Below are 229,988 nucleotides of genomic sequence, written 5' to 3' on the forward strand. Positions count from 1 at the left end.
GCATTAATAAATAAAAACAGATACATAATTAATATCTATAGCAGGCGTTGCATTAGCAGGATAAGTTTTTTAAATCGACAGGGATCATATTGTGCGTGGCGCGTAAATCAGTGGATTGACTTTGTTTTTGCCAGTGGCATGATGCGCACGAAATCTGAACTTCCTCACGGTTTTTAATCCATGACCACCTATACCCGGCCAGTGCTTTTGTTGCTCTGTGGCCTGCTTCTGTTGACCCTGGCGATCGCAGTGTTAAATACGCTCGTCCCGCTGTGGCTCGCCCATGAAAACTTACCGACCTGGCAGGTGGGTATGGTCAGCTCGTCCTTTTTTACCGGGAACCTGCTGGGCACGTTATTAACCGGTAGCCTGATCAAGCGCTTTGGCTTTAATCGCAGCTATTATCTGGCTTCGCTGATTTTTGCCGCCGGGTGTGCCGGACTGGGCCTGATGGTTGGTTTCTGGAGCTGGATGGCATGGCGCTTTATCGCTGGCGTAGGCTGCGCGATGATTTGGGTGGTGGTTGAAAGTGCGCTGATGTGCAGCGGCACGTCACGTAACCGTGGGCGCCTGCTGGCGGCCTATATGATGGTTTACTACGTCGGCACCGTGCTGGGTCAACTGATGGTCAGCAAGCTGCCAACCGACCTGATGAGCGTTCTGCCGTGGGTAACCGGCATGGTGCTGGCCGCGATCCTGCCGCTGCTCTTCACGCGGATTGTGAACCAGAACAGCGAGCATCAGGAAGCGACCCATATCTGGCCGATGCTGAGGCTGCGCCATGCGCGCCTGGGCGTTAATGGCTGCATTATCTCGGGGATTGTTCTGGGCTCGCTCTACGGCCTGATGCCGCTCTACCTGAATCATCAGGGCGTTAGCGATTCCGGGATTGGCTTCTGGATGGCGGTGATGGTGAGTGCGGGGATCGTCGGGCAGTGGCCAATTGGTCGCCTGGCGGACCGCTTTGGTCGCCTGCTGGTGCTGCGCGTTCAGGTCTTCGTGGTGATCATGGGATGCCTTGCGATGCTCAGTAATGCCGCCATGGCACCGGCTCTGTTTATTCTTGGGGCTGCGGGCTTTACGCTCTATCCTGTTGCGATGGCCTGGGCCTGTGAGAAAGTTGAACATCACCAGCTGGTGGCAATGAATCAGGCGCTGTTACTAAGCTATACCATTGGTAGTCTGCTGGGGCCAACCTTTACCGCCATGCTGATGCAGAATTATTCTGATAACCTGCTGTTTATCATGATTGCCAGCGTATCGTTTATTTATCTCCTGATGCTGCTGCGAAAAGCGGGCGAGCACCCAACGCCAGTGGCACATGCCTGATTAAATAAAAGCCTGTCGATGACAGGCTTTTTTGTCCCCATCACAACTAAGAGTTTTACTTATTGTGTGTTTATCTCACCAGGCGATAATTCACATGAGTCCTACCACAATAAGGCAGCCATCATGTCTATTCGTCGTTTTTCCACTACTGCGCTTGCCGTAGTGTTGTCTTTAACGTTTGCAACCGCTCCGGTCATGGCTAATCCTGGAAATGGGAATGGCGGTGGTCACGGAAACGGTGGTGGACAAGGTAATAGCGGCAATCATGGCAACGGTAATTCTGGTGACCATGGTAACAAGCAAAATAGCGGTAAGGATAATCCGGGCAAATCGGATAAGAGCTTCAAAAACAGCAAAGATGTCGGTAATGATGTCGACGCTCGCGTGAGCTTCGATCATGCCCGCCATCTGGCGCTGAATTATGGCTTAACAGGCTATGATTCTCTGCCTCCAGGGATCGCAAAAAACCTGGCGCGCGGTAAACCGCTGCCTCCGGGCATTGCGAAGAAAACCGTTCCAGCATCTATGCTGGGCCAACTTCCTTCTTATCCGGGCTATGAATGGCGGGTGGTGGGAGATGATCTGGTCTTAATCGCGCTGAGTACCGCGATTGTGACCTCCGTTATTAACGGCGTCTTCAAATAGAATAGAAAAAGGCCCGGTTTCCACCGGGCCTTTTCTTTAATACATAACCTTGTGACCGTACTGCTCAAGAATACCTTTGACGCGTTCCATGGTCTCTTTTTTCGGCGGCTTCACGCCATCAAGCTTATATTCTTCACCCATCGCCACCCATTTGTGTTTACCGAGTTCGTGATAGGGCAGAAGCTCAATTTTCTCCACGTTGCCCATATCTCGGGTAAATTCGCCCAGACGGTGCGCGGAATCATCATCATCTGACCAGCCCGGCACGACCACGTAGCGGATCCAGGTTTTGATGCCTTTGTCGGCAATGTATTTGGCAAATTCCAGCGTGCGATGGTTGGAGACGCCAACCAGGTTCTGGTGGATCTCATCGTTCATCTGTTTGAGATCGAGCATGACCAGATCGGTCACTTCGAGCAGTTCATCAATAACCGGATCGTAGCGGCGTACAAAGCCGTTGGTGTCGAGACAGGTATGGATGCCTTCCTTGCGGCAGGCACGGAACCAGTCGCGAACAAATTCAGCCTGTAGAATGGCTTCACCGCCAGAAGCCGTCACGCCGCCGCCGGACGCGTTCATAAAGTGGCGGTAGGTCACCACCTCTTTCATCAGATCTTCAACGGTCACTTCTTTACCGCCATGGGTATCCCAGGTATCGCGGTTATGGCAGTACAGGCAGCGCATCAGGCAGCCCTGGAAAAAGGTGATAAAGCGGATGCCCGGGCCATCGACGGTGCCACAGGATTCAAAGGAGTGAATGCGACCAATAATTGACATTGCGGTGATATCTCCAGCATCGGCCCGTCCGGGGCCTGTGTATGCACAGCTCAAAACCGGCTGTGTTAAGTCTGTTTTGGCTGTTATCCATTAAGTATAGATAGCGGACAAAAGAGACTGAGGTGGAGAGGGTGCTAAAAAGGCCCCACTGTCGTGGAGCCTTTATTGTACGCTTTTTAACGCGTGATTTCAGTCAATTCCACTTACATGGACTGAGTGAAAGTACGGGTGATAACGTCCTGCTGCTGTTCTTTAGTCAGGGAGTTAAAACGTACTGCGTAGCCAGATACGCGGATGGTCAGCTGAGGATATTTCTCAGGGTGTTCCATCGCGTCGAGCAGCATTTCACGGTTCATAACGTTCACGTTCAGGTGCTGACCACCTTCGATGGACGCTTCGTGGTGGAAGTAACCATCCATCAGACCCGCGAGGTTAGTTTTACGCACTTCGTCGTCTTTACCCAGCGCGTTTGGCACGATAGAGAAGGTGTAAGAAATACCATCTTTCGCGTAAGCAAACGGCAGTTTAGCAACGGAGGTCAGAGAGGCAACAGCACCTTTCTGGTCACGACCGTGCATTGGGTTAGCACCTGGACCGAATGGTGCGCCAGCACGACGACCGTCTGGGGTGTTACCGGTTTTCTTACCATACACAACGTTAGAGGTGATGGTCAGAACAGACTGAGTCGGGATAGCGTTACGGTAAGTAGTCAGTTTCTGAATTTTCTTCATGAAACGTTCTACCAGGTCAACCGCCATGTCATCAACGCGAGAGTCGTTGTTACCAAACTGCGGATATTCACCTTCGATTTCGAAGTCTACAGCCAGGCCGTCTTCGTCACGAATAGGTTTAACTTTCGCATATTTGATTGCAGACAGGGAGTCAGCAGCAACGGACAGACCAGCGATACCACACGCCATGGTGCGGATAACGTCACGGTCGTGCAGCGCCATCAGAGAGGCTTCGTAGCTGTACTTGTCGTGCATGTAGTGGATAACGTTCAGCGCAGTGACATACTGTTTAGCCAGCCAGTCCATGAAGTGATCCATACGCTCCATCACTTCGTCGAAGTTCAGAACGTCGCCTTTGATCGGCTCAGACTTAGGACCAACCTGCATTTTCAGTTTTTCATCAACGCCGCCGTTGATTGCGTACAGCATGGTTTTCGCCAGGTTTGCACGCGCACCGAAGAACTGCATTTGTTTACCAACAACCATTGGGCTTACGCAGCAAGCGATAGCGTAATCGTCGTTGTTGAAGTCCGGACGCATCAGGTCATCGTTCTCGTACTGCAGAGAAGAGGTGTCGATAGACACTTTAGCGGCGAATTTCTTGAAGTTCAGAGGCAGTTTTTCAGACCACAGAACGGTGATGTTCGGCTCCGGAGAAGGACCCATGGTGTACAGGGTATTCAGGAAGCGGAAGCTGTTTTTGGTTACCAGAGTACGGCCGTCAACGCCCATACCACCGATTGATTCTGTTGCCCAGATTGGGTCACCGGAGAACAGTTCATCGTATTCAGGGGTACGCAGGAAGCGAACCATACGCAGTTTCATGACCAGGTGGTCAATCATTTCCTGAGCGTCTTGCTCGGTGATTTTGCCTGCTTTGATATCACGTTCGATGTACGCATCCAGGAAGGTGGATACGCGGCCGAAGGACATTGCTGCACCGTTCTGAGACTTAACAGCGGCCAGGTAGCCGAAGTAGGTCCACTGGATAGCTTCCTGAGCGTTGGTAGCAGGACCAGAGATATCGCAGCCATATTTAGCCGCCATCTCTTTGATCTGGCCCAGCGCGCGGTGCTGTTCCGCGATTTCTTCACGCAGACGGATAGTCGCTTCCAGGTTTACACCGTTTTCCAGATCGGACTGCAGGGATACGAACTGCGCATACTTGTCTTTCATCAGGAAGTCGATACCGTACAGCGCAACGCGACGGTAGTCACCGATGATACGGCCACGGCCATACGCATCCGGCAGACCAGTCAGAACGCCAGATTTACGGCAGTTCAGAATGTCTTTGGTGTAAACATCGAATACGCCCTGGTTGTGGGTCTTGCGGTATTCGGTGAAGATTTTTTTCAGCATTGGGTCCAGCTCGCGGTTATACGCTTTGCAGGAACCTTCAACCATTTTGATGCCACCGAACGGGATGATTGCGCGTTTCAGTGGTGCTTCAGTCTGCAGACCAACGATTTTCTCAAGGGCTTTGTTGATGTAGCCAGCATCGTGAGAAGTGATGGTGGAAGCTACGGAGGTGTCAAAATCAACTGGCGCGTGAGTGCGGTTTTCCAGTTTAACGCCTTCCATTACGCTGTCCCACAGCTTGGTGGTCGCGTCAGTTGCGCCAGCCAGGAAGGATTCGTCACCTTCATACGGGGTATAGTTTTTCTGAATGAAGTCACGTACGTTTACTTCATTCTGCCAGTCACCTTTCGCAAAACCTTCCCAGGCTGTGGCTAACTTTTCATTAAGCTCGGACATGTAACACCTACCTTCTTAAGTGGATTTTTTATTTACTGCCTGAGACGCCCATCAGTGATGGTTGTCGCCACGCAGGTAAATGACCCAGTATGTCAACCCAACTAACAGACCCCCACCGATAATGTTCCCGATAGTGACGGGGATCAGGTTATCAGTAATGAAGTTCATGATAGTCAGGTGAGAGAAACTTTCCGGATTTGAACCAACAGCGGTCCAGAACTCCGGGCTCGCAAAGTTGCGGATAACAATCCCCATCGGAATCATAAACATATTCGCAATACTGTGCTCGAAGCCGCTGGCAACAAACATCGCAACCGGCAGAACCATAATCATGGCTTTGTCCATCAGGCTACGACCCGAGTAGCTCATCCAGACGGCCAGGCAGACCATCAGGTTTGCGAGGATGCCGAGAGCAACAGCTTCGATAAATGTATGATGCATTTTGTGGTCAGCGGTTTGCAGGACGTTAAGCCCCCAGCCGCCGTTGGCGGTCATATACTCGCCAGAGAGCCACATCAACAGAACAAAGAGCAGACAGCCAATCAGGTTACCAACATAGACGTTAAGCCAGTTGCGCGCCAGCTGACCCCAGGTAATTCTTCCGCTGGCTTTCGCCACAACAATCAGCACCGTAGAGGTGAAGAGGTCGGCGCCGCAGATGACGCAAAGAATCAGACCCAGTGAGAAGCAAATACCGCCAATCAGTTTGGCCATGCCGAAAGGCATTCCGGCAGTACCGGTGGTGGCAGTGATGTAGAAGACGAAAGCGATTGAGATGAACACACCGGCCGTGATCGCCAGATAGAACGTCTTCATCGGGTGTTTCGTTGCTTTATAGACACCCGCTTCTTCGGCAACTTTGGCCATTGCAGCTGGGAGTAAAAGATCAAAAGGGTTGTCAGCTTTCACACTAACTCTCTCTTTATTAAGTCGGCGACGAGATACTAACAAAGCATTATAGAAGAGAAATTGATATAGATCATATCTCGCCTGGCTTATAGGCCCGCAATGTGTATGGATTTACAGCGAATGCGGAGTAAGTATTTGATTATCCGTATAAAAATAAATTTTAAAAGTTATGAAAAGAGTTGAATTTTTTCGTTCGGCCCCCTTCGAAACAGTTAATTAATATAGAGTATTTACCATAAAAAGTAACAATAAAGCTTGGCTAAATATTATTATATTTACCCATGTTTAACTTTATTATTACAATCAACAATCATTGCCGAAAAAATAAAAAAAGGGGCAATGAAATTGCCCCGTAATATAGCCCAGACGATTGGATACGCCTACATCTGGTGATGTTATATGCGCTTATTTTGACCAGTAAGCGGCTTTTGCCTTCTGTAATTTTTCATATGCTTTCAGCAGCGACTGATGTGCCGGGAAGGCTTTCAGATCGCTATCAACAGCCTGCAGGCCATAGAACGGCTCTTCGCCGCTCAGCGCCGCACTGGCGGCTTCAACGGCGTCTGCACCGTACATACGAACAAAGGCATTCAGGTACTGCAGAGGTTCACGATCCTCTTCCTGAGCGAGCAGCAACAGCGTCTGAAGGCAGCGGTAGTAGTTGGTGCGTTCGGCTGAGAAGACGGACTGGTTAAACTCCATGGTCCATTCGGTCCAGGCCAGAGCCTGATCAAGATCGCCACCCGCCAGAGCCAGCATCGCTTTCAGCTCACCAATACGCAGGGTGTACCAGCCGTTGTCTTTACCGGTCGCCAGACCCAGCAGTTCGCGCACGCGGGTGAAGTCATCGTGGCCTTCTTCGTCCAGCTGGGCGATCAGGTTCAGATAATCTTCTTTTTCCCACTCGCTGCCCGGCAGAGCCAGCAGTGTTTCGCGCAGGTGCGCGCCCATGCTGTTATTTGCCAGCCACAGATCTTCTGCCGGATAGATGTCGGACATGCCCGGAACAATAATGCGGCACGCGTAGACGCCAAGGTGTTCGTAGTCAGCAATATAGACGTCCTGGTCTTCCGCTTTGAAGATTGCCATCAGCGTGGCGAACTCTTCTTCCGTGGTACCGGCAAAACTCCAGTCTACGAACGGATAGTCTGCATCCTGCTTGAACATGTCCCAGGAGATCAAACCGCTGGAGTCGATGAAGTGGGTTTCGAGATTGGTATGCTCGGCCACTTCTTCATCGTCAAAGGTTGGCGGGGTGAACACGTCGAGATCTTTCAGGCTACGGCCCTGTAGCAGCTCGGTGACGGTACGCTCCAGCGCCACGCCGAAGTCCGGGTGCGCGCCGAAGGAGGCAAAGCAGGTACCGTTGGTTGGGTTAAACAGCACGACGCAGATAACCGGGTATTTACCGCCCAGCGAGCCGTCATAGGCAAAGATTGGGAAACCTTCTGCTTCGAGCTTAGCGATGGACTCTACGACGCCCGGGTAGCGCGCCAGCACGTCGGCCGGAATTTCAGGCAGGCTGATGGATTCGGCGATGATGCGGTTTTTGATGTGACGCTCGAAGACTTCGGACAGACCCTGCACGCGCGCTTCATTGCGGGTGTTACCGGCGGACATGCCGTTAGACACATACAGGTTACCGACAATGTTCATCGGGATGTAAACGGTCTTTTCGTCAGACTGGCGGGTAAACGGTAGGGCGCAGATACCGCGATCCTCGTTACCGGACTGCAGATCGATCAGCATGCTGGCAGTCAGTTCGTTGTCTGGATCGTAGAACGCACGCAGGCGCGCGTCGAGAATGCCTTCCGGCAGTTCGTCGTCTTCGGTCAGCGGGAACCATTTTTCGTTCGGATAGTGAACGAACGGGCCATTAGCGATGGTCTCGCCAAGCCAGAAGTCAGCGAAGAAATAGTTGGTGGACAGACGCTCAAAATACTCACCCAGCGCAGAGGCCAGTGCCGCTTTTTTTGTCGCGCCTTTACCGTTGGTAAAGCACAGGGCACAGTCTTTATCGCGAATATGCACGGACCAGACATGAGGCACCGGGTTAAGCCAGGAGGCTTCTTCGATGTTAAAACCCAGGTCGGTCAGTTTCTGCTGGAAGCGAGCGATGGAATCTTCCAGAGCGGCGTCTTTGCCGGGGATAAACGTTTGAGTCATGGCGTTCACTTTTATCGTACGTAAAGCGCGCAATGATACGGGTTTTGCGTGACGGGTGCTATCTCCGGCGAAAATAAAAGCCTGAGCTATGCTTATAGTCAGTAACTTACTGTTAAGGCATAGAAAAATGAAAGCTTTCGATCTCCAACGGATGGCGTTTGATAAAGTCCCTCCCGAGTTTTTAGGCGAAGTCGCGCTGCGCAGCCTGTACACCTTTGTACTGGTCTTCCTGTTTCTTAAAATCACCGGCCGTCGCGGCGTGCGGCAGATGTCGCTCTTTGAGGTGTTGATCATCCTGACGCTGGGGTCAGCGGCGGGAGACGTCGCGTTTTACGACGATGTGCCGATGGTGCCGGTGTTTATCGTTTTTGTCTCACTGGCGCTACTTTACCGTCTTGTCATGTGGCTGATGTCAAAAAGCGAAAAGCTGGAGGATCTTCTGGAAGGGAAGCCGGTTGTGATTGTGAAAGACGGGCAACTGGCCTGGGAGAATGTACAAAGTGCCAATATGACCGAGTTTGAGTTCTTTATGGAGCTGCGTCTGAATAGCGTTGAACAGCTCGGGCAGGTTCGGCTGGCAATCATGGAAACCAACGGGCAGATCAGCGTCTATTACTATGCTGACGATGACGTTAAGCCCGGCCTGTGTATCCTGCCGGATATGTTGGTAGAACGGTTCAGGGTAGTACCTGAAACCGGGGAGTATGCCTGTATAAAATGTAGTCATGTGGTGGGGATGCATGCGGGCGATCATCAATTATGTCCTCGCTGTACGAATCCAGAATGGACGAAGGTTAGCCGGGCCAAACGTCTCATCTGACAGCCATTTTGTCGGTTTTGTGACGACGAGGTGGCAGATTGTATTGTGTGACGATGAGCACATTTCCCCGGTCATAAGTTTTAGACATTGCGGCGCGTGTCACTGAATGATAAAACCGATATCCACAGTTATAACTTATGGCTTTTAGCGTGGTGAGGGGAAATGGCTCAAGTCTTTAATTTCAGTTCAGGTCCGGCAATGTTACCGGCAGATGTGCTCAAGCAGGCTCAACAGGAGCTGTGTGACTGGAACGGTCTGGGTACGTCGGTGATGGAAGTTAGCCACCGTGGTAAAGAGTTTATTCAGGTGGCTGAAGAAGCAGAAAAGGATTTTCGCGATCTGCTGAACATTCCCTCGAACTACAAAGTATTGTTCTGCCACGGCGGTGGGCGCGGTCAGTTTGCCGGTATCCCGCTCAACCTGCTGGGAGACAAAACCACCGCTGATTATGTAGATGCGGGCTACTGGGCGGCCAGTGCTGTCAAAGAAGCGCATAAGTACTGCACGCCGAATGTCATCGACGCCAAAGTGACCGTTGACGGCCTGCGCGGCGTTAAGCCGATGAGCGAGTGGCAAGTTTCTGATAATGCGGCCTATCTCCACTACTGTCCGAATGAAACCATTGACGGTATCGCCATCCACGAAGAGCCAAACTTTGGTGAAAAGGTGGTTGTTACCGCGGACTTTTCTTCGACTATTCTTTCCACGCCGCTGGATGTAAGCCGTTACGGTGTGATCTACGCTGGCGCACAGAAAAATATCGGCCCTGCGGGTCTGACTATCGTGATTGTGCGTGAAGACCTGCTGGGCAAAGCACACAAATCCTGCCCGTCGATTCTTGATTACACCGTGTTGAACGACAACGATTCTATGTTTAACACCCCACCAACGTTTGCCTGGTATCTTTCCGGCCTGGTCTTCAAATGGCTGAAGCAAAACGGCGGCGTTGCGCAGATGGATAAGGTTAACCAACAGAAGGCTGAACTGCTGTACGGCGTGATCGATAAGAGCGATTTCTACCGCAACGATGTGGCGAAAGCGAACCGTTCCCGCATGAACGTGCCGTTCCAGCTGGCGGACAGCAACCTGGATAAAGTCTTCCTGGAAGAGTCCTTCGCAGCAGGTTTGCACGCGCTTAAAGGCCACCGAGTGGTGGGCGGCATGCGTGCCTCCATCTATAACGCTATGCCGCTCGAAGGCGTTAAAGCTCTGACCGATTTCATGATCGACTTCGAACGTCGTCACGGTTAATTTGCTGTTATTCACCCCCGCAGCGTCCCTGCGGGGTTTTTATTATGTTGAGTTGAGAGTTTAGTTTTCATGGAATCCCTGACGTTACAACCTATCGCGCGGGTAGATGGCACCATCAATCTGCCTGGTTCAAAAAGTGTCTCGAACCGCGCTCTGCTGCTGGCAGCTCTGGCAAACGGCACCACCGTCCTCACAAACCTGCTGGACAGCGATGACGTGCGCCATATGCTCAATGCACTGAAAGCGTTGGGCGTTCATTACACTCTCTCCGACGATCGTACCCGCTGCGAAGTGACCGGCAACGGCGGCGCGCTGCGTTCCGCTGAAGAGCTTGAGCTGTTTCTGGGTAACGCGGGTACCGCGATGCGGCCGCTGGCGGCGGCCCTGTGTCTGGGCAGCAACAATATTGTGCTGACCGGCGAACCGCGTATGAAAGAGCGTCCGATTGGCCATCTGGTCGATGCCCTGCGTCAGGGCGGCGCGCAGATTGACTATCTGGAGCAGGAAAACTATCCACCGCTGCGTCTGCGCGGCGGTTTTACCGGCGGTAATGTCGAGGTGGACGGCAGCGTTTCCAGCCAGTTCCTGACGGCACTGCTGATGACCGCGCCGCTGGCACCGCAGGATACGGTGATCGCGATTAAAGGCGATCTGGTTTCTAAACCGTACATTGATATCACGCTGCACCTGATGAAAACCTTCGGCGTTGAGGTGGAAAACCAGTCTTATCAGCGCTTCGTGGTGCGCGGGGCGCAGCAGTACCAGTCTCCGGGCAACTACCTGGTTGAAGGGGATGCGTCATCCGCCTCCTACTTCCTGGCCGCGGGTGCGATTAAAGGCGGTACGGTAAAAGTGACCGGCATTGGGCGCAACAGCGTGCAGGGCGACATCCGTTTCGCTGACGTACTGGAAAAAATGGGCGCGGTGGTTACCTGGGGCGATGACTTTATCTCCTGTACCCACGGCGAGCTGAATGCCATCGACATGGACATGAACCATATCCCGGATGCTGCGATGACCATCGCCACGGCGGCGCTGTTTGCTAAAGGCACCACCACGCTGCGTAATATCTACAACTGGCGCGTAAAAGAGACGGACCGCCTGTTCGCGATGGCGACCGAGCTGCGTAAGGTCGGTGCAGAGGTGGAAGAGGGCGAAGACTACATTCGCGTGACCCCGCCGGCCAAACTGCAGGTTGCTGAAATCGGCACCTATAACGATCACCGTATGGCGATGTGCTTCTCGCTGGTGGCGCTGTCCGACACTCCTGTGACCATTCTTGACCCAAAATGTACGGCGAAAACCTTCCCGGACTACTTCGAGCAGCTGGCACGCATTAGTACGCTGGCCTGATACCCTCATGCCGCATCACCCGGTGCGGCATTTCCTTACGCTTCCTGACGAACACTCCCGCTCATTTCTTCTACACTCTGCTTCTATCATTCTGTAATTTGCACGCAAAGGTAACAGTTGCGCACGTTGGCGCGTATAATGCGCGGCGTTCATGTAAACGGTATGCCTTATTTAAGGAGAAAAAGATGACGGCACTTGCCCCGGTAATCACCATTGATGGGCCTAGTGGCGCAGGGAAAGGTACTCTGTGCAAAGCGATGGCAGAAGCATTGCAATGGCATCTTTTAGATTCGGGAGCAATCTATCGCGTGCTGGCTCTGGCTGCGCTGCATCACCATGTGGATGTCGCCTCTGAAGAAGCGCTGGTACCGCTGGCTGCGCATCTGGATGTGCGTTTTGTTTCGACTGATGGCAACCTTGAAGTGATCCTGGAAGGAGAGGACGTCAGCGGGGAAATTCGTACTCAGGAAGTCGCTAACGCGGCCTCCCAGGTCGCGGCGTTCCCGCGCGTTCGCGAAGCCTTGCTGCGTCGCCAGCGTGGTTTCCGTGAAGCCCCTGGTCTGATCGCTGACGGACGTGATATGGGAACGGTGGTATTCCCTGATGCGCCAGTGAAAATTTTCCTCGACGCCTCTTCGGAAGAACGCGCGCAACGCCGCATGCTTCAGTTGCAGGAAAAGGGGTTTAGTGTTAACTTTGATCGCCTTTTATCCGAGATAAAAGAGCGCGATGACCGCGATCGTAACCGCGCCGTCGCCCCACTTGTTCCTGCAGAAGATGCATTAGTGCTGGATTCAACCAGTTTAACTATTGAGCAAGTGATTGAAAAAGCGCTACAATATGCGCGCCAGAAACTGGCTCTCGCGTAATCGCGACCGATTTAGCAGTACCCCCGCTGCAATGGATTGACGGCGGGTATGTGAAACAACCCCATCCGGCACGGAGCCAGGTGGACGTTAATATTAACCTGAAGATTAAACATGACTGAATCTTTTGCTCAACTATTTGAAGAATCCTTAAAAACAATCGAAACCCGTCCGGGTTCCATCGTTCGTGGTGTTGTTGTTGCTATCGACAAAGACGTAGTACTGGTTGACGCCGGTCTGAAATCTGAGTCCGCCATTCCGGCAGAGCAGTTCAAAAACGCCCAGGGCGAGCTGGAAATCCAGGTTGGTGACGAAGTTGACGTTGCTCTGGATGCAGTAGAAGACGGCTTCGGTGAAACCCTGCTGTCCCGTGAGAAAGCTAAACGTCACGAAGCTTGGATCACGCTGGAAAAAGCTTACGAAGAAGCTGAAACTGTGGTCGGTGTTATCAACGGCAAAGTTAAAGGCGGCTTCACTGTTGAGCTGAATGGTATTCGTGCGTTCCTGCCAGGTTCACTGGTAGACGTTCGTCCAGTCCGTGACACCCTGCACCTCGAAGGCAAAGAGCTTGAGTTCAAAGTAATCAAGCTGGACCAGAAGCGTAACAACGTTGTTGTATCCCGTCGTGCCGTTATCGAATCCGAAAACAGCGCAGAACGCGATCAGCTGCTGGAAAACCTGCAGGAAGGCATGGAAGTCAAAGGTATCGTTAAGAACCTCACTGACTACGGCGCATTCGTTGACCTGGGCGGCGTTGATGGCCTGCTGCACATCACCGACATGGCGTGGAAACGCGTTAAGCACCCAAGCGAAATCGTGAACGTTGGCGACGAAATCACTGTTAAAGTGCTGAAGTTCGACCGCGAGCGTACTCGTGTATCCCTCGGCCTGAAACAGCTGGGCGAAGATCCATGGGTAGCTATCGCTAAGCGTTACCCAGAAGGTACTAAACTGACTGGTCGCGTTACCAACCTGACTGACTACGGCTGCTTCGTTGAAATCGAAGAAGGCGTTGAAGGTCTGGTGCACGTTTCCGAAATGGACTGGACCAACAAAAACATCCACCCATCCAAAGTTGTTAACGTTGGTGATGTAGTGGAAGTGATGGTTCTGGATATCGACGAAGAACGTCGTCGTATCTCCCTGGGCCTGAAACAGTGCAAAAACAACCCATGGCAGCAGTTCGCGGAAACCCACAACAAGGGCGACCGTGTTGAAGGTAAAATCAAGTCTATCACTGACTTCGGTATCTTCATCGGCCTGGACGGCGGCATCGATGGCCTGGTTCACCTGTCTGACATCTCCTGGAACGTTGCAGGCGAAGAAGCAGTACGTGAATACAAAAAAGGCGACGAAATCGCTGCAGTTGTTCTGCAGGTTGACGCAGAGCGTGAGCGTATCTCCCTGGGCGTTAAACAGCTCGCAGAAGATCCGTTCAACAACTGGGTTGCACTGAACAAGAAAGGCGCAATCGTAAACGGTAAAGTGACTGCAGTTGACGCTAAAGGCGCAACCGTAGAACTGGCTGACGGCGTTGAAGGTTACCTGCGCGCTTCCGAAGCTTCACGTGACCGCGTTGAAGATGCAACTCTGGTTCTGAGCGTTGGCGACGACGTTGAAGCTAAGTTCACCGGTGTTGACCGTAAGAACCGTGCAATCAGCCTGTCTGTTCGTGCTAAAGACGAAGCTGATGAGAAAGATGCAATCGCAACTGTTAACAAACAGGAAGATGCAAACTTCTCTAACAACGCAATGGCTGAAGCTTTCAAAGCAGCTAAAGGCGAGTAATATCAAGTTCTCACCATCATTTACGCTGTAACACATTTACAGCGAGAAGGATGAGGAGCAGACTTGACAGATTGCAGGATTCGTCCTGTAATCAATAACAAAGGGCGGCTACGGCCGCCCTTGTTTAATGAGCTGTTCAGCTAATTGGTTTGAAAGGAACCGGAGGAATCATGACCAAGTCAGAATTGATTGAAAGACTTGCCAGTCAGCAACCGCACATCCCTGCAAAGGCTGTGGAAGATGCTGTTAAAGAGATGCTGGAGCATATGGCCACCACTCTTGCCCAGGGCGAGCGCATTGAAATCCGCGGTTTCGGTAGTTTTTCTCTGCACTATCGTGCTCCACGTACCGGGCGTAACCCGAAGACTGGCGATAAAGTTGAGCTGGAAGGCAAGTACGTTCCGCACTTTAAGCCGGGTAAAGAACTGCGCGATCGCGCCAATATTTACGGTAACTGAGTTTTAGCCATAATGGCTAAACTGGGTTTAAAAGAAAGCACCTGCGGGTGCTTTTTTTGTGCCTCTCGTCTGCATTTCTGAATACGACACGCATTTCCATTCTGGCTTTTCTGCAAACCACTAAAAACGTTGCAGCGTCCGCCGTAACGCTCCTTTTTCCTGTCTGACGACACGCCATTCTCACGGCATACTGCCCGAAACAGGGAGGTATAAATGGGGATCCACATTGTCAGTGCTTGCACCATTCTGGCCATTCTTCCGCTCTATTGGTTACCTGTTTTACCGGAGCCAGAGAGTGTCTGGATGATGATTGCCGCCGGGATCGCGTTAGCCATGCAGCAAAGAAAATGGATAACGTTCTCAGGCATCGGGTTGCTCTTTTTTTGCTGGGGCGTATTAGCGGCGCAGGAGAGCGTTTGGCCCTTGAATCATCTGACGACAGGACCGCAGCAGGCGGAGGTGGTAATTACAGCAACCGACGGCGCAACCATGCATCAGGGAAACATTGTCAGCCTCAATGGAAAACGCTGGAGGGGCGTCACTGGGGTGACGCTGTATGGTAATTACCTGCCCCAAAAGGTGTGTGCCGGTCAACGCTGGGCTATGGCGCTGCGTCTTAGAGCGGTGCATGGTGAATTAAATGACGGTGGCTACGATTCGCAGAAAAATGCTTTTGCCCGCCATCAAACGCTGAGCGGGCGTTTTACGCATGCTGAGGTTGTTGATGCGCGCTGTAGCCTGCGTTCACGGTATCTGGGCTCACTGCAAAACGTACTCACGACATATCAGTGGGGGCCGGTGATCCTTGGGCTGGGGATGGGGGAGCGTCTGAACGTACCGCATGAGATAAAAAATCTCATGCGCGAGACAGGGACAATACATCTGATGGCGATTTCGGGTCTGCACATCGCGCTGGCTGCGTATATCGTCTGGTTACTGGCAAGGGGAATGCAATATCTCCTGCCGAGCCACGCTATACATTGGCAGTTGCCCATGCTTGCAGGTCTGTGCTTCGCGGCTTTTTATGCATGGCTAACGGGGATGCAACCGCCCGCAATGCGCACGGTGGTCTCTCTTACGGTCGTAGCTGCGCTGCGGATGAGCGGCCGTCAATGGTCTCCCTGGCAGATCTGGTTAACCTGCGTGGCGGCAATTCTGATTTATGACCCCTTGGCTGTTCTGTCGCAAAGTTTTGCGTTGTCGGCGTTTGCGGTCGCGGCATTAATTTTTTGGTACCAATGGCTACCGCTTCCGAACTGGCGCTGGATCCACCGAATAAAACCGCTGGTAAATCTCATTCATCTGCAGACAGGGATGCTGTGCCTGCTGCTTCCGTTGCAGGTGCTGATTTTCCATGGTTTCAGCCTGTCTTCATTCATCGCGAATCTGTTTGCTGTTCCGCTGGTCACGTTTATTTCCGTGCCGCTGATCCTTCTCGGTATGCTGCTCCATCTTTTCCCGCTGGCGTTACTGGAGAACGCTGTCTGGTATGCGGCCGATAAGTCTCTGGCAGGGTTATTCGGGTTGCTGGCTCGCTTGCCGGACGGCTGGCAGGATGTTGATGAACGTTGGCAATACCTGACGCTGCTACCCTGGCTTGCCATTATCGGCTGGCGTTTTCGAAGCTGGAAAGTTCTGCCGGCTGTTTGTCTGACAGCAAGTATTATGCTCGCACTTCCTTTGTGGCGAACGGATAAAACTGGCGGCTGGACGCTGCACATGCTGGATGTTGGGCAGGGGCTGGCAATGGTGATTGAACGTCAGGGGAGGGCTATTCTGTATGATACCGGGCTGGCCTGGCCGGGGGGAGATAGCGGGCAGCAGTTGATCATTCCATGGTTACGCTGGCATCACCTGAAGCCAGAAGGGGTGATCCTGAGTCATGAGCATCTCGACCACGCGGGGGGACTGGCATCGCTGCAAAAAGCCTGGCCCGAAATGTGGGTCCGGAGTCCTTTGCACCTGGCTGGACATCTTCCTTGTTTTCGGGGGCAACGGTGGCAATGGCAGGGGCTAACGTTTAGCGTTCACTGGCCGCCTGAAGAAGGGCAAGCCAAAGGTAACAACCGCTCCTGTGTAGTTAAGATCGACGACGGTGAGCAGAGCATCCTGCTGACCGGGGATATTGAAGCACAGGCTGAAATGGCAATGCTGAGCCATCGCTGGCGCAATCTTGCGTCTACACTCATTCAGGTACCTCACCATGGCAGTAACACCTCGTCTTCCTTGCCGTTGGTGCAGCGGGCAGAAGGGGAAATAGCGCTGGCCTCTGCAGCCCGCTATAACGCGTGGCGCTTTCCATCAGCGAAAGTGGTGCGGCGCTTCGGGAAAGAGGGATATACCTGGCTGGACACCCCTCATTCTGGACAAATATCGGTGACATTTTCGCAACATAGCAGGCAGATCCGACGCCTGCGTGAACACAATTTACCGCGTTGGTATCATCAGTGGTTTGGCGCGCCCGTAGATAACGGGTAGAATATGCGGCTATTTCAACAAATGCTGGTTTTTTGAATGCATAACGACAAAGATCTCTCCACGTGGCAAACGTTCCGCCGACTCTGGCCGATGATTGCCCCTTTCAAAGCAGGCTTGATCGTGGCGGGCGTAGCGTTAATCCTCAACGCAGCCAGCGATACTTTTATGCTATCGCTCCTCAAACCGTTACTGGATGACGGTTTTGGTAAAACGGATCGCTCAGTGCTGCTATGGATGCCGCTGGTGGTTATTGGGCTGATGATCTTACGCGGTATTTCCAGCTATATCTCCAGCTACTGTATCTCCTGGGTATCAGGAAAAGTGGTGATGTCCATGCGTCGCCGACTCTTCGGTCACATGATGGGCATGCCGGTCTCGTTCTTTGATAAACAGTCTACGGGCACGCTGCTATCACGTATTACCTACGATTCAGAGCAGGTGGCATCATCGTCCTCCAGCGCGCTGATTACTGTGGTTCGTGAAGGCGCATCGATCATCGGCCTGTTTGTCATGATGTTCTATTACAGCTGGCAGCTGTCGCTCATCCTGATCGTGCTGGCACCGGTTGTCTCCATTGCTATCCGCGTCGTCTCCAAGCGTTTCCGCAATATCAGTAAGAATATGCAGAATACGATGGGGCAGGTCACGACCAGCGCTGAACAGATGCTGAAAGGCCACAAAGAAGTGCTGATCTTTGGTGGTCAGGAAGTTGAAACCAAACGCTTTGATAAGGTCAGCAATAAAATGCGCCTGCAGGGGATGAAAATGGTGTCGGCCTCCTCTATCTCCGACCCTATCATTCAGCTGATTGCCTCGTTGGCACTGGCATTTGTTCTGTATGCAGCGAGCTTCCCGAGCGTAATGGAGACCCTGACAGCAGGGACCATCACCGTTGTGTTCTCCTCCATGATTGCGCTGATGCGCCCGCTGAAATCCCTGACCAACGTGAACGCGCAGTTCCAGCGCGGTATGGCGGCATGCCAGACGTTGTTCAGCATTCTGGATTCCGAACAGGAAAAAGATGAAGGTACGCGCGTGATTGAGCGTGCAAACGGAGACGTTGAATTCCGTAACGTGACCTTTACCTATCCAGGCCGCGAAGTGGCTGCACTGCGTAATATCAACCTGACGATTCCGGCAGGTAAAACCGTTGCGCTGGTGGGCCGTTCCGGCTCGGGTAAATCAACCATTGCCAGCCTGATTACGCGTTTCTACGACATTGATGAAGGCGAAATCCTGTTAGATGGCCATGACCTGCGGGAGTATACCCTGCAGTCGTTGCGTAACCAGGTTGCACTGGTTTCTCAGAACGTGCATCTGTTCAACGATACGGTTGCCAACAACATCGCCTATGCGCGTACTGAAGAGTACAGCCGCGAGCAGATCGAGAATGCCGCACGCATGGCGTATGCGATGGACTTCATCAACAAGATGGATAACGGTCTGGATACCATCATTGGTGAAAACGGCGTGCTCCTTTCCGGTGGTCAGCGTCAGCGTATCGCCATTGCGCGTGCGCTGCTGCGCGACAGCCCAATCCTGATTCTGGATGAAGCGACGTCAGCGCTGGATACTGAATCTGAACGCGCTATTCAGTCAGCGCTGGACGAACTCCAGAAGAACCGTACCTCTCTGGTGATTGCGCACCGTCTCTCGACTATCGAGCAGGCTGACGAAATCGTGGTGGTGGAAGATGGCGTAATTGTCGAACGGGGCAGCCATGCCGATCTGCTCGCCCATCGTGGCGTCTACGCTCAGCTTCATAAGATGCAGTTCGGTCAGCAATGATTGCACGTATCTGGTCCGGTGAATCACCACTGTGGCGACTGCTTCTGCCGCTCTCCTGGCTGTATGGCCTGGTGAGCGGCGCTATTCGTCTGATGTATCGTCTGGGGCTGAAACGCGCCTGGCGTGCACCGGTTCCGGTAGTGGTGGTCGGTAACCTGACCGCAGGTGGGAACGGCAAAACGCCGGTGGTGATCTGGCTGGTGGAGCAGTTGCAAAAACGCGGCATTCGCCCAGGGGTTGTATCGCGCGGCTACGGTGGTAAAGCGACGCACTATCCGCTTTTGCTTACGGCTGATACAACAACTGCCGAAGCGGGGGATGAACCTGTCCTGATCTATCAGCGGACAGGTGTACCGGTTGCGGTCTCACCCGTGCGCAGCGACGCCGTTCAGGCGCTGCTTGCCGGGCAAGCAGTGGACATTATTATCACCGACGATGGCCTTCAGCATTACGCGCTGGCGCGTGATAAAGAGATTGTGGTCATTGACGGCGTGCGCCGTTTTGGCAACGGCTGGTGGCTGCCAGCCGGGCCAATGCGTGAACGCGCGTCGCGCCTTCGGTCCGTTGATGCGGTGATTGTTAACGGTGGCCAGGCTAAGCCCGGGGAAATCCCTATGCATCTTCAGCCTGGCATGGCGGTTAACCTGTTAACGGGCGAACGTAAAGCGGTTGAACAACTGCCTGCGCTGGTGGCGATGGCGGGTATTGGGCATCCTCCGCGCTTCTTCGCAACGCTGGAGCAGTGTGGTGCCCGGCCAGAAAAACGCGTTCCGCTGGCAGACCACCAGGCGCTGGTGGAAGGTCAGGTAGACGCCCTGACCGTACCCGGGCAGTCGCTGATCATGACCGAAAAAGATGCGGTGAAATGCCGCGCCTTTGCGAAAGAAAACTGGTGGTATCTGCCGGTTGACGCTGAACTCAGCGGCGAGCAGCCGGAACACTTGCTCAAGGAACTGATTGCGTTGGTGCGATAAACGCTTACGCGGTTCTGGTGGCGCTTTGACTGACAGGAAAACGCATGTCTTTACCGCAACTCTCGCTTTCAGCCGCACGTCATTTACACCTTGCTGCCCAGGGGCTGCTTAAAAAGCCTCGCCGTCGCGCACAACCCTCTGACATTCTCTCCACCGTACAGCGCATGTCGTTGCTGCAAATCGATACCATCAACATCGTGGCGCGAAGCCCTTACCTGGTGCTCTTCAGCCGCCTGGGAAATTATGAGCCGCAGTGGCTAGACAATGCGCTTAGTCAGGGTGAGCTAATGGAATACTGGGCACATGAAGCCTGTTTCCTGCCCCGCAGTGATTTCGCGCTGATTCGTCACCGCATGCTCTCTCCGGATAAGATGGGCTGGAAATATCGACAGGAGTGGATGCATGAACACGCCGCTGAAATTGAGCAGCTTATCGCGCATATTCAGGAAAACGGTCCGGTGCGTTCGGCTGATTTTGAGCATCCGCGAAAAGGGGCGAGCGGATGGTGGGAGTGGAAGCCGCATAAACGTCATCTGGAGGGGCTGTTTACATCCGGTAAAGTGATGGTTGTTGAACGACGTAACTTTCAGCGCGTATACGACCTGACGCACCGCGTGATGCCGCACTGGGACGACGAGCGTGACCTGCTTACGCAGGAAGCTGCCGAAGCCATCATGCTGGAGAACAGCGCCCGCAGTCTGGGGATTTTTCGTCCGCAATGGCTGGCAGACTACTACCGACTCCGTCAGCCCGCGCTAAAACCGTTGCTGGAGGTGTGGCAGCGCGAGCAGCGCGTCATACCTGTCGCTGTCGAAACGCTGGGCGAGATGTGGCTGCATGCCGATTTGCTCCCGCTTTTACCGCAGGCGCTGGAAGGTAAGCTCCAGGCCACGCACAGCGCGGTACTGTCACCTTTCGACCCGGTCGTCTGGGACAGAAAACGGGCCGAGCAGCTGTTTAATTTCAGCTACCGGCTTGAGTGTTACACCCCCGCGCCAAAACGCCAGTACGGCTACTTCGTTTTGCCTATGCTGCATAAAGGGCAACTGGTGGGACGCATGGATGCCAAAATGCACCGCAAAACCGGGACGCTTGAAATCATCGCGCTGTATCTCGAAGACGGGGTTAAGGCGACGGCTACCCTGGAGAAAGGATTATCATCCGCCATTAGCGATTTTGCGCGCTGGCAAGGGGCGAGCAGCGTTACGCTGGGGCGTATGCCGGACGGGCTGTTTACGACCTGCCGAAGTGGTTGGGAAACAGACACTCCCTGAAAAGGGAATGTGTTAAGCTTTAGCGATTACCCATACGGAGGAACTATGGATCACCGTTTACTTGAAATTATTGCCTGCCCGGTGTGCAACGGCAAACTCTACTACAGCCAGGATAAACAAGAGCTGATTTGCAAGCTGGACAGTCTGGCTTTCCCGCTGCGGGACGGTATTCCGGTCCTGCTGGAAAATGAAGCCCGTTCCCTGGCGGCAGAAGAGAGCAAGCCATGAGTTTCGTTGTCATTATCCCGGCGCGCTATGCATCAACGCGTCTGCCGGGTAAGCCTCTGGTAGATATCAACGGCAAGCCAATGATTGTGCATGTGCTGGAGCGTGCGCGCGAATCGGGTGCTGACCGCGTCATCGTGGCAACCGATCACCCGGACGTGGCACAAGCGGTTGAAGCGGCGGGTGGTGAAGTGTGCATGACTCGCGCCGATCACCAGTCCGGCACGGAACGTCTGGCGGAAGTGGTTGAGAAATGTGGTTTTAGCGATGATACGGTCATCGTCAACGTGCAGGGCGACGAACCGATGATCCCGGCGGTTATTATTCGCCAGGTGGCGGAAAATCTGTCGCAGCGTCAGGTTGGCATGGCCACCCTCGCGGTACCCATTCATCATGCAGAAGAAGCATTCAACCCGAATGCGGTTAAGGTGGTCATGGATGCCGAGGGCTATGCGCTCTATTTCTCACGTGCGACGATCCCCTGGGATCGCGATCGCTTTGCGGTATCAAAAGAGACCATCGGTGATTCATTCCTGCGCCACATTGGGATCTACGGCTATCGTGCGGGCTTTATCCGCCGCTACGTCAACTGGGCACCAAGCCCGCTGGAGCATATTGAAATGCTAGAGCAGTTGCGCGTGCTCTGGTATGGCGAAAAAATCCACGTAGCCGTTGCCAAAGAAGTCCCTGGAACGGGCGTCGACACGCCGGAAGATCTTGAGCGCGTTCGCGCCGAGCTGCATTAATTTCGCCTCCATCCCTCCTTTCGGGGGGATGTTCTCACCCCCGCAATTTTTCCTTTCTTAACCATAATTGATCTCTTCCGGGTGACATCCGCTGCTCACGCGCTCATTATAAAAGCAGTAGCCTTAATGGGGGTAATCTCATATGGAACAGCTGCGTGCCGAACTGAGCCATCTGCTTGGCGAGACGTTGAGCCGGGTTGAGTGTGTGAATGAAAAGGCGGATACCGCACTATGGGCGCTGTACGACAGTCATGGAAACCCAATGCCTCTCATGGCCAGAAGCTTTACTTCACCCGGCGTCGCCAGACAGCTGGCATGGAAAATGTCGATGCTGGCAAGGGAAGGTACGGTGCGAATGCCGACGGTTTACGGTGTCATGACGCATGAGGAACACCCCGGCCCGGATGTCCTGCTTATTGAACGCCTGCGCGGCGTCTCTGTTGAAGCCCCGGCGCGCACGCCCGACCGCTGGGAACAGCTGAAAGATCAGATCGTCGAGGCGCTGCTGGCCTGGCACCGGCAGGATAGCCGCGGGCTCGTCGGCCCCGTCGACAGCACCCAGGAGAACCTGTGGCCGCTCTGGTATCGTCAGCGGGTGGAAGTGCTGTGGGGAACGCTTAACCAGTTCAACAACACTGGTTTAACCATGCAGGACAAACGCATTCTGTTTCGCACCCGCGAGTGCTTGCCCGCGCTGTTTGACGGCTTTAACGACAACTGCGTGCTGATTCACGGTAATTTTACCCTGCGCAGCATGCTGAAAGATCCCCGCAGCGACCAGCTGTTGGCGATGGTTGGGCCGGGTATTATGCTTTGGGCACCGCGCGAGTATGAACTGTTCAGACTATGCGACAGTGCTTCTGCGGAGGGGTTGCTCTGGCACTATCTGCAACGGGCGCCGGTCGCGGAGGCTTTTCTCTGGCGGCGCTGGCTCTATTTGCTCTGGGACGAAGTGGCGCAACTGGTGAACACCGGACGGTTCAATCGCGCCAACTTCGACCTGGCGACAAAATCACTCTTGCCCTGGCTCGCCTGACGCGCCTTTCAGCCATTGCCAGAGGCGTCCGAGCGTCTCGTAACCGACACGATCGCTGTGCATCAACCAGACCGGGGACGGGATTGCTCGTTCCCACGGGTTAAGCGGCGCGTTGATCGCTATCTGGTTAGCCGGTGCGGGTAAGGGATGTAATCCCTGTTTCTCGAAGAAAATCATCGCTCTCGGTAAATGCGACGCCGATGTCACGAGCAGGAACGGCACGTCGCCGATGGCCTGCTTCACCGCGGCGGCTTCCTCTTCGGTGTCTTTTGGGCTGTCCAGGGTGATGATAGACGAACGCGGCACACCCAGTGATTCAGCGACGCGTGCGCCAGCCTCCGCCGTACTCACCGGGTTGGTTTTTGCGGCGGCTCCGGTGAAGATCATTTTCGATCCCGGATTGGCAAGCCACAGGCGGATACCTTCGTTCAGGCGCGGCAGGCTGTTGTTGATCAGATTAGAGCTGGGTGCCCAGTTCGGATCCCAGGTATACCCGCCACCCAATACCACGATGTACTCCACTTTCTGATTTCCCTGCCAGGTCGGGTACTTATTTTCGATGGGGCGTAACAGACCATCCGCAACCGGCTGCAGACTCAGCAGCAGCATCATCAGCCAGCCGAGCGTGATAAGCGTTTTGCCACTTTTCTGAAAGCGACTAAACCATACCAGTGCCAGCCCCAGCGCGATGAGCAGCAGCAACAGGGGAAGGGGAAGCATCATGCCTCCGATGTATTTTTTTAGGGTAAAAAGCATCCTTTTTGGTTCCTTTTTTAACCATACAGCAGGCGATTACCCGTGATATTACACCAGAGTGGTTCATTCTCCGCGCGGGTGTGACAAAATAGCGGTTTTGCAGTTAGCGAGTGGAACCTTCCCAATGCGGGATCGCAATTTTGATGACATCGCGAAAAAGTTTTCGCGCAACATTTATGGCACCACCAAAGGTCAGCTTCGTCAGACGATCCTCTGGCAGGATCTGGACAAGCTGTTGGCGGAATTGGGTGACCGACGGTTGCGCGTGCTCGATGCCGGTGGCGGGGAAGGTCAGACTGCAATTCTGATGGCGCAGCGGGGGCACCACGTCACGCTTTGCGATCTTTCTGCCGAGATGGTTACTCGCGCCGAACGCGCGGCAGAAGAGAAAGGTGTGAGCGACAACATGCATTTTATACATTGCGCCGCTCAGGACATTCCCCAGCATTTGGAAACGCAGGTTGATCTGATATTGTTTCATGCTGTGCTCGAATGGGTCGCCGAACCGCAAGCCATGTTAAAAACGCTGTGGTCGATGTTGCGTCCGGGCGGCGCGTTATCGCTGATGTTCTACAATGCAAACGGTCTGCTGATGCGAAACGTGCTGGTGGGCAATTTTGGCTACGTGCAGCAGGGGATGTATAAAAAGAAACGGCGCACGCTATCGCCGGATTTCCCACGTGAACCGCAGCAGGTCTATGGCTGGCTGGAGGAGATCGGTTGGGAGATCACCGGCAAAACGGGCGTGAGGGTGTTTCATGATTATCTGCGTGATAAACAAAAACAGCATGACTGTTTAGACGCCTTAACAGAAATAGAAACGCGGTATTGCCGCCAGGAGCCTTATCTGAGCCTTGGCCGCTATATACACGTCACCGCGCGTAAGCCGCAGAAGCAAGGATAATCTATGAGTGAATTTTCCCAGACAGTCCCCGAACTGGTTGCCTGGGCCAGGAAAAACGATTTCTCCATCACGCTGCCGGTAGACAGACTCTCCTTCCTGCTGGCGGTTGCCACGCTGAACGGCGAACGGCTGGATGGTGAAATGAGCGAGGGTGAACTGGTGGATGCGTTCCGCCATGTCAGTGATGCGTTTGAGCAAACCAGCGAAACCATTAGCGTGCGTGCTAACAACGCAATCAACGATATGGTGCGTCAACGTCTGCTGAACCGCTTTACCAGCGAGCAGGCGGAAGGAAACGCCATTTATCGTCTGACGCCTCTGGGGATCGGCATTACCGATTACTACATTCGCCAGCGCGAGTTTTCAACGCTGCGTCTCTCCATGCAGCTCTCGATCGTGGCGGGCGAGCTTAAGCGCGCCGCCGACGCGGCAGATGAAAACGGTGACGAATTCCACTGGCACCGTAACGTCTACGCGCCGCTGAAGTACTCGGTGGCAGAGATTTTCGACAGTATCGATCTGACCCAGCGTCTGATGGATGAACAGCAGCAGCAGGTGAAAGACGATATCGCTCAATTACTGAACAAAGACTGGCGTGCAGCCATCTCCAGCTGTGAACTTTTATTGTCAGAAACCTCCGGTACGCTGCGTGAACTGCAGGATACGCTGGAAGCCGCAGGCGACAAGCTGCAGGCCAATCTGCTGCGCATCCAGGATGCGACCATGGCGCATGACGACCTCCACTTTGTCGACCGTCTGGTCTTCGATCTGCAAAGCAAACTCGATCGTATTATTAGCTGGGGCCAGCAGTCGATCGACCTGTGGATCGGCTATGACCGACACGTGCATAAATTTATCCGTACTGCCATCGACATGGATAAAAACCGCGTCTTCGCTCAGCGTCTGCGTCAGTCGGTACAAACCTATTTCGATGCACCGTGGGCGCTGACCTACGCGAATGCCGACCGTCTGCTGGATATGCGCGACGAAGAGATGGCGCTGCGTGATGAAGAGGTGACCGGTGAACTGCCGCCGGATCTGGAATATGAAGAATTTAACGAAATTCGCGAACAACTTGCGGCGATGATCGAAGAACAGCTCGCTGTCTACAAAACCAGACAAGCACCGCTGGATCTTGGTCTCGTGGTGCGCGACTATCTGGCGCAATATCCTCGCGCGCGGCACTTTGACGTAGCCCGCATCGTGGTGGACCAGGCGGTGCGTCTGGGCATCGCGCAAGCAGATTTCACCGGACTGCCGCCGAAGTGGCAGCCGATCAACGATTACGGAGCCAAGGTACAGGCGCATGTCATTGACAAATATTGAACAAGTGATGCCAGTGAAGCTGGCACAGGCGCTGGCGAATCCGTTATTTCCGGCGCTGGACAGCCAGCTGCGTGCCGGTCGTCACATTGGTCTTGACGAGCTGGATAATCACGCTTTTCTGATGGACTTCCAGGAATATCTGGAAGAGTTTTACGCGCGCTACAACGTGGAGCTGATTCGCGCACCGGAAGGGTTTTTCTACCTGCGCCCGCGCTCAACCACGCTGATTCCGCGTTCCGTACTCTCCGAACTGGATATGATGGTCGGCAAAATTCTCTGCTACCTCTACCTCAGCCCGGAACGTCTGGCGAACGAAGGGATTTTCACTCAGCAGGAACTCTACGACGAACTGCTGTCGCTGGCAGACGAGAGCAAACTGCTGAAGCTGGTGAACAACCGTTCGACAGGTTCCGATCTTGACCGTCAGAAATTACAGGAAAAAGTTCGCTCTTCCCTGAACCGTCTGCGTCGTTTGGGCATGGTCTGGTTTATGGGCCACGACAGCAGCAAATTCCGCATTACGGAATCCGTCTTCCGCTTTGGTGCTGACGTGCGCGCGGGTGACGACGCCCGTGAAGCGCAGCTGCGCATGATCCGCGACGGTGAAGCGATGCCGGTGGAAAACCATTTGCAGCTCAATGATGAGCATGAAGAGAATCAGCCGGATAGCGGGGAGGAAGAGTAATGATTGAACGCGGTAAATTTCGCTCACTAACGCTGATTAACTGGAACGGCTTCTTTGCCCGAACCTTCGATCTGGATGAGCTGGTGACGACGCTCTCCGGCGGTAACGGTGCGGGTAAATCCACCACCATGGCGGCTTTTGTCACGGCGCTGATCCCCGATCTGACGCTGCTGCACTTCCGTAACACCACCGAAGCGGGCGCGACAAGCGGCTCCCGTGATAAAGGTCTGCACGGTAAGCTGAAGGCCGGTGTCTGTTATTCGGTGCTGGACGTCATCAACTCTCGTCACCAGCGCGTGGTAGTGGGCGTGCGCCTGCAGCAGGTTGCCGGTCGCGACCGTAAAGTGGATATCAAACCGTTCGCCATCCAGGGGCTGCCAACGTCCGTGCAGCCGACGGCGCTGCTGACGGAAACCCTGAACGAACGCCAGGCACGCGTGCTGACGCTGCAGGAGCTGAAAGACAAGCTCGAAGCTATCGAAGGCGTGCAGTTCAAGCAGTTCAACTCCATTACTGATTACCACTCGCTGATGTTCGATCTGGGTGTGGTGGCGCGTCGTCTGCGCACTGCATCAGACCGTAGCAAATACTACCGTCTGATCGAAGCGTCCCTGTACGGCGGTATCTCCAGCGCCATTACCCGCTCCCTGCGCGACTACCTGCTGCCGGAAAACAGCGGCGTACGCAAGGCCTTCCAGGATATGGAAGCCGCGCTGCGTGAAAACCGCATGACGCTGGAAGCCATTCGCGTTACCCAGTCTGACCGTGACCTGTTTAAACACCTGATCAGCGAAGCGACCAACTACGTGGCCGCGGACTATATGCGCCACGCCAACGAGCGCCGCATCCATCTCGATCAGGCGTTAGAGTACCGCCGCGAGCTGTTTACCTCGCGTAAACAGCTGGTGGCCGAGCAGTATAAGCACGTCGAAATGGCGCGCGAGCTGGGCGAGCACAACGGTGCCGAAGGCGATCTGGAAGCGGATTACCAGGCCGCCAGCGATCACCTGAACCTGGTGCAGACCGCGCTGCGTCAGCAGGAAAAAATCGAGCGCTATGAAGCGGACCTCGATGAGCTGCAAATTCGCCTCGAAGAGCAAAACGAAGTGGTGGCTGAAGCCGCCGACATGCAGGAAGAGAACGAAGCCCGCGCCGAAGCCGCTGAGCTTGAAGTGGATGAGCTAAAAAGCCAGCTTGCCGATTACCAGCAGGCGCTGGATGTGCAGCAGACGCGTGCGATTCAGTACACTCAGGCCCTGCAGGCGTTACAGCGTGCTAAAGAGCTGTGTCATCTGCCTGACTTAACGCCAGAAAGCGCCGACGAATGGCTGGATACCTTCCAGGCAAAAGAGCAGGAAGCCACTGAGAAACTCCTGTCACTCGATCAGAAAATGAGCGTCGCGCAAACGGCACACAGCCAGTTTGAACAGGCTTACCAGCTGGTGGTGGCGATTAACGGCCCGCTGGCGCGTAATGAAGCCTGGGACGTCGCCCGTGAACTGCTGCGCGACGGGGTGAACCAGCGCCATCTGGCCGAGCAGGTTCAGCCGCTGCGTATGCGCCTCAACGAACTGGAGCAGCGTCTTCGCGAGCAGCAGGAAGCCGAGCGTCTGCTGGCCGAATTCTGCAAGCGTCAGGGAAAAAATTACGATTTCGACGAGCTTGAGGCTTTGCATCAGGAGCTTGAAGCACGTATTGCGGCACTTTCAGACAGTGTCTCCAACGCCAGCGAACAGCGTATGACGCTGCGCCAGGAGATGGAGCAGCTTCAGTCCCGCTCGCAAAAACTGTTGCAGCGTGCGCCGGTCTGGCTGGCAGCGCAAAGCAGCCTGAGCCAGCTTAGCGAGCAGTGCGGCGAAGAGTTTGAGTCCAGTCAGGAAGTGACAGAATACCTTCAGCAGCTGCTGGAGCGCGAACGCGAAGCCATTGTTGAGCGTGACGAAGTGGGCGCACGTAAACGTGACGTCGACGAAGAGATCGAACGCTTAAGCCAACCGGGCGGTGCGGAAGATGCGCGTCTGAATACCCTGGCAGAGCGTTTCGGCGGTGTACTGCTGTCCGAAATTTATGACGATGTTGGCCTGGATGACGCGCCGTACTTCTCCGCGCTGTATGGCCCGTCGCGTAATGCAATTGTCGTCCCGGATCTGTCGCTGATTTCTGAGCAGTTGGCAGGGCTGGAAGATTGTCCGGAAGATCTCTACCTGATCGAAGGCGATCCGCAGTCGTTTGATGACAGCGTATTCAGCGTCGACGAGCTGGAAAAAGCAGTGGTGGTGAAAATCGCTGACCGCCAGTGGCGCTATTCTCGCTTCCCGGAACTGCCGCTGTTTGGTCGTGCCGCGCGTGAAAACCGCATTGAAAGCCTGCACGCCGAGCGTGAAACGCTCTCCGAACGCTTTGCGACGCTGTCGTTTGACGTACAGAAAACCCAGCGTTTGCACCAGGCATTCAGCCGCTTTATTGGTAGCCATCTTGGCGTGGCCTTTGACGCGGATCCGGAAGCAGAGATCCGCAAGCTCAATACCCGCCGTGGTGAACTTGAGCGCGCGATTGCCAATCATGAAAGTGACAACCAGCAGAGCCGCGTCCAGTTTGAACAGGCGAAAGAGGGCGTCGCCGCCCTTAACCGCATCCTGCCGCGCCTGAATCTGCTGGCTGATGACACGCTGGCTGACCGCGTAGATGAAATCCAGGAACGCCTGGATGAAGCGCAGGAAGCCGCGCGATTTGTGCAGCAGCACGGTAACCAGCTGGCGAAGCTGGAGCCGGTCATCTCCGTTCTCCAAAGCGATCCGGAGCAGTTCGAGCAGTTAAAAGAAGATTACGCCTGGTCACAGCAGGTGCAGCGTGAAGCGCGTCAGCAGGCGTTTGCCCTGACGGAAGTCGTACAGCGTCGCGCCCACTTCGGCTACTCCGATTCCGCAGAAATGCTCAGCGGAAACAGCGATCTGAATGAAAAGCTGCGTCAGCGCCTGGAGCAGGCTGAAGCCGAGCGTACCCGCGCTCGTGAAGCTATGCGTACGCATGCAGCGCAGCTAAGCCAGTACAGCCAGGTCATGGCCTCGCTGAAAAGCTCCTTCGACACCAAGAAAGAGCTGTTAAACGATCTGCAAAAAGAGCTGCAGGACATTGGCGTGCGTGCTGACAGCGGTGCGGAAGAACGCGCGCGCATTCGTCGTGACGAACTGCACAGCCAGCTAAGCAACAACCGTGCGCGCCGCAACCAGCTGGAAAAAGCGCTGACTTTCTGCGAAGCGGAAATGGACAACCTGACGCGTCGCCTGCGCAAGCTGGAGCGCGACTATCACGAAATGCGCGAGCAGGTCGTGACCGCGAAGGCGGGCTGGTGCGCGGTGATGCGCATGGTGAAAGACAATAACGTTGAGCGTCGTCTACACCGTCGCGAGCTGGCCTATCTTTCCGGGGACGAACTGCGTTCCATGTCGGATAAAGCCTTGGGCGCACTGCGTCTGGCAGTGGCGGATAACGAACACCTGCGTGATGTGCTGCGCATGTCGGAAGATCCGAAGCGTCCAGAGCGCAAAATCCAGTTCTTCGTGGCCGTTTATCAGCACCTGCGCGAACGTATTCGTCAGGATATCATCCGTACCGACGATCCGGTCGAAGCCATCGAGCAGATGGAAATCGAGCTGGGTCGCCTGACGGAGGAGCTGACCTCCCGCGAGCAGAAACTGGCCATCAGCTCCCGCAGCGTGGCGAACATCATCCGTAAGACCATTCAGCGCGAGCAGAACCGTATCCGCCAGCTGAACCAGGGTCTGCAGAGCGTCTCGTTTGGTCAGGTTAACAGCGTGCGTCTGAACGTGAACGTACGTGAGGCTCACTCTACTCTGCTGGACGTGCTGTCTGAACAACACGAACAGCATCAGGACCTGTTCAACAGCAACCGTCTGACCTTCTCTGAAGCGCTGGCGAAGCTGTATCAACGCCTGAACCCGCAGATCGATATGGGCCAGCGTACGCCGCAAACCATTGGTGAAGAGCTGCTGGATTACCGTAACTATCTGGAGATGGAAGTTGAGGTTAACCGTGGCTCCGACGGTTGGCTGCGTGCGGAATCGGGTGCGCTGTCGACGGGTGAGGCTATCGGTACCGGTATGTCGATTCTGGTGATGGTTGTCCAGAGCTGGGAAGATGAAGCGCGTCGTCTGCGCGGCAAAGACATCTCGCCATGCCGACTGCTGTTCCTGGATGAAGCGGCGCGTCTTGACGCCCGTTCCATCGCCACGCTGTTTGAGCTTTGCGATCGCCTCGATATGCAGCTCATCATCGCGGCACCGGAAAACATTAGCCCGGAAAAAGGGACGACTTACAAACTGGTGCGTAAAGTATTCCAGAACAGCGAACACGTACACGTTGTCGGGTTACGCGGTTTTGCACCGCAACCACCGGAGTCGTTACCGGGTACGGCAGACGCCTCCTGAGGTGTTTTGTTACAAAGCGCGGCGCAGTAGCGCCGCTTTTTTTTACTCTTAGCTTGTGCTTACGGCTGCGTTATCTTTAAACTTCTTTACATAAGGTAAGCCAACAGCATTTATGCCTACCTATAATGAAAGAAAGCCCCAATGTGATGGGCGTGTCGTGAAAACAGGGGGCAAGGGATGTTGCTAAAGAAAAATCGTGGTCGTCAGCTGTCAGTGCTGAGTTTATGTCTGGCAATGACGTTTGCTCCACTGTTCACCGCGCAGGCTGATGAGCCTGAGGTTGTACCGACTGACAGCTCTGCAACGATGGGCGCTCAGCCGACGTCGTTGTCACAGCCGCTGGAGCAGTCACCAGCAACGGCCATTATGGCCGGTATTACGCCGTTACCTGAAGGTATCGACACAGAGTCTGTTCGTCAGCAGCTGCAGTCCGGGCTGCCATCAGGATATACGCCTGCTTATCTCAATCAGCTCACGCTGCTCTATGCCGCGCGCGATATGAAACCAATGTGGGACAATCGTGACGCGGTGCGTGCTTTCCAGCAGCAGCTGGCAGAAGTGGCAATCGCGGGCATTCAGCCGCAGTTTACGGCCTGGGTTGAGCTGTTGACCGATCCTGCCGTGACGGGGAAGGCGCGTGACGTGGTTCTCTCGGATGCCATGATGGGGTATCTCCAGTTTGTTGCGGGTATCCCGGTAAATGGCAATCGTTGGTTATACAGCGAAAAACCCTACAAGCTGGCGACGCCAGCCCTGTCGGTCATAAACCAATGGCAACTGTCACTGGATAATGGCGACCTGCCGCGCTTTATCGCAAGCCTTGCGCCTGCACATCCGCAATACGCCACAATGCACCAGTCGCTGCTTGAGCTGGTTGCAGATTCGCGTCCGTGGCCGCAGTTGCGCGCGACCGCCACGCTGCGTCCGGGGCAGTGGAGCAGCGATGTTCCCGCACTGCGCGAAATTCTCAAACGTTCCGGTATTATGGAGAATGGACCAAAAATTGCGCTTCCTGGCGATGACGGTCAAAGCGTGGCCGTGAGCCCGTCGGCACCGGTAAAAGAGACCAGCGCAGCTCCGCTAAGCTCGAAGCCAGCCGCGTATGACCGCGAGCTGGTTGCGGCAGTTAAGCAGTTCCAGGCTACTCAGGGGCTGGGTGCCGATGGCGTAATTGGTCCGTCAACACGCGACTGGCTGAATGTTTCTCCGGCACAACGGGCGGGCGTACTGGCGCTGAATATCCAGCGTTTGCGCTTGCTACCAGGCACGCTGTCAACCGGCATCATGGTGAATATCCCGGCGTATTCGCTGGTCTATTACCAGAACGGGAGTGAAGTGCTGGCTTCGCGTGTGATTGTCGGGCGTCCCGATCGTAAAACGCCAATGATGAGCAGCGCGCTGAATAACGTGGTGGTTAACCCGCCATGGAACGTACCGCCGACGCTGGCCCGGAAGGATATCCTGCCTAAGGTCTGGAACGATCCCGGGTATCTGGAGCGCCACGGTTATACCGTGATGCGCGGCTGGAACAGCAAAGAGGCGATAGATCCCTGGATGGTCGACTGGTCAACGATAACGGCGTCGAATTTACCGTTCCGCTTCCAGCAGGCTCCGGGTGCCCATAACTCGCTGGGGCGCTATAAGTTCAACATGCCAAGTTCAGATGCAATCTATCTGCATGATACGCCGAACCACAACCTGTTCCAGAAGGACACGCGCGCGCTCAGTTCAGGCTGCGTCCGTGTAAATAAAGCCTCCGAGCTGGCGAATATGCTGCTGCAGGATGCGGGCTGGAACGATACGCGGATTTCAGATGCGTTGAAACAAGGTGATACCCGTTACGTGAATATTCGACACAACATTCCGGTCAATCTTTACTATCTGACGGCGTTTGTCGGCGAGGACGGGCGCACCCAGTACCGTACAGATATTTACAATTATGATCTCACCGCGCGATCCGGCGCACAAATTTTGCCAAAAGCTGAACAATTAATCAGGTAAATGAAGTAGTTCGGGAAAATTGATTGTCGTAAGTTATGGTGAATACGGGGCGATCTGGCTGTAAGCCGCGTATTCACTGGGGTTGGGCGCCTTGACGTAAGCTGTTTTGACAGTTAAGGTGCCCTTCGTGCGCTAAGCATATTTACGATTTCATTGACCTGTAGACCTGATTATCATGGACAAATTTGACGCTAATCGCCGCAAATTGCTGGCGTTAGGTGGTGTTGCGCTCGGCGCTGCGGCCATCCTTCCGACGCCAGCATTTGCCACCCTCTCGACACCACGTCCGCGTATTTTAACGCTCAACAATCTTCATACCGGTGAGTCGCTTAAAGCGGAGTTTTTCGATGGCAGAGGCTATATTCAGGATGAATTAGCAAGACTTAACCATTTTTTCCGTGATTTCCGCGCGAATAAAATAAAAGCCATCGATCCAGGACTGTTTGATCAGATTTTCCGCCTTCAGGGCCTGCTGGGCACCAGCAAGCCGGTGCAGCTCATTTCAGGATACCGTTCACTCGATACCAACAATGAACTGCGCGCCCACAGCCGTGGGGTAGCGAAAAAAAGCTATCACACCAAAGGGCAGGCAATGGATTTCCACATTGAAGGCGTTTCGTTAGCCAATATTCGCAAAGCCGCGTTATCTATGCGCGCAGGTGGTGTAGGATACTACCCACGTAGCAACTTTGTGCATATTGATACCGGGCCGGTTCGGCACTGGTAATAACGAAACACAGGAGCAGTATGAACTATCGTATTATTCCGGTTACCGCGTTCTCCCAGAACTGTTCATTGATCTGGTGCGAGCAAACTAAACTGGCCGCGCTTGTCGATCCCGGCGGTGACGCTGAGAAAATCAAGCAGGAAGTCGCAGCAAGCGGCGTTACGCTGATGCAGATTTTGCTCACTCATGGTCATCTTGACCATGTAGGTGCTGCGGCTGAACTGGCTGAACACTACGGTGTGCCGGTTATTGGCCCGGAAAAAGAAGATGAGTTCTGGCTGCAGGGGTTACCCGCCCAAAGCCGCATGTTTGGCCTTGATGAGTGTCTGCCATTGACGCCCGATCGTTGGTTAAACGAGGGAGACCGCGTTACCGTAGGGAATGTGACTTTACAGGTGTTGCATTGTCCTGGGCATACGCCAGGCCATATCGTCTTCTTTGATGACCAGTCACGTCTGCTGATTTCCGGCGATGTGATTTTCAAAGGTGGCGTAGGACGCAGCGATTTCCCGCGCGGCGATCACGGGCAGCTGATTCAGTCGATTAAACAAAAGTTATTGCCGCTGGGTGATGACGTAACGTTTATCGCAGGACACGGTCCGATGTCGACGCTGGGCTATGAACGGCTCCATAACCCGTTCCTTCAGGATGAAATGCCTGTCTGGTAACCAGAATAAAAAAAAGCCTGCATAACGCAGGCTTTTTTTATGGGCGCAAATTACAGTACGGCGACAATCGCTTCGCACAGTGGCGCCATGTTGTCAGGCGTCATGCCTGCAACGTTTACGCGGCCAGACGCTACGGCGTACACGCCAAACTCTTCACGCAGACGCAGAACCTGCTCTTTGGTCAGGCCGCTGAACGAGAACATGCCGTTCTGTTTGATGATAAAGCTGAAGTCGCGGTCCGCGCCTTTCTCAGCCAGAGTGTTCACAAACAGCAGGCGCATGCGCTGAATGCGCTGGCGCATATCGTTCAGCTCTTGTTCCCAGATCGCGCGCAGGGCATCGTTGCTCAGGATGGTAGCAACAACAGAGGCACCGTGAGCCGGTGGGTTAGAGTAGTTAGCGCGGATCACGGACTTCATCTGGCTGAACGCACGATCGACGGTCTCTTCGTTTGCCGCGACCAGCGTACAGGCGCCAACGCGCTCGTTGTACAGGCCGAAGTTCTTGGAATAAGAACTCGCTACGATCAGTTCCTGATGTACCGCGGCGAACGCGCGCAGGCCTTCCGCATCTTCTTCCAGACCACGGGCAAAGCCCTGATAGGCGAAGTCAAACAGCGGCAGCCAGCCTTTTTCAACGGACAGCTTAGCCAGGTGTTCCCACTGCTCCAGCGTCGGGTCGATACCGGTTGGGTTGTGGCAGCAACCGTGGAACAGCACCACGTCACCTGCCTGCGCTTCGCTCAGGCTCGCCAGCAGGCCGTCGAAGTCGAGAGAGTGGTTTGCCGCGTCGTAGTAAGCATATTCACGCACTTCCAGACCCGCAGAGTTGAAGACGCTCTTGTGGTTTGGCCAGCTTGGGTTGCTCACCCATACGCGCTTAACAGAGGTATTTTTCGCAAGGAAATCCGCCGCAACGCGCAGCGCGCCGGTACCGCCAGGGGTTTGTGCTGTGCGAGCGCGTTTGCTGCTCACAATTTCGCTGCCTTTACCGAACAGCAGCTCCTGGGTGCAGCGACCAAATTCAGGGATACCATCAATACCGAGGTAGTTTTTGGTGGTTTCGTTTTCCAGCAGATACTGCTCAGCTTTTTTAACGCTGGTCAGGACCGGGGTTTTGCCGGTTTCATCTTTATATACACCAATACCCAGGTTGATTTTGCCAGGGCGGTCATCGGCACGAAACAGATCGGCCAGGCCCAGAATAGGGTCGGCAGGAGCGGCGGTAATGTTCTCAAACATGACGAAGTTCCATTGTGATTACAGAAGTGAAATCCGCTATCAGGTTAACGGTAGATTTACAAAATGCCAACCGTTTGCGACGAAAAGCGTGCGGCTTTTCAAAAGTCGCCATTATTTTCTGTCACGCATAAAAAAACAGGGCCGAAGCCCTGTTCATTAAGCATATAACAAAGTGGTGTACTGATTAGAACTGGTAAACCAGACCTACAGCAACGGTATCATCGTTGTTGATGCCCAGTTTGTTGTCGTCTTTCAGCTGGTTGATCTGGTAGTCAACATAGGTGGACATGTTTTTGTTGAAGTAGTAAGTCGCACCGATGTCGATGTAGTTGATGTAGTCTTCATCACCCACGCCTTCTACGTCTTTCGCTTTAGATTTGTAGTAAGCGATGGATGGACGCAGACCGAAGTCGAACTGGTACTGAGCAACAACAGAGAAGTCCTGAGTTTTGTTAGCGAAGCCGTTGTCCAGGCGAGCCGCGTTACGCATTTCACCGTACAGTGCTGCCAGGTAAATGTTGTTCGCGTCGTATTTCAGACCGGTAGCCCACTGCTCAGCTTTATCGCCTTTACCCCACTGCAGCGTTTGCTGGTTATTGGTACGGTCAGCTGCGCCGTATGCACCTACAACACCGAAGCCTTCGAAATCGTAGCTAACAGAAGTTGCCCAGCCGTCGCCGTTGGAACGCAGCGCATCGGTACGCTCGTTTTTGCCCAAGTACTGAACGCCAAAGTTCAGACCGTCAACCAGGCCGAAGAAGCCGCTGTTACGGTAAGTCGCCAGACCACCAGTACGGCCAGAGAAGAAGTTATCGCTCACGCCGGTGTCGCCGCCGAACTCTGGCAGCATATCGGTGATACCAATGGCATCATAAACCAGGCCGTAGTTACGACCGTAGTCGAAGGAGCCTGCGTCACCGAATTTCAGACCTGCGAATGCCAGACGGGTTTTGTTACCGGACTGTGCATCGGAGCCTTCAGAGTTGTTACCCTGGAAGTTGTATTCCCACTGACCGTAGCCGGCCAGCTGATCGTTGATCTGAGTTTCGCCTTTGAAGCCCAGACGCGCGTAAGTTTTGTCGCCATCGTTGCCGTCATTATCAGAGAAGTAATGCAGACCAACAGCTTTCCCGTAAAGATCTAATTTGTTGCCGTCTTTGTTATAGATTTCTGCAGCGTTTGCTGCACCGGCTACCAGCAGGGCAGGGATAACCACTGCCAGGATATTGCGCTTCATCATTATTTATTACCCTCATTGGTTTTTTTATGACACTCGCCACTGCCGTCAATAAATTCTGTCAATAAATATTTCCGGAACTATTGATGAGAGTTAGGTGTCTTTATGTATCTGACAGGCATCTTTCCATTCATAGAACCGTTTCGCTAGCCTGAAAGTGCTACAATTCTCAAGATTGAGTAACAAAAAGAAATTATGTGTAACTAAATGTGTATTTTTGGGAACTTTGTGAACCATCTCAAATTTCAGAGAGACTTGGTTAATTAATCGGCGGTTTCATTCCTATATATATGAATTGCTTATATTTAATTTGGCTAAAGGCAATTCATATACGCAGCCGTTCAACGCCTCATCTTTTCTTATGACCGCGAAAAGACTTCTGGATGGCTGTGAATTTGAGTAAAAAATATGCTATTGCTTGAGGATCGAATAATCACAATAAGATTGTGGGATTTTTTTTATTCAAAGATATTTCGTGGAAACAAAACGTAACAGCTAGTGCTTTTGACGGGGTTGTCATTTAAAGAGGCTGACTTTGCACTGACGTAAACTGACATTGCAGAATAAAATAATGGCCAGCTTTTGCTGGCCATTATGATTGATGCGGGTTAGAAGCTTGCGTTACGCGGTGTACGTGGGAACGGAATCACATCACGGACGTTCTGAACACCGGTTACATAGGCGATCAGACGCTCGAAGCCCAGGCCGAAGCCTGAATGCGGAACGGTACCGTAACGGCGCAGATCGCGATACCAGCTGTAGTCAGCCGGGTTGAGACCCATCTCTTCCATACGCGCATCCAGGACGTCCAGACGCTCTTCACGCTGAGAACCCCCGATGATTTCACCGATGCCAGGTGCCAGGACATCCATTGCGGCAACGGTTTTACCGTCTTCGTTAAGGCGCATATAGAAGGCCTTAATGTCTTTCGGGTAGTTTTTCACAACAACCGGTGCTTTAAAGTGTTTCTCTGCCAGATAGCGTTCGTGCTCAGAAGAGAGATCCACGCCCCAGTAGACCGGGTTCTCGAACTTCTCGCCGCACTTCTCAAGAATGGCAACCGCATCGGTGTAATCCACCTGCGCGAAGTCAGCAGATACAAAACGCTCCAGACGGGCAATCGCGTCGTTATCCACACGCTCAGCGAAGAATTTCATGTCGTCTGCACGTTCTTCCAGAACGGCTTTAAACACGTATTTCAGCATGGCTTCCGCCAGGCCTGCTACGTCATTGAGATCGGCAAAGGCCACTTCTGGCTCCAGCATCCAGAATTCCGCCAGGTGGCGGCTGGTGTTGGAGTTTTCTGCGCGGAAGGTTGGGCCAAAAGTGTAGATCTTAGACAGCGCACAGGCATAGGTTTCACCGTTGAGCTGGCCGGATACCGTCAGGAAGGCTTCTTTACCAAAGAAGTCTTTGTCGTAATCGACTTTACCTTCCGGCGTACGCGGCAGGTTTTCCATATCCAGCGTGGAAACGCGGAACATCTCACCCGCACCTTCAGTGTCGGACGCGGTGATCAGCGGCGTGGATACCCAGAAATAACCCTGCTCATCGAAGAAACGGTGTAGCGCCTGCGCCAGCGTGTGACGCACGCGGGCCACAGCACCGATCAGGTTGGTGCGTGGACGCAGGTGTGCCACTTCGCGAAGATACTCAATGCTGTGGCGTTTTGCCGCCATCGGGTAGGTATCTGGATCTTCCACCCAGCCGGTGACTTCAATCGCAGAGGCCTGAATTTCGAAGCTCTGGCCCTGTCCAGGCGATGCGACAACCACGCCGGTGACAATGACGGAACAGCCCGTTGTCAGGTGCAGAACCTCATCATTGTAATTGGGCAGAGAATTATTAATGACGGCCTGTACAGGATCAAAGCAGGAACCGTCATAGACGGCGAGGAAGGAGATGCCAGCTTTAGAATCTCGGCGGGTACGCACCCATCCGCGCACGGTGACTTCTTGGTCAACGGCGACACGGCCCTGGAGTACGTCGGCTACAGGCACAACGCTCATAATATTCTCTCTGTTAATTGTCGGAAATGATAAACACTTGTCCGCCCTTATGGGGGGATATCTATGTTACCTGGCATCCGCCATCAGACAAGCAGATTTCGCAGTCTTAAGAGAAGAAATAAGAAATAAATAAGAAGTGGGGAGCCTTTACGGCTCCCGAAAGCGGTTAACTGGCTTTTTTTACCTGCGGCAGATCGAAGGCTTTGCGCAATGCGCGGACAAAAGCTTTGTCATGACAGATGGTTTTACCCGGACTATCAGAGAGTTTCGCCACCGGCTTGCCGTTACATTCCACCAGCTTTATGACGATGTTCAGAGGTTTTACCTGAGGAATATCGCAGGTCAAACGGGTACCAATACCAAAGCTCAGATTCACTCTGGAGGAGAAATGGCGGTAAAGATCGACCGCTTTGGCTAAATCAAGGTTATCGGAGAAGACCAGGACTTTCGTCATTGGGTCAATGCCCAGTTTCTCGTAATGGGCAATGGCCTTTTCACCCCATTCCACCGGGTCTCCGGAGTCATGGCGTAAACCCTGATAACGCTCAGCAAATTCGGGCCCGAAGTCGCGCAGGAAGGCATCCATTGTGATGCAGTCGGTGAGGGCGATCCCCAGTTGATTCGGATACTCATCAAGCCAGGCGGCCAGCGCCGCGCGCTGGCTATTGGCAAGGTCAGGGCTAATCTGCTGATGCGCCTGGAACCACTCGTGCGCCTGGGTGCCCATTGGCGTCAGGTCCAGACGACGCGCAAGGTCGTAATTGCTGGTGCCCACAAACCATGGCTCTTGCTGAAGACGTTTAACGATAGCCTGCTGTACTTCGCGAGAGAAACGGCGGCGGGTGCCAAAGTCCATCAGGCGGAAGCGGGACATATCCAGCCCTTCGGTCAGGTGGGAAAATTCAACCAGCTTATTCTCCAGCGAGGCGACCGCCTGCTCGACGCCGGTTTCCGGCGAACGGTAGCGGTGGGCCAACTCGCTGATCACGGCCAGCAGCGGCACTTCCCACATGATCACTTCACGCCACGGCCCTGCAAGGCGGATATTCAGCTTGCCATTATCGTTAGTCACCGTGACCTGCTCTGGCTTGTAGCGGAAGTCGCGCAGCCAGGTAAGGTAGTCAGCTTTAAAGAAGGGCAGGCCGGAAAGCCAGTGATATTCGTCGTCCTGCAGCGCCAGATGCTGCATGGCATCGACCTGTTCACGAATGGAATCCGCGTAGATACCCAGCAAGTCGTCGCCCCGGCAGCGAAACTCCGCCGCAACATGAACGTCATGGTAATGGTGGAAAACGGCTTGCTGCATATGCAGTTTATACGCGTCGGTATCCAGCAATGTATGCAGAACAGGAGAAGCGAATTGAGTCATAGGTGCGCAGTAGCATCCTCTCACGGGAGCGTTTAGTACAATAAACAACTCCGGAGTATACCTGTTTTAGTGATTTATTGAACCCCGATCACAACATAAGCGCTCTTTATGGTCGAGGGCATTTTGTGCCTCGTGTTATACAAATGTAGCGAAAAAGGTGTTTGTACCTGAAAAGATGAACATTCTGCATAGCGCGTTTTAGACAACAGGAATATATTGAAACGTTACTCGACAAACGATGCATAAGGTTTTCTATGACACAACAGCCACAAGCCAAATACCGCCACGACTACCGTGCGCCGGATTACCTGATTAGCGATATCGATCTGACTTTTGACCTGGATGCCACTAAAACCGTCGTGACAGCGGTGAGCCAGGTGACGCGCCAGAGCGCGACGGCTGTACCGCTGCGTCTTGATGGTGAAGACCTGACGCTGGTCTCCCTGCATATTAATGATGAAGCGTGGACTGATTATAAAGAAGAAGGCAACCAGCTGGTCATCGACAACCTGCCGGAACGCTTTACGCTGCGCATCGTCAACGAAATCAGCCCGGCCGCCAATACCGCGCTGGAAGGACTTTATCAGTCAGGCGTAGCCCTGTGTACCCAGTGTGAAGCAGAAGGCTTCCGCCACATTACCTGGTATCTTGACCGCCCGGACGTACTGGCGCGCTTTACCACCAAAATCATTGCCGATAAAACCCTGTATCCATTCCTGCTCTCCAACGGTAACCGCGTCGGGGAAGGCGAACTGGAGAACGGCCGTCACTGGGTACAGTGGCAGGATCCGTTCCCGAAACCGTGCTACCTGTTTGCGCTGGTGGCGGGTGATTTCGACGTCCTGCGCGATACCTATAAAACCCGTTCTGGCCGCGACGTGGCGCTGGAGCTGTTTGTTGATCGCGGCAACCTTGACCGCGCGCCGTGGGCGATGACCTCGCTCATCAACTCCATGAAGTGGGACGAAGAGCGCTTTGGCCTCGAATACGATCTCGACATTTATATGATCGTCGCCGTCGACTTCTTCAATATGGGCGCGATGGAGAACAAAGGTCTTAACGTCTTTAACTCCAAATACGTGCTGGCGCGTACCGATACCGCCACCGACAAAGACTATCTTGATATCGAACGCGTCATCGGCCACGAATATTTCCATAACTGGACCGGTAACCGCGTTACCTGCCGCGACTGGTTCCAGCTGAGCCTGAAAGAGGGCTTAACGGTCTTCCGTGACCAGGAGTTCAGCTCCGATCTGGGTTCGCGTGCGGTGAACCGCATCAACAACGTACGCACCATGCGCGGCCTGCAGTTTGCGGAAGATGCCAGCCCAATGGCGCACCCGATTCGTCCTGATAAAGTTATCGAGATGAACAACTTCTACACCCTGACGGTGTACGAAAAGGGCGCTGAAATCATCCGCATGATCCATACCCTGCTGGGCGAAGAGAATTTCCAGAAAGGGATGCAGCTCTACTTCGAGCGTCACGACGGCAGCGCCGCCACCTGCGACGACTTCGTGCAGGCGATGGAAGACGCGTCCAACGTGGATCTGTCACATTTCCGCCTCTGGTATAGCCAGGCCGGTACACCTGTTGTGACCGTTAAAGACGACTACAATCCGGAAACCGAGCAGTACACCCTGACCATCAGCCAGCGCACGCCGCCAACGGCCGAGCAGGCAGAGAAACAGCCGCTGCACATTCCGTTCAGCATTGAGCTGTACGATAACGAAGGCAAAGTGATCCCCCTGAAGAAGGGCGGTCACCCGGTACACAGCGTGCTTAACGTCACCCAGGCGGAGCAGACGTTTATTTTCGATAATGTTTACTTCCAGCCGGTACCTGCGCTGCTGTGCGAATTCTCCGCGCCGGTAAAACTGGAGTACAAGTGGAGCGATCAGCAGCTGACGTTCCTGATGCGTCACGCGCGCAATGACTTCTCCCGCTGGGATGCAGCGCAGAGCCTGCTAGCAACCTATATCAAGCTTAACGTGAACCGCTACCAGCAGGGTCAGCCGCTGACGCTGCCGGTTCATGTTGCGGATGCCTTCCGCGCGATTCTGCTGGACGAGAACATTGACCCGGCACTGGCGGCTGAAATTCTGACCTTACCGTCCGCGACTGAAATCGCCGAGCTGTTCGAGATTATCGATCCGATTGCGATTGTCACAGTGCGTGAAGCGCTCACCCGCACGCTGGCTACCGAACTGGCGGATGAGTTCCTGGCCATTTACAACGCCAACAAGCTGGATGCGTACCGTGTTGAGCATGCAGATATCGGCAAACGTTCCCTGCGCAATACCTGTCTGCGCTATCTGGCCTTTGGTGACGCGGAACTGGCGAACACGCTGGTCAGCAAGCAGTATCACGAAGCCGATAACATGACCGACGCGCTGGCTGCGCTCGCCGCTAGCGTTGCCGCCGAGTTGCCGTGTCGTGATGCGCTAATGCAGGAGTACGACGACAAGTGGCACCAGGATGGTCTGGTGATGGACAAATGGTTCATTCTGCAGTCCACCAGCCCGTCCGCCGATGTGCTGAGCACAGTACGTCGCTTGCTGAAGCACCGTTCGTTCACCATGAGCAACCCGAACCGCGTCCGCTCGCTGATTGGCGCGTTTGCCAGCAGCAACCCGGCTGCCTTCCACGCGGAAGACGGCAGCGGCTATCAGTTTATGGTGGAAATGCTGACCGAGCTGAACAGTCGTAACCCGCAGGTGGCGTCTCGTCTGATTGAGCCGCTGATCCGCCTGAAACGCTACGATGCGAAGCGCCAGACGAAGATGCGCGCCGCGCTTGAGCAGCTGAAAGGGCTGGAAAACCTGTCTGGCGATTTGTACGAGAAGATTGCTAAGGCCTTAGCGTAATACAAAAAAGTGCCCGGTGGGCAGGTAAAAGCAAAACGGCAACCTCGGTTGCCGTTTTTAGTTTTTTCTCCCTCTCCCCGTGGGAGAGGGCATCAGGCATTAGCTTTAATCAACGCCCGTTCACTTACCCCGCGCTTCATCACCCGATCCAATACTTCCGCCTCCAGCTCCGCCAGTCTTGCCGAGCCCACGCGGCGAGGGCGCGGGATATCCACCGTCAGATCCAGGCCAATCTTCCCGTCTTCTATCAGCAGCACCCGGTCCGCCATCGCCACGGCTTCACTCACGTCATGCGTCACCAGCAGTACCGTAAAGCCATGCTCCTGCCACAGGGACTCAATCAAATCCTGCATTTCAATCCGCGTCAGCGCATCGAGCGCGCCGAGCGGTTCATCAAGCAACAGCAGGCCGGGACGGTGAATCAACGCTCGCGCCAGCGCCACGCGCTGTTTCTGTCCCCCTGACAGCGCGGCAGGCCACTCGGCTGCGCGGTTTTCCAGCCCGACGGCGGCCAGCGCCTGACGTGCGTTATCTCGCCAGCTGCCCTTCAGACCGAGACCGACGTTGTCGATAACCGTTTTCCACGGCAGCAGGCGCGCGTCCTGAAACATCATGCGCGTATCGTCCTGAATATTGGCCAGCGGCGTTGTCCCTGCCAGGATTTCACCGCCGTTGGGGGCTTCCAGCCCGGCCAGAAGGCGTAGCAACGTACTTTTGCCGCCGCCGCTGCGACCGACAACGGCCACAAATTGTCCGGCGGGAATATGCAGATCCAGCCCGTTAAGAATGGTGTTTTCACCGTAGCGCTTGGTGACGCCGTTAAGCAGTAACGGCGTCCCCTGGTTCAGTCGTGCAGTATTCATGCTTTTGCCTCCTGAAGGGTATAGGCCGGGTTCCAGCGCAGCCAGCTGCGTTCCAGCCACTGGGCGCTGACGTCGGCAAGTTTGCCGAGCAGGGCGTAAAGGATGATGGCCACCACCACCACGTCGGTTTGCAGGAATTCACGGGCGTTCATCGCCAGATAGCCGATGCCGGAGTTAGCCGAAATGGTTTCCGCCACAATCAGCGTCAGCCACATCAGGCCGAGCGCAAAACGCACCCCAACCATAATCGAGGGCAGGGCGCCCGGCAGGATCACGTGTATAAAGAGAGAAAAACCGGACAAACCGTAGCTTCGCGCCATCTCGACCAGACCGCGATCGATATTGCGGATGCCGTGCCAGGTGTTGATGTAAATCGGGAACAACGTCCCCAGCGCCACGAGGAAGATCTTGGCGCTCTCATCAATGCCAAACCACAGGATAACCAGCGGGATCAGCGCCAGATGCGGCACGTTGCGCAGCATCTGTATGGACGTATCCAGCAGACGCTCGCCCCAGCGCGAAAGGCCGCTGATCAGACCCAGAACCAGACCGATGCTGCCGCCGATGGAAAACCCAATCACGGCGCGCCAGGAGCTGATCGCCAGATGCTGCCACAGCTCTCCGCTCACGCTCAGCGACCAGAACGCTTCTACGACGCCCTCCGGAGAGGGCAAAATGCGGCTCGACAGCCAGCCGGTTGACGATGCGAGCTGCCAGAGAGCCACAATGCCGACGGGTAAAAACCACGGCGCGGCGCGCAGCAGCCATTTTTGTGAGGTGGCAGACATGATGACTCCTTAGCTTTGCGCGGCTTTTCGTGGAATAAATTCGTTCGCCACGGCTTCGCCCTGAAGCTGGAGTTGCTGCGGCTGCGGAATTTCCGGGATGGCGACATCCAGATGCGGGAACAACAGTTCGCCGACCTTGTAGGCCTCTTCCAGATGCGGATAGCCGGAAAGGATAAAGCTGTCGATGCCCAGCTCGGCGTATTCATTAATCCGCGCAGCCACCGTTGGACCATCGCCGACCAGCGCCGTACCTGCGCCGCCGCGTACCAGACCGACACCCGCCCACAGGTTCGGGCTGATCTCCAGGTTCTCGCGCTTGCCGTTGTGCAGGGACGCCATCCGGTGCTGTCCGACGGAGTCGGTTTTAGCAAATGCGGCCTGCGCCTTCGCGATGGTCTCATCGTCCAGGTGCGAGATCAGACGGTCGGCAGCCTGCCAGGCTTCTTCATTGGTTTCGCGCACAATCACATGGAGGCGAATACCGAAGCGCACCTTTCGGCCGTGTGCGGCCGCCTTAGCACGTACCTGGGCAATTTTTTCTTTCACCAGCTCAGGCGGCTCGCCCCAGGTCAGGTAGAGATCGACCTGCTCGGCGGCCAGATCCTGGGCCACATCCGACGATCCGCCAAAATAGAGCGGCGGGCGCGGCTGCTGCACCGGCGGGAAGTAGAGTTTCGCATCGCGAACGTGAATATGTTTGCCTTCGAAGGTGACGGTTTCACCTTCCAGCAGGCGTCGCCAGACGCGGGTGAATTCGGCGGAGGCCTCGTAGCGCTCCGTGTGATCGAGGAATACGCCATCGCCCGCCAGCTCTTGCGGATCGCTACCCGTTACCAGGTTAAACAGGGCGCGACCGTTGGACAGTCTGTCCAGCGTTGCCGCCTGACGCGCCGCCACGGTGGGGGAAACCACGCTCGGGCGTAGCGCAACCAGGAACTTCAGACGCTGGGTGACCGGGATCATCGACGCGGCAACCAGCCACGCATCCTCGCACGACCGTCCGGTCGGGATCAGCACGCCGGTGAAACCGATACGGTCCGCCGCCTGCGCAATCTGCTGCAGGTAGCCATGGTCAACCGGGCGTGACCCCTCTTCTGTACCAAGATAGTGTCCATCACCGTGGGTGGGTAAAAACCAGAAAAGATTCAGACTCATGATTTAGCTCCTTCTTTGCCTGCGGGCTGCCAGATGCGTTCGCGAATATTGACCTGTTTAGGTACCAGGCGGTTTTGATAGAAGAGGTCAGCGGTTTGCTGCTGAAGGGTGGCGACGTGCGCGTTGACAGGCGCAATGGTGGTCGGCGGACGGTGGCTGAGATAGCTCGCGATCACCGGTTCAGGTAAGCCCATGGTTTTTGCCAGCAGGGTAATGCTCTCCTGACGCTGGCTCCGGGTCAGAGCATCGGCCTGCGTAAAGGTATCCAGTACGCCCTGAATAAATGTGCCGTTTTTTTCCGCGTAAGGGCGTGCAGCAAGATAGAACGAGCCGGTCTGTTTCAGCGTGGTGCCGTCTTTCAGCACCCGCACGCCACCCTGCAGTAAGGCTGCGGAGTAGTACGGATCCCATATGGCCCAGGCATCCACGTTCTTCTGCTGGAACGCGGCGCGTGCGTCGGCAGGCGTCAGGTAAACGGGCTGAATGTCGGTGAATTTAAGCCCGGCCTCTTGCAGGGCGCGCAGCAGCAGGTTGTGCGAGCTGGAACCTTTCTGGAAAGCCACTTTATGACCTTTAAGGTCGGCAACGCTTTTAATGTCGCTATTTTCAGGTACCAGAATGACCTCGGCTTTCGGCTTAGCGGGTTCGACGCCCACATAGACCAGATCGGCCCCGGCAGCCTGAGCAAAGATAGGCGGAATATCACCCGTGCTGCCTAAATCAATACTCCCGACGTTCAGCGCCTCCAGCATCTGCGGGCCTGCCGGGAACTCCACCCAGGAGAATTTGGTGTCCGGGAAGCGTTTTTCCAGAAGCTGGTGGCTTTTCGCCAGCACCATGCTGACGCTGCCTTTCTGATAGCCGATACGCAGGCTTTCCGGCGCGGTTTCAGCCGCGTGAGCCAGCGACGAGAGGGTCATCAGCCCTGCCAGCCCGATACGTGTCAGTGTTTTAAACATGAGCGACTCCTTGCGACGGATTAAAAGCGGGAACCTGAATATCCCGGCGATGCAGCGCATGCCAGAAGGTTTCCAGCGCAGCATCAAGGCGGGTTTGCAGATTCGGCGTAAAGTGGGGCTTGTGTTGATAGTCGATGACCTGTGAATCATCAGCGAAAACGCCATGCAGGATCTCCTGTGCTTTCAGGGCGTTCAGCACCGGTTTCAGTGCGTAATCCACGGCTAGTAAATGGGCAACCGTACCGCCGGTTGCCAGCGGCAGTACGACTTTGCCGTCCAGCGCGCGTTCCGGAAGTAGGTCGAGCAGGGTTTTCAGTGCGCCAGAAAAAGAGGCTTTATAAATGGGCGTCGCCACAATGAGGCCATCTGCCCCTTTGAGTTGCTCGATCAGGGTCTTAAGCGCGGGGCTGTCGAAACGGGCATAGAGCAAATCTTCAGGTTCGAAGTTATGTAGATTCCAGTGGCACACTTCCACATCCAGAGCAGTGAGCTTTTCACGGGCATATTCCAGCAGGGCGCTGGAACGCGAGGGGAACCGTGGACTACCGGCCAGGGTGATGACGCGCATGTTTGCTCCTTATAACTAATTGTTTGCTTTTATCTAACATTCATAACAATTTTAAGGAGTGTGACATCGCCGGGTTATTCCACTAAATGATTTATCTGCAATTAAAATGCGAAAAAGTGCATAAGAAATAGACGGGAAGGTAAACGATTGCGTTTTGCGCGGATTTTTTGCCGCAGGTCAATTCCCTTTCCGGGCGGGATCGCCCATAATCCCCTCCCGGTTTGCACACCGGGAATCCAGGAGAGTTCATGCACTACCCCTTCGTTCGTAAAGCCCTTTTCCAGCTCGATCCTGAGCGCGCTCATGAATTTACATTCCAGCAATTACGTCGTATTACCGGAACGCCTTTGGCTGCGCTGGTGCGTCAGAATGTGCCGGAAAAACCTGTGCAATGCATGGGCCTGACCTTTAAGAATCCGCTGGGCCTGGCGGCCGGGCTGGATAAAAATGGCGAATGTATTGATGCCCTGGGCGCGATGGGGTTTGGATCCATCGAAATCGGTACCGTTACGCCGCGTCCGCAGCCGGGTAACGACAAGCCGCGTCTGTTCCGCCTGGTCGAAGCTGAGGGGCTGATCAACCGTATGGGCTTCAACAACCTCGGTGTCGATCATCTGGTGGAGAACGTTAAAAAATCCCATTTTGATGGCGTATTAGGCATCAATATTGGTAAAAATAAAGACACGCCGGTAGAGCAGGGTAAAGATGACTATCTGATTTGTATGGAAAAAGTCTATGCCTACGCCGGTTATATTGCGGTGAATATTTCTTCACCCAATACCCCAGGCCTGCGTTCATTACAATATGGCGACGCGCTGGACGATCTCCTGAGTGCCATTAAAAATAAGCAGAATGAACTCCAGGCGATCCACCATAAATATGTTCCGGTCGCGGTTAAGATCGCCCCGGATCTTTCTGCCGAAGAATTGATCCAGGTTGCCGACAGTTTAGTGCGCCATAATATTGATGGTGTGATAGCAACCAATACGACGCTCGATCGTTCTCTCGTTCAGGGAATGAAAAACTGTGACGAAGCGGGTGGGTTAAGTGGCCGTCCGGTACAATTAAAAAGTACGGAAATTATTCGCGCACTGTCTGCTGAATTACAGGGACGTCTGCCCATTATTGGCGTGGGCGGTATCGACTCTGTAATCGCTGCCCGCGAGAAGATGGCTGCCGGGGCATCATTGGTGCAAATTTATTCCGGCTTTATTTTTAAAGGCCCGCCATTGATTAAAGAAATCGTTACTCATATCTAATCTTTTCTCCTAATCAGACAACCAGGGCTTTATTTCCGGCCCTGGTTGTTTTATATTCCGTCACTGTTGCTTATTTAGTCATTATAGTCTTTTATTAATGGTGTTATAAACGAGGCGGCAAACAGGACATTTTTAGTACAGGACGTTTGGGGACGGGAGAGACACATGCGAATTAAACCTGACGATAACTGGCGCTGGTATTTTTGCGACGAGCACGATCGTATGATGCTCGATTTAGCCAATGGCATGTTGTTTCGTTCACGTTTTCCGCGTCGAATGTTAACCCCGGACGCTTTCTCGCCGTCAGGCTTTTGCGTGGACGATGCTGCGCTTTATTTCTCTTTTGAAGAAAAATGCCGCGATCTGGTGCTCTCAAAAGAGCAGCGCGCCGAGCTGGTATTAAATGCGCTGGTGGCTATCCGCTTCCTGAAACCACAAATGCCAAAAAGCTGGCATTTTCTTGCGCACGGCATGAGCTGGACTCCGGCAACGGGTGATGCGGCAAGCGTCAACCTGAGCGATACCGCAGAAGAAGTGAATTTACTGGTAGTTGAGCCAGGCGAAAATGCTGCGCTCTGCCTGCTGGCGCAGCCCGGCGTAACGATTGCCGGGCGGACGATGCAGCTTGGCGATGCCATTAAAGTGATGAACGACAGGCTGAAGCCACAGCTGCGCGTTGATTCGTTCAGCCTTGAACAGGCCGTTTAAGCTTCCAGCTGGACGGACGTTTTCGGCACACAGCTGCAGCATAAAATCGTACCGTCATCACCTACCGCCGATTTCTTCAGCGCAGTGACTTCTCCCTCTACCAGCTTGATTCGACAGCATCCGCAAATACCTGCCCGACAGGAGTAAGGAACGCGGATCCCTGCCTGTTCCAGTTGCTCAAGTAAGACCTGCTGATTGTTGCCACGAATAACCTTACCCTGCCAGTGAATATCAACCCCTGACGACGGCGCGGACTCGACATCAACAAACTCCTCTTCCTGGCTGGAACCATAAATCCTGGCGGGACCACGGGTGAGGATTTCTACTTCATCACCGACGCGGATCGCGCCGCTGGAGCGCGGGATGAGGTTCTGACCGAAATCCACATCGCCGTTGTCCTGGGCGGTACGGAATGACTGCAACGTTTTCAACGGTTCACCGGAAGGATGTTTTTGGCCTTTCTCTGGGCTGACGGTGGTGAAAATGCAGCGGCTGCAGGGTTTAACGACATCAAAGATGACGCTGCCGATGCGGATCACCTTCCAGGTATCTTCGTCCCAGGCGTCGACACCCGTCACCACCAGGTTCGGACGGAACTGTTCCATCTGGACGCTGGCTTTGCAGCGGCGCTGTAAATCGCGCAGTGACGCTTCGTTGGTCAGCAGGAACGGGAAGCCATCGGCGAAGGAGAGGGGAACGGCGTCATGGCGCTTCACGCGACGCGTCGGTTCAGGCCCAACCCAGCGCAGCTGCACGTCGCGGGAGAAGAAACCGCTCAGCCAGCGGTTAATTTCATCCGGGGCGATGCGCGCGGTAAAATGATTGCCCCACACTTCCGTTGGCGCATCGACAGGCGCAAAATCAGCAAAGCGAATTATCGCGCTGGAACCGTCCGGCGCGGTAAGGTGCAAACCGTCATGAAGCGGGGAAGGGGTAAAGCGAACCATCTGCGGGAACTGGCGTGCGGTAATGAACGTGCCGTCAGGCTCGGTGACCATAAAAATGCGATCGAAGGCGAATCCGCTCATGTCGGCCAGCGCGTGAGAGACGCCGATGCCGCGCATGGATTTCACCGGATGAATAAAAAGCCTGGATAACGTCGCCACTGCACACTCCCACAAATGAAAATAAGCCTTCAACTTTATGACATACACGCCATATTAGCTATAATGCGCGACAATTTTCTAAGAGTAAAAGTGACGATATGAATTCTCTGTTTGCCAGTACGGCCCGTGGGCTGGAAGAGCTGTTAAAAACTGAACTGGAAAGCCTGGGCGCGAAAGAGTGCCAGGTGGTTCAGGGTGGTGTCCATTTTGAGGGCGACACGCGGCTTATTTACCAGAGCCTGATGTGGAGCCGTCTGGCGTCGCGCATCATGCTGCCGATGAAGGAGTGCAAGGTCTATAGCGACCTGGATCTCTATACCGGCGTACAGATGATCGACTGGACAGAGATCTTCACGCCAAACGCCACCTTTGCGGTGCATTTCAATGGCGTGAACGACGAGATCCGCAACAGCCAGTACGGTGCCCTGCGCGTAAAAGACGCCATCGTGGACTGCTTCACGCGTAAAAATAAGGAACGTCCAAACGTCGATCGCGAAAATCCTGATCTGCGTATTAACGTCTGGCTGAACGGTGATACGGCGAGTATCTCCCTCGATCTGAGCGGCGCGGGTCTGCACCTGCGCGGCTACCGCGATCGCACCGGTATGGCGCCGATCAAAGAAACGCTGGCCGCCGCCATTGTGATGCGCTCCGGCTGGCAGCCGGGCACGCCGCTGCTCGATCCTATGTGTGGTTCCGGTACGCTGCTGATTGAAGCGGCCATGCTGGCAACCGACCGCGCGCCGGGCCTGCATCGCGGCCACTGGGGCTTTAAAGGCTGGGCACAGCACGACGAAGCGCTCTGGAAAGAGGTCAAAGACGACGCGCAGACCCGCGCGCGCAAAGGCCTGGCGGAGTACACCTCCCACTTCTACGGTTCGGACAGCGACCCGCGCGTCATTGAGCGCGCGCGCAGCAACGCCCGTCGCGCCGGTATCGGCGAGCTGGTCACCTTCGAGGTGAAAGACGTGGCGAACCTGAGCAACCCGCTGCCAAAAGGTCCGTACGGCACCGTAATCAGTAACCCGCCATACGGCGAGCGTCTGGACAGCGAGCCGGCGCTGATTGCCCTACACAGCCTGCTGGGCCGCAATATGAAGGACTACTTCGGCGGCTGGAACCTGTCTCTGTTTAGCGCCTCGCCGGAGCTGCTGAGCTGCCTGCAGCTGCGTGCCGATCGCCAGTTTAAGGCGAAAAACGGCCCGCTGGACTGCGTGCAGAAGAACTACCATCTGGCGGAGAAAGCGGCGGACAGCAAGCCGTCCGGCGTGGCGGAAGATTACGCCAACCGCCTGCGCAAGAACCTGAAAAAATATGAGAAGTGGGCGAAGCAGGAAGGGATTGAATGCTATCGCCTGTACGACGCCGACCTGCCGGAGTACAACGTGGCGGTTGACCGCTACGCGGACTGGGTGGTGATTCAGGAATATGCGCCACCGAAAACCATTGATGCGCAAAAAGCGCGTCAGCGCATGCTGGACGTCATTGCGGCGACCATCGCCGTGCTGGGCATTACGCCGAACAAACTGGTACTGAAAACCCGCGAGCGCCAGAAGGGCAAAAACCAGTATCAGAAGATGGGCGAGAAGGGCGATTTTATCGAAGTGGGCGAGTACAACGCCCGCCTGTGGGTAAACCTGACCGACTATCTTGATACCGGCCTGTTCCTTGACCACCGTATCGCGCGCCGCATGCTGGGCCAGATGAGCAAGGGCAAAGATTTCCTCAACCTGTTCTCCTATACCGGCAGCGCCAGCGTGCATGCGGGTCTGGGCGGTGCGCGGAGCACCACCACGGTGGATATGTCCCGCACCTATCTGGAGTGGGCGGAGCGCAACCTGCGTCTGAACGGCCTGACCGGACGTCAGCATCGCCTGATGCAGGCCGACGTGCTGGGCTGGCTGCGTGATACCGACGAGCAGTTCGATCTGATCTTCATCGATCCGCCGACCTTCTCCAACTCCAAGCGTATGGAGGATAGCTTTGATGTTCAACGCGATCACCTGCGCCTGATGACCGACCTGAAGCGCCTGCTGCGTAAAGGCGGCACCATTATGTTCTCGAACAACAAACGCGGCTTCCGCATGGATCATGAAGGCTTAGCCACGCTGGGACTGAAAGCGCAAGAAATCAGCCAGAAAACGCTGTCTCAGGACTTTGCCCGTAACCGTCAGATCCATAACTGCTGGTTAATCTCAGCGGTCTGAAAGGAAATATAAATGTCACTAATTAGCATGCACGGCGCCTGGCTGTCTTTCAGCGATGCGCCCCTTCTCGATGATACTGAACTGCATATTGAAGACAACGAACGCGTTTGTCTGGTAGGTCGTAACGGCGCGGGTAAATCCACGCTGATGAAGATCCTTAACCGTGAGCAGGGCCTGGATGACGGCCGTATCGTTTACGAGCAGGATCTGATTGTTTCTCGACTGCAGCAGGATCCACCGCGTAACGTGGCGGGTACCGTATACGACTTCGTTGCGGAAGGGATCTCTGAACAGGCCGAATACCTGAAGAGCTATCATGAAATTTCGCATCTGGTGATGACCGACCCGAGCGAAAAAAACCTTAATGAAATGGCGCGCCTGCAGGAGCTGCTGGATCATCACGGCCTGTGGCAGCTTGAAAGCCGTATCACTGAAGTGCTGGACCAGTTAGGTCTGGATGCGGATATGGAGCTGGCATCACTTTCCGGCGGCTGGCTGCGTAAAGCGGCGCTGGGACGCGCGCTGGTCAGCGGCCCGAAAGTGCTGCTGCTTGACGAACCGACCAACCACCTGGACATTGAAGCCATCGACTGGCTGGAAGGGTTCCTGAAGACCTTCAACGGCACCATTATTTTCATCTCGCACGACCGTTCGTTTATCCGCAACATGGCGACCCGCATTGTCGATCTCGATCGCGGCAAACTGGTGACCTATCCTGGCGATTACGACACCTATCTGTTGGAAAAAGAAGAAAACCTGCGCGTAGAAGAGCTGCAAAACGCTGAGTTCGACCGCAAGCTGGCGCAAGAAGAGGTCTGGATCCGCCAGGGCATCAAAGCCCGCCGTACCCGTAACGAAGGCCGCGTGCGGGCGTTAAAAGCGATGCGTAACGAGCGTAGCGCCCGCCGTGAGGTGATGGGTAGCGCGAAGATGCAGGTGGAAGAGGCATCCCGCTCGGGCAAAATCGTCTTTGAGATGGAAGACGTGAATTACCAGGTTGACGGCAAAGTGCTGGTGAAAGACTTTTCCGCTCAGGTTCAGCGTGGCGACAAAATTGCCCTCATTGGCCCGAACGGCTGTGGTAAAACCACGCTGCTCAAACTGATGTTAGGCCAGCTGAAGGCTGATAGCGGTCGCGTTCACTGTGGTACGAAGCTGGAAGTGGCCTACTTCGACCAGCACCGCGCAGAGCTTGACCCGGACAGAACGGTGATGGATAACCTCGCTGAAGGTAAGCAAGAAGTGATGGTTAACGGTAAGCCGCGCCACGTGCTGGGCTATTTGCAGGACTTCCTGTTCCATCCGAAACGTGCAATGACACCGGTACGCGCGCTGTCTGGCGGCGAGCGAAACCGACTGCTGCTGGCACGTCTGTTCCTGAAGCCAAGTAACCTGTTGATTCTCGATGAACCAACCAACGATCTGGATGTCGAAACGCTGGAATTACTGGAGGAGTTAATCGACGGTTATCAGGGAACCGTGATGCTGGTGAGCCACGATCGTCAGTTTGTTGATAACACCGTAACCGAGTGCTGGATTTTTGAAGGTGAAGGCCGGATTGGTCAATACGTGGGCGGTTATCATGACGCGCGTGGACAACAAACCCAGTCGCTGCTGCAAAAACAGGCAAAATCCAAAAGTGCACCGGAACCGGTTATAGCAAAAGCAGAAACTGTCAAAAAATCTCCTGCTAAAATGAGCTATAACCTGCTGCGCGAACTGGAAGGCTTACCTCAGCGTCTTGAAGAACTGGAAGCTGCTCTTGAAACGCTGCAAATTCAGGTTGCTGATGCGTCATTCTTTACGCAGCCGCACGACTATACTCAGAAAATATTGGCTGAACTGTCCGCGGCTGAAAAAGCCCTGGAAGAAGCATTTGAGCGCTGGGAGTACCTCGAGTCTCTGAAAAACGGCGCATAAACAGGGATTAACTATGTGTGACCAGCACCACGCCGACAGGCATATATTATGCTCGCAATGCGATATGCTCGTGGCGTTGCCAGAGCTTGGTCACGGACATAAAGCCCTGTGTCCACGTTGCGGCGCAACGTTGACGACGGAGTGGGACGCGCCAAGGCAGCGTCCCACTGCTTATGCCCTTGCTGCATTGTTCATGCTGCTGCTTTCCAACCTCTTCCCTTTCATTTATATGAAAGTGGGCGGCATGACCAGCGAGGTTGATCTGCTTGAAATTCCTGGCGTGATGTTCTCGGAAGATTACGCCAGCCTCGGCACCTTTTTCCTCCTCTTTGTCCAAATCGTCCCGGCGTTCTGTCTGGTGGTGATCCTGTTGCTGGTGAACCGCGTCAGGATGCCCGCATCCCTTAAAATTAAGCTCGCGCGTATCCTGTTCCAACTGAAAAGTTGGGGGATGGCCGAGATCTTTCTGGCGGGGATTCTGGTCAGTTTCGTCAAGCTGATGGCCTACGGCGATGTGGGAATTGGCAGCAGCTTTATTCCCTGGTGCCTTTACTGTGTATTACAGCTGCGCGCCTTCCAGTGCGTAGACAGGCGATGGGCGTGGGATGATATCGCGCCAGCACCGACGCTTGCGCAGACGGTGAAAGTCGGTGTGCCGGGTATCCGTCAGGGGCTGCGCTCTTGCTCATGCTGTACCGCCATCCTGCCCGCGGAACTCGATGTGTGTCCTCGTTGCGAAACGAAAGGCCATGTACGTCGTAAAAATAGCCTGCAGTGGACAATGGCGTTGCTGGTCACGTCAATCATGCTCTATCTGCCAGCCAATATTCTGCCCATTATGATCACCGATTTACTCGGCGATAAAATGCCCTCAACCATCCTTGCTGGGGTCGTTTTGCTGTGGGGCGAGGGATCGTATCCGGTGGCTGGCGTGATCTTCATCGCCAGTATTATGGTGCCAACCTTAAAAATGATCGCCATTGCCTGGCTCTGCTGGGACGCGAAAGGTCACGGCAAACGCGACAGCGAACGCATGCACCTGATCTACGAAGTTGTTGAATTTGTTGGCCGCTGGTCAATGATTGATGTGTTTGTGATCGCCGTTCTCTCTGCGCTGGTGCGCATGGGGGGACTGATGAGTATTTATCCCGCAATGGGAGCGCTAATGTTTGCGTTGGTCGTCATTATGACCATGTTTGCGGCCATGACCTTCGACCCTCGTTTATCGTGGGATCGTGAGCCCGAGTCAAGCCATGAGGAAGAGTAAGAGCATGGAAAATAAGAGTGGAGAGGCGAAAGTGCAGAAGGTCAAGAACTGGTCTCCGGTGTGGATTTTCCCCATCGTGACCGCGCTGATCGGTGCATGGATCCTGTTTTATCATTACAGCCATCAGGGACCGGAAGTGACGCTTATCACCACCAATGCAGAAGGTATTGAGGGGGGCAAAACCACCATCAAAAGCCGCAGCGTGGATGTGGGCGTGGTTGAAAGTGCAACCCTGACGGATGATTTAACGCACGTTGAAATCAAGGCGCGTTTAAATTCCGGTATGGAAAAATTGCTGCATGGCGACTCGGTTTTCTGGGTGGTTAAACCGCAGGTAGGACGTGAGGGGATCAGCGGGTTGGGAACGCTGCTGTCCGGCGCCTATATTGAGCTGCAGCCGGGTAAAAAAGGGAGTCAGCCGGGACAATACGAGCTGCTGGACTCTCCACCGCTTGCGCCACCGGATGCGAAAGGTATTCGCGTGATCCTGGACAGTAAAAAAGCGGGCCAGCTTTCGCCTGGCGATCCCGTGCTGTTCCGCGGCTATCGCGTGGGTTCAGTTGAAACCAGTACGTTTGACGCGCAAAAACGCACCATTAGCTATCAGCTCTTCATCAATGCGCCAAACGATCGTCTGGTCACCAGCAACGTCCGCTTCTGGAAAGACAGCGGGATCGCGGTGGATCTGACCTCGGCGGGTATGCGCGTTGAAATGGGCTCCCTGACCACGCTGTTTGGCGGCGGCGTCAGCTTTGACGTGCCGGAAGGGCAGGATTTGGGCCAGCCGGTTGCTGAGAAAACGGCGTTCAGACTCTTTGACGATCAAAGAAGTATTCAGGATGCGCTCTATACCGATCACGTTGACTTCCTGATGTTCTTCAAGGACTCCGTCCGTGGCCTTCAGCCGGGTGCACCAGTAGAATTCCGTGGCATCCGACTCGGGACTGTTGGACAGGTGCCGTTCTTCGTGCCGGGTCTTCAGCAGGTGCTGGATGACGATTATCGTATTCCTGTGCTGATCCGCATTGAGCCGGAGCGTCTGCTTAACCAGATTGGCGAAAATCAGGATATTGCCACCCATATCAGCCAGCTGATGGAACGCGGCCTGCGAGGCTCGCTGAAAACCGGCAACCTGGTCACCGGTGCGCTGTATGTGGATATGGACTTCTATCCTAAAGCGCCAGCGATTACCGGTATTCGTGAATTCGGGGGCTATAAAATTATTCCAACGGTCAGCAGCGGTCTGGCGCAAATCCAGCAGCGTCTGATGGATACGCTCGATAAGATTAACAATCTGCCGCTTAATCCGATGCTTGAAGCCGCGACCGGTTCGTTGCATCAAAGTCAGGCGACTATGCAACGTCTGCAAACGACGCTGGATAACATTAATAAGATCACGGCAAGCCAGTCCATGCAGCAGCTGCCGCAGGATATGCAGAAAACCTTGCGTGAGCTTAACCGTAGTATGCAGGGCTTCCAGCCGGGTTCAGCGGCGTACAACAAGATGGTGGCCGATATGCAACGTCTTGATCAGGTCTTACGTGAACTGCAGCCTGTGCTGAAAACGCTCAATGAGAAGAGCAACGCACTGGTGTTTGAAGCGAAAGATAAAAAGGATCCTGAGCCGAAGAGGGCTAAACAATGAAAAAATGGCTAGCGATTGCAGGAGCGGTGGCATTAACGGCCTGTAGCTCGGGTAGTGATACCAAAAGCTACTATCAGTTACCGCTGACGGCACAGGCGAGTGCACAAAGCACCGCCTCGCAGGGCAACCGTCTGTTATGGGTGGAGCAGGTTGCGGTGCCGGATTACCTGGCAGGTAACGGCGTGGTGTATCAAACCAGCGATGTTCAGTACGTTATTGCCAACAATAACCTGTGGGCCAGCCCGCTGGATCAGCAGTTGCGCAATACGCTGGTGGCGAATCTTGGCAGCCAGCTTCCTGGCTGGGTTGTCGCGTCACAGCCGCTGGGAAGCGACCAGGATACGCTTAACGTTACCGTGACGGGCTTCCACGGGCGCTATGATGGCGTTGTCGTGGTGAGTGGGGAATGGTTATTGAATCATCAGGGGCAGCTGATTAAGCGTCCTTTCCATCTGGAAATGAAGCAGCAAAAAGATGGATATGATGAGATGGTGAAAGTGCTGGCCCAGGGTTGGACGCAGGAGTCAGCGAGTATCGCCAGAGAGATTTCCAGACTGCCATAAGTAAAATTCATCGACAAAAGCCGCCGTCAGATTTTCGCTGATTGCGGCTTTTTTTTCGTTTTGGCTTCAGGTTGTTACTTGTGCCGCATCACATTTTTTGTACAAATGATCTTCTGCTTAGCTCACAAATATGACACCCGTATGAATTTTGAACGTTGACGCTGAGGCTAATTCGGGTTATTCGTTATCTGTGCTTGCACACTTTGCAATCACTGTTTTCTTTCCACCAGACAAAAGAATGAGGGAAACGAGGCATGAAGAGACAGAAACGAGATCGCCTGGAAAGGGCTCATCAACGTGGTTATCAGGCTGGCATCGCCGGACGTTCTAAAGAAATGTGTCCCTATCAGACTTTGAACCAAAGGTCTCAATGGTTAGGGGGCTGGCGAGAAGCCATCGGAGACAGGGCAGTACTTGCTTGATAGCGTCTCTTTAAAAAAGAAACCTCCGCAGAGCGGAGGTTTCGCCTTTCTGAAGCTGCTAAAAGCCGGGCTTAGAAAGCAGAGGTATCCTGGAACAGACCCACTTTCAGATCGTTCGCGGTGTAAATCAGACGACCATCTACCAGCACTTCACCATCCGCCAGGCCCATAATCAGACGACGGTTAACGATGCGCTTGAAGTGGATGCGGTAGGTGACTTTCTTCGCGGTAGGCAGTACCTGACCGGTGAATTTCACTTCACCCACGCCCAGCGCGCGGCCTTTGCCTTCACCGCCGAGCCAGCCCAGATAGAAGCCAACCAGCTGCCACATCGCGTCGAGGCCCAGGCAGCCAGGCATTACCGGATCGCCAATAAAGTGGCAACCGAAGAACCACAGGTCCGGGTTGATATCGAGTTCTGCTTCTACGTAACCCTTATCGAAGTTACCGCCGGTTTCGGTCATTTTCACGACACGGTCCATCATCAGCATGCTTGGGGCCGGTAACTGTGGGCCTTTAGCGCCAAACAGTTCACCACGACCAGAGGCAAGAAGGTCTTCTTTTGTATAGGATTCGCGTTTATCTACCATGTTCTCAGTAAGCCTTATTTTAGTGAAGGACGCAGGATAGCTAACACGTGTACGCTGAACAAGTCCGATCAGTTTGAACTAAACCAACTTAACCAGCGTAACGGCCAGGGATAACGATGACGAGCATCCGGCTGTGTCGCCTGAGCAATGCGCTCCTGAATGGTCTGCATCAGCGTGGTTTGACCCTCGCCGTCCCATACCAGGTTTGTCAGTAAGGGTAGTGCATCCTCAATGCCTTCGATGGCCCACAGGGTGAATTGTTCCTGTTCCACCGCATCAAGCAGTTCCTGGCTCAGGCTTAAATGTCGTGCGTTTGGCGCAGGGATAATGACGCCCTGTTTGCCGTTTAACCCACGCTGCTGACAAATAGAGAAGAAGCCTTCGATTTTCTCATTCAGACCACCGACCGGCTGGGCGCGGCCAAATTGATCCACGGAACCCGTAATGGCGATGTTCTGATTAATCGGGACTTCCGCCAGGGCGCTGACTAAGGCGCAGAGCTCGGCCATTGAGGCACTATCACCATCGACTTCACTGTAGGACTGCTCGAACGTCAGGGACGCAGAGAAGGGTATTTGCTGCTCAAGCTGCAGCTCGGACATCAGGAAAGCCTGCATGATCATCATGCCTTTAGCATGAATGTTTCCACCCAGCTCCGCTTTCCGCTCGATATCCGTAAATTCACCGTCGCCAATGTGAACAACACAGCTGATACGGGAAGGTTCGCCGAACGCACGAGGGTGGCCGGGGAACTCAATCACGGACAAGGCGTTAATCTGACCGATTCGTTCGCCCTCGGTCTCAACCAGAATCTGTTCCAGCAGGATTTCATCCTGCATGCGGTCCGCAAGATAGCCTTCGCGCCACTCTCGCTGAGCAAGCATCTGAGTCAATTGTTCGCCTGTGAACGCGCCTTCGCCGCTGATCGCACCCACTTCACGCAGCTGTTTGCTTATCCAGAGTGGGCAAAGCGGCAGGGTTTCCTGGTCTCCGGTATAGCGAACTGCTTCACGGATAAGACCTGACCACGCGTCGGCGGCGGGTGTTGGCAGTGCAAAGCGTTTTGCCACCGCCATTACCCACTGGCACCACTGTGCCATATCATCCGCATCGGCAATTTGAATGTTGTCTTCGTATTCGCTGTACACAGCCTGATCCGCCAGCTCTGGCTCCATTTCCTGGAAGTCGGCCAGAGACTCACGATCCCCCGTCAGCACGACGGTTAATGAGAGCGGCATTGACGGGATGGATACAGGCAGAGGGCGAGACTCGTCATAGCCTACCCAGTCGAAGCGCTGCTGGCTCACGATCGTTTTCAGACGCATCCACAGCAGCGGTTGTGACATCAGGGTGCGCAGGGAAATAATAAGCACGCCGCCATTTGCGCGATGCACCAGCCCAGGCTGCAAAGAGAGCTCGCCGTTAAACTGACGAAGACAACCAAACAGTTGTTCTGCTTCGACCCAGTTAGCGGTAACCACTTCGCCCTGTGCTGCAAAACGGCCGTCAGCCTGCGTAGCGGGTGCGAAGGTGACATCATGCCCTATGATACGATATTCGCCGCCGAAAACAGCATTCGCTTCCGGTTTCAGCTCGCGCATGGCATCACCCAGAAGCGTCAAATACTCGGCTTCTTCCGGGGCCTTGAGCAGCATGAAGGGAGATGTCGCCCATGGGCTTAACACCTGCTCCAGCGCGTAATGCAAACGCGGTTGTGTATCGCTAAGTATGAATTCGTGTTCTTGTGCGAGGTCTGGCTGTGCAAACAGTTCCTGATAGCTCTCGGTATCCGGAACCAGGTCACGCCATGCTAGTTTCGTAATGGTCAAAGTTGATGTTTTTTAGTCAGATGTAAAACCGTGGAGTATACCGTAAGCGGGGGGCTCTTCCCAAGCAGGATTGGGGATTTCGGTGAGTGAATCTCAAGCGATGTTTCACAGGATATGATTTCTTTTCAGCAGATTGCCAAAAAACTGATATTCTGAACAGAGTTACGTGGTAACACTGAGATCGCAATGAAATATCAACAACTGGAAAATCTCGAAAGCGGCTGGAAATGGAAGTACCTGGTCAAAAAGCACCGTGAAGGGGAGCTGATCACCTGCTACATCGAAGCCAGCGCTGCGCAAGAGGCCGTGGATATTTTGCTGACCCTCGAGAATGAACCGGTACAGGTGAATAGCTGGATTGAGAAGCATATTAATCCCGCCCTGTTAAACCGGATGAAGCAAACTATCCGTGCACGGCGAAAACGGCATTTTAATGCTGAGCATCAGCACACCCGTAAAAAATCAATCGACCTGGAGTTTATGGTCTGGCAGCGTCTGGCAGGCCTCGCACAACGGCGAGGAAAAACGCTGTCAGAGACCGTGGTACAGCTGATTGAAGATGCCGAACACAAAGAGAAGTATGCCAGCCAGATGTCGACGCTGAAGAACGATCTTCAGGCTCTGCTGGGTAAAAAGTAGTTTTTTACTTTTCTTCAGACAATAAAAAAACCCCGCATGGCGGGGTTTTTTTATAAGACGATAACTTATGCCGCAGGCTGAGTTACAACGTCTTTGATACCTTTAACTTCGATCTCAACGCGACGATCTGGTGCCAGGCAGTCGATCAGTGCAGCGCGAGCTTTCACGTTGTCACAGGTAGAACCGGTCACTGGGTTAGATTCGCCCATACCACGTGGGGAGATCTTGTTAGCTGGGATACCTTTAGATACCAGGTAATCAACTACAGACTGAGCACGTTTCTCAGACAGTTTCTGGTTGTAAGCGTCAGAACCGATACGGTCGGTGAAGCCCAGAACCACTACAGAACCATCTTTAGGATCCAGGTTGCTCAGCTGGGTGTACAGCTGATCCAGTGCCTGCTGACCTTCTGGTTTCAGGGTAGCTTTGTTGAAGTTGAACAGAACGTCAGACTTCAGAGTGAAGTGCTTGGTCTGTACTTCTGGAGCTGGAGCCGGAGCTGGAGCTACGATTGGCGCAGCATCTTCCTGCTGACCGAAACGGTAAGAAACACCAACGCTCAGCATGCCGTTGTCTGGACGAACGCCAGTGGTAGCACCGTCACCAATGTTGTTAACCCACTGGTATTCCAGACGGGTAGCGATGTCACGGGTCATAGCCCACTCAACGCCACCAGCGAATACTGGGGAAACACCGGTGTCATGGTCGTCGCCAGCAATGCTGTTGCTGGAGTCTGCGCGCCATACCATGCCGCCCAGACGGGTGTATACGTCCAGATCGTCAGTTACTGGGTAACCCAGTTTAGCGGTCAGCTGAACGCCTTGTGCTTTGAAAGCGCCATTTACGTTGTCGCCTTTGTATGGCATACGACCTAACCAGTCGTAACCCATTTCAAAACCAACATACGGGTTAACCTGATAGCCACCGAACGCGCCTGCACCCAGCTGGCTCTCGTGAGTCGGGCCATCGTTGTTCAGGCTGCTGTTGTACCAGCCGGTGTCATGGAACTGAGACCAGCCCAGTTTACCACCTGCATACCAGGTATTATCTTTCGGAGCGGCCTGCGCTACGGTAGCGAAGCCAGCCAGTGCCACTGCAATCGCGATAGCTGTCTTTTTCATTTTTTGCGCCTCGTTATCATCCAAAATTTGCCATGAAGATCTCTGCAGAGAAATCACGGTTAAATCCTTCACCGGGGGGCGTGGTCAAATATAAATCTACCGATATCTTCGGCTTAGGCCGAGCACCCCTGGCGATGTAAAGTCTACAACGTAGATGAAAACTTACAAGTGTGAAGTCTGTCAGGCATATGAAAAAAAAAGTTCCGTATACCTATTATTTAACATTTCTTGAACGAAAATTGTGCAGCAAAATTAACGAGAACCGCACCAGACAAGCCTTGCCGAAGATTTGACGCGTTGAACTATTTCTGCATCTTATGGTCGAAAAAAATTCCAGGAAAACTCCTAATTTCACTCAATGATACAAATTTGAGTGAATTTTTAGCCCGGAATGTTGTCCTCTGCGATAAGAATCTGCACGAACCGGTCGCATAATAAACCCCATCGCGTGACCTTCTTCCGCTGCTTCCGTCAGTCTGAGGTGTTCCTCTTCCGTCAACTCATCAGGCAGCCATCCGATCACCACACTGTAATTCCCTGTGCGTAAGGCCCGAATCATTGAATCTACCGTATCGCAGGGTGAGAGTTGGTTAATCTGCATCACTTTCGCCAGCGGCAGGCCCGCAGACAGAACCCATTCGCGGCTCAATTTTTGTTGTGGCGTCAGCCAAAGCTGCCAGCGTGATTGCTGACCAAGCTGTTGTAATAGCGGCAGTAATAAGAGTTGCGTCAACAGAGGCTGGTCTTCACGATAAACCACTTCACTGATAAGCCCTGTAGAATCACGCCCGACGGATTTCTGCGCGACATTGCCAGCGGTAGAAGAGAGAGATGTTGAGCGATTTGCATAGCCTGAAGTGTACATATTCATTCCAGCCCTGTAGTTACTGTATGGATATACAGTAACCCCTGTATGCATAAAGATCAACCTCATTTTCGGAAAGAGACTCGCAAATTTCACCCATTCTTGGTGCGCCATAAAAAATCATCTTGCCCTCCAGCAATAAGTTGCCTATTTTCCTGCTAACGGATCCGTTAGTGAGAAATATCGTTGTTAATAATTGATTTTTAATGGAATTATCATGAAAAAGATATCTTATGAGCGGATTTATAAATCACAGGAATACCTCTCACCCTTGGGCGAAATTCATCATCGGGCGCTATTTGGTGGGTACACCCTGGCGGTGGATAACGCGGTGTTCGCGATGGTGTCGGAGGGGGAACTCTACCTCCGGGCCTGTGAAGAGAGTGCCAGGTATTGTGTAAAAAACGCCTCTTCGTTTCTGACGCTGATGAAACGAGGCCGTCCCGTCCTGCTTAATTATTATCGGGTGGACGAAGGGCTGTGGCAGGACAGGGACAAATTGCTCCAGCTTTCCTCCTTTGCTCTCGACGCGGCAAGGAAAGAGCGCTGCCAGCGCCATCAGCGCAACCGGCTAAAAGATCTTCCGAACCTGACCTTTCAACTTGAGGTGCTGCTTTTAGAAGCAGGCATCACGAATGAGGAAACCTTACGTGAACTGGGTGCCAGGAAATGCTGGCTAAAGATGAGGTCCAAAAACAAGGCCTTAAGTATTAAGGTGCTGTTCGCGCTGGAAGGTGCCATCGAAGGGCTACATGAAGCTGCGCTCCCGGCCGACATTCGCCGGGAGCTGACAGAGTGGTTTAATGCGCTGCCTGAGAGTCAGGAGCATCATTCCTCAAGATAGCGATCTGCTGCTGCAGTCGGCAGATTTCCGGCAGCAGGGCAATCAGCAGGCCGATTTGCTGCAGGACTAGCGGTGCTTTGTTGTCGCTGCCCGGGTCAAGGTGTGCAATACGTTGGGCCAGTTCATCCAGCGATTGCTGAACACGCGGCTCATCGGCTGGCCGATGATGAAGCGCATCATCGACGTAGCAGACAGCATCATCCAGTAAGGCGAGAATGCCCGGATTGGTCAGTTTCTCACGGTGCGCGCCCAACGTAGAAATGTAGCTAGTGAACGTATGATTCAGACACAGCAGACGAAACGCGGTTTCCCGAATATCTGCGGTGGCGCGCGGTTCCGTTGACATGTTCGAGACCACCGACGCCAGTTCAGCATCGCTGTTATGCGCATCGCGCCGGGCAATGCGATAAGCAAGGCGGTTATCGCGCCCCTGGTGGTATTGCTCAAGGATCGCATCAAGGTACCGGCAGTTTGCATTCATCGCCCTGTCTAATACGCGCGGCAAATTACGAAAACGCCAGTCGGGCCAGATGAAACTCACCGCCGCCCAGGCGATAGCGCAGCCAATGAGCGTGTCGATCACGCGGGGCAGGGCAACTTCAAACCCTTCTCCCAGCAGGTTAAAGCACAGTAAAACCAGCAGCGTGATGAACATCGTCGCGTGGGCATATTGCACGTTACGGAAGGCGAAGAACAGGACGCCGGTAATGACGATCAGCACCAGTTGGCCTTCGATGGACGGCACGAAATAGAGCACCGGAAGGCCAATGGCGACGCCTACCAGCGTTCCAATAATACGTAACGCCAGGCGGTGGCGGGTGGCGTTATAGTTGGGCTGGCAGACAAACAGGCTGGTGAGCAGGATCCAGTAGCCGTGATGTAAACCGGTTATTTGAATAAACGCGTAGCCCACGCACAGCACCAGTGACATTCTCACCGCGTGACGAAACAGGGCGGATTCTGGCGTAAAATTGCGGCTCAACCGCAGCCACATGTCGCTAACGCTATGCACGCTATCATCAGCAAGCTGATTATCAGCATCGTTGCCCGGCAAGGCCATCGCTTGTTCGGATTCAATGGTCGCCAGCTGAGCATCTATTGCCCGCAGGTTATTAAGCAAAAAACCCAGCGCTTTTATATGTTCGGGTGCGGTTCCACTGGCGCGCACGCGGTCGATTGCCGCATCAAGATGGCTAAATGCGCGCTCAAACCGCGGGTCATGCTGATAGGGCGTGCGCAGTAAAATTGAACGCGCCAGCTGCTGACACGCCTGAGACTGCATGGAAAGTAACCGCTGGAAGCGGAACATCACGTCGCTGTAGCGGAACGTTTCACGCAGGGCGGCATACTGAACGTGTGAAGAGCTGGCGCGCTCATGGATATCCTGAGCGGCAAAGTAGTAGTGCAGCGTTCTTCGCGTCCCGCGTTGACCGCGGTCTCCGCGCAGGCGGGTCAGCAGGGAGGCCTTGGTCTGGTTCAGCGTGGCGACCAGTTGGCCGTTTGCCAGCGCCAGATCGTAAAGAGGGGCCTGGCTTTCCTCTTCGATATCCGGGTCAAACAGCCGGGATTTCAGCTCCAGATAGTGAGCCAGCTGCTCATAGCTGCGGGCAAGATTATCCTGCAGAGGGCGGACCGGGAAGATGAGGTGCCCTGTTAACGTCAGCAGGTTATACCAGATAGCTCCCAGCAAAAGCAGCACAGGTTGCTGGTACCACTGGTCGTACAGGGAAACACCCAGCATGGTGTAAATAGCAATCAGCAGCGCGCCAAACGCGATGGTGGCATAACGTTGTCCAAGCCCGCCCAGCAGAATAAAGCCGCTGGTGGAGAGCGTAAGACCTAAGGCAAACAGCCAGGGCCAGGGAAAGAGCAACTCGACAGACGCGGACGCAATAAAGAAACAGACGAGAGTGATAACCAGGTTGCGCAGACGCCCGGCCAGACGGTCATCGAGGTCCGCAAGCGCCCCCGCAACCACCCCTAACGTGAGCGGAATCGTGAGCTTAACGTCATTCAGCCACCACGGCAGAGCAACGGTGCCGCAAAGGGCGATAAAAATTCTGACATTATAAAGCCAGATGCTGTTCCAGGTATAACGGCGAAGCAGTGGGCTTAGCATGAGCGCGGCCAGTCCTTATTACTGAAAACGACGGCGAGCATTGGCTTCACGCGCGGCTTGCGCCACTTCAACCGGTACGACCCTACGTCCAACTGGCCACAGGGCGATGACGGCAATTTTAAAGTTAGCGATCCCAACCGGAATACCGATGATCGTCACGCACTGGGCGATACCGGCAAAAATGTGCATCAGACACAGCCACCAGCCAAAGAAAATCAGCCACAGAATATTCAGTACGGTGCCACCGGTATTCATCAGCGCGTTTTTACCCTCCGGGTTCAGCTCATCGACGTGGACAGCTTCATTACCGTAGGGAATTAAGGAGAGTTTGGTGATTTCCCAGCAGGAGCGCGTCAGCGGCAGGGTAAAGATAAGCACGATGCTGACCAGAGTGGCAAAAAGCCAGGAAAGGGTGGTGGCAAAACCGCCCAGCACAAAATTCAACACATTCAGAACGGTACGCATAAACCCTCACTTCCTTTCGATAAAATTAACGCCCACTGATTGTAACGTTTTTTTAGGCTGGAGCACCTTAAAACTGGCAGTTAAACTATCAGGCAAATTATCTCTTCGTGGATCCGGCTGGATATGGAACTGAAAGCAACGTCAATGGGCAAACGCCTGGCTCAACACCCTTACGACAAGGTTGTGCTCCTTAACGCGGGAGTGAAAGTCTCCGGGGAACGCCACGAATATCTCATTCCCTTCAATCAAATGTTGGCGATCCACTGTAAGCGTGGGCTGGTGTGGGGCGAGCTGGAGTTCGTTTTGCCTGCCGATAAAGTGGTGCGCCTTCACGGCACCGAGTGGGGGGAAACCCAGCGTTTTCATCACCATCTGGACACGCTCTGGCAGCAGTGGAGCCAGGATATGAGCGTGATTGCCGCCCAGGTTCTGCAGCAGGTACTGGATGAAATCGCCCAGAGCGATGCTCAGCCTACGTGGCTCACGCGCCAGCAAACTGCGGGTCTGCAGCAAAAAATAAAACAGGCGCTGACTGCGTTGCCGTTCCCCGTGGCGCGTCTCAATGAGTTTGAAAATTGCCGCGATGCATGGCGGAAGTGTCAGGCCTGGCTGAGCGATATCGATAAAAGCCGCCTGGCGCATAACCAGGCCTGGACCGATGCCATGCTGACCCAATACGCTGATTTCTTCAACACGGTCGAGTCGTCGCCGCTTAACCCTGCGCAGGCGCGTGCGGTGGTCAACGGTGAACAGTCGCTGCTGGTACTTGCGGGAGCCGGAAGCGGTAAAACCTCGGTGCTGGTGGCTCGCGCAGGCTGGCTTCTGACCACTGGCGAGGCCGTAGCAGACCAGATTTTGCTGCTGGCATTTGGTCGCCAAGCCGCACAGGAGATGGACGAACGCATCCAGGAGAGGCTGCATACCCAGGATATCTCGGCCAGAACGTTTCATGCGCTTGCGCTGCATATTATTCAGCAGGGCAGCAAGAAGGTCCCGTCAATCAGTAAACTGGAAAACGACGCGCAGGCGCGCCAGGCGCTGTTTATAAAAACGTGGCGGCAGCAGTGCAGCGAGAAAAAAGCACAGGCTAAAGGCTGGCGTCAGTGGCTGGAGGAAGAGCTGAACTGGGCGGTGCCGGAAGGCAGTTTCTGGCAGGATGACAGGCTGGCGCGTCGGCTCGGCTCGCGTCTCGATCGTTGGGTCAGCCTGATGCGCATGCACGGCGGTTCACAGGCCGAGATGATTGAAAGTGCCCCGGAGGCGATCCGCGCAGTGTTTTCAAAGCGCGTGAAGCTGATGGCTCCGATGCTAAAAGCCTGGAAAACGGCGCTGAAAGAGGAGAACGCCGTCGATTTCTCGGGGCTTATCCATCAGGCCATTATCATTTTAGAGAAGGGGCGTTTCGTCAGCCCGTGGAAGCACATACTGGTGGATGAGTTTCAGGATATCTCTCCGCAGCGTGCCGCACTGCTCTCGGCGCTGCGGGCGCAGAACAAACACACGTCGCTGTTTGCGGTGGGGGACGACTGGCAGGCCATCTATCGCTTCAGCGGGGCGCAGCTTTCACTGACGACAGCGTTTCACCACTATTTTGGCGAGGGCGATCGCAGCGATCTGGACACCACCTACCGCTTTAATACGCGCATTGGCGAAATAGCCAACCGCTTTATTCAGCAGAACCCGCACCAGCTGACCAAACCGCTCAACAGCCTGACGCCGGGGGATAAAAAAGCGGTCACTCTGTTAGCCGAAGATCAGCTTGAGCCGCTACTGGATAAACTGAGCGGCTACGCGAAACCCGACGAACGCATTCTGGTGCTGGCGCGCTATCATCACCTCAAGCCGGCCGCGCTGGAAAATGCAGCTACACGCTGGCCGAAACTGCAGCTCGATTTTATGACCATCCACGCCAGCAAAGGGCAGCAGGCGGATTATGTGATTGTGCTGGGGCTGAAAGAGGGCAGCGACGGTTTCCCGGCTCCGGCCCGCGAGTCGGTGATGGAAGAGGCCCTGCTGCCAGTGCCTGAAGATTTCCCGGATGCGGAAGAGCGACGTCTGCTGTATGTGGCGATCACGCGCGCGCGTCATCGCGTGTGGCTGCTGTTCAATAAAGAGGAGCCATCCGCGTTTGTCGATATTCTGAAGAGTATTGATGTGCCGGTAGCGCGTAAACCATAGCGATGTCAGGCAAGATTTTGTAGGCCGGGTAAGGCGTAGCCGCCACCCGGCAAAAAAGTTACTTCAGTCTCTCGGAGAGATAGCGCTGATAGTCCGGGATCAGGATATCAACCGGCGAATTAAACTGCGGTGATTCGATAATGAAATCCGCCGTCGACAGGTTCGTCGCCACCGGAATATTCCACACCGTCGCCAGGCGCAGCAGCGCTTTCACGTCCGGATCGTGTGGAACCGCATTCAGCGGATCCCAGAAGAAGATCAGCACATCAATTTTCCCTTCGGAAATCTGCGCGCCGACCTGCTGATCGCCGCCCATCGGGCCGCTCAGCATGGCATTCACTTCAAGACCCGTTTCGCGCTGGATCAGATTGCCGGTTGTACCGGTTGCTGAAAGGGCGTGCTTTTCCAGCAATGACTGATGGCGGCGAACCCAGTTAAGCAGCATTTGTTTACAGTGATCGTGCGCAACCAGAGCAATGTGTTTGCGTTCCGGGAGCGTGCGTGTTGTCAGTTCCATAATCATATCCATCAGGTTAACTGACTACACGATGACGGGAACCGCCTGATGCTGCAAGAGATAGGCGTAAAAAATGTGGCTTACGACGAAGGTTGTTGTTTTGCCCACTGCAAAAAGCGGGCGCGCGTATCGGGATCGGCCTGCTGGAACCAGAATTTCAGGCGTTGTTCCGTCAGCGTCTGGGACTGAGGCGGAATAACATCCAGCTCAGAAACACCGGATAACAGCGTACTGTCGTCGGCCATCATGGTGGCAAACTGCGGAAGAGAGGCGCGTTTACCCGCTTTGTTATAAGACTCGGTTGCGGCCTCGTAGTCCGTGCCTTTTGGCGAGGAAGTGAGCGCCAGAATATCAAGCTTCACCGGGATCGGCATCGAATCCCCATCCAGCAGCTCAACGCGCGGGGCGGCGTCAAAAGCGATGGACTCTTTTTCGCTCTCAAGCCGCGGCAGGGTAATGTTTACCTGACTGACCCGCTGGGTATTAAAGCTGACAATCAGTGGGGGAGAGAGGTACATCCGTTGTTCATGATTCGCAAGGCCGATCGTTTTTTCTACCCGAAACACCAGCTGATGCGGCCCGTTATCCAGTTCGATGCTCTCTGCGCCGCGCAACAATGAACTGGAGACTTTTTTTCCGTCCAGCACCAGCAGGTCAATATCAGTCGAGAGCCGAAGCGTGGTTGCAAAGACGCAAACCGGCATCACTAACGCAATCACAGCAGAGACAATGCCGGTTTTCATAGGTGACTCCAGTTGAAAATTATTCCCGCAAGAATGTATCAAAATTTTTCGATAATCACGTTTACTAACATATAGACATAATTCACCGTTTTGCCCTCATACATCTGTATGGGATGGATGGTTGAGATGTGCGCTTTGGCGTACACTTTGAAAAAAACGAGGAGAAAAACCATGAGAGAGAATGATATTGCCGAGATTTTGACATCCACGCGCACAATTGCGCTGGTGGGTGCCAGCGATAAACCGGATCGTCCAAGTTATCGCGTGATGAAATACCTTCTCGATCAGGGCTATCACGTGATCCCCGTTTCGCCGAAAGTGGCGGGAAAGACGTTATTAGGCCAGCAGGGCTACGCCACGCTTAACGATGTACCGGAAAAAGTGGACATGGTAGATGTGTTCCGTAATTCCGAGGCGGCATGGGGCGTGGCGCAGGAGGCGATTGCCATAGGTGCGAAAACGCTGTGGATGCAGTTGGGCGTCATCAATGAACAGGCTGCTGTGCTGGCGCGCGAGGCGGGTTTACAGGTGGTTATGGACCGATGCCCGGCAATTGAAATCCCCCGGCTGGGGCTGGCGAAGTAAAAAAAAGGCCCGATTATCGGGCTTTTTTTACACGCTCAGTTGCGCAGGCGCGGTGCCTGCAACTGCTTGCGGATAGTCTGCGCTAACTCATCCATCGTGGGTTGCTCCGGATGTTCATCCTGCAGCTCACTGCTTAACTGCGCCTCAGCGAGATAGGTGTGAACGGGTTGCCCGTCGTCACCTTCCATCACCACGTGGTACCAGGGCGCGGCGCGAAGCTCTGCGTCAACCGCCAGCTCGTCGGCTGACGGTTCGTCAAGGGAATACTCCGGGTCGATATCCACGACCACACCCAAATACCCAAGCAAGGTGTGGCGGACCTGCTGGCCGATACCGAATTTGCTGGCAATCATAGTCACCTCCCGGGAAACATTACTTACACACGATGTGAGGGCAATATTTCTCTTTTCAAGTTACATGACGCGACAGGCAAACCCTTTCAGATACAGCCCTTCCGGGTAGGTAGCGATCACCGGATGATCGGCCGCCTGACGGAACTGCTCTATAAATTGTACATCACGACCAGCATCTATTGCGGCATCTGCGATGATTTTCTGAAATAAATCTGTGGTCATCAGGCCGGAGCAGGAGAAGGTCAGTAGCACGCCGCCCGGGTTCAGCAGCTGGATAGCCAACATGTTGATATCTTTGTATCCACGGCAGGCGCCCATCAGCTGGCTTTTGTTTTCCACAAACTTAGGCGGATCCATCACGATGACGTCGAACTTCTCGCCCTGATCGCGGTATTTACGCAGCAGTTTGAACACGTCATCGCGCACGAACTCCGCTTTGCTCAGGTCCAGTTTGTTTAGCTCAACGTTCTGTTTCGCCACGTCCAGCGCTTCCTGCGATGTATCCACGCTAACGACCTGGGCACAGCCGCCCATCAGCGCAGACACTGCAAAACCGCCCGTGTAGGAGAAGCAGTTCAGCACGCGCTTGTTCGCCACGTACTGGCGGGTTGCCAGGCGGCTATCGCGCTGATCGAGGTAGTAACCGGTTTTATGGCCACCCTGAATATCCACCAGCAGCTTCATGCCGTGTTCTTCGATAGGCAGCAGGGCAGGCGGCAGTTCGCCGGTAACGGGCCCCTGCGTCAGTTCCATGCCCTCTTTTTTACGCACCGCCACATCGCTGCGGTCATAAATGGCGCATTCCGGGAAAAGAGACTGAAGGGCGCTGATCAGCGCGGCACGCTGATATTCCGCCCCTGCGCTTAATAGCTGCAGCACCATGAAGTTGCCAAAGCGGTCAATGGTTACACCCGGCAGACCGTCGGACTCACCGGCGATCAGCCGATAGCTGTCCAGCCCGTCACGTTTTGCCAGCCACTCACGCCACTGCTGAGCCTGCTGCAGGCGGCGGACGAAGAAATCGATATCGATGGTTTCATCTTTATCGAATGTCCAGACGCGAGCGCGGATCTGCGATGCTGGCGAGTATGCGCCGCGCGCTAACCATTTCCCCTGATGGTCAACGATATCGATGGTTTCACCGAGGTTGGCTTTACCTTCCATACGCGCAACCGCGCCGGAAAAGACCCAGGGATGGCGGCGCAGCAATGACTTCTCGCGCCCTTTGGCTAACACTAAACGTACACTCATAATTTCTATTCTGTCGATTGCATGGAAATGGCGCGTAGAGTAGCACAGAAGGCCAGTGGCAATCATCTGCGGACACTCTGCGCCCCCTTAACTAAAAATCCGCCGGGAAATAGGCAAAGTAGTCAAAATCGGCCGGGATATGTTCGCCCGTGAAATCCTGACAGCACATCCCGACAAAAGCACCGGTGAAGCGCTCTATGCCACGTTCCTTAAAATATTCATCGGACAGTTTACTGTATTCAACATAACCCCCAATCGGGAACCATTTTTGTTCATCGAGTGAGTAGTAAAAAAGAGCGCCATCATCTTTGACGCAGACTCTGAGGTAAACCAGACCTTCTGCGGCAATTTTCACTCCTTCTCCCGTTGGTAAGGAGAATCGGTTCAGGTCATTAACCATCAAATTGACCGTCCGTTCTCCCGCTTCGTTACAGGATATGTTCAGATAAACGTAGTTGGTGGTGTCGTAAAAGCAGACCAGCCCGGCCATCTGCTGGAAGGAGCGAGGCTTAAAATCTACGCATGTCTGAGCGGTAAACGTAAAATCGGTTTGTCTTCTTGCCAGCAGGCTTTGATAGTGCTGTGAACTCAGGGATTCATAACCCCGTAACCGTAGCCATCCGCGTCTTTCCGTAAGGGTGCACATTTCCTCGCTTAAGGGGATTCGCAACGACTGGTAGTGAAGTGGCAGTACCGGCGTATCGAACTCATCCCGGGTTGGCGGCTTGGGCCACGGACGTTCTTTCAGGCGCGTCTGCACCGTTAATTCTGGCGTAATGCTGTTATTTGTTAAGCGCAGCCAGCCATCATCCGTCCAGTAAACTTGTTGTATAGCGGTTTCACGGCCCATCGGGCTGCGTCCTTTTGAAGGCAGCGGTCGCCCGCATAAATGCACGATAAACCATTCGCCCAGGCCATTATCAAAAAGATCCGCATGGCCGACGCGCTGTAAAGGTAAACGACAATCAAAGCGGGATGTCATCATTTGCCCGATGGGATCGGTTTCGTAGGGGCCAAACAGATGTCGGGAGCGCGCCAGCGTGACGCCATGATTATAAAACGTCCCACCTTCGGCCACTAACAAATAGAACCAGCCGTTCAGCTCATAAATATGTGGCCCTTCGGTGATGCCCAAAGTGGTACCGGCGTAAATTTTACGGCATTCGCCGGTTAAGCGATTATTCTGCTCATCGTATTGTTGGATGATAATGCCATTCCATTTCGGGAATCCTGCCTCACCGCCGTCCCTGTAGCTCATCTCCATGCTCATAAGCCATTTCGTACCGTCACTGTGGTGAAACAGCGAGGGATCAATGCCTCTGCTATTGAGATACGTTGGCTCAGACCATTCACCTTCGATATCGTCCGTGGTCACGATAAAGTTATTCGGGTCCCAGAAACGACCGGTCACGTTTTTGACATCGGTATAAATGAGATAAAATTTTCCGGCATCGTAGGTCAGGCATGGCGCATAGATACCCCCGGAATTGGGATTCCCGCGCATGTTCAACTGACTTTTCCGCTTCAGGGGATGAGAAATCAGCCGCCAGTTTTTGAGGTCGTATGATTTATACAAACAAATCCCAGGAAACCATTCAAACGTCGATGTTGCTAAGTAATATGCTTCACCCACTCTTATAATAGAGGGGTCCGGATTAAAGCCTGGGATAATAGGGTTAGTTATTATGGTCATCTTTGATTCCTGTTATGAAAATAGCGTTGGTAACGTCAGGCCTGTAATTCATTGTGGGTCCGGTATTGCCTCATGATGAGATACATCATGAAGACAAAAGCAGCGGGAATAAGCGTAAAGATAAGCCGCACGATCAGAATGGCGAGATCGGTTTGGATCGCGGCACTGCCCACATAGCCACCAACGGTGAGCAGCCAGCCAATGATGGCACCGCCAACCGCAATGCCAATTTTTATAGCGAAAAGATTAGTTGAGAAAACTAAGCCACTCAGCGAAATGTTTGACCGTTTTTCAACGTTATCAATAATGTCGCTGAGCAGGCTCCATTGCAGGGGTGCAGAACTGGCGTCGATGAAATGAATCAGGCAGATCGCCAGGCAAACCGGCAGGATGTATTCTGCAGGAATGGTGAAAAGGATAATCAAGATAATGGCTTGTAAAATTAACGAAACTTTATATGACAATACCCGATCATAATTTTTATATAACACCGTTGTCGACAATGCGCCCACAAATCGGGTGCAGAGAATAATAATCAGCACCAGTCCCACCAGGTCGGGTCTTTTGAGGTAGTAGCTAACGAAGTAAATGGCTCCGCCTGTTTTCAGGATACCAGCGATAAGGCTTACAATATTGAGGCTGAAGATACAGCGCCAGTTATGATCTTTCACCACGACAGTCAGATCGTTATAAATACCGCGAAAGTTACGTTTTTTACCCACCGCTTTCGCGTAATGTTCCTCGGTCATGGCAAAGCAACAGTAAAACATGATGGTGCTTATCGCGCCCATAATCACCATCGCCAGAAAATACCCTTTCTGAAGATCGCCTCCACCCAGAATTTTTGTTAATGGCAACGCCACGACGGAAACAATAATCCCGCCTAAAGCAGCGAAGGCAAAACGATAAGACTGCATTGAAACCCGTTCTTTTGAATCGCTGGAGATGTTATTAATCAGCGCGCAGTAGGGAACGTTAACGAGTGAATAAAACAGCGAGAGGGCAGTATAAGAGACATAGGCGTAAATGATTTTGGCCGTCTCGCCAACATCGGGTGTATAAAACGTCAGGGCACCAAAAATGCCGAAGGGCAGCGAGAACCAGAGGAGATAAGGTCGGAACTGACCGTACCGGGTTTGAGTATGGTCGGCAAGGTAGCCAATGTAGACGTCGGCAACGGCATCAAACGCTCTGACGACCAGGAACATGGTCCCCATATGAAAAGCGCTTAGCCCGTAGACGTCAGTATAAAAGTAGGCCATGAAAAGCATTATCGTTTGCCAGATAATATTGGACGCACCATCACCTAACCCATAACCAATCTTTTCTTTGAATCCTATATTTCTCATAATAAATACCTTTTAATCAGGATGAGTACGAATCCGAAATGAGTGGCCAGTCTCAGGTTAAAAGATAAATATTAAGAGCATAAAAAAATGTATGAGAAAGGTGCTTTTATATAATTTTTTTGCGCAGGCAGATTTGTGCCGATCACAGTTTTATCAACGACGCGGTTTAACGGTTAAAGCTGCACGTTATGACCGGTTTTTAACTGTTCTGACGTCAGATTGCTGTTCCTGAATTTTTTAGGCGTAACGCCAATAACCCTTCGGAACTGAAAGCAGTAGTACGCAGCATCTGTAAACTCACATTTGTAGGCAATATCTGTGATGCTAAGTTCTGTATTACGCAACAGCTGTATTGACAGCGCGATTTTCTTCCGCAGAAGATATTCCTTAAAACTCACCTGCATAATTTTTTTAAACGTTCTGGAAAAATGACTGGGTGAGAGTCCGACCGACTCAGCGGCTTCGTTCAAACTCATCGTAAATGAGGTTTGCGTTTCCAGGTTGATCACAAAAGAGATAATAACCGCAAAGATGGATTGATGATCCGTGTCTGTAGCAATTTTCGTTGCGCTTTCGGCATGCTGCAGAACGGTGCTGAGTAACAAAATCATTAACGGTTTAATTTCTTTTTCAGAATAGGCCGTCTCATTGACTTCTGAGAACCATTTGAAAATGAATTGTAATCTCTCTGCGTCCTTTTCTTGCAGGCAGGAAACGACACCCGTATGTGATTCCAGGGCGGGTACTGGATATTTTAGATTGCTGAGCGCAGTATGATCATATTGTAAGATAAAGCGTTCATGGTCAGCCGTAAAATCCAGTTCCATATCATGCAGCGTAAGTGGGCTAACATAAACAAGCGTATTATTCTTGAGGGTGAATTTTTCACGGCCAATACTATAGCTGCCTCTGGCTTTGTAAAACCACATTATTTCATGTTCGAGATGCATATGTGGCTTGATATACATCCCTCCCTCAGGCACTTTTTCCTGTGCGCGTAATATGTAATTTAACCCTGCTTTCGTTTCCAGTTTCTCGAAGAAATAATCTGATGGTGGCATAGGTTTTTCCTAAAATTCATCTGTTTATCCTGTTATTTTGATACCATATTCTGAGACGATTTAAAAACCGGCATAATTTGCTATTCTTTGAATTCGAGTAGAAAGAGGGGCAGGCAGCGCTCCGGACGGAGAAGGAGAATAACGATGTCAAACGTGTGCACCATCGCCTGGGTTTACGGCGTCGTTCAGGGGGTTGGCTTCCGCTACAGTACCCAGCGCGAAGCCGTGCAGCTAGGGTTAACGGGATATGCGCGTAACATGGACGACGGCAGCGTAGAGGTAATGGCCTGTGGTGAAGAAGAACAGGTTGAGAAGCTGGTGGCGTGGCTGAAAGCGGGCGGGCCGCGAAGTGCGCGGGTTGATAAGGTCTTAACGGAACCGCATCAACCCGGTCGGGAGTACGTTAACTTCGGTATTCGCTATTAAATGCACTTCACCGGCTTAGGCAGGCCGGCAATCTTTGTTGCCTGTTTTGCCGGGCCTTTTGGAAACAGGCGATACAGATAACGGCTGTTACCTTTCTCTTCGCCGAATTTATTGGCCATGGCTTTGACCAGCATACGGATAGCCGGAGAGGTGTTGAATTCGAGATAGAACTCGCGCACGAAACGCACCACTTCCCAATGTTCGGGGGAAAGGGTAATCCCTTCGTTTTCCGCGATTTTCTCCGCCAGCGGTTCGCTCCAGAGCGTCGTATCTTTCAGATAGCCTTCGCTATCGGTCTCAATTTCCTGGCCTGCAAAAATGAACATAATCTTCTGTAGTATGTGAAAAAATCGGCGACAGTGTAGCAAAAAAAAGGTCTCGGGATAAACCATGACCTACAGGAGGAGCTGCAGCAGATTGTTGGCATTAAGCTTCTTCAGCGCGTTGCATTTATGCGTAGAAACCTGTTTCTCAGACATGCGCGTCACGATAGCAATGTGGCGTACCGGCATCCCGGTGAGCATCAGGTCAAGCACGTTGAACTCCAGACCTGTAAGAGAGCAGTCAAGGCTTCGGACGCGGCGAGGTTCCTTTGCCAGCACATACGCAGCATCTGCCACGGCGAGCCTGTCGTCGATGATATACAAAATTAATGTTCTGAACCGCTTGCGTAAATACGTCGCCAGTGCCCATCCTTTTTCGTTGCAAACCAGATAAAGGCTGCCTTGCCAGTGGGCAGCTTCCAGTCGGAGCAAAATAGTAATCAGCGCCTGGTGCGTCGCCGCAACGGAAAAACGGCAGCGAAGGACAAGCACGCGACGGGTAAGCAGCGTTGGCTGCCAGCGTACGGTGTCGCTTTGAATCTCTGGCGTAATGCCCCGACGCAGCAACGCATAGCGTAACCCTTCAGCGTAAAATCGATTATTGTCGAGAATGGCGTAACTCACGATGACCTCGTTATAACGTGCTGGGCGTATAGATAACGCGCAGCGTGCCGGTGTAGTCGCCCGCGTTTTTACTGCTGGCGGCAAACGCAGGGGTTTTCAGGATAATAGGCGCAGGAATGCACATTACGTTCTCGCGCCCGCCGGGCAGCACGACCTGTCGCAGATACTGCGGATCGTTCGTGCCTTGCCAAACCAGGGTTTTACCGTTCGAGACGGTTTCGGTTGCGCCTGTGATTGGATTGGTGACGGAGACCCGATAATCGAGACGATCCCGCGCATCGGTCTGGCTACCGCCACGTCGCCTGATAGAAAACGCGCCTTCGGTACGATCCGCTGAGGGAAGCCCGTCATCCTCAAAGCGAAGATAGGCGCGGGTGCTGGTACTGTTTTTGCCGTCGTAAAGGCACATATCCAGCGAGTTTTCCCCCTGGATCTCGCTGCCACCGGGCCGCCCCGGGAAGTTGGTCAGGTTGAGGTTAACGATGGGCGTTGAGTGCGGAAATGCCGGCAGATAAATCTGCTGATTACCCGGATCGACCACCTCAATGCGAATGTTTGCCTGCCACCTGGCGATGGTGAGATAGCCAGGGCATCCGACGTTTACGTCATTGAAGTTCCCACCGCAGTCGGCGCTCCCCCACTGACGCAGGTTCTGCTTCAGGGTTGCGGTCCAGATCCCCGGCAGGGCGAACTTATCCAATTCGCTTTTCACAATATAGAAATCGAAGTAGGGCTCTCTGTTCCAGTCAGCGATTGTGGCCGTTCCCCCTGTCACAAAGCTGGCGAAGGTAAATACTTTATTGTTGATAAACATATAGTGATCGCCATACACCTTGATATCTACCGTCTTGCTGGTAAGGGCATGCGTGAAACGTACATTGATGGCATAGGGCGCGGCCGGGTTACCCGAGAACCACACCGGGGCGGTCATGCAGGCCCCGTACGTGGAATCAGTCCGGGACTGACAGGTCAGGGTATTGCGCCCCCACTTTTGCGGGTCGGCGGCGTCATAGCCGCCCGATTCATGAAGCCAGATATCGAAACGCGCGGGCGGTGCCGTGCGATCGAAGCTGATCCCAACGCTGGTGTTGCGTCCCGCGGGGGCGCCCGCCAGCGCCTGGCCTGTCCACAGACTTAAAAACAGTAAAATAAAGAGGTACTTAATCACATCATTTCCCTTTAGCGAGGTTGTCGGCGTTCATGGCGGTCGGGCTGGCTGGGGTCGTTCGTCCGGCCAGCATCAGCTGTGCCTGCTGCTGGACGGCATCCGGCAGGGCGGAGAAGGTTAACTCCCGGCAAGGAATGGAACCGACGTAGCGCACCACGTCGCGCATACTCTTCACGTTCAGCACGCACTGATAAAACTGCTGCTGGCGTACCAGGTAGAGGTTATGCAGCAGGGCGTCGCTTTGGGCGCTAAACCCGCCGTTGCCAAGATCGCTCCAGCCGTTCACGTTCAGCGGCACGCCGCCGATAAACGGCGAATGACGCTCGTCGGTTAACTGGCCGAGCCAGGTGTAGCTTGCGGTGGTTTGCACATCCCGACGCAGCAGTTTGCCCGGCACCATAAACAGCGTTCTGCTGCCTGAACCTTGCGTAATCTCACTGCTGGCTCCTCGCGAGACGTCCAGCGATTCGTTAATCGTCAACGTTGACTGCTGATAGCCCGGCACTGCGAAGAGGGCGCGGCTATTGCCCGGAATGTCTGCACTACCGCCGTTATCCAGCGACACGGCGACGCTCGGACCCAGAGTCTCTTCCGGGGTGGCAACGTTAACCGCGACGGCGGAAGCAGGACGTCCGTCGCTCCAGCGGCCCAGCCACAGGCCAGAGCGCGACAGCGCAAGAGTCGAGCTGTAGTTGCCGCTGCTGCTCAGCGTATGGCGACGATCCTGACGATCCCAGGCGTCGCTGACGGTCAGGCTGCCGTTACCATATTGTCCGCCCTGGCGCGTATAGGCTGAAGTATTGAGCGAATCGCTGTTAATGCCCGACGCGCTCAGACCGTACTCATTTTCACCGCGTGCATCGGCGTACCAGTTATGCGCCACGTTGTAGCTCAGCTGATTTTTTTCACGCTGCTGGTGCTGCCATGTTGCGCCCAGAGAGGTATAGCTCGACGCATCCCCCTGACGGTTATGCGCCATGGACAGGCTCACGCTCAGGTAGCCGCCTTTGTCCCTGCCTTCACGGGAGTCATCGTTACGCATGAACAGGTTAATGCTGCTGTTAATGTTCAGGCCTCGGGTGCTAAAGGCATTGCTCAGTCCTCCCTGCCAGGCCCGCGTGCGCGTGCGGGACATATAGATCGATTCCCACGGCAAACCCGCATCGTGGCGATCGTCACTGTCCGGGAGCTCACGGCGTGAAACGTACCGTCCTTCATTGCGGTTATCCGAATACCCCAGGCTCGCATACCAGGCGCCGACAGGGACGGAAAACATCACCGAGAGGGTTCGATAGCAACCGTTCACGGCGTCAAACCCCGCGCTTCGGGTGTTGCAGTTTTCCGCTGATAGCGCGTTGCGATAGAGGCTCAGTGAAAAGCCGTCGTTGTAGCTGATTTGCTGAATATTGCCGTGTTGACCTTCGCTGCCGTAAAGGTAGCTAAACCGGGTACTCAGCACGCCGTCGATCGGGCCCGCGTTGAAGCCCCGGCTCCAGTCGATCGCGTTCTCCAGGAAACGCTGGTTTTTCTTTATCGTTGCACCGCTGGTCAGCGCCAGCGTCGGGGTGACGGGCAGGCGTACGCCCGCCTGCGCAACAGCGCTACGTTCTTCGTTTTGATCGCTATTGTCGGTTTCACCCGCCTGCAGGAACCACTCGACCCGGTCGAATGGCGTTATACCGGTTCGGGTGAAGGGTACCTGCTCGGTGCGCGTCAGCCGGTTATTTTCATAGATGGAGAGCGTCACGGTGTAGCTCCCGTCCGGGAACGATCGCGTGTCCAGGGTTTGTGCACCGGCATTCAGATAAAAACTCGCCAGCAGCTGATTGCCACGGCGGGCGTCGATCCGCGCGTCATGGGAAAGCAGCACGGTGACAGGGGTTCCCTTCGACTGCTGAACCGGATTCATCCACGCTCTTGTTGAACCCGTGCGCAGACCACGAATTTTGCCCAGCGGCAGCTGGCTGAGGTTGATATTTCCGCCGGCATTACTGAACAGATCGCGGGTATCCATCTCGCCTAGCTGGACATAGTACTGACGCAAGATATCCTGGCGGAACCAGGCGTTGTTGACGGTTATCTCCTGTTGCTGCTGACGCCGTGAACGCTGTCCCAGCCAGGTCCAGTCGAGATTCACATAGCCGTCCTGCGTGAGCGCCAGCGCGCCGTTGCCCTGTACGGTAGCCGACTGATAATCCCTGTCGGCAACAAAATTAATGTTCTGCTGATGGATCAGCGCATTTTCAGTGTCCTGCGTGGGCTGATACCACTGATTTTCCGCGGTGGCTTTAGGCAGATATTTCTTGTCCAAAAACAGGCTAATGCGGGCGTTATTCTCGTCATAGATAATGGCCGCGCGGTCAGTATCTATGTAATCGCATCCCGCTGCGGAGCCGTTGCTGCTGCAGGCCAGGTTGCCGTTACGGGCAAGCGGAACGGCCAACGCGGCAGACACGGTGGCAACGAGTGCAGGGGCGTCATTGAACCGTCGTTTGATGGCCGCAACCACGGTTTCAGGTGCGACGAAACTGACCGTTTCAAGCGTGATATCCGTTTCAAAAAGACCAAGCGATTCGCCGTAGAGGTTCACCTCCGTCCACAGGCGCTGCGTTTTCGCCAGATCTTCAAAACCCGCCGGGACGGCCATCCCGGCGCAGGCGAGTTGGATGGATGCGGGTAACAAAGCAACAAAGAGGAGAGTATTTCTGTGAAACGCCATGAACGAGCCTCGACATCATCCTGACGTCAGAGGGTGGGCACCCTCTGACGTTATTCCTTAGGTGCTGTGGTGTTACGCACCGCCTTCCGTGGTAGTCGCCTGCGTCAGCATCAGGCTGACAACGCCGCTGTACTGACCGGTTTTCAGAATGCCTTTGGTGGTCTGAGAAATGGTCAGTGGCAGAACCGCTGAACCGTTTTCGATGCTCCCCGGGAACAGTTCGGTACCGGTATATTCAACATCGGCGGTGGAGAGGGTTTTGTCGCCCAGCATCACCGTCATTGGGATGGTCTCCGCACCGTCAGCATTTGCCAGCTTCGCGGCGCTCACCAGACGGACCTTCACGTTGCTGGTGGCGGAGTTAGACCATACCTTGGTATTCAGGCGGTAGCTTTCCAGGCCACGGCCAGGCAGGTACTGCATATCGATGCTTGCTGGCAGCGGCGTGTTATCGGCCTGGGTCATATCCAGCTGTGAATCAACGCTGGCGTTGACGGTAATATCTTTTTGAATTGCCAGCGCGCTAACGGACGTGGTCATCGCGGCAACAATCATCAGAGGTTTAAAGTACTTACGCATTAATATCTCCATATTTACAAATGAGCACCCTGGCTCTTTAAACAAACCCTTTGGGGTCTTTACGGTAACGTCGTGTTATTGCACGACGGGTAAGTCAGCTTCTTCAGCGGTTTTATTCACCCAGTTGAAGTAGCGGAATTTATATTTCTGGCCTTGTGTCTTTGTGAGCATTTTTAATGTCCGTTCGGTGTCCGGATAAATCGTCGCGTCTTCTTTAATCCATTTACACGACGAATCAGCGTCACAAATACCGAGCTCTCTCAGCGGTACGCGCAGCGTACCGTTGTTTTTTAACGTACCCCTGCGAGGGTCTATCGAGAGTGAAACCACACTTTTTTCCGGTGCGAGGTGGATCAGAGCGCCCCAGATTACGTTGACGCCCAGTGTCGCCGTCGCAGCCGGGCTTTCTGTCTTGCCGGGAATAATGCTGTCAGGTTGCTTTACCCCTTCAAAATAGACGCGCCAGGTGGTCTCTTTTGCCGGTGGCGTAAGCGAGACCAGGCGAACCACGCGCATTGCGCCTGCCGCAAGAGCAAATTTTTCGGGCGTGACAACAACGCCGCCTTCTTTCCACGAGGCCACATCAATCTCTTTTTCCTGGGCAGTGCCGGGATTAAGAATTTTCTTTTGCCTCACCCGAATGAACTGAATATCATCCGTTTTCGACGCCACCTTAATTTGCGCCGCACCGGACTTATCCACGTTAAGTTCCATTGGGTACACGCTCATATTGGCCATTGTCATTTCTGAGAAAAATGGCAATGACAGCGCGGCGACATAAAAGGCTGTTTTCACGTTCACTCTATTTTTCTGTTTCACATTTAGTCTGCCTGCTCTGAGTTCATCGGCGGCGCGTTAACACCAGTACACCGTCTGCTTACGTATTGCTTCAGGGCAGGGAAACTTTAACCAGAACAGCGGTTTGTGAAAATTTGTATTAATTAACTCATTAAATACAGTTTTTTATCCTGATTTTCTGGCTTTAAGGTTGTATAGTTAAGCGAAAATGCCGCTGCCAGGGATGGAAAGAAAATTCCTTCTGATGAAAAAATAAGCAGGTCAGGAGGCGGTTTTCATGTCGACGTACCAGGGATAAAAAAACATGCGGTAACAGCCGAGAATAAAAGATGTTTTTTATATGCAATAATTCGTTGTTATTCGATCCTGAAGCACATGCAATAAGTCTTGTTGGACAACCAGAATCTGTATTAACCCTTTCGGCACCCGCCGTGCGGCTTTTGCAGGAATTTATTAAACACAAAGGACGCGACCTGAGTCGGGAGGAATTGATCGCTCGCGTGTGGGAGGAATTTGGCTTTACGCCATCGGGAAATAATCTCAATAAAGCGGTGAGCGAATTACGTAAAAGCTTCCAGTCTCTGGGCGAGGGGCACGAATTTATCGTGACCGTGCCCCGTTACGGGTTTCGTTTTGAGGCCGATGTGATTTTTCAGCCCGGAGAGAATATTCCATCCGCCGATCCGCAGCCCTCGTCCGCACCGCAAGAGGTAAAACCTCAACGCGCGCCTCTGCAAATATGGGCGGTTGTGGCCGTATTGATTGTCGCGGTGCTGGGGGCGAGCCTCTACTTTAGCCGACAGCAGGGCATTTTCGTTCCGGCGAAGCTCAAGCCGGTTAAGGAAAAAATCGCGCGTTGCAGCATCTGGATTATCAACGATCACGGAAGGCCGCTGGTGTTATCGAAATTAGCGGAGCGGCTGGAGGCTAATAACGTGGCGTGCGGACGTGAGGCGTACGACATTTATTATTTCAGCGCCCGTTTTTCTATTTCCGATGCAGATGAGGTGTTCATTGGCGCCTGCCCGGCTAGCAATACCAGCCTGTGCAAAACCATACGTTATAAAAGCGGGGCACAAAAATGAAAATAAAACTTCTTTTTGGGCTGGGCGGTGCGCTGGTCGGCAGCGCCCTGGCGCTGTTTTACTATTCCGGATGTGCGGTTAAAAAGGATGTGCTGGCCTGTAGTACGGAATTTAACTTTACGCGCAATGAGGGAAAAGCCAGTGAAGTGAAGGTCAATGCCGTGGCCCAGTTCTATTTTCATCGGGACGGTAGCGGGTTGACCACCTATAAGGGCGCTGCAAGGGCTGGCGGGCAAAGTTTTATCGTTGACAGGGATGTGGACTTTACCTGGGAGCAGCGGGACGATGATAACGTCATTGTATTGAGCTACACCAAAACCTGGCGTCGGCACAATGATAATACGCCCGATGCCCAATGGGGTAGCTTCGCTAATCCGACCGCACGCTACTACCTAACGATCTCTGAGCTCGCGCCTTCCGTTTGGCTGATTCAGGACCGGCGATACCCGACCTATATTTGCCGGGGTGAGTAGGGCATAAAAAAAGGAGAATGCCACCGGCATTCTCCTTATTGTTTCAGCAGGTCGGCTTTAATCGCGGCTGGCGAAGCCCAGAATGCTCAGCAGGCTGACGAAGATATTGTACAGCGACACATACAGGCTCACGGTAGCGCGGATATAGTTCGTCTCACCACCGCGGATGATGTTGCTGGTTTCAAACAGGATGGCACCTGAAGAAATCAGAATAAACACGGCGCTGATTGCCAGGTGCAGGGCAGGCAGCTGCAGGAAGATGTTTGCCACCATACCCACCAGCACGACCACGACACCCGCCATCAGCATACCGCCGAGGAAGGACATGTCCTTACGGGTAGTCAGCACGTAGGCCGAGCAGCAGAAGAACACCAGCGCGGTACCGCCCAGCGCCATACCGATAAGGTCGCCCATACCGGCAGACAGATACGCGTTCAGCATCGGCCCCAGGATGTAGCCCAGGAAGCCAGTGAAGGCAAACGCAGACAGAATACCAACCGGTTTGTCAGCGGTTTTGTAGGTCAGGAACATCAGACCATACATCCCCACCAGCGTCAGGATCAGCCCCGGAGACGGCAGCATCAGCACGGTGCTGGCGGTGGCGGTGATCGCCGAAAACGCCAGCGTCAGGCTAAGCATGAAATAGGTATTGCGCAGCACCTTGTGGGTACTGAGTAGCGATGTGCGGTCGCGTGAAGATGTAATTATACGATCCATGAGTCACTCTCTTATGACAGATGTAATTAACGGCAAGAATAGGAAACGGCGCGCCAGACTCAAAGTGGTTTTACCCATCTTTACTCAGCACCTTAGCGCTGAAGCTGGTTATTTCTTCTGCGAAAATCATTTCCAGCAGGATGAACAGCGGATTGCGAATTTTATTCAGATCAACCTCTTATAGGTTACTGAAAAATATTGCCTTATTTCAATCCGGGCGCTAAGAGTTATTCCCGGATCGTCATAAAACAGACAATAAGGCGAAGGACATGAAACCACAAACACGCACTAACTTTACACTCTCGTTGTTAACCGCCGCCATTCTGTGCACCAGCACGGCAGGGTGGGCGGCTAACGTGCCGGCAGGAACGCCACTGGCAGAGAAGCAGGAACTGGTCAGGAACAACGGCAGTGAACCCTCATCGCTTGACCCGCATAAAGTCGAAAGCGATGTCGAATTCAATATTATCAGCGATTTATTCGAAGGTCTGGTCAGCGTTTCTCCGAACGGTGAGATCCAGCCGCGGCTCGCGGAGAAATGGGAAAACAAAGGCAACACCGTCTGGACGTTCCATCTGCGTCCTGGCATCACCTGGAGCGACGGCACCGCCATTACCGCAGAAGATGTGGTCTGGAGCTGGCAGCGTCTGGTCGATCCTAAGACCGCCTCGCCGTACGCCAGCTATCCGGGCAACATGCACATCATTAACGCCGCAGAGATTGCGCAGGGTAAACAAGCGCCCGACACGCTGGGCGTGAAAGCCATCAACGACACCACACTCGAAGTCACGCTCACCCAACCAAATGCCGCTTTCCTGGCGATGCTGGCGCACCCGTCGCTGGTGCCGGTGGATAAAGTGCTGATTGGGCGTTTCGGTGATAAATGGACCAAACCCGAGCATTTCGTCAGCAGCGGTGCTTACAAACTGTCGCAGTGGGTGGTCAACGAGCGCATTGTGGCCGAACGCAACCCGCGCTACTGGGATAACTCGCATACCGTTATCAATAAGGTGACATACCTGCCCATCTCGTCTGAAGCCGCGGATGTGAACCGCTATAAGGCCGGTGAAATCGACATCGTTTATACGGTGCCGATCAATCAGTTTGCGCAGCTCAAGAAAACGCTGGGCAGCGAACTGGATGTTTCTCCGCAGCTTGCCACGTACTGGTATGAGTTCAACACCACCCGTCCACCGTTTAATGATGCCCGGGTGCGCAGGGCGCTGAACATGGCGCTGGATAAAGACATCATCGCAGAGAAAGTGTTAGGGCAGGGGCAGCGCCCGGCGTGGCTCGTCAGCCAGCCGGATATCGGCGGTATCACGCTTAAAAACCCGGATTACGCCAGCTGGCCGATGGAAAAACGCATAGCCGAAGCGAAAAAGCTGCTGGACGAGGCCGGTTTTAACGCCAGCCACCCGCTGCGCTTTAATCTGCTCTATAACACGTCGGAATCGCACCAGCGCATTGCCATCGCGGCCAGCTCAATGTGGAAGAAAAATCTCGGCGTGGAGGCGAAGCTGCAAAATCAGGAGTGGAAAACCATGCTGGATACCATGCACACCCACAATTTTGACGTGGTGCGCTACGCCTGGATTGCGGATTACGATGATGCGGCAACATTCCTCAACAACTACCGTAGCGGCGACAGCGAAAACACCAGCCAGTACAGCAACCCTGAGTATGACCAGGCGTTAGTCAATGCGGCGAAAGCGAAAACGCCGGAAGAGCGCGGCAAGTTCTACCAGCAGGCAGAAGATCTGTTAGGGCGAGACGTGCCTGCGATCCCGGTTTATCACTACGTGCGTACACACCTGGTGAAACCGTGGGTGGGCGGGTTCACGCCGGATAAACTGGGGTACTACTACACCAAGGATATGTACATCAGGAAGCACTAAGCCTGAATGCTGCATGTTGTGCTGAGAAAATGGTCAATACGTTGTCAATTCAACCGATTAAACGCCTATTGGCTATTTTTAAAGCGAACGAATGCCGTGGCTCTTTACAGCACGCAGCGAGGTGTTTATAGTTCGCCTCACTTAGGAAGCGTGGCCGAGCGGTTGAAGGCACCGGTCTTGAAAACCGGCGACCCGAAAGGGTTCTAGAGTTCGAATCTCTACGCTTCCGCCAAACATAAACCCCAGGTTACTCGTTAACCTGGGGTTTTTCTTTTGGATTGACCGATCCGGCTCACACTTTTAAAAAACCGCTATTCCCCTGTAGAAAACAGGCGTTATCATTCACGCCGTAAATTTTTTGCTATCTCTCACCGAGGCTTTGATGCTGGAGAATGTTTTCATCAGATAATCAGTTTCCCGCCCATTTCAGGACGGACTGGTTATCGCTGCGCTTAAACCTTACGCACGCACCTGCGGGTGTGGGCTCGTTTTTACGCATGATGATTACACAGGTTTTCCAGTATGAATTTATCCCGTCAGGAACAACGTACCTTACACGTTCTCGCTAAAGGTGGACGCATTGTGCACGTCCGCGACAGTTCTGGCCGCATCACGTCCGTTGAGTGCTACACCCGTGAAGGACTGGTGCTGAGCGACTGCACGCTTACCGTTTTTAAAAAACTCCGCACTAAAAAGCTGATCCGATCCGTAAACGGGCAGCCTTATCGCATCAATACCACCGGGCTGAATAACGTTCGCGCCCAGCTGGATAATCGGTAAACGGAAAAAACAACGCCACCCTTGGGTGGCGTTGGCCTACGATGGATCGTGAGAAATGCAGGCCGGGTAAGCGCAGCGACACCCGGCAAGAAAGGTGACGTCTAAGAGCGGATAAACGCCAGAATGTCCGCGTTGATGGTATCCGCATGGGTGGTATGCATCCCGTGCGGGAAGCCCGGATAAATTTTCAGTTCGCTGTTCGCCAGCAGCTTATCCTGCAGTAGAGAGGCATTTTTATACGGCACGACCTGATCGTCGTCGCCCTGCAGCACCAGTACGGGAACCGTGATGGCTTTTAAATCCTCCGTCTGGTCGGTCTCTGAAAACGCCTTAATTCCCTCATAGTGAGCCTTTGCGCTTCCGATCATTCCCTGACGCCACCAGTTCTGAATAGTGCCCTGTGAAACCTCGGCCCCATCGCGATTAAAGCCGTAGAAAGGCCCGCTGGCGACGTCGAGGTAAAACTGGGCGCGGTTAGCCGCCAGCGCCTTGCGGAAGCCGTCGAAAACCTCGATGGGCGTCCCGCCGGGGTTCGCGTCCGTTTTAACCATCAGCGGCGGGACGGCGCTGACGAGTACCGCTTTGGCGACGCGACCCTGCGGTTGTCCGTACTGCGCAACATAGCGGGCGACCTGGCCGCCGCCAGTGGAGTGGCCCACGTGCACCGCGTTGCGCAGGTCAAGGCTTTCAACCACGGCCGACGCATCGGAGGCATAATGATCCATATCGTGGCCTTCACTCACCTGGTCCGAACGCCCATGACCGCGACGGTCGATAGCGATAACGCGATAGCCTTCCGCAAGGAAGAAGAGCATCTGGTTATCCCAGTCATCGGCACTCAAAGGCCAGCCGTGGTGGAAAACAATGGGTTGCGCCTCTTTTGAACCCCAGTCTTTGTAGAAAATGTTGACGCCGTCTTTCGTCGTTACGAATGCCATACCGCAAACTCCTCAGTTAAAGGCAAAATGATCGCAGGCTAAAAGGCTCGAATCCTCATAGCCCTGATTGATCCGGCTTTTTCACGTTCACCGTAACGGTAGAACCTTTAAAGTGTAGGAGAAATAATAAAAGGAGAAGGTTTCATTCCCGTTAAGGGCAGCCACACGCACGCTGGCCGCAGGGGAGAAGGCCCTGCGTTTTACACCTCGGCTGAATGAGTTTTGCGCAGGTGCGTAGAAATCGAAAAATTCCTGCTTTACAAGGCGCTAATAGGTGTTTATAGTGCGCCTCACTTTGGAAGCGTGGCCGAGCGGTTGAAGGCACCGGTCTTGAAAACCGGCGACCCGAAAGGGTTCTAGAGTTCGAATCTCTACGCTTCCGCCAAATTCGAAACCCTGCGATAGCAATATCGCAGGGTTTTTTGTTTGCATGAAGAAGCCTGTGCGCTTTTTATGGCGCGGATTTACCGGCGCACAGCTCAGGGTCGAAAACGGTTTTCCAGTCTTTTTGCATATCCACGACGGTCCAGCCTTTTTGTTTTGCCTGCGCCAGTCCCTCAATCAGTTTGCCACTGGCGGAAGGATGGCTGTCATAGGCATATTCCCGCGCCGCATCCGTGTGGTGTACCAGCAGCCCAAAGGTCTTATAGTCAGGATTGGCTGCGGTATATTGCATCATCGCCAGATCGCCATCGCTGTTACCAAAAGCGCCTACTGGCCGTTGTCCCATGAAAAGGTGAATGGCGACAGGCTTGTTCGCCGCATCGTCGTTAAATGCCCCTTTCATCGTTTTACGCAGAGTCGTGCCGTTATCGGTGAGCGAAAATTCGCTCAGGGAGAAAGAGCCGACCACCTGTTCCGGTGGGATCCCGTACATTTTTTGTGAAAGGACGCGCATAAAATCGATCCCGCCACCGGAAATAATCCAGGTTTTAAACCCATTGGCCCGCAGATAATCCAGCAGCTGTCGCATCGGCTGATACGCCATCCGATCGTATCGACAGCCGAAACGCCTGTCTGAATGTGAATCCAGCCAGCTGCTTACGCGCTGTTCAAATTCTTCCGTGGTGATGTTGCTATGGGTTAACGTCAAAAGCTGTATTAGCCCTTTTTCACCTGCGGCGGCAATGGTTTTGATATCGTCACTCAGCACTGCTTTTACGAGGGGATCGTCTTTCCATTCCGGGTATTCAGGCGCAAGCCGTTTGACCTCATCAAGCGCAAACTGGATCTGAAAGGTCAGGGGCGCTTCCGGCCACAGCGTTCCGTCGTTATCAAAAACAACATACCGCTTTTCGGGCGGAATATAGGTGGCGCGGTCGGCATCGGTGGCGTTCGTCACCCACTCCTCAATCGCGCGCTTAGCAGCCGTATCATTCCATGCGGAGAGGGGATCGGCATGAGCCGTTGCACAAAGGCTGAATAGCAAAGCAGAAAGTAATGTTTTTTTCATTGATGACTCCTGTTTTCAGGGATCTGACCCGGAAGCGAAATGGGGTGCCAGAAACGGTGCCACTGGCGGAAAACATAGCGCACGGCGCGGAGCAGGGCACGACGAAAAATAAACAGCAAAGCTGCAAGGATCGCGGCACCTGCAATGCTGCTCAGGATGACCCCTCGTGACGTTCCGGCCTCTCCTTTCAGGGCCGCTTCCGCGCCTGCTGTGCCGGAGGCCTCGATGTGATAGTGACTGCCGGGCAGCTCAGCGGTTTGCCATTGTTGATGCGTGGTATCCCACCAGCGCAGCTTAATGGGGGGCAACGTTACAGTTCCCGTCTCCACCGGCAGATAACGCAGCGTTTCGACCCGTTGACCCCCTTCAAACTCGCCTCGCCCGGAGAGTAACTGACTGTTTACCGGCGTCAGGCGCTGCGTATGCGTGCCAGGAATGGCATACACCAGCGGCGGGATTTGAACCGGGAGGACACCTTTCGCCTGTACCGTCACCACGCGTTCAATCACATCCCCGGCGCGGAGAACATCCCCTTTACCGCTGCGATACAGGTTTATCTTCTGGGTCAGCGTCAGCTGCGATGCCGGAAGAAAACGGTCTGGCTGATGAACATCCTGTGGCCAGGATACGGTTTTTTTCAGCTCCGGCAGGGAGACCGTAACCGGAGCCTGTCCCGCACCGGTTAATGTCACCTCAATGGGCGGTAAACGCAGTTCCCCATTGTCCCAGGCGGAGATCTGTCGCTCCATACGGACACCGCTCCAGCTGGTGCTGCCTTCCCGGCGAGTGAGCAGCTGATTGGGCAGTTGAGTAGTCAGCAACGCGCCATTTTCCACGGGAAATACCGGCCATTCCGGCGGGGGATTAAACCAGCTGTCCGTCCAGAAGGTAACGGCCACGCGAACCGGTTGCCCAGGCACCACGTGCTCAGGCGCGACCAGCTCTCGCGTCACGGTCATGGCGGCCTGGCACGGAAGCACCGCTATGAGTAATAGCCAGATGAGCTTCATGGTGCGTCTCCTGATGGCGTGCGGTAGAGATTTTCCAGCAAACCGGTGGGGGAAACGGTGAGGTTTTCATACCATTGGTTAACCTGAGGATTACCGCCTGCCACGGGCTGGATATCTTTCTGCTCCACGCCCTGGTCGGGTTTGAGATCGTGTTTGATCTCATCCGGCTTGTAGTCCTGTTCATCCCCCTGGGCCGACTGGCGGTCTCGCTCCTTTTGCCGAAGCTGCATAATAATCGCGGCGATCTTCTCACGATTGCCCTGCGCCAGCGTCCAGTCAGGGCGCAGGCTTAATGCGCGGTCATAGCTGTTGAGCGCCTGCTGCCACTGTTTTTGCTGAGCGTAGCTGTTCCCCGTCCACAGCAGAACCTCCGGCGTTTGCTCGGCCTGACGGAAGGCGGCGGCTGCGGCGGTAAAATCACCGGCACGATACCAGGCGATCCCTTGTCTGAGAGGGTCACGAAAGCGTTGTGCGGCGATGTTGTATTCGCCACGGGAAAAGGCCTGTTGGGCCTGAATATCCGGCCTTATCCAGGCATCAAGCCAGGCGGCATGACCTGCCGGTTGCCAGAAAAGGAGAGGGGCAAGCAGCACCCAGCAAAACAGCTGACGACGCCAGAAAAAGAGCATAGCCATCATTGGAATGACTAACATCCAGCCGTCGTTGCGCCAGTGCAAATCGCTGCGGGATTGATTCTGCGCCGTTAAGGACTGTTGAATATGGCTTTGTATCACGGCGAGATCGCTGTCGTCCGCCGTGACCAGCGTGACGGGAAGCCCTGCATCGCGCACCTGTTCAAACCGGGAAACATTCAGTCGGGTATCGTTACCGCTGGCGGCGTATTTGTCCGGCAACGCGCCACCCTGTGCGGTACCCGGAACCCAGAGCTGCACCGGCAGCGTTTGACGCCCTAGCCAGGCGGCATCCTCGGCACTCAGGTTATCGGCAACCAGAATGATGCTGCGGGGTGCGGAAGGCATGTTTTTCATGGCCAGGGCGACGGCAGGCTGCAGCCCCGATCCTTCTCCCGCAGGCAAAAGCGACGGTGACTGCGCGTGCAAGAACAGGGAATAGAATGTCGTATCTACCGTCAGGGGCGTTGTCAGCCAGGCACTGGTGTTATACACCACCAGTCCGAACCGGGTGCCGGGCATACCGGACATCAGCGACATGATTTTATTCTGCATTCGCTGGTGGCGATTGGGGGCGAGGTCGCTTGCGTACATCGCCGTGTCCTGCTGCAAAATCACCATCACATTGCTCTCCGGCGTCAGCGCGGCGGGGAGCTGGCGCTGCCAGGAGGGACCGGCCAGGGCAAAAACACCTACGGCGAACAGCCATGGCAGGATTTGTGTCAGTTTTCGATGACGACCGACAATCAGCGCTTTCGCCAGCGGCTTATCCATTATGCTGTGCCACGCGCTGCGCCCGGCCACCGGGAGCCACCATAAGCCCAGACAGAGCAGCAGTAAAAGCAGGCGCCAGGGATGTAAAAAGTGGAAATCGCTCATGCCCATTTCTCCCTGACGACGCGGAACAAGGTAAAGGTCAGTAGCAGCAGTAAAGCTGCCGCCAGCGGCCACGCAAACAGGGGGACTCGCCACGACCAGCCGATGCTCTTCACCTGAACGGGCGTGGTGGCATCAATACTCTTCCAGACGGCATCCAGAGACGCGCCGCTGTTTGCCGCCGTCCATGACGTGCCGCCAGTATCGCGGGCAATCTCCTGCAATAGCCCAACATCCACTTTGTCATCACCGCTGCTGTTGACATCGCCAAAGGCAATGGTATGCACCTGCACATGGTGGCTGGCGGCCAGCTGAGCGGCCAGACGCGGGGAGAGTTGTGATGCAGTATCGTTTCCGTCCGTTAACAGAATAGCCAGCCTGCTGGCGTCGGTATGGCTGTCGCTGTCCAGCAGTTTCACCGTGACCCCCAGTGCATCACCGATGGCCGTTTGTTGACCCGCCATGCCGGGCGAGAGCTGGTCTATTCTGGACTGCAACGCCTGTTTATCTTCGCTCACCGGCGCGAAAGGCCAGGCTCCGTTGGCAAAAATCACCAGTCCGATACGATCGGATTGACGTGACGCCACGAATTTCTTCACCGACGTCTGAACGGCCTGCAGGCGGGTGAGTGCACCCTCGACATCATTTTTTTCCATTGAGCCTGACACATCCAGAACCAGCATAATATTGCGCATCGGTTTCTCAATGTGCTGCGGCGGTGAAATGAATTCGGGCCTGGCAAGCGCGCATACCATCAATGCCCAGACTCCCCAGAAAAACAGCGCCGGGAGTTTTCCGCTGCGTGCAGGCCGGGTATCCAGCTTCAGTTCCTCAATAAGGCCTGGCAGAAAAGGCACGCGAACGTATTCCCGCACGGCGCGATGGCTGTCCGGCAAAAAACGCCCCAGGAGGGGGACGACCATGAGCAGCCATGCCCAGGGCCAGGCAAATTCAAGGTTTGAGAGGATGTCAGACATCAGGCAACCCTTCCAGCCAGGTGTGCAGTTGCGCGCGTAACGCCGTGGTCCGCACGTCAGATAATTGATTGTTCGGGTGGCAGTAACGCTGAACCAGCTCCTCACGAAGCGCGTTATCAAGCGGGATCTGGGCTAGCCAACGCGCCGGATCGGTCTGCGCGGCAATCACCTCGCGGGGCTGATGAACCAGTAAAATGCGCTTCATCAGCAGCAACCAGCTGTCCACGGACTGCGGCTGCGCAATCGCGGCAAGCGCCTCGCGTCGCCAGCGATTGCGTCGCCATTTCGCCGCGCGGAAAAGGCCTATAGCGAGCAGCGCAGCCAGCAGGATCCCACCCAGAATCCACCATCCCGGCGGCAGGGGGAACCATGACGGTGCGCCGGGGAGCGACGGCTCTGCCAGCGTCGGTACCGTAAAGCCTTTCTCGAGCATTCAGACCCCTTTCTGTAACTGTCTGAGCAAATCTTCAGCCACCACAATTTGATTCACGCGCACGCCGAGCCGCGTCAGGCGTGATGCCTGTGCCGCTAAGCGTGCCGTGACGCTCTGGCGAATACCGTCCTGAAGGGCGGGAGAGAGCGAAAACGCGGTCTCGTGCTTTTCATACCGCGCAGCAAGCTGCCCGTGAGCGGGCATCCGCAGGTGGAGGTCGTCCAGTATGACGAAGGCGCTCACCTCCCCGCGACGGCGCAAGGCGGCAAGCAGCGCATCGCACTCGCGATCGAGATCGTGGAAATCGCTGATGACCGCCACCCAACCGCCGGCTGGGATCAGCCCAATCGCATGACGTAAAATGGCAGAAAGCGACATCGCTGAAGGCGATTCGTGGGGATAGTTATCCGCGACGGCGTGGTTGTATTGAACGAGATCGTCCAGCAGCAGCGGCAAGTTCCCGGTAGGGGGCCGGCATTTACGCAGCGCATAATCGTGGTCGCCAAATACAGCGCTGCCCAGCCGGTCGCCGTCGTGCCAGCTTCGCCAGCCGAGCAGTGCGGCAATGTTGGCTGCCGCGACGGATTTGGTCTGACCGCGTGTTGCAAAAAACATGTCCTGACGCTGATCGACCAGTAAAAATACCGGACGCTCTTTCTCTTCGTTGTACAGACGGATCCAGGGCGTGCGCATACGTGCCGTGGCCTGCCAGTCAATCAGGCGAACATCGTCCCCGGGCTGGTAGCGACGCAAACTGTCGAAATTGAGTCCCCGACCCTGTTGGCGTGAGATGCGTTCACCCGCCAGCGCGCCGGGCGGTATTTGTCCAGGGGGGTTAGCAATCGCGCGCGCTTGCGCTGCAAGCTTGAGTAAGGTTTCGCGACTGACACGAACGGCGCTGGTCATTACGCCACCACGGCATCAAGCAGCATCCGAACGGCATCATCCGGCGTGCAATTATCCGCGCTTGCCTGATAGCTCAGCATCAGCCGATGGCGCAAGACGGCGGGCGCAATCATTTTAATATCGTCGGGCAGTACCGCGTCACGTCCTTCCAGCCAGGCCTGCGCACGCCCACAGCGCTCCAGCGCCAGGGTGCCGCGTGGACTGATACCGAAGGAGAGATACCCAGCGAGGGTATCGCTTACGCGCTGCGGATGACGGCTCAAATCCACGATATTAACGATGTAATTTTCGACGGTTGGCGCAACGTGAATCGCAGAGATAGCCTGCCAGCACTCGGCAATTTCATGCTGGCTTAGCGTGAGCGTTTCCGCTGCGGGGGCATCGGCGGTGTCCGTCAACTGCTGGTACTTTTGCTGCTGCTCGGCGCGCACCAGCTGCATCACTTTCCGTTCGTTCTCTTTGGAGGGATAGTCCACCAGCACCTTCATCAAAAATCGGTCCAGCTGCGCTTCTGGCAGCGGCCAGGTTCCCTCCTGGTCGACCGGGTTTTGCGTGGCAAGCACCATAAACACGCCGGGCAGAGGCCAGGTTTTACCGGCGACCGTGACGTGGCGCTCTTCCATCGCCTCCAGCAGGGCAGATTGCACGCGCGCGGAGGCGCGGTTGATCTCATCGGCGAGAATGATATTGCCGAACACCGGGCCCGGACGAAAACGGAACTGATCTTCTTCCCGGGTCGCGTTTTGCTGGTAGATCTCACTGCCGGTAATGTCCGACGGCAGCAGGTCGGGGGTGAACTGGATGCGTCGGTAATCACCGCTAACGTGCCGCGCAAGCTCGCGCACCGCACGCGTTTTGGCAAGGCCAGGCAAACCTTCCAGCAAAACATGGCCGTCGCAGAGCAGGGCGATAATCAGCATCCGCACCAGCCCTTCCTGCCCAATAACCTGTTCGTTCATCCGTTGTTCAAGCTGCAATAACTTTTCACGAGCGATCATCGTTTGAGTCCTGAAAAATCACGTTTCACCAGGGTAGCGAGCCCGACCAGGATCGGCTCGGCGTAATTAAAGAAGGCTTTGATGCCCGGGCAGAGATAGTTGAGGCCCGGCTCACCGTCAGGGGCGCGAACGATGCGGTTTTTCGGGCATTCACCCCAGCACATATTCAGATAAGGGCAGGCTTTGCAATATTTCGGCAGCGTGTCGCGTTTGCCCATACCAAAGGCCTGCTGGCGCTCTGAAAAGGCCAGGTGTGCCAGTTTGGTATTTTCAATGTTGCCAATCTGGTATTCCGGGTAAACGTAATGGTCGCACGAGAAAATATCGCCGTTCTTTTCGATCGCCAGCCCTTTACCGCAGAACTCTGAGTGCGTACAAATCTGTGCGGGCATCCCCAACGTTTGAGCGACTGCCGTTTCGAACAGGTTGACCTGCACGCGGCCTAAATCGTTATTTATCCACTCCTCAAATACCGCTATCAAGAAGCGGCCCCAGTCATCCGGGTCCACTGACCAGTCGGTCACAATGGAGTCCAGATCGCCGGGATGGGCGCGTCGGCTACCCGTTACCGGAATGGCGTCGTCGTGCCAGAACTGCGGGGCGGTTTGTTTAAAGTCCACCGGTTCCACGCACGGGTTGAACTGCACGTAGGTTGCACCCAGTTCGCGGGTGACAAAGCGATAAACGTCCAGCGGGAAGCGGGCGTTGGTGCGGTTCACGGTGACGAGGGCATTAAAAGGCACGCCATGGCGCTTCAGGGCGTCTACACCCGCCATGACTTTATCGAATGTCGGTTTGCCGCTACGCGTGACGCGATAGCGGTCATGCAATTCCCGTGGACCGTCGATAGACAGACCCACCAGAAAACGATGTTCTTTGAGGAATTCAGCCCATTTATCGTTCAGCAGGACGCCATTTGTTTGTAAGTCGTTTTCGACGCGCTGACCGGGCTTCTGGTACTGCTTCTGAAACTTAACCACCTTCTGGAAGAACTCCAGCCCCATCAGGGTGGGCTCACCACCTTGCCAGGAGAAGACCACCTGATCGCCGTCCTGACCGTCAATGTACTGGCGAATGAAGTTTTCCAGCACCTCATCACTCATGCCGGTATGGCGATCCTGATGCAGCAACTCTTCTTTGTGCAGATAAAAACAGTAGGAACAGTCGAGGTTACAGGTCGAGCCGGTTGGTTTGGCCATCACATGAAAACGGCGCTTATATTCAGGGCCTTTGCCGTCATATTTCTCGGCAGAGGGTAACGCTTTTACGGGTAGTGTGGTGCTGTACTTCATAGCATGCCCCTGAGAAGTAATGACAAACTCTGTGTACTGATTCGTTCTTGTTAGATCGGGCAGACTGCCGGAGCAGTCTGCCAGTTAGCCCATTTATTTATTAATGGCTGACCCTTGATCCAGCATGGCTGAAGCATCGGAAATGGTGAACGAGCCTGGTTTTTGACGTGGCGGGAATTCTTTGAAGGTCGCCAGCATCTCTTTCGCGTACTTCTGCGCACCGCCCATCAGGAACATGCGGTCGTAGAACCAGGAGTTGTAGCCCATACCGTCGCTGCCTTTCTCAAGCGGATCGACATCCAGGTCGAAGATCATCGGCGCGCGCAGCTTGGTGAATGGATATCTCCACAGATCCAGACCAGTGTGTTCCTGAATCATAAAGTGCGCTTTCCAGCGGTCATAGCGCATGGCCAGCAGATCGCCATCATCACTCCAGTAGAAGAATTCGTGACGTTTGTTGTCGCCCTTGCCCTGCAGGTAGTCGAGCTGGTTATACCCATCGAGATGGACCTTGTAGGTCATCTGCGTGGTTTTATAGCCTTTCAACAGCTCGTCTTTGATATTGGCATCACCCGCTGCAGCAACCAGCGTTGGGAACCAGTCGTAGCTGGCAAAAATGCCGTCAACAATGGTGCCTGGCTTGATATGACCCGGCCAGCGAATCATGGCCGGAACGCGGAAGCCGCCTTCCCAGCCGGTATTTTTCTCACCTCGGAACGGCGTGATACCGGCATCTGGCCAGGTGGCAGTCATCGGGCCATTGTCGGTGGTATAGATAAGAATGGTGTTGTCTTCAATGCCGAGATCTTTAATCTTCTTCAGCACTTCGCCAATCATTTTATCGTGTTCAACCATGCCGTCAGCGTACGTTCCCAGGCCCGTAGCACCAATGCTGCCGTCTTTCAGGTGGGTTTTGTTGTGCATACGGGTAGTGTTGAACCAGGTAAAGAACGGTTTACCTGCTTTTGTCTGACGTTCCATAAAGTCGTTGTTGGCCGCCAGCGTCTCTTCGTCGATGGTACCCATACGCTTCACGGTCAGTGGACCGGTATCCTCAATTTTGCCGTCTGCGGTACTCTTAATAACGCCGCGTGGGCCGAACTCTTTACGGAAGGCAGGGTCTTTCGGATAGTCCGAGTTCTCCGGTTCCTCTTCGGCGTTCAGGTGGTAGAGGTTACCGAGAAACTCATCGAAACCGTGTGCAGTTGGCAGGAATTCATCGCGGTCGCCGAGGTGGTTTTTACCGAACTGTCCGGTCGCATAGCCCAGCTGCTTAAGGGCACTGGCAATCGTAATATCTTCTTTTTGCAGACCCTGCGGTGCACCCGGCATACCCACTTTACTCATCCCGGTACGGAATGGCATTTGCCCCGTAATAAAGGCGGAGCGGCCTGCAGTGGAGCTCTGCTCTGCATAGTAAGACGTGAATTTTGCCCCTTCAGCCGCGATGCTATCAATATTAGGTGTCCGGTAACCCATGGTGCCCTGATTATAAGTACTCAGGTTCCAGTAGCCGATGTCATCACCAAAAATGACAACGATATTGGGTTTTGATGCATCTTGCTTAGGGGCATTTTCCGGCGCGGTTGTGGTCGCCGGGGCAGCGTACACGCTGGATGCGGCACCAGCTGCAAGGGTCAGCACGCTGGCAAGCATTGTCCTTTTAAAAGGCACTCTTTTTTGCATGAGGAAAGCTCCGATCGTTAGGATGGCAAATTGATTATAGCCAGGGAAAAAGTATTTCCAGTTTTTCTGAAGAAAATTAGGTGCTTCAGCGTTTTTCCCGGCATGAAAACATTCACATTATTTGAGAGATGTAGAATATATTTTGTCTTTTATTCGTTAATAAAGAGTAATAGTCGAGGGCGTAATGAGCCAACGGAAAGGCGTTTAATAATAAATTTTCAGGGGTCGTAAAGCGTAAAAATATAAAGGGTAGGGATGATAAAGCGTAATTATCGAATAATACCGCGCATGAATTATCCATCGATATGCATGTGCAAGGTTTAAAAAATATTCTTTCCGACTCACTTGGGCCATCGCAGTGGAAAATACCCTTCAGGCACGCGTTGCAGAAGCAAAAGGCTGGTCTATGCTGAATCAGGGACCCGCCTTTCGCTGGTTGCCTGAAAAATAATAAGAATTTAGCCTTTGGGGTAGTGGTGATGAACAGGATCCTGCTCGCAGCGTTGACATGTCTTTTCGCCTCAATGACGTTTTATACCTCTGCCGCAGAACCGCGACAGGAGCCCACCGAGCAGGAGCGTGCCCGTACGGTCTACGTTTTCCATCAACCTGTTGTCATGCTGCAGGCGACGTTTGGCCTGACCACGCCGGAAGAGCGTGTATTGCGCATTCGCAATACCTTACGCAATTTCACCCAGGCTGACGTACGCGAACCTCTCAAGATTATCCCTGTGACCCGCTACAACCAACAGGGACGGCTGATTGTGATGAACAGTAAGCCGGTGATGCTTCTCACTGAGGCCGATCTCGATGAAGGGGACGATCTCACGCTCGATCAGGCTGCTGAGCGTGTATTAACGCGGCTGGAAGCCCAACGCACGGCGTTGAGGGATCAATTCAATCCGGCCTGGCTGGCGCTTTCGGTGATAAAAACAGCCGCAGGCCTGCTGGTTCTGGGGCTGCTCTACTACGGGGCATGGCGTTCCTGGCGCGGATTCCGTCGCATTTTCAGGCGCCGTATTATGGAAAATCGCAGCTGGATACCCCACAGCTGGAGGCGGTACATCGGTGCCATTGAAATCAAACTGTATGCCCTGTTAATGATCGTGCTGGGGCTTATCGCCTTTTACGTCTGGCTCAGTTGGGTATTCAGCCTGTTTCCCTGGACGCGCGTGTGGGGTACGTCGCTGGGAGACTGGTCGATTCGCGTCGTGCGGCAAATTGCTTTATCTATCGTTTCAGCCTTACCGGGCCTGATGATTGTTTTGATCATTTTCCTGATTACTGCGTTCATTCTTAAGCTTCTCAAAATGGTACTCAACCAGGTAGAAGCGGGGCGGTTGCAGCTCCCCGGCATTCACCCGGAAACGGTGGGCGCGACCCGTAAATTAATTTCCGTTGCCGTCTGGCTCTTTGCGCTCTCAGCCGCGTACCCGTTTTTACCCGGTGCAAATTCGCTGGCCTTTAAAGGCATCAGCGTCTTCTTTGGCCTGATGCTCACGCTGGGGTCGGCGGGGGTGATGAACCATGCGATGAGCGGTCTGGTGCTGATTTACTCCCGCGCCCTGCGCAAAGGCGATGTTATTCGCGTGTCCGAAAATGAGGGAAAGGTCAGTGAAATCGGCATGCTCGCCACCAAAATCATCACGCGTGAGAACTATGTGGTCACCGTGCCTAATGCGGTGATGGTGAGCGGTAAGATCACCAATCTTAGCGCGCAGCAGTCGGATGGCAGCGTTAACCTTACGGTGGGCGTGACCATCGGTTACGACACCCCGTGGCGTCAGGTGCACGCCATGCTGGAGCTGGCCGCCAAGCGGGCAAAAGGGATTGATCTCTCCGAGCCGCCGCTGGTGCGCCAGCTAGGGTTAATGGACTGGTACATCGCGTATGAACTGCAGGTACGGCTGCAGCCGGGTCAGTCTCTTGCTGTTGCCCGTAACGAGCTGCACAGCCATATTCAGGACGTCTTCAACGAATTCAACGTGCAGATTATGTCGCCGAACTTTGTGATGCAGCCGGAGGTCAGCGTGATGGTCGCCAAAGAAAACTGGTACCCGGCACCTGCGGCCCCTCCGCAGGGAGAAAAATAATGCCCTGTCTTCAGCGATCGTGAACAGGCGGTCTATTTCAACGTGGGTTTCGGGCTGTGTTCGGTCATGACCCTTTTACACATGATGACAACGAGCAGGTGGCAAATGAAAAAAAACGCAGTGATATTTCTGGGCCTGTTATTTACGCAAGCCACGCACGCGAGTGGTCTCTATTTTTATGAAATTGCCACGGAAGACGCGGCTCTGGCCGGTGCGGGGCAGGCGGCACGCGCGCAGGATGCCTCGACTATCGTCACTAACCCGGCAGGAATGACCCGCTTGCCGGACGCTATGTTTACCGGTGGGCTACAGGCGATGGACGGAGATATCTCCTATTCGCTGGATAACGATACGGGCCGCAAGAGTCCGGGCGATATCATGCGCCTTTTCCCGAATGCCAGTGCGTTTTACACCCAGAAGCTGAATGACGATCTCTTCGCGGGAATCGGTATGTATGGAAACTATGGTCTGGGGACGGATTACGGTAGCTGGGCTGGCGAGCGCCTTATCAAAAAAAGCACCATGGTTGCCCTGACGATGAGCCCGTCACTGGCCTGGAAACTCAATGAGAGAGTCTCTGTCGGTGGCTCTGTGAACGTTAACTATGGTTTTCTTTCACTCACCCGCAGCGTGGAGGGCGATGATAAAACGGAAAAAGACCATGACTGGGCCATGAGTTACCGGCTGGGCTTGCTGATGGAATTAACCGATCAAACCCGGGCGGGCATCACCTGGAACAGTAAGACCGAGTATGACTTTAATATTGATGCAAAAGCACGCTTCCCGAATTTACCGAATGTGGAATATGACCTGCCGATATCGGCTCAGGTGCGCGCTCCGCAGCAAATTATGGTAAGCCTGGTACATGACATCAGTAAACAGTGGTCGGTGATGGGCGATCTCGGCTGGCAGGACTGGAGCCAGTTTGGCGCACCGCAAATTGTGGTCGCGGGTCAGGAGGTTAACAACGAGAGTCGCCTGAAAGATACGTGGCATACCGCGCTGGGGGTGCAATATCGCCCCACTGAGCTGTGGCGTGTAAACGCCGGTGTGGCCTACGACAGCACCATCTATGATTCACAGAGTGACGTTGCGCTCACCTTACCGACGGGGGACGAGTGGCGTTTTGCCACCGGTGCCCAGTATCAGGTGACACCGCAAAGCAACATTGGGGTCGCCGTCTCATACCTGCATATGCAATCGTCACGCGTCCAGTCGCCTGCTCTTTTCAAAGGGCGGTATGACGATCCTTATCTGTGGTTTGCCAGCGTGAATTACAGTTACCAGTTCTGAGTGAGGGAGAGGCAAGAGAAAGCGTTATCCGGGCCTTACATCTTCTGGTCGATGATTGCCGATTTCATTCGGGTCAAGGCCAGAATGTTTTTTGAACGCATGTTTAATTTCTCCTGGATCCTCACCCGGTAGGTGCTGGTGGTTTTTTGTGATAATTGCAGCTTTTTGGCTATCTGGTGATTTTCCATGTGGAACAGGTTCAGCACGTCGTACTCGCGACGCGTAAACGAGTGCGTTCTGAGTGCCCGGTAGAAGCGCATCAGCTGATGAAATGGATGAGCGCTAAAATACATAGACGAATAGATAATATTGTCTATCCTGACTGCGCTGTTCGCTTCAATCTCATGCATTAACACAATGTAGTCTTGTTTTAATTTTTTAACTTGCCTGATGGTTTTATTCCGTAACGTATCCTGTTCAATCGCAATGATGAAATTCAGTTCAGGGTCGACCTGATAAAGCGTGTGAATATCCTCCTCATTGCGAATTAATCGGGTCGAAGCCTGAGCGCCGGAGACACCGGTGCAAAGATAATAATTATCGCTGATAAATACAAAGTTCATAATGGCTATTCGGGGTATCAGATAAAATTCATCAAAAATCTCAGTGGCTTAATCTCAAGGATTTTGTGCCAGAGAGAGGTGAGGTCGACGATACCCGCCATTGAGAGCAGGACTAACACCATCAACAGCGTAGACAAGGTTATAACGAACAAAAAACGCGTAATATGTTTCTGCATTTTTTGCTGATTGAGTATGCGCTGGTCTTCTTTTTCATACTCGACCATGGAGGTGATCGCCTGGCCTTGCACGTAGTACACTTTACCCTCTTCAGTCAGATCGCCGGTTATCACCAGCGACTCAAGTAATAACGTGATTTTTCTGCTGAAAGATTCATTTTTAATGTGTTTGTACCACAGCGTTCCGTAAAGCATCGCAATCACTTCCCGCTGGGTGAAACCGGACGAGATCCGCGACGGTCTTTGATTGACGTAATCCGTCACCAGCAACCGGAGCAGGTTATAACGATCCCGACTGATGGTTTCTGAATCTGATTTAAGTTCAGAGATGCATTTCCCTTTGAGGCGCGCCAGTCCGGTTTTTAAGCTGATAACTTTTGAGTAATGGTCGATGACAAAGGGAATAATACCTTTATAGGCCTGGAAGTAATGACGTTTATAGTGAATGATTTCAGTCTGCATCTCGCTGATTTCTTCCACACGCTTACAGATATCTTCATTTTTATGCATCATGCAGAGCACAACGTCGTCATCATTGACTTTTTTCAGGATATAGCGCGTATTATCCGCGTCTTTGAAATAAACCAGGAAATAGTCGTGCGGATCGTTTTTTTGGGCGCCATTTTGTTCGAGCCACGGTAAAAACTTACGCCACAGAGAAAGTTTAACTTTGCTGATAGTGATCATATTCATGAAAAAGAGTCTAGATCGGAAACCGCTGAAAAAATAAGATTCATTAATGTAAAAATAAACGTTTACATTTTAGCGACTGACTGGGTGCGCTTCCGCCAAATTTGAAAACCCTGCGATAGCCATATCGCAGGGTTTTTTCGTTTTACAGCGCAATCACCAGTTCGCCGGAATGGCTCCGCGAACAACACAGCGCCACCTGCTGGTCAGCCGCGCCTTTTTCCGCCTCCGACTGCACGCTATCCCGGTGATCCACCACGCCGTCAATCACCGGGGTCAGGCACGCGCCGCAGATCCCCATTTCGCACGACAGCGGCACGTCCACGCCGTTTGCCTGCAATACCTGGGCGATGGTTTTATCCGCAGGCACCGGCCAGCGCTCACCGGTGGAGGCAAGTTTGACCGTAAAGATCTCGCCCGCCTCACCCGTTGAAAGAGGGGCTACGGGTTGAAACGCCTCGCTGTGAAGATGGCCGTCATCCCATCCCTTCGCCGTGGCGACCTCGCGCACTTTTTCCATAAACCCTGCCGGACCGCAGATCCAGGCGTGAAGCCCCGCCTCTGCCGCCGGGAGATGATCTGCCAGCGCTGTGCGCGGGCTGGCGGTATGAATGATGCACTCCTCACTCTGCGAGAGTTCGCGTGCAAACGCCGCGCTTTCGCGGTTTCTGACGTAATAGTGCAGCGTAAACGGCGTTCCGGCCGACTTCAGCTGCAGGGCCATCGCATACAGCGGCGTAATGCCAATCCCTGCCGCCAGCAGCAAAACCCGCTCTGCCTGACCAAGCGGGAACAGATTGCGCGGGGCGGAAATCATCAGTTTCTGCCCGGGACGCAGCGTCTCGTGAACGTAGCGCGACCCGCCGCGCGAGGCGGTTTCCCGCCCCACGCAGATAAGATAGCTCTCGTCCTGACATGCCCCGGTGAGGGAATACTGGCGCACCACGCCGCAGGGCAGGTGGACGTCAATGTGCGCGCCGGGCTGCCACGGCGGCATCGCTTCACCGTCTTCAGACACCAGCCTGACGGCGAGGCTTTTGTCACCCTCGCGCCATAGCCCGTCAACAATTACGCTCAGCATATCGGCCTCCGTCATACCAGGAAAAATTCGCCAAAGCCCATTTTTTTCAGTCCCCGACGGTAGGCAATGGAGCTTTTATCGGCGGGAATATGGGCTTCCAGCGTCAGATCCAGCGGCAGGCTTTCCGGGCGCTGGGTTTCCACCATCAGGCGATCTTCTTCGAAGATGCGCAGGTTAAAGGCATGCACCTCTTCCACCGGAATATGCAGGTCAAGGTTGCGCGCAATAGGGGCGAACATGCGGGTCACGCGCGATGACACGGGCGACGCAGCGTTCATGATCACCAGTCTCGACTCTCCCGGAAAATGAATCGTCAGGGTGGCGGTAAACGGCAGATGCATTTCAAAATGGCGCAGCCACCGGAACCCTTCTGGCACCTGAACGGGTGAACCGGCGGGATAGTTGCTCACGGAGCTCCAGTAATCGGCAACAAAGCCAAATTCGGTCTCCTGCGGCTGATAGGCGGGCACAAGCTGATTATTGGGATCGGCAAAGGTATCGGTGTGGATCCACGCAAAGTGTGCCACGTCCAGAAACCCCTCCACCTGACGCCCGGCAAAGCCGTTCACCTCAAACGCCGGGCAGTTAATCTGCTGAAATCCGTCGTCATCCCAGTGCGGCATGGTCGGCAGCGGCGCGGGGTTTTCCGGGTCAAACGCCAGGCAGGTCCAGATCAGGCCGAAGCGCTCCTCCACGGCGTAGTTAATCAGGTTCAGCTTCGCCGGAACGGGCTGGTCGGGGCTGGACGGAATACGGTTGCAGCGCCCGTCTTCTCCAAAGCGTAAGCCGTGGTAAGGACAGATAATCCCGTACTCGTCGTGATAGCCGAGCGTCAGCGGCACGCCGCGGTGCGGGCAGACGTCACGGGCGACCACGACCTGATCGTGGATCCGGTAAATCACCAGCTGTTCATCCAGCAGGGTCGCTTTGACCGGCGCCGGGCCGACGTCGCAGGCGCGGGCGACCGGGTGCCAGCATTTCGCCAGGCGCAGCCAGTCCTCTGGCTCAAACGTGCAGTGGGCGGGTGGAGTCGGTTCTCTTTTCATCGTTGTCCCTCTTGCGTTCAGCCTAACGGGCCGCCCTGAATGGTCTCGCACAGACCGTTGATGATGCGCTCGCCGGTCTCCTCTTTGAGCTCCTGGTACCAGGCCTGGGTCAATGCCATGTCTTTCCCGTGGGTGACGTCGCAGCGTTTACGCGCCTTGAGCACCAGGTCGCGCACCCGGTCGCAGCGCAGCGCTTCGTACTGCCGCAGCGCCAGCGTAATGCTGTGGTTTTCACGCAGGCACTCTCCCAGCACGACGGCATCTTCCATCGCCGCACAGCCGCCCTGGCCGATATCCGGCGTGGTGCTGTGCGCGGCATCGCCGAGCAGCGCGACGTTGCCGCGCACCAGGCTGTCGAACGGCTCAATGTCGTGGATTTCAATGCGGTTGGTGGTTTCAGGATCCAGCGCCGAGATAAGCTTCTGCACCGGCGGCGCCCAGCCGCGGAAGTAGCCCGTGAGATCGGCGCGCAGGGTGGTGCGATCCTCCGCAAGGCCTGCGGGCAGCGGCACGTCAAAAAAGAAGTAGAAACGACCGCCGGAGACGGGCATCAGCGACACGCGTTTGCCTTCGCCAACGAAGGTGGTCCACTGGTGCGCCGGGGCAATCTCTTCGTCAATCTTCACCAGCCCGTTCCAGTTCACGTACCCGGCGTACCGGCGCTCCGGGGTATAGCCCAGCACATACGGGCGAACCGCCGAGTGGCTGCCGTCGGCGGCAATCAGAAAATCACCGGATGCCGTGGTGCCGTCGGTAAAGGTCACGCTCACGCCCGCGTCGTCTTCATGAACGTGTTCCACACGCTTGCCGAACTGCACCCTGTCGCGGCCCCAGAAGTCCAGCATTTCGCGCTGGAGTTCAGCCCGCGAGACAGGGCTGGGACGTCCGCCGGTACGCTCAACCAGCGGGGCCAGGCTAAAGCGGGTCAGGGTCTCGCCGCGCCGGTAATCCTTGTAGGCCATAAAACGCATCGGCCCGCCGTAGGTCTCGATGATGTCGCCCATGCCGAGGTGCTGCATGCATTTCACGCCGTTAGGCCAGATGGAGATGGCCGCCCCGACGGGCCTGATCTCCTTTACGGCTTCAAATACGGTACAGTCAATGCCCGCTTTCTTCAGCGCGACGGCGGCGCTCAGGCCGCCAATTCCCGCGCCAATAACGATTGCTTTCATGCTTCTCTCCTTTTGCAGGGTGTAAACACATTCAGCAATTTGCGTACCAGGCTGCAGAGTGGCGAAAACGGCGTTGTGGGAGGTTAGTCTGCACTGCTAAGGTGCACAAACGCGGTGAAGGTGCCTTTTTATGAATCAATAATTTCCTGTTCAGCCATACAGAATCGACTGTTTCACCCCGGCGACAAGAGTGGCGTGGTTTGTGCAACACCCCGGAGGATGACAATAAAGGAGACGCTATGATCGCACTGCACGACTTCAATCATCTTCCTGAGAAAGAGGCTCTCTCGCTGCTCCACCCCTGCGTGGCGCTCCCCGACTGGGCCGACGCGCTGGCTCTTGGGCGGCCGTACGCCAGCCGGGACGAATTGTTCAGTACGGCAAAAGCGCTGACGCAAAACTGGGACGAAGCGGCGCTGGCGCAAGCCCTGAGCGCCCATCCGCGCATCGGGGAAAAGCCCGCAGGCGCACAGGCGGAGGCGGCGCTGTCGCGTCAGGAGCAGGGCGCGGTGAATGACCGCGATGCCGACCTTGCCCAGGCGCTGCGCGAGGGCAATGCCCGCTACGAGGCCCGTTTCGGGCGCGTCTTTCTGATCCGCGCGAAGGGCCGCAGCGGCGAAGAGATTTTACAGGCGCTGCACGCGCGGCTGGCGAACAGCGACGCGCAGGAAGTCCGTGCCGCGCTGGAACAGCTGCGGGAAATTACGTTACTACGGCTGGAAGGAGTCATTAGCGAATGAGCACACTCAGCACCCATATTCTGGATATTTCGACGGGCAAACCCGCAGAGGGCGTGACGGTTCATCTCGAACGGGAGGGCGAAATCATGGCGACGGGCGTGACCAACGCAAATGGTCGCATCACCGAATTCGTCCCGTTCCTGCCGAAAGGCCGCTATCGGCTGGTGGCGGAGATCGGCGCGTGGTTTAGCGAAACCGGTCGCGACACGCTCTACCCCTGCGCGCAAATTGATTTTGTGACGGGAGAAACGGCAGGCGAGCACTTCCACCTGCCGTTTGTGATTGCGCCCGGCGGGTGGTCAACCTACCGGGGCAGTTGACCACACCCGCTCGCCGTTGACCCAGGTCTCGCTGATGTTGCGCTCGTCGCCGAGCGTCATCAGCACAAAAAGCTGCTCGTAGATATCCTGACAGCGGCGATTGCGCAGGCGCTGCAGCGGCGTTACGTCAGGGTCGATAACCACGAAATCGGCCTCTTTGCCGGGCGCGAAGTTGCCAATCTTATCGTCCAGCCGGAGGGCGTGCGCGCCGCCCAGCGTGGCGTGGTAAAAGGCCTCGCTGGCGCGCAGGCGGTAGCTCTGAAGCTGGCCGACCTTGTAGGCTTCCCCCAGGGTGCGCAGCATGCTGAAGGTGGTGCCCGCACCGACGTCGGTGCCGATGCCCATCCGCACCCTGTGCTGCCAGCAGGCGGGCAGGCGAAACAGCCCGCTGCCGAGAAACAGGTTAGAGGTGGGGCAAAACGCCACCGCCGAGCCGGTGTCGTGCAGGCACTGCCACTCGCTGTGGTGAAGATGAATCGCGTGAGCAAACACACTGCGCTCGCCAGTCAGGCCGTAATGGTGATACACGTCCAGATAGCGCGCGTGCTCCGGCCAGAGGTCGCTCACCCAGGCCACTTCGTTGGGGTTTTCGCTCAGGTGGGTCTGCATCCAGGTATCCGGGAACTCCTCTCTGAGCAGGCTGACCGCGGCAAGCAGCTCGGGGGATGAGGTCGGGGCAAAGCGCGGCGTAATGGCGTAGCCCAGCCGTCCACGGTGATGCCAGCGCTGGATCAGCGCCCGCGTCTGGCGGTAGCTCTGCTTCGCGTCTTCGCTCAGGTAGTCCGGCGTGTGTCGGTCCATCATCACCTTTCCGGCGATAAGGCGCATGTTGAGGCGCAGGGCTTCGGTAAACAGCGCCTCGACCGATTCCGGATGCAGCGTGCAAAACACCAGCGCGGTGGTGGTGCCGTTGCTCACCAGCTGCTGAATGAAAAATTCGGCGATCTCTTTCGCGTAGGCTTCATCGGAAAACTGGCTCTCCACCGGGAAAGTGTAGGTGGTCAGCCACTCCAGCAGCTGCTCGCCAAAGGCGCCGATCATCTCCGTTTGCGGATAATGGACGTGGGTGTCGACAAAACCGGGCAGCAGCAGCCTGCCGCGCAGGTCGGTGTAGCCCTTGTGGGGGTCAAGATACTGCTCGCCCTCCTGCCACGGCATGTGCGCCAGAATTTTCCCGCTCTGTATAAACAGCAGCCCGTCCTCAAGGTAGCGCGCGTGTTGGGCAATCGCGTCTGCGCTGTCGCAGACCTGGGCAATATCAAAAAATGCACCGCGGATCGCTGTCTGGTAATCCATCATGGTTCCTGCCTTAGTGTTTGCGTAGCGGGGTGATAAGGCGCAGCAAGAACGGTGCCAGAATGAACGGGCCGCAGACACGCTGCGGCCGGAAGGAGAGAGTTACTCTTTTTGCGTTGCCACGCGGGAGCTGAACGACGTTGCGCCCGCCGTCTCGCGATCTTCCCGCGCCAGCCAGCGGTAGGTCACGCCGCCGAGGAAGACGCCGATGAACCAGCTGAAGTTCGCCACCTCATGCAGGGCCGGGATGAAGCTAATCACCAGGCCCACGGCCACGGACGGGATCAGCGCGCCAATGGCTTTAGGGTTAAAGCCGTTGCGGTACCAGTATTTGCCCTTTGGCGTGTCGTCGAACAGGTCGTCAACCGACACCTTGCCGCGCTTAATCAGGTAGAAGTCGGCAATCAGAATGCCGAACAGCGGGCCGATAAACGCCCCGAGCACGTCCAGGGTGTAGTGGATAAGCTCCGGCGAGTTGAACAGGTTCCACGGGGTGAGCAGGATCGAGCCGACGGCGGCAATCATGCCCCCGGTACGGAAGCTGATTTTCTGCGGCGAGCAGTTAGAGAAATCAAACGCCGGGGAGACGAAGTTCGCGACGATGTTGATCCCGATGGTGGCGGTGATCATCGTCAGCAGGCCAATCGCCACGGCCAGATCGTTGCCCACGCGGCTGACGGTTTCAATCGGGTCGGTGATCATGCGGCCAAACAGCGACTGGGTGCCGGAGACAATCACCACGGTGACGATGGAGAACAGCAGGAAGTTAAACGGCAGGCCCCAGCGGTTGCCGCGGCGGATCTCGCCCATGCTTTTGCCGTAGCGGGAGAAGTCGCCGAAGTTGAGCAGCGGGCCGGAGAAGTAAGACACCACCAGCGCGGTCGCGGTGATCATCTGCCAGGTCTGCTCGCCCGCGCTCATGGATTTGCTGGCGAGGGTGAAGGAGATGCCGTCAAAACCGGTCTTGTATACAATCCAGCCTGCGAGGGCCAGCATTACCACATAAACCGCCGGACCGGCGATATCAATAAAGCGCTTGATGGCGCTCATGCCGTGCCAGAAGACCATCGCCTGCAGGACCCACATGATGGCAAAGCAGATCCAGCCCAGATGCGACAGGCCCAGGAACGCGCCGGTAGTGAGCGAAGAGAGCGACGGCCAGAACTTCAGCGCCACCAGCATCAGGGCGTTGGCGGCCAGATAGGTCTGAATGCCGTACCACGCGAAGGCAATCAGCCCGCGGATCACCGCCGGAATATTGGCCCCGAAGACGCCAAACGCCTGACGGCTGATCACCGCGTAGGGCACGCCCGCCATCTGGCTCGGTTTTGCCACCAGGTTGGCGCACAGCTGCACGATGCAAATCCCCACCAGCAGGCAAAGCAGCACCTGCCAGCTTGCCAGTCCGAGCGTAAAGAAGCTCGCGGCGACTACATAACCCCCCATGCTGTGAACGTCCGACATCCAGAACGAAAAGATGTTGTACCAGCTCCAGTTCTGGTCACGCGTCGGTGCCAGATCCTCATTGCAAAGACGTGGGCTGTAAACCGCACCGGAATCAGCGGCCGTACCCTGCTGCGCGTTTTGACTGTTTGGCATGAAACCTGCTCCTGTGAATGAAAACCCGTTGAGTGGGAGTACAGACGGTATTGCAGGATCCAGGCCAAAATAATAAATCTTGTATGCAATATTTTATTTTTATGTATACGATTCGATAACGAAGAGTAAAAGATGGAGTGGTGAATGAACAACATAAACGCCCTGCAGACCGCGCCAGACCTGCATGACAAAGATGAATCGATCTTTCAGGCGCTGATGACCGCGATAGTCGAACATCAGCTGCTGCCGGGGAGCAAACTGCCGGAAGAGGCGCTGGCCGAGGTGTTTGGCGTAAGCCGCACGGGCATCCGTAAGGTGCTGCAACGACTCGCGGCTGTGCAAATGGTCACCTTAACGCCCAAGCGTGGTGCACACGTCGCCAGCCCGACGGTGGAAGAGGCGCAGCACATCTTCCGCACCCGCGCCCTGCTGGAGGTCGCCAACCTGCCGGACGTGCTGGCCCGCTGCCAGCCGCCGCACCTTGCCGCGCTGGAGGCCATTATTCGCCAGGAGCAGCAGGCGCACGAGGCGTACGACGGCCCGGCGGCGATCCGCCACTCCGCCAATTTCCACATACAGCTGCAGGCCATCTCCGGCAACCAGGTGCTGACGGAGATGGTGACCGGCCTGAGCCAGCGCTCCTCGCTGGTGATTGCCACCTGGGGCGCGCCGTGGCGTCAGGGCTGCCGCTGCAACGATCACGAACAGCTTGTGGATCTGCTGCGCCAGAAGGCGCTCCAGCCGCTCAGCGATGCCTTAATGCACCATTTTGAACATATCGTCGCCAGCCTCTGCTTCGAGCGGGCGGGCGAGTGCCTGCCCGATTTTGCCCGGCTGTTTGCCGGCCACAAGGAGTCGTAATGTCCTCTGTCTGTATACAAGTGATTAACCCCAATACCAGCCTCGCGATGACGGAAACCATCGGCGCGGCGGCCCGTGCGGTGGCGGCACCGGATACGGAGATCCTCGCGGTCTGCCCCAGCGCGGGCGTGCCGTCTATCGAGGGCCACTTTGATGAGGCCATCGCCGCCGTGGGGGTTCTCGAACAGGTCAAACTCGGCAGAGAGCAGGGCGTGGACGGTCACGTCATCGCCTGCTTTGGCGATCCGGGCCTGCTGGCGGCGCGCGAGCTGGCGCAGGGGCCGGTGGTCGGCATCGCCGAAGCCGCCATGCATATGGCGACGCTGGTGGCGACGCGCTTTTCGGTGGTGACCACGCTGCCGCGTACGCTGATTATTGCCCGTCATCTGCTGCACCAGTATGGCTTTCAGGACAGGTGCGCGGCGCTGCACGCTATCGATCTCCCGGTGCTGGCGCTGGAAGACGGCAGCGGCCTGGCGCAGGAGAAGGTGCGCGCGCGCTGTATACAGGCGCTGAAAGAGGACGGCTGCGGCGCTATCGTGCTGGGCTGCGGCGGCATGGCGACGCTGGCGCAGGAACTGACCCGCGAGCTGCGCGTGCCGGTGATCGACGGCGTCAGCGCGGCGGTGAAGATGGTGGAATCGCTGGTGGCGCTGGGACTGTCGACCAGCAAGCACGGGGATCTGGCCTTCCCGGAGAAAAAAGCGTTAAGCGGACAGTTTCAGGCATTGAATCCATTTTAAGGTGAGGGGAGACGTAATGGCGCTTTTTGAACAGAATTACCCGCGGGATCTGCGCGGCTACGCGGGCAACCCGCCGCACGCACGGTGGCCGAATGAGGCGCGCGTTGCCGTGCAGTTTGTGCTCAATTATGAGGAAGGGGCGGAAAACCACGTTCTGCACGGTGATGCCGGTTCCGAGCAGTTCCTGTCGGACATTATCGGCGCGGCCAGCTACCCGGATAAACACATGTCGATGGACTCCCTCTACGAATACGGCAGCCGCGCCGGGTTCTGGCGGATCCACAGTGAATTTCAAAAGCGCGGCCTGCCGCTGACGGTCTTCGGCGTGGCGATGGCGCTGGCGCGTCACCCGGAGATTGTCGAGGCAATCAAGGGCGCGGATTACGACGTGGTGAGCCACGGCTGGCGCTGGATCCACTATCAGCACATGGATATCCATCAGGAGCGCGAACACTTGCACAAGGCGGTGCAGGTGCTGACCGACCTGTTCGGCAAGCCGCCGACGGGCTGGTACACCGGGCGCGACAGCCCCAACACCCGCCAGCTGGTGGTGGAGCACGGCGGCTTCGACTACGACAGCGACTACTACGGCGACGATCTGCCCTTCTGGACGGAAGTGGCCTGCGGCGACGGCACCCAAAAACCGCACCTGATTGTGCCCTATACGCTGGATGCGAACGACATGCGCTTCGCGACCGCGCAGGGGTTTAACACCGCCGAGCAGTTTTATACCTACCTGAAGGACAGTTTTGACGTGCTGTACGAAGAGGGGGAAAGTGCGCCGAAGATGATGTCCATCGGCATGCACTGCCGCCTGCTGGGGAGGCCGGGGCGTTTTCGCGCGCTGCAGCGGTTCCTGGATTACGTGCAGCAGCATGAGCGGGTGTGGGTCTGTACCCGCCAGCAGATTGCCGACCACTGGCGGGAGGTGCATCCGTTTCAGAAATAAGTGTGCCGTGTTTAGCCGGGTGGCGGCTGCGCCTTACCCGGCCTACAGGACCCCGTATTCCCGGTGGCGTTACACCATCAAACTCACCTGCGCCGCCACGATCCGCCACCCGTAGGCAAACCGCACCCACGTCTGCTGCTGGCGGCCAATGCGTTCCGTGCCCTCCCGGGTAAACTCGGTGCTGCACACGGCATAATCCTCCCCGAAGGTGGTGATGACGGTGTGGCGCAACGTCCGCTGTAACCCGGCGGACGGGCGCGCCGCGCGAAAGGTGCGGATTTCATCAATCCCGTACAGGTTTTCACCCGCCCCCAGACGCACCGTGTTTTTGTCGTGCCAGAACAGCTCGTCCAGCACCGCAACGTTGTTGCTCACCAGCGCGTCTTCATAGCGGTAAAACGCGGCGGTCACCTCGGCAACCACCCACGGCAGGTTAATGTCATCGTGATTCATCATGCGGGCACCTCCGCCGGACGGGCATCGGTGATGCCACTCTCCTCCAGCACGCGCGCGACGCGAAGGCAGGCCTGCTCGTTAAACGGCGCGGCAATCAGCTGCAGGCCAATCGGCGCACCCTGGGCGGTGCGCAGCGGAACGGTGGTCACGGGCAGGCCCAAAAATGAAATCGGCTGGGTCAGCATCCCCATGCTGGCGCGAATGGGGAGCGGCTGGCCGTTAATCTCCATGGTCTGCTCACCCGCGAGTGTTGCGCTGCGCGGCGTTGCCGGGGCGATCAGCACGTCGGCCTGCGCGAACAGAGTTTTAAACGCCTGCCGGGCGTGCGCGCGAAACCGCTGGGCCTGAATGTACCAGGCGGAGGGGATCATCGCCCCGGCCAGCAGGCGTTCCCGGGAGTGCGGTTCAAAACGCTCGGGCTCGCGGCGAAGCGCGGGCAGGTACTGATTTCCACCTTCGGAGGCGCTGATGATAAACGCCGCGGAGCGCGCCAGCTCGGCGTCCGGGAACAGCAGCTCATCCTGCACGTCGAGCGCCTTCGCCACCCGCGCCACGGCGTCTCTGGCATCCGCATCGCACCAGGTGGTGAAGTAGCCGCCGAGCACCGCGCAGCGCAGGCCGTCAAGCCCCCGGTCGAGCAGGGGGCGCGTCTGCTCGCGCGAGCTCTCTGCCTGAAAACCGTCGCTGCTGTCCCGCCCCTGCAGCGCGTCGTACACGGATGCCAGGTCGCACACGCGGCGGGCAAAGGGGCCGATATGATCCAGGCTCGCGACAAACGGATGGCTGCCGGATCGCGACAGGCGGCCAAAGGTGGGCTTCAGGCCATAGATGCCGCACAGGGAGGCCGGAACGCGAATCGAGCCGTTGGTGTCGGTGCCGAGCGAAAAGTGCACCAGCCCGGCGGCCACGGCGGCGGCTGAACCGCCGGACGATCCGCCCGCAATGCGCGCCAGATCGTGCGGGTTACGCGTGGTGCCGTAGTGGCTGTTTTCGGTTGTGAAGCCGTAGGCGTAGGCGTCCATATTCACCATCCCGGTCAGCAGCCCGCCCGCGCTGCGCAGCTGGCGCACCGCGAAGCTGTCAGCGGCCGCGGCAGGGCGCTGGCTGAACAGCTCTGCCCCGGCAAGGGTGGTGTGACCGGCAACGTCGAATAGGTTTTTTACCGCGTAGGGCACGCCCGCCAGCGGCGGCAGGGGGCGCTTTTCGCGGCGCAGGGTGTCGATGCTCTCGGCCTCGGCGAGCATGCGTTCTTCCGTCACGGCGGTCCAGGCGTTAATCTGCGGGTTCACGCGCGCAATCGCTTCCAGCGTCTGGCGGGCAATCTCGCGAGCGCTCAGCTCGCCTGCGCTCAGCGCATGCTGGATCGCGCTGATACTCATCTCGTGTAGCCTCATGCTTTGTATACTCCTGCGATCTCCAGACGGTCGTCGAGCGGCAGCGCCATCAGCGGGGCAGCCATGCTTGCAATGCGGCTGAACTGCAGCTGCAGCTCGGCGCGGCGGGCATCGTCCAGCTCTACGCCGAGCACGGACTCCATTTGCGCCAGATACGCCTGCCAGTCGGGTTGTGGTGTCGTCATTGTTTTCTCCTCAGAATCCGGCGGCCGTGCCGTTGCTGCGCGGGTCAAATGCCCCTTCGAACAGCCCGTTGGGGTGGCGAACAATCGCGCCCGCGTGGCCCATCGCTTCACTAAAGTCAGGGAATATTTCCACCTCATGTCCCCGCGCGCGGAGCTGCGAGACCGTCTCAGCGGTAAAGCGTCCTTCCAGCTTTAACGTGTCCGAGGTTTGTCCCCAGGTGCGCCCCAGCAGCCAGCGGGGGCGGGAAATGCTTTCCTGTAAAGGCTCGCCCTGAATCGCGTAGCGGGTAAAAAGCGCTGCCTGGGTTTGCGGCTGGCCGTCGCCGCCCATGGAGCCATAGACCATCACGCGCCCGTCCTTAAGACGCGCCGCCGCCGGGTTCAGGGTATGGAAGGGCTGCTTGCCCGGCGCGAGGGCCAGAAGATGCCCCGGATCGAGGCTGAACGATGCGCCCCGGTTCTGCCAGACGATGCCGGTGTCGGGCAGCACCACGCCGCTGCCGAACTCGTGATAGATACTCTGGATAAACGACACGGCGAGCCCGCTGTTATCCATTACCCCCATCCACACCGTATCGCCGGGGCCTTTTCCGGTGCCCCACGGCGCGGCGCGGCCGTCGTCAACCCTGTCGGCAAGCGCCTGCAGAGCGGCGGGATCCAGCAGACCCTGAATATCGGTTTTCAGCTCTCGCGGGTCGGTGATGTGGGCATCGCGCAGGCCAAAGGCCAGCTTGGTGGCTTCAACGATGCGGTGAATGCTGTCGGCGTCGTCGGCCTCTGCCATATTCAGGCGGTCGGTGATGCCGAGTATCGCCAGCGAGACCAGCCCCTGCGTCGGCGGGGCGTGGTTAAAGATCTCCCCCTGCTGATGCTGCAGCCTCAGCGGCGCGGTGCGCCGGGCAGCGTGCGCGTGTAAATCGGCCAGCGTCACGGGCAGGCCCAGCGTCTCCATGCCGTGCGCCAGCACGTTCGCCAGCGGGCCGCGGTAAAAGCTGTCCAGACCGTCCTCCGCCAGGCGCGTCAGGGTCGTGGCCATGGAGGGCTGGTAAAAGCGGCTGCCGACCTCTGGCGGCTTACCGTCCACCAGCCAGGTTTCCGCGAAGCCGGGGACGTCCTTCAGCTCGTCGAATTTGCTGGCCGTGGCGTGGGCCTGAGAGGCCGTGACCGGCGTGCCGTTCTGCGCATACTCAATGGCGTCGGCCAGCAGGCGGGCCAGCGGCAGCGCCTTGCCGGTCATCTCGCGGGAGACCTTCAGCGCCTCGTCCCAGCCGCTCACCGTGCCGGCGACGGTCAGCGCCGCTTGTGGTCCGCGATGGGGGATGTGCACCAGACCGTCGTAGGCGGCGAGCGTTGCGCGAGAACCCGCCGCGCCGCTGGCGTCAATGGCGACAGGTTCGCCTTCCGGCGGCACGATAAGCCAGAAGCCATCGCCGCCCAGCCCGTTCATGTGCGGGTAAACCACGGCAATGGTGGCCGCCGCGGCGACCATTGCCTCTATGGCGCTGCCGCCTTCGCGCAGCACCGCCAGCGCGCTCTGGCTGGCAAGATGGTGGGGCGCAACGGCCATGCCGTGCGTGGAGACATTACTTTGCATGAAGCATCCTCGTAACCCTGAAAGGCACAAGGTGCTGCAAAAGCTGTTCCAGTTCTGAAAGAAAAGTTTCAGTAAACTGGCACGTATAATGAAAGGTAGAATGAAAGGCAAAATGTGATGAAACAAAAGTTACAGAGGCGCTATGGAACAACTGGATGAACGTCTGAAAGCACAGTACCCGTCGCTGTCGCCGCAGGAGCAGCGGGTGGCGGATTTTATTTTCGATCATTTTGACGATCTGATTAGCTATAACAGCGCCGAGCTGGCGCAGCTGAGCGGGGTGTCGAAAGCCACGGTCAGCCGTCTGTTTAAGCGTCTGGGCTATGAGAAATATAAGGACATGCGCGACGAGCTGCGCACCCTGCGCCAGAGCGGGATGCCGCTCACCGATAACCGCGACGCGGTGCAGGGCAATACGCTGCTGGCGCGCCACTATAAGCAGGAGATGGCGAACCTGACCCAGTGGGTCAATGCCCTCGACGCGCAGCAGTTTGCCGACGCCATGGCCTGCATGGTGAAGGCGCGGCGCATCGTTATTATCGGCATGCGTAACGCCTATCCGGCGGCGCTGCACCTGCGCCAGCAGCTGCTGCAGGCGCGCGGTCAGGTGCTGGTCCTGCCGCAGCCGGGGCAGAGCCTGGGCGAAGAGCTGGTGGATTTAACGCCGGACGATCTGGTGGTCATGATGGCCTTTCGCCGCCGCCCGCGCATTATCCGCCCACTGATGCAGCAGCTTCAGAGCAGCGGTATTCCGGTGCTGCTGATGTGCGAGCCGCAGGCGCACAGCCTGTTTCCGCTGGCGAGCTGGCAGCTCTGCGCCCCGCTGGACAGCGTCTCGGCCTATGACAGCTACTCCTCGGTCAACAGTCTGATCAACCTGCTGGCAAACGCCTTCCTGCATGAAATTCTCGATAAAGGCCGTCCGCGCATTCACGACATTGCCTCCCTCTACCAGCAGCTGGACGAACTCGAACAACGATAATGGGGCATCAGGCTGGTGCTTTGCATTGAAATGGTGCGGCCAGACGGGGCGAAAATGGAGAGCATTTTCGCCCCGTCCGCGTTTTATCAGGCTTCACAACAATATTTCCCGCTTCGCCTTATCTGGCACATTAGTTGCAAAATCACACTCAAAGAATCTTTTGTTTCATGTTAACGTTACGGGGAAGCACCATGAAAAAATTGTTGATTGCACTGGCCGGGGCCGCATGCCTCTTCACACAGCTGCCGGCAAAGGCTGACCAGCTTCAGGATATCGAGAAGCGCGGCACTATCCGCATTGCCGTTCCGCAGGACTTCCCGCCGTTTGGCTCGGTGGGGACCGATCTGCAGCCGCAAGGCTATGACATCGACATGGCGCGCTATCTGGCCAAACAGATGAAGCTCAAGCTGCAGCTGGTGCCGGTGACCAGCGCCAACCGCGTGCCGTACCTGCAAACCGATAAGGTGGATCTGGTCATTTCAAGCCTCGGTAAAAACCCGGAGCGCGAGAAGGTGATCGACTTCAGCCGCGCCTACGCGCCGTTCTTCCTCGGCGTGTTTGGCCCGAAAGGCGCCGAGCTGAAGGACGCCGCCGCGCTGAGCGGAAAAACCATCGGTGTGACGCGCGGGGCGGTGGAGGACATGGTGCTGACCGGCCTGGCGCCGAAAGACGCGAACGTGAAGCGCTACGAAGACAACAACACCACGCTCTCCGCCTATCTTTCCGGACAGGTGCAGTACGTGGCAACCGGCAACCTGGTGGTGGCGGCCATTTCGCGCCAGAACGCGGATAAAGCCCCGGTGCCGAGCTTTATGCTGAAAGATTCGCCGTGCTTTATCGGCCTGAAGAAAAACGAACCGGCCCTGAAGGCAAAAGTGGATGCGCTGATTGAGCAGGGCATCAAGGACGGCACGCTGAACGGCCTGTCTGAGCAATGGCTGAAGGCCCCGCTGCCGGCAAACCTTGGCGCCTGAGCCGATGACGGAGCAACTTGATTTCTCCGCGCTCTGGCCGCACTGGCCGGAGCTGCTGGCGGGGCTGTGGGTCACCGTTCAACTGACGGTGATGGCGACCGTCGGCGGGCTGGCGATAGGCATTTTCGGGGCGGCGATCCGCAGCGGACGCACCACCTGGTTCAGCCGTATCTGGGGCGCGTACGTGGAAATCATCCGCAACACGCCGTTTGTGGTGCAGCTGTTTTTCATCGTCTTCGGCCTGCCGAATCTCGGGCTGAAGATGACGGCGGGGGAAGCGGCGCTGCTGGCCATGGTGGTGAACCTGGGCGCCTACAGCACCGAGATTATCCGCGCGGGCATTCAGGTCACGCCGAAAGGACAGTGGGAAGCCGGACGCGTGCTGGGGCTGACCCGCCTGCAGACCTTTATTCGCGTGGTGCTGCCGCCCGCGCTGCAGCGCATTTACCCGGCGCTGGTGAGCCAGTGCATTATTGTGATGCTCGGCTCGTCGGTGGTGTCGCAGGTCTCGTATGAAGAGCTGACCTTCGCCGCCAACCTGATCCAGTCCAGAACGTTTCTGAGCTTTGAGGTCTATCTGGTGACAACCGGGATTTACTTAGCGCTGTCGATTACCCTGCGCCAGCTGATGATGGCGGCGGGACGCAAATGGCTGGGGGTGCAGGCATGATGACCACCTTTACCGACTGGGACATTATTCGCAACCTGCTGCTGGCCGGACGCTGGACGGTGCTGCTGTCGCTGGTGGCGTTTGTCGGCGGGGCGGCGGTGACGCTGCCGCTCCTGCTGCTGCGCCTGACGGGCGGGCGCACGGTGAAGCGCATCATCCGCGGCTATATTGAGCTGTTTCAGGGCACGCCGCTGCTGATGCAGCTGTTCCTGGCCTTCTTCGGCGTGGCGCTGTTCGGCATCGACGTTTCGCCGTGGACCGCCGCCTCGCTGGCATTAACCTTCTACACCAGCGCGTTTCTGCTCGATATCTGGTTCGGTAGCATTCGCGCGCTGCCGAAAGGGCAGTGGGAAGCCTCGCGCTGTCTGGGGCTGACCTTTGGCCAGACCCTGTTTCGCGTCGTCGCCCCGCAGGCGCTGCGCATCGGCATCGCCCCGACGGTCGGCTTTGCCGTGCAGGTGATTAAAGGTACCGCGCTGGCGTCGATTATCGGCTTTATCGAGCTGACCAAGGCCGGGACCATGCTGACCAACGTGACCTATCAGCCGTTTAAGGTCTTTGCGCTGGTAGCGCTCGGCTACTTTATTCTGTGTTATCCGCTGTCGCGCTACAGCCGCTATCTGGAGACGAAATTCAATGCCTCTCATCACCATTAATCAGGTGCAGAAGTACTACGGCGATAACCACGTGCTCAAGGGCGTCGATCTGGATATCGACATGGGCCAGGTGATTTCCATTATTGGGCGCAGCGGATCGGGCAAAAGCACGCTGCTGCGCTGCATCAACGGACTGGAAGGCTATCAGGACGGCAGCATCAAGCTGGGCGGCATGACCATTACCGACCGGGATTCTCAGGCGCGGGAAATCAGCCGCTCGGTCGGGATGGTGTTCCAGAGTTTCAACCTGTTCCCGCACATGACGGCGCTGGAAAACGTGATGCTCGCCCCGCGTCGGGTGCTGAAGAAAAGCGCCGCCGAATGCCGGGCGCTGGCGCAGCAGATGCTGGAGAAGGTCGGCTTAGGCGATCGCCTGGATTACTACCCGTCGAGCCTCTCCGGCGGCCAGCAGCAGCGCGTGGCCATTGCCCGGGCGCTGGCCATGTCGCCGAAAGTTTTACTCTGTGACGAGATCACCTCCGCGCTCGACCCGGAGCTGGTGGGTGAAGTGCTCAAGGTGCTGGAACAGCTGGCGGCCGAGGGGATGACGCTCATACTGGTTACCCATGAAATGAATTTTGCCCGCGAAGTGGGCGACCGCGTGGTGTTTATGCACCAGGGGAAAGTCTGGGAGCAGGGCGACAGCAAAACGCTGTTCGCCAACCCGCAGACCACGGAACTGAAGCAGTTCATCTCCTCCGTGCGCGGCCTCAACTGATAAGGACTTAACAATGGATATCGCACGCTTTCCGCAAATCAACCCGCCCCAGCGCCTGCTGATGGGGCCGGGCCCGATCAACGCCGACCCGCGCGTGCTGCGCGCCATGTCGAGCCAGCTGATCGGCCAGTACGATCCGGCCATGACCCACTACATGAACGAGGTGATGGCGCTCTATCGCGGGGTGTTCCGCACCGAGAACCGCTGGACGATGCTGGTGGACGGCACCTCCCGCGCGGGAATTGAAGCCATTCTGGTCTCCGCCATTCGCCCGGGAGATAAGGTGCTGGTGCCGGTCTTTGGCCGCTTTGGTCATCTGCTGTGCGAAATTGCCCGCCGCTGCCGCGCGGAGGTACATACCATCGAGGTGCCGTGGGGCGAGGTGTTCACCCCGGACCAGATCGAGGATGCGATTAAGCGTATTCGCCCGCGCCTGCTGCTGACCGTGCAGGGCGACACCTCCACCACCATGCTGCAGCCCCTCGCGGAGCTGGGTGCCATCTGCCGCCGCTACGACGTGCTGTTTTACACCGACGCCACCGCATCGCTCGGCGGCAACGCGCTGGAGACCGACGCCTGGGGGCTGGACGCCGTCTCGGCCGGGATGCAAAAGTGCCTCGGCGGCCCGTCGGGCACGTCGCCGATCACCCTTAGCGCGCACATGGAGGAGGCGATCCGCCGCCGCAAATGCGTTGAGGAGGGCATCCGCACCGACGCCCACCGCGACGGCGACGAGGAGATGATCTACTCCAACTATTTCGATCTCGGCATGGTGATGGACTACTGGGGCCCGGAGCGTCTGAACCACCACACCGAAGCCACGACCGCGCTGTTTGGCGCCCGCGAGTGCGCGCGGCTGATCCTGCAGGAAGGGCTGGATAACGGCATCGCGCGTCATAAGCTGCACGGCGATGCACTGCTGAAGGGCATTCAGGCGATGGGGCTGGAGACCTTTGGCGACCTGAAGCACAAGATGAACAACGTGCTGGGCGTGGTTATCCCGCAGGGCGTCAACGGCGACCAGGTGCGCAAGCTGATGCTGGAGGATTTCGGGATTGAAATCGGCACCTCGTTTGGCCCGCTGCACGGCAAAGTGTGGCGCATTGGCACCATGGGCTACAACGCGCGCAAGGACTGCGTGATGACCACCCTGAGCGCGTTGGAGTCGGTGCTGAACTACCTGAAATTCACCACCACGCAGGGTGCCGCCATGCAGGCCGCGTGGGACCACTATCGCCGCGAGACGCCGCAATGAGCCCGGCGGCAGAACGGGTGATGGCGCGCGCCGACGCGCTGGCCGCCATCAGCGAAACCCCGGATGCGCTGACAAGGGTCTATCTCTCCACGCAGCATCTGCAGGCCAACCAGCTGGTCGGAGAGTGGATGCGCCAGGCGGGAATGACCGTCTGGCAGGACAGCGTGGGCAATATCTGCGGTCGCTATGAAGGCCAGCAGGAAGGGGCGCAGGCGGTGCTGCTCGGCTCGCATCTGGATACCGTACGCAATGCCGGGCGCTACGACGGCATGCTCGGGGTGCTCACCGCCATTGAGGTGGTGGACAGCCTGCACCGGCAGGGGCTGCATCTGGCCCAGGCCATCGAGATTGTCGGCTTTGGCGACGAAGAGGGAACCCGTTTTGGCATCACCCTGCTAGGCAGCCGGGGCATAACGGGCACCTGGCCGCAGGGCTGGCTGGAGACCTGCGATGCCAGCGGCATCAGCGTGGCGCAGGCGATGGTGCAGGCAGGATTAGATCCCGCCCGCGTGGCGCTCGCGGCACGCCATCAGGACGATTTCAGCGCCTGTCTGGAACTGCACATCGAACAGGGGCCGTGTCTGGAGCAGGAAGGTCTGGCGCTGGGCGTGGTGGAAGCCATTAACGGCGCGCGCCGCCTCAACTGCCGCTTCACCGGAGAGGCCGGACACGCGGGAACCGTGCCGATGAGTCACCGTAAGGATGCGCTGGCCGCCGCCGCTGAATGGATGGTGCTGATCGAAAACACCACCCGACAGCGGGGCGGTAATCAGGTGGCGACGGTCGGGGAGCTGCGCTGCCTGCCCGGTGCGGTCAACGTTATTCCGGGCGAGGTTGCGCTCTCGCTGGATATTCGCGGCCCGCAGGATGGCCCGCTTGACGCGCTGCTCGCGGAACTGCTGGTGCAGGCGCAGGCCATTGCCGCTCGTCGTGGGCTGAGCTTCAGCGCCGAGGAGTTTTACCGTATCGCCGCCACGCCGTGCGATGCGCGTTTGCAGAATCTGCTGGGGCAGGCCGTTGAATCGGTGCAGGGGCGCTCATTATCGCTGCCGAGCGGAGCCGGGCATGACACCATCGCGCTGGCGGAACGCTGGCCGGTTGGGATGCTGTTTGTGCGCTGCAAAGGGGGCGTCAGCCACCATCCTGCGGAATCGGTGATGGCTGAGGATGTTGCCCTGGCGATTGAGGCGTTTGGGCGGGCGGTGAGAACGCTGGGTGCGACCTGAGTATTGCCCGGCGGCGCTACGCTTGCACGGGCCTACGGGATGGGTAGGCCGGATAAGCGCAGCGCCACCCGGCAAGGTCAGCGTTACTCCAGCCCCAGCGTATATTGCGCGATCTTAAAGTAGATAATCAGCCCGGTGCCGTCGATAAGCGTCGCGATAAACGGCGCGGAGACGACCGCCGGGTCAATGCCGCAGCGCTTGAGAACCATCGGAATGACGGACGACACAATCGCGCTCCAGAGCGTAATGCACACCAGCGTCAGGCTGACGATAAGCGTGATTTCCAGCCCAATCCCCATCATCCAGGCGCGGATACACCCGGCAATACCGAGCGTGGCGGCAATCATCAGCGAGGTGGTCATCTCTTTACGCAGCACGCGGCCAACGTCGCGCAGACGGACTTCTCCCAGCGCCATGGCGCGCACCAGCGTGGAGGTGATCTGCGTCCCGCTGTTGCCGCCCGTGCCGATCAGCAGCGGAATAAAGAACGCCAGCGCGATGGCGGACTCCAGCGCCTCTTCAAAATGCTGGATCACCGAGCTGGTGTAGGCCTCTGCGACAAACAGCAGCAGCAGCCAGACGGAACGTTTCTTCCACAGGCTGTACGGGCTGGTGTCCAGATACGGCTTCTCCAGCGGCAGCGTCGCCCCCTGAAGCTGAGCGTCTTCGGTGACGTCATCTTCCAGCAGATGGGCGATTTCGCGCTCGGTCAGGCAGCCGACGAGCTTGCCGTGGGTGACCACGGGCACCACGTCCGCGCCGCCGTGCGCCAGCAGCCCGGCAACGTCGGCACGTTCATCCTCCGGTTTGACCTGCAAAAACTGCGAAATCATCAGCGATTTCACCGGCTGTACCGTATCGGCGGTCTGCAGCAATTTACGCACGGCAATCATGCCCGCCAGGCGGCCATTGTCTTCAATAAAAATATGAGACGGAATATCGTCGTCTTTTAATTTTTCGAAGAATTGCTCGCGCGCCAGCGCCACGCATAATGAAATATCGAGGACAATAAAATCGGTATTCATATATTGCGCGACAGCGCTGTCATTGAATGCCAGATTCTGGTTGTGAATAGCGTAAGACATAGTGAATTCCCTTTGAATAATAACATCTCTCAGGGGCGAGCAAGACAGGGCATGTCGAAGAGGAGATCCCCACGTCCTGGGTTCAGCACTGTACACCGTATCCCGTGAGGGAAGTTATACTGACAAAGCCTTGATTCGACAGTGCCTGTTTTACCCTGTGCCGGTTCTCTCGAACCCACCAGAGCGATAACGTGTATTTGTACAGGAGCCTCGCCATAACGAGATCGTTGTAAAACGTGAGAAATAATACGCTTATTTGATATTGTCGCTCGGGAAATTAAATAATGTTTAAGAACGGTTTAGGAGAATCTTATTAATAAAGCGTTGACGGTTTATTTAAGGTAATTCATTTCTAATGGAGGATTATATAATCAACGGAGGAGAGGAAAATGGCGTGGTTTGATAATTTGCTGAATCATTTTGCGCTCTATCCGGCACATCTTTTCGCGCTGTTATTTGTGATGGCGCTGAGTAAATCGACGGTGCTGATCTCCTCCGTACTGCCGCCCGCCTCGGTGATGCTGCTGGCGGGCATTACCGTCAGCCAGGCGAGCATGCCTCCCGCGCTGGCGTGGCTCGCCGTGGTAATGGGAGCAGCGGCGGGTTCGGTGCTGAATTACCATATCGGCCAGCTGATGGGGCACACCCGGCTGGTCACGCGCTTCACCTCAAAGCATGCCGATAAGTTCTTGCGGGTACAGCATCAGCTGCAAAAGAACGGCGTCATCGTGCTGTTTACGTCGCGCTTTCTGGCGGTGTTGCGTTACATCGTCCCGCTGGCGGCGGGGATGCTCAGGCTGAATGCAGCAAAGGTCTACGCCGTCAGCCTGCTTTCCGCCTGCGCATGGGCGGCGCTGTATGTCGGCATCGTCACCGGCATCAGCGCCTTTTGAGTTATAAACTCCCCATTCCGCCGTCCACCAGCAGCTCCGTTCCCACCGTGTAGCTCGACTCGTCGGAGGCCAGATAGAGCGCGGCTTTTGCCAGCTCCGTCGTCGAGCCCATTCTGCCGAGCGGCACCAGCTTGATGACCTCTGCCATCATCGCGTTAAGCGCCTCGTCGCTTAGGCCCGTCTTCGTAAACGCCGGGGTTTCCACCGGACCGGGGCTCAGGCCGTTGACGCGGATCCCGCGCGGCAGCAGCTCCGCCGAGAGCGTGCGCGCCAGCGACAGCAGGGCGGCCTTGCTCGCGGCATACACGCTGCTGGTGGGCAGACCGATGCGCGCGCTTACGGAGCCGCAGAGGATCACCGACGACGGATTATTCAGCAGCGGCAGAAGCGCCTGAATTAAAAAGAACGGTCCCTTCAGGTTGATGCCCATCAGGCGGTCCCAGGCATCCTCCTGCCAGGCTTCCAGCGGCGCGTGCGTGACGTCGCCCGCGTTGAGAAACACCGCGTCCAGGCGAGGCCAGCGGGCGGCGAGGGTGTCCGCCAGCGCTTTTTGCGACGCGATATCGCCCGCATCGGTTGGGATCACCCAAGCTTTATCGCCAAGAATACGTTCTGCCTCGGCGAGCGTTTCCGGGTTACGTCCGGTCACGGCGACGTGCGCGCCTTCGGCGATAAACGCCTGCGCGGTGGCGAGGCCGATGCCGCTGGTACCGCCGGTAATCAGCGTATATTTATCTGTTAAACGACCCATGTTCTTCTCCTGAAATGTCACTGGAGAAAGCACTATAGAAACGTTAGTATCGAAAGGAAACCAGGTACCAAATGGATACTAACGAGGCAAGAGGTGTGCTATGGCAGAAAGGCTGGAGGTGTGCTGCGAAAAAAAATCTGAGGCGTATACTTGCCCGATGACGCAGTTTGTCAACCTGATATCCGGTAAATGGGCGATCCCCATTCTCTACCGCCTGATTGTGTTCAACACGCCCGTACGCTTTGGCGATCTGCTGCGAGCCGCTGCCCCCATCACGCAGAAAGAGCTGACGAAGCAGCTGCGCCTGTTCGAGCAGCGCGGGCTGGTGACGCGGACGGTCTACCCGGAGATCCCCCCGCGCGTGGAGTATCAGATCACCGGGCTGGGGCTAACCCTGCAGGACGCACTCTCGCCGCTGGCCGCCTGGATGAGCGAGTACGGCGACCAGCTTGAGCGTTAGGCTACTGTTTTACGTAGCGCGGGGCCGGAATGCCGGTGCGCGCGCTGTTGAATAGCTCAAGGCGCGCCGCTTCGTAGCGATCCCACAGGCCTGCGTCGTGCATCGGCGGGATGGTGATCGGTTCACCCTGATCCAGACCCGCCAACGACGCATCCACCATATCGTCGGTGGTCATTACCGATCCTTCCGGCAGATCGTTCACCGTGACGCCCGAATGACTCCAGATTTCTGTCGCGGTGGCGGCGGGCAGTACGGCCTGAATGCGCACGCTGCTGTCGGCAAACTCTTCCTGTAGCCCACGGGTAAAGCTCAGTACCCACGCCTTGGTGGCGCTGTAGAGGGCGCTACCGGCGCGGACGTGCAGCGCTAACACCGAGGCGATATTGATCAGCGTGCCGCGATTGTTCTGCGCCAGACGGGGCAGGATGGCGTAGGTCAGACGCATCAGCGCCGTGGTGTTCAGGGTGTTAATAGCCTGATGCTGCGCCACATCGCCTGCGAGGAACGGTGCCATCTGCGCGGTGCCCGCGTTGTTAACGAGCGTATCAATGGCGGTATTGCTGCGCAGCGCCTCTTCCACGGCGCGGATCCCGGCTTCATCGGTGAGATCGGCCACCAGAATGTCGACGGCCACGCCATAGCGCGCACGCAGGTCGGCAGCGAGGGTTTTCAGGCGATCCTCGCGGCGGGCAACCAGCACCAGGTTAGCGCCGCGCGCGGCAAGACGGTCGGCATAGACGGCACCAATTCCGGAAGAGGCGCCCGTAATCAGGGCGGTGGTGATTTGCGTAGTCATCGTGTGTTACCTCAAGGCAAAGTGGGTTATTTGGTTTCAAGATGAAACTTAATTAACTCTCGGCTATTTGGTTTTATAATGCAACCATTTTGGTGGGCATTTTGTGCTTTTGCCTTCGGGAACGATCAGGAGGGGAGTTTAGCCACGATCTCTTCAGGCGTCAGTTCGCGCCCATCATCGGCGATAAGCGCCAGCTTGCGCAGGGGTTTGCGCTGTTCGGCATCGACCAGCACGGTGCCGCATTCGTTTTCAGCAAACAAAAATTCATTCCCCCACTGGGAGAGGGCAACCAGCACCGTTTGCAGGGCGCGCCCTTTCTCGGTCAGGACATACTCCTGCCAGGCGCTGCCGTCGGACGCGGGCTGAAGCCGGAGGATGCCTTCGTCGACCAGCAGCTTCAGCCGCGTGGTCAGCATGTTTTTTGCGATACCGAGGCTTTTCTGGAACTCGCCGAAGCGTTTAATCCCGCGCAGCGCGTCGCGCACGATCAACAGCGACCACCAGTCGCCGATGATATCCAGCGAACGGGCGACGGGGCAGGTGCTCTCTTCGAGGCGGGTACGTTTCACGGTCAATTCTCCGGTAGGGTGTGGTTTTATTATAAAACTAATCTGCGCGCGTCGTAAGCACGTTAATCATCAGTTTGAGAAATGCTTCCCGGAAAATTGTCACCAATCTGTCACACTGAACGCGACATTTTAAAACGAGTGAGGAATTAGGGATGAGAAAAGCACTACTCGCGCTGGCAGTCGCCGGTTCCATTTCAGCAACGTTTGGCGTGCAGGCGCAAGAGACGCCGGAAGGGTATCAGCTGGAGCAAGTTTTAATCATGAGTCGCCATAACCTGCGCGCGCCGCTCGCCAATAACGGCAGCGTGCTGGAGCAGTCCACGCCGAAGCAGTGGCCGGAGTGGGAGGTGCCGGGCGGTCAGCTCACTACCAAGGGTGGCGTGCTGGAAGTCTATATGGGCCATTACATGCGCGAGTGGCTGGCGCAGCAGGGGATGGTGAAGACGGGAGAATGTCCAGCGGCGGATAGCGTTTATGCCTATGCCAACAGCCTGCAGCGCACCGTCGCCACCGCGCAGTTCTTTATCACCGGCGCGTTCCCGGGCTGCGACGTTCCCGTGCACCATCAGGAAAAAATGGGCACCATGGATCCGACCTTCAATCCGGTGATTACCGATAACTCGCCGGAATTCCGTGAAAAAGCGCTGAAGGCGATGGAGTCCGAGCGGCAGAAAATGCAGCTTACCGAAAGCTATAAGCTGCTGGAGCAGATGACGAACTACGCCGATTCTCCGTCCTGCAAAGAGAAAAAGGTCTGCTCGCTGGCAGACGCGAAAGACACCTTCAGCGCCGACTATGAAAAAGAGCCTGGCGTATCCGGGCCGCTGAAGGTGGGTAACTCGCTGGTGGACGCGTTCACGCTGCAGTATTACGAAGGCTTCCCGGCCGACCAGGTGGCCTGGGGCGAAATCAAAACCGACCAGCAGTGGCGCGTGCTGTCGAAGCTGAAGAACGGCTATCAGGACTCGCTGTTTACCTCTACCGAGGTGGCGCAAAACGTGGCGAAGCCGCTGGTGAAGTACATTGATAAAACGCTGGTCACCGAACAGGCGAAAGCGCCGAAAATCACCCTGCTGGTAGGGCATGACTCGAACATTGCTTCCCTGCTGACTGCCCTGGATTTCAAACCGTACCAACTGCACGACCAGCAGGAGCGCACCCCGATTGGCGGCAAAATTGTCTTCCAGCGCTGGCATGACAAAAACGCCAACCAGGAGCTGATGAAAATTGAGTATGTCTACCAGAGTTCAGAGCAGCTGCGTAACGCCAGCGTGCTATCGCTGCAGGCCCCTGCGCAGCGCGTGACGCTGGAGCTGAAAGGCTGCCCGGTGGATGCGAACGGCTTCTGTCCTGTCGATAAATTCAATGCGGTGATGAATAACGCGGCGAAGTAAAAGAGAACCCCCCGCTGCGGCGGGGGGAAACGCTTAGACGTTTTTACGTTCGATGGTTTGCTCACCCCAGAAGAGCGAGTCTTTATCCGTTTTTTCGAAGGCGCGCACCAGCACCTCATCGTTACCTTCTTCCCAAATCTGCTCGGCCAGCTTTTCATCGTACTTCGCGACTTCAAAGATAGCTTCGGCAATCTCCGGAGAGGTGTTGCGTAAACTTGCCCATTCGCCCACGTGGTGAGCTTTGGATTCTTGAGTTGGCATGCTTGTCCTCCTGTTGGGTGTTAGCCGTTCAGTTTTTTGGCCAGACCCGCGACGTGTTCACCCTGATAGCGGGCGATAGCCAGTTCTTCATTGCTTGGCTGGCGTGAACCGTCCCCACCGGCAATGGTGGTTGCGCCGTAAGGCGTACCGCCGCGCACCTGGGAAACGTCAAACAGTTCCTGCGCGCCGTAGCCAATCGGCACAATCACCATCCCATGATGAGCAAGGGTAGTCCAGGTTGAGGTAATCGTCTGCTCCTGACCGCCGCCGGTGCCGGTAGAGCTGAATACGCTGGCGAGTTTGCCGTAGAGCGCCCCGGATGCCCAAAGTCCGCCGGTTTGATCGAGGAAGGTACGCATCTGGCCTGACATATTGCCGAAGCGGGTCGGGGTGCCGAAGATAATGGCATCATAATCCGCCAGCTCCTGCGGGGTGGCGACCGGAGCGTTTTGCGTTTTGCCCCCGGCTTTCGCGAAGGCTTCCGCCTGCATGGTTTCCGGTACGCGTTTCACCACAACCTCAACGCCATCAACCCTGTTTGCACCTTCTGCTACCGCGTGAGCCATGGTTTCAATGTGTCCATACATGGAATAATAGAGCACCAGAACTTTTGCCATTTTGCATCACTCCTCGTTTGTTTTTTCTGACAGCGGATCGCTGCGTTCTTTTAAAGATATGCCATCACAGCCAGACTGCAAAAATGAAGGGCATTTCTTTGATTTATAACAATATGGTTACAAAAAAGGCTTTGTAGCAAAATGAAACAACTTTCTGTCAGTCGAATTTTGAAATGATAAGAAAGGTTTATGAGTCGCCGTCGCGTCGTCTCACCCAAAAGACTGAGATCATGTTGCAGAATATTACCTCTGGCTTGATGGATAGCCGCATTCCACTAAGCTTAGTTTCACGCGGCACAGATAAAGGCACTGTCCTTGAGTCGCGAGGTGAAAGAATCCTCTTTTACTGAATGCAATATGATGTCTAATGTTTCACACTCTGGAGGTTAGAGATGGCAAACCATCGTGGTGGTTCAGGTAATTTCGCTGAAGACCGTGAAAGAGCATCAGAAGCAGGTCGTAAAGGTGGCCAGTCTAGCGGGGGGAACTTCAAAAATGACCCTCAGCGCGCATCTGAGGCTGGTAAAAAAGGGGGCAAAAACAGCCACGGCAGCAACAAGTAGTACGCCGGGTTGACTCCCTGCCGCCGGGCTCTCCCGGCGGTTTTTTTATTTCTGCAACATTGAACTGTAACCAAAGGCAACGCACACTAGAGAATTGATCTTAATTGCGAGTGCCGCATGTCTGTCTCACGCTTCAAATTCTCCGTTAAACCGCAGGAAGCCATCCTCATTCTCATTACCATGTTCTGGGGCGGGACGTTTCTGGCCGTTCAGTACGCGGTAACTCTCAGCGATCCGTTCTTTTTTGTTGGCCTGCGCTTTGCGACGGCGGCGATTGCGGTAGGGCTGATTTCGCTTAAAACGCTGCGGGGGCTGACGCTTAAAGAGCTGAAGGCGGGGGTGGCGATTGGGGTAGCGATAGCAATGGGCTACAGCCTGCAGACGTGGGGATTGCAGACCATCTCCAGCAGCAAATCCGCGTTTATCACTGCGATGTATGTACCGCTGGTGCCGCTATTGCAGTGGCTCTGTCTCGGCAGAATTCCGGGCCTGATGTCCTGCATCGGCATCGTGCTGGCGTTTATCGGTCTCATCTTACTGGCCGGGCCGGAAAATAACCTGCTGGCGCTGGGGTCGGGCGAAATCATCACCCTGATTGGGGCGATTGCCATTGCGGCAGAAATTATTCTGATTAGCGCCTGGGCGGGCAAGGTCGACGTCAAGCGGGTGACGGTGGTGCAGCTCGCTACGGCGTCGCTGGTGGCCTTTGCGACGATGGTGCCGGCAGGCGAGTCCGTGCCGCCGATGTCCACCGGTCTGGTGGTGGTTGCACTGGGGCTGGGTATCTTCAGCGCCATTATTCAGGTCACCATGAACTGGGCGCAGCGCAGCGTATCGCCAACCCGCGCGACGGTGATTTATACCGGAGAACCGGTCTGGGCGGGCATTTTCGGACGCATTGCAGGTGAGCGTCTGCCGCTGCTCGCGCTGGTGGGCGCGGCATTTATTGTCGCCGGGGTGCTGGTGAGCGAGTTAAAGCTCAAACGGAAGAAAAACGCGCTGCCAGAAAATGACAGCGCGGCGTTAAATCAGGAATCCTGATGCACCACGGTGCCCTGCGGCGCGGCGGCCATCCGGCGGCTCAGCAGGGCGTTAAGCAGGATCGCGCCGAAGGTTGCCGTGCCAATCCCGCCAATCGTGAACCCGCCCAGCGTCAGGGCAAAATCGCCCGCGCCCAGCACCAGCGTGACCGCCACCATAATCAGGTTGCCGTTCTGGCTGAGATCGACCCGATGCTGCACCCAGATGCGCGCCCCGGCCACGGCGATCAGCCCAAACACCACAATCGATGCGCCGCCGATGACCGGTGACGGAATAGTGTGGATCAGCGCGCCGAACTTCGGCGAGAAGCCGAGCAGCATCGCCATCACCGCCGCCGCCACGAAGACCAGCGTCGAGTAGACCTTGGTCACCGCCATCACGCCGATGTTTTCCGCATAGGTGGTGACGCCGCTGCCGCCCACGGAACCGGAGAGCATGGTCGCCAGCCCGTCACCGACGAACGCACGGCCCATGTAAGGGTCCATGCTGCGCCCGGTCATCCCGGCGACCGCTTTCAGGTGACCTAAGTTCTCTGCCACCAGGATCACCGCCACCGGAGCGATAAGCATCATCGCCTGGGTGTTGAAGGTAGGCGCGGTCACCTGCGGCAGGCCGAACCAGGCGGCTTGATGCAGCAGGGTAAAATCAACCGGCTTGCCCAAACCGAAAACGTTGGCCAGCAGGGCGTAGACCAGGCAAGCCACTATGAGTCCGACCAGGATCAGCAGCCGCTGGATCATGCCGCGCGTGAACACCGCCACCAGGCCGATGCACAGCACGGTGATCACCGCCATCCAGCTTTCAAACGGCGAGGCTGAGACGCTCCTGACCGCAATCGGGGCGAGGTTAAGGCCAATCGCCATCACCACGGCGCCCGTCACGACCGGGGGCATCATTCGCTCGATCCAGCGCGTGCCGATTTTCATCACCACCAGACCAATCAGGGTGTAGACCAGACCGCAGGCGATGATGCCGCCGAGGGCCACGCTCAGGTTGGGGTTGATCCCCTGACCGTTAAACCCGGTGGTGGCGATGACCACCCCGACAAAGGCGGCGCTGGAGCCGAGATAGCTGGGCACGCGCCCGCCGGTGACGAAAAAGAACAGCAGCGTACCGATACCCGACATCAAAATAGAGAGGTTGGGATCGAGTCCCATCAGCATTGGCATCAGCACCGTAGCGCCAAACATGGCGACCGCGTGCTGAACGCCCATCACCATCGTCTGCCCGAGCGGGAGGCGTTCATCCGGCGCGACCACGCCTGCGTCTGTGGAGGTCGATTTCAACTGCCAGTGGGGAAATCCGAACATGGTCTGTCTCCTTAGAGCGGGTTAACAGGCGGGGCGCATAAGCGCGTGGTAGCCGCGGTCAAACCACACCAGCCCTTGGGGCGCGGGGTGGCGGATAATCGAAACAATGTCGCAAAACAGAATGTCGTGGGTGCCGACGCTCACCACCTGGCTGATGCGGCAGTCAAACGAGGCCAGCGCATCCTCCAGGCGCGGGCAGCCCGTGTCGCCCGTCTGCCAGCGGGCGGCGGCAAAGCGTTCCTCCATCGGCGTTTTCCCGCCAAACAGGTTAGATAAAGGCTCCTGTCCTGCGCTCAGGGTATTCACGCAAAGGGTGCGGTTTTCGCTGAACGTGGGCCAGACGGACGCGCCGCGGTTCAGGCACACCAGCAGGGTGGGCGGTGAATCCGTGACGCTGCACACCGCGCTGGCGGTGAAGCCTGCCAGCCCCGCCGGGCCGTCGGTGGTGATGATGTTGACCGCCGCGCCAACGCAGGCCATGGCGTCGCGAAAGGTTTGTTTATCCGGTGTCGTCATAATCGCTCCTTACGCCAGCCCGCAGGCATCGTCGAAGGTCAGACGCGGCAGGCGCCCGTAGAGTTTGCGGGTATCGCCGTAGCCAATGTTGATCAGCAGATTGCTTTTAAGCGTGGTGCCGGTGAAAAAGGCCTCGTCGACCTTTTGGCGGTCAAAGCCCGACATCGGGCCGGTATCCAGCCCCAGGGCGCGACAGGCAAAAATCAGGTAGGCGGCCTGCATCGAGCTGTTGCGAAAAGCAGTCTCTTCCGCATGCGCGGGGCTGGTGGTAAACCAGCTCTTTGCATCGCCGTGCGGGAACAGCTCGGGCAGGCGCTCGTAGAATTCTCCGTCCCAGGCGACAATGGCCGTGACCGGGGCGGTGAGCGTTTTTTCGAGGTTGCCGCTGGAGAGCGCCGGGCGCAGCTTCTCTTTTCCCTCTGCGCTTCGCACAAACACAATTCGCGCCGGGGAGCAGTTGGCGGACGTTGGCCCCCATTTCATCAGGTTGTAGATCTCGCGCAGCGTTTCGTCGCTGACGGGCATATCCTGCCAGCCGTTATGGGTGCGGGCGCCGGTGAACAGCGTTTCCAGCGCGGCGGGGGTAATGGCTTCGCTCATTAAAGCTCCTTATAAAGCGGGTTCCGGGCTGTGCAGCAGGCTGGCAAGCCCGTTCAGCAGCAGGGTGTTAAAGGTGTCCGGCTCGGTGACGTTGCAGGCGTGCCCGCCCTGGCGCATCACCGCGCTGCGGCTGTGCGGGATCGCCGCCTGCAGTTCCGACGAGCAGACGGAGGGCACCAGCATGTCGTCGGCGGAACAGATGATCTGTACCGGGCAGCGAATGCGCGCGGCATGGCGGCTGAAGTCGGCCTTTTTCAGGGCGCTGAGCCTGTGCAGCAGGTTGGATTTGCCCTGGAAATGGGCCAGCGCCAGCGCTTCTTCTGCCTCCAGACGGGGCGCGCGGGCGGCCATCCAGTCCGCCGGGTAGAGAAACAGCGGCTGCGCCTCGACCCACGCCTGCGCGCCGCCGGAATGCAGTAGGCGCTCGCGGACCTGAAAGCAGCGCCGGGTGTGGGCGTTGAGGGTCAACCAGCCGTTGACGCACACCAGCGCGGTGAGGGCGTCTGGCCTGTCGAGGGCCAGCTGCAGGCCGACCAGCGCACCCAGCGCATGGCCCACGACGCTGTAGCGGGCAATCCCGGCATCCGTCAGCGCCTGGGCCAGCTCGTCCGCCATCTGCGCAAGGCTGTACCCTTCCGGCAGGGTGTCAGGGTTATTGCCCGTTCCCCGCTGGTCATAGCACACCACCTGATACTCCGGCTCCAGCGCGGCCAGCTGGGGCAGCCAGTAGCTGCCGCTGCCGCCGAGACCGGAAATAAAGACCACCACGGGCGCGCCCTCATACGGGGGCGGCGAGACGGAGAGTTTCATACCTGCCTCACTTCGCGATGTGCGCAACGGTGGCGATCTCAACCAGCGCCTCTGGCTTCACCAGCCCGCACTGAATGCAGAACCGGGCCGGTTTATCGCCGGGGAAAAATTCGGCGTAAATCTCGTTAATCGCGGCGTAGTTTTTCCAGTCGGTGATAAAGATGCTGTTGAAGGTCACGTCCTCCATCGTGCCACCCGCCGTTTCGATCACGGTTTTGATCGTCTCCAGCACGTGGCGGGTTTGCGCCTTTGGGTCGTTGATAAACACCACGTTGTTGTCTTTATCAAACGGCAGCGTGCCGGAGACATACACCACGCCGTCGGCGAGGGTGCCGGGAACAAACGGGGCAATGGGCGTGCTGGTGCCCGGCGGAATAATCACGGATTTTGGCATCAGGTGTCTCCTCAGGCGATACGGGCAAGCGGGGGATTCAGGGCGTCGCAGAAATCTGCAACGTTACTGACCCAGCCAAAAAAGGTTTCGATATTGAACAGGGCCGCCTTCTGGGCGAATTCCGGCCCGGCCTGATGGGTCGCGTCCTCCAGCACCACGCCAAAATATTCGAGGAAAAAGCCGTCGCGCAGGGTCGACTCCACGCAGACGTTGGTGGCGATGCCAGTGAACACCAGATGACGAATGCCCCGGCTGCGCAGCAGGCTGTCGAGCGGGGTGTTGAAAAAGCCGCTGTAGCGCGGTTTGGGCAGGACGATATCGCCCGCCTGCGGCACCAGCTCATCAACCAGCTGATAGTCCCAGCCGCCTTTCGCCAGCAGCTTGCCCTGCAGTTCGGGCCGTTTACGCATGGTTTTCAGGGCGTTCGACTTGTGGAAGTTGGGCGAGCCGGGGCCGCCGGCCTCGACGTACTGGTCATCCCAGCCGTTCTGGAACCAGATGATGAGCATCCCCGCTGCGCGCGCGGCGGCGACGGCGGTTTTGATGTTCTCAATCACAGGCCTTGTGGCGGAGACGTCGAACCCCGCCAGATCCAGATAGCCGCCCTGGCTGGCGTAGGCGTTTTGCATGTCCACCACGATCAGCGCGCTCTGCTGTGGCGCGAAGGTGATGGCTTCCGGGCGTGCGTTAAGGGTCGTCATTACGCCACCTCCTTCGTGACGGCAGGGATGTGGGCGCGGCACTGCATCAGCGGCTGGATGCGCTCGCCGAAGGTCTCCACGCCGGTCAGGAAATCATCGAAGGTCAGCAGGACGCCTCCCGCCCCGGGTACGGCCGCCACTTCGTCAAGCATTCTGGCGACGCTGGCGTACGAGCCGACCAGGGTGCCCATGTTGATATTGACCGCAGAGGTCGGGTCGGCCATCTGGCGAACGTTGGTATCCGCCCCGGAGCGGGTATCCTTCTGGCTCTGCTCGGTGAGCCAGCTCAGGGCCTCCTCGTCGGCGCCGTCCTTATAGCGCTCCCATTTCGCGCGCGCGGCGTCGTCGGTTTCGTCGGCAATCACCATAAACAGCACGTAGGAGCCCACGTCGCGTCCGGTCTTGTCGGCGGCCTCTTTCATCCGCGCGGCGGTCGGGGCGAAGGCGGTAGGCGTATTCACGCCTTTACCGAAGCAGAAGTTGAAGTCGGCGTATTTGGCGGAAAACTCCATCCCCGCGTCGCTCTGCCCGGCGCAAATCACCTTCATCGGCACCGACGGTTGCGGGCTGACGCGGCAGTCGTTCATGGTGAAGAAGTCACCCTTGAAGTCGCTTTTGCCGGTACCCCACAGGTCGCGCAGCACCTGCACGTATTCGGTCAGGTAGTCGTAGCGACGCGAGAAGTAATCGTCACCCGGCCAGAGCCCCATCTGCTCGTACTCGGGTTTTTGCCAGCCGGTGACCAGGTTGACGCCAAAGCGCCCGCCGGAGATGGAGTCGATGGTGGAGGCCATGCGCGCCACGATCGCCGGGGGCAGGGTGAGGGTGGCGGCGGTAGCGTAGATTTGGATCCGCGAGGTGACCGCGGCCAGCCCGGCCATCAGGGTAAAGGACTCCAGGTTGTGATCCCAGAATTCGGTTTTGCCGCCAAAGCCGCGCAGCTTGATCATCGAAAGCGCAAAGTCGAAATGGTAGTGCTCCGCCTTCTGCACGATGGCTTTATTCAGCTCAAAGGTCGGCATGTATTGCGGTGCAGTGGTCGAGATAAGCCAGCCGTTGTTGCCGATAGGTACAAATACGCCAATTTTCATCACGAACCTCTCTTCATTTCAGTGTGGGGTGAAAGTCAGACGTGGCGCTGCATCCTGCATATCCTGTTCAGCCTCGTGAGAAGGGATTTGCAAAGGGGATGCCAGTTTTCAAAATTGCTTTGTTATTAATGTGTTAATAAGGGGTTGGTGAATTGGGTGTAAATAAAGTGGACTAAATGGTCAAAAGAAATGCACACAAAGCAGGCAACGGTGCGCGATGGCGGTGCAGGGGCAGTGAGGGGATTGGGGAGCGGGTCGTCCGCAATGAGCGAGGAACGGACATTGTTAACAGCATTTTGGTCAAAGATAGGCATTACTAACATTGCCGTATTTTATCATCAGTGAGTAGGTCACAGGCATGAGATAGTCAACATTAGTGACTGGCTTCGCGTCGATCCGACTTTCCGTGGATAGGATCACATAAATGTAGAAAGAGGCTGCTCAGTTTGAGGCACCGACTATAGTTGTAATCAATGCTCTACATTACGGTCAAAACTTAAATCGAGGCTGTGTATGACTGATTCAACAACGCATATTGTAACGGGCTTGCCCGAAGATTTTTATGAATTTCTTCATAATGTTATTCAAGATGCTCAGGCAAGTGGTTCCATAGTGAATATAATCACAATAATACCAGGCCAATTAGATAATGGAGATGGGATGCAAATACAAGGGTGTAAACCAAAAGCTGAAACTTGCCCTAAAACATAAGAGAAATAGCAAGTATGAGACTATCCAACAGCATTCGAATTCTTAAAGGGGCAAAAAGATTTGCTTTATACAATTTAGAGCATAGCTTTGTTGAGCCTATTTCATTGTTGCAAGCGAACATTTTACAAGTTCTAGCTTCTGGAAAAGTTGCAAAGTATTCAAGTTTAGGTGTATCAAGAAATGAGTTTTGGTCCGCTATATGGTCGCTAAAAAAACTTGGGGCTTTTCGTGCTGGTCGCCCCAAAAAAATCGATATTGAATTTAACACTCAAGAAACCAGCTTCAAACTATCGAGATTAAAACAGGCCTGGATAGAGGTAACTAACTCTTGTAATTTATCTTGCGCACATTGCTATTCTGAATCCAGCCCTAAAGTTGACAGGAGTGATGAATTAAGCTTCGAGTCATGGAAAATAATCATAGAAAAACTAGCGCGTCAGGGTGTTGATTTAATAACCATAATTGGTGGCGAACCTCTTGTAAGACAGAGACTAGTTAAAGAACTCATTATTTACATTAAATATAACCATCCGGAGATAAAAGTAAATATCTTCAGTAATTTGACATTATTACCACCTAATAAAGAATTCATCTCCACCTTGAAAAAATATAACATCCGAGTTGGAACGTCTCTTTATGGGATAGATGAAAGTACACATGATGCGATGACAAAACGTAATGGGTCATGGAAAAAAACGACCGCAAACATAGATGAACTGACACGATCTGGAATTGATGTTTTCGCAGGGTACTATAGGCAATTAAATTGCACATTAGAAAAAAAACAGATAGTTGAATTTATTGAAAGCTTGGGAGTTTTTGACTATGAGATTTCTTCACCATCTCAAGTTGGCCGAGGTAAGGATACTGAATGGAAGATTTTGAATTTAGAGAACACGTTACCGCAAAGAAAGTATTTTGGCTACTCGCCTCCAAGTAAAAACATTCAGGTTCATAATTGTTATGCGGATAGGTTTTCGATCAATCAGGCCGGAGAGGTTTTACCGTGCATTATGACACGCAACATCTCTTATGGGAACATAATCAATTCAAACCTCGAGGATGTAATTAAATCTGCCAACTATAAAAAATACTCAACACTATCAAAAGATAAAATAGATGGCTGCAAAGATTGTGAATTCAAATATGGTTGCTTCGATTGCAGGCCTGATGCGCAAAATGGTAGTGGGAATATACTAAGGAAACCAGATTGTGGGTACTCTCCATATGATGAACTTTAAACCAATAACAAACACGCTGAATAATGAGGGGTTTGTTTTTTTTACTAAGCATGATATAGCTATGGATGAATTTGAAAAAATAGCGGGAGTGCAATTTTCACATATTGCAAAGGATTTCATTAGGCCACAAAAAGAAAATCATAATAACCCGGGAGCATGGAGCAACATATATTCAGATGGAAAATTCCCACCTCACACTGACTTCGCCTACCAATCATCACCTCCCAAATACATTATGCTGTATTGCACTGACAACAAAAATAGTAACAGATCGACTTTCGTTTTGGACATTCATTCAATTCCTCTTTCGGCAAGGAATAAGTTATCACAAATCCTTTGGAAAATGTCTCACCCTGAAAGAAGCAAAGCCTTAAGGCTATTGAAAATGTCTCATAAATATGGTCAGAGTATTCTCAGGTATGACCCTACATGTATGAAACCATACTTTAAAAAAGACGTGTGGGCGATTGATTTCATCAATTCAATTTATAATGAATTCTCAAAAGAAATAACATGGAAAGAAGGAGGGGTCTTAGTTATTGATAACTGGCGCTGCCTCCATGGGAGGGGTGATAATAAACTCACCCAGCACTGTGAAGAAAAACGAATCTTTGAAAGATATTGTGCTTATCTGTAGAAATCACACGAATGCCATTATATGTTTTTGAGTGTGACCTGCTCCCCGCTGATCCACACAAACTTTTATTAGCTCCTTCCGCTTTTGGCACAAAGCGGACCGTCTAAATGACCAAGGAGTCAGATATAAAGAAAGGCTGGCACCATTCGCACCCGAGCTCCCACAACAGCTTTCCTTTTTCGATTTGGCACAGCCCTGCCCCCCCAAAATGTCGAGAGAAAGCAGGGCTTTTGCTATGCTATGGCAAACCAATAAGGAGAGCGGGAATGGCACAAGGCGCAGTGAAAACACCAGGTAAACGTTCGCAGGCGGTGAGCGCTAAGAAACAGGCGATCCTCAGCGCGGCGCTGGAGACCTTTTCGCAGTTTGGTATTCACGGCACGCGCCTGGAGCAGGTGGCGGAGCAGTCCGGGGTATCCAAAACCAATCTGCTCTACTACTACCCGTCTAAAGAGGCGCTCTATATCGCGGTGATGCAGCAGATCCTCGATATCTGGTTAGCGCCGCTGAAAGCGTTTCGCGCAGAGCTGGCCCCGCTGGTGGCGATCAAAGAGTACATTCGCCTGAAGCTGGAGGTGTCGCGCGATTACCCGCAGGCATCACGGCTGTTTTGTCTTGAGATGCTGCAGGGCGCGCCGCTGTTGCAGGCGGAACTTACCGGTGATTTAAAGCAGCTGGTGGACGATAAGTCGGCCATTATTGCCGGATGGGTCGCCAGCGGAAAGCTGGCTCCGGTCGACCCGCATCATCTGATCTTTATGATTTGGGCCTCCACCCAGCATTACGCTGACTTTGCGGCCCAGGTTGAAGCGGTGACCGGCAAAACGCTGCAGGACGAGGCGTTTTTCCACAGCACCCTGGAAAACGTGCAGCGGATGATTATCGAAGGGATCCGCGTGCGCTAGTTCCCCGGCGGGAGAGGGAGTTCCAAGAATTTTTTAACCAGAAGCGATTCCGGTTTTTGAAGCCAACTGATTTACTCGCAGCGATGCTCTGGTCCGGCTGTAAGTCGCTGAGGCGTTTCCTGCAGGCCGGGGCGAGGCGCAGGGATGCGCCGAGAGGGCGGGCTTTACAGGGACGTTACCTCCGCCCGTCCCCGAAAAGCCGGAAGGAATTAGCCGAAGGTACCGCGAAGCGGCGATTTACCGCCGGGAGCCCGGGTTGCCAGGGTGGTGGCGATTGAGCCACCCTGGCACGTTCACAGGTTATGACGTTACAAAGTAGCAAGGAACGTAAAGTGAACGGAATGACCACCAGAGCTGTATGTTCCCCCTCACCCCAGCCCTCTCCCTCAAGGGAGAGGGGGCCGTCCGTGAAGGCATTATTTTGTGCGGATCCCTCAGCCCGGCGGGAGAGGACAGCTTAAGTCGCCCTCTTCACACTGCATCAGCGAGGCCAGAAACGCTTCGCGCTCGACGGTTTTTTCCGCCAGACACTGATTCACAATCATTGGCTGGACGCTTCCGCCTTCCGTCCCCGAACCGATAAACGCGCAGTCCGCGTCGCGCAGGGTAATCCACGCCTGCTGCGCTTTTTTCAGCAGGTCGCGCTGGGGGGCCGCCGCACGTTTGATGGCGGCCTGATAGGTCTGGTTGAGTTTTTTATCGGCAGCCTGGTACTGCTGCGCGCTACAGTTATTCAGCTCAAGCTGGGTGGTCGCTTTGTCGCACTCGTCGGCCAGCGCGCTGGCGCTCAGCAGCAGTGCTGCGCCTGCGAGAAATACTCTTTTCATCATTCCCTCCGTGTAAAAAAGCCGGATGCGCTGCGCTTATCCGGCCTACGGTGATTTTGTAGCCCCGGTAAACGTAGCGTCACCGGGGAGAGTTTACACGATTAACCGATTGTCATCAGGCTGGCGTTACCCCCCGCCGCCGCGGTGTTGACGCTGAGCGAGCGCTCCACGTACAGACGCTCCAGCAGCAGGTTGGTTTCCCCGCGCGCAAAGCCCTGCACGGAAACGATGGCCCCGCTGCGGGCCGCAACCTGCTCGCACAGTTCGCGCAGCTGGTCGGAATCACCGTGGTAAATTACGGCATCAAACGGCTGCGTCAGCAGCGCATCGGCCTTCGCAAAGCGAATACGGGCCGAGACCGCTTTCGGCAGTTGTTTGGCGAGATCGCGATGCAGCGCATCTTCCGGCCACAGCACTTCACACCCGGTTGCCATCGCGGCAGCCAGCTGCACCAGCGCGTCCTGCTCGTTATCGGCCACGCACAGCACGCGCTCGCGCGGCATCAGCGTCCAGGTGTTGCGCTCGCCGGTTGGACCCGGCAGCAGACGCTGCGTGCCCGCCTGCGCCAGCTCGCCGTACTGCTGGGCAACCGTACGCAGTTCAGGACGTTTTTCCGCCCAGGCGATCAGCGCCTCCAGCGGCTGGGTCAGCACGGCTTTCACCTGCGTATCCACCGGATAATGTGCATCCTGACGTGCCAGCGTCACACCCAGGGCGTTCTCCGGACGGTTCGCCAGCAGACGGTACAGGTAGAGCGGGCCGCCCGCTTTCGGACCGGTGCCGGAGAGACCTTCACCGCCGAACGGCTGCACGCCCACGACCGCACCAACCATGTTGCGGTTGACGTACAGGTTGCCGACTTTGGCATTGCCGGTGACCTGCGCAATGGTTTCGTCGATACGGGTATGCACGCCGAGCGTCAGGCCGTAGCCGGAGGCGTTGATCTGCTCAACCAGCTCGTTCAGGTTGTTACGGCTGTAGCGCACCACGTGCAGTACCGGGCCGAAGACCTCTTTTTTCAGCTCGTCGAAGCTTGCCAGCTCGATAAGCGTCGGCGGTACGAAGGTACCGGACTGCCACTCGCGGGCGTCTTCGCTGTTCTCGCGCACCGCCTGGAACACCGGACGGCCTTTCGCGCGCATGGCCTGAATGTGGTTTTCAATGTTGGCTTTGGCTTCTGCGTCGATCACCGGGCCGATGTCGGTGGTGAGACGGCCCGGGTTGCCCATGCGGCATTCCGCCATCGCGCCGCGCAGCATCTTCAGCGTGTGGTCCGCCACGTCGTCCTGCAGACACAGCACGCGCAGGGCGGAGCAGCGCTGACCGGCGCTGTCGAACGCGGAGGCCAGCACGTCGACCACCACCTGCTCGGTGAGCGCGGAGGAGTCAACGATCATGGCGTTCATCCCGCCGGTTTCCGCGATGAGCGGCGTTGGGCGACCCTGCGCATCCAGACGGGTAGCAATGTTGCGCTGCAGCAGGGAGGCTACTTCGGTCGAACCGGTAAACATCACGCCGCGCACGCGGTTATCGGAGGTCAGTTTGGCGCCGACGGTTTCACCACGGCCCGGCAGCAACTGAACCACGCCCGCCGGCACGCCGGCCTCCAGAAGAATGTTGATACCCTGCGCGGCAATCAGCGGGGTCTGCTCTGCCGGTTTTGCCAGCACGCTGTTGCCTGCGGCAAGCGCGGCGGCAATCTGGCCGGTGAAGATCGCCAGCGGGAAGTTCCACGGGCTGATACAGACGACCGGACCCAGCGGACGGTGGGTTTCGTTATCGAAATCATCGCGCACCTGACCGGCGTAGTAGTGCAGGAAGTCGACGGCCTCGCGCACTTCGGCAATCGCGTTGCTGAAGGTTTTACCCGCTTCGCGCACCAGAATGCCGATGAGTGACTGCATCTGATCTTCCATGAGCACTGCGGCGCGTTCCAGAATCGCGGCGCGCTCCTGCGGCGGCGTGGCGAACCAGATTGGCGCGTTGTTCACCGCGCTGTCCAGCGCCAGATCCACTTCCGCTTCGGTGGCTTCACGTACGTAGCCGACGATATCTTTTGGCTCTGCCGGGTTAATGACCGGCTGCATTTCGCCGTCCTCGACGGACTGCTCAAGGATCGGTTTGGCCTGCCATTTCTGCAATGCGCTGTTGAGCAGGGCAGAGGAGAGTGACGCCAGACGGTGTTCGTTGGCGAGATCCAGACCCGCCGAGTTGACGCGGCCTGCGCCATACAGTTCACGCGGCAGGGCAATCTTCGGATGCGGCAGGCCAATCTGGCCTTCCTGCGCCGCCATCTTCTCTACGGCCTGCACCGGATCGGCCACCAGCTCGTCCAGCGGCAGGGTGGTGTCGGCGATGCGGTTAACGAAGGAGGTGTTCGCGCCGTTTTCCAGCAGACGACGCACCAGGTACGCCAGCAGGGTTTCGTGGGTGCCCACCGGAGCATAGATACGGCACGGGCGGTTCAGCTTGCCGTCCGCCACTTTACCGGTGACCTGCTCGTACAGCGGTTCACCCATGCCGTGCAGGCACTGGAACTCGTACTGGCCCGGATAGTAGTTCTGCCCGGCCAGGCTGTAGATTGCCGCCAGGGTGTGGGCGTTATGGGTGGCGAACTGCGGATAGATCAGGTTCGGCACGCCGAGCAACTTTTTCGCACAGGCGAGGTAAGAGACGTCGGTGTAAACCTTGCGGGTATAGACCGGATAGCCTTCCAGACCTTCCATCTGGGCGCGTTTGATTTCGCTGTCCCAGTAGGCGCCTTTCACCAGACGGATCATCAGGCGACGGCGGCTGCGGCTGGCCAGGTCAATCAGGTAATCAATGACGAACGGGCAGCGCTTCTGGTAGGCCTGGATAACGAAGCCAATGCCGTTCCAGCCTGCCAGCTCCGGCTCGAAGCACAGTTTTTCCAGCAGATCGAGGGAGATCTCCAGACGGTCGGCCTCTTCGGCGTCGATGTTAATGCCGATGTCATACTGGCGCGCCAGCAGGGTCAGGGACTTCAGGCGCGGGTAGAGCTCTTCCATCACCCGGTCGTACTGCGCGCGGCTGTAGCGCGGGTGCAGGGCGGAGAGCTTAATGGAGATGCCAGGACCTTCATAAATACCGCGACCGTTGGACGCTTTACCGATAGCGTGGATCGCCTGCTGGTAAGAGACCATATAGGCCTGCGCGTCGGCGGCGGTCAGGGCCGCTTCGCCCAGCATGTCGTAGGAGTAGCGGAAACCTTTATCTTCCAGCTTGCGGGCGTTTGCCAGCGCTTCGGCAATGGTTTCCCCGGTGACGAACTGCTCGCCCATCAGGCGCATCGCCATGTCCACGCCTTTGCGGATCAGCGGCTCGCCGCTCTTACCGATGATGCGGTTCAGGGAGCGGGAGAGGTTGGCTTCGTTATGGGTGGAGACCAGTTTACCGGTAAACAGCAGGCCCCAGGTTGCCGCGTTAACGAACAGCGACGGGCTGCGGCCAATGTGGGAGTGCCAGTTGCCGTTGCTGATCTTGTCGCGTATCAGCGCGTCGCGGGTGGCTTTATCCGGAATACGCAGCAGCGCTTCCGCCAGACACATCAGCGCCACGCCTTCCTGTGAAGAGAGGGAAAACTCCTGCAGCAGACCCTGAACCATCCCGGCGCGGCCGGTGGCGGTTTTCTGGTTGCGCAGCTTGTCGGCTAGCTGATAGGCCAGGCTATGCGCCTGTGCGGCAATGGCTTCCGGCAGGCGAGCCTGCTCCAGCAGCATCGGCACGGCGTCGGTTTCGGCACGGCGGTAGGCGCCGGTAATGGCGGCACGGCTGACGGACTGCGGCAGGATCTGCTCGGCAAATTCAAGAAACGGCTGATGGTTCTCATCGCCAGCGGCTGGCGTTTCCTCACTTTCGTTCGCTGCGCCGGCCAGCAGGGCAGGCAGCTCCGGCAGACCCTCATCGCTCTCGAGTCTTTCGAGATAGTTAAAAATCGCCTGCTTAATTAACCAGTGCGGCGTGCGGTCAATGCGGGTTGCTGCGGTCTTAATCCGTTCGCGGGTTGCGTCATCCAGCTTAACCCCCATGGTGGTCATACCCATGCCAAAGCTCCTGTTGTTCTGTAATAGCGTTCTGTAGATAGCGTGAAATATCCCCCATGTTGCAACTTTGTGCAACCGTGTTAAATGTGACCTGGTTTGCAACCCGGAAAATGAATGGATTGTTAACGAATGGTTAGCTGGTAAAACGCGCTGGCTTTTGTGCGGGAAGCCTGTTTTTATGCGGGAGTTAACACTTTTCAAAGGTGCAACCCGTAAAAGCGTGAGCGAGTGCAACCTATAGGAAACTCGTATCAAACCGGGGATGAAATTGATGTAAATGCAGTGTTAAATCGTTTGTCAGCGGGATGCGCATACGGCAGGATAGCGCGCCCAACAGAAACACAAGATACATTCACCTCGTTCCGGTGATCATATAACAAGGCAGCCCGGATGGCTGTCGCTCGACATTTTGGAGAATTTGAATGGCTATTAGCACACCGATGCTGGTGACATTTCTCGTTTATATTTTTGGCATGATCCTGATAGGGTTTTTGGCATGGCGTTCAACAAAGAACTTTGACGACTACATTCTGGGCGGACGCAGTTTAGGCCCGATGGTTACCGCACTCTCTGCGGGCGCCTCCGACATGAGCGGCTGGCTGCTGATGGGGCTGCCGGGCGCGATTTTCATCTCTGGTATTTCCGAAAGCTGGATCGCCATCGGCCTGACCGTCGGCGCGTGGATCAACTGGAAGCTGGTGGCAGGCCGCCTGCGCGTGCATACCGAGGCCAACAACAACGCCCTGACGCTGCCGGACTACTTCACCGGACGCTTTGAAGATAACAGCCGCATCCTGCGCATTATCTCTGCGGTGGTTATCCTGCTGTTCTTCACCATCTACTGTGCCTCCGGCATCGTGGCCGGCGCGCGTCTGTTCGAAAGCACCTTCGGCATGAGCTACGAAACCGCCCTGTGGGCCGGTGCCGCGGCGACCATCCTCTATACCTTCGTGGGCGGTTTCCTGGCGGTGAGCTGGACCGACACCGTGCAGGCGAGCCTGATGATCTTCGCCCTGATCCTGACCCCGGTGATTGTGATTTTCACCGTTGGCGGCTTTGGCGAATCGCTGGAAGTGATCAAGCAGAAGAGCATTGAAAACGTCGACATGCTGAAAGGGCTGAACTTCGTTGCCATCGTCTCCCTGATGGGCTGGGGACTGGGCTACTTCGGTCAGCCGCACATTCTGGCGCGCTTTATGGCAGCGGATTCTCACCACACCATCGTTCACGCCCGTCGCATCAGTATGACGTGGATGATCCTGTGTCTGGCGGGTGCGTGTGCGGTCGGCTTCTTCGGCATCGCGTACTTCAACAACAACCCGGCCCAGGCGGGCGCGGTGAACCAGAACGCCGAGCGCGTGTTCATCGAGCTGGCGCAGGTCCTGTTCAACCCGTGGATTGCCGGTATTCTGCTCTCCGCGATCCTGGCGGCGGTAATGTCCACCCTGAGCTGTCAGCTGCTGGTCTGCTCCAGTGCGATCACCGAAGACCTCTACAAAGCCTTCCTGCGTAAAGACGCGAGTCAGAAAGAGCTGGTGTGGGTAGGGCGCTTTATGGTGCTGGTGGTGGCGCTGATTGCCATCGCGCTGGCGGCCAACCCGGAAAACCGCGTGCTGGGCCTGGTGAGCTACGCGTGGGCGGGCTTTGGTGCGGCGTTTGGTCCGGTAGTGCTGTTCTCCGTACTGTGGTCACGCATGACCCGTAACGGCGCGCTGGCGGGGATGATCATCGGTGCGGTAACCGTCATTGTCTGGAAGCAGTTCGCGTGGCTGGGCCTGTACGAAATCATTCCGGGCTTCATCTTCGGCAGCATCGGCATCGTGGTGTTCAGCCTGCTGGGTAAAGCGCCGTCTGCCTCCATGCAGAAACGCTTTGCTGAAGCAGACGCGCACTACCACACTGCGCCGCCGTCTAAGCTCCAGGCAGAATAATTTTCCCCTCACCCTAACCCTCTCCCCAAAGGGGAGAGGGAATAAACCTCTCTTGCTAAATTCTGCAATTTACGTTGATATCGCTGCACTTATAACAATGAGGATAGCGACACATGACCATCAAAACAGGGGTAATGGCAGCGGCATTTTTGATGCTGGCTGGCTGCAACGCGCCATCGCAACACACAGCGGTGGAGACCTGCAAAGCGGATAACCAGATGCAGCAGACCACGCTCTATTTCGGCTTAAATCGCCCGGCAGGGGCGCAGATTACCGGCAACGAGTGGCAGCAGTTTGTTGACCAGGACGTGACGCCGCGCTTTCGCGATGGTTTAACGGTATTTGACGCGCGCGGGCAGTGGCTGGGGAACGACGGGAAAGTGGCGCGCGAGCCGAGCAAGGCATTGTTGCTGATCCACGGTAAAGATGCGCAGAGCGAGAAGAATATCGAAGCGTTGCGCGGGATTTATAAATCACGCTTCGCGCAGGAATCGGTGATGCGCGTCGACCAGCCGGTGTGCGTACAGTTTTAATGAAAACGGCGGGATAACCCGCCGTTGTTGTTTTGTAGGCCGGGTAAGCGAAGCGCCACCCGGCATTGCATCAGAGCACCAGCCCCGCAAAGCTCGCCGACAGCAGGCTCACCAGCGTCGCGCCGTACACCAGACGCAGACCAAACCGTGAGACCACATTGCCCTGCTGCTCGTTCAGCCCCTTAATCGCCCCGGCCACAATGCCGATGGAGGCGAAGTTGGCGAACGACACCAGGAAGACCGACAAAATGCCCAGCCCGCGCGGGGACATCTGATGCGCGATTTTTTGCAGTTCAATCATCGCCACAAATTCATTCGCCACCAGCTTGGTTGCCATAATACTGCCCGCATTTAAGGCATCGCTCAGTGGGATCCCCACCAGCCAGGCCAGGGGATAAAATACATAGCCCAGGATCTGCTGGAAGCTCATGCCAAATACGCTGGAGAAGAGGGCGTTAACGGCGCTAATAAGCGCGATAAAGCCAATCAGCATCGCCAGAATAATCATCGCCACTTTAAAACCGGCCAGAATATACTCGCCCAGCATTTCGAAGAAGCTCTGCGATTCATGCAGTTTTTCCAGCTTGATATCCGGCTCCGCTTCAGGACGCGCCGGGTTGATGACCGAGAGAATAATAAAGGTGCTGAACATGTTCAGAATCAGCGCCGCGACGACAAATTTGGCGTCGAGCATGGTCATATAGGCGCCGACAATCGACAGGGAGACCGTCGACATTGCCGTGGCCGCCATGGTGAAGAGACGGCGAGAGGAGAGATCCCCCAGCACGCCCTTGTAGGCAATGAAGTTTTCCGACTGGCCGAGGATCAGCGAACTCACCGCGTTAAAGGATTCCAGCTTGCCCATACCGTTCAGTTTTGACAGCAGCGTGCCGATGACCCGAATAAATATCGGCAGGATCCGCCAGTGCTGAAGAATACCAATCAGTGCGGAAATAAAAATAATCGGGCAAAGCACGCCGAGGAAAATGAACGCCAGCCCTTTTTCTCCCATTCCGCCAAAGACGAAATTCGTCCCTTCGGCCGCAAATTTAAGCAGCGATTCGAAGAAACCGGAGACATATTTAATAATAAACAGGCCGCTTTCTGCGTGCAGGAAAAAGAAGGCCAGCGCAATTTCAATAATAATCAGCTGTAAAACAAAACGAATGCGAATTTTTCGGCGGTCGAAACTCACCAGCCAGGCAAGCGCAAGAATAATCACCAGCGCCAGCAGGAAATGGATAATCTTAAACATGGTTTATTTTCAGTTGGTTTTCGAGGTGGATATTTAGCCACAGCGCTGATTAACCGTAAATGGGCATTTTCGTTATAACTTATAAACGCAATCGTAACGGATGGAATTATTATCCTGCGATGCGGTTACAACTCGTCATCAAAACACCACATATTTCGCTTGTTTTTCTTCTTGCCGTAATGATAATCACTATCACAAGAATTTACCTTTCTTTGCATCAGTTGACCGCGATAAACATTTAAGGTGTCGGCATGTTTGTTCCATTTCTCATTATGTTACGTGAAGGCCTTGAAGCGGCCCTGATTGTCAGCCTTATCGCCAGCTATCTGAAGCGAACCCAGCGCGGGCGCTGGATTGGCGTGATGTGGATTGGCGTTTTCCTCGCCGCGGCGCTCTGCCTGGGCCTGGGTATCCTCATCAATGAAACCACCGGTGAATTCCCGCAGAAAGAACAAGAGCTGTTCGAAGGGATCGTCGCCGTGATTGCGGTAGTGATCCTGACCTGGATGGTGTTCTGGATGCGTAAAGTCTCCCGTAACGTGAAGGTGCAGCTGGAGCAGGCGGTGGACAATGCCCTGCAGAAGGGGAACAACCACGGCTGGGCACTGATCCTGATGGTCTTTTTTGCCGTCGCGCGTGAGGGGCTGGAATCTGTCTTCTTCCTGCTGGCGGCGTTTCAACAGGATGTAGGCATCTGGCCGCCGGTTGGCGCGATGCTCGGGCTGGCAACCGCCGTTGTGCTGGGCTTTCTGCTCTACTGGGGCGGCATTCGTCTCAATCTGGGCGCGTTCTTCAAGTGGACCAGCCTGTTTATTCTGCTGGTGGCAGCAGGGCTGGCGGCAGGGGCGATACGCGCCTTCCACGAAGCGGGCCTGTGGAACCACTTCCAGGACGTGGCGTTCGATCTCAGCAACGTTCTCTCCACCCATTCACTGACCGGCACGCTGCTCGAAGGTATCTTCGGCTATCAGGAAGCGCCGAGCGTCAGCGAAGTGGCGATGTACTTTATCTATCTGGTTCCGGCGCTGGTGCTGTTCGCTATGCCGCCGCGCACCGGGAGCCAGGCGTCGCGCGTCGCGCCGTAATTTTTGATTTAGTTACAACATACTTTTAAAGGGTAGAGTCATGGCAATTCAGTTCCGTCGTAGTGCGTTATGCGCAGGCATTGCCGCGCTGTTCGCTTCTGCATTCTCCGCCTGGGGCGCGGATGTTCCTCTGGTCAAAGTGACCGTCAATGATAAACAGTGCGAGCCGATGACCATCACCGTCAACAGCGGCAAAACCCAGTTTATTATCCAGAACCACAGCCAGAAGGCGCTGGAGTGGGAGATCCTCAAAGGCGTAATGGTGGTGGAAGAACGTGAAAACATCGCCCCGGGCTTCAGCCAGAAGATGACCGCCAACCTGCAGCCGGGTGAGTACGACATGACCTGCGGTCTGCTGACCAATCCGAAAGGCAAGCTGATCGTGAAGGGCGACGCCACGAAGGATGCCGCGAAGGGCGACGCGCTGCTCAGCCTGGGCGAGGCCATCACCGCCTACAAAGCCTACGTCACCAAAGAGACGGCGGACCTGGTTGCGGGCACCAAAGCCTTTACCGATGCGGTGAAAGCCGGGGATATCGAAAAAGCGAAATCCCTGTACGCGCCAACCCGTCAGCACTACGAGCGCATCGAACCGATTGCCGAGCTGTTCTCTGACCTCGATGGCAGCATTGATGCCCGTGAGGACGATTACGAGCAGAAGGCCGCCGATCCGAAATTCACCGGCTTCCACCGACTGGAAAAAGCCCTGTTTGGCGACAACTCCACCAAAGGCATGGAGAAATACGCGTCGCAGCTGAACGGCGACGTGCTGGAGCTGCAAAAGCGCATCAGCGAGCTGGCCTTCCCACCGTCGAAAGTGGTGGGCGGCGCGGCTGGTCTGATTGAAGAAGTGGCCGCCAGCAAAATCAGCGGTGAAGAAGATCGCTACAGCCACACCGACCTGTGGGACTTCCAGGCCAACGTCGACGGCGCGCAGAAAATTGTCGATCTTCTGCGTCCTCAGCTGCAGAAAGAGAACGGCGAGCTGCTGGCGAAGGTGGATGCCAACTTCAAAAAAGTCGACGCCATTCTGACGAAGTACCGCACCAAAGACGGGTTCGAGACCTATGACAAACTGACCGACGCCGACCGTAACGCGCTGAAAGGCCCGATTACTACCCTGGCGGAAGATCTCTCCCTGCTGCGCGGCGTACTGGGTCTGGACTAAGCACGATGAACAAGCATGACGAGCACGACGTGGCGGAACCTTCCCGACGTCGTTTGTTAAAAGGGGTAGGGGCGCTGGGCGGCGCGCTTGCCCTGGCAGGCGGCTGCCCGGTGGTGCATGCGGCTAAACCGCAAAGTGCCCCCGGCACGCTGTCGCCGGATGCGCGCATGGAGACGCAGCCGTTTTATGGCGAGCATCAGTCGGGCATTCTGACGCCGCAGCAGGCCTCTATGATGCTGGTGGCCTTTGATTCGCTGGCCAGCGATAAAGCCGATCTGGTGCGTCTGTTTCGCCTGCTGACAACGCGTATTGCGTTTCTCACCGCGGGCGGTCCGGCACCGGAAACGCCAAATCCGCGCCTGCCGCCGATGGACTCCGGTATCCTCGGGGCGTTTATCGCCCCGGATAACCTGACCATTACCGTCTCTGTGGGCGAGTCGTTGTTTGATGAGCGTTACGGCCTGGCAAAACAGAAGCCGAAAGCGCTGCAGAAAATGACGCGTTTCCCGAATGACTCTCTCGACGCGGCGCTGTGCCACGGCGATCTGCTCCTGCAGATTTGCGCCAATACCCAGGACACGGTGATCCACGCCCTGCGCGATATCATCAAGCACACGCCGGATCTGCTTAGCGTGCGCTGGAAGCGGGAAGGGTTTATCTCTGACCACGCCGCCCGCAGCAAAGGCAAAGAGACGCCGGTGAACCTGCTGGGCTTTAAGGACGGCACGGCCAACCCAGACAGCAGCGATGCAGCGCTGATGAAAGACGTGGTGTGGGTGACGGCAGAGCAGGGCGAACCGGCGTGGGCGGTGGGCGGCAGCTACCAGGCGGTGCGTATTATCCAGTTCCACGTGGAGTTCTGGGACCGTACGCCGCTAAAAGAGCAGCAGACCATATTTGGCCGCGACAAGCAGAGCGGGGCGCCGCTGGGCATGAAGCACGAGCATGATGTGCCGGACTACGCGAGCGATCCAGACGGGAATACCATCGCGCTCGACAGCCATATTCGCCTTGCCAACCCGCGCACCAAAGAGACGCAGTCCAGCCTGATGATGCGCCGCGGCTACAGCTATTCGCTGGGCGTGACCAACTCCGGCCAGCTTGATATGGGGCTGCTTTTTGTCTGCTATCAGCACGATCTGGAGAAAGGCTTCCTGACCGTGCAAAAGCGGCTGAACGGCGAAGCGCTTGAGGAGTATATAAAACCTATCGGCGGCGGCTATTTCTTTGCCCTGCCTGGCCCGCGCGACCGGAACGCGTACCTCGCTCAAGGGCTGATCGAAGCCTGATAATCGTCCCTGCGATAGTTCGCGGGGACATTATTTTTTCATATGACTATCTTGTTGTTATTTTTCTGTAATATTTCTATATAAGACTGATTCCACTGCAGGTGCAGTCTTAAAAGTTGCATTCAGGTAAAATAAATGTTGCATTTATGATAACTCCTGATGTACTTAAGATAAGACAGCGGTAGTTCCCGGCAGTGATGCTGAATCACAATGGAGATCGCGAATGGTTGCGTCCTGTACTGGACAAGGTAAACATAACAACCGCAGCACCCGGCGCGGAGGCTCAGACTCCGGCAGCGATTTCCTCACCACTAAATTTTCCCCTTCACCTCAAGAATCTGATTCCACCGACGTGCAGACTGGTGCGCGTAGCTATTCTGTATCGTCATCCGGTAAAGCAAGCAATGGCTTACAAGGAAGCCAACCCTCTGATGTTCGTGCGCATAATCGTGCCGAAGCTGGCGCGTGTGATGAATACCAACAACTCAAGGTGCTATCCATGGGAAGACAAAAAGCAGTGATCAAAGCTCGTCGCGAAGCAAAACGTGTGCTGAGACGGGATTCACGTAGCCATAAACAGCGTGAAGAAGAATCGGTCACCTCGCTTGTGCAGATGAGTGGCGTAGAAGCAATTGGCATGGCCCGAGACAGCCGTGATAATTCTCCAATTGTGGCGCGCAATGAGGCTCAGGCGCACTACCTGAATGCTATCGAGAGTAAACAGCTCATCTTTGCAACCGGTGAAGCCGGATGCGGGAAAACCTGGATTAGTGCAGCCAAAGCGGCGGAAGCGCTGATCCATAAGGACGTGGAGCGCATTATTGTTACCCGTCCGGTACTGCAAGCTGATGAAGATCTCGGCTTCTTGCCCGGAGATATTTCGGAGAAGTTTGCCCCGTACTTCAGGCCCGTTTATGACGTGCTGGTGAAGCGACTGGGTGCATCCTTTATGCAGTACTGCCTGCGACCAGAGATTGGCAAGGTGGAAATCGCGCCGTTCGCCTATATGCGCGGACGTACATTTGAAAATGCGGTCGTCATTCTTGACGAGGCTCAGAACGTGACCGCTGCGCAAATGAAGATGTTTTTAACGCGCCTCGGGGAGAACGTGACGGTTATCGTTAACGGCGATATTACCCAGTGTGACCTGCCGTCCGGCGTGAAATCCGGATTGAGCGACGCCATGTCACGTTTTGAGGAAGATGAAATGATTGGGGTGGTACGCTTCACTAAAGATGACTGCGTGCGTTCGGCGCTGTGTCAGCGTACGCTGCAGGTCTATTCCGACTAAAGGTAATGCATTATCGTTTTGCCTCTTTCCTGTAATGTCTTCCCGGCGTAATGCCGGGAAGCTTCTTTTATTAAATGCAGAACTCATCTGTTTTAAATAATTAATCATTTTTAGGTTTAATTATTTAACGGCTGTTTTTTATTTGAGCGGTAGAAGTGTGACGTGTGTTTATAATACCCACAAAATATCTATGAATATTATGATCGCGCTAATTGTCAGGTAAAAATTAAACGTGAATGTTGTCACAGAACATTACTACGAAGTAAAAATTAAGTTGGTGTCTTCAGGGGAGTTATCTATGTTTCGTACTTGCTCGAACAAAAAATTCTAAGAAGAAACACAACAGGGGATCCGTTCCCCCGAAACATCACGCTGAGGGTCATACATGAACGAACTGGTTGGTGCTATTAATGGTGTAATCTGGAGCCCTGCGTTAATATTTTTATGTCTGGGTGTCGGCCTCTATTTCTCGCTGCGTAGTCGCTTTCTGCAATTACGCCATATCAAACATATGATTACCCTGATGTTCCAGGGGCGTCCTACCGATGCAGGCGTATCGTCGTTTCAGGCGCTGACGATGACGCTGGCAGGCCGCGTGGGGACAGGCAATATCGCCGGCGTGGCCACGGCGATCACCTTTGGTGGACCGGGCGCGCTGTTCTGGATGTGGATAGTGGCGTTTTTGGGGGCCAGCTCCGCGTTTGTCGAATCCACACTGGGGCAAGTTTATAAAGAAAAAATTAACGGTGAATATCGCGGTGGTCCTGCCTTTTATATTGAAAAAGGATTAGGGGTTAAGTGGTACGCATGGTTATTTGCTATTGTCACTATTTTCTCCTGCGGATTATTACTTCCGGGGGTGCAGGCAAACTCGATTGGTGCGAGCCTGGATATTGCTTTTGGTTTGAGTCCGAATGTCACGGCGGCATTACTTGCTGTGCTGTTAAGTTTTATTATTTTCGGCGGTGTGAAAAGGATCGCCAGCTTTAGCAGCATGGTCGTTCCATTTATGGCACTCGGCTATATTATTGTCGCCTGCGTGATTATCGCCATTAATATTAACCAGCTCCCTTCGGTTATTCTGCTGATCTGGAAAAGTGCGTTCGGTCTCGAAGCAGGCTTTGGCGCTATTCTCGGTCAGGCCATCATGTGGGGCGTTAAGCGCGGCGTCTATTCCAACGAGGCCGCGCAGGGAACCGGACCGCACGCGTCATCGGCGGCGGCGGTGAGCCACCCGGTTAAGCAGGGGCTGGTTCAGGCGTTCTCGGTCTACATTGATACGCTGTTTGTCTGCTCTGCGACAGGGTTTATGCTGCTGATCACCGGCCTGTATAACGTGCAGGGCGTCGACGGCGCAGCGCTGTATACCGGGATTGCTGGCGTGGCCGCAGGTCCGGGCTATGTCCAGACGGCGATGGAAAGTATGATGCCGGGCTTCGGTAATTACTTTGTTGCCGTTGCACTGTTCTTCTTCGCCTTTACTACGATCATTGCTTACTACTACATCGCTGAAACGAATATTGCTTTCATCAACCGTAAAATTCACCGCCCGTGGCTGACTTTCCTGCTCAAGTTATGTCTGATGGCTTCGACGGTATATGGCACGGTTCGCACCGCGGATCTGGCCTGGGGCCTGGGGGATATTGGCGTAGGGCTGATGGCATGGCTCAACATTATTGCCATTGTCCTGTTGCATAAAAAAGCGTTTGCCAGCCTGAAGGATTATGAAATCCAGAATGCGCAGGGGCTGGATCCACATTTTGATCCCGTTCGACTGGGAATTAAAAATGCGGATTACTGGCTTAATGGACGTAAGGATGAGGATGGTGTTCAGCCTGAGCAGGTTTCATCTCTTGAAAGAAAGCAGCCGGCAGGGAAGTTGAATAGCTAAGGAATAGAATAGAAAAAGCCCGTGCGCGAGTACGGGTTTTTTTTTACCTGAGGCTGCTCAGTCTGCACCGGGGAGGATTGACTCGCTTCGCTCTCAGTCTGTCCAACTGGCTGTCGCCAGTTGTCGAACCCCGGTCGGGGGTTCTCATCCCCCCTTTTAGGAGAATATAAAAGAAAAAAGCCCGTACTTTCGTACGAGCTCTCATCTTAAATATGGCGGTGAGGGGGGGATTCGAACCCCCGATACGTTGCCGTATACACACTTTCCAGGCGTGCTCCTTCAGCCACTCGGACACCTCACCATATTGTTTTGCTGCCTGACCGCTTGGGGGGCAACGGGGCGCTACTATAGGGAGTTGCGCTAAAGCGGTCAAGCAGATTTTCAGCTTTAGTGCCTGTTCGGTTAAGCAATAATCAGCTCCACGGTTTTTACGCCGTGGAGCGGGCGATTAACGCTGTGAATCGAGCACTTCGCTGTTTTTAACCACTTCCTGTGCTTTGCCGTAGCTTTCGATCAACAGCTGGTAAGCCGGGAAGATGTGGGTGTATACCTCAGCCCACTCTGCCGCGTCTTCACGATTCCATGTGCGCTGGATCTCAGAGGCCACCGCCGCCGTATCCATTGGTACCACGCCAGCCTGCACCACGCGCGCCAGGGTGATCTCCTGCGCCATCTTACTGTAGGTGCCGGAGGCATCAATCACCGCAAATACTTTGTACCCGTCCGCCACCGCGCTGATCGACGGGAAGGCCATGCAGACGCTGGTGATAGTGCCCGCGATAATCAACGTCTTGCGTCCGGTCGCTTTCACCGCGTCCACGAACTCCGGGTTATCCCAGGCGTTGATTTCACCTTTACGGGCAACATACTGCGCATGCGGTGCGTTAGCATGGATCTCCGGGATCAGCGGGCCGTTCGGCCCCTGTGGCACGGACGCCGTGGTGATGACCGGAATTTTTGCCAGGGTAGCAATCTTCGCTAACGCCGCGGCACGAGCACGCAGCTCCGGCATTGGCATGTCACCGACGGTCTGGAACAGACCGCTCTGGTGATCGATCAGCAACATCACCGCATCGTTAACATCAATGACCGGACGTGCTCCATTAAAATTCGCAGGTGTAGACATGTTCTTCTCCTTTATTACGATTACGTTCAGATCTGGCCGAAGCGGCCGGAGTTGAAATCACGAATAGCTTCCGCGATCTCGGTTTTAGTGTTCATTACAAACGGGCCATAGCCGACGATGGGTTCATTGAGCGGCGCGCCGGCCATCAGCAGCACTTTGGCATCGCTGCTTGCCTCCAGGTGCAGTTTGTCGCCTTCCTGACTCAGCACCACCAGCTGGGCTTCTCCCGCCTGAGCAGTGCCGTTCACCATAACGTGACCTTCCAGCACCACCAGCGCCGTGCTCCAGCCCTCCGGCTGAGCGAGCGTAAGATGGCTTCCCTGATTAAGGGCAAGATCCCAGACGTTCAGCGGCGAAAAGGTGTGCGCAGGGCCGGTAATATCGTCGTAGCGTCCGGCGATAACCCGCACCGTTCCGCTGTTATCCGGCAGTGCCGCAACCGGGATGTCGCTTTTGGTGATGCTCTGGTAGCCCGGCGTCGCCATTTTGTCTTTGGCTGGCAGGTTGACCCAAAGCTGCATCATTTTCAGTTCTCCGCCTTTCTGCGCGAACGCGCTGGAGTGGAACTCCTCGTGCAAAATGCCTGCACCTGCCGTCATCCACTGCACGTCGCCGGGGCCAATGACGCCGCCTTTACCCGTGGAGTCGCGATGCTCCACTTCACCGGAATAGACGATGGTGACCGTTTCAAAACCCCGGTGTGGGTGTTGGCCCACGCCGCGTTTCGCCCCATCGGCCGGAAAGGTGTACGGACCCGCGTAATCCAGCAGCAGGAACGGACTCAGCGGCTCGCCGTGGGTTTGATAAGAAAACATCGAGCGGACCGGGAAACCATCGCCAACCCAGTGCTGGCGCGGAGCGGTATAAACGCCTGTTACGTTTTTCATGATTAACTCCTGATGTTCTGTTGATGTAATTAGCTTATATTCAGAGTTAATATCCCGGTAGATAGTGGAAATGGCATTCACTGTTCTAAAAATGGAACGATGAGGATTTATGCAGGATCTCAATGACTTTGTCTGGTTTGTGAAGGTGGTCGACTACGGTGGCTTTGCGGCGGCGGGAAGGGCGCTCGACCAACCCAAGTCCAAACTGAGCCGCAGGATCGCGCAGCTGGAGGAGCGGCTTGGCGTGCGGTTGATACAGCGCACTACGCGGCAGTTTACGGTGACCGAGGTCGGTCAGACTTTCTATCAGCACTGTAAGGCGATGTTGATAGAAGCTGAAGCGGCAGAGGAGGCCGTCGCTGTGCTGCAGGCTGAGCCGCGCGGCGTTGTCAGGCTCACCTGTCCCGTCACGTTACTGCACGTCCACGTGGGACCGATGCTGGCGCGGTTTATGGCGCGCTACCCCGGGATTAATCTCCAGCTTGAGGCCACCAATCGGCGGGTGGATCTTGTTGGCGAAGGCATTGATGTGGCGATCCGCGTGCGTCCGCGTCCGTTTGATGACAGCGATCTGGTCTTAAGGGTGCTGGCTGACAGGGGGCATTGTCTGGTGGCGAGCCCGCAGTTGATCGAACGTATGGGCAAACCGCGAATGCCTTCTGAACTCAGTGAATGGCCTGGTTTAAGTATGGGGGCCGGTAAACAGGTGCATAAATGGGAACTCAGTGGTCCAGAGGGGGCGAAAGCGGAGATCCACTACGCACCGCGCTTTATTACCACCGACATGCTGGCACTGCGGGAAGCGGCGATGGCGGGCGTGGGCGTTGTTCAGTTGCCGATATTGATGGTGAAGGATCAGCTTGCGTCAGGGGAACTGGTACGGGTGCTGGACGCGTGGGAACCCCGACGGGAAGTCATTCACGCGGTTTATCCTTCGCGGCGCGGCATGCTGCCGTCGGTCAGGACGCTGGTGGATTTTCTGACCGAAGAGTATGCGCGGATGGTGGAAGAGTAGTTTTTTGTAGGTCGGGTAAGCGCAGCGCCACCCGACATGAGTTTCGCACAGAGCCGCAAGGTTCGAATTCCCCGCAGGCGTGCAACATGCGAAAAAAAAAGCCCGCATTTTCATGCGAGCTCTTCTTTAAATATGGCGGTGAGGGGGGGATTCGAACCCCCGATACGTTGCCGTATACACACTTTCCAGGCGTGCTCCTTCAGCCACTCGGACACCTCACCATATTGTCATCCCGTTGTTGCCGGGACGGGCGCTAATGTAAGGAAAAGCCGAACTGCCGTCAACTCACTTTTTCAGTAATTTAGCGCGTTTAGACAAACTTCAAGCAACCTGACTCCTAAATGTGCACAAAGCGCCTCTTTTATCAGCAACGCGGTTTCCTGATAAATTTGTTATGCTGGCAATCCATTTGAAAATGAAAACAAAACAGCGCAATAAAAGGCAGGAATGACCATGGATATTCTCTTCTATCACCCTACATTTGATACCGCTTACTGGATTGACGCACTTTCGGCGGCGCTGCCCGGCGCACGCGTACGCGAGTGGAAGCGTGGCGATAATGAACATGCCGACTATGCGCTGGTCTGGCACCCGCCGGTTGAGATGCTGCAAGGGCGCAAGCTGAAGGCTGTTTTCGCGCTGGGCGCGGGCGTTGATTCGATCCTCAGTAAACTGAAAGCGCATCCAGAAATGCTGCCTGAAAATATTCCGCTGTTCCGGCTTGAGGATACCGGAATGGGCCAGCAGATGCAGGAATATGCCGTGAGCCAGGTGCTGCACTGGTTCCGCCGCTTCGACGATTATCAGGCCTTTAAACAGCAATCTCACTGGGAGCCGCTGCCGGATTATCGATATGAAGATTTTACCGTCGGGATCCTCGGCGCGGGTGTGCTCGGCTCCAAAGTGGCAGAAGCGCTCGCCCCGTGGGGCTTCCCGCTGCGCTGCTGGAGCCGCAGCCGTAAGGATTATCCAGGCGTTGAGAGTTTTGCCGGAACGGATGAGCTTCCCACATTCCTGAAAGGGACGCGCGTACTTATCAACCTGCTGCCGAATACCGCCGAAACGGTGGGCATTATCAATAGCACTCTCCTGAACCAGTTAGCCGAGCAGAGCTATTTAATGAATCTTGCGCGCGGGGTCCACGTCGTGGAAGGGGATCTGCTGAACGCGCTGGAAAGCGGAAAACTCAAAGGCGCCATGCTGGATGTCTATAGCCGTGAGCCGCTGCCAGCGGAAAGCCCGCTGTGGGCGCACCCGCGCGTCGCGATGACGCCGCACGTGGCTGCCGTGACGCGTCCGGCAGAAGCGGTGGCGTACATCTCCCATACCATCAGCGAAATGGAAAAGGGTAACGCGGTCACCGGCCAGGTCGACAGACAGCGCGGCTACTGAGAGAAACCCGGCGTTCGCCGGGTTTTTGCTAATATTCGCCGCTGATAACTGCTATCCTTTGGAAAAACCGCAGAGGAGAGAAAGATGTATCCCGTAGACCTGCATATGCACACCGTCGCCAGCACCCACGCGTATAGTAACCTCCATGATTATATCGCCCAGGCAAAGCTCAAGGGCATCAAGCTTTTTGCGATTACCGATCATGGCCCGGATATGGCGGATGCGCCGCACTACTGGCATTTTGTGAATATGCGTATCTGGCCACGTCTGGTAGACGGTATCGGGATACTGCGCGGCATTGAGGCGAACATCAAAAATACCGACGGTGAGATCGACTGCACCGGCCCGATGCTGACCTCTCTTGACCTTATCCTCGCCGGTTTCCATGAGCCGGTCTTTGCGCCTCAGGATAAAGAGACCAACACCGCGGCGATGATTGCCACCATTGCCAGCGGCAATGTGCACATTATCAGCCACCCCGGTAACCCGAAGTATCCGATTGATATCCAGGCTGTCGCGCAGGCGGCAGCGAAACACCGCGTGGCGCTGGAGATTAACAACTCTTCGTTTGTTCACTCGCGTAAGGGCAGTGAAGCCAACTGTCGCGAAGTGGCTGCCGCAGTGCGTGATGCGGGGGGGATGGTGGCGCTGGGGTCCGATTCTCATACCGCGTTTACGCTGGGTGATTTCAGTGAGTGTATGAAAGTATTAAATGACGTTGGTTTTCCGGAAGCGCAAATCCTGAACGTGACGCCACGCCGCATGCTCGATTTCCTCGAGTCACGCGGAATGGAGCCGGTTGCGGAATTTGCCGATCTTTAATTGTGTAATGGAATAAAAAATGAACGAGTTCTCCATCCTTTGCCGCGTGCTGGGTACGCTCTATTATCGCCAGCCGCAAGACCCGTTGCTGGTTCCGCTTTTCACGCTGATCCGTGAAGGCAAGCTGGCGCAAAACTGGCCGCTGGAACAGGATGATTTGCTGGAACGCCTGCAAAAAAGCTGCGACATGCAGCAAATTTCAACGGATTACAATGCGCTGTTCGTCGGTGAAGAGTGCCGGGTTTCGCCGTACCGTTCTGCCTGGCAGGAAGGGGCGACGGAAACAGAAGTGCGCGCGTTTCTCTCCGAGCGCGGAATGCCGTTGAGCGATACGCCAGCCGATCACATCGGCACGCTGCTGCTTGCGGCCTCCTGGCTCGAAGACAACGCCGGTGATGACGAAAATGAAGCCATCGAAACCCTGTTCGAAACGTACCTGCTGCCGTGGGTGGGGACATTCCTGGGTAAAGTCGAAGCCCATGCCACCTCGCCATTCTGGAGAACGCTGGCACCGGTGACGCGTGATGCGATTGCTGCGATGTGGGATGAGCTTGAAGAAGAAAATGAAGAGTGATTTAGATCACAAAAATCCTGCAACGATACATTTCAACTTGCACATAATGTGCTTCTGATCGCATTTCTATGGCGCGCTTCTGCTAAGATGCGCGCCATGAACATATTACTTTGTATTGCACTGACAACAGGCATTCTCTCCGGGATCTGGGGATGGGTGGCCGTGTCTCTCGGATTGCTCAGCTGGGCCGGGTTCCTCGGCTGCACCGCCTATTTCGCCTGCCCACAGGGTGGCGTCAAAGGGCTATTTATCTCTGGTTGTACCCTGATGAGCGGTGTGATTTGGGCGCTGGTGATCATGAAGGGCAGCGCGCTGGCGCCGCACCTTGAGATCCTGGGCTATGTCATGACGGGCGTGGTTGCATTTTTGATGTGCGTTCAGGCAAAGCATTTGCTTTTGTCGTTCGTACCGGGAACATTCATGGGGGCCTGCGCGACTTTTGCAGGGCAGGGGGAATGGAAGCTGGTCGTTCCCTCGCTGGCGCTGGGACTTCTCTTCGGCTATGCCATGAAAAACAGCGGCCTGTGGCTGGCAGCGCGGCGAGAAAAAGCGCAAAACATCACCGCGGTAAGTGAATAAAAAAAGGCGAGACAGGGATCTCGCCTTTTTTATGCGCTTTCGATCAGGATTCCGGCGGCACCGACATATCGCGGTATTTCACCAGTACCGGGTTTTGCGCTTCTGATTTGTTCTGCAGATCCCACAGCCCGCGATCGATACCATCGTTAATCAGGAAGATAACTCCGGTTTCGATAGCCGACATCAGACACAACATCACCGGTTCGTTAGAGGTATACCCGATTTCACCCTCCAGCAAACGCTGATAGTCGATAAAGCGGAAAACCCCGGCCTGTACTTCATACGAGAGAATGGTTTTGCTGGTGTTCACGGAGGATAAGATCTCACCCGTGCTCACGTTAACCACGCGCAGGTTGACGGCAATCTGGTCGAGTTGATACTGCGTGTCAGCACCGATGCCGAAGTAACGCGCGCCTGCCCCCCCCGATTTCACGTTACTTTCGTAACCGATAATCGAGCCTTCTACCATTATATTGGCCGCGGTAAGCGACTGAAGTGGCATACGATTATTCACGCCAACGGTTCCGTTTTCCTGTGCGGCGCGGATGATTTTTCGTTCATTCAGCAGGTTTTGCAATCCCTGGCGTTCCAGAGGGATAAACCAGCGCGAATCCTTCAGGGCAGTGACCAGCATGGCGGTCGCACTCTGCGGCACGGCCGTAGAGAAGTTACTCGCCGGATACGGTTTAAACTGTCCTGTTTCATCCTGAATGTTATATACCGAGACAAATATCTTACCGGTAGGTGTCGGCAGATGGGTTAAATCGCGGTAGCTTTGTGCCCGAGGCATTAATGTTGGCTTAGCGGCTTCTTTGGGTGGAGCAGTTAAACAACCGCTCAATAAGCACACTGCAACAAAGATCAAAAAGCGCTGCATGATAATTGTCCTTATTTTGGGGTTGTTTAAAAATCAGTCGAACTGGTTTGCAAACCCGACACCTGGATTGTCGATGTTTTTCCGGTTTTGCGATCCGTTACGTTCAGCTGAAGCTGCCCATCTTTGTTGGCGATATCGACGATAAAGTCGTTAGTCACCATGCGCCCGGGTTTACCGGTATTAATATTGGTTAATAAGCCACCTAATATTTGCGACTGAATGGCCTGGGTGAAGTTATCCAGCGCTGACGGGGTTTCGATACCGAAATCGTCGTCAAAGCTAGGGTCTTTGTAGGAGTTTTGAGCCTGGGCTTCGTTAAGCATGAATGCCCCGTTGTTCGGGTTGCCGCCAAAATTAGGGTTGCGGAACTGGAAGGTCATATTTCCGGCCCAGCTTAGCGGTGCAATGAGCATTAACGAAATCACTGTGTGTGCGAGACGCATTACAGCCTCCGAAATAAGTATCGTTGCTAGAACTCATCTTTTGCTAAATCGCCTGTGCTCAGAAGGGCTTTATCTAACTGCAGACGATTAATAGCTTCTTCTGTTTGTGCCAGGGCAAAAGCGACGTTCTGATCGAAGTCTCTTTTGGTGGGAAACAGGAAAGTCTGGTAAATAACATCCTGATTGGCTGTTATTGTGATCCAGCTTCCCCACCGTGCACTGGGCCGTTCGTTGATTGTTAAGTTACCGGGGTAGTCACTTTCCCATTTATCGCTGAAGGCTCGGTAGAAATCGTGCCCGATAGATGAGACGGTGTGGTCGGTTAACAATCCGGGAACCTCAACTTCCACTGCCTGGAGGTTCCCGGCCGCAAGCAGGAAACCTGCTGCAGCAATCCAACTCAACGTGCGTTTCATGCTATTAACGCCTGAGGTTATCGTTTGCCCATGAAACTGCCTGAGTCCGGTTTTTAACAGCTATCTTCTTGAAAAGATTATAAAGGTGCGTCTTGACCGTATTTTCGCTGATAAATAACGAACGGGCGATTTCAATGTTTGAAGCACCAATGCGCAACTTGTTCAGGATCTCTTTCTCACGATGCGTCAGCAGTGCAGACTCTGTACTGTTGTAGCGATAATTTCCGGAGTGTGTAATGAGGTAGCTGGCAAGCTTTTGCGAGAAATAGCATTCGCCTCGCAATATGCCCTGCAAGCCCTCTACGACACGATTCTCTTCTTCAGTGACGTAGAACACGCCATTGATATGCGGCCAGCTTTCTATGTCTCTAAAAGGATACTCATCAGGGGTATTCAATAATAACACGCGGATATTATTGTTTTTCCTGCTTAAATTATCTTGCCAGTAATGGATCAGCTTTTTATCCGCTTCCATCATATCGAGAAGAATGATGCTGCCAGGTGCAATTTCATCAAAAGAACGTTGAATATTATGCAATTTCCCGTTCAATGAAAGTGACTGCTTTAAATGCTGCAGTAATGCTGTCGCTTGTAAAGAAGGTTTGGTGATCAACAATAATGTATGACCATGTAAACTATGGACTTCATTAAACATGATGAAACCCCACTTTATTTATGACACCTGGCAGCTATCCCTTGTTTATAGATAAGGAATACCAGAAGCACTGACAGATGTGGCACTGCTGTGTGTAGAATCAAACCATTCCTCCAGAGGAGGACGGAAATAAAAATAAAATGACTTACTACTGTTTTCAATCTAGCTATTACAAACGTTAAAGCAAGTGTTAATCATGTAACTAAATGTAAAATTCAATATTAAATTGTGTATTGAGGGTAATAAATTAGTTTTTGTTTAAGAGGAAAGTTGTACATCAGAATAACACTGCACACATTTTAAAAATCATACAAATAATTATAAGCGTATGAAAAAGAAATGAATTTATAATTCTAATCCCACCAGCGAAAGGTATGAGAGACATAAGAAAACTAAGCCTTCTCTCATCAGGGCATTCCTTCTTAAGAAAACTCACCCTCTGTGACAAGGATTTCAAATTGTCTCGCTTGGGTGTAGTGAAGCCAGGCTGGGTAAGGCTGGACAACAAACCGGCTATTGTACAGGATCTGCGACAGACGTTTTTTTTCGCCCGCTAAATCCAACTTATATCAGCGTATTTTTATCGAAATTAATACTTTGAGGTGAACTCATTAATTAAAATAAGCCGCGCGGGTGAGATATTTAAATTGTTTCGGCAGACATACTCTTTTTCGTAACGCGACGTTAACAAAAAAACGATTCGCGTTTATGCATGAAGAAACGTTATTTTGTGTATAGCCAGGTCCAGGGTGACAACATGAAAAACAGAACGTTATTTATGATGTTTACATTACTGGGTGCGCCTGGATTTGTAACCGCAGGCGGTTCAGACTTAGCCGGTTCTGAATATAATTTTGCGGTTAATGAATTAAGTAAGTCTTCCTATAATCAGGCAGCCATTATTGGTCAACAGGGTTCAGGTAATTCTACTGATATTCGTCAGGACGGTTCCAAATTAATGTCCGTTGTCTCTCAGGAGGGTGGAGGCAACAGAGCGAAGGTTGATCAATCAGGAACTTATAACCTTGCTTATATCGATCAAGATGGAAATGGTAATGACGCGAGTATTAAGCAGGACGCTTTTGGTAATACCGCAATGATTATCCAAAAAGGGTCGGCTAACAGAGCGAGTATTACGCAATATGGTACGCAGAAAACAGCAGTTGTAGTGCAGAGACAGTCACAAATGGCCATTCGCGTTATTCAACGTTAGGGCGTTGTGGCGACTTAATCAATCCGATGGGGGTTTACCATGAAACTTTTTAAAGTGGCAGCAATTGCAGCAATCATCGTTTCTGGCAGTGCTTTCGCAGGTGCGGTACCTCAATTTGGCGGCCACGGTCATGGCCATGGCGGTGGCGGTGGTAATAGCGGTCCTGACTCAACCCTGAGCATTTACCAGTTTGGTGGCGGCAACTCTGCTCTTGCCTTGCAAACGGATGCAAGAGATTCAGAAGTAACCATTACCCAGCATGGCGGCGGTAACGGTGCTGATGTTGGACAAGGATCTGATGACAGCACCATCGATCTGCTGCAGAAAGGCTTTGGTAACAGCGCAACCATTGACCAGTGGAACAGCAAAAACTCCGTCATCGATGTTAAACAGTACGGCGGCGGCAACGGTGCGGCAGTGGACCAGACAGCATCGGGATCAACTGTGACCGTGCATCAGGTCGGCTTTGGCAACAATGCGACTGCACATCAATACTGATTTCAAATCTGTGCTACAAAAAAACAGGGCATTTGCCCTGTTTTTTTTCGGGAGGTCATCATGAATACGTTAATACTCCTTGCCGCGCTTTCCAGCCAAATAACCTTCAAAACTTCGCAGCAGGGAAATATGACCACCATTATTCCGCAGGTCACCCTGACACACGCATGCGATTGTCAGGTTCAAATTTTGTCCGTTCGACAAGGGCAGGGAGGACAAAGTACCTCACGCCAGCAAAATACCTTCTCTATACCCGCTAATCAGACGATTGATTTGATGAGAATGAGTTTAAATATTGGCACAGGGGATACGGTGAAAATTACGGTCACCGTCTCTGACGGAAAGTCGCTTCATTTATCACAACAATGGTCACCTTCAGGGGACTCGCTTTAATCATTCATAAAATCAATGATTTGAGAATGTGGCGGGAGTTGAAAGGTGTAACTATGATGTTATCAGGAGCTGAACAATTTTCGCTGTTCAATTACCTGATACCGCGTTGTCATACTGGAGCACTTTTACCCCTCAAGGATGATTTATTTTGAGGAGTACATCTTGTGACCAAATCTACCGCTCTGCTCATCTCAGGTTTTAGCCTGTTAGTCTCGGTTTATATGACACCCGCATTTTCAGCAACGATTGCTGAAGGCGGTGTGATCCATTTCCGTGGTGCCATTGTTGCCGATCCCTGTGAGATTACCCCTCAACATCGTCAGTTTGCGATGTCCTGCCCGGAAAATAACCGTATCCAGACCCGGATGGTCAGCTATGAGGATGCACTCAATGGGCGCTCGACCTATCCGGGGCTGGCAACCGTGAGTATGCAGTATCTCAATCCTGAAAAAACGCTGGCCGTTGTTAAGGTCGATTATCGCTAGCCGTTTTAAACGATAGTTTTTTCTGACCCTCCCCTCTGCGATACACTTAAGAAAAAGGCGGGTAGCAGGGGGAATATATGAGACCGCAAATCGAGATTATTCACGGCGATATCACAACGTTACATGTTGATGTGATCGTCAATGCAGCGAATTCATCTTTGCTGGGGGGCGGCGGCGTGGATGGTGCCATTCATCGCGCCGCGGGACCGCAATTGCTTGAAGCCTGTAAGGCCGTGCGTCAACAGCAGGGGGAATGCCCGCCGGGGCATGCCGTGATTACGCTGGCAGGGGATCTGCCAGCTAAGGCCGTTATTCACGCTGTGGGACCGGTGTGGCAGGGGGGCAATCACCACGAGGCACGGATCCTTGAGGATGCTTACCGTAACTGCCTGCGCCTCGCTGCGGACAACGGCTATAAAACCCTGGCGTTTCCTGCCATCAGCACCGGTGTTTATGGCTATCCCAAAGCGGCTGCCGCGACCATTGCGGTGAATACCGTGTACCACTACCTTTCCCTGAAGCCCATGCCGGAAAAGGTCATCTTTGTCTGTTTCGACGAAGAAACCACGCATCTCTACCAGAGACTTCTGACCCAGCGTGGAGAAGAACTGGAGGGCTGATACAAAAGCGGCGCCGTATTGGCGCCGCTTTTTCGATTACGCTTTAACCTGCGGTTTCCCGGAGAAGAGGAACCGCAGTAGCGGGATACGCAGGTGGATCTCGTACAGCACGATGGCAATCCCGATCACGAAGACCAGCCCGGTGAAGAAGCCCAGCGTGTTGGAAGCAATATGCGGAGTGATGTAAGCGCCAAAGAACAGCGTCAACGGGTGATGCACCAGATAAATGAACAGTGACGCATTGACGAAATAGGTAACGCGGCTGGATTTAAAGTTCAGCAGGCGATGACCGAGGGCAAACACCACGTTCACCATCCACAAGCCCAGCAGCATGGTAATCACACTCTCCGTTTCGTACATCCACGCGTCACCGCTGCCGTAGCGCTGATTGAGAAGATAGGCCACGAAGGCAAGGGCGGCACCGACGGCACACCAGGGCGAGGGTTGGGTAAACAGCGCTTTTAACTGCGGATAGACAAACGCCAGCGCCCCCACCAGGAAGAACGGAATGTAGAAAAGCGACTGCATCACCACGAAGTTAAACAGCCCGTCGCTCAGAATAGGCGGATAGAGAATGAACAGCGTGCGCCTGATGGCCGCGTAGACAATACCCAGTACCAAAAAGAGCAGGGACAGTTTACCGAGCGTGATGTTGGCAAAGAATGAGTCTGACGTAGCGCTTAAATGACGGCGCAGACGGCTAAAGATGACCAGACTGACGGTGGTGAGAACCACCAGAACCAGCAGGAACCAAAGGTGCGAAACCAGCTCCCAGACCAGCGTATTGTACTTTTCATACAGCGACAGGTTAGGCCAGTTTTCCGCTTTGCCTTTCACATACTGCAACATAATGAATTGCGGCAGCGTCAACAGCGGGATGGCGGTGAGCATCGGTATGCCGACGCGCTCTACGCGCACCTTCCACCATCGCTTAAGCGGGTAGCGCAAAAACAGCATATAAGAGAAGTAGCCGGATATGACAAAAAACACCTGCATACGGAAGGCGTGAATGAAGTCATTAAACAGCGTCAGCCACCAGGAGGGCATTTGGCTGTTCACGTGCCAGGTGTGGCTGGAATAAATCAATGAAATGTGAAACGGGATCCCCAATAGCATCAGCCATGCCCGGATCGAGTCGAGGAAATATTCACGTTGTACGGGTGTTGTGCTCATATAACTCAGTACATTCTCAGACTAATCGTCTTATCCCTAAGACGCATAATGGTTACATTCGAAGCCAACCCTACACCAAGACCGACACCCTGTCTCCAGGATAAGCACGCAAAGTGAAAAGCGGGTTCTTTCATTTGCTTAATCCCTGAGCCAGCGAGCTGAACAAAGCAGTGATAATGTTGTCGGATTGCCTGAGTTTCCATTAAAATGGATCGGATCGATATAAGCACACAAAGGGGGAAGTGCTTACTTATTATGAAACATAAATCACAAATGATGAAAATGCGTTGGTTGGGTGCGGCAGTGTTGTTGTCCCTGTATACCTCATCGGCCTGGTCCTTTACCATCGATGACGTTGCTAAACAGGCCAAGTCTATGGCTGGCAAGAGCTACGAAGCGCCAAAAAGTAACCTGCCCTCCGTTTTCCGTGACATGAAGTACGCGGACTATCAGCAGATCCAGTTCAATCACGACAAAGCATACTGGAACAACGTTAAAACCCCGTTCAAGCTTGAGTTTTATCATCAGGGTATGTATTTCGACACGCCTGTTGCTATCAATGAAGTGACGGCAACCGCGGTACGTAAAATCAAGTACAGCCCGGATTATTTCAATTTCGGCGATGTGCAGCACGACAAAGACACGGTTAAGGACCTGGGCTTTGCCGGCTTCAAAGTGCTTTACCCGATTAACAGCAAAGATAAAAACGATGAAATCGTCAGCATGCTCGGTGCCAGCTACTTCCGCGTGATTGGCGCAGGGCAGGTGTACGGGCTTTCAGCGCGTGGTTTGGCTATTGATACCGCGCTGCCATCAGGTGAAGAATTCCCACGTTTCCGCGAGTTCTGGATCGAACGTCCAAAACCAACGGATAAACGTCTGACAATCTATGCGCTGCTGGATTCCCCTCGTGCAACAGGCGCATACCGCTTCGTGATCATGCCGGGACGCGACACCGTCGTTGACGTGCAGTCCAAAGTTTACCTGCGCGATAAAGTGGGCAAGCTGGGCGTCGCACCGCTGACCAGTATGTTCCTGTTCGGGCCGAACCAGCCGTCTCCGGCGACCAACTTCCGCCCGGAGTTGCATGACTCTAACGGTCTCTCTATCCATGCCGGTAACGGCGAGTGGATCTGGCGTCCGCTGAATAACCCGAAACACCTCGCGGTGAGCAGTTTCGCGATGGAAAATCCGCAGGGCTTTGGCCTGCTGCAGCGTGGTCGTCAGTTCTCTCGCTTTGAAGACCTGGATGACCGTTACGATCAGCGCCCAAGCGCCTGGGTAACTCCGAAAGGTGACTGGGGTAAAGGGAAAGTCGAGCTGGTTGAAATTCCAACCAACGATGAAACCAACGATAACATCGTCGCCTACTGGACCCCGGATCAGCTTCCGGAAGCCGGTAAAGAGATGAACTTCAAATACGCCATCACCTTTAGCCGTGACGAAGACAAACTGCATGCGCCGGATAACGCGTATGTGATGCAGACTCGCCGTTCAACGGGGGATGTGAAGCAGTCAAACCTGATCCGTCAGCCTGACGGCACCGTGGCCTTCATCGTGGACTTCGCGGGCCAGGACATGAAAAAACTGTCCCCGGATACTGCCGTGACCGCGCAGGCGAGCATCGGTGATAACGGTGAGATCGTTGAAAATGCCGTGCGTTACAACCCGGTAACGAAAGGGTGGCGTTTGACCCTGCGTGTGAAAGTGAAAGATCCGAAACAGACCACTGAAATGCGCGCTGCGCTGGTCAGCAACGATCAGCCGCTGAGTGAAACCTGGAGCTACCAGCTACCTGCCAATGAATAATACATCTGAATATATTGATGCCATGCCGCTGACGGACATTGAAAAAGCGGCACTGCCTAAAAGCGACATCCGCGCGGTACATACCGCGCTGGATGGCGAACATCGTCAGTTTACACGTGATGATGATACGCCGCTGGGGTCAGTAAAGGCGCGTCTGGAGCAGGCCTGGCCAGACTCGCTGGCAGAAGGACAGCTGATTAAAGACGACGAAGGGCGTGACCAGCTTCAGGCGATGCCGAAAGCCACGCGTTCTTCTATGTTCCCCGATCCGTGGCGCACCAACCCGGTGGGTCGCTTCTGGGATCGCCTGCGCGGACGTGACGTCACCCCGCGCTATCTGTCGCGTCTGACCAAAGAAGAGCAGGCCTCAGAGCAGAAATGGCGTACTGTCGGAACGATCCGTCGCTACACGCTGTTACTGCTGACGCTGGCACAGACGGTGGTGGCAACCTGGTACATGAAGACCATCCTGCCATATCAGGGCTGGGCGCTGATCAACCCGGCTGACATGGTAGGCCAGGATATCTGGGTCTCCTTCATGCAGTTGCTGCCTTACATTCTGCAAAGCGGGATTCTGCTGCTGTTCGCCGTTCTCTTCTGCTGGGTCTCGGCGGGTTTCTGGACCGCGCTGATGGGCTTCCTGCAGCTGCTGATGGGGCGTGATAAATACAGTATTTCGGCGTCAACGGTCGGGGATGAACCCCTCAATCCTGAGCACCGTACTGCGCTGATTATGCCTATCTGTAACGAAGACGTTGACCGCGTGTTTGCGGGGCTGCGCGCAACCTGGGAGTCTGTTAAGGCGACCGGTAACGCAGAGCATTTCGACGTTTACATCCTGAGCGACAGCTACAACCCGGATATCTGCGTAGCAGAGCAAAAAGCCTGGATGGAACTGATTGCGGAAGTGCAGGGCGAAGGTCAGATTTTCTACCGCCGTCGTCGTCGTCGTGTGAAGCGTAAAAGCGGTAACATCGATGACTTCTGCCGTCGCTGGGGGAATCAGTACAGCTACATGGTGGTACTGGATGCCGACTCCGTGATGAGCGGTGAGTGTCTGAGCGGTCTGGTCCGCCTGATGGAGGCCAACCCTAACGCCGGTATTATTCAGTCCTCACCGAAAGCGTCCGGAATGGACACGCTGTACGCGCGCTGCCAACAGTTTGCGACCCGCGTGTACGGCCCGCTGTTTACGGCTGGTCTGCACTTCTGGCAGCTGGGTGAGTCCCACTACTGGGGCCACAATGCGATTATCCGCGTGAAGCCGTTCATTGAGCACTGTGCGCTTGCGCCGCTGCCGGGTGAAGGGTCTTTTGCCGGGTCGATTCTGTCGCATGACTTCGTGGAAGCAGCGCTGATGCGTCGCGCAGGGTGGGGCGTCTGGATTGCCTACGACCTGCCAGGCTCATACGAAGAACTGCCGCCGAACCTGCTGGACGAGCTCAAGCGTGACCGCCGCTGGTGTCACGGTAACCTGATGAACTTCCGCCTGTTCCTGGTGAAAGGGATGCACCCGGTTCACCGTGCGGTATTCCTGACCGGCGTGATGTCCTATCTCTCCGCACCGCTGTGGTTTATGTTCCTGGCGCTGTCGACCGCCTTACAGGTGGTTCATGCCCTGACGGAGCCGCAATACTTCCTGCAACCGCGCCAGCTGTTCCCGGTGTGGCCGCAGTGGCGTCCGGAGCTGGCGATAGCGCTGTTTGCGTCGACAATGGTGCTGCTGTTCCTGCCTAAGCTGCTCAGTATCATCCTGATCTGGTGCAAAGGCTCGAAAGAGTACGGCGGTTTCTTCCGCGTGACCCTTTCTCTGCTGCTGGAAGTGCTGTTCTCCGTGCTGCTGGCGCCGGTACGTATGCTGTTCCACACCGTGTTTGTGGCCAGTGCGTTCCTCGGCTGGGAAGTGGTGTGGAACTCGCCACAGCGTGATGACGACTCCACGCCGTGGAGTGAAGCCTTCATGCGTCACGGTTCGCAGCTGCTGCTCGGTCTGGTGTGGGCTGCGGGAATGGCGTGGCTGGATCTGCGCTTCCTGTTCTGGCTGGCACCGATTGTCTTCTCGCTGATCCTGTCGCCGTTTGTGTCCGTGATCTCCAGCCGTTCAACGGTGGGGCTGCGTACCAAACGCTGGAAGCTGTTCCTGATCCCGGAAGAATATTCCCCGCCGCAGGTGCTGGTGGATACCGACAAGTATCTGGAGCAGAACCGCAGCCGTTCGCTGGATGATGGCTTTATGCACGCGGTGTTCAACCCATCGTTCAACGCCCTGGCAACGGCAATGGCGACCGCGCGTCACCGCGCCAGCCTGGTGCTGGAGATCGCTCGCGATCGTCACGTTGAGCAGGCGCTTAACGAGACCCCGGAAAAACTCAACCGCGACCGTAGACTGGTGCTGCTGAGCGACCCGGTGACAATGGCGCGTCTTCACTACCGCGTGTGGTCCGCTCCGGAGAGATACTCTTCGTGGGTGAACTACTATAAGGACATGAAGCTGAATCCGCTGGCGCTGAAGGCGAAGTAAGCTGCGAAGTAGGGCGGGTAGCAAAGCGCAACCCGCCAAATAAAATACCGGCTGCGAGGCCGGTATTTTTTTAGAGGTAATGAATGAAAATAATTGTCGTGGTGTTGATGACATGCCTGCTCAGTGGCTGCGGCAGCATTATCAGCCGCACTATTCCGGGACAAGGTCACGGGAATCAGTACTATCCCGGCGTTAAATGGGACGTACGAGATTCCGCCTGGCGCTACCTGACCGTGCTCGATCTGCCGTTTTCGCTGATCTTCGACACGCTATTGCTGCCCATCGACGCCAGCCATGGCCCTTACGAGTAATGACAGCTTAACGTTCGTCCCACTCATCGGCTGCGGTCTGGCCCTCTTCGGTATCCAGCGGCGGTTCGAGCTGAAATTCGCCCTCATCCCATTCATGCAGGGTATTTTCTTCAAGCCACTCCTGGCGTAACTCAATTTCGTCGTAATCGCCGTCAAAGACGGCCTGAGCACCTTCACCGCTCAATATCGGCAGACATTCTCCCTCTTCACCTTCGTCGGCAAAGAATTCGGCCTGCCACATAATATCCCCATCCTGCAGAACGTATTTTTGGATATTAAGCTGTTGCACGTCAGCATCTTCTTCTTCAACGCCGGGGTTGTCGGCGAGGAACTCTTCACGAGCGGCATCAATAGCTTCTTCCAGCGTGGCGTACATGGTCATTGGTGTCTCCCTGTTTTCCAGAAGGTTTCAGGGAAAGAATAGCTGAATATAAGATTCTGCAAGTATGAATGCGAAAATAAGCCGTCAGGCATTTGTCTTATTCAGTTCAGAGCGCATCGTCCGGGATAAACTGAACCAGGAGTAAATGGCGTTAAACAGCACGACACCAGCGGTGACGATAAAAACGGCGCGAAAGCCAAAACTGGCTGAAATTCCCGCCCCGACAAGCGGCCCGGTGACGTTGCCGATATCACGAAACGACTGGTTATAGCTAAAAATACGTCCGGCGATTTGGTTCGTTGAGTTATAGACCAGCAGGGTCTGTACGGCAGGTAATAACGCACCGTCTGCCGCGCCGAGCAAAAAGCGCAGCAGGCCGAGCTGCCAGGGAGACTGCACCATCGCCATCGGAATGAGTAACAGAACGGAAATCACCAGCGCGCAAATCAGGATCTTTTCGGGCCCTACGCGGTCGCCGAGTTTGCCCAGCCTTGGGGCGCTGAGCAGTGCCGCCACGCCAGGTACTGATGCAATCAACCCGCTGATAAAGGCAATATTACTGACGTTGCCCGCCAGATCGCGAACGTACAGGGTTAAAATAGGGGCGATCGACCCGGTCGCCACCTGAATAATCATGGTCGTCACGAACAGGCTCAACACCAGTTTGGGGTTTTTCAGCGAGGTAAGAACATCCCGGGCATGAAGCATCTCTTTTTTGGCGACCGGCGTGAATTTTTCACGAATGCAGAGCAAGGTGACGACAAAGCAGAGGAACAGCACGCTGGCGGTGATGAAAAAGACGGGCCGCAGCCCGTAGCTATCCGCCAGTAATCCGCCCGCCAGAGGACCAAGAAGCGCACCGCTGACGCCACCTGTTGAGAGCGTCCCGAGTGCCCAGCCGCTTTTATGGCGTGGAATTTGTGTGGCAATCAGGGCGTTGGCATTGGGGATGAATCCGCCCAGCAGCCCAAGCAATGCGCGCAGAATCAGGAACTGCCAGACGTTTTGCGCCACGCCCATCAGCGCCATAATGATGGCCATCCCCAGCGCTGAGCGCAGCAGCATAATTTTACGTCCCTTGCGGTCTGCAAGGCCGCCCCAGAATGGCGAAGCGATAGCGGAGAACAGAAAAGTGATGCTAAACACCAGACCTGACCACATATTGAGCGCGCTGTGGCCCGTTACGCCAAGCTGTTCAACGTAGAGAGGCAGGAAAGGCATGACCAGGCTGAACGCCGCGCCCGTCAGAAAGCAGCCGAGCCAGGCAACCGCGAGGTTACGTTTCCAGTTTATGGGAGCATCTGAGGGTGACATAACTCTCCGCAAATTAAGATACAGCGCGCCGGGAAGGGGAAGTAATAAGCGTGCTAATTATGCGCCTGGGTCAGGATTGCCGCAATGAGGGGGAGCTTTTATAGCTAAAACAGCATGCGGCCCGGAGGCCGCATGACAATCAGTATCGGGAGGGAACGCCTTGCGGGCGTGTTTTAAAGCGGCGATGGAGCCACATGTACTGCTCTGGTGCCATCATGATGCATTTCTCCACAATATCGTTCATCCAGCGCGCGGTGGTTTCTGCGTCGTCCAGAGGAGGCGTGAGTTCTGGCTCAAGCATGATGAGCTGATAGCCTGAACCATCCGGCTTGCGGCGTGGGACAAAGGGAACAATTGCCGCTTTAGACATTCGGGCCAGCATCCAGGTCCCCGTGGTGGTCGCCGCTTCTTCGACGGCAAAAAACGGTACAAACACGCTGGATTGCGGGCCGTAATCGTGATCGGGGGCGTACCAGACCACCTCACCGGATTTAAGGGCACGGATCATGCCCTTCAGATCTTTACGGTCAATCATGCTTTTGTTAGAGCGCATGCGGCCATTGGTCTGGATGAGATCGATGACGGGGTTGTCATTCGGCCGATAAACGCCAATACCGGGCGCCTGCATGCCAAACATACGCGCGCCGATTTCAAGCGTCAGGAAATGGACGCCTATCAACAGTACGCCGGTCTGATTAGCCTGCAATGTGTGTACAGGCTCCATACCTGTTCCGGCAACTTCCGTCCAGCGGGCCATTCTTTTGTCCGACCAGAACCATGCTATTCCCGTTTCCATCAGACCCATCCCAACGGATTCGAAATTTCTAACGACCATATCGTGACGCTCTGTCTCGCTCATCTGCGGAAAACAGAGTTCGAGGTTGCGGTAAGCAATCCTGACGCGGCGTTTCATGAATCTCCGGGCAACATGGCCGATCCCTTTACCCAGGCGGAAAAGAATCGGGTAAGGAAGTTGTACGATAAGCCACAACAAGCCAATGCCAATCCAGGTAAACCAATAGCGGGGATGCAAAAGGGCGGCAGTAAATTTCGGTAACTGGGTCATGTCTGTCCTGTGTTCTTACGTCCTGAATGGCTATTCTCGCATTTTTTAGTACGTAGCCAAAATGTCTGTCATCGAAACGTGCACGAATCCAGCAATTGTTAATCCTGGTAAATCAGGTAGGCTGAAATGTAGCGTAAATTGTGTGGATGTAAATTAGCTTTGTTTGCTATATGATGCCGACCGATTTTAATTCTCTAACGATTGCAGGACTTGTACACCATGCCAGTGTTACACAACCGCGTATCGAATGAGATGTTGAAAGCGCGCATGTTGGCTGAAACCGAACCGCGCACGACCATCTCATTCTACAAATATTTCACTATCAACGATCCGCAAGCGACCCGCGATGAACTCTATCAGGCATTGACTACCCTCAATGTCTTCGGGCGCGTCTATCTGGCGCGTGAAGGCATCAATGCGCAGATCAGCGTGCCGGAAAGTCAGGTTAACGCCTTCCGTGATTTTCTTTACGGCTTCGATCCGGCGCTTAACGGCTTACGCCTGAACGTTGCGCTGGATGATGACGGGAAATCGTTCTGGGTTCTGCGCATGAAAGTGCGTGAGCGTATCGTGGCTGACGGTATTGACGATCCCAGCTTCAATGCGGGTGACGTCGGGGAATACCTGAAAGCCGCTGAAGTGAACGCCATGCTTGACGATCCTGATGCGGTCTTTATCGATATGCGTAACCACTATGAGTATGAAGTGGGCCATTTCGAGAACGCGATGGAAATTCCCGCTGATACCTTCCGCGAGCAACTGCCAAAAGCGGTTGAGATGATGCAGGAACATAAAGACAAAAAGATCGTGATGTACTGCACCGGCGGGATCCGCTGTGAGAAAGCCAGTGCGTGGATGAAGCACAACGGTTTCAACAAGGTCTGGCACATCGAAGGCGGCATCATTGAGTATGCTCGTCGCGCGCGTGAGCAGGGCCTGCCGGTGCGCTTTATCGGCAAAAACTTTGTCTTTGACGAACGCATGGGGGAGCGTATTTCCGACGACGTGATCGCCCACTGCCACCAGTGCGGAACGCCTTGCGATACGCATACCAACTGCAAAAACGACGGTTGCCACCTGCTGTTTATTCAGTGTCCAATCTGCGCTGAGAAATTTAACGGCTGCTGTAGCGAGTTGTGCAGCGAAGAGAGCGTGTTGCCGGAAGAAGAGCAGCGTCGCCGTCGCGCTGGCCGCGAAAACGGGAACAAGATTTTTAATAAATCCCGCGGACGGCTGAATACCAAACTGGGTATTCCAGACCCTGAGTAATGTTTATGCCCGACGGAAATACCGCCGGGCATATTTTTATCCCTTCTGCTGAACGCCTTCCACGGAAATAATCAGTTCAACATCCTGAGATGCCGGGCCTAAATCCGTGGTGATGTTAAAGTCTTTCAGATGAATTTTACCTGCAGCTTCAAAGCCTGCGCGTTTCCCGCCCCACGGATCGTCACCCTGACCGAGTAATTTCGCATTAAGAGTGACGGGTTTCGTTACGCCATTAAGCGTCAGGTTGCCGGTAATATCCAGCTTGTCGCCGTCCTTTTTCACGCCGGTAGAGGCGAATGTTGCCTGCGGGAATTTCGCTACGTTCAGAAATTCTGCACTGCGTAAATGTTTATCGCGCTCGGCGTGGTTGGTATCCACGCTATTGGTATTAATGGTGACATTGACTTTATCCGCTGCCGGATTTTTATCGTCAAAAGTAAAGGTGCCATCAAAATCGTTAAAAGTGCCATACAGCCAGCTATAACCAAGATGCTGAATACGGAAATTGACGAAGGCGTGCTGGCCTTCTTTATCAATTTTATAATCAGCCGCAACAGCAGAACCGGTGGTGAATAACAGTGAACCTAAGGCGATGCCCAGCAGGTGTTTTTTCATTTTTATGCTCCAGAGTCAGAAGACGAACGGCCAAGCATGCGCTTCAGCGTGTCGTCTTTATCGATAACGTGATGTTTGAGGGCCGCGAGCCCGTGAAGGACAGAAAGAATAACCACGCTCCAGGCCAGCCACAGATGGACAACGCCAGCGGTATCCGCCTGGACGCCGGCATCGCTGAGCGTGGCGGGAACGTCAAAAAGACCAAAGACGCTGATCGGCTTGCCATCCGCCGTTGAAATAAGGTATCCGCTAATCAGAATGGCAAAAAGCAGGGCGTAGAGCGCAATATGGGCCGCGACAGCGCTCACGCGCGTGAATTTCCCGTGGGTTTTCGGCGCGGGCGGCGGCGGGGAAATATGTCGCCAGACTACGCGAACAACCAGACCCATCATCAACAGGACTCCTATGCTTTTATGCAGTTCCGGTGCCTGGTGGTACCAGCCGTCATAATAGCTTAAGGTGACCATCCAGAGCCCAAGCCCGAACATAGCATACACCGCGAGCGCAAATATCCAGTGCAAACCTATGGATATTATTCCGTAGCGATGGGGGGTATTACGCAATTGCATAGGAGATACCGTTCTGAATTATTCGAACAATAAAAATGAACGGGAACACAGAATATTGCAACTGAAATAAGTGGATAAGGTTTTTAATTTAATTTATTTCAGCGCATTTGAAGGTGTTGCATGAATGTATTTCAAAAGCTTCGAGCAATAAAAATCTGTCGGGATCAGCGAGTGCGTGAAAAATCTATTTAACATCAAGAAGTGTCAATAAATGTCAGCGTTTCTTTTCAGTAAAATACAATGTAAATAACGTCAATGATTGCCAGCAGCGCCCACAGCAGCAGGTAGAGCATAAAATGCTCGCGAATATTATTGACGAGTAAATCGACGATCCTGCGCATCATTTTTCCTCAGATAAAAGAGGCTCCGGGTGTCCGGAGCCAGGCGGGTATTATCCGTTAAAACGTGAGAGCGAGAAGGGCTGCAGATCAAATGGCGGCGTAATACCCTGAGCAAACTGCGCGGCAATTTCACCCAGCACGGAGGCGAACTTAAAGCCGTGGCCGCTTAGCCCGGTAATGAGCAGCGTGTTGTCGTGCCCCGGCAGGGTATCAATGATGAAGTCTTCATCAGGTGTATTGTCATAGGTGCAGGCCGCGCCGTACAGCAACCCGCCAATGCCCGGCAGGATATTGCGCAGGAACATGAATGCTTCTGAACCATCCTGAGGGTACGCGCCAAAGGGTTTGCGCTCCTCAGGCGTGGAGATAATTTGTCCGCCGTTGTGTTTGCCAATCTTAAGCGCGTCCTTCTCAGACGGGAACCCGTAGAACTGATCGCCGTTCGGTAACTCGCCGGTGAACGCCGGGAATTTATTCTGCGCACTGTAGCGACCGTCGGACTGGAACCAGGAGAAGACTTTACGCACGGGCTGAATGGGCAGGTCAGGGAGGAGTTTCGTTACCCAGGTTCCGGCGCTGATCAGCAGCCGAGACGCAGTATAGTCTCCGTCAGCGGTGGTGACGGTGACACCGTCAGCATGATGGGTAATGCCGCTTACGGGGCAGTTGAACAGCTGGGCACAGCCTGCTTTTGCCGCCAAATCAATCCAGGTCTTAATGGCCGCTTCACAGTGCAGTACGCCCGAGTTGGCTTCAAACAGCCCGATGTAATCATCCGGAACGGCGATCTCGGGCCAGCGTTGCATAATGCCGCTGGCATCCAGACGTTCAACATCAAGATGAAATTCCTTCGCGCTCTGTTCGACGTTCGCAAGAAATGCAGAGCTGGCCGGGCCAAGGTTGATAATCCCCGTGCGGTCAAAAATGCGTTCTTCGGTCAGCTTCGCCAGTTCATCCCACAGCGCCTGAGCACGCAAGACCAGCGGGACATAACGCTCTCCTTCGCCATAGGCGTGGCGAATGAGGCGGGTATCACCGTGATGGCTACCTTCCGCGTGCGGAGGAAGATGGGCATCAATCATCAGAACCTTCAGACCGGCCTGCGTTGCGTAATAACCGGCAGCAGACCCCACGGAACCGCTGCCAATAATGATTAAGTCGTATCTCATATGCATCTCGTAAACTCACGCTTTGTTAGCAGAGTAATTAACAATGCGGGCTGATACAAGGGAGAAATAAATAAGGCACCACGTGGGTGCCTGTTGAGTGAAAAATGGGCATTGTACTAATGCCGTTTATACTCATTTTCCTGATAGTCGCCAGATTCTATTTTTGCGATACCTGCTTCTAAAATAGAAATAAACTGACGGGCGACGTCTGTTGTAAGCCACAGCGTCTGTCCAACTTCCGCTTCGTCACGGTTGAGTTGATTTGGGGTCTGGTAGTGCAAACGCAGCATCAGCGCATCGTAGCTATCTACGGTACTGATATCCCAGCCGACAAGCGGGTGGGTCTGGATGACTTCACTATTCTTTTCCATTATAACCCCCTAAATGCGTGTTAGAAGACAACGGCTTTGAGGTTCAATGCATGTTTTTCTGAAAGCATCTTCAGTATACAAGTAATAAGGGTTCCGAAGAGAAAAATAAACAGCTGGCAACACATTTTTCTGCGTTTTAGGATTCTTCGAACAATAAAACACCGTCTTGTTCACGATTTTCTAAGAAGATGCTGAAATAATTTGAACTTATCCAGGATAAAAACAAAAAAAGCCGGGGCGACCCGGCAAAACAAAACAATGAGGGAGCAAGGTTAATCCGTTATGAACCAGTCGTCGGCGCTTTCCCACGTTTCCTGCAGGATATCTCTGATACGATCTTTGTCTTCTTTTGCGCCGCCGATGACGGAGAGGTTGTTTGCAGCTGCGTAACGTACCGTTACGGCGCCATCATTTTCAGGAAAGGTACTGTGAATACGACGGGATAACTCGCCCGCCAGCGCATCAAGTGCGCCAGCAGGCAGAACGGTTGTTTTGGCAATGGTGACTTCAATACGCATAAATGCCCCCTGTGCAATATACTGTTTATATATACAGGTATATTATGGGTTTGACAACAAGGGGCGTTGATTTTTTAACGTTTTACCGTCCAGTGTACGGTTTCACCGGCCAGGAACGGGATCAGCGTGTCATCCGTCAACGGAATCGCGTCGTCCACCTGGCTTGCTTTGCGCTCCAGCTCGATGAAGGTCTCATTGACCGGCAGACCATAGAAGCGCGGACCGTTGAGGGAGCAGAACGCTTCAAAATGTTCCAGCGCATTCATCTCTTCAAACACGGTGGCATAGCTCGCCAGCGCGGTTGGTGCGTTGAAGCAGCCCGCACAGCCGCAGCTGGCCTCTTTACGATGACGCGCGTGCGGGGCGGAGTCGGTACCCAGGAACGCGCGGGAGAAGCCGCTCGCAACCAGCTCGCGCAGGGCTTGCTGATGAATATTGCGTTTGAGGATCGGCAGGCAGTAGAGGTGAGGACGCACGCCGCCCACCAGCATGTGGTTACGGTTAAACATCAGGTGCTGAGGCGTGATGGTGGCGGCGATAAGATCGTTGCCATCGCGAACATATTCCGCGGCATCTTTGGTGGTGATGTGTTCAAACACCACTTTAAGGGCAGGCAGACGCTGGCGCAGCGGTTCCATTACCGTTTCGATAAACCGGGCTTCACGGTCGAAGATATCAATCTCGGCGTGCGTCACTTCCCCGTGTACCAGCAGCGGCATGCCCAGTTTTTGCATCCGTTCCAGAACGGGCATGATGGCGTCAATGCTGGTCACACCGTGGCTGGAGTTGGTGGTGGCATTGGCCGGGTAGAGTTTCGCCGCGGTGAAGACGCCTTCGTTAAACCCACGTTCCACTTCGTTCGGGTCGAGTGAATCGGTCAGGTAACAGGTCATCAGCGGGGTGAAATCATGCCCCGCCGGGACGGCGTCAAGAATACGCTGGCGGTAAGCCATTGCAGCATCGACGGTGGTGACTGGCGGAACCAGGTTAGGCATAACAATCGCGCGGCCATAAATTTCGCTGGTGTAGGGCACGACGGTTTTCAGCATATCGCCATCGCGCAGATGGATATGCCAGTCGTCAGGGCGGCGGATTTTAAGAACCTGGGGTTGTGCAGTCATGGAAGCTCCGGCTTGTCAGGAATCAGTCATAAGGATGGCTGTTTTTGCCGGACACAAATCATAAGCGGAAACGTTTTCGTTTGCACACTTTTCTGCGAAAAAAAAGGGCGCTTCAGCGCCCTTCAGGTTAATCGGTGAAAGGAATAATGATTTCTCCCGGTTTCACCTCTATCCCTTTTGCATATTTTTTCGCGAGCGCTTCACCCTTGCTCTTGTCTTCGCTTAAGACATAGGCGGGCTGCTGGTTGAAGTAATTACGCAGCGACTGATTCAGATATGGCATCAGGGTTTGCAGTACCGGCTTCATTTTGTCCGGCGTGACGACCGCATCGACGATCTCCATTTCCTGCAGGAAAATGGCCCCTTTCTCTTTGTTGAAGACCGGCAGCGCCTTGAGCTTCAGCTTAATATCGGCTTTCTGGTTGCCGAATAATGAGGTCATATCCAGCGTGGCATCACCGGAAAGGGTGACTTTGTTCGGCTCTTCGCGACCAATCTGACTGGCAAGGTTGCTGAGGACGATATGGGCATCGGCAAGGCCCGGTACGCCGATGTCTTTGGCAAAGTTATTGTGTTTTTCCAGCGCCTGATTAATTTCCTGCTCACTGACGGTGTACTGCGTAAGCTGGTTGCAGCCTACCAGCAGGCCACTCACAATTAACGCAGCGGCAATGACAATCTTCTTCATAGTGTTCCTCAACGAAAAATCGGCGCATCTGTCCTGATGCGCCAGTATGTCAGTGTGAAACGGTAGAAACCAGCAGAAAAAACTGAGAATTGAGGCGGGAAAAGCCCCCGCCAGAAAGAAGAACTAGGCGCCAGGTTCGAGCATCCCGCTCGCGCTGCGCTTCTGGCTGAATTGCCACCACAGTGCCAGCAGTGTCATAAAGCCCACCACGCCGAGCATCATCCACGGCAGTTCCGGCTGGCTCAGCGCTTTACCTGCGTCGAGCAGCCAGCCGCCTCCGGCATAGCCCAACGCGCCGCCAAGGGCGAGGCCAAGCCGACTGAACCCCATATAGCTGCCACGCGCGCGCGCATCTGCCAGCGAGGCACTCAAAGTCTCACGCGCGGGTTCGGCAATAATCGAGCCGATGTAGAAGGTACAAATCAGCATGAACAGCTGCTGCAGCGAATTCACGAGCCCGATGGGCATCATGCTCAGCGTCATCAGCAGAAGCCCTGTCATCAGGCGATGCTCCAGACGAAAGCGGCGTTCGCTCCAGCGGGCGATCGGGTAGAGCAGCGTCAGTGACAGGCAGGCCTCAATGGCATACATCCACTTCACGGCGGCAGGAGTGCCTGCAATGTCGTTAACCATGATTGGCAGCATCAGCATAACCTGCACCGCCAGCATGTAGTACCCCGTCAGGGTGAGCACATAGGTGACAAAGCGTTTGTCGCGAAGCACGCGACCCAGACCTTCTCGCACCGGTGCTTTCACCGTCGACAGCTTCCACGCGGGCAGGAACAGTCCGTTGAACAAGGCGCAGAGAATAAACAGCACTGCACCGGTCGCGCAGACCAGACGGAAATCATACTGCAGGAGCCAGCTGCCCAGCAGCGCGCCAATCACCGCGCCGGCGCTGTCCTGCATCATCAGAATCGAGAAGAAGCGCCCACGGTGCTGCGGGCGGATAAGCTTCACCACCAGCGCGGTACGCGGCGGATCGAACAGGGTGCCGCCAATCCCGGAGAGGAAGCAGGAGAACCACAGCAGCCAGGGCTCGTGGGCGATTGCCATGGTGGCAAAGCCCGCCGCGCGTAACAGCATGCCGGTCACGATCATCGGTTTAGCGCCGAAGCGGTCAGCAATGGCCCCGCCAAAGACGCCCAGCCCCTGCTGGACAAACTGGCGCAACCCCAGTGCAATGCCAACCATTAATGCCGCCCAGCCCATCTGATCGACAAAGCGGATCGAAATAAGCGGAAACACGACAAAAAAGCCGAGCACGACCAGCATGTTATCGACTAAGAGGAAATATTTACCCAGGCTCCTGGCCTGTGATACGCGGGACATTTTCCCTCCAGGGAAAATAAGAAGGTGAGCACGCTAACATTCTGCGGTGTCGCCGCGTTTTTTCCCACCCCCGGGCGTGACAATATTTTTTTATCAAAAGGGTGCTTTGATAGAGAGTTCTCATCGAAAAATGTGAAAAGAGGTCAAAATGGTATGTCACTGTTTTCACAGACGGCGCAGGCGCAGGTATAGTAAAGCTAATGGGTAGAACAGAAGTGACGGGAAGGAGTGGTATCGATGTTTGGCTATCGCAGCAATGTGCCAAAAGTGCGTCTGACAACGGACAGGCTCGTCGTTCGTCTGGTGCATGAGCGTGATGCCTGGCGTCTGGCGGATTATTACGCCGAGAATCGCCAGTTTTTAAAGCCCTGGGAACCCGTTCGGGATGAGAGCCATTGTTACCCCTCCGGCTGGCAGGCGCGTCTCAGCATGATCGCGGAATTTCACAAACAGGGCAGCGCGTTTTATTTCGCGCTGCTGGATCCGGAAGAAAAAGAGATTATCGGCATCGCCAATTTTTCTAACGTGGTCCGCGGATCGTTCCACGCCTGCTATCTCGGCTACTCCATCGGTCAGAAATGGCAGGGGCAGGGGCTGATGTTTGAGGCGTTAACGGTGGCGATCCGCTACATGCAACGCACGCAACATATCCACCGTATTATGGCGAACTACATGCCGCATAATCAGCGCAGCGGGGATTTGCTGGCGCGCTTAGGCTTTGAGAAAGAGGGCTATGCTAAAGACTATCTGCTTATCGATGGCGAATGGCGCGATCATGTCCTCACCGCATTAACCACCCCGGACTGGACTGCAGGTCGTTAAGGAGAAAAGATGAAATATCAGTTGAGCGGCGCAGAAGCGCGCGTTGTCGGCAGCCTGCTGGAAAAACAGGTCACCACGCCGGAACAGTATCCGCTTTCGGTTAATGCCGTGACGATGGCCTGCAACCAAAAAACTAACCGTGAGCCGGTGATGAACCTCAGCGAGCATGACGTTCAGGACGTGCTGGATGCGCTGGTCAAACGCCACTACCTGCGCACCGTCAGCGGCTTCGGCAACCGCGTCACTAAGTATGAACAGCGCTTTTGTAACTCCGAATTTGGCGATCTGAAGCTGAGCAGTGCGGAAGTGGCGGTCATCACCACGCTCCTGCTGCGCGGCGCGCAGACGCCGGGGGAACTGCGGACGCGTGCCTCCCGTATGCATGAGTTCAGCGACATGCAGGAGGTCGAACAGACGCTTGAGGGGCTGGCGGCTCGTGAGGATGGCCCTTACGTCGTGCGTCTGGCGCGCGAGCCAGGAAAACGCGAAAGCCGCTATATGCACCTCTTCAGCGGCGACGTTGAAGCCGCAGGCGCGACGGCGGAATCGGATCTCCCGGCAAGCAATGACAGCCTTGCCGCGCGCGTAGAGGCGCTGGAAGAAGAGGTGGCCGGGCTAAAACAGCGTCTGGATGCATTGCTCGCACATCTGGGAGACTAACGGTGAAAAAATTACGCATTGGCGTGGTCGGTCTGGGCGGTATCGCGCAAAAAGCATGGCTACCGGTGTTGGGCGCAGCATCTGACTGGACGCTGCAGGGGGCCTGGTCGCCCACGCGCGAGAAGGCCGAGCGCATCTGTGAAACCTGGCGCATTCCGTATGCCGGTTCGCTTCAGGATTTGGCCCGAGAGTGCGATGCGGTATTTGTGCATACCTCAACGGCAACACACTATCAGGTGGTGAGCGAACTGCTCAACGCGGGCGTCCACGTGTGCGTGGATAAGCCGCTGGCGGAAAATGTTCAGGATGCCGAACGTCTGATTGAGCTTGCGGCGCGCAAAAAGCTGACGCTGATGGTGGGTTTCAACCGCCGCTTTGCGCCGCTTTATCTACAGCTTAAGGCGCAGTCGGGCACGCTTGCCTCGCTGCGGATGGACAAGCACCGCACCGACAGCGTCGGGCCGAACGATCTACGCTTCACCCTACTGGATGATTATCTTCACGTCGTGGATACGGCGTTATGGCTGACGGACGGCAGTGCACAGCTGAAAAGCGGCACTCTGGTGACGAACGAGCAGGGGCAGATGGTCTATGCGGAACACCACTTTGCCGTTGAGCATCTTCAGGTGACCACCAGCATGCACCGTCGGGCCGGTAGCCAGCGTGAATCCGTGCAGGCGGTGACCGACGGCGCGCTGTATGACATTACGGACATGCGCGAGTGGCGGGAAGAGAAGGGCAGCGGCGTGGTGACGCTCCCGGCGCCAGGCTGGCAGAGCACCCTGGAGCAGCGCGGTTTCGCAGGATGCGCCCGTCACTTTATCACCTGCGTGCAAAATCAGACGGTTCCTGAAACCTCCGGCGAGCAGGCGATTCTGGCGCAGCGTATTGTGGAAAGGCTCTGGCGCGACGCCATGAGTGAATAACTCGCCGTAACATCTGCGGATAGTAATTCGTTGAAATCCGGTTAGACTAAGCGCCGCTTGTTGGCTTTGCCGGGTGGCGCTTACGTTTACCCGGCCTACAAATCCGTATGGTTCTGGAAATTCACGTTAATGAACTTATTAAAATCGCTGGCGGCCGTCAGCTCGATGACCATGTTTTCCCGCGTGCTGGGCTTTGCGCGCGACGCCATTGTGGCAAGGGTATTCGGTGCAGGGATGGCCACGGACGCCTTTTTCGTCGCGTTCAAATTGCCGAACTTATTACGCCGTATTTTTGCGGAAGGCGCGTTTTCCCAGGCCTTCGTGCCGATTCTTGCAGAATATAAAAGCAAGCAGGGCGAGGACGCGACCCGCGTTTTTGTCTCCTACGTTTCGGGGTTACTGACCCTGGCGCTGGCGGTGGTGACCGTCATCGGGATGCTGGCCGCGCCCTGGGTGATTATGGTGACGGCACCGGGCTTTGCGGATACGGCGGATAAATTTGCCCTGACCTCGCAGCTTCTGCGCATTACCTTTCCGTATATTCTGCTGATTTCGCTGGCCTCGCTGGTGGGGGCGATACTCAATACCTGGAACCGCTTCTCCGTCCCGGCGTTTGCGCCGACGTTTCTTAACGTCAGCATGATCGGCTTTGCGCTGTTTGCCGCGCCGCATTTCAACCCCCCGGTGCTGGCCCTGGCCTGGGCCGTGACCGTGGGCGGCGTGCTGCAGCTTGCTTACCAACTGCCGCACCTGAAGAAAATCGGCATGCTGGTCCTGCCGCGTATCAACCTTAAAGATGCTGGGGCGATGCGCGTGATCAAGCAGATGGGGCCCGCCATTCTTGGCGTCTCCGTCAGCCAGATCTCTCTCATCATCAACACCATCTTTGCCTCTTTCCTGGTGTCTGGCTCGGTCTCCTGGATGTACTACGCTGACCGTCTGATGGAGTTTCCGTCCGGAGTGCTGGGCGTGGCGCTGGGGACGATTCTACTTCCGTCTCTGTCCAAGAGCTTTGCCAGCGGCAACCACGATGAGTATTGCCGCCTGATGGACTGGGGGCTGCGTCTCTGCTTCCTGCTGGCGCTGCCGAGCGCGGTAGCGCTGGGGATTCTGGCGAAACCGCTGACGGTGTCGCTGTTCCAGTACGGCAAATTTACCGCCCATGACGCCGCCATGACCCAGCAGGCGCTTATTGCCTATTCTGTAGGGTTGATGGGGCTGATTGTCGTGAAGGTGCTGGCACCGGGATTCTATTCACGCCAGGACATCAAAACGCCGGTGAAAATCGCCATTGTGACGCTGATTATGACCCAGCTGATGAACCTGGCGTTTATTGGTCCGCTGAGACACGCCGGGCTGGCGCTGTCGATTGGTCTGGCGGCCTGCCTGAATGCCGGGCTGCTGTACTGGCAGCTGCGTAAGCAGGATATTTTCACGCCGCAGCCGGGCTGGTCGCGTTTTCTTGTGCGTCTGGTGATCGCGGTGCTGGTGATGTCGGCGGCACTGCTGGGCATGCTGTATGTGATGCCGGACTGGTCAGCGGGCACTATGCCATTCCGTCTGATGCGCCTGATGGCCGTTGTCGTGGTCGGCGTGGTGGCGTACTTCGCCACGCTCGCCGTGTTGGGGTTCAAGGTGAAAGAGTTCACCCGCCGTACGGCATAAACGCCAAAAGGGGAGTTCACCTTATGGTGCTCCCCACAGCCTGATTTGCCGCTAAGGCGTCAAATCGAAATCTTTTTCCCGCCCGTAATGCGTGCCGTGGCCGTCTGACCATCCGCACCATACAGCCCAGGCTCTTTATGAGGCTTTAACACTTCCAGAGCCTGCTGATTACGCACCATCTGTCCCTCAAGTAACCAACCGTTATGCTGGTTGAGATCGCGCAGATGCTGGGTTTTTTCCGTAATCGTTTGCCAACGTTCGACAATTTCATCGTTGGCGCTGCGCTTCTGATCCTGCTCAGCGCGTCGCTGCTGCTCAAGGTAATCCAGCGTCGCCAGAAGCGAACTTTTGTCTTCAGTAATGCGTTGCAACGCGCTGCCGTTGATTTGACCCGAAGACAGGTGTTGTTGTTCAGCATCCATTACCGTTTTCAGGTCGTTCAGGACAACCGTCATCTGATCCAGTATTTCTGACAGTCGACTCATACGGTTATTTACTCTGTAAGAAACTCTGCGCTTCCTCGATCAGCGCGTCAGCGATTTTGCTGGTATCCATTTTCAGCTCGCCGTTACGAATGGCCGTTTTCAGCGCGTCAACACGTTCCATGTTGATATCGCTGCTGCCCGGCTGCATCAGTTTGGACTGCGCGTCGCTCAGGGTCACGCTGGTGCTGTTAGCCGTAGACGGTTTTTCCAGACGCGTTTTCTGCGCGGGAGCGTCATTCGTTTCGCGAGGTTGTACAGTGCTAACCGGCTTCAGGGCTGATGTACGATCAATGCTCATAGTGTTGTCCTCATCGAGGGTTCGCGGCGTTTGCGCCTGACATCATCATTAGTTGAATATTTATCGGCAGGCACCGCGAAATCTTTAAAAAGATTATAGGTTAATCAGAATATTCCCATCAGAATCGACGGTTCCGCTAACCACCTGGCCTGAAGACATTCTGACCCGGGCATTTTGCGCCACGGCGGCATTGTTTAATGCCTTACCTTCACTGTTGATACTAAAGCCGTCTCCATTGGCAACCACCATCACCTGTTGACCCGCTTTCACCCGCCACGCTTTACGCAGCATGGAGAGTTGAATGGCCTGGCCCGGTGCCATATCGCGCAGGCTGACCGCGTCCTGTGCCTGGTTTATGTCCAGCATCGTTCGCGGCGGAAGCTGATCCAGTCGACCGCGCTTAAGCGTCACGCTGCTGGCCTGCAGTACGCTGCCGCGGGCAATGGGCGCGGCGGCAACAACATAATTGCCCGTTGCCTGAACCGCAACCTGTAAATAGCGTTTTTCGTTGGCGCAGCGCGCCAGCACGTTCACATTACCCCACAGCTTTGTCGTGCCGGTCACGGTGAATGAGGGCTGTTCGCAGGTGGGATAGAGATTAGGCGGCGTGCGAACGGTGACGCTGACTTCATCGCTAAAGCCCGCCAGCTGCTGTGCAAAAAAAGCCGTCAGCTGAGCCTGTAGGTTTTCGGCCTGCGCCAGAGGGCTTAAAAGCAATAAGGTGGCCGCCAGGCCTCGTTTTATCGTCCGCATTGCACATCCCACCGTTTCCAGAATTGAGAGAATTCTACCCGCAGTGGTTTTACATCAACGCAATAAATAGCGACGCATTTTGCGCTTATTCCGTCGATAGGGGAGACGGGGTGAGATTTAAGCTGTGAACTGAAATTTTGCCATCAGCGGAGGAGACATGCTCGATAAACTCGACGCCGCGTTACGTTTTCAGCAGGAAGCGCTCAATTTACGCGCCCAGCGGCAGGAGATTTTAGCCGCCAATATTGCCAACGCCGATACCCCGGGGTATCAGGCGCGCGATATTGATTTTTCCAGTGAACTTAAAAAAGTGATGGAGCGTGGACGTGCCGAAGGAACGGGTGTCGCACTTGCACTGACATCCTCACGCCATATTCCTGCTCAGGCGATGACCGCGCCCACGACCGATTTACTTTATCGCATTCCCGACCAGCCATCGCTTGACGGCAACACCGTCGACATGGACCGGGAGCGTACGCAGTTTGCCGATAACAGCCTGCAGTACCAGACGGGTCTGACCCTGCTCGGCGGACAAATTAAAGGCATGATGACCGTCCTGCAAGGGGGCAACTAATCCATGGCTTTGCTGAATATTTTTGATATCGCCGGCTCGGCGTTAACGGCACAGTCCAAGCGTCTGAACGTTGCCGCCAGTAACCTCGCTAACGCCGACAGCGTAACCGGTCCTGACGGGCAGCCCTATAAAGCAAAACAGGTGGTCTTTCAGGTCGATGCTGCACCGGGTGCGGCAACAGGCGGCGTGAAAGTCTCTGACGTGGTGGAGAGCCAGGCACCGGACAAGCTGGTGTATGAACCGGGCAACCCGCTCGCCGATGCCAGTGGTTACGTGAAGATGCCTAACGTGGATGTGGTCGGTGAGATGGTGAACTCGATGTCCGCCTCGCGCAGCTATCAGGCAAACGTCGAAGTGCTCAACACCGTGAAGAGCATGATGCTCAAAACACTCACGCTCGGCCAGTAAAGGAGACACGCATGTCCATTGCCGTCAGTATGAATGACCCCACGAATACGGGGGTCAGCAGTACCAGCACGACCACCGGATCCAGTTCCCTGACCGGGAGCAGTGCTAACGATCTGCAAAGCAGCTTCTTAACGCTGCTGGTGGCGCAGCTGAAGAACCAGGATCCTACCAACCCGATGCAGAACAACGAACTGACCACGCAGCTTGCGCAGATCAGTACCGTGAGCGGCATTGAGAAACTGAATACCACGCTCGGCTCCGTCTCGGGTCAAATCGACAACAGCCAGTCTTTGCAGGCAGCCAACCTGATCGGTCACGGGGTGATGATCCCGGGGACCACCATTCTGGCGGGCACCAGCACCACCGATGGCACTTCAACCACCACCACCACGCCGTTTGGCGTTGAGCTGCAGCAGGCGGCTGACAAAGTGACCGCGACGATCACCGACTCGACCGGTGCCGTGGTACGCACCATCGACATCGGTGAGTTGAAAGCAGGTGTGCATACCTTTACCTGGGATGGCAGCCTGACCGACGGCACCAAAGCGCCAAACGGTTCCTATAAGGTGGCGATCAGCGCCAGCACCGGGACCACCCAGCTGGTTGCGCAGCCGCTGCAGTTTGCACTGGTTCAGGGCGTCATCAAAAGTAGCGATGGCAACAAACTGGATTTGGGTACCTCTGGTACCACCACACTCGACGAAGTTCGGCAGATTATCTAAGCCTTTACACTTATCAGGAGTAAGTCATGGCCTTTTCTCAAGCGGTCAGCGGCCTGAATGCTGCGGCCACCAACCTGGACGTCATTGGCAACAACATCGCCAACTCCGCGACCTATGGTTTTAAATCCGGTTCGGCCTCGTTTGCCGATATGTTTGCAGGCTCTAAAGTCGGCCTCGGCGTGAAAGTCGCGGGCATCACTCAGGACTTTACCGACGGTACGACCACCAACACCGGCCGTGGTCTGGACGTTGCCATCAGCCAGAACGGTTTCTTCCGTATGGTGGATTCCAACGGCTCTGTGTTCTACAGCCGTAACGGCCAGTTTAAGCTCGACGAAAACCGTACCCTGGTGAACATGCAGGGGATGCAGTTGACCGGCTATCCGGTTGCAGGCACGCCTCCAACGGTGCAGACCGGTGCGAACCCACAGGCGATTACCATCCCTAACACCCTGATGGCCGCGAAGGCGACCACAACGGCAACCCAGCAGATCAACCTGAACTCCACGGATGATGCGCAGACTGCCGCGTTCGATGCGACTAACCCGGATACCTACAACAAAAAAGGGACCGTGACCGTATTCGATACCCAGGGTAACGCCCACAACATGTATGTCTACTACGTCAAAACAGCGGACAACAAATGGGATCTGTACACCCAGGACGGTAGCGTTGCCGGTTCTACAGCAACCAAAGCCGCTCAAATGAACTTTGACAGCAACGGTAACCTGGCGGGCGTGTACAACTACAACGCGGCTGGCGTACTGAGCACGACGCCAAACGCCACGCCGGCCATTAACATCACCACCGGTTCGGTGAGCGGCGCGACGGCGGCAACGTTCTCCCTGAGCTTCCAGAACTCCATGCAGCAGAATACCGGCGCCAACAACGTTGTCGGCACTACCCAGAATGGCTACAAGCCGGGCGACCTGGTGAGCTACCAGATCAACGACGACGGTACCGTTGTCGGTAACTACTCCAACGAACAGACGCAGGTTCTGGGTCAGATCGTGCTGGCAAACTTCGCTAACAACGAAGGGCTGAAATCTGAAGGCGACAACGTGTGGTCTGCAAGCCAGTCCTCCGGCGTTGCGCTGCTCGGCACGGCGGGTACCGGCAACTTCGGTACGCTGACCAACGGCGCGCTGGAAGCCTCTAACGTGGATCTGAGTAAAGAACTGGTGAACATGATTGTCGCGCAGCGTAACTACCAGTCGAATGCGCAGACCATCAAAACGCAGGATCAGATCCTCAACACGCTGGTTAACCTGCGTTAAGCGGCTAACAGGAACGCGCAATGGATCACGCAATATATACAGCGATGGGCGCGGCAAGCCAGACGCTCAATCAGCAGGCCGTTACCGCCAGCAACCTGGCAAACGCCTCGACGCCGGGCTTTCGCGCGCAGCTTAACGCGCTGCGTGCGGTGCCGGTCGAAGGGCTTTCATTGCCTACGCGTACGCTGGTGACGGCATCCACGCCCGGTGCCGATATGACGCCGGGCCAGATGGATTACACCTCGCGTCCGCTGGACGTTGCCCTTCAGCAGGATGGCTGGCTGGCGGTGCAAACGGCAGACGGCGGCGAAGGCTATACCCGTAACGGTAATATTCAGGTGAGCGCAACCGGGCAGTTGACCATTCAGGGTCATCCGGTGATGGGCGAAGCCGGTCCGCTTACCGTACCGGAAGGCTCAGAGCTGACCATCGCGGCAGACGGCACCATCTCGGCGCTGAATCCGGGCGATCCGGCCAACACCGTTGCGCCCGTCGGGCGTCTGAAGCTGGTGAAAGCGGAAGGCAAAGAGGTGCAGCGTGGCGATGACGGCATGTTCCGTCTGACCCAGGCGGCACAGGCCACCCGTGGCGCTACGCTCCAGGCTGACCCGAGCATTCGCGTGATGTCCGGCGTGCTGGAAGGCAGTAACGTCAAGCCGGTTGAAGCCATGACCGACATGATTGCCAGCGCCCGCCGTTTTGAAATGCAGATGAAAATTATCAGCAGCGTGGATGAAAACGCGAGCAAGGCTAACCAACTTCTGGCTATGAGTTAACAGGACTCCTTATGATCAGTTCTTTATGGATCGCGAAAACCGGCCTGGACGCGCAGCAAACCAACATGGATGTGATTGCCAACAACCTGGCAAACGTCAGCACCAACGGTTTCAAGCGTCAGCGTGCGGTTTTCGAAGATTTGCTTTACCAAACCATTCGCCAGCCGGGTGCCCAGTCCTCTGAGCAAACGACGCTGCCGTCCGGTCTGCAGATTGGTACCGGCGTGCGTCCGGTGGCGACCGAGCGTCTGCACAGCCAGGGCAACCTGTCTCAGACCAACAACAGCAAAGATGTTGCCATTAAAGGGCAGGGGTTCTTCCAGGTGCAGCTGCCTGACGGTACCTCAGCCTACACCCGTGACGGCTCCTTCCAGGTGGATCAGAACGGCCAGCTGGTGACGGCGGGCGGTTTCCAGGTTCAGCCTGCAATCACCATTCCGGCAAATGCCCTGAGCATCACCATCGGGCGCGACGGTATCGTGAGCGTCACCCAGCAGGGTCAGGCCGCGCCCGTTCAGGTCGGACAGCTCAACCTGACTACCTTCATGAACGATACCGGTCTGGAAAGCATTGGTGAGAACCTCTACACCGAAACCCAGTCCTCCGGTACGCCAAATGAGAGCACGCCGGGGCTGAACGGCGCGGGTCTGCTGTATCAGGGCTATGTTGAAACCTCGAACGTGAACGTGGCGGAAGAGCTGGTGAATATGATCCAGGTTCAGCGCGCGTATGAAATTAACAGTAAAGCAGTGTCGACGACCGACCAGATGCTGCAAAAACTGACGCAACTCTAAGGTGCAGCCCGGTGCGGTCAACGCCGCACCGGCTCCCTGTTTTCGAAGATGAAGGCAATGCAAAAAAACGCGGCGTTTCGTTATCCGATACTGACTGTTCTGGCCGTCACCCTCAGCGGGTGTGCCTGGATCCCGTCTAAACCATTGGTCGAGGGTGCGACGACCGCCCAGCCCGTTCCCGGCCCCGCGCCGGTGGTGAACGGCTCCATTTTCCAGACCGCGCAGCCGATTAACTACGGCTATCAGCCGCTGTTTGAAGATCGTCGCCCGCGTAACGTCGGCGATACGCTGACCATTGTGCTGCAGGAAAACGTCAGTGCGAGCAAGAGCTCGTCGGCGAACGCCAGCCGCGATGGCAAAACCAATTTTGGCTTCGACACCGTTCCACGTTATCTGCAGGGCCTGTTCGGCAATGCGCGTGCGGATGTTGAGGCCTCTGGCGGCAATACCTTTAACGGTAAAGGTGGCGCGAACGCCAGTAACACCTTCAGCGGCACGCTGACGGTGACGGTTGACCAGGTGCTGGTTAACGGCAATTTACACGTCGTGGGTGAAAAACAGATCGCCATTAACCAGGGCACTGAGTTCATTCGCTTCTCCGGTGTGGTTAACCCTCGCACCATCAGCGGCACCAACACCGTACCGTCCACCCAGGTGGCGGATGCGCGCATTGAATACGTCGGTAACGGCTATATCAATGAAGCGCAAAATATGGGCTGGCTGCAGCGTTTCTTCCTTAACTTATCGCCGATGTAAGCGAGGTGACCCATGTTTAAAACGATCTTCGCCGTGGCGCTGGCGCTGGTGGCAACCTTCGCTCAGGCTGACCGTATCCGCGACCTGACCAGCGTTCAGGGCGTGCGCGAAAACTCGCTGATTGGCTACGGCCTGGTGGTGGGGCTGGACGGTACGGGCGACCAGACCACCCAGACGCCGTTCACCACCCAAAGCCTGAACAACATGCTTTCTCAGCTCGGTATTACCGTCCCTGCGGGAACCAACATGCAGCTGAAAAACGTGGCTGCGGTGATGGTCACCGCGTCCTATCCGGCGTTCGCGCGTCAGGGGCAGACCATCGACGTGGTGGTCTCTTCCATGGGTAACGCCAAAAGCCTGCGCGGCGGCACGCTGTTGATGACGCCGCTTAAGGGCGTCGACAGCCAGGTCTATGCCCTGGCGCAGGGTAACATTCTGGTTGGCGGTGCGGGTGCCTCTGCGGGCGGGAGCAGCGTGCAGGTTAACCAGCTGAACGGCGGGCGCATCACCAACGGGGCCATCATCGAGCGCGAGCTGCCGACCCAGTTTGGCTCAGGAAACACCATCAACCTGCAGCTCAACAATGAAGACTTCACGATGGCGCAGCAAATTGCCGATACCATCAACCGCAGCCGCGGCTACGGCAGCGCCACGGCGCTGGACGCACGTACCGTGCAGATCCGGACCTCTTCAGGTAGCAGTAACCAGGTACGCATGCTGGCAGATATCCAGAATATGGAAGTGAACGTGCCTGTTCAGGATGCCAAAGTCATCATCAACTCACGCACCGGGTCGGTGGTGATGAACCGCGAGGTGTCGCTGGACAGTTGTGCCGTGGCGCAGGGTAACCTCTCCGTGACGGTGAACCGCTCTGCCAACGTCAGCCAGCCGGACACGCCGTTTGGTGGCGGTCAGACGGTGGTGACACCGCAAACGCAGATTGATTTGCGTCAGAGCGGCGGCTCGCTGCAAAGCGTGCGTTCCAGCGCGAACCTGAACAGCGTGGTGCGCGCCCTGAATGCGCTGGGCGCGACGCCGATGGATCTGATGTCGATCCTGCAATCAATGCAAAGTGCAGGCTGCCTGCGCGCGAAGCTGGAAATCATCTAATGCTGACCGATAGCAAACTGCTGACCGGTGCCGCTTGGGATGCCCAGTCGCTTAACGAACTGAAAACCAAAGCAGGTAAAGACCCGGCGGCGAATATCCGCCCGGTCGCCCGCCAGGTGGAGGGGATGTTCGTGCAGATGATGCTGAAAAGCATGCGTGAAACCCTGCCGAAAGACGGGATGTTCAGCAGCGATTCCACGCGGCTTTACACCAGCATGTATGACCAGCAGATTGCGCAGCAGATGACCGCCGGTAAAGGACTCGGTCTGGCTGACATGATTGTCAAACAGACCGCTGCCGCACAGGGTATTCAGCCTGAGGATCAGCCGCAGCAGGTGCCAATGAAGTTCGACATCGAAACGGTGACCAGTTATCAGAACCAGGCGCTGACGCAGATGGTGCGTAAGGCGATGCCGAAGCCCGCAGAGACGCGCGACGAGCCGCTCTCCGGCGACAGTAAGGACTTCCTTGCGCAGCTTTCTCTGCCTGCGCGGCTGGCCAGCGAGCAGAGCGGGGTACCGCATCACCTGATCCTGGCCCAGGCGGCGCTGGAGTCGGGCTGGGGCCAGCGTCAGATCCGTAAGGAAAACGGCGAGCCGAGCTTCAACATCTTTGGCGTGAAAGCGACCTCCAGCTGGAAGGGGCCGACAACCGAGATCACCACCACCGAATACGAAAACGGCGCGGCAGTGAAGGTTAAAGCCAAATTCCGCGTTTACAGCTCCTACCTTGAAGCATTGTCAGATTACGTCGGCCTGTTAAGCCGTAACCCGCGCTATACCGCCGTGACGCAGGCATCGACGCCGGAGCAGGGCGCGCAGGCATTGCAGAATGCGGGATACGCTACCGATCCGAACTATGCGCGCAAGCTCACCAGCATGATCCAGCAGCTGAAATCGATGGGTGAGAAGGTGAGTAAAGCCTACAGCACCGATATTGAAAATCTGTTCTGAAAGTTCTCAAGTCCCGGTGGAGGCTGCCGATAACCTTCATCAGGACTCGTGTCTGAAAGTATAAAAGGAACCCCCATGTCCAGTTTGATTAACAGCGCCATGAGTGGCCTCAGTGCGGCACAGGCGGCACTTAATACCGTAAGTAATAATATTTCAAGCTATAACGTGGCAGGTTACACCCGCCAGAACACCATTCTGGGCGCGGCAAACAGCACGCTGACCGGCGGTGGCTGGGTGGGGAACGGGGTTTATGTCTCCGGCGTGCAGCGTGAGTATGACGCCTTCATTACCAACCAGCTGCGCGCCGCACAGACGCAGAGCAGCGGGCTGACAACGCGCTATCAGCAGATGTCAAAGATTGACGACGTGCTCTCCGATACCACCAACTCGCTCTCGACCACCCTGCAGGATTTCTTCAAGAGCCTGCAAACGCTGGTGAGTAACGCCGAAGATCCGGCAGCGCGCCAGACGGTGATCGGCAAAGCGGATGGTCTGGTAAACCAGTTTAAAACCAACGATCAGTATCTTCGCGATCAGGATGCGCAGGTAAACACCGCGATCACCACCAGCGTGGATCAGATCAACAACTATGCGAAGCAGATAGCCAACCTTAACGATCAGATTTCCCGTCTGACCGGCGTTGGCGCGGGCGCTTCGCCGAACGAACTGCTCGATCAGCGCGATCAACTGGTGAGCGAGCTGAACAAGATTGTGGGTGTGGACGTGACCGTGCAGGACAGCGGTACGTACAATATCTCCATCGCGAACGGTTATACCCTGGTGCAGGGCAGCACGGCCAGCCAGCTGGCTGCGGTGAAATCCAGTGCGGACCCGTCGCGCACCACGATTGCCTTCGTGGATGCAGCATCAGGTAACGTTGAGATCCCGGAAAAGCAGATCACCACAGGGTCGCTGGGTGGACTGTTGACCTTCCGTTCTGAAGATCTGGATAAAGCGCGTAACACGCTTAACCAGATGGCGCTGGCGTTTGCCGACGCGATGAACACGCAGCATGAAGCCGGGTTCGACGCCAACGGCGATGCGGGCGGCAAGCTGTTCGACTTCGGTTCACCTTCTGTACTGAGCAATAGCAAAAACACCGGCAGCGCGTCGGTAACGGCGAGCGTAACGGACAGCTCTGCGGTGCAGGCGACGAACTATAAAGTGGAGTACAACGGGACCAACTGGACGGTCACGCGTCTGTCTGACAAAACCAGCTTTACGGCCACGCCGGACGGCAGCGGTAACCTGTCGTTTGACGGTCTGAACGTGAACATCACCGGTGCGGCCAATCAGAAAGACAGCTTCATCGTGAAACCGGTGAACGACGTCATTATGAATATGGACGTCGCGATCAGCGATGAATCCAAACTGGCGATGGCCTCCGCCAGCGACAGCGGCGATAGTGACAATACCAACGGCCAGAAGCTGCTGGATCTGCAGAGCGCGAAGGTGGTGGGCAATAACAAAACCTTCAACGATGCCTATGCGTCACTGGTCAGTACGGTGGGGAGCACCACGGCGTCGCTGAAAACCAGCAGCGCGACAAAAGACAACGTGGTGACGCAGCTGACCAAACAGCAGCAGTCGATCTCCGGGGTTAACCTGGATGAAGAATACGGCAACCTGCAGCGCTATCAGCAGTACTACCTGGCGAATGCACAGGTTCTGCAAACGGCAAGCACGCTGTTTGATGCGTTAATCAACATTCGCTAAGGCTGGGGTTAAAAAATGCGTATTAGTACTCAAATGATGTATGAGCAGAGCATGCGCGGAGTGACGAACTCCCAGAGTCTCTGGTTGGGCTATGGCGAGCAGATGTCAACCGGCAAGCGCGTAAACCGTCCTTCTGATGACCCGATTGCGGCTTCTCAGGCCGTTGTGCTCTCCCAGGCGCAGACGCAGAACAGCCAGTATGCGCTGGCGCGTTCTTTCGCCACGACCAAGGTGTCGCTGGAAGAGAACGTCCTGAAAGAGGTGACGAATGCGATTATCACCGCGCAGGAAAAAGTGGTTAACGCCGGTAACGGAACCCTGAGTGACGATGACCGACAGTCGCTTGCCACCAACCTGCAGGGTATCCGCGATCAGCTGATGAACCTGGCAAACAGCACCGACGGTAATGGACGCTATATTTTTGCGGGTTACAAAACGGAAGCGGCGGCATTCGACGAGACGACCGGCACCTATAACGGCGGCTCTACGCCAATCAGCCAGCAGGTTGACGCCGCGCGTACCATGCAAATCAGCCACACGGGCAGTGAAGTTTTCGATACCTTCACCAGTAACGCGAAACCGGAGCCGGACGGCAGCGCGCCGGAAACCAACCTGTTTAAGATCCTGGATACCGCTATCGCTGCGCTGAATACGCCGGTTGAAGGCGACCAGACAAAAGCCGATGCGTTTACGGCGGCGATGGATAAAACCAACCGCGGCCTGAGCAACTCGCTGAACAACGTGCTGACCGTGCGTGCCGATCTGGGGATCAAGCTGGACGAGCTGGGCAAACTGGATTCGCTGGGCGATGACCGTGCTTTGGGCCAAACGCAGCAGATGAGCGACCTGGTCGATGTGGACTGGAACTCGGTGATCTCTTCTTACTCTATGCAGCAGGCGGCCCTGCAGGCCTCCTATAAGGCGTTTAGCGATATGCAGGGGATGTCCCTGTTCCAGATGAATAAATAACGTCTTAACCTCTTAGAACATGTCTTGAAACTGGGCATGTTTTGACTGCCCAGTCCGCATGGACCGGGCATTTTTTTTACACGGTTTCAGCCTGAGCGGATGTTACCCGGGCGTTTTCAATCAGTCTGATGACCAGGGCAATAACGCCGCACAGGGTTGCCAGCGCCACCACGCCAGGCCAGCCAGCCATCGTATAAATTTTGCTGCCGAGCGCCGAGCCTAGCGCCATCCCGATAAACACCACCGTAAAGAGCAGGGCGTTCAGGCGACCGCGTGCCTGCGGTTCAAGGCTGTAAACCAGGTTCTGGTGAGCCACCAGGCTTGACTGCAGGCCAAGGTCAAAACCGACGGCGGAGACGGCAATCAGGATCAACTGCCCGTGAACGCCGAGGGCGGGCATCAGGAACATCAGCGCAAACGAGACGGTGACGAGCGCGGCACCCAGCTGCGTCACTTTTCCTGCACCCAGTTTATCCGCCAGCCCGCCAGCCAGCGGCGCGGCTAATGCCCCGGCGGCACCTGCGATACCAAACCCGCCCGCGACGGCGCTGCCCAGGTGGTAGCGTTCCAGCAGCATAACGGCCAGCGTTGACCAGAATGCGCTAAAGGCAATCGACAGAAAACCCTGAGCCAGTGCCGCGCGACGCAGTGCCGGGTAACGACGCCACAGATGCTCCATGGAACGCATCAGCGCGGGATAGCTCAGCGTGGAGTGAATAGCAAAACGTGGGAGTACGGCCCACATCACCGCGCCGACAAAGGCAATGCTTGCAGCAGCCAGCTGATACATCACCCGCCAGCCAAAGGCTTCACCGACCACGCCGCTGACGGTTCTCGACAGCAGTATGCCCAGCAGAAGACCTGTCATGACGGTGCCCACGGTTTTCCCCTGTTTACCTTCAGGAGCGAGGATAGCGGCAGCGGGAACGATATCCTGCGCCATGGTAGCGGCCATGCCAATCAGCAGGCTTGCCAGCAGCAGCGACGGGAGTTGCCCGGTGAGACTACAGCCCAGAAGAAACAGCGCCAGAGCGGCACTTTTAATCAGAATCAGCGTCCTGCGGTCATGGCGATCGCCAAGCGGCAGCAGGAAGAGGATGCCGAGCGCGTAGCCGGCCTGAGTCAGCGTCGGCACCAGGCCCATTCCTTCAATACTCAAATGCAGGTCTGCGCCCATCAGCGGCAGCAAAGGCTGTGCGTAGTAAATGGATGCCACGCTGAAACCTGCACCCAGCGCCAGCATTAAAATCACCCAGCGGCTTACGGCATGGGAGGCAGTTGTTGTGTTCATAAGACGTTCCTCAGTCATAGTGTGAGGCTATTTTTTATCACCGCGCCTTGCGGCGGTAGACGGGCCGATGGTAAAACGCTTATACGTTAAACGTATGGCAGGGAAAATCATGAAGCGAGTTGAGCGTATAGACAGGGTCGAGCTGATGCGAACCTTTGTTCGCATCGTAGAAACAGGTTCGCTCTCGGCAGCGGCAAGGCAGCTTTCGACGACGCAGGCCACGGTAAGCCGACGTTTGCAGTCTCTGGAAACCTTGCTGGGGGCTCGCCTGCTGCTGCGTACCACCCATGCTACCAGGCTCACTGACGACGGTGAACGCTGCTATCAGCATGCCCGGCGGGTGATTGACAGCTGGCTGGCGCTGGAAGATGAAGTCGGGCAGGCGGAGGATGAGCCGGTTGGGGTATTGCGGGTGCGGGCACCGCACGCCTTTGGTCAGGAACAGCTTCTGAAGCCGTTAACGGATTTTTTGCAGCGCTACCCTCAGCTTTCCGTTGAGTGGATGCTGAATGACAAGTCGGTGGATTTCCTCAGCGACAATATTGATTGTGCGATCCGCGTGGGCGCCGAGGTCGATCCTGCCACGGTTTCCGTTCAGCTGGCAGAGGTACCGCGCTCCGTCGTCGCCTCCCCGGAGTTGCTGGCACGATTCCCAAAGGTTAGCAAGCCGGAGGATTTACAGGCGCTGCCCTGGATTGCCATCAACACCTTCTACCAGCGACACGTTGAGCTGTTTGATGGTGACGCGCAGCCGATACGCATCGCCATTACGCCGCGTCTGAGTACGGACAGCCTGTACGTGGCGCGAAATACGGCCCTGACAGGGCTGGGGGTAGCGCTGGTATCAAGCTGGACGGTGAAAGAGGATATTCAGGAAGGGCGCTTAATTCATCTTCTGCCCGAGTGGCAACCTACGGCGCTGCCCGTCCATCTGGTTTATCCGTGGTCGCGATATTATCCGGCGCGCTTGCGTCGTTTTCTGGAGATGATGAAGCAGGTGATGCCGGGCATTGCCGGGATGAGAAAGCCAGCAAAGGCGCAATAAAAAAGCCGACCCTGAGGTCGGCTTTTCGTCTTAACGCGTGTTACTCAACGGACTGTGGGCGGGTTGCCGGTGCAGTCGCCTGATGCGTCGCGCTGTGACCACCTGCGGAACCTTTGCCGTCAAAGTTGAACTCCGGGCGAACCCAGTCGCTTTGACGCGGTGCTTCCGGCACATACTCAGGCGCAGGGGCGCGAGTCATGGGTGCCGTTGCAACGTGTGCTGCCGCTGGTGCAGCAACCACAGGCTCTGGCGCAGCAGCCACTGGCGCTGGTTTCACCTCAGGCGCTGGAGCTTCTTCGGCTTCACGAACCGGTTCAACGTCAAGTTCAACGTCCTGAACTACTTCTTCCGTCACCGTTTCGCTAACAACGTCAGCGGTGTCTTCAACCGGCGCGGCGGCTTCAACTTCTTCAGCAACCTCTTCGGCTACAACGGTGTCTTCTTCGGCGATGAACTGCGGTGCGGCATCAACCGGAGCAGCAATCACTTCAGGATGGGTGGTTTCCACTTCAACCGCGTGTGGGGCTTCGGCTTCCACAGCCTGCGGCTCAACCACCGTCGCTGCTGCCGCCACAACCTCTTCAGCCGCAACGACAGGTGCAATCACCTCTTCGGTGACAGACTGTTCTTCAACAATCTGCTCCGGACGAGCAACCGGGTAGCGGATCCAGACTTTACCGGATGCCATTTCAGGTGACGCGCAAGCGATGGCTAACGGCATTGGAGACTGGGTTGGGTAACGCTCGTCACGATAACGGCGACGACGCTGACCGCTCACGCGCAGGTGACGAGGAGAACGACGTGAACGACGCGGCATGCCTGCGTTATCACGACCTTCGCCGTTATCATCCTGCTCGGCGTTGTTTTCTACCACCGCAGGCAGATCAACTTTCGCCAGTTGGGTCTGCGGCGCGCTTTCGGCGACGGTTTCCGTAACAACAGTTGTCTCTTCAGTCGTTTCAGAAGCAAAACGGACCTTCTGATTCAGCTGGCGCTGCTTACGACGCGGCATCACCTGAGTGCGTTCTTCCTGCTCAGCGTCTTGCTGTTCAACAGGCTCTTCGCGGTTCAGGTTTTTAACTTCCTGCTGCGCCTGACGCTTCTCGTCGTTGCGACGACGATTGCGCTCGCGGCGTGGCTGCTGCTCGTCGCGCTGTTTGCTCTTCTCGGACTCATCGCCCGCCGGGTGGCGAATTTCGCGATCTTCAACATTCTGCTGCTGTTTCTCGCGACGGTTGCGACGGTTGTCTTCGCGTTGCTCACGGCCTTCGTTGTTGTCAGAACGGTTGTCGCGACGCTCGTTACGGTCGCTGCGGTCATTACGATCGCGGCGGTTGTTCTGACGCTTACGACGATCCTGCTGACGCTCAGGCTTCGCTTCTTTCGGGGCTTCTTTCGGCTGCTCTGGCTGTACTTCTTCGCCAGCAAACATCTTCTTCAGCGCGCCGAAGAGGCGGCCCAGAAGACCGGGTTGCTCTGGCTGGGCTTTCGCCACGTCTGGCGCAGGTTTTTGCGCAGCAGGTTTAGCCGCTGGTTTTTCCAGCACGGCTTCCGGCGGCGCTTCCGGCATAATGAAGGTGGCTAATGCAGGCTGTTCAGGCAGTTTACGCTCGGCAGGCTCTTCATCGGATGGCAGTGCCATCTCTTCTTCATGCAGTTTCGGCAGCAGGTAGCTGAGGGTGGTCGTCTCTTCGCCCTTACGCACACGCAGCACGTGATAGTGCGGGGTCTGCATCTGGTCGTTTGGCACGATGATGCAGCGAACGCCGCCCTGACGGGCTTCGATTGCACTTACCGCTGCACGTTTTTCGTTAAGCAGGTAAGAGGCAACAGGCACCGGCACAATGGCGTGAACTTCTTTGGTGTTCTCTTTCAGCGCTTCTTCTTCAATCAGACGCAGAATGGAGAGGGACAGCGATTCGTTATCACGCACCGTACCGGTACCAGAACAGCGTGGGCAAACGTGATGGCTGGACTCACCCAGAGAAGGGCTCAGACGCTGACGGGACATCTCCAGCAGGCCAAAGCGTGAGATATGGCTGATCTGGATACGCGCTCTGTCCTGGCGCACTGCTTCGCGCAGACGGTTTTCAACCGCACGCTGGTGACGAACAGGGGTCATGTCGATGAAGTCGATAACGATCAGACCACCCAGGTCGCGCAGGCGGAGCTGGCGGGCGATTTCATCAGCGGCTTCAAGGTTGGTGTTGAAGGCGGTCTCTTCGATATCACCGCCGCGGGTTGCACGCGCGGAGTTGATGTCGATAGCGGTCAGCGCTTCGGTCGTATCGATAACGATAGAACCACCGGATGGCAGACGCACTTCACGCTGGAAGGCGGATTCAATCTGGGATTCAATCTGATAGTGGCTGAACAGCGGGATTTCACCGGTGTACAGTTTAATTTTGCTGGTGAAATCCGGACGACCCAGCGCGGCGATGTGCTGGCGAGCCAGCTCAAGTACTTTCGGGTTATCAATCAGAATTTCGCCGATGTCCTGACGCAGGTAATCGCGGAAGGCACGCACGATAACGTTGCTTTCCTGGTGGATCAGGAACGGAGCAGGGCGGCTTTCTGCTGCTTTCTGGATGGCTTCCCAGTGCTTCAGACGGAAGCTTAAGTCCCACTGCAGCGCTTCGGCAGATTTGCCAACGCCTGCGGTACGCACGATAAGCCCCATGCCGTCCGGCAGTTCAAGACTTGCCAGCGCTTCTTTCAGCTCGGTACGGTCATCACCTTCGATACGGCGAGAGATACCACCCGCACGCGGGTTGTTTGGCATCAGAACCAGATAGCTCCCCGCCAGGCTGATAAAGGTGGTCAGTGCGGCACCTTTGTTGCCACGCTCTTCTTTATCAATCTGGACGATAACTTCCTGACCTTCACGCAGAACATCTTTGATGTTTGGGCGGCCATGGGCGTTGTAGTTTGCAGGGAAATATTCGCGGGCGATTTCTTTAAGAGGGAGGAAACCGTGACGCTCAGCACCGTAATCGACAAATGCAGCTTCAAGGCTTGGTTCAATGCGGGTGATTTTACCTTTGTAAATGTTCGCTTTTTTCTGTTCGTGTCCAGGACTTTCGATATCCAGATCGTACAGGCGCTGCCCATCCACAAGGGCGACACGCAACTCTTCTTGCTGAGTTGCGTTGATTAACATTCTTTTCATCGTAACTTACTCGTTATTCTTACATTGACGACAAAGCTGCGGGCAAGGTGACGCTTTCCGGGGTATGAACCGATGGCCTCGTGTCTGTTCACGTCGCCAACCTCACGGTTGTCGCTCGCTTAAGAGGCGCAGAGTGTCGGTTGCCTGTATTTCATACGGAAACACAGCGCAATTATCAGGGGAATTGCCTGGGTAGAACTCTCCAGAAAACAATCCTTATACCGGGAAGTACTGCAACCCGCAGCCCGCTAACTGCCTGAAAGATCAATACGTCTTACGCCATTGCTGCGTGGATGATCGGTCAGACAAAATTGGTCATTCCGTCGACATCCTTACTTAACCAGGATTTAACACGGAAAACAGCCTCATTATTCCACTGCTCGCCGGGTTATAGCAAGATGACTTTTACCAATTATCACCCGGTTACTCACAGTTTCTTCACTTCGACGTGGTGATTGGTTTAATAACCACCAAATCGATTGCGCGAAACGGGGCGCAGGCCGGATAAAAGTAAATATAAGCATAGAAAAATGAGTGGCGCTAATGGCTGACGATATTTAGAATCGCCAACCATGAAAACAGAGACTCCAGCCGTAAAAATTGTTGCTATCGCGGATGACTATGCGGGGCAACGCATCGATAACTTCTTGCGCACCCAGTTGAAAGGCGTGCCAAAAAGTATGATTTACCGCATCCTGCGCAAGGGCGAGGTGCGGGTTAACAAAAAACGCGTGAAGCCTGAGTATAAGCTCGAAGCCGGTGATGAAGTACGTATCCCGCCGGTGCGCGTGGCTGAACGTGAAGAAGAGGCGGTTTCGCCTAAGCTGCAAAAAGTGGCTGCGCTGAGTGACGTCATCCTTTATGAGGATGACTATATCCTTGTGCTGAACAAACCGTCAGGTACAGCCGTACACGGTGGCAGCGGCCTGAGTTTTGGCGTGATTGAAGGGCTGCGCGCGCTTCGACCAGAAGCCCGTTTCCTTGAGCTGGTGCACCGTCTTGACCGTGACACATCCGGCGTGCTGCTGGTGGCGAAAAAGCGTTCTGCGCTGCGTTCGCTGCATGAACAGCTGCGTGAGAAAGGGATGCAGAAAGACTACCTGGCGCTGGTTCGCGGCCAGTGGCAGTCCCATGTCAAAGTGGTGCAGGCACCGTTGCTAAAAAACATCCTGCAAAGCGGCGAGCGCATTGTGCGTGTGAATCAGGAAGGCAAACCGTCCGAGACGCGCTTTAAAGTTGAAGAGCGCTATGAGTTTGCCACGCTGGTGCGCTGCAGCCCGGTGACGGGGCGTACACACCAGATTCGCGTGCATACCCAGTTTGCCGGCCATCCTATTGCGTTTGATGACCGCTATGGTGACCGCGAGTTTGATAAGCAGCTGGCGGGCACGGGGCTGTCGCGTCTGTTCCTGCATGCGGCTGCGCTGAAGTTTACCCATCCTAATACGGGGGAAGTCATCCGTATTGAAGCACCGCTGGATGAGCAGCTGAAACGCTGCCTGAAGGTTCTGCGCGGCTGATTATATGCCGGGTGGCGCTGCGCTTACCCGGCCTACGAAACCCGTAGACCCATGCAAGCGAAGCGCCGCTGGGCAAAAGTCACATCGTCAGTGGATTACACTCTTCTCGTCTTAACATCTGACACAAGGCAATCAGCGGTAACCCCACCAGCGTGTTGGGATCACGACCGTCCAGCTTGTCGAACAGCGCAATCCCCAATCCTTCACTTTTAAAACTTCCTGCACAGTTGAGCGGGCGTTCCCGACGGACATAATCCGTTATTTCTTGCTCGCTGAGATGGCGAAAGTGCACGTCGAATGGTTCGCACTCCGTTTGCAGATGACCGGAGGCGGAATTATAGAGCGCCAGCCCTGTATAAAAGGTCACGATAGTGCCACGCGCGCGCAGAAGCTGCTGGCAGGCGTTCTCCTCCGTATGGGGCTTGCCGGTGATTTCGCCGTCCAGCACGCAAACCTGATCGGAGCCTATAATCAAATGGGCGGGATAACGTGCGGCCAGCGATTGCGCTTTCTCATGTGCGAGACGGGTCACCAGATGACGCGGTGATTCGCCCGGTTGTGGCGTTTCGTCAACGTCGGGGGCAGCGCATTCGAACGGGATCCCGAGCTTTTCCAGCAGCATTCGACGGTAGGGTGAAGTGGAGGCGAGAACGAGATTTGGCATATTTTTATCACCAGATATAGCGTATCGATGCCAGCCATTTTAAACTACAGGCCGCAATGTGTGCGAATAATTGGCAAAAGGCAGCTCTGGTTGCCTTTTTCTTTGACTCTATGACGTTACAAAGTTAATATGCGCGCCCTATGCAAAAGGTAAAATTACCCCTGACTCTTGATCCGGTTCGTACGGCTCAAAAACGCCTTGATTACGAAGGAATCTATTCTTCCGATCAGGCTGAGCGTATTGCCGAATCCGTAGTCAGTGTGGACAGTGATGTAGAATGCTCCATGTCGTTCGCTATCGACAACCAGCGTCTCGCCGTTTTAACCGGTGATGCAAAGGTGACGGTAACCCTCGAATGTCAGCGTTGCGGGAAACCGTTTGTACAGCATGTTCACACAACGTATTGTTTCAGTCCCGTTCGTTCTGACGAACAGGCTGAAGCACTCCCGGAAGCGTATGAGCCGATTGAGGTTAACGAATTCGGTGAAATCGATCTTCTGGCGCTGGTTGAAGATGAAATCATCCTCTCCTTGCCAGTCGTTCCGGTGCATGATTCTGAACACTGTGAAGTGTCCGAGGCGGACATGGTCTTTGGGGAACTGCCTGATGAAGCGCAAAAACCAAACCCATTTGCCGTATTAGCCAGCTTAAAGCGTAAGTAATTAAGGAGTAAGGTCCATGGCCGTACAACAGAATAAACCAACCCGTTCCAAACGTGGCATGCGTCGTTCCCATGACGCGCTGACCGCAGTTACCAGCCTGTCTGTAGACAAGACTTCTGGTGAGAAACACCTGCGTCACCACATCACCGCTGACGGTTTCTACCGCGGCCGCAAGGTTATCACTAAGTAATCACGCGTTAGCGTGATTAGGCTTAGTGAGGATTTCCCCGTGCAAACGGGGAAGTTACCTAACCAGGCTGCGACGATACCTTGACACGTCTAACCCTGGCGTTAGATGTCATGGGGGGAGATTTTGGCCCTTCCGTGACAGTGCCTGCAGCATTGCAGGCACTGAATTCTAATTCGCAACTCACACTTCTTTTAGTCGGCAATCCCGACACAATCACGCCATTACTTGCAAAAGCTGACTTCGAACAACGTTCACGTCTGCAGATTATTCCTGCACAGTCAGTTATTGCCAGTGATGCCCGACCATCGCAGGCTATTCGCAATAGCCGTGGCAGCTCTATGCGCATTGCGCTGGAACTGGTAAAAGAAGGGCGAGCGCAGGCTTGCGTCAGTGCGGGGAATACCGGTGCGCTGATGGGGCTGTCGAAATTATTGCTCAAGCCGATTGAGGGCATTGAGCGTCCGGCGCTGGTGACGGTGTTACCGCATCAGCAAAAGGGCAAAACGGTGGTGCTGGATCTCGGTGCTAACGTTGATTGTGATAGTACAATGCTGGCTCAGTTTGCCGTGATGGGGTCGGTGCTGGCTGAAGACGTCGTGGGAATTAATAATCCCCGCGTTGCGTTACTGAATATTGGTGAAGAAGAGACCAAAGGCCTGGATAGCATTCGTGACGCTGCCGAATTGCTCAAACAGGTTCCCTCGATCAACTATATTGGTTATCTCGAAGCCAATGAGTTGCTGACGGGCAAAACAGATGTATTAGTGTGTGATGGCTTCACCGGAAACGTAACGTTGAAGACCATGGAAGGGGTGGTGAGGATGTTCCTTTCTCTGCTGAAATCGCAGGGGGAAGGTAAAAAAAGCGCCTGGTGGCTGATTTTATTAAAGCGTTGGTTACAAAAAAGCCTGACGCGGCGATTCAGTCACCTCAACCCCGACCAGTATAATGGCGCCTGTCTGTTAGGATTGCGCGGCATTGTGATTAAGAGTCACGGTGCGGCCAATCAGCGAGCCTTTTCCGTCGCGATAGAACAGGCAGTGCAGGCGGTGCAGCGACAAGTTCCTCAACGGATTGCCGCTCGCCTGGAATCTGTATTAGCTAAAAGTGACTGAGCGTACATGTATACGAAGATTTTAGGTACCGGCAGCTACCTGCCAACACAAGTGCGTACCAACGCCGATCTTGAAAAAATGGTAGATACGTCTGACGAGTGGATTGTCACGCGCACAGGTATCCGTGAACGTCGTATCGCCGCGCCAGACGAAACCGTGTCCACCATGGGTTACGAAGCCGCACAGCGCGCTATCGAGATGGCTGGCATCGATAAAGAGCAGATTGGCTTGATCGTGGTCGCCACCACGTCTGCCACGCATGCCTTCCCAAGCGCAGCGTGCCAGGTGCAGAACATGCTCGGCATTAAAGGCTGCCCGGCATTTGACGTTGCCGCCGCGTGCGCAGGCTTTACCTACGCGCTGAGCGTTGCCGATCAGTATGTTAAATCCGGTGCCGTGAAGTATGCGCTGGTGATCGGCGCTGATGTGCTGGCACGTACCTGCGATCCAACCGATCGCGGGACGATTATTATTTTTGGTGATGGTGCGGGTGCGGTGCTGCTGGGGCAGTCCGAAGAGCCGGGCATCATCTCCACACATCTGCATGCCGACGGTAGCTACGGCGAGCTGTTGACCCTGCCAAACGCCGATCGCGTTAATCCGGACAACTCGATTTACCTGACTATGGCAGGAAACGAGGTGTTCAAGGTGGCGGTAACTGAGCTTGCACACATTGTTGATGAAACGTTGGAAGCGAACAATCTTGAACGCTCTGCGCTCGACTGGCTGGTGCCGCATCAGGCGAACCTGCGTATCATCAGCGCGACCGCGAAAAAGCTGGGCATGTCGATGGATAATGTTGTGGTGACGCTTGATCGCCATGGCAACACCTCTGCGGCGTCGGTACCGTGCGCATTTGATGAAGCGGTACGCGATGGACGAATCAAACGGGGCCAGCTGGTCTTGCTTGAAGCCTTCGGTGGTGGGTTCACCTGGGGTTCCGCGCTGGTTCGTTTCTAGGATAAGGATTTAAAAATGACGCAATTTGCTTTTGTGTTCCCGGGACAGGGCTCTCAAACCGTTGGGATGTTGTCTGAAATGGCAGCAAACTATCCGGTAATTGAAGAGACTTTCCGTGAAGCTTCTGATGCGCTGGGTTATGATCTGTGGGCGTTGACTCAGCAGGGTCCGGCCGAAGAGCTGAACAAAACCTGGCAGACCCAGCCAGCACTGCTGACCGCGTCCGTTGCGCTGTGGCGTGTATGGCAGCAGCAGGGCGGCAAAGCGCCTGCACTGCTCGCGGGCCACAGCCTGGGTGAATACTCTGCGCTGGTGTGTGCCGGTGTGATCGCCTTTGCTGACGCGGTACGTCTGGTGGAACTGCGCGGTAAATTCATGCAGGAAGCGGTACCGGAAGGTACAGGCGGCATGTCTGCTATCATCGGTCTGGATGATGCGGCGATTGCAAAAGCGTGTGAAGAATCCGCTGAAGGTCAGGTAGTTTCACCAGTAAACTTCAACTCGCCGGGCCAGGTCGTTATCGCTGGTCATAAAGAAGCGGTTGAACGTGCCGGTGCTGCCTGTAAAGCCGCTGGCGCGAAACGTGCGCTGCCGCTGCCAGTCAGCGTTCCGTCACACTGCGCGCTGATGAAGCCAGCAGCCGACAAACTGGCCGTTGAGCTGGAAAAAATTACGTTTAACGCACCGACGATTGCCGTGGTAAACAACGTCGATGTGAAATGCGAAACCGCGCCGGAGGCTATCCGTAACGCACTGGTTCGCCAGCTTTACAGCCCGGTACAGTGGACCAAAACCGTTGAGTTTATGGCGTCACAGGGCGTTGAGCATCTGTATGAAGTCGGTCCAGGTAAAGTCCTCACCGGCCTGACAAAACGTATTGTTGACACCCTGACTGCCTCGGCCATTAACGAGCCGGAAGCGCTGTCAGCGGCACTCGCGCAATAAAAGAGGAATACCATGAGTTTTGAAGGAAAAATCGCACTGGTTACCGGCGCAAGCCGTGGTATCGGGCGCGCAATTGCTGAAACACTGGTTGCGCGCGGCGCGAAAGTGATTGGTACGGCAACCAGCGAGAATGGCGCTCAGGCCATCAGCGAGTATCTGGGTGCGAACGGTAAAGGTCTGGTACTCAATGTGACCGAACCTGCATCTATCGAATCTGTTCTGGAAAATATTCGCGCAGAGTTTGGCGAAGTCGATATTCTGGTCAATAATGCCGGGATCACTCGCGACAACCTGCTGATGCGAATGAAAGATGATGAGTGGAACGATATTATCGAAACCAACCTGTCATCTGTATTCCGTCTGTCAAAAGCGGTAATGCGCGCTATGATGAAAAAGCGTCATGGTCGTATTATCACTGTTGGTTCTGTGGTTGGTACCATGGGAAATGCTGGTCAGGCTAACTACGCTGCGGCGAAAGCAGGTCTGATTGGCTTCAGTAAGTCGCTGGCACGTGAAGTCGCGTCCCGCGGTATTACTGTAAACGTTGTTGCTCCGGGCTTTATTGAAACGGACATGACGCGTGCGCTGACCGATGATCAGCGTGCGGGTACGCTGGCGGCAGTTCCGGCGGGTCGTCTTGGCGACCCTAAAGAAATCGCCAGCGCGGTTGCATTTTTAGCCTCTGACGAAGCGGGTTACATCACTGGTGAAACCCTTCACGTCAATGGCGGGATGTATATGGTTTAATCACGATGAAAAATATTTGCGTTATTGTAGGGGTTGGCCTCAAAATAACGTAAAATCGTGGTAAGACCTGCCGGGATTTAGTTGCAAATTTTTCAACATTTTATACACTACGAAAACCATCGCGAAAGCGAGTTTTGATAGGAAATTTAAGAGTATGAGCACTATCGAAGAACGCGTTAAGAAAATTATCGGCGAACAGCTGGGCGTTAAGCAGGAAGAAGTTGTGAACTCCGCTTCCTTCGTTGAAGACCTGGGCGCAGATTCTCTTGACACCGTTGAGCTGGTAATGGCTCTGGAAGAAGAGTTTGATACTGAGATTCCGGACGAAGAAGCTGAGAAAATCACCACCGTTCAGGCTGCCATTGATTACATCAACGGTCACCAGGCGTAAGTGAACATCTCCAGGCGGTCATTCGACCGCCTGAGTTTTATCTTTTTTAGTCCCACGAATCTCTTTTTTTATCCCTCCCTGGAGGACAAACGTGTCTAAGCGTCGTGTAGTTGTGACCGGACTTGGCATGTTGTCTCCTGTCGGCAATACCGTAGAGTCCACCTGGAAAGCTCTCCTTGCCGGTCAGAGCGGCATCAGCCTAATCGACCATTTCGATACTAGCGCCTATGCAACGAAATTTGCTGGCTTAGTAAAGGATTTTAACTGTGAAGAGATCATCTCGCGCAAAGAACAGCGCAAGATGGATGCCTTCATTCAATATGGAATTGTCGCTGGCGTTCAGGCCATGCAGGATTCTGGCCTTGAGATTACGGAAGAGAACGCATCCCGTATCGGCGCCGCTATCGGCTCCGGGATTGGCGGTCTTGGCCTGATCGAGGAAAACCATACATCTCTGATGAATGGCGGACCGCGTAAGATCAGCCCGTTCTTCGTTCCGTCCACGATTGTTAACATGGTGGCAGGTCACCTGACCATTATGTTCGGTCTGCGTGGGCCAAGCATTTCCATCGCTACCGCATGTACGTCCGGCGTGCATAACATCGGCCAGGCCGCGCGTATCATTGCGTACGGCGATGCAGATGCTATGGTTGCGGGCGGTGCTGAAAAAGCCAGTACCCCACTGGGTGTAGGCGGTTTTGGTGCGGCGCGTGCGCTGTCTACCCGTAATGATAACCCGCAGGCGGCGAGCCGTCCGTGGGATAAAGACCGTGACGGCTTCGTGCTGGGTGACGGTGCGGGTATGATCGTGCTGGAAGAGTATGAACACGCGAAAAAACGCGGCGCGAAAATTTATGCTGAAATCGTTGGTTTCGGCATGAGCAGCGATGCTTACCACATGACGTCTCCTCCGGAGAACGGTGCGGGTGCTGCGCTGGCGATGGAAAACGCGATTCGTGATGCGGGTATTACCCCAGCACAGATTGGCTACGTTAACGCGCACGGTACTTCTACACCTGCGGGCGATAAAGCAGAAGCTCAGGCTGTTAAGTCTATCTTCGGCGAATCTGCCAGCCGCGTAATGGTGAGCTCCACGAAATCCATGACCGGTCACCTGTTAGGTGCGGCGGGTGCAGTAGAGTCAATCTACTCCATCCTTGCGCTGCGCGATCAGGCTGTTCCGCCAACCATCAACCTGGATAACCCGGATGAAGGTTGCGATCTGGACTTCGTTCCTCACGAAGCGCGTCAGGTTAGCGGTATGGAGTACACCCTGTGTAACTCCTTCGGCTTCGGCGGTACTAACGGCTCTCTGATCTTCAAAAAGGTCTGAGCCTGACTGCACGATAGCCAGTAAAAAAGGTCCGCTTGTCGGGCCTTTTTTATTAAGCGTAATCCCCTTGTCCGGTTAAAGACATCCTGCCAGACTGAACCCCCACGCATCAGGAGACATCATGTTTTTGATCAATGGCCTTGAGCAGGAGAGTCTGCCTGCCAGCGACAGAGCAACGCAGTTTGGTGATGGCTGCTTTACAACGGCGCGAATTGTTGACGGGCAAGTATGCCTGCTCGACGCGCATATCCGCCGTCTGCAAACGGCCTGCGAAACCTTAATGATCCCCTTTCAGCACTGGGACACGCTGCGACGTGAGATGAGCCAACTGGTGTCAGAGAAGAGCAGTGGCGTGCTGAAAGTCATCATCAGTCGCGGCAGCGGAGGGCGGGGTTATAGCGGGGTCAACTGTGATAACCCCACGCGCATACTCTCCGTATCCGCTTACCCTGCACATTATGAAAGCTGGCGCAAAGACGGCGTCACGCTGACGCTGAGCCCAATAAGACTGGGCCGCAACCCCATGCTGGCCGGAATTAAACACCTCAATCGCCTTGAACAGGTGCTGATTCGTACTCATCTTGAACAGACGGACGCTGATGAGGCGCTGGTTCTTGACAGCGAAGGGTTCATTACGGAATGCTGTGCGGCTAATTTACTCTGGCGGAAGGGTCGTGATGTCTTCACACCTTCACTGGAGCAGGCTGGGGTGAAGGGCATTATGCGTCAGTTTTGTTTGCAGCAGTTGGCACACTCGGGTTTTCGCGTTGTCGAAGCTAGCGAAAGGGAAGAGGCGCTACTGGCCGCTGATGAAGTTATTATTTGTAACGCGTTGATGCCTGTTTTACCCGTCCGCGCATATGGCCAACAGGTCTGGTCATCGCGCGAACTGTTTCAGTTTTTAGCCCCGTTATGTGAGCAAACCAGATAGTCATGAAGAAAATGTTGCGCTTTGTTCTCCTCCTCATCGTTGCGCTGGGTATCGCCGGCGGCGCGGGTGTGTGGAAAGTCCGTCAGCTGGCGGACAGTAAAATCCTGATTAAAGACGAGACGATATTTACCCTTAAAGCCGGTACCGGGCGCATTGCGCTGGGTGAGCAGCTTTACGGGGATAAGGTCATAAACCGCCCGCGCGTCTTCCAGTGGTTACTGCGCCTTGAGCCTGAGCTGTCTCACTTCAAAGCCGGTACGTACCGCTTTACCCCTGGTATGACCGTCAGACAGATGCTGCAGGTCCTGGAGAGCGGAAAAGAGGCCCAGTTCCCGCTGCGGTTTGTGGAAGGGATGCGCTTAAGCGATTACCTCAAACAACTGCGTGACGCACCCTATATCAAGCATACGTTAAAAGACGATAGCTATCAGACGGTCGCTGAGGTGCTGAAATTCGAGCATCCTGAGTGGGTGGAAGGCTGGTTCTGGCCTGATACCTGGATGTACACGGCGGGCACAACCGACGTTGCTATTCTGAAACGCGCACATAAAAAAATGGTCGCGGCGGTGGAGTCGGCGTGGGAAGGGCGTGTGGATGGCCTGCCCTATAAAGATCAAAACCAGTTCGTCACCATGGCCTCGATCATTGAAAAAGAGACGGCCGTTGCGGCAGAGCGCGATCAGGTCGCTTCCGTATTTATAAACCGTCTGCGTATCGGCATGCGCCTCCAAACCGATCCCACCGTCATCTACGGCATGGGCGAGAGTTATAGCGGCAAGATATCCAGAAAAGATCTGGAGACGCCAACAGCGTATAATACCTACGTGATCGCAGGCCTGCCGCCTGGCCCGATTGCGACGCCGAGTGAAGCCTCATTGCGAGCCGCGGCGCACCCGGCCAAAACACCGTATCTCTATTTTGTGGCTGACGGAAAAGGGGGGCATACCTTTAATACCAACCTTGCCAGCCATAATCGCTCTGTTCAGGACTATCTGAAGGCACTTAAGGAAAAAAATGCGCAGTAAATACATTGTCATTGAGGGACTCGAAGGGGCGGGTAAAACTACCGCTCGCAACGTAGTGGTTGATACGCTGAAAGCGCTTGGCGTTGCGGACATGGTATTTACCCGCGAGCCTGGCGGCACGCAACTGGCTGAAAAGCTGCGTAGCCTTGTTCTGGATATCAAATCCGTTGGCGACGAAGTCATCACTGACAAAGCCGAAGTGTTGATGTTCTACGCGGCGCGCGTGCAGCTGGTAGAAACGGTGATCAAACCTGCACTGGCAGAAGGTAAATGGGTGATTGGCGATCGTCATGACCTGTCGACCCAGGCGTATCAGGGCGGTGGCCGGGGGATTGACCAGACGATGTTAGCAACGCTGCGCGATGCAGTGCTCGGTGATTTTCGTCCCGATCTGACGCTCTATCTGGACGTGACGCCCGAAGTCGGCCTGAAGCGTGCCCGCGCGCGCGGTGAGCTGGACCGCATCGAGCAAGAGTCTTTTGACTTCTTCAACCGTACCCGAGCGCGCTACCTTGAGCTGGCGGAGCAGGATGCTTCCATTCGAACTATTGATGCTACACAGTCACTGGAAGAGGTGATGCGTGCTATTCAGAACACAGTCGCGCAGTGGCATCAGGAGCAACAGGCATGAAATGGTATCCATGGTTGCGCCCGCACTTTGAGCAGTTGATCAATAGCTATCAGGCGGGGCGGGGCCATCATGCGTTACTGATTCAGGCATTGTCAGGTATGGGCGATGATGCGCTGATTTACGCCATCACCCGTTTCCTGATGTGTCAGCAGCCGGAAGGGCATAAAAGCTGCGGTAAATGCCGTGGCTGCCAGTTAATGCAGGCGGGCACACATCCGGACTATTACACGCTGGAGCCTGAAAAGGGCAAAAGCACGCTCGGGATTGACGCCGTGCGTGAAGTCAGTGAAAAACTGTATGAACACGCGCGGCTTAACGGGGCCAAAGTGGTCTGGCTGAAAGATGCCGCACAGCTTACCGAGGCGGCGGCGAACGCGCTGCTCAAAACCCTGGAAGAGCCACCGGAGAAAACCTGGTTCTTCCTGTCATGTCGTGAACCGGGACGATTACTGGCGACACTGCGCAGTCGCTGTCGTCTTCATCACCTCGCAGTCCCTCAGGAAACGTGGGCGCTTACCTGGCTTGAACGCGAAGTGACGGTGTCACAAGATGCCGCCCTGACTGCGCTGCGGCTGTGCAGCGGTGCCCCTGCGGCAGCTCTGGCGTTGCTTCAGGCGGATGTCTGGTCGCAGCGTGAAACGCTGTGTCGTGCCGTCGAATCCGCGCTGGATAGCGGTGACTGGTTGAGTTTGCTGCCTGCCCTGAACAGCGATCGGGCGACCGAACGCCTGCACTGGCTGGCCGCTTTACTGCTGGATGCACTCAAACTTCAACAGGGTGCAACGCTTCTGACCAACCTCGACGCCTGGTCGCTGGTGAACACCCTGGCGAATCGCCTGTCGGGCGTCTCCTTGCGCGCTATCCTTCATGATGTTTGCCAGAGTCGCGAACAACTTTTGACAGTAACCGGTCTTAATCGCGAGCTTTTACTGACGGACCAGTTACTGCGTATCGAACACTACCTGCAACCAGGCGTGATACCGCCTGTTTCCCATCTCTGAGAGAGACATTATGTTTTTAGTCGACTCACACTGCCATCTTGATGGCCTGGATTATCAATCTCTGCATAAAAACGTCGATGACGTGCTGGAAAAAGCCGCCGCACGCGATGTCAAATTCTGTCTGGCCGTGGCAACCACGCTGCCGGGCTACCGCTCCATGCGCGAGTTGGTAGGCGTTCGCGATAACGTCGTCTTCTCCTGTGGCGTTCATCCGCTGAACCAGGATGAAGCGTATGACGTAGAAGATTTACGTCGTCTGGCGGCAGAAGAGGGCGTGGTGGCGATGGGCGAGACCGGCCTGGACTATTTTTACACGCCGGAAACTAAACCACGCCAGCAGGCGTCCTTCCGTCATCATATCCGCATTGGCCGCGAGCTGAACAAACCTGTCATTGTGCATACCCGCGATGCGCGCGCGGACACCCTGGCGATCCTTCGGGAAGAAAAGGTGACGGATTGCGGTGGCGTACTACACTGTTTCACAGAAGACAGAGAAACGGCGGGCAAGCTGCTTGATTTGGGGTTTTATATCTCGTTTTCGGGGATCGTGACGTTCAGTAATGCTGAGCAGCTGCGTGATGCTGCGCGTTATGTTCCGCTCGATCGCATTCTCGTGGAAACAGATTCGCCGTATCTGGCACCGGTACCGCATCGCGGTAAAGAGAACCAGCCAGCGATGACGAGAGACGTGGCTGAGTATATGGCCGTTCTGAAGGGCGTCAGCATTGAAGAGCTGGCTCGTGCGACGACGGAAAATTTCTCCACGCTGTTCCACATCGACCCCGCCCGCCTGCAATCTGTCTGATACACCTGTTTTTTTTAGGCTCGTAATTAATAAACAAAGCGAGTAAAGTTCACCGCCTCATTTGGGGCGGTGATGGTGTTTTTAGACACATCCAGACATGCTTTTTGTAAATATCTGAAAGTTTTTTGGCCGTCTTGAACTGAAACGTGATAGCCGTCAAACAAACCCAGAGGGAATTATTTTACTCTGTGTAATAAATAAAGGGCGCTTAGATGTCCTGTCCACGGCGCGGTACTCCCCCCGGGCCAATGCGTGAAAGCGTAAAAAAAGCACAAATACTCAGGAGCACTCTCAATTATGTTTAAGAATGCATTTGCTAACCTGCAAAAGGTCGGTAAATCGCTGATGCTGCCAGTATCCGTACTGCCTATCGCAGGTATCCTGCTGGGCGTCGGTTCTGCTAACTTCAGCTGGCTGCCAGCCGTAGTATCCCACGTGATGGCCGAAGCAGGCGGTTCTGTTTTTGCTAACATGCCGCTGATCTTCGCCATCGGTGTTGCTCTGGGCTTCACCAATAACGACGGTGTATCTGCACTGGCTGCAGTGGTTGCCTACGGCATCATGGTGAAAACCATGGCTGTGGTTGCGCCGCTGGTTCTGCATTTACCGGCTGAAGAGATCGCCGCGAAACACCTGGCGGACACCGGTGTTCTGGGCGGTATCATCTCCGGTGCGATTGCAGCGTATATGTTTAACCGCTTCTATCGCATCAAGCTGCCTGAGTATCTGGGCTTCTTCGCGGGCAAGCGTTTCGTTCCGATTATCTCTGGTCTGGCAGCGATTTTCACTGGTGTGATCCTGTCCTTCATCTGGCCACCAATCGGTTCCGCTATTCAGACCTTCTCTCAGTGGGCTGCTTACCAGAACCCGGTTGTAGCGTTCGGTATCTACGGCTTCATCGAGCGCTGCCTGGTACCATTTGGTCTGCACCACATCTGGAACGTTCCATTCCAGATGCAGATTGGTGAATTCACCAACGCAGCAGGTCAGGTATTCCACGGCGATATCCCACGTTACATGGCGGGCGACCCAACTGCAGGCAAACTGTCTGGTGGCTTCCTGTTCAAAATGTACGGTCTGCCGGCTGCTGCGATTGCAATCTGGCACTCTGCTAAGCCAGAGAACCGTGCAAAAGTGGGCGGTATCATGATCTCCGCAGCGCTGACCTCGTTCCTGACCGGTATCACCGAGCCGATCGAGTTCTCCTTCATGTTCGTTGCGCCGATCCTGTACATCATCCACGCTGTACTGGCTGGCCTGGCGTTCCCAATCTGTATCCTGCTGGGTATGCGTGACGGTACGTCCTTCTCTCACGGTCTGATCGACTTCATCGTTCTGTCCGGTAACAGCAGCAAACTGTGGCTGTTCCCAATCGTGGGTGCGTGCTATGCCGTTGCTTACTACACCATCTTCCGCGTGCTGATCAAAGCACTGGACCTGAAAACTCCGGGTCGTGAAGATGCAACTGAAGACAGCAAAGCAGGCGTGACCAGCGAAATGGCTCCGGCACTGGTAGCCGCGTTCGGTGGTAAAGAGAACATCACTAACCTGGACGCGTGTATCACTCGTCTGCGTGTGAGCGTTGCCGATGTCGCAAAAGTTGACCAGCCGGGCCTGAAAAAATTGGGCGCAGCAGGTGTTGTTGTTGCAGGTTCTGGTGTTCAGGCAATCTTCGGTACTAAATCCGATAACCTGAAAACCGAAATGGATGAGTACATCCGCAACAACTAAGTTGTGATATGGGGAGACTGAGGCAGCCGAATGGCTGCCTTTTTTATTTGTGCGGCCTGTTATGCCCGGATAAGCGCAGCGTCAACCGGCGAGACGCACGCACAAAAAAGGGAGCCATTTGGCTCCCTTTCAATACCTCTGAGCTATCAGAATTGATAGCTCGCCGTCACGCTCACGTTGCGCGGTTCACCGTAAACCAGTGAACCCTGGACGTTAGTGTCGTAAGTCTTATCAAACAGATTGTTCAGATTGCCCTGCAAAGAAAAGTTCTTCGTGACCTGATAACGGGTGAAGAGATCAATCAGAGCATAGCTGCCTTGCTCCGCGCGCCATGTACCGTAAGGTGTGGCAACATCGCTGTAAACGCGGTTTTGCCAGTTAACGCCGCCACCCACGGTCAGCGCAGGCATCGCTGGCAGACGGTAACTGGTGAACAGTTTAATCGTCGTGCGCGGCAGGTAAGGATTAACGTCTTTACCGTCGCTGTCTTCAGCCAGATAGCGCGTCGCGCCAAAGGTCATTTGCCAGTTGTCCGTCAGCGCGCCGTTAATTTCAAATTCAACGCCTTTACTTACGGTGCCATCTACGCCTTCATAAGCGGTATCGGTTGACCCCTGAATCACGCGCCCCGTACTCTGCGCCACGTTATCCTGCTCGATGCGGAAGACAGAGAGCGTCGTGGTCAGTCGGCTGTTCATCCAGTCAGACTTCAGGCCCACTTCATAATTGTTGCCGGTGATCGGGTCGAGATATCTGCCGGTGCTGTCACGGTAGTTCTGTGGCTGGAAGATGGAGGTATAGCTGGCATAGGCGGACCAGTTATCATCGATGTCAAAGACAAGACCCGCATAGGGCGTGGTATGGTTTTTTTCCATACCATAAGTCATGGTGTCGACGCTCCAGTTCGTATAGCGGGCACCGAGAATCAAATGCAGCGGATCGGCCAACGAAATGCGCGTCGCGGCGTACAGCGATTTCATATTCGTTTTGTCGTCCTGAGCCAGCGCCTGCGATCCCCAGTTTGTTTCCGGGAAATGGCCATCATAGTCGTAGAAATTACCGAATTCGTCCGGATACACGTTCGCCCACGCGTTGGTGTAACGGTTCGTTTGACGACTGAAGCTGCCGCCGAACATCACGGTATGCTGGCGGCCAAACAGGTCATAGCCACCGTCGGCAAACAGATCGACAGCATCGACCTTACGCTTCCCGCTGTTCCAGCCCGTACCGCCGATGTAGCCGTAGTCCGGTCCATAATTCGAATAAGGCCCTACCAGCATGCCGGTGGATTTGTCCACATAGGCGTCAAGATAGAGGGCTTTACTGTCGAATTTGGCTTCGGTATGGGTGGCATTCAGCGTGGCCTGCCAGGTGTCGGCAAAGCGTTGCTTGAAGGTGGCGAACACTTTGTTGAACTCTTTGTCGTTATAGGCCCAGTCAGGCGCGGTGCTGTGGGCGCGATCGTAATGCCTTACGCTGCCGTCCGTGTTCCAGCGCGGTAAGCCGCCCCAGGTCTGGTTGTTCACGTCAATGCGCTGGTATTCGTAACCTGCCGAAAATGACGTGGTATCGCCCAGGTCCGCATCAAGAATGCCCGAGAAGAACGTTTTCTTTTGATTGTAGTTATCGAGCCAGGAGTCATTATCCTGATAGCCTGCCACGATGCGGCCACGCACATTGCCATCGTCGGTTAACGGGCTTTGCAGATCCATGACGTAACGCTGTTTGTTCCAGCTGCCGTATTCCGCCGATAAATTGCCCTTGAACTCGCGGCTGGTGGCATGTTTGCGCACCATATTAATCGCTGCCGACGGGTTACCCGTGCCCGTCATCAAACCGGTCGCCCCACGCACCACTTCCACGCGCTCAAACAGGGCGGTATCCGAGAGGGCATCCCCGAGGTTCCAGCGAGATTCGAAATAGGTGGGGATACCATCAATCATGTAGTTGTCGATCTCGAAACCACGTGAGTAATAGCTGCTGCGATCGGAATCTGCGGTGTTTTTGCTGATCCCCATCGTGTTATCCATCACATCTCCCAGCGTTTGTAGCTGCTGATCTTCCATACGTTGTTCACTGACAATGGAGACTGACTGGGGGATATCGCGCTGGACCATCTGCATTTTGGTGCCGATGGTGGTGGTTTTGACGCTGTAATCCTGCTCTTCGCTGGACGCGTCTGGCTGGGAGGTACCGTCAACGACGAGTGTTTCCTCGTTTGGTGCGGCGAAACTTACGGTTGGCATCAATGCCATAGCAATGCAGGCTGCCAGCAACGAAGGCGTTGCAACAGGCTGACGTTGCCCATCCCTGGTATGATTAATGAAAGACATCATCAAACCCTTAGTGAATGGTGAAGGTGATATGCGTCAGTCCCTTAGTCGGGCTGGCGTCGTATTCTTTGTTAAAAACGCGCATGAAAATGCAAATGCGAAATATACGCATTGTTATTAGCACTGTAAACAGATGTTTCGGACGAAACTGAAATAATGTTTCAGAGAAATAGTGTTGTCTGGCGGTCACTCTCCAGCCAGCTGAGGAAGGATTGGGAAAGAAATCGAGGGAGAAGGTTGAAAGGACAGGAGAAACTCGCTCATACTCTTGCGTTGTATCACACCGTCGTAAAGACTGTATGTGTGAATAGCGGACGCATCACGCCAGATTAATCAAAAAAGGAAAAGGTCATGGCCGAAGAAACGATTTTCAGTAAAATTATCCGCCGCGAAATCCCGTCGGATATCGTCTTTCAGGATGAGCTGGTGACGGCTTTTCGGGACATTTCACCTCAGGCGCCGACGCATATCCTTATCATTCCAAATATTCTGATTCCTACCGTCAATGATGTGAAAACCGAGCATGAAGTGGCGTTAGGCCGTATGCTAACGGTAGCCGCGAAAATTGCTGAGCAGGAAGGCATCGCTGAAGACGGCTATCGTTTGATCATGAACTGCAATCGCCACGGCGGTCAGGAAGTTTATCATATCCATATGCATCTTCTGGGTGGGCGACCGCTGGGACCGATGCTGGCACATAAAGGTCTTTGATATGTTAAGAGGGCGTATTGCAGCGCTGATGATAACGCTGGTGATAGCAGGGTGCAGTGCGCGTCCTGCGATCCCCGTCAGCGACGAACAGACGCTGGTGATGGAGTCCTCAGTCCTTGCTGCAGGTATTACGGCAGAGCAGCCTTCGCTGACGATCAGCGAAATTCAACCTTCTGCTTCCTCTACGCTCTATAACGAAAGACATGAGCCAGTGACGGTGCATTACCGCTTCTACTGGTATGACGTAAGAGGTCTTGAAATGCATCCGCTTGAGGCGCCGCGTAGCGTGACCATTCCGGCAAGATCGTCGGTGACGCTCTATGGCAGCGCTAACTATTTGGGTGCGCATAAGGTGAGACTTTATCTTTATCTGTAAGGGGTGATCCTTGATTAAAAATATGAGCCGTTATGTGCTCTTAAGTGCGTTTGCACTTTTCCTCGCAGGGTGTGTGACGCGTACAGAACAACCCGCGCCAGTGGATGAGGCGAAACCGGGTACGGAACAGCCGACACAGCCAACGGAGCCTGTGCCAACGGTGCCTTCTGTCCCGACCATTCCGGCGCAGCCTGGCCCAATTGAGCACCCGGACCAATCGTCCCAGCCTGCGCCGCGCGTGCGTCACTATGACTGGAATGGCGCAATGCAGCCTATGGTGGGCAAAATGCTGCAGGCTCAGGGCGTAACGCCGGGAAGCGTGCTGTTGGTGGATAGCGTCAATAACCGCACCAATGGTTCACTCAACGCGGGCGAAGCGACCGAAACGCTGCGTAATGCGTTAGCAAACAACGGCAAATTTACCCTGGTCTCGACTCAGCAGCTGGCGGTAGCCAAACAGCAGTTGGGCTTGTCGCCGCAGGATAGCCTGGGCTCGCGCAGCAAAGCGATAGGCATTGCGCGTAACGTTGGCGCTCAGTATGTCCTCTATTCTAACGCCACCGGTAACGTGAATACGCCTTCGCTGCAGATGCAGCTGATGCTGGTTCAGACGGGTGAAATTATCTGGTCAGGTAAAGGTGCCGTTACGCAACAATAGCCTCACGCGTGACGAGGTTCTGACGCGTTATTTTCCTCAGTATCGCCTTATCGCGCCGCAGGCCCACTCCGGGCTTGGCGGCGCGAGCTGCATCATTGAGCATGGCGAACATCGGCTGGTGCTGCGACAGCATCACGATCTCTCTGCCCCTGCCTCCCACTTTCGCCGACAGTTTCGTACACTCAGGCGCTTGCCTGCGGATCTCGTGCCGAAGCCCTGTTTCTTTATGCAGGGCTGGATGGCAGTAGAGTATCTTGCGGGGGAGATCAAAAGCGCGCTTCCGCATACTCCCACGCTCGCCGCGATGCTGTATCATCTTCACCGCCAGCCTTGCCTGGGATGGCGGGTCTCGCTGCTACCGCTGCTGGAAAGATACTGGCAGCAGGCCTCGCCCGAAAGACGAACGCCATTCTGGCTTGCGCAGCTTAAACGGTTGCGGAAGAGAGGGGAACCGCAGCCCTTACGGCTTTCGCCGTTGCATATGGACGTCCACGCCGGGAATATCGTACACACGCCTGCGGGAGCCAGGCTCATCGACTGGGAGTATGCCGGAGATGGCGACGTGGCGCTGGAGCTGGCGGCGGTCTGGATGCCGGATGATGCCTCTCGTGAGCAGCTTGTAATGGCCTATGCCCGTGAAGCGCAGATGGATGCGTTAATGCTTATGCGGCAGGTCAGACGCTGGCAACCCTGGGTATTCATGCTGATGGCGGGCTGGTTTGAAATGCGCTTTCAGCAATCAAACGACAAACACTTTATTACGCTGGCAGATGACGTCTGGCGTCAGTTACAAACTAAAGGATAAGAGAGGTTCGTGTGGGTCCAGTCATGTTGGATGTCGAAGGGTTTGAGCTGGATGCGGAGGAGCGCGACATTCTGGCGCATCCGCTGGTAGGCGGGCTGATTCTGTTTACCCGTAACTACCACGATCCGGCGCAGTTGCGCGAGCTGGTTCGTCAGATCCGCGCGGCATCCCGTAACCATCTGGTGGTCGCGGTGGATCAGGAAGGCGGGCGCGTGCAGCGCTTCCGCGAGGGTTTCACCCGCTTGCCTGCTGCACAATCTTTTGCTGCGCTGCTGGGTACAGAAGAGGGCGGTAAACTGGCGCAGGATGCCGGCTGGCTGATGGCGAGTGAAATGATTGCGATGGATATCGACATCAGCTTTGCTCCCGTTCTGGATGTGGGCCATATCAGCGCCGCGATTGGCGAGCGTTCATACCATGAAGATCCGCGCATTGCGCTGGCGATGGCGACCCGCTTTATCGACGGCATGCACGCCGCGGGCATGAAAACCACCGGCAAACACTTCCCGGGACATGGCGCAGTGACGGCAGATTCTCACAAAGAGACGCCGCGCGATCCGCGTCCGGAAGCGGAAATCCGTGCCAAAGATATGTCGGTGTTCCGTTCGCTTATCACCGATAACAAGCTTGATGCCATCATGCCTGCACACGTGATTTACAGCGATGTCGATCCGCGCCCGGCCAGCGGTTCACCGCACTGGCTGAAAACGGTGCTGCGTCAGGAGCTCGGTTTTAATGGCGTAATTTTCTCCGACGACCTGTCGATGGAAGGCGCGGCAATTATGGGCAGCTATGCGGAGCGCGGGCAGGCTTCCCTGGACGCAGGTTGCGATATGATCCTCGTCTGCAATAATCGTAAAGGGGCCGTCAGCGTGTTGGATAACCTGTCGCCGATCAAAGCAGAGCGTGTTACACAATTGTATCATAAAGGTTCATTTAGCCGTCAGGAGCTGATGGATTCGGCGCGCTGGAAGACGGTCAACGCCCAGCTTGAAGCACTGAATGAGCGCTGGCAGGCACATAAAGCCAGCCTGTAAACCCTCCCGGAAGGCGTAGCGTGGTGAGAAGACAATGATCATCTATTTACACGGTTTTGACTCAAACAGTCCTGGTAATCATGAGAAGGTGCTGCAGCTGCAGTTTATCGATCCGGATGTACGGCTGATCAGTTACAGCACGCGCCATCCGAAGCATGATATGCAGCATCTGCTCAAGGAAGTGGACAAGATGTTACAGCTCAACGTCGATGAACGTCCTCTGATCTGCGGCGTGGGGCTGGGGGGCTACTGGGCCGAACGCATTGGCTTCCTGTGCGACATCCGCCAGGTCGTGTTCAATCCCAACCTGTTCCCGAACGAGAACATGGAAGGCAAAATTGACCGCCCGGAAGAGTATGTCGACATTGCCACCAAGTGCGTGAGCAACTTCCGTGAGAAAAACCGCGATCGCTGTTTAGTGATCCTCTCGCGCCAGGATGAGGCCCTGAACAGCAGCCGGGCGGCAGAACTGCTGCATCATTACTATGAAATTGTCTGGGACGAGGAACAGACCCACAAGTTCAAGAATATCTCCCCGCATTTGCAGCGCATCAAAGCCTTCAAAACGCTGGGCTAAGCCACAGCCAGGCACCCAAAACCCGGTACGCGCTCGCGGCCGGGTTTCTTTTTGTCCAGAATTGTCTACTTTTAAGCCATCAAAACTTGATGCATATCAATTTTGGTATGACCAATGCGCCTGACGTGTTATTCTCAATTCACCTGAATGGTTTCAGTGCTGTAACCTGTTGTTAATTAAGGGTTATTTTTATAACTTTTAGTTAACAATTGGTTAATAATTTGAGGGGGTCACGTTGACTACGCCATTGAAAAAGATAGTGATTGTAGGCGGTGGTGCTGGCGGGCTGGAGCTGGCCACACAGCTGGGTAAAAAGCTGGGTCGCGGCAAAAAAGCCAAAATTACGCTGGTGGATCGCAACCATAGCCACCTGTGGAAACCGCTGCTGCACGAAGTGGCGACCGGTTCGCTGGATGAGGGCGTTGATGCGCTGAGCTATCTGGCGCACGCGCGCAATCACCATTTCCAGTTCCAGCTGGGATCCGTGGTGGATATCAACCGTGAAAGCAAAACCATTACACTGGCCGAACTGCGTGACGAAAAAGGCGAACTGCTGGTACCAGAACGCAAGCTGGCGTATGACACGCTGGTGATGGCGTTGGGCAGTACCTCTAACGACTTCAACACGCCGGGCGTGAAAGAGCACTGTATCTTCCTCGATAACCCGCACCAGGCGCGCCGTTTCCATCAGGAAATGCTAAACCTGTTCCTGAAGTACACCAGCAATATGGGCGCCAATGGCAAGGTAAACATCGCCATTGTTGGCGGCGGCGCGACGGGCGTAGAGTTGTCCGCTGAGCTGCACAACGCGGTGAAACAGCTGCACAGCTACGGTTATAAAGGGCTGACTAACGAAGCGCTGAACGTGACGCTGGTTGAAGCCGGTGAACGCATTCTGCCTGCGCTGCCGCCACGTATTTCCGGTGCGGCGCACAATGAGCTCACCAAACTGGGCGTGCGGGTGCTGACGCAGACCATGGTGACCAGCGCTGACGAAGGCGGCCTGCATACCAAAGACGGCGAGTATATCAAAGCCGATCTGATGGTCTGGGCGGCGGGTATCAAAGCGCCTGATTTCATGAAAGAGATCGGCGGGCTGGAAACCAACCGTATTAACCAGCTGGTGACAGAGCCGACGCTGCAAACCACGCGTGACCCGGAAATCTTCGCTATTGGTGACTGTGCGTCCTGCGCGCGGCCTGAAGGTGGGTTCGTGCCGCCGCGCGCTCAGGCTGCTCACCAGATGGCGAGCCTGGTGCTGCACAACATCCTGGCGCAGTACAAAGGGAAGCCAATGAAGTCGTATGTCTATAAAGATCACGGCTCACTGGTGTCGCTGTCTAACTTCTCCACCGTGGGTAGCCTGATGGGTAACCTGATGCGCGGCTCCATGATGGTCGAAGGGCGCATTGCACGCTTCGTGTATATCTCCCTTTACCGTATGCATCAGATCGCACTGCACGGCTACTTCAAAACCGGTCTGATGATGCTGGTCGGCAGAATCAACCGCGTGATCCGCCCACGACTGAAGCTGCACTGATTTTTCTCTCCCTCCGGGCCATCCGGAGGGAAGTTTTTAGCATTTCATGCTGTGCATCACACTTTGTGTGCTTAAGAGTTCTCTCAAACACGATATATCTCCGCCATACGCCCATTTTTTAATCC

The 229,988-nt window shown here is 55.3% G+C and carries 219 protein-coding genes, 4 tRNA genes, 1 pseudogene and 1 riboswitch; of the genes and pseudogenes, 124 read left to right on the forward strand and 100 right to left on the reverse strand.

Features of this window, described 5'->3' with window-relative positions; translation table 11 throughout:
* The first annotated feature begins 180 nt into the window (after positions 1-180).
* Both K5E19_RS00210 and K5E19_RS00215 read left to right on the forward strand, forming a co-directional pair.
* A complete protein-coding gene (locus K5E19_RS00210) occupies positions 181-1,329 on the forward strand; it encodes an MFS transporter (RefSeq protein WP_221549536.1) in 1,149 nt (382 codons plus the stop codon).
* 123 nt (positions 1,330-1,452) lie between these two features.
* Complete coding sequence (locus K5E19_RS00215; protein WP_126543590.1) at positions 1,453-1,974, forward strand: anti-virulence regulator CigR family protein; 522 nt, start codon at positions 1,453-1,455, stop codon at positions 1,972-1,974.
* A gap of 36 nt (positions 1,975-2,010) precedes the next feature.
* On the opposite strand, the gene pflA is transcribed toward K5E19_RS00215, so the two are convergent.
* The 4 genes from pflA to ycaO all read right to left on the reverse strand — a co-directional run bounded on the left by pflA (position 2,011) and on the right by ycaO (position 8,312).
* The gene (gene pflA / locus K5E19_RS00220) at positions 2,011-2,751 is read right to left on the reverse strand and encodes a pyruvate formate lyase 1-activating protein (RefSeq protein WP_010429226.1); all 741 of its coding nucleotides are present in this window, start codon (positions 2,749-2,751) and stop codon (positions 2,011-2,013) included.
* Positions 2,752-2,954: 203 nt separating this feature from the next.
* A complete protein-coding gene (gene pflB, locus K5E19_RS00225; RefSeq protein ID WP_033145088.1) occupies positions 2,955-5,237 on the reverse strand; it encodes a formate C-acetyltransferase in 2,283 nt (760 codons plus the stop codon).
* Positions 5,238-5,288: 51 nt separating this feature from the next.
* Complete coding sequence (gene focA, locus K5E19_RS00230; protein WP_221549537.1) at positions 5,289-6,146, reverse strand: formate transporter FocA; 858 nt, start codon at positions 6,144-6,146, stop codon at positions 5,289-5,291.
* A 405-nt stretch (positions 6,147-6,551) separates the two neighbouring features.
* The gene (gene ycaO / locus K5E19_RS00235; protein WP_010429234.1) at positions 6,552-8,312 is read right to left on the reverse strand and encodes a 30S ribosomal protein S12 methylthiotransferase accessory factor YcaO; all 1,761 of its coding nucleotides are present in this window, start codon (positions 8,310-8,312) and stop codon (positions 6,552-6,554) included.
* 127 nt (positions 8,313-8,439) lie between these two features.
* Here ycaO and K5E19_RS00240 point away from each other — a divergent pair, with 127 nt between their 5' ends.
* From K5E19_RS00240 to K5E19_RS00300, 13 genes are all read left to right on the forward strand, one after another.
* On the forward strand, positions 8,440-9,132 hold the full coding sequence (locus K5E19_RS00240; RefSeq protein WP_221549538.1) for a DUF421 domain-containing protein: 693 nt from the start codon (positions 8,440-8,442) through the stop codon (positions 9,130-9,132).
* Positions 9,133-9,294: 162 nt separating this feature from the next.
* The gene (serC, locus tag K5E19_RS00245) at positions 9,295-10,383 is read left to right on the forward strand and encodes a 3-phosphoserine/phosphohydroxythreonine transaminase (protein ID WP_221549539.1); all 1,089 of its coding nucleotides are present in this window, start codon (positions 9,295-9,297) and stop codon (positions 10,381-10,383) included.
* A 69-nt stretch (positions 10,384-10,452) separates the two neighbouring features.
* The gene (gene aroA / locus K5E19_RS00250) at positions 10,453-11,736 is read left to right on the forward strand and encodes a 3-phosphoshikimate 1-carboxyvinyltransferase (RefSeq protein WP_221549540.1); all 1,284 of its coding nucleotides are present in this window, start codon (positions 10,453-10,455) and stop codon (positions 11,734-11,736) included.
* 185 nt (positions 11,737-11,921) lie between these two features.
* Entirely contained in the window at positions 11,922-12,605 is a 684-nt protein-coding gene (gene cmk / locus K5E19_RS00255; protein ID WP_010429248.1) for a (d)CMP kinase, read from the forward strand.
* 111 nt (positions 12,606-12,716) lie between these two features.
* A complete protein-coding gene (gene rpsA, locus K5E19_RS00260) occupies positions 12,717-14,390 on the forward strand; it encodes a 30S ribosomal protein S1 (protein WP_010429251.1) in 1,674 nt (557 codons plus the stop codon).
* A 170-nt stretch (positions 14,391-14,560) separates the two neighbouring features.
* Positions 14,561-14,848, forward strand: coding sequence for an integration host factor subunit beta (gene ihfB, locus K5E19_RS00265; protein ID WP_003858233.1), 288 nt, complete (start codon positions 14,561-14,563; stop codon positions 14,846-14,848).
* 213 nt (positions 14,849-15,061) lie between these two features.
* Positions 15,062-17,326, forward strand: coding sequence for a ComEC family protein (locus K5E19_RS00270; protein ID WP_221549541.1), 2,265 nt, complete (start codon positions 15,062-15,064; stop codon positions 17,324-17,326).
* Between the two features lie 36 nt (positions 17,327-17,362).
* Positions 17,363-19,114: a lipid A ABC transporter ATP-binding protein/permease MsbA gene (gene msbA, locus K5E19_RS00275; RefSeq protein WP_221549542.1), complete on the forward strand. Its 1,752-nt coding sequence runs from the start codon at positions 17,363-17,365 to the stop codon at positions 19,112-19,114.
* Positions 19,111-20,088, forward strand: coding sequence for a tetraacyldisaccharide 4'-kinase (lpxK, locus tag K5E19_RS00280; RefSeq protein WP_221549543.1), 978 nt, complete (start codon positions 19,111-19,113; stop codon positions 20,086-20,088). The genes msbA and lpxK overlap by 4 nt, the downstream gene beginning before the upstream one ends.
* Before the next feature lie 44 nt (positions 20,089-20,132).
* Positions 20,133-21,362 carry a winged helix-turn-helix domain-containing protein gene (locus tag K5E19_RS00285; RefSeq protein WP_221549544.1) on the forward strand — a complete coding sequence of 410 codons (1,230 nt, stop codon included), beginning with the start codon at positions 20,133-20,135 and terminating at the stop codon, positions 21,360-21,362.
* Between the two features lie 45 nt (positions 21,363-21,407).
* Positions 21,408-21,590, forward strand: a complete 183-nt coding sequence (gene ycaR / locus K5E19_RS00290) for a protein YcaR (RefSeq protein WP_151712522.1) — start codon at positions 21,408-21,410, stop codon at positions 21,588-21,590.
* Positions 21,587-22,333 (forward strand): 3-deoxy-manno-octulosonate cytidylyltransferase, encoded by a 747-nt coding sequence (kdsB, locus tag K5E19_RS00295; RefSeq protein ID WP_221549545.1) that lies wholly within the window; start codon positions 21,587-21,589, stop codon positions 22,331-22,333. Before ycaR ends, kdsB begins: the two co-directional genes overlap by 4 nt.
* A 142-nt stretch (positions 22,334-22,475) precedes the next feature.
* Positions 22,476-23,369, forward strand: a complete 894-nt coding sequence (locus K5E19_RS00300; RefSeq protein ID WP_221549546.1) for a YcbJ family phosphotransferase — start codon at positions 22,476-22,478, stop codon at positions 23,367-23,369.
* On the opposite strand, the gene elyC is transcribed toward K5E19_RS00300, so the two are convergent.
* A complete protein-coding gene (gene elyC, locus K5E19_RS00305) occupies positions 23,346-24,125 on the reverse strand; it encodes an envelope biogenesis factor ElyC (RefSeq protein WP_010429275.1) in 780 nt (259 codons plus the stop codon). The genes K5E19_RS00300 and elyC overlap by 24 nt on opposite strands.
* Before the next feature lie 124 nt (positions 24,126-24,249).
* Here elyC and cmoM point away from each other — a divergent pair, with 124 nt between their 5' ends.
* The 7 genes from cmoM to K5E19_RS00340 all read left to right on the forward strand — a co-directional run bounded on the left by cmoM (position 24,250) and on the right by K5E19_RS00340 (position 34,884).
* Positions 24,250-25,029, forward strand: a complete 780-nt coding sequence (gene cmoM, locus K5E19_RS00310) for a tRNA uridine 5-oxyacetic acid(34) methyltransferase CmoM (RefSeq protein ID WP_221549547.1) — start codon at positions 24,250-24,252, stop codon at positions 25,027-25,029.
* Positions 25,030-25,032: 3 nt separating this feature from the next.
* The gene (gene mukF, locus K5E19_RS00315; RefSeq protein ID WP_221549548.1) at positions 25,033-26,355 is read left to right on the forward strand and encodes a chromosome partition protein MukF; all 1,323 of its coding nucleotides are present in this window, start codon (positions 25,033-25,035) and stop codon (positions 26,353-26,355) included.
* Positions 26,336-27,040 carry a chromosome partition protein MukE gene (gene mukE / locus K5E19_RS00320; RefSeq protein WP_003858208.1) on the forward strand — a complete coding sequence of 235 codons (705 nt, stop codon included), beginning with the start codon at positions 26,336-26,338 and terminating at the stop codon, positions 27,038-27,040. Before mukF ends, mukE begins: the two co-directional genes overlap by 20 nt.
* A complete protein-coding gene (gene mukB, locus K5E19_RS00325; RefSeq protein WP_221549549.1) occupies positions 27,040-31,488 on the forward strand; it encodes a chromosome partition protein MukB in 4,449 nt (1,482 codons plus the stop codon). Before mukE ends, mukB begins: the two co-directional genes overlap by 1 nt.
* Positions 31,489-31,665: 177 nt before the next feature.
* Positions 31,666-33,489 carry a L,D-transpeptidase gene (gene ldtD / locus K5E19_RS00330; RefSeq protein ID WP_221549550.1) on the forward strand — a complete coding sequence of 608 codons (1,824 nt, stop codon included), beginning with the start codon at positions 31,666-31,668 and terminating at the stop codon, positions 33,487-33,489.
* A 175-nt stretch (positions 33,490-33,664) separates the two neighbouring features.
* Complete coding sequence (locus tag K5E19_RS00335) at positions 33,665-34,216, forward strand: YcbK family protein (protein WP_010429293.1); 552 nt, start codon at positions 33,665-33,667, stop codon at positions 34,214-34,216.
* A gap of 20 nt (positions 34,217-34,236) precedes the next feature.
* On the forward strand, positions 34,237-34,884 hold the full coding sequence (locus tag K5E19_RS00340; RefSeq protein WP_089598364.1) for an MBL fold metallo-hydrolase: 648 nt from the start codon (positions 34,237-34,239) through the stop codon (positions 34,882-34,884).
* A gap of 50 nt (positions 34,885-34,934) precedes the next feature.
* Here the strand turns inward: K5E19_RS00340 and K5E19_RS00345 are convergent, their stop codons facing one another.
* The 4 genes from K5E19_RS00345 to pncB all read right to left on the reverse strand — a co-directional run bounded on the left by K5E19_RS00345 (position 34,935) and on the right by pncB (position 40,740).
* Positions 34,935-36,125 (reverse strand): amino acid aminotransferase, encoded by a 1,191-nt coding sequence (locus K5E19_RS00345; protein WP_047648166.1) that lies wholly within the window; start codon positions 36,123-36,125, stop codon positions 34,935-34,937.
* Positions 36,126-36,309: 184 nt separating this feature from the next.
* Entirely contained in the window at positions 36,310-37,365 is a 1,056-nt protein-coding gene (gene ompF, locus K5E19_RS00350) for a porin OmpF (protein ID WP_311775502.1), read from the reverse strand.
* Between the two features lie 605 nt (positions 37,366-37,970).
* Positions 37,971-39,371, reverse strand: a complete 1,401-nt coding sequence (gene asnS / locus K5E19_RS00355) for an asparagine--tRNA ligase (protein ID WP_221549551.1) — start codon at positions 39,369-39,371, stop codon at positions 37,971-37,973.
* Between the two features lie 166 nt (positions 39,372-39,537).
* Positions 39,538-40,740, reverse strand: a complete 1,203-nt coding sequence (gene pncB / locus K5E19_RS00360) for a nicotinate phosphoribosyltransferase (protein ID WP_010429311.1) — start codon at positions 40,738-40,740, stop codon at positions 39,538-39,540.
* A 254-nt stretch (positions 40,741-40,994) separates the two neighbouring features.
* Here pncB and pepN point away from each other — a divergent pair, with 254 nt between their 5' ends.
* Complete coding sequence (gene pepN / locus K5E19_RS00365; RefSeq protein WP_221549552.1) at positions 40,995-43,607, forward strand: aminopeptidase N; 2,613 nt, start codon at positions 40,995-40,997, stop codon at positions 43,605-43,607.
* A gap of 92 nt (positions 43,608-43,699) precedes the next feature.
* Here the strand turns inward: pepN and ssuB are convergent, their stop codons facing one another.
* From ssuB to ssuE, 5 genes are read right to left on the reverse strand one after another with little or no spacing between them, the layout of a single operon-like run.
* Positions 43,700-44,470 carry an aliphatic sulfonates ABC transporter ATP-binding protein gene (gene ssuB / locus K5E19_RS00370; protein WP_221549553.1) on the reverse strand — a complete coding sequence of 257 codons (771 nt, stop codon included), beginning with the start codon at positions 44,468-44,470 and terminating at the stop codon, positions 43,700-43,702.
* On the reverse strand, positions 44,467-45,258 hold the full coding sequence (gene ssuC, locus K5E19_RS00375) for an aliphatic sulfonate ABC transporter permease SsuC (protein WP_023311016.1): 792 nt from the start codon (positions 45,256-45,258) through the stop codon (positions 44,467-44,469). The genes ssuB and ssuC overlap by 4 nt, the downstream gene beginning before the upstream one ends.
* A gap of 9 nt (positions 45,259-45,267) precedes the next feature.
* Positions 45,268-46,413 carry an FMNH2-dependent alkanesulfonate monooxygenase gene (gene ssuD / locus K5E19_RS00380; protein ID WP_214576341.1) on the reverse strand — a complete coding sequence of 382 codons (1,146 nt, stop codon included), beginning with the start codon at positions 46,411-46,413 and terminating at the stop codon, positions 45,268-45,270.
* Complete coding sequence (locus K5E19_RS00385; protein ID WP_221549554.1) at positions 46,410-47,372, reverse strand: sulfonate ABC transporter substrate-binding protein; 963 nt, start codon at positions 47,370-47,372, stop codon at positions 46,410-46,412. The genes ssuD and K5E19_RS00385 overlap by 4 nt, the downstream gene beginning before the upstream one ends.
* Complete coding sequence (gene ssuE / locus K5E19_RS00390) at positions 47,365-47,940, reverse strand: NADPH-dependent FMN reductase (protein WP_010429323.1); 576 nt, start codon at positions 47,938-47,940, stop codon at positions 47,365-47,367. The genes K5E19_RS00385 and ssuE overlap by 8 nt, the downstream gene beginning before the upstream one ends.
* Positions 47,941-48,188: 248 nt before the next feature.
* Here ssuE and pyrD point away from each other — a divergent pair, with 248 nt between their 5' ends.
* A complete protein-coding gene (gene pyrD / locus K5E19_RS00395; RefSeq protein ID WP_221549555.1) occupies positions 48,189-49,199 on the forward strand; it encodes a quinone-dependent dihydroorotate dehydrogenase in 1,011 nt (336 codons plus the stop codon).
* Positions 49,200-49,364: 165 nt separating this feature from the next.
* The gene (gene zapC / locus K5E19_RS00400; RefSeq protein ID WP_221549556.1) at positions 49,365-49,907 is read left to right on the forward strand and encodes a cell division protein ZapC; all 543 of its coding nucleotides are present in this window, start codon (positions 49,365-49,367) and stop codon (positions 49,905-49,907) included.
* Here zapC and K5E19_RS00405 read toward each other — a convergent pair.
* The gene (locus K5E19_RS00405; protein ID WP_221549557.1) at positions 49,904-51,013 is read right to left on the reverse strand and encodes a YcbX family protein; all 1,110 of its coding nucleotides are present in this window, start codon (positions 51,011-51,013) and stop codon (positions 49,904-49,906) included. The two genes, zapC and K5E19_RS00405, sit on opposite strands and share 4 nt — an antisense overlap.
* A 98-nt stretch (positions 51,014-51,111) precedes the next feature.
* Between K5E19_RS00405 and rlmKL the strand changes: the two genes are divergently transcribed.
* From rlmKL to rmf, 6 genes are all read left to right on the forward strand, one after another.
* Positions 51,112-53,220, forward strand: a complete 2,109-nt coding sequence (gene rlmKL, locus K5E19_RS00410; RefSeq protein WP_221549558.1) for a bifunctional 23S rRNA (guanine(2069)-N(7))-methyltransferase RlmK/23S rRNA (guanine(2445)-N(2))-methyltransferase RlmL — start codon at positions 51,112-51,114, stop codon at positions 53,218-53,220.
* Positions 53,221-53,232: 12 nt separating this feature from the next.
* Positions 53,233-55,140: an ABC transporter ATP-binding protein gene (locus K5E19_RS00415; RefSeq protein WP_221549559.1), complete on the forward strand. Its 1,908-nt coding sequence runs from the start codon at positions 53,233-53,235 to the stop codon at positions 55,138-55,140.
* A gap of 13 nt (positions 55,141-55,153) precedes the next feature.
* Positions 55,154-56,407, forward strand: coding sequence for a membrane integrity-associated transporter subunit PqiA (gene pqiA / locus K5E19_RS00420; RefSeq protein ID WP_221549560.1), 1,254 nt, complete (start codon positions 55,154-55,156; stop codon positions 56,405-56,407).
* 4 nt (positions 56,408-56,411) lie between these two features.
* Positions 56,412-58,052 (forward strand): intermembrane transport protein PqiB, encoded by a 1,641-nt coding sequence (gene pqiB / locus K5E19_RS00425; RefSeq protein ID WP_221549561.1) that lies wholly within the window; start codon positions 56,412-56,414, stop codon positions 58,050-58,052.
* Entirely contained in the window at positions 58,049-58,615 is a 567-nt protein-coding gene (gene pqiC, locus K5E19_RS00430) for a membrane integrity-associated transporter subunit PqiC (protein ID WP_221549562.1), read from the forward strand. Before pqiB ends, pqiC begins: the two co-directional genes overlap by 4 nt.
* Positions 58,616-58,869: 254 nt before the next feature.
* Positions 58,870-59,037 carry a ribosome modulation factor gene (rmf, locus tag K5E19_RS00435; RefSeq protein ID WP_010429337.1) on the forward strand — a complete coding sequence of 56 codons (168 nt, stop codon included), beginning with the start codon at positions 58,870-58,872 and terminating at the stop codon, positions 59,035-59,037.
* A gap of 71 nt (positions 59,038-59,108) precedes the next feature.
* Here rmf and fabA read toward each other — a convergent pair whose 3' ends face one another.
* Together fabA and K5E19_RS00445 are read right to left on the reverse strand one after the other, a co-directional pair.
* Complete coding sequence (fabA, locus tag K5E19_RS00440) at positions 59,109-59,627, reverse strand: bifunctional 3-hydroxydecanoyl-ACP dehydratase/trans-2-decenoyl-ACP isomerase (protein ID WP_010429339.1); 519 nt, start codon at positions 59,625-59,627, stop codon at positions 59,109-59,111.
* 68 nt (positions 59,628-59,695) lie between these two features.
* Positions 59,696-61,456 carry a Lon protease family protein gene (locus K5E19_RS00445; RefSeq protein WP_221549563.1) on the reverse strand — a complete coding sequence of 587 codons (1,761 nt, stop codon included), beginning with the start codon at positions 61,454-61,456 and terminating at the stop codon, positions 59,696-59,698.
* Positions 61,457-61,642: 186 nt separating this feature from the next.
* Between K5E19_RS00445 and matP the strand changes: the two genes are divergently transcribed.
* Positions 61,643-62,095: a macrodomain Ter protein MatP gene (gene matP / locus K5E19_RS00450; protein ID WP_010429344.1), complete on the forward strand. Its 453-nt coding sequence runs from the start codon at positions 61,643-61,645 to the stop codon at positions 62,093-62,095.
* 65 nt (positions 62,096-62,160) lie between these two features.
* Here the strand turns inward: matP and ompA are convergent, their stop codons facing one another.
* The gene (gene ompA, locus K5E19_RS00455; RefSeq protein ID WP_221549564.1) at positions 62,161-63,216 is read right to left on the reverse strand and encodes a porin OmpA; all 1,056 of its coding nucleotides are present in this window, start codon (positions 63,214-63,216) and stop codon (positions 62,161-62,163) included.
* A 355-nt stretch (positions 63,217-63,571) separates the two neighbouring features.
* Positions 63,572-64,081, reverse strand: coding sequence for an SOS-induced cell division inhibitor SulA (gene sulA, locus K5E19_RS00460; protein WP_221549565.1), 510 nt, complete (start codon positions 64,079-64,081; stop codon positions 63,572-63,574).
* Between the two features lie 217 nt (positions 64,082-64,298).
* Here sulA and K5E19_RS00465 point away from each other — a divergent pair, with 217 nt between their 5' ends.
* On the forward strand, positions 64,299-64,925 hold the full coding sequence (locus tag K5E19_RS00465; protein WP_221549566.1) for a TfoX/Sxy family DNA transformation protein: 627 nt from the start codon (positions 64,299-64,301) through the stop codon (positions 64,923-64,925).
* On the opposite strand, the gene yccS is transcribed toward K5E19_RS00465, so the two are convergent.
* Positions 64,882-67,044 (reverse strand): YccS family putative transporter, encoded by a 2,163-nt coding sequence (gene yccS, locus K5E19_RS00470; protein ID WP_221549567.1) that lies wholly within the window; start codon positions 67,042-67,044, stop codon positions 64,882-64,884. The genes K5E19_RS00465 and yccS overlap by 44 nt on opposite strands.
* A gap of 18 nt (positions 67,045-67,062) precedes the next feature.
* A complete protein-coding gene (locus K5E19_RS00475; RefSeq protein WP_221549568.1) occupies positions 67,063-67,509 on the reverse strand; it encodes a YccF domain-containing protein in 447 nt (148 codons plus the stop codon).
* 123 nt (positions 67,510-67,632) lie between these two features.
* Between K5E19_RS00475 and helD the strand changes: the two genes are divergently transcribed.
* Entirely contained in the window at positions 67,633-69,687 is a 2,055-nt protein-coding gene (gene helD / locus K5E19_RS00480; protein ID WP_221549569.1) for a DNA helicase IV, read from the forward strand.
* 58 nt (positions 69,688-69,745) lie between these two features.
* Here the strand turns inward: helD and mgsA are convergent, their stop codons facing one another.
* The gene (gene mgsA, locus K5E19_RS00485; RefSeq protein ID WP_008499922.1) at positions 69,746-70,204 is read right to left on the reverse strand and encodes a methylglyoxal synthase; all 459 of its coding nucleotides are present in this window, start codon (positions 70,202-70,204) and stop codon (positions 69,746-69,748) included.
* Positions 70,205-70,284: 80 nt separating this feature from the next.
* On the reverse strand, positions 70,285-70,947 hold the full coding sequence (gene csgI, locus K5E19_RS00490; protein WP_221549570.1) for a curli synthesis inhibitor: 663 nt from the start codon (positions 70,945-70,947) through the stop codon (positions 70,285-70,287).
* Positions 70,948-71,118: 171 nt separating this feature from the next.
* Between csgI and K5E19_RS00495 the strand changes: the two genes are divergently transcribed.
* Complete coding sequence (locus K5E19_RS00495; protein WP_010429357.1) at positions 71,119-71,532, forward strand: CoA-binding protein; 414 nt, start codon at positions 71,119-71,121, stop codon at positions 71,530-71,532.
* Between the two features lie 35 nt (positions 71,533-71,567).
* Here K5E19_RS00495 and hspQ read toward each other — a convergent pair whose 3' ends face one another.
* The 5 genes from hspQ to K5E19_RS00520 all read right to left on the reverse strand — a co-directional run bounded on the left by hspQ (position 71,568) and on the right by K5E19_RS00520 (position 77,239).
* A complete protein-coding gene (hspQ, locus tag K5E19_RS00500; protein WP_010429359.1) occupies positions 71,568-71,885 on the reverse strand; it encodes a heat shock protein HspQ in 318 nt (105 codons plus the stop codon).
* A gap of 60 nt (positions 71,886-71,945) precedes the next feature.
* The gene (gene rlmI, locus K5E19_RS00505) at positions 71,946-73,136 is read right to left on the reverse strand and encodes a 23S rRNA (cytosine(1962)-C(5))-methyltransferase RlmI (protein WP_010429362.1); all 1,191 of its coding nucleotides are present in this window, start codon (positions 73,134-73,136) and stop codon (positions 71,946-71,948) included.
* Positions 73,137-73,227: 91 nt separating this feature from the next.
* Positions 73,228-74,829 (reverse strand): glycoside hydrolase family 43 protein, encoded by a 1,602-nt coding sequence (locus tag K5E19_RS00510; RefSeq protein ID WP_221549571.1) that lies wholly within the window; start codon positions 74,827-74,829, stop codon positions 73,228-73,230.
* Positions 74,830-74,864: 35 nt separating this feature from the next.
* Positions 74,865-76,178, reverse strand: a complete 1,314-nt coding sequence (locus K5E19_RS00515; RefSeq protein WP_221549572.1) for a glycoside-pentoside-hexuronide (GPH):cation symporter — start codon at positions 76,176-76,178, stop codon at positions 74,865-74,867.
* A gap of 173 nt (positions 76,179-76,351) precedes the next feature.
* Entirely contained in the window at positions 76,352-77,239 is an 888-nt protein-coding gene (locus tag K5E19_RS00520; RefSeq protein WP_221549573.1) for an AraC family transcriptional regulator, read from the reverse strand.
* Positions 77,240-77,383: 144 nt separating this feature from the next.
* On the opposite strand from K5E19_RS00520, the gene yccX reads away from it, so the two are divergent.
* The gene (yccX, locus tag K5E19_RS00525; RefSeq protein ID WP_221549574.1) at positions 77,384-77,665 is read left to right on the forward strand and encodes an acylphosphatase; all 282 of its coding nucleotides are present in this window, start codon (positions 77,384-77,386) and stop codon (positions 77,663-77,665) included.
* On the opposite strand, the gene tusE is transcribed toward yccX, so the two are convergent.
* From tusE to K5E19_RS00555, 6 genes are all read right to left on the reverse strand, one after another.
* Positions 77,662-77,991, reverse strand: a complete 330-nt coding sequence (gene tusE / locus K5E19_RS00530) for a sulfurtransferase TusE (RefSeq protein WP_008499913.1) — start codon at positions 77,989-77,991, stop codon at positions 77,662-77,664. The two genes, yccX and tusE, sit on opposite strands and share 4 nt — an antisense overlap.
* A gap of 69 nt (positions 77,992-78,060) precedes the next feature.
* Positions 78,061-78,612: a LuxR C-terminal-related transcriptional regulator gene (locus tag K5E19_RS00535; protein WP_221549575.1), complete on the reverse strand. Its 552-nt coding sequence runs from the start codon at positions 78,610-78,612 to the stop codon at positions 78,061-78,063.
* Positions 78,613-78,622: 10 nt separating this feature from the next.
* The gene (locus tag K5E19_RS00540) at positions 78,623-79,780 is read right to left on the reverse strand and encodes a CfaE/CblD family pilus tip adhesin (RefSeq protein WP_221549576.1); all 1,158 of its coding nucleotides are present in this window, start codon (positions 79,778-79,780) and stop codon (positions 78,623-78,625) included.
* Position 79,781: 1 nt separating this feature from the next.
* Positions 79,782-82,499, reverse strand: a complete 2,718-nt coding sequence (locus tag K5E19_RS00545; protein WP_221549577.1) for a TcfC E-set like domain-containing protein — start codon at positions 82,497-82,499, stop codon at positions 79,782-79,784.
* A gap of 72 nt (positions 82,500-82,571) precedes the next feature.
* Entirely contained in the window at positions 82,572-83,078 is a 507-nt protein-coding gene (locus K5E19_RS00550) for a CS1 type fimbrial major subunit (protein WP_047648150.1), read from the reverse strand.
* Between the two features lie 75 nt (positions 83,079-83,153).
* On the reverse strand, positions 83,154-83,897 hold the full coding sequence (locus tag K5E19_RS00555; protein WP_221549578.1) for a fimbrial protein: 744 nt from the start codon (positions 83,895-83,897) through the stop codon (positions 83,154-83,156).
* A gap of 308 nt (positions 83,898-84,205) precedes the next feature.
* Here K5E19_RS00555 and K5E19_RS00560 point away from each other — a divergent pair, with 308 nt between their 5' ends.
* Positions 84,206-84,961 carry a winged helix-turn-helix domain-containing protein gene (locus K5E19_RS00560; RefSeq protein WP_221549579.1) on the forward strand — a complete coding sequence of 252 codons (756 nt, stop codon included), beginning with the start codon at positions 84,206-84,208 and terminating at the stop codon, positions 84,959-84,961.
* Entirely contained in the window at positions 84,958-85,434 is a 477-nt protein-coding gene (locus tag K5E19_RS00565; RefSeq protein ID WP_221549580.1) for a hypothetical protein, read from the forward strand. Before K5E19_RS00560 ends, K5E19_RS00565 begins: the two co-directional genes overlap by 4 nt.
* 57 nt (positions 85,435-85,491) lie before the next feature.
* Here K5E19_RS00565 and yccA read toward each other — a convergent pair whose 3' ends face one another.
* Positions 85,492-86,151 (reverse strand): FtsH protease modulator YccA, encoded by a 660-nt coding sequence (gene yccA / locus K5E19_RS00570; protein ID WP_023335168.1) that lies wholly within the window; start codon positions 86,149-86,151, stop codon positions 85,492-85,494.
* 269 nt (positions 86,152-86,420) lie between these two features.
* Here yccA and K5E19_RS00575 point away from each other — a divergent pair, with 269 nt between their 5' ends.
* The 3 genes from K5E19_RS00575 (at position 86,421) to K5E19_RS00585 (ending at position 88,829) form a co-directional block, all read left to right on the forward strand.
* Positions 86,421-88,049, forward strand: coding sequence for an ABC transporter substrate-binding protein (locus K5E19_RS00575; protein ID WP_221549581.1), 1,629 nt, complete (start codon positions 86,421-86,423; stop codon positions 88,047-88,049).
* A 144-nt stretch (positions 88,050-88,193) separates the two neighbouring features.
* Positions 88,194-88,281, forward strand: a tRNA-Ser gene (locus tag K5E19_RS00580).
* Between the two features lie 290 nt (positions 88,282-88,571).
* On the forward strand, positions 88,572-88,829 hold the full coding sequence (locus tag K5E19_RS00585; RefSeq protein WP_221549582.1) for a YjhX family toxin: 258 nt from the start codon (positions 88,572-88,574) through the stop codon (positions 88,827-88,829).
* 101 nt (positions 88,830-88,930) lie between these two features.
* Here the strand turns inward: K5E19_RS00585 and K5E19_RS00590 are convergent, their stop codons facing one another.
* A complete protein-coding gene (locus K5E19_RS00590) occupies positions 88,931-89,767 on the reverse strand; it encodes an alpha/beta fold hydrolase (protein ID WP_221549583.1) in 837 nt (278 codons plus the stop codon).
* Between the two features lie 297 nt (positions 89,768-90,064).
* Here K5E19_RS00590 and K5E19_RS00595 point away from each other — a divergent pair.
* Positions 90,065-90,152 (forward strand) — tRNA-Ser (locus K5E19_RS00595).
* A 66-nt stretch (positions 90,153-90,218) separates the two neighbouring features.
* On the opposite strand, the gene K5E19_RS00600 is transcribed toward K5E19_RS00595, so the two are convergent.
* From K5E19_RS00600 to K5E19_RS00640, 9 genes are all read right to left on the reverse strand, one after another.
* Positions 90,219-91,220 carry an HAD family phosphatase gene (locus K5E19_RS00600; RefSeq protein WP_221549584.1) on the reverse strand — a complete coding sequence of 334 codons (1,002 nt, stop codon included), beginning with the start codon at positions 91,218-91,220 and terminating at the stop codon, positions 90,219-90,221.
* Entirely contained in the window at positions 91,217-92,230 is a 1,014-nt protein-coding gene (locus K5E19_RS00605) for an oxygen tolerance domain protein (RefSeq protein WP_221549585.1), read from the reverse strand. Before K5E19_RS00605 ends, K5E19_RS00600 begins: the two co-directional genes overlap by 4 nt.
* A complete protein-coding gene (locus tag K5E19_RS00610) occupies positions 92,227-93,741 on the reverse strand; it encodes a tetratricopeptide repeat protein (RefSeq protein WP_221549586.1) in 1,515 nt (504 codons plus the stop codon). Before K5E19_RS00610 ends, K5E19_RS00605 begins: the two co-directional genes overlap by 4 nt.
* On the reverse strand, positions 93,738-94,715 hold the full coding sequence (locus tag K5E19_RS00615; protein WP_221549587.1) for a VWA domain-containing protein: 978 nt from the start codon (positions 94,713-94,715) through the stop codon (positions 93,738-93,740). Before K5E19_RS00615 ends, K5E19_RS00610 begins: the two co-directional genes overlap by 4 nt.
* Positions 94,708-95,148, reverse strand: a complete 441-nt coding sequence (locus tag K5E19_RS00620; protein ID WP_221549588.1) for a DUF4381 domain-containing protein — start codon at positions 95,146-95,148, stop codon at positions 94,708-94,710. Before K5E19_RS00620 ends, K5E19_RS00615 begins: the two co-directional genes overlap by 8 nt.
* On the reverse strand, positions 95,149-96,054 hold the full coding sequence (locus K5E19_RS00625) for a DUF58 domain-containing protein (RefSeq protein ID WP_221549589.1): 906 nt from the start codon (positions 96,052-96,054) through the stop codon (positions 95,149-95,151).
* A complete protein-coding gene (locus K5E19_RS00630; RefSeq protein ID WP_221549590.1) occupies positions 96,054-97,052 on the reverse strand; it encodes a MoxR family ATPase in 999 nt (332 codons plus the stop codon). Before K5E19_RS00630 ends, K5E19_RS00625 begins: the two co-directional genes overlap by 1 nt.
* Positions 97,049-98,344, reverse strand: a complete 1,296-nt coding sequence (locus K5E19_RS00635) for an anaerobic sulfatase maturase (RefSeq protein WP_221549591.1) — start codon at positions 98,342-98,344, stop codon at positions 97,049-97,051. The genes K5E19_RS00630 and K5E19_RS00635 overlap by 4 nt, the downstream gene beginning before the upstream one ends.
* 93 nt (positions 98,345-98,437) lie before the next feature.
* Positions 98,438-100,030 carry an arylsulfatase gene (locus K5E19_RS00640; protein WP_221549592.1) on the reverse strand — a complete coding sequence of 531 codons (1,593 nt, stop codon included), beginning with the start codon at positions 100,028-100,030 and terminating at the stop codon, positions 98,438-98,440.
* Positions 100,031-100,509: 479 nt separating this feature from the next.
* Between K5E19_RS00640 and K5E19_RS00645 the strand changes: the two genes are divergently transcribed.
* Together K5E19_RS00645 and K5E19_RS00650 are read left to right on the forward strand one after the other, a co-directional pair.
* Positions 100,510-102,123 carry a mechanosensitive ion channel domain-containing protein gene (locus tag K5E19_RS00645; protein ID WP_221549593.1) on the forward strand — a complete coding sequence of 538 codons (1,614 nt, stop codon included), beginning with the start codon at positions 100,510-100,512 and terminating at the stop codon, positions 102,121-102,123.
* A gap of 105 nt (positions 102,124-102,228) precedes the next feature.
* Positions 102,229-103,416 carry an OmpP1/FadL family transporter gene (locus tag K5E19_RS00650; RefSeq protein WP_221549594.1) on the forward strand — a complete coding sequence of 396 codons (1,188 nt, stop codon included), beginning with the start codon at positions 102,229-102,231 and terminating at the stop codon, positions 103,414-103,416.
* Positions 103,417-103,451: 35 nt separating this feature from the next.
* On the opposite strand, the gene K5E19_RS00655 is transcribed toward K5E19_RS00650, so the two are convergent.
* From K5E19_RS00655 to hpxO, 5 genes are all read right to left on the reverse strand, one after another.
* Positions 103,452-103,979, reverse strand: a complete 528-nt coding sequence (locus K5E19_RS00655) for a LuxR C-terminal-related transcriptional regulator (RefSeq protein ID WP_221549595.1) — start codon at positions 103,977-103,979, stop codon at positions 103,452-103,454.
* Positions 103,980-103,996: 17 nt separating this feature from the next.
* Positions 103,997-104,848, reverse strand: coding sequence for a hypothetical protein (locus K5E19_RS00660; protein WP_221549596.1), 852 nt, complete (start codon positions 104,846-104,848; stop codon positions 103,997-103,999).
* A gap of 142 nt (positions 104,849-104,990) precedes the next feature.
* Positions 104,991-105,926 (reverse strand): PDR/VanB family oxidoreductase, encoded by a 936-nt coding sequence (locus K5E19_RS00665; protein ID WP_260411560.1) that lies wholly within the window; start codon positions 105,924-105,926, stop codon positions 104,991-104,993.
* Positions 105,927-105,937: 11 nt separating this feature from the next.
* Entirely contained in the window at positions 105,938-106,972 is a 1,035-nt protein-coding gene (hpxD, locus tag K5E19_RS00670) for a molybdenum cofactor-independent xanthine hydroxylase subunit HpxD (protein ID WP_221549598.1), read from the reverse strand.
* Between the two features lie 17 nt (positions 106,973-106,989).
* A complete protein-coding gene (hpxO, locus tag K5E19_RS00675) occupies positions 106,990-108,144 on the reverse strand; it encodes an FAD-dependent urate hydroxylase HpxO (RefSeq protein WP_221549599.1) in 1,155 nt (384 codons plus the stop codon).
* A gap of 239 nt (positions 108,145-108,383) precedes the next feature.
* Here hpxO and uraD point away from each other — a divergent pair, with 239 nt between their 5' ends.
* Positions 108,384-108,884 carry a 2-oxo-4-hydroxy-4-carboxy-5-ureidoimidazoline decarboxylase gene (gene uraD / locus K5E19_RS00680; RefSeq protein ID WP_221549600.1) on the forward strand — a complete coding sequence of 167 codons (501 nt, stop codon included), beginning with the start codon at positions 108,384-108,386 and terminating at the stop codon, positions 108,882-108,884.
* Complete coding sequence (uraH, locus tag K5E19_RS00685) at positions 108,881-109,204, forward strand: hydroxyisourate hydrolase (RefSeq protein WP_221549601.1); 324 nt, start codon at positions 108,881-108,883, stop codon at positions 109,202-109,204. The genes uraD and uraH overlap by 4 nt, the downstream gene beginning before the upstream one ends.
* On the opposite strand, the gene guaD is transcribed toward uraH, so the two are convergent.
* Positions 109,184-110,503, reverse strand: a complete 1,320-nt coding sequence (gene guaD, locus K5E19_RS00690; protein WP_221549602.1) for a guanine deaminase — start codon at positions 110,501-110,503, stop codon at positions 109,184-109,186. The two genes, uraH and guaD, sit on opposite strands and share 21 nt — an antisense overlap.
* Before the next feature lie 99 nt (positions 110,504-110,602).
* Positions 110,603-112,099 (reverse strand): NCS1 family nucleobase:cation symporter-1, encoded by a 1,497-nt coding sequence (locus K5E19_RS00695; RefSeq protein ID WP_221549603.1) that lies wholly within the window; start codon positions 112,097-112,099, stop codon positions 110,603-110,605.
* A gap of 144 nt (positions 112,100-112,243) precedes the next feature.
* Between K5E19_RS00695 and K5E19_RS00700 the strand changes: the two genes are divergently transcribed.
* The 3 genes and pseudogenes from K5E19_RS00700 (at position 112,244) to puuE (ending at position 114,652) form a co-directional block, all read left to right on the forward strand.
* Positions 112,244-112,960 (forward strand): GntR family transcriptional regulator, encoded by a 717-nt coding sequence (locus tag K5E19_RS00700; protein WP_010429412.1) that lies wholly within the window; start codon positions 112,244-112,246, stop codon positions 112,958-112,960.
* Positions 112,960-113,705: pseudogene (locus tag K5E19_RS00705) on the forward strand (aspartate/glutamate racemase family protein); the annotation flags it as partial. The gene K5E19_RS00700 and the pseudogene K5E19_RS00705, both read left to right, overlap by 1 nt.
* Before the next feature lie 14 nt (positions 113,706-113,719).
* On the forward strand, positions 113,720-114,652 hold the full coding sequence (gene puuE / locus K5E19_RS00710; RefSeq protein ID WP_221549605.1) for an allantoinase PuuE: 933 nt from the start codon (positions 113,720-113,722) through the stop codon (positions 114,650-114,652).
* A gap of 69 nt (positions 114,653-114,721) precedes the next feature.
* Here puuE and hpxZ read toward each other — a convergent pair whose 3' ends face one another.
* The 4 genes from hpxZ to hpxW are packed head-to-tail and all read right to left on the reverse strand — an operon-like array spanning position 114,722 to position 118,281.
* Positions 114,722-115,108 carry an oxalurate catabolism protein HpxZ gene (gene hpxZ / locus K5E19_RS00715; RefSeq protein ID WP_221549606.1) on the reverse strand — a complete coding sequence of 129 codons (387 nt, stop codon included), beginning with the start codon at positions 115,106-115,108 and terminating at the stop codon, positions 114,722-114,724.
* Entirely contained in the window at positions 115,105-116,502 is a 1,398-nt protein-coding gene (locus K5E19_RS00720; RefSeq protein WP_221549607.1) for an AtzE family amidohydrolase, read from the reverse strand. Before K5E19_RS00720 ends, hpxZ begins: the two co-directional genes overlap by 4 nt.
* Complete coding sequence (gene hpxX, locus K5E19_RS00725) at positions 116,499-116,687, reverse strand: oxalurate catabolism protein HpxX (protein WP_047648137.1); 189 nt, start codon at positions 116,685-116,687, stop codon at positions 116,499-116,501. The genes K5E19_RS00720 and hpxX overlap by 4 nt, the downstream gene beginning before the upstream one ends.
* 10 nt (positions 116,688-116,697) lie before the next feature.
* The gene (gene hpxW, locus K5E19_RS00730; RefSeq protein ID WP_221549608.1) at positions 116,698-118,281 is read right to left on the reverse strand and encodes an oxamate amidohydrolase; all 1,584 of its coding nucleotides are present in this window, start codon (positions 118,279-118,281) and stop codon (positions 116,698-116,700) included.
* A 142-nt stretch (positions 118,282-118,423) separates the two neighbouring features.
* On the opposite strand from hpxW, the gene hpxU reads away from it, so the two are divergent.
* The 7 genes from hpxU (at position 118,424) to hpxK (ending at position 124,762) form a co-directional block, all read left to right on the forward strand.
* The gene (gene hpxU / locus K5E19_RS00735; protein WP_032658113.1) at positions 118,424-119,263 is read left to right on the forward strand and encodes a MurR/RpiR family transcriptional regulator HpxU; all 840 of its coding nucleotides are present in this window, start codon (positions 118,424-118,426) and stop codon (positions 119,261-119,263) included.
* Positions 119,264-119,454: 191 nt separating this feature from the next.
* The gene (locus K5E19_RS00740) at positions 119,455-120,237 is read left to right on the forward strand and encodes a transporter substrate-binding domain-containing protein (RefSeq protein ID WP_041910577.1); all 783 of its coding nucleotides are present in this window, start codon (positions 119,455-119,457) and stop codon (positions 120,235-120,237) included.
* A 4-nt stretch (positions 120,238-120,241) separates the two neighbouring features.
* The gene (locus K5E19_RS00745; protein WP_029741842.1) at positions 120,242-120,907 is read left to right on the forward strand and encodes an amino acid ABC transporter permease; all 666 of its coding nucleotides are present in this window, start codon (positions 120,242-120,244) and stop codon (positions 120,905-120,907) included.
* Complete coding sequence (locus K5E19_RS00750; protein ID WP_213328423.1) at positions 120,907-121,563, forward strand: amino acid ABC transporter permease; 657 nt, start codon at positions 120,907-120,909, stop codon at positions 121,561-121,563. Before K5E19_RS00745 ends, K5E19_RS00750 begins: the two co-directional genes overlap by 1 nt.
* Entirely contained in the window at positions 121,544-122,281 is a 738-nt protein-coding gene (locus tag K5E19_RS00755) for an amino acid ABC transporter ATP-binding protein (RefSeq protein ID WP_023327069.1), read from the forward strand. The genes K5E19_RS00750 and K5E19_RS00755 overlap by 20 nt, the downstream gene beginning before the upstream one ends.
* Before the next feature lie 13 nt (positions 122,282-122,294).
* Positions 122,295-123,536 (forward strand): alanine--glyoxylate aminotransferase family protein, encoded by a 1,242-nt coding sequence (locus tag K5E19_RS00760; protein ID WP_221549609.1) that lies wholly within the window; start codon positions 122,295-122,297, stop codon positions 123,534-123,536.
* Positions 123,533-124,762, forward strand: a complete 1,230-nt coding sequence (hpxK, locus tag K5E19_RS00765) for an allantoate amidohydrolase (protein WP_221549610.1) — start codon at positions 123,533-123,535, stop codon at positions 124,760-124,762. The genes K5E19_RS00760 and hpxK overlap by 4 nt, the downstream gene beginning before the upstream one ends.
* A gap of 83 nt (positions 124,763-124,845) precedes the next feature.
* Here hpxK and K5E19_RS00770 read toward each other — a convergent pair whose 3' ends face one another.
* Positions 124,846-125,847: a magnesium transporter gene (locus tag K5E19_RS00770; protein ID WP_111964506.1), complete on the reverse strand. Its 1,002-nt coding sequence runs from the start codon at positions 125,845-125,847 to the stop codon at positions 124,846-124,848.
* 60 nt (positions 125,848-125,907) lie between these two features.
* Positions 125,908-126,077, reverse strand: a riboswitch (M-box (ykoK) riboswitch).
* 159 nt (positions 126,078-126,236) lie between these two features.
* Between K5E19_RS00770 and K5E19_RS00775 the strand changes: the two genes are divergently transcribed.
* Positions 126,237-126,740: a DedA family protein gene (locus K5E19_RS00775; RefSeq protein ID WP_221549611.1), complete on the forward strand. Its 504-nt coding sequence runs from the start codon at positions 126,237-126,239 to the stop codon at positions 126,738-126,740.
* 1 nt (position 126,741) lies between these two features.
* Here the strand turns inward: K5E19_RS00775 and K5E19_RS00780 are convergent, their stop codons facing one another.
* Positions 126,742-127,491 carry an SDR family oxidoreductase gene (locus tag K5E19_RS00780; RefSeq protein ID WP_121425835.1) on the reverse strand — a complete coding sequence of 250 codons (750 nt, stop codon included), beginning with the start codon at positions 127,489-127,491 and terminating at the stop codon, positions 126,742-126,744.
* Between the two features lie 100 nt (positions 127,492-127,591).
* On the opposite strand from K5E19_RS00780, the gene K5E19_RS00785 reads away from it, so the two are divergent.
* A complete protein-coding gene (locus K5E19_RS00785; protein WP_202774956.1) occupies positions 127,592-127,951 on the forward strand; it encodes a helix-turn-helix domain-containing protein in 360 nt (119 codons plus the stop codon).
* A 1-nt stretch (position 127,952) separates the two neighbouring features.
* Here K5E19_RS00785 and K5E19_RS00790 read toward each other — a convergent pair whose 3' ends face one another.
* The gene (locus K5E19_RS00790) at positions 127,953-128,747 is read right to left on the reverse strand and encodes an SDR family oxidoreductase (RefSeq protein ID WP_221549612.1); all 795 of its coding nucleotides are present in this window, start codon (positions 128,745-128,747) and stop codon (positions 127,953-127,955) included.
* A gap of 125 nt (positions 128,748-128,872) precedes the next feature.
* The gene (locus K5E19_RS00795; RefSeq protein ID WP_047650821.1) at positions 128,873-129,316 is read right to left on the reverse strand and encodes a helix-turn-helix domain-containing protein; all 444 of its coding nucleotides are present in this window, start codon (positions 129,314-129,316) and stop codon (positions 128,873-128,875) included.
* Between the two features lie 152 nt (positions 129,317-129,468).
* Between K5E19_RS00795 and agp the strand changes: the two genes are divergently transcribed.
* A complete protein-coding gene (gene agp / locus K5E19_RS00800) occupies positions 129,469-130,710 on the forward strand; it encodes a bifunctional glucose-1-phosphatase/inositol phosphatase (RefSeq protein WP_221549613.1) in 1,242 nt (413 codons plus the stop codon).
* Between the two features lie 33 nt (positions 130,711-130,743).
* On the opposite strand, the gene K5E19_RS00805 is transcribed toward agp, so the two are convergent.
* A complete protein-coding gene (locus K5E19_RS00805; RefSeq protein ID WP_008499832.1) occupies positions 130,744-130,971 on the reverse strand; it encodes a YccJ family protein in 228 nt (75 codons plus the stop codon).
* A 20-nt stretch (positions 130,972-130,991) separates the two neighbouring features.
* The gene (wrbA, locus tag K5E19_RS00810) at positions 130,992-131,588 is read right to left on the reverse strand and encodes an NAD(P)H:quinone oxidoreductase (protein ID WP_010429487.1); all 597 of its coding nucleotides are present in this window, start codon (positions 131,586-131,588) and stop codon (positions 130,992-130,994) included.
* A gap of 392 nt (positions 131,589-131,980) precedes the next feature.
* Between wrbA and K5E19_RS00815 the strand changes: the two genes are divergently transcribed.
* The gene (locus K5E19_RS00815) at positions 131,981-132,151 is read left to right on the forward strand and encodes a general stress protein (RefSeq protein ID WP_001273664.1); all 171 of its coding nucleotides are present in this window, start codon (positions 131,981-131,983) and stop codon (positions 132,149-132,151) included.
* A 117-nt stretch (positions 132,152-132,268) separates the two neighbouring features.
* Positions 132,269-133,192, forward strand: a complete 924-nt coding sequence (locus K5E19_RS00820; RefSeq protein WP_221549614.1) for a DMT family transporter — start codon at positions 132,269-132,271, stop codon at positions 133,190-133,192.
* Here the strand turns inward: K5E19_RS00820 and rutG are convergent.
* Genes rutG through rutA form a run of 7 tightly spaced genes read right to left on the reverse strand, consistent with a single transcriptional unit; the run spans position 133,180 to position 138,614 of the window.
* Positions 133,180-134,502, reverse strand: a complete 1,323-nt coding sequence (rutG, locus tag K5E19_RS00825; RefSeq protein ID WP_221549615.1) for a pyrimidine utilization transport protein G — start codon at positions 134,500-134,502, stop codon at positions 133,180-133,182. The two genes, K5E19_RS00820 and rutG, sit on opposite strands and share 13 nt — an antisense overlap.
* Before the next feature lie 21 nt (positions 134,503-134,523).
* Entirely contained in the window at positions 134,524-135,018 is a 495-nt protein-coding gene (gene rutF, locus K5E19_RS00830; RefSeq protein ID WP_023292823.1) for an NADH-dependent FMN reductase RutF, read from the reverse strand.
* A gap of 9 nt (positions 135,019-135,027) precedes the next feature.
* Complete coding sequence (locus tag K5E19_RS00835; protein WP_221549616.1) at positions 135,028-135,618, reverse strand: malonic semialdehyde reductase; 591 nt, start codon at positions 135,616-135,618, stop codon at positions 135,028-135,030.
* A gap of 9 nt (positions 135,619-135,627) precedes the next feature.
* Positions 135,628-136,428, reverse strand: a complete 801-nt coding sequence (gene rutD / locus K5E19_RS00840; RefSeq protein WP_221549617.1) for a pyrimidine utilization protein D — start codon at positions 136,426-136,428, stop codon at positions 135,628-135,630.
* A gap of 7 nt (positions 136,429-136,435) precedes the next feature.
* The gene (gene rutC, locus K5E19_RS00845; protein WP_010429508.1) at positions 136,436-136,822 is read right to left on the reverse strand and encodes a pyrimidine utilization protein C; all 387 of its coding nucleotides are present in this window, start codon (positions 136,820-136,822) and stop codon (positions 136,436-136,438) included.
* 11 nt (positions 136,823-136,833) lie between these two features.
* Positions 136,834-137,523, reverse strand: coding sequence for a pyrimidine utilization protein B (gene rutB / locus K5E19_RS00850; RefSeq protein WP_028012657.1), 690 nt, complete (start codon positions 137,521-137,523; stop codon positions 136,834-136,836).
* Positions 137,523-138,614: a pyrimidine utilization protein A gene (gene rutA, locus K5E19_RS00855; RefSeq protein WP_221549618.1), complete on the reverse strand. Its 1,092-nt coding sequence runs from the start codon at positions 138,612-138,614 to the stop codon at positions 137,523-137,525. Before rutA ends, rutB begins: the two co-directional genes overlap by 1 nt.
* A gap of 513 nt (positions 138,615-139,127) precedes the next feature.
* Between rutA and K5E19_RS00860 the strand changes: the two genes are divergently transcribed.
* From K5E19_RS00860 to rutR, 4 genes are all read left to right on the forward strand, one after another.
* Positions 139,128-139,325 carry a hypothetical protein gene (locus K5E19_RS00860; RefSeq protein ID WP_130624387.1) on the forward strand — a complete coding sequence of 66 codons (198 nt, stop codon included), beginning with the start codon at positions 139,128-139,130 and terminating at the stop codon, positions 139,323-139,325.
* A gap of 14 nt (positions 139,326-139,339) precedes the next feature.
* The gene (locus tag K5E19_RS00865) at positions 139,340-140,566 is read left to right on the forward strand and encodes a radical SAM/SPASM domain-containing protein (protein WP_221549619.1); all 1,227 of its coding nucleotides are present in this window, start codon (positions 139,340-139,342) and stop codon (positions 140,564-140,566) included.
* A complete protein-coding gene (locus tag K5E19_RS00870; protein ID WP_260411602.1) occupies positions 140,556-141,203 on the forward strand; it encodes a TauD/TfdA family dioxygenase in 648 nt (215 codons plus the stop codon). The genes K5E19_RS00865 and K5E19_RS00870 overlap by 11 nt, the downstream gene beginning before the upstream one ends.
* A gap of 266 nt (positions 141,204-141,469) precedes the next feature.
* Positions 141,470-142,108, forward strand: coding sequence for an HTH-type transcriptional regulator RutR (gene rutR / locus K5E19_RS00875; RefSeq protein WP_221549621.1), 639 nt, complete (start codon positions 141,470-141,472; stop codon positions 142,106-142,108).
* Between the two features lie 434 nt (positions 142,109-142,542).
* On the opposite strand, the gene K5E19_RS00880 is transcribed toward rutR, so the two are convergent.
* On the reverse strand, positions 142,543-142,935 hold the full coding sequence (locus tag K5E19_RS00880; protein ID WP_221550014.1) for a lysozyme inhibitor LprI family protein: 393 nt from the start codon (positions 142,933-142,935) through the stop codon (positions 142,543-142,545).
* A gap of 101 nt (positions 142,936-143,036) precedes the next feature.
* On the reverse strand, positions 143,037-146,999 hold the full coding sequence (gene putA / locus K5E19_RS00885; RefSeq protein ID WP_221549622.1) for a trifunctional transcriptional regulator/proline dehydrogenase/L-glutamate gamma-semialdehyde dehydrogenase: 3,963 nt from the start codon (positions 146,997-146,999) through the stop codon (positions 143,037-143,039).
* A gap of 422 nt (positions 147,000-147,421) precedes the next feature.
* Between putA and putP the strand changes: the two genes are divergently transcribed.
* Both putP and K5E19_RS00895 read left to right on the forward strand, forming a co-directional pair.
* Positions 147,422-148,930 carry a sodium/proline symporter PutP gene (putP, locus tag K5E19_RS00890; RefSeq protein ID WP_221549623.1) on the forward strand — a complete coding sequence of 503 codons (1,509 nt, stop codon included), beginning with the start codon at positions 147,422-147,424 and terminating at the stop codon, positions 148,928-148,930.
* A gap of 113 nt (positions 148,931-149,043) precedes the next feature.
* The gene (locus tag K5E19_RS00895) at positions 149,044-149,463 is read left to right on the forward strand and encodes a DUF3574 domain-containing protein (protein WP_221549624.1); all 420 of its coding nucleotides are present in this window, start codon (positions 149,044-149,046) and stop codon (positions 149,461-149,463) included.
* Positions 149,464-149,533: 70 nt separating this feature from the next.
* Here K5E19_RS00895 and K5E19_RS00900 read toward each other — a convergent pair whose 3' ends face one another.
* Entirely contained in the window at positions 149,534-150,718 is a 1,185-nt protein-coding gene (locus K5E19_RS00900) for a NupC/NupG family nucleoside CNT transporter (protein ID WP_221549625.1), read from the reverse strand.
* Between the two features lie 251 nt (positions 150,719-150,969).
* Between K5E19_RS00900 and efeU the strand changes: the two genes are divergently transcribed.
* The 5 genes from efeU to K5E19_RS00925 all read left to right on the forward strand — a co-directional run bounded on the left by efeU (position 150,970) and on the right by K5E19_RS00925 (position 157,442).
* A complete protein-coding gene (gene efeU / locus K5E19_RS00905) occupies positions 150,970-151,803 on the forward strand; it encodes an iron uptake transporter permease EfeU (protein WP_221549626.1) in 834 nt (277 codons plus the stop codon).
* 40 nt (positions 151,804-151,843) lie between these two features.
* Positions 151,844-152,971 (forward strand): iron uptake system protein EfeO, encoded by a 1,128-nt coding sequence (gene efeO / locus K5E19_RS00910; protein WP_221549627.1) that lies wholly within the window; start codon positions 151,844-151,846, stop codon positions 152,969-152,971.
* A gap of 5 nt (positions 152,972-152,976) precedes the next feature.
* A complete protein-coding gene (efeB, locus tag K5E19_RS00915; RefSeq protein WP_221549628.1) occupies positions 152,977-154,260 on the forward strand; it encodes an iron uptake transporter deferrochelatase/peroxidase subunit in 1,284 nt (427 codons plus the stop codon).
* A 499-nt stretch (positions 154,261-154,759) separates the two neighbouring features.
* A complete protein-coding gene (gene phoH / locus K5E19_RS00920; protein WP_014831397.1) occupies positions 154,760-155,551 on the forward strand; it encodes a phosphate starvation-inducible protein PhoH in 792 nt (263 codons plus the stop codon).
* 385 nt (positions 155,552-155,936) lie between these two features.
* Positions 155,937-157,442: a sodium:alanine symporter family protein gene (locus K5E19_RS00925; RefSeq protein WP_221549629.1), complete on the forward strand. Its 1,506-nt coding sequence runs from the start codon at positions 155,937-155,939 to the stop codon at positions 157,440-157,442.
* 213 nt (positions 157,443-157,655) lie between these two features.
* Here the strand turns inward: K5E19_RS00925 and K5E19_RS00930 are convergent.
* From K5E19_RS00930 to K5E19_RS00940, 3 genes are all read right to left on the reverse strand, one after another.
* A tRNA-Ser gene (locus tag K5E19_RS00930) sits at positions 157,656-157,743 on the reverse strand.
* Positions 157,744-157,890: 147 nt separating this feature from the next.
* Complete coding sequence (locus K5E19_RS00935; protein ID WP_221549630.1) at positions 157,891-158,568, reverse strand: isochorismatase family protein; 678 nt, start codon at positions 158,566-158,568, stop codon at positions 157,891-157,893.
* 26 nt (positions 158,569-158,594) lie between these two features.
* Positions 158,595-159,455 carry a pirin family protein gene (locus tag K5E19_RS00940; protein WP_221549631.1) on the reverse strand — a complete coding sequence of 287 codons (861 nt, stop codon included), beginning with the start codon at positions 159,453-159,455 and terminating at the stop codon, positions 158,595-158,597.
* 109 nt (positions 159,456-159,564) lie between these two features.
* Here K5E19_RS00940 and K5E19_RS00945 point away from each other — a divergent pair, with 109 nt between their 5' ends.
* Entirely contained in the window at positions 159,565-160,470 is a 906-nt protein-coding gene (locus K5E19_RS00945) for a LysR family transcriptional regulator (protein ID WP_221549632.1), read from the forward strand.
* A 133-nt stretch (positions 160,471-160,603) separates the two neighbouring features.
* Here K5E19_RS00945 and K5E19_RS00950 read toward each other — a convergent pair.
* Positions 160,604-160,691 (reverse strand) — tRNA-Ser (locus tag K5E19_RS00950).
* Between the two features lie 232 nt (positions 160,692-160,923).
* On the opposite strand from K5E19_RS00950, the gene ghrA reads away from it, so the two are divergent.
* The 4 genes from ghrA (at position 160,924) to K5E19_RS00970 (ending at position 163,837) form a co-directional block, all read left to right on the forward strand.
* Positions 160,924-161,862, forward strand: coding sequence for a glyoxylate/hydroxypyruvate reductase GhrA (gene ghrA, locus K5E19_RS00955; protein ID WP_221549633.1), 939 nt, complete (start codon positions 160,924-160,926; stop codon positions 161,860-161,862).
* 84 nt (positions 161,863-161,946) lie between these two features.
* Entirely contained in the window at positions 161,947-162,684 is a 738-nt protein-coding gene (locus K5E19_RS00960; RefSeq protein ID WP_221549634.1) for a phosphatase, read from the forward strand.
* A gap of 19 nt (positions 162,685-162,703) precedes the next feature.
* Positions 162,704-163,258, forward strand: a complete 555-nt coding sequence (locus K5E19_RS00965) for a molecular chaperone (RefSeq protein ID WP_221549635.1) — start codon at positions 162,704-162,706, stop codon at positions 163,256-163,258.
* 96 nt (positions 163,259-163,354) lie between these two features.
* Positions 163,355-163,837, forward strand: coding sequence for a DUF1097 domain-containing protein (locus K5E19_RS00970; protein WP_221549636.1), 483 nt, complete (start codon positions 163,355-163,357; stop codon positions 163,835-163,837).
* A 43-nt stretch (positions 163,838-163,880) separates the two neighbouring features.
* Here the strand turns inward: K5E19_RS00970 and csgG are convergent, their stop codons facing one another.
* From csgG to csgD, 4 genes are read right to left on the reverse strand one after another with little or no spacing between them, the layout of a single operon-like run.
* On the reverse strand, positions 163,881-164,714 hold the full coding sequence (gene csgG, locus K5E19_RS00975; protein WP_108418058.1) for a curli production assembly/transport protein CsgG: 834 nt from the start codon (positions 164,712-164,714) through the stop codon (positions 163,881-163,883).
* Positions 164,715-164,740: 26 nt separating this feature from the next.
* The gene (csgF, locus tag K5E19_RS00980; protein ID WP_010429564.1) at positions 164,741-165,157 is read right to left on the reverse strand and encodes a curli production assembly/transport protein CsgF; all 417 of its coding nucleotides are present in this window, start codon (positions 165,155-165,157) and stop codon (positions 164,741-164,743) included.
* Positions 165,158-165,183: 26 nt separating this feature from the next.
* A complete protein-coding gene (gene csgE, locus K5E19_RS00985; RefSeq protein WP_221549637.1) occupies positions 165,184-165,573 on the reverse strand; it encodes a curli production assembly/transport protein CsgE in 390 nt (129 codons plus the stop codon).
* 4 nt (positions 165,574-165,577) lie between these two features.
* Complete coding sequence (csgD, locus tag K5E19_RS00990) at positions 165,578-166,228, reverse strand: biofilm master transcriptional regulator CsgD (RefSeq protein WP_221549638.1); 651 nt, start codon at positions 166,226-166,228, stop codon at positions 165,578-165,580.
* A gap of 757 nt (positions 166,229-166,985) precedes the next feature.
* On the opposite strand from csgD, the gene csgB reads away from it, so the two are divergent.
* From csgB to ymdB, 5 genes are all read left to right on the forward strand, one after another.
* A complete protein-coding gene (gene csgB, locus K5E19_RS00995) occupies positions 166,986-167,441 on the forward strand; it encodes a curli minor subunit CsgB (protein ID WP_108418057.1) in 456 nt (151 codons plus the stop codon).
* Positions 167,442-167,480: 39 nt separating this feature from the next.
* A complete protein-coding gene (gene csgA / locus K5E19_RS01000) occupies positions 167,481-167,939 on the forward strand; it encodes a curli major subunit CsgA (protein WP_221549639.1) in 459 nt (152 codons plus the stop codon).
* A gap of 60 nt (positions 167,940-167,999) precedes the next feature.
* Positions 168,000-168,332, forward strand: a complete 333-nt coding sequence (gene csgC / locus K5E19_RS01005; RefSeq protein WP_221549640.1) for a curli assembly chaperone CsgC — start codon at positions 168,000-168,002, stop codon at positions 168,330-168,332.
* 164 nt (positions 168,333-168,496) lie between these two features.
* Entirely contained in the window at positions 168,497-168,817 is a 321-nt protein-coding gene (locus K5E19_RS01010) for a type 1 fimbrial protein (RefSeq protein ID WP_221549641.1), read from the forward strand.
* Between the two features lie 77 nt (positions 168,818-168,894).
* Complete coding sequence (ymdB, locus tag K5E19_RS01015) at positions 168,895-169,437, forward strand: O-acetyl-ADP-ribose deacetylase (RefSeq protein WP_221549642.1); 543 nt, start codon at positions 168,895-168,897, stop codon at positions 169,435-169,437.
* Between the two features lie 36 nt (positions 169,438-169,473).
* On the opposite strand, the gene mdoC is transcribed toward ymdB, so the two are convergent.
* On the reverse strand, positions 169,474-170,610 hold the full coding sequence (gene mdoC, locus K5E19_RS01020) for a glucans biosynthesis protein MdoC (protein ID WP_221549643.1): 1,137 nt from the start codon (positions 170,608-170,610) through the stop codon (positions 169,474-169,476).
* Positions 170,611-170,883: 273 nt separating this feature from the next.
* On the opposite strand from mdoC, the gene mdoG reads away from it, so the two are divergent.
* The 3 genes from mdoG (at position 170,884) to K5E19_RS01035 (ending at position 175,251) form a co-directional block, all read left to right on the forward strand.
* A complete protein-coding gene (gene mdoG, locus K5E19_RS01025; protein ID WP_010429591.1) occupies positions 170,884-172,419 on the forward strand; it encodes a glucans biosynthesis protein MdoG in 1,536 nt (511 codons plus the stop codon).
* A complete protein-coding gene (gene mdoH, locus K5E19_RS01030) occupies positions 172,412-174,940 on the forward strand; it encodes a glucans biosynthesis glucosyltransferase MdoH (protein WP_221549644.1) in 2,529 nt (842 codons plus the stop codon). Before mdoG ends, mdoH begins: the two co-directional genes overlap by 8 nt.
* An 83-nt stretch (positions 174,941-175,023) precedes the next feature.
* Positions 175,024-175,251 (forward strand): YceK/YidQ family lipoprotein, encoded by a 228-nt coding sequence (locus K5E19_RS01035; RefSeq protein WP_010429597.1) that lies wholly within the window; start codon positions 175,024-175,026, stop codon positions 175,249-175,251.
* Positions 175,252-175,258: 7 nt separating this feature from the next.
* Here the strand turns inward: K5E19_RS01035 and K5E19_RS01040 are convergent, their stop codons facing one another.
* The 3 genes from K5E19_RS01040 to K5E19_RS01050 form a co-directional block, all read right to left on the reverse strand.
* Positions 175,259-175,633 (reverse strand): MysB family protein, encoded by a 375-nt coding sequence (locus K5E19_RS01040; protein ID WP_023311118.1) that lies wholly within the window; start codon positions 175,631-175,633, stop codon positions 175,259-175,261.
* Positions 175,634-175,717: 84 nt separating this feature from the next.
* Positions 175,718-176,947, reverse strand: a complete 1,230-nt coding sequence (mdtG, locus tag K5E19_RS01045; protein ID WP_221549645.1) for a multidrug efflux MFS transporter MdtG — start codon at positions 176,945-176,947, stop codon at positions 175,718-175,720.
* 139 nt (positions 176,948-177,086) lie between these two features.
* Complete coding sequence (locus K5E19_RS01050; protein ID WP_221549646.1) at positions 177,087-178,013, reverse strand: Kdo(2)-lipid IV(A) acyltransferase; 927 nt, start codon at positions 178,011-178,013, stop codon at positions 177,087-177,089.
* A gap of 219 nt (positions 178,014-178,232) precedes the next feature.
* Between K5E19_RS01050 and K5E19_RS01055 the strand changes: the two genes are divergently transcribed.
* Positions 178,233-179,282 (forward strand): rhodanese-related sulfurtransferase, encoded by a 1,050-nt coding sequence (locus K5E19_RS01055; RefSeq protein ID WP_221549647.1) that lies wholly within the window; start codon positions 178,233-178,235, stop codon positions 179,280-179,282.
* A 36-nt stretch (positions 179,283-179,318) separates the two neighbouring features.
* Here K5E19_RS01055 and K5E19_RS01060 read toward each other — a convergent pair whose 3' ends face one another.
* From K5E19_RS01060 to mdtH, 9 genes are all read right to left on the reverse strand, one after another.
* Positions 179,319-179,897 (reverse strand): YceI family protein, encoded by a 579-nt coding sequence (locus K5E19_RS01060; protein WP_221549648.1) that lies wholly within the window; start codon positions 179,895-179,897, stop codon positions 179,319-179,321.
* Positions 179,898-179,899: 2 nt separating this feature from the next.
* Positions 179,900-180,466, reverse strand: a complete 567-nt coding sequence (locus K5E19_RS01065) for a cytochrome b (protein WP_042718788.1) — start codon at positions 180,464-180,466, stop codon at positions 179,900-179,902.
* A gap of 227 nt (positions 180,467-180,693) precedes the next feature.
* Complete coding sequence (locus K5E19_RS01070) at positions 180,694-180,807, reverse strand: DUF2770 family protein (RefSeq protein ID WP_010429609.1); 114 nt, start codon at positions 180,805-180,807, stop codon at positions 180,694-180,696.
* Positions 180,808-180,857: 50 nt separating this feature from the next.
* Complete coding sequence (gene solA, locus K5E19_RS01075; RefSeq protein WP_221549649.1) at positions 180,858-181,976, reverse strand: N-methyl-L-tryptophan oxidase; 1,119 nt, start codon at positions 181,974-181,976, stop codon at positions 180,858-180,860.
* Positions 181,977-182,092: 116 nt separating this feature from the next.
* Positions 182,093-182,347, reverse strand: coding sequence for a biofilm formation regulator BssS (bssS, locus tag K5E19_RS01080; protein ID WP_003858012.1), 255 nt, complete (start codon positions 182,345-182,347; stop codon positions 182,093-182,095).
* A gap of 272 nt (positions 182,348-182,619) precedes the next feature.
* On the reverse strand, positions 182,620-182,865 hold the full coding sequence (gene dinI / locus K5E19_RS01085; RefSeq protein WP_108418049.1) for a DNA damage-inducible protein I: 246 nt from the start codon (positions 182,863-182,865) through the stop codon (positions 182,620-182,622).
* Between the two features lie 74 nt (positions 182,866-182,939).
* Positions 182,940-183,986 carry a dihydroorotase gene (pyrC, locus tag K5E19_RS01090; RefSeq protein ID WP_221549650.1) on the reverse strand — a complete coding sequence of 349 codons (1,047 nt, stop codon included), beginning with the start codon at positions 183,984-183,986 and terminating at the stop codon, positions 182,940-182,942.
* Positions 183,987-184,113: 127 nt separating this feature from the next.
* On the reverse strand, positions 184,114-184,674 hold the full coding sequence (locus K5E19_RS01095; RefSeq protein ID WP_010429621.1) for a lipoprotein: 561 nt from the start codon (positions 184,672-184,674) through the stop codon (positions 184,114-184,116).
* Positions 184,675-184,797: 123 nt separating this feature from the next.
* The gene (gene mdtH, locus K5E19_RS01100) at positions 184,798-186,006 is read right to left on the reverse strand and encodes a multidrug efflux MFS transporter MdtH (protein WP_221549651.1); all 1,209 of its coding nucleotides are present in this window, start codon (positions 186,004-186,006) and stop codon (positions 184,798-184,800) included.
* 237 nt (positions 186,007-186,243) lie between these two features.
* Here mdtH and rimJ point away from each other — a divergent pair, with 237 nt between their 5' ends.
* The 4 genes from rimJ to murJ all read left to right on the forward strand — a co-directional run bounded on the left by rimJ (position 186,244) and on the right by murJ (position 190,079).
* Positions 186,244-186,828, forward strand: coding sequence for a ribosomal protein S5-alanine N-acetyltransferase (gene rimJ, locus K5E19_RS01105; RefSeq protein ID WP_221549652.1), 585 nt, complete (start codon positions 186,244-186,246; stop codon positions 186,826-186,828).
* Positions 186,829-186,837: 9 nt separating this feature from the next.
* Positions 186,838-187,488, forward strand: coding sequence for a YceH family protein (locus tag K5E19_RS01110; RefSeq protein WP_221549653.1), 651 nt, complete (start codon positions 186,838-186,840; stop codon positions 187,486-187,488).
* 2 nt (positions 187,489-187,490) lie between these two features.
* Positions 187,491-188,414, forward strand: a complete 924-nt coding sequence (locus tag K5E19_RS01115) for a Gfo/Idh/MocA family protein (RefSeq protein WP_221549654.1) — start codon at positions 187,491-187,493, stop codon at positions 188,412-188,414.
* 129 nt (positions 188,415-188,543) lie between these two features.
* Positions 188,544-190,079: a murein biosynthesis integral membrane protein MurJ gene (gene murJ, locus K5E19_RS01120; protein WP_089599868.1), complete on the forward strand. Its 1,536-nt coding sequence runs from the start codon at positions 188,544-188,546 to the stop codon at positions 190,077-190,079.
* Between the two features lie 59 nt (positions 190,080-190,138).
* Here murJ and flgN read toward each other — a convergent pair whose 3' ends face one another.
* The 3 genes from flgN to flgA all read right to left on the reverse strand — a co-directional run bounded on the left by flgN (position 190,139) and on the right by flgA (position 191,615).
* Positions 190,139-190,564, reverse strand: coding sequence for a flagella biosynthesis chaperone FlgN (flgN, locus tag K5E19_RS01125; RefSeq protein WP_108418043.1), 426 nt, complete (start codon positions 190,562-190,564; stop codon positions 190,139-190,141).
* Between the two features lie 4 nt (positions 190,565-190,568).
* Positions 190,569-190,862: a flagellar biosynthesis anti-sigma factor FlgM gene (gene flgM, locus K5E19_RS01130; protein ID WP_042719181.1), complete on the reverse strand. Its 294-nt coding sequence runs from the start codon at positions 190,860-190,862 to the stop codon at positions 190,569-190,571.
* A gap of 93 nt (positions 190,863-190,955) precedes the next feature.
* Positions 190,956-191,615 (reverse strand): flagellar basal body P-ring formation chaperone FlgA, encoded by a 660-nt coding sequence (gene flgA / locus K5E19_RS01135; RefSeq protein ID WP_221549655.1) that lies wholly within the window; start codon positions 191,613-191,615, stop codon positions 190,956-190,958.
* 157 nt (positions 191,616-191,772) lie between these two features.
* Between flgA and flgB the strand changes: the two genes are divergently transcribed.
* The 11 genes from flgB to flgL all read left to right on the forward strand — a co-directional run bounded on the left by flgB (position 191,773) and on the right by flgL (position 201,670).
* Positions 191,773-192,189 (forward strand): flagellar basal body rod protein FlgB, encoded by a 417-nt coding sequence (flgB, locus tag K5E19_RS01140; protein ID WP_010429643.1) that lies wholly within the window; start codon positions 191,773-191,775, stop codon positions 192,187-192,189.
* 3 nt (positions 192,190-192,192) lie between these two features.
* Positions 192,193-192,597, forward strand: coding sequence for a flagellar basal body rod protein FlgC (flgC, locus tag K5E19_RS01145; protein WP_010429647.1), 405 nt, complete (start codon positions 192,193-192,195; stop codon positions 192,595-192,597).
* A gap of 11 nt (positions 192,598-192,608) precedes the next feature.
* Positions 192,609-193,319, forward strand: coding sequence for a flagellar hook assembly protein FlgD (gene flgD / locus K5E19_RS01150; protein WP_221549656.1), 711 nt, complete (start codon positions 192,609-192,611; stop codon positions 193,317-193,319).
* 26 nt (positions 193,320-193,345) lie between these two features.
* The gene (gene flgE / locus K5E19_RS01155; RefSeq protein WP_221549657.1) at positions 193,346-194,596 is read left to right on the forward strand and encodes a flagellar hook protein FlgE; all 1,251 of its coding nucleotides are present in this window, start codon (positions 193,346-193,348) and stop codon (positions 194,594-194,596) included.
* Between the two features lie 20 nt (positions 194,597-194,616).
* The gene (locus K5E19_RS01160; RefSeq protein ID WP_010429655.1) at positions 194,617-195,372 is read left to right on the forward strand and encodes a flagellar basal body rod protein FlgF; all 756 of its coding nucleotides are present in this window, start codon (positions 194,617-194,619) and stop codon (positions 195,370-195,372) included.
* Positions 195,373-195,383: 11 nt separating this feature from the next.
* A complete protein-coding gene (flgG, locus tag K5E19_RS01165; protein ID WP_000625853.1) occupies positions 195,384-196,166 on the forward strand; it encodes a flagellar basal-body rod protein FlgG in 783 nt (260 codons plus the stop codon).
* A gap of 57 nt (positions 196,167-196,223) precedes the next feature.
* A complete protein-coding gene (gene flgH / locus K5E19_RS01170; RefSeq protein WP_126543703.1) occupies positions 196,224-196,922 on the forward strand; it encodes a flagellar basal body L-ring protein FlgH in 699 nt (232 codons plus the stop codon).
* A 12-nt stretch (positions 196,923-196,934) separates the two neighbouring features.
* A complete protein-coding gene (locus K5E19_RS01175) occupies positions 196,935-198,032 on the forward strand; it encodes a flagellar basal body P-ring protein FlgI (protein WP_221549658.1) in 1,098 nt (365 codons plus the stop codon).
* Positions 198,032-198,985 carry a flagellar assembly peptidoglycan hydrolase FlgJ gene (gene flgJ, locus K5E19_RS01180; protein ID WP_221549659.1) on the forward strand — a complete coding sequence of 318 codons (954 nt, stop codon included), beginning with the start codon at positions 198,032-198,034 and terminating at the stop codon, positions 198,983-198,985. The genes K5E19_RS01175 and flgJ overlap by 1 nt, the downstream gene beginning before the upstream one ends.
* A gap of 75 nt (positions 198,986-199,060) precedes the next feature.
* Positions 199,061-200,701: a flagellar hook-associated protein FlgK gene (gene flgK / locus K5E19_RS01185; RefSeq protein WP_221549660.1), complete on the forward strand. Its 1,641-nt coding sequence runs from the start codon at positions 199,061-199,063 to the stop codon at positions 200,699-200,701.
* A 15-nt stretch (positions 200,702-200,716) separates the two neighbouring features.
* Entirely contained in the window at positions 200,717-201,670 is a 954-nt protein-coding gene (flgL, locus tag K5E19_RS01190) for a flagellar hook-associated protein FlgL (protein WP_010429668.1), read from the forward strand.
* A gap of 76 nt (positions 201,671-201,746) precedes the next feature.
* Here the strand turns inward: flgL and K5E19_RS01195 are convergent, their stop codons facing one another.
* Positions 201,747-202,961, reverse strand: a complete 1,215-nt coding sequence (locus tag K5E19_RS01195) for an MFS transporter (RefSeq protein WP_120158552.1) — start codon at positions 202,959-202,961, stop codon at positions 201,747-201,749.
* Positions 202,962-203,028: 67 nt separating this feature from the next.
* Here K5E19_RS01195 and K5E19_RS01200 point away from each other — a divergent pair, with 67 nt between their 5' ends.
* Positions 203,029-204,006 carry a LysR family transcriptional regulator gene (locus K5E19_RS01200; RefSeq protein ID WP_221549661.1) on the forward strand — a complete coding sequence of 326 codons (978 nt, stop codon included), beginning with the start codon at positions 203,029-203,031 and terminating at the stop codon, positions 204,004-204,006.
* Positions 204,007-204,046: 40 nt separating this feature from the next.
* Here K5E19_RS01200 and rne read toward each other — a convergent pair whose 3' ends face one another.
* Entirely contained in the window at positions 204,047-207,175 is a 3,129-nt protein-coding gene (rne, locus tag K5E19_RS01205; protein WP_221549662.1) for a ribonuclease E, read from the reverse strand.
* Positions 207,176-207,747: 572 nt separating this feature from the next.
* Between rne and rluC the strand changes: the two genes are divergently transcribed.
* Positions 207,748-208,695: a 23S rRNA pseudouridine(955/2504/2580) synthase RluC gene (rluC, locus tag K5E19_RS01210; RefSeq protein WP_089599878.1), complete on the forward strand. Its 948-nt coding sequence runs from the start codon at positions 207,748-207,750 to the stop codon at positions 208,693-208,695.
* 79 nt (positions 208,696-208,774) lie between these two features.
* Here the strand turns inward: rluC and K5E19_RS01215 are convergent, their stop codons facing one another.
* Positions 208,775-209,359 (reverse strand): nucleoside triphosphate pyrophosphatase, encoded by a 585-nt coding sequence (locus K5E19_RS01215; protein WP_221549663.1) that lies wholly within the window; start codon positions 209,357-209,359, stop codon positions 208,775-208,777.
* A 140-nt stretch (positions 209,360-209,499) separates the two neighbouring features.
* Here K5E19_RS01215 and yceD point away from each other — a divergent pair, with 140 nt between their 5' ends.
* The 14 genes from yceD (at position 209,500) to ptsG (ending at position 221,826) form a co-directional block, all read left to right on the forward strand.
* Entirely contained in the window at positions 209,500-210,021 is a 522-nt protein-coding gene (gene yceD, locus K5E19_RS01220) for a 23S rRNA accumulation protein YceD (RefSeq protein WP_126543712.1), read from the forward strand.
* Between the two features lie 16 nt (positions 210,022-210,037).
* Entirely contained in the window at positions 210,038-210,211 is a 174-nt protein-coding gene (gene rpmF, locus K5E19_RS01225; protein WP_003857964.1) for a 50S ribosomal protein L32, read from the forward strand.
* A gap of 80 nt (positions 210,212-210,291) precedes the next feature.
* Positions 210,292-211,326, forward strand: a complete 1,035-nt coding sequence (gene plsX / locus K5E19_RS01230) for a phosphate acyltransferase PlsX (RefSeq protein ID WP_221549664.1) — start codon at positions 210,292-210,294, stop codon at positions 211,324-211,326.
* Positions 211,327-211,332: 6 nt separating this feature from the next.
* Positions 211,333-212,286, forward strand: a complete 954-nt coding sequence (locus tag K5E19_RS01235) for a beta-ketoacyl-ACP synthase III (RefSeq protein ID WP_109081049.1) — start codon at positions 211,333-211,335, stop codon at positions 212,284-212,286.
* Between the two features lie 15 nt (positions 212,287-212,301).
* Positions 212,302-213,231, forward strand: coding sequence for an ACP S-malonyltransferase (gene fabD, locus K5E19_RS01240; RefSeq protein ID WP_221549665.1), 930 nt, complete (start codon positions 212,302-212,304; stop codon positions 213,229-213,231).
* A 12-nt stretch (positions 213,232-213,243) separates the two neighbouring features.
* Entirely contained in the window at positions 213,244-213,978 is a 735-nt protein-coding gene (gene fabG, locus K5E19_RS01245; protein WP_010429699.1) for a 3-oxoacyl-ACP reductase FabG, read from the forward strand.
* Between the two features lie 154 nt (positions 213,979-214,132).
* On the forward strand, positions 214,133-214,369 hold the full coding sequence (acpP, locus tag K5E19_RS01250; protein ID WP_003857954.1) for an acyl carrier protein: 237 nt from the start codon (positions 214,133-214,135) through the stop codon (positions 214,367-214,369).
* A gap of 91 nt (positions 214,370-214,460) precedes the next feature.
* A complete protein-coding gene (gene fabF / locus K5E19_RS01255) occupies positions 214,461-215,702 on the forward strand; it encodes a beta-ketoacyl-ACP synthase II (RefSeq protein ID WP_010429707.1) in 1,242 nt (413 codons plus the stop codon).
* A gap of 121 nt (positions 215,703-215,823) precedes the next feature.
* Entirely contained in the window at positions 215,824-216,633 is an 810-nt protein-coding gene (gene pabC, locus K5E19_RS01260; RefSeq protein ID WP_221549666.1) for an aminodeoxychorismate lyase, read from the forward strand.
* 2 nt (positions 216,634-216,635) lie between these two features.
* Positions 216,636-217,658, forward strand: a complete 1,023-nt coding sequence (gene yceG, locus K5E19_RS01265; RefSeq protein WP_221549667.1) for a cell division protein YceG — start codon at positions 216,636-216,638, stop codon at positions 217,656-217,658.
* Positions 217,648-218,289, forward strand: coding sequence for a dTMP kinase (gene tmk, locus K5E19_RS01270; protein ID WP_221549668.1), 642 nt, complete (start codon positions 217,648-217,650; stop codon positions 218,287-218,289). Before yceG ends, tmk begins: the two co-directional genes overlap by 11 nt.
* Positions 218,286-219,290 (forward strand): DNA polymerase III subunit delta', encoded by a 1,005-nt coding sequence (holB, locus tag K5E19_RS01275; protein WP_221549669.1) that lies wholly within the window; start codon positions 218,286-218,288, stop codon positions 219,288-219,290. Before tmk ends, holB begins: the two co-directional genes overlap by 4 nt.
* Before the next feature lie 10 nt (positions 219,291-219,300).
* Positions 219,301-220,095 (forward strand): metal-dependent hydrolase, encoded by a 795-nt coding sequence (locus tag K5E19_RS01280; RefSeq protein ID WP_221549670.1) that lies wholly within the window; start codon positions 219,301-219,303, stop codon positions 220,093-220,095.
* A gap of 297 nt (positions 220,096-220,392) precedes the next feature.
* Positions 220,393-221,826 (forward strand): PTS glucose transporter subunit IIBC, encoded by a 1,434-nt coding sequence (ptsG, locus tag K5E19_RS01285; protein WP_010429721.1) that lies wholly within the window; start codon positions 220,393-220,395, stop codon positions 221,824-221,826.
* Between the two features lie 146 nt (positions 221,827-221,972).
* Here ptsG and fhuE read toward each other — a convergent pair whose 3' ends face one another.
* Positions 221,973-224,159, reverse strand: coding sequence for a ferric-rhodotorulic acid/ferric-coprogen receptor FhuE (gene fhuE / locus K5E19_RS01290; protein ID WP_221549671.1), 2,187 nt, complete (start codon positions 224,157-224,159; stop codon positions 221,973-221,975).
* Between the two features lie 351 nt (positions 224,160-224,510).
* Between fhuE and hinT the strand changes: the two genes are divergently transcribed.
* The 7 genes from hinT (at position 224,511) to K5E19_RS01325 (ending at position 229,863) form a co-directional block, all read left to right on the forward strand.
* Positions 224,511-224,870, forward strand: coding sequence for a purine nucleoside phosphoramidase (hinT, locus tag K5E19_RS01295; RefSeq protein WP_010429724.1), 360 nt, complete (start codon positions 224,511-224,513; stop codon positions 224,868-224,870).
* Between the two features lies 1 nt (position 224,871).
* The gene (locus K5E19_RS01300) at positions 224,872-225,246 is read left to right on the forward strand and encodes a YcfL family protein (RefSeq protein ID WP_010429726.1); all 375 of its coding nucleotides are present in this window, start codon (positions 224,872-224,874) and stop codon (positions 225,244-225,246) included.
* Between the two features lie 10 nt (positions 225,247-225,256).
* Complete coding sequence (lpoB, locus tag K5E19_RS01305; RefSeq protein WP_221549672.1) at positions 225,257-225,904, forward strand: penicillin-binding protein activator LpoB; 648 nt, start codon at positions 225,257-225,259, stop codon at positions 225,902-225,904.
* Entirely contained in the window at positions 225,885-226,709 is an 825-nt protein-coding gene (gene thiK, locus K5E19_RS01310; RefSeq protein ID WP_221549673.1) for a thiamine kinase, read from the forward strand. The genes lpoB and thiK overlap by 20 nt, the downstream gene beginning before the upstream one ends.
* An 11-nt stretch (positions 226,710-226,720) precedes the next feature.
* Positions 226,721-227,746, forward strand: coding sequence for a beta-N-acetylhexosaminidase (gene nagZ, locus K5E19_RS01315; RefSeq protein ID WP_221549674.1), 1,026 nt, complete (start codon positions 226,721-226,723; stop codon positions 227,744-227,746).
* Positions 227,747-227,780: 34 nt separating this feature from the next.
* Positions 227,781-228,323, forward strand: coding sequence for an alpha/beta hydrolase YcfP (ycfP, locus tag K5E19_RS01320; protein WP_089599890.1), 543 nt, complete (start codon positions 227,781-227,783; stop codon positions 228,321-228,323).
* A gap of 235 nt (positions 228,324-228,558) precedes the next feature.
* Complete coding sequence (locus K5E19_RS01325; RefSeq protein ID WP_089599891.1) at positions 228,559-229,863, forward strand: NAD(P)/FAD-dependent oxidoreductase; 1,305 nt, start codon at positions 228,559-228,561, stop codon at positions 229,861-229,863.
* The last annotated feature ends 125 nt before the right edge of the window (positions 229,864-229,988 follow it).

This window comes from Enterobacter sp. RIT637, from assembly GCF_019718755.1.
GTDB lineage: Bacteria > Pseudomonadota > Gammaproteobacteria > Enterobacterales > Enterobacteriaceae > Enterobacter.

Coding starts and splice junctions, on each gene's coding strand:
- K5E19_RS01235 (WP_109081049.1), top strand. CDS start 211,333: ATGTATACGAAGATTTTAGGTACCGGCAGCTACCTGCCAACACAAGTG.
- rutR (WP_221549621.1), top strand. CDS start 141,470: ATGGCACAAGGCGCAGTGAAAACACCAGGTAAACGTTCGCAGGCGGTG.
- mdoC (WP_221549643.1), bottom strand. CDS start 170,610: ATGAGCACAACACCCGTACAACGTGAATATTTCCTCGACTCGATCCGG.
- K5E19_RS00615 (WP_221549587.1), bottom strand. CDS start 94,715: ATGTCTGACATCCTCTCAAACCTTGAATTTGCCTGGCCCTGGGCATGG.
- K5E19_RS00820 (WP_221549614.1), top strand. CDS start 132,269: ATGTCTGTCTCACGCTTCAAATTCTCCGTTAAACCGCAGGAAGCCATC.
- K5E19_RS00700 (WP_010429412.1), top strand. CDS start 112,244: ATGAACAACATAAACGCCCTGCAGACCGCGCCAGACCTGCATGACAAA.
- K5E19_RS00620 (WP_221549588.1), bottom strand. CDS start 95,148: ATGCTCGAGAAAGGCTTTACGGTACCGACGCTGGCAGAGCCGTCGCTC.
- K5E19_RS00805 (WP_008499832.1), bottom strand. CDS start 130,971: ATGCCAACTCAAGAATCCAAAGCTCACCACGTGGGCGAATGGGCAAGT.
- K5E19_RS00750 (WP_213328423.1), top strand. CDS start 120,907: ATGACCACCTTTACCGACTGGGACATTATTCGCAACCTGCTGCTGGCC.
- solA (WP_221549649.1), bottom strand. CDS start 181,976: ATGAGATACGACTTAATCATTATTGGCAGCGGTTCCGTGGGGTCTGCT.
- csgC (WP_221549640.1), top strand. CDS start 168,000: ATGAATACGTTAATACTCCTTGCCGCGCTTTCCAGCCAAATAACCTTC.
- K5E19_RS00865 (WP_221549619.1), top strand. CDS start 139,340: ATGAGACTATCCAACAGCATTCGAATTCTTAAAGGGGCAAAAAGATTT.
- yceG (WP_221549667.1), top strand. CDS start 216,636: ATGAAGAAAATGTTGCGCTTTGTTCTCCTCCTCATCGTTGCGCTGGGT.
- ptsG (WP_010429721.1), top strand. CDS start 220,393: ATGTTTAAGAATGCATTTGCTAACCTGCAAAAGGTCGGTAAATCGCTG.
- ymdB (WP_221549642.1), top strand. CDS start 168,895: ATGAGACCGCAAATCGAGATTATTCACGGCGATATCACAACGTTACAT.
- K5E19_RS00650 (WP_221549594.1), top strand. CDS start 102,229: ATGAAAAAAAACGCAGTGATATTTCTGGGCCTGTTATTTACGCAAGCC.
- K5E19_RS00740 (WP_041910577.1), top strand. CDS start 119,455: ATGAAAAAATTGTTGATTGCACTGGCCGGGGCCGCATGCCTCTTCACA.
- K5E19_RS00210 (WP_221549536.1), top strand. CDS start 181: ATGACCACCTATACCCGGCCAGTGCTTTTGTTGCTCTGTGGCCTGCTT.
- ssuD (WP_214576341.1), bottom strand. CDS start 46,413: ATGAGTCTGAATCTTTTCTGGTTTTTACCCACCCACGGTGATGGACAC.
- agp (WP_221549613.1), top strand. CDS start 129,469: ATGAGAAAAGCACTACTCGCGCTGGCAGTCGCCGGTTCCATTTCAGCA.
- rne (WP_221549662.1), bottom strand. CDS start 207,175: ATGAAAAGAATGTTAATCAACGCAACTCAGCAAGAAGAGTTGCGTGTC.
- ihfB (WP_003858233.1), top strand. CDS start 14,561: ATGACCAAGTCAGAATTGATTGAAAGACTTGCCAGTCAGCAACCGCAC.
- pqiC (WP_221549562.1), top strand. CDS start 58,049: ATGAAAAAATGGCTAGCGATTGCAGGAGCGGTGGCATTAACGGCCTGT.
- guaD (WP_221549602.1), bottom strand. CDS start 110,503: ATGATGGATTACCAGACAGCGATCCGCGGTGCATTTTTTGATATTGCC.
- hpxK (WP_221549610.1), top strand. CDS start 123,533: ATGAGCCCGGCGGCAGAACGGGTGATGGCGCGCGCCGACGCGCTGGCC.
- asnS (WP_221549551.1), bottom strand. CDS start 39,371: ATGAGCGTTGTGCCTGTAGCCGACGTACTCCAGGGCCGTGTCGCCGTT.
- ssuC (WP_023311016.1), bottom strand. CDS start 45,258: ATGTCTGCCACCTCACAAAAATGGCTGCTGCGCGCCGCGCCGTGGTTT.
- K5E19_RS00660 (WP_221549596.1), bottom strand. CDS start 104,848: ATGAATATGATCACTATCAGCAAAGTTAAACTTTCTCTGTGGCGTAAG.
- K5E19_RS00600 (WP_221549584.1), bottom strand. CDS start 91,220: ATGAAAAAAACATTACTTTCTGCTTTGCTATTCAGCCTTTGTGCAACG.
- mdtH (WP_221549651.1), bottom strand. CDS start 186,006: ATGTCCCGCGTATCACAGGCCAGGAGCCTGGGTAAATATTTCCTCTTA.
- K5E19_RS01110 (WP_221549653.1), top strand. CDS start 186,838: ATGAAATATCAGTTGAGCGGCGCAGAAGCGCGCGTTGTCGGCAGCCTG.
- fabA (WP_010429339.1), bottom strand. CDS start 59,627: ATGGTAGATAAACGCGAATCCTATACAAAAGAAGACCTTCTTGCCTCT.
- K5E19_RS00610 (WP_221549586.1), bottom strand. CDS start 93,741: ATGAGCGATTTCCACTTTTTACATCCCTGGCGCCTGCTTTTACTGCTG.
- serC (WP_221549539.1), top strand. CDS start 9,295: ATGGCTCAAGTCTTTAATTTCAGTTCAGGTCCGGCAATGTTACCGGCA.
- tusE (WP_008499913.1), bottom strand. CDS start 77,991: ATGTTCATTTTTGCAGGCCAGGAAATTGAGACCGATAGCGAAGGCTAT.
- fabD (WP_221549665.1), top strand. CDS start 212,302: ATGACGCAATTTGCTTTTGTGTTCCCGGGACAGGGCTCTCAAACCGTT.
- K5E19_RS00655 (WP_221549595.1), bottom strand. CDS start 103,979: ATGAACTTTGTATTTATCAGCGATAATTATTATCTTTGCACCGGTGTC.
- csgG (WP_108418058.1), bottom strand. CDS start 164,714: ATGCAGCGCTTTTTGATCTTTGTTGCAGTGTGCTTATTGAGCGGTTGT.
- yccA (WP_023335168.1), bottom strand. CDS start 86,151: ATGGATCGTATAATTACATCTTCACGCGACCGCACATCGCTACTCAGT.
- zapC (WP_221549556.1), top strand. CDS start 49,365: ATGCGAATTAAACCTGACGATAACTGGCGCTGGTATTTTTGCGACGAG.
- hpxZ (WP_221549606.1), bottom strand. CDS start 115,108: ATGATGAATCACGATGACATTAACCTGCCGTGGGTGGTTGCCGAGGTG.
- K5E19_RS00960 (WP_221549634.1), top strand. CDS start 161,947: ATGTATCCCGTAGACCTGCATATGCACACCGTCGCCAGCACCCACGCG.
- flgB (WP_010429643.1), top strand. CDS start 191,773: ATGCTCGATAAACTCGACGCCGCGTTACGTTTTCAGCAGGAAGCGCTC.
- hpxU (WP_032658113.1), top strand. CDS start 118,424: ATGGAACAACTGGATGAACGTCTGAAAGCACAGTACCCGTCGCTGTCG.
- ssuB (WP_221549553.1), bottom strand. CDS start 44,470: ATGAATACTGCACGACTGAACCAGGGGACGCCGTTACTGCTTAACGGC.
- ldtD (WP_221549550.1), top strand. CDS start 31,666: ATGTTGCTAAAGAAAAATCGTGGTCGTCAGCTGTCAGTGCTGAGTTTA.
- K5E19_RS00520 (WP_221549573.1), bottom strand. CDS start 77,239: ATGCCACCATCAGATTATTTCTTCGAGAAACTGGAAACGAAAGCAGGG.
- cmoM (WP_221549547.1), top strand. CDS start 24,250: ATGCGGGATCGCAATTTTGATGACATCGCGAAAAAGTTTTCGCGCAAC.
- pabC (WP_221549666.1), top strand. CDS start 215,824: ATGTTTTTGATCAATGGCCTTGAGCAGGAGAGTCTGCCTGCCAGCGAC.
- hpxO (WP_221549599.1), bottom strand. CDS start 108,144: ATGAAAGCAATCGTTATTGGCGCGGGAATTGGCGGCCTGAGCGCCGCC.
- K5E19_RS01065 (WP_042718788.1), bottom strand. CDS start 180,466: ATGCAATTGCGTAATACCCCCCATCGCTACGGAATAATATCCATAGGT.
- csgE (WP_221549637.1), bottom strand. CDS start 165,573: ATGAAACGCACGTTGAGTTGGATTGCTGCAGCAGGTTTCCTGCTTGCG.
- msbA (WP_221549542.1), top strand. CDS start 17,363: ATGCATAACGACAAAGATCTCTCCACGTGGCAAACGTTCCGCCGACTC.
- K5E19_RS00790 (WP_221549612.1), bottom strand. CDS start 128,747: ATGACTACGCAAATCACCACCGCCCTGATTACGGGCGCCTCTTCCGGA.
- K5E19_RS00835 (WP_221549616.1), bottom strand. CDS start 135,618: ATGAGCGAAGCCATTACCCCCGCCGCGCTGGAAACGCTGTTCACCGGC.
- K5E19_RS00640 (WP_221549592.1), bottom strand. CDS start 100,030: ATGCAAAAAAGAGTGCCTTTTAAAAGGACAATGCTTGCCAGCGTGCTG.
- K5E19_RS00880 (WP_221550014.1), bottom strand. CDS start 142,935: ATGAAAAGAGTATTTCTCGCAGGCGCAGCACTGCTGCTGAGCGCCAGC.
- K5E19_RS00630 (WP_221549590.1), bottom strand. CDS start 97,052: ATGATCGCTCGTGAAAAGTTATTGCAGCTTGAACAACGGATGAACGAA.
- K5E19_RS00635 (WP_221549591.1), bottom strand. CDS start 98,344: ATGAAGTACAGCACCACACTACCCGTAAAAGCGTTACCCTCTGCCGAG.
- elyC (WP_010429275.1), bottom strand. CDS start 24,125: ATGCTTTTTACCCTAAAAAAATACATCGGAGGCATGATGCTTCCCCTT.
- dinI (WP_108418049.1), bottom strand. CDS start 182,865: ATGCGTATTGAAGTCACCATTGCCAAAACAACCGTTCTGCCTGCTGGC.
- K5E19_RS00515 (WP_221549572.1), bottom strand. CDS start 76,178: ATGAGAAATATAGGATTCAAAGAAAAGATTGGTTATGGGTTAGGTGAT.
- mdtG (WP_221549645.1), bottom strand. CDS start 176,947: ATGTCACCCTCAGATGCTCCCATAAACTGGAAACGTAACCTCGCGGTT.
- rutC (WP_010429508.1), bottom strand. CDS start 136,822: ATGCCAAAATCCGTGATTATTCCGCCGGGCACCAGCACGCCCATTGCC.
- pncB (WP_010429311.1), bottom strand. CDS start 40,740: ATGACTCAATTCGCTTCTCCTGTTCTGCATACATTGCTGGATACCGAC.
- rmf (WP_010429337.1), top strand. CDS start 58,870: ATGAAGAGACAGAAACGAGATCGCCTGGAAAGGGCTCATCAACGTGGT.
- K5E19_RS00240 (WP_221549538.1), top strand. CDS start 8,440: ATGAAAGCTTTCGATCTCCAACGGATGGCGTTTGATAAAGTCCCTCCC.
- K5E19_RS00760 (WP_221549609.1), top strand. CDS start 122,295: ATGGATATCGCACGCTTTCCGCAAATCAACCCGCCCCAGCGCCTGCTG.
- K5E19_RS00415 (WP_221549559.1), top strand. CDS start 53,233: ATGTCACTAATTAGCATGCACGGCGCCTGGCTGTCTTTCAGCGATGCG.
- K5E19_RS00665 (WP_260411560.1), bottom strand. CDS start 105,926: ATGCTGAGCGTAATTGTTGACGGGCTATGGCGCGAGGGTGACAAAAGC.
- K5E19_RS00340 (WP_089598364.1), top strand. CDS start 34,237: ATGAACTATCGTATTATTCCGGTTACCGCGTTCTCCCAGAACTGTTCA.
- acpP (WP_003857954.1), top strand. CDS start 214,133: ATGAGCACTATCGAAGAACGCGTTAAGAAAATTATCGGCGAACAGCTG.
- efeU (WP_221549626.1), top strand. CDS start 150,970: ATGTTTGTTCCATTTCTCATTATGTTACGTGAAGGCCTTGAAGCGGCC.
- K5E19_RS01035 (WP_010429597.1), top strand. CDS start 175,024: ATGAAAATAATTGTCGTGGTGTTGATGACATGCCTGCTCAGTGGCTGC.
- ghrA (WP_221549633.1), top strand. CDS start 160,924: ATGGATATTCTCTTCTATCACCCTACATTTGATACCGCTTACTGGATT.
- rlmI (WP_010429362.1), bottom strand. CDS start 73,136: ATGAGTGTACGTTTAGTGTTAGCCAAAGGGCGCGAGAAGTCATTGCTG.
- rutF (WP_023292823.1), bottom strand. CDS start 135,018: ATGACGACACCGGATAAACAAACCTTTCGCGACGCCATGGCCTGCGTT.
- K5E19_RS00550 (WP_047648150.1), bottom strand. CDS start 83,078: ATGCGTAAGTACTTTAAACCTCTGATGATTGTTGCCGCGATGACCACG.
- K5E19_RS00300 (WP_221549546.1), top strand. CDS start 22,476: ATGGAACAGCTGCGTGCCGAACTGAGCCATCTGCTTGGCGAGACGTTG.
- yceD (WP_126543712.1), top strand. CDS start 209,500: ATGCAAAAGGTAAAATTACCCCTGACTCTTGATCCGGTTCGTACGGCT.
- K5E19_RS00925 (WP_221549629.1), top strand. CDS start 155,937: ATGAACGAACTGGTTGGTGCTATTAATGGTGTAATCTGGAGCCCTGCG.
- pflA (WP_010429226.1), bottom strand. CDS start 2,751: ATGTCAATTATTGGTCGCATTCACTCCTTTGAATCCTGTGGCACCGTC.
- K5E19_RS01070 (WP_010429609.1), bottom strand. CDS start 180,807: ATGCGCAGGATCGTCGATTTACTCGTCAATAATATTCGCGAGCATTTT.
- helD (WP_221549569.1), top strand. CDS start 67,633: ATGGAACTGAAAGCAACGTCAATGGGCAAACGCCTGGCTCAACACCCT.
- K5E19_RS00575 (WP_221549581.1), top strand. CDS start 86,421: ATGAAACCACAAACACGCACTAACTTTACACTCTCGTTGTTAACCGCC.
- K5E19_RS00510 (WP_221549571.1), bottom strand. CDS start 74,829: ATGACCATAATAACTAACCCTATTATCCCAGGCTTTAATCCGGACCCC.
- mukB (WP_221549549.1), top strand. CDS start 27,040: ATGATTGAACGCGGTAAATTTCGCTCACTAACGCTGATTAACTGGAAC.
- ycaR (WP_151712522.1), top strand. CDS start 21,408: ATGGATCACCGTTTACTTGAAATTATTGCCTGCCCGGTGTGCAACGGC.
- flgD (WP_221549656.1), top strand. CDS start 192,609: ATGTCCATTGCCGTCAGTATGAATGACCCCACGAATACGGGGGTCAGC.
- efeB (WP_221549628.1), top strand. CDS start 152,977: ATGAACAAGCATGACGAGCACGACGTGGCGGAACCTTCCCGACGTCGT.
- K5E19_RS01195 (WP_120158552.1), bottom strand. CDS start 202,961: ATGAACACAACAACTGCCTCCCATGCCGTAAGCCGCTGGGTGATTTTA.
- K5E19_RS00565 (WP_221549580.1), top strand. CDS start 84,958: ATGAAAATAAAACTTCTTTTTGGGCTGGGCGGTGCGCTGGTCGGCAGC.
- K5E19_RS00940 (WP_221549631.1), bottom strand. CDS start 159,455: ATGAAAAACGTAACAGGCGTTTATACCGCTCCGCGCCAGCACTGGGTT.
- K5E19_RS00215 (WP_126543590.1), top strand. CDS start 1,453: ATGTCTATTCGTCGTTTTTCCACTACTGCGCTTGCCGTAGTGTTGTCT.
- wrbA (WP_010429487.1), bottom strand. CDS start 131,588: ATGGCAAAAGTTCTGGTGCTCTATTATTCCATGTATGGACACATTGAA.
- K5E19_RS01280 (WP_221549670.1), top strand. CDS start 219,301: ATGTTTTTAGTCGACTCACACTGCCATCTTGATGGCCTGGATTATCAA.
- phoH (WP_014831397.1), top strand. CDS start 154,760: ATGGGAAGACAAAAAGCAGTGATCAAAGCTCGTCGCGAAGCAAAACGT.
- K5E19_RS01200 (WP_221549661.1), top strand. CDS start 203,029: ATGGTAAAACGCTTATACGTTAAACGTATGGCAGGGAAAATCATGAAG.
- K5E19_RS01175 (WP_221549658.1), top strand. CDS start 196,935: ATGTTTAAAACGATCTTCGCCGTGGCGCTGGCGCTGGTGGCAACCTTC.
- K5E19_RS00495 (WP_010429357.1), top strand. CDS start 71,119: ATGAGAGAGAATGATATTGCCGAGATTTTGACATCCACGCGCACAATT.
- K5E19_RS00945 (WP_221549632.1), top strand. CDS start 159,565: ATGCAGGATCTCAATGACTTTGTCTGGTTTGTGAAGGTGGTCGACTAC.
- mdoH (WP_221549644.1), top strand. CDS start 172,412: ATGAATAATACATCTGAATATATTGATGCCATGCCGCTGACGGACATT.
- bssS (WP_003858012.1), bottom strand. CDS start 182,347: ATGGAAAAGAATAGTGAAGTCATCCAGACCCACCCGCTTGTCGGCTGG.
- K5E19_RS00965 (WP_221549635.1), top strand. CDS start 162,704: ATGAACGAGTTCTCCATCCTTTGCCGCGTGCTGGGTACGCTCTATTAT.
- tmk (WP_221549668.1), top strand. CDS start 217,648: ATGCGCAGTAAATACATTGTCATTGAGGGACTCGAAGGGGCGGGTAAA.
- K5E19_RS00545 (WP_221549577.1), bottom strand. CDS start 82,499: ATGGCGTTTCACAGAAATACTCTCCTCTTTGTTGCTTTGTTACCCGCA.
- flgH (WP_126543703.1), top strand. CDS start 196,224: ATGCAAAAAAACGCGGCGTTTCGTTATCCGATACTGACTGTTCTGGCC.
- K5E19_RS01055 (WP_221549647.1), top strand. CDS start 178,233: ATGCCAGTGTTACACAACCGCGTATCGAATGAGATGTTGAAAGCGCGC.
- K5E19_RS00590 (WP_221549583.1), bottom strand. CDS start 89,767: ATGGCATTCGTAACGACGAAAGACGGCGTCAACATTTTCTACAAAGAC.
- fabG (WP_010429699.1), top strand. CDS start 213,244: ATGAGTTTTGAAGGAAAAATCGCACTGGTTACCGGCGCAAGCCGTGGT.
- rlmKL (WP_221549558.1), top strand. CDS start 51,112: ATGAATTCTCTGTTTGCCAGTACGGCCCGTGGGCTGGAAGAGCTGTTA.
- K5E19_RS00895 (WP_221549624.1), top strand. CDS start 149,044: ATGACCATCAAAACAGGGGTAATGGCAGCGGCATTTTTGATGCTGGCT.
- fhuE (WP_221549671.1), bottom strand. CDS start 224,159: ATGTCTTTCATTAATCATACCAGGGATGGGCAACGTCAGCCTGTTGCA.
- rutD (WP_221549617.1), bottom strand. CDS start 136,428: ATGAAACTCTCCGTCTCGCCGCCCCCGTATGAGGGCGCGCCCGTGGTG.
- hinT (WP_010429724.1), top strand. CDS start 224,511: ATGGCCGAAGAAACGATTTTCAGTAAAATTATCCGCCGCGAAATCCCG.
- rutG (WP_221549615.1), bottom strand. CDS start 134,502: ATGTTCGGATTTCCCCACTGGCAGTTGAAATCGACCTCCACAGACGCA.
- csgA (WP_221549639.1), top strand. CDS start 167,481: ATGAAACTTTTTAAAGTGGCAGCAATTGCAGCAATCATCGTTTCTGGC.
- pqiB (WP_221549561.1), top strand. CDS start 56,412: ATGGAAAATAAGAGTGGAGAGGCGAAAGTGCAGAAGGTCAAGAACTGG.
- K5E19_RS00900 (WP_221549625.1), bottom strand. CDS start 150,718: ATGTTTAAGATTATCCATTTCCTGCTGGCGCTGGTGATTATTCTTGCG.
- cmk (WP_010429248.1), top strand. CDS start 11,922: ATGACGGCACTTGCCCCGGTAATCACCATTGATGGGCCTAGTGGCGCA.
- K5E19_RS01040 (WP_023311118.1), bottom strand. CDS start 175,633: ATGACCATGTACGCCACGCTGGAAGAAGCTATTGATGCCGCTCGTGAA.
- flgC (WP_010429647.1), top strand. CDS start 192,193: ATGGCTTTGCTGAATATTTTTGATATCGCCGGCTCGGCGTTAACGGCA.
- csgD (WP_221549638.1), bottom strand. CDS start 166,228: ATGTTTAATGAAGTCCATAGTTTACATGGTCATACATTATTGTTGATC.
- csgB (WP_108418057.1), top strand. CDS start 166,986: ATGAAAAACAGAACGTTATTTATGATGTTTACATTACTGGGTGCGCCT.
- K5E19_RS00755 (WP_023327069.1), top strand. CDS start 121,544: ATGCCTCTCATCACCATTAATCAGGTGCAGAAGTACTACGGCGATAAC.
- K5E19_RS01095 (WP_010429621.1), bottom strand. CDS start 184,674: ATGAAGAAGATTGTCATTGCCGCTGCGTTAATTGTGAGTGGCCTGCTG.
- K5E19_RS00645 (WP_221549593.1), top strand. CDS start 100,510: ATGAACAGGATCCTGCTCGCAGCGTTGACATGTCTTTTCGCCTCAATG.
- K5E19_RS01215 (WP_221549663.1), bottom strand. CDS start 209,359: ATGCCAAATCTCGTTCTCGCCTCCACTTCACCCTACCGTCGAATGCTG.
- mukF (WP_221549548.1), top strand. CDS start 25,033: ATGAGTGAATTTTCCCAGACAGTCCCCGAACTGGTTGCCTGGGCCAGG.
- K5E19_RS00745 (WP_029741842.1), top strand. CDS start 120,242: ATGACGGAGCAACTTGATTTCTCCGCGCTCTGGCCGCACTGGCCGGAG.
- rutA (WP_221549618.1), bottom strand. CDS start 138,614: ATGAAAATTGGCGTATTTGTACCTATCGGCAACAACGGCTGGCTTATC.
- holB (WP_221549669.1), top strand. CDS start 218,286: ATGAAATGGTATCCATGGTTGCGCCCGCACTTTGAGCAGTTGATCAAT.
- K5E19_RS00775 (WP_221549611.1), top strand. CDS start 126,237: ATGGCGTGGTTTGATAATTTGCTGAATCATTTTGCGCTCTATCCGGCA.
- uraH (WP_221549601.1), top strand. CDS start 108,881: ATGAGCACACTCAGCACCCATATTCTGGATATTTCGACGGGCAAACCC.
- mukE (WP_003858208.1), top strand. CDS start 26,336: ATGTCATTGACAAATATTGAACAAGTGATGCCAGTGAAGCTGGCACAG.
- K5E19_RS00870 (WP_260411602.1), top strand. CDS start 140,556: ATGAACTTTAAACCAATAACAAACACGCTGAATAATGAGGGGTTTGTT.
- K5E19_RS00270 (WP_221549541.1), top strand. CDS start 15,062: ATGGGGATCCACATTGTCAGTGCTTGCACCATTCTGGCCATTCTTCCG.
- rpmF (WP_003857964.1), top strand. CDS start 210,038: ATGGCCGTACAACAGAATAAACCAACCCGTTCCAAACGTGGCATGCGT.
- pepN (WP_221549552.1), top strand. CDS start 40,995: ATGACACAACAGCCACAAGCCAAATACCGCCACGACTACCGTGCGCCG.
- mdoG (WP_010429591.1), top strand. CDS start 170,884: ATGATGAAAATGCGTTGGTTGGGTGCGGCAGTGTTGTTGTCCCTGTAT.
- K5E19_RS00465 (WP_221549566.1), top strand. CDS start 64,299: ATGAAAAAGATATCTTATGAGCGGATTTATAAATCACAGGAATACCTC.
- puuE (WP_221549605.1), top strand. CDS start 113,720: ATGGCGCTTTTTGAACAGAATTACCCGCGGGATCTGCGCGGCTACGCG.
- rpsA (WP_010429251.1), top strand. CDS start 12,717: ATGACTGAATCTTTTGCTCAACTATTTGAAGAATCCTTAAAAACAATC.
- flgA (WP_221549655.1), bottom strand. CDS start 191,615: ATGCGGACGATAAAACGAGGCCTGGCGGCCACCTTATTGCTTTTAAGC.
- aroA (WP_221549540.1), top strand. CDS start 10,453: ATGGAATCCCTGACGTTACAACCTATCGCGCGGGTAGATGGCACCATC.
- flgL (WP_010429668.1), top strand. CDS start 200,717: ATGCGTATTAGTACTCAAATGATGTATGAGCAGAGCATGCGCGGAGTG.
- K5E19_RS00625 (WP_221549589.1), bottom strand. CDS start 96,054: ATGACCAGCGCCGTTCGTGTCAGTCGCGAAACCTTACTCAAGCTTGCA.
- flgK (WP_221549660.1), top strand. CDS start 199,061: ATGTCCAGTTTGATTAACAGCGCCATGAGTGGCCTCAGTGCGGCACAG.
- K5E19_RS01160 (WP_010429655.1), top strand. CDS start 194,617: ATGGATCACGCAATATATACAGCGATGGGCGCGGCAAGCCAGACGCTC.
- K5E19_RS00970 (WP_221549636.1), top strand. CDS start 163,355: ATGAACATATTACTTTGTATTGCACTGACAACAGGCATTCTCTCCGGG.
- hspQ (WP_010429359.1), bottom strand. CDS start 71,885: ATGATTGCCAGCAAATTCGGTATCGGCCAGCAGGTCCGCCACACCTTG.
- K5E19_RS00720 (WP_221549607.1), bottom strand. CDS start 116,502: ATGAGGCTACACGAGATGAGTATCAGCGCGATCCAGCATGCGCTGAGC.
- murJ (WP_089599868.1), top strand. CDS start 188,544: ATGAACTTATTAAAATCGCTGGCGGCCGTCAGCTCGATGACCATGTTT.
- rluC (WP_089599878.1), top strand. CDS start 207,748: ATGAAAACAGAGACTCCAGCCGTAAAAATTGTTGCTATCGCGGATGAC.
- uraD (WP_221549600.1), top strand. CDS start 108,384: ATGATCGCACTGCACGACTTCAATCATCTTCCTGAGAAAGAGGCTCTC.
- K5E19_RS00935 (WP_221549630.1), bottom strand. CDS start 158,568: ATGTCTACACCTGCGAATTTTAATGGAGCACGTCCGGTCATTGATGTT.
- K5E19_RS00385 (WP_221549554.1), bottom strand. CDS start 47,372: ATGTTTAAAACACTGACACGTATCGGGCTGGCAGGGCTGATGACCCTC.
- csgI (WP_221549570.1), bottom strand. CDS start 70,947: ATGAAAACCGGCATTGTCTCTGCTGTGATTGCGTTAGTGATGCCGGTT.
- lpxK (WP_221549543.1), top strand. CDS start 19,111: ATGATTGCACGTATCTGGTCCGGTGAATCACCACTGTGGCGACTGCTT.
- ycfP (WP_089599890.1), top strand. CDS start 227,781: ATGATCATCTATTTACACGGTTTTGACTCAAACAGTCCTGGTAATCAT.
- K5E19_RS01300 (WP_010429726.1), top strand. CDS start 224,872: ATGTTAAGAGGGCGTATTGCAGCGCTGATGATAACGCTGGTGATAGCA.
- K5E19_RS00335 (WP_010429293.1), top strand. CDS start 33,665: ATGGACAAATTTGACGCTAATCGCCGCAAATTGCTGGCGTTAGGTGGT.
- K5E19_RS00785 (WP_202774956.1), top strand. CDS start 127,592: ATGGCAGAAAGGCTGGAGGTGTGCTGCGAAAAAAAATCTGAGGCGTAT.
- pflB (WP_033145088.1), bottom strand. CDS start 5,237: ATGTCCGAGCTTAATGAAAAGTTAGCCACAGCCTGGGAAGGTTTTGCG.
- pyrD (WP_221549555.1), top strand. CDS start 48,189: ATGCACTACCCCTTCGTTCGTAAAGCCCTTTTCCAGCTCGATCCTGAG.
- K5E19_RS01060 (WP_221549648.1), bottom strand. CDS start 179,897: ATGAAAAAACACCTGCTGGGCATCGCCTTAGGTTCACTGTTATTCACC.
- hpxD (WP_221549598.1), bottom strand. CDS start 106,972: ATGAAAAGAGAACCGACTCCACCCGCCCACTGCACGTTTGAGCCAGAG.
- K5E19_RS01050 (WP_221549646.1), bottom strand. CDS start 178,013: ATGACCCAGTTACCGAAATTTACTGCCGCCCTTTTGCATCCCCGCTAT.
- K5E19_RS00605 (WP_221549585.1), bottom strand. CDS start 92,230: ATGAAGCTCATCTGGCTATTACTCATAGCGGTGCTTCCGTGCCAGGCC.
- K5E19_RS00475 (WP_221549568.1), bottom strand. CDS start 67,509: ATGCGTACCGTTCTGAATGTGTTGAATTTTGTGCTGGGCGGTTTTGCC.
- K5E19_RS00780 (WP_121425835.1), bottom strand. CDS start 127,491: ATGGGTCGTTTAACAGATAAATATACGCTGATTACCGGCGGTACCAGC.
- ssuE (WP_010429323.1), bottom strand. CDS start 47,940: ATGCGCGTCATCACCCTGGCCGGTAGTCCACGGTTCCCCTCGCGTTCC.
- matP (WP_010429344.1), top strand. CDS start 61,643: ATGAAATATCAACAACTGGAAAATCTCGAAAGCGGCTGGAAATGGAAG.
- K5E19_RS00560 (WP_221549579.1), top strand. CDS start 84,206: ATGTTTTTTATATGCAATAATTCGTTGTTATTCGATCCTGAAGCACAT.
- ompA (WP_221549564.1), bottom strand. CDS start 63,216: ATGAAAAAGACAGCTATCGCGATTGCAGTGGCACTGGCTGGCTTCGCT.
- flgJ (WP_221549659.1), top strand. CDS start 198,032: ATGCTGACCGATAGCAAACTGCTGACCGGTGCCGCTTGGGATGCCCAG.
- putA (WP_221549622.1), bottom strand. CDS start 146,999: ATGGGTATGACCACCATGGGGGTTAAGCTGGATGACGCAACCCGCGAA.
- kdsB (WP_221549545.1), top strand. CDS start 21,587: ATGAGTTTCGTTGTCATTATCCCGGCGCGCTATGCATCAACGCGTCTG.
- csgF (WP_010429564.1), bottom strand. CDS start 165,157: ATGCGTCTCGCACACACAGTGATTTCGTTAATGCTCATTGCACCGCTA.
- yccX (WP_221549574.1), top strand. CDS start 77,384: ATGTCAAACGTGTGCACCATCGCCTGGGTTTACGGCGTCGTTCAGGGG.
- K5E19_RS00860 (WP_130624387.1), top strand. CDS start 139,128: ATGACTGATTCAACAACGCATATTGTAACGGGCTTGCCCGAAGATTTT.
- K5E19_RS00345 (WP_047648166.1), bottom strand. CDS start 36,125: ATGTTTGAGAACATTACCGCCGCTCCTGCCGACCCTATTCTGGGCCTG.
- K5E19_RS00285 (WP_221549544.1), top strand. CDS start 20,133: ATGTCTTTACCGCAACTCTCGCTTTCAGCCGCACGTCATTTACACCTT.
- K5E19_RS00770 (WP_111964506.1), bottom strand. CDS start 125,847: ATGTCTTACGCTATTCACAACCAGAATCTGGCATTCAATGACAGCGCT.
- pqiA (WP_221549560.1), top strand. CDS start 55,154: ATGTGTGACCAGCACCACGCCGACAGGCATATATTATGCTCGCAATGC.
- flgG (WP_000625853.1), top strand. CDS start 195,384: ATGATCAGTTCTTTATGGATCGCGAAAACCGGCCTGGACGCGCAGCAA.
- ycaO (WP_010429234.1), bottom strand. CDS start 8,312: ATGACTCAAACGTTTATCCCCGGCAAAGACGCCGCTCTGGAAGATTCC.
- K5E19_RS00695 (WP_221549603.1), bottom strand. CDS start 112,099: ATGCCAAACAGTCAAAACGCGCAGCAGGGTACGGCCGCTGATTCCGGT.
- sulA (WP_221549565.1), bottom strand. CDS start 64,081: ATGTACACTTCAGGCTATGCAAATCGCTCAACATCTCTCTCTTCTACC.
- flgE (WP_221549657.1), top strand. CDS start 193,346: ATGGCCTTTTCTCAAGCGGTCAGCGGCCTGAATGCTGCGGCCACCAAC.
- efeO (WP_221549627.1), top strand. CDS start 151,844: ATGGCAATTCAGTTCCGTCGTAGTGCGTTATGCGCAGGCATTGCCGCG.
- ompF (WP_311775502.1), bottom strand. CDS start 37,365: ATGATGAAGCGCAATATCCTGGCAGTGGTTATCCCTGCCCTGCTGGTA.
- rimJ (WP_221549652.1), top strand. CDS start 186,244: ATGTTTGGCTATCGCAGCAATGTGCCAAAAGTGCGTCTGACAACGGAC.
- flgN (WP_108418043.1), bottom strand. CDS start 190,564: ATGAGTCGACTGTCAGAAATACTGGATCAGATGACGGTTGTCCTGAAC.
- hpxX (WP_047648137.1), bottom strand. CDS start 116,687: ATGACGACACCACAACCCGACTGGCAGGCGTATCTGGCGCAAATGGAG.
- K5E19_RS00585 (WP_221549582.1), top strand. CDS start 88,572: ATGAATTTATCCCGTCAGGAACAACGTACCTTACACGTTCTCGCTAAA.
- hpxW (WP_221549608.1), bottom strand. CDS start 118,281: ATGCAAAGTAATGTCTCCACGCACGGCATGGCCGTTGCGCCCCACCAT.
- mgsA (WP_008499922.1), bottom strand. CDS start 70,204: ATGGAACTGACAACACGCACGCTCCCGGAACGCAAACACATTGCTCTG.
- flgM (WP_042719181.1), bottom strand. CDS start 190,862: ATGAGCATTGATCGTACATCAGCCCTGAAGCCGGTTAGCACTGTACAA.
- pyrC (WP_221549650.1), bottom strand. CDS start 183,986: ATGACTGCACAACCCCAGGTTCTTAAAATCCGCCGCCCTGACGACTGG.
- putP (WP_221549623.1), top strand. CDS start 147,422: ATGGCTATTAGCACACCGATGCTGGTGACATTTCTCGTTTATATTTTT.
- K5E19_RS00815 (WP_001273664.1), top strand. CDS start 131,981: ATGGCAAACCATCGTGGTGGTTCAGGTAATTTCGCTGAAGACCGTGAA.
- rutB (WP_028012657.1), bottom strand. CDS start 137,523: ATGACGACCCTTAACGCACGCCCGGAAGCCATCACCTTCGCGCCACAG.
- yccS (WP_221549567.1), bottom strand. CDS start 67,044: ATGCTAAGCCCACTGCTTCGCCGTTATACCTGGAACAGCATCTGGCTT.